Raw genomic sequence first — 215,444 nt, 5'->3', positions numbered from 1 at the left:
TAGTAAGACCCCTTGAAGACGACGAGGTAGATAGGTTGGAGGTGGAAGTGCAGCAATGCATGGAGCTGACCAATACTAATCGGTCGAGGGCTTATCCAACATATTTCAATGTGCTGCAAATTCGTTTCGTATCTAGTTTTCAGGTGATCAATCACTTGAATTGAATAATGTTCCCTGATAGCTCAGTTGGTAGAGCACTCGACTGTTAATCGAGTTGTCACAGGTTCGAGTCCTGTTCGGGGAGCCATTTATGGAGAGGTGTCCGAGTTGGCCGAAGGAGCACGATTGGAAATCGTGTAGGCGCCAAAAGCGTCTCGAGGGTTCGAATCCCTCTCTCTCCGCCACTATTATTTCAAGCAAGGCCCGTTGGTCAAGGGGTTAAGACACCTCCCTTTCACGGAGGTAACAGGGGTTCGAATCCCCTACGGGTCACCACTATCTTAATTGCATCAGGGGATGAGAATCCCGTCGGTTCGTCGGAGGATAACTTCGTAAGCAGAGGCTTCGCAGTCTCAAACGAAGTGAGAGTATCCCCTACGGGTCACCACTTTCTTAAAAAACACTTGCTTCTTATATCAGATTTTGATATGATAAAAGTCGCTTTGTTACGGAGGCTTAGCTCAGCTGGGAGAGCATCTGCCTTACAAGCAGAGGGTCGGGGGTTCGATCCCCTCAGCCTCCACCATCAATCATCCCCAAGAAGTGAAGCTCATGCTTCGCAGGTAATTCCGATTGTTTTTCGGGGATCCTATACAAGCAATTCTTATAATGACGCGGGGTGGAGCAGTTCGGTAGCTCGTCGGGCTCATAACCCGAAGGTCGTAGGTTCAAATCCTGCCCCCGCAACCAATTTATATCGCGATAGCGATAATGCCTCGTGGAACTGTGGTGTAGAGGCCTAACATGCCTGCCTGTCACGCAGGAGATCGCGGGTTCGAATCCCGTCAGTTCCGCCATTCTTTACAACTTTGGGATGAGATGAGTATCCGATATGGGTTCCGTCAAAGTTCGCGAAGAGCTTTAAGGCTCGGTAGCTCAGTCGGTAGAGCAGAGGACTGAAAATCCTCGTGTCGGCGGTTCGATTCCGTCCCGAGCCACCATGTACGTTTTATAACTTTATATGCCGGTGTAGCTCAATTGGTAGAGCAACTGACTTGTAATCAGTAGGTTGGGGGTTCAAGTCCTCTCGCCGGCACCATTCTGGAGGATTAGTGAAGTGGCTAAACACGGCAGACTGTAAATCTGCTCTCTTCGAGTTCGGTGGTTCGAATCCATCATCCTCCACCAGTTTTTAGGGGCATAGTTTAAAGGTAGAACAGCGGTCTCCAAAACCGTTAGTGTGGGTTCAATTCCTGCTGCCCCTGCCAATCGTATCACAGTGTTTTAATATGGCGGTCGTGGCGAAGTGGTTAACGCACCGGATTGTGGCTCCGGCACTCGGGGGTTCAATTCCCCTCGATCGCCCCATATTACAAAATCATATTGGGGATTAGCCAAGCGGTAAGGCAACGGACTTTGACTCCGTCATGCATAGGTTCGAATCCTATATCCCCAGCCATTGATTTTTATGTTTGCGGACGTGGCTCAGCGGTAGAGCATCGCCTTGCCAAGGCGAGGGTCGCGGGTTCGATTCCCGTCGTCCGCTCCATTTTTATTTCTGGCGCCATAGCCAAGTGGTAAGGCACAGCTCTGCAAAAGCTTTATCCCCAGTTCGAATCTGGGTGGCGCCTCCATAACAAAACTATGTGCCCTTAGCTCAGCTGGATAGAGCGTTTGACTACGAATCAAAAGGTCAGGAGTTCGAATCTCTTAGGGCACGCCATTATGTAAGCCGGTGTGGCGGAATTGGCAGACGCGCGCGACTCAAAATCGTGAGGGAAACCGTGGGGGTTCGAGTCCCTTCACCGGCATCATCCAAAAGGAATGTAGACTATCAACGTCTGCATTCCTTTTTTTGTTGCATCTAGATCGATAGAGATCCAGTGCAGGGTTGGACGTAGGTCTGTAGGAGGCCCCGCCTTAGGTCTAGGTCTAAAAACCGTCCCCAGGCCGTTTTAGTGAAACTCGAAATTACCTAGAATAGAGTCATAAGGTTGAACAAATGAAACAACGATCAAACAACAGAAAGGCGGTGTATAAATGAGAAATTCAAAAGGAAATGGAATGAGTATCCTGTTGATTGGTTTAGGGATCTTGGTTCTCCTGGGAGTATTCGGTCCTCTGCTTGGATGGTTGTTCAGTCTTTTAATTCCAATACTGATGGTCGCGTTGGGATACTACGGGATCCGGAGAGGTAACACCTTGATGGGATGGGTTATTCTCGGTATCGGTGTGATCTGGTTGATGGGTAAACTGTCTTGGCTGATCGGTCCGATCCTTGGAGTTATCTTAATCATCTACGGGGTGTCCCGATTGAAGAATGGCAGACCCCGTTATTGATAAAAACCACTACATTAAATAACATGCATGAACAACAGATCATGATAGATGAGGAGGGCTAAGCCAATATGAGTGTTTTCCGGCGGATAAGAGACATAACCGTAGCAACATTGAATGAAAAGCTCGAGCAGAGCCAGGATCCGGTTCGATTGATCGACCAGTTCCTACATTCAACCAGACAGGACATTGCAGAGGCTGAGAAGCTGCAGCAGCAATGCCAAGTACATTCCAGACAGCTGAAGCAGCAGGTGGATCAAGCGGAAACCATGCGCTATAAACGCGAAGAGCAGGCGCTGCTTGCATTGAAGGCCGGCGAAGAACATCTTGCCAAGCTGGCATTGCAGGAGAAGCTGATCTATGAGGAAAAGATCGAGCAGTATCAAGGCCTGTTATCCTCAAGCCTGGAGTCGCTAAAAGAAATCGAGGAGCAGCTCGGCGAGCTGCGGATGGAATATCAGACGGTATACAGCAAACGCCAATATTATGTTGCCCGAGTGGAAACCCTTCGTCTTCAGCAGAAAATGAATGAACGTACGGGCTCCTACGGCGGCGGCCATGACGTACCGAAGATGTTCAATCGCCTCGAAGACCGTATCAGCGACTGGGAACTCGAAGCCAGAAGTCTTCGCGATTTACGGCGCATGGGGCAGGAATACATGGAACAGGCTGGTGAATCGGTCTCCACTGTATTAGAAAAAGAACTTGCCCGCCTGAAGCAGAAGCTGAATAACAGCGGAAAGGAGTAACCATGACTAGATTGTACCGTTCCACCCGAGACAAAATGTTCACAGGGTTGATCGGCGGTATATCCGATCATTTCGGAGTCGAATCTACCCTACTTAGAGTCATATTTGTAGTCAGTATCTTTTTCACAGGCGGTACAACGCTGTTGATCTATCTGATTGCATCCCTTGTAGTACCTAAGGAGCCGTATTATCACGATCCGTACGGTCCACAGGGAAGACATGGTGGCGGATACCGTTATAACGATCATCCGGGCCCTGGACCAGGCTACAACAGCTATAACGATGCTTATGGACGTCAAGGCTATCCTAATGAGCATGGAAATTTTGGTCCCAAATATGACCGTCCCAATGGCACAAGAAACAACGCGCCAGCGGATTCCGACCTGGATGCGATGATGAAGGATATTGAGAGAAAAGCCATGCAAAAAGAAATCGAAGAATTAAAGAAAAAACTTTCGAACTATGAGAAGGGAGATAAATAACATGGGAGTATTTAAAAGAATTAAGGATATGACGAAAGCATCGGTGAATGAACTGCTGGATAAAGTAGAGGATCCGATCGTAATGTTGAACCAGTACCTGCGCGACATGGAGGCAGAAATTCACGAAGCAGAGGTAACGGTTGCGAAGCAAATGGCTAACGAGCGTCGTATGAAGCAGCGCGTCGATGAGGCTGTGAAGATGGCGGCACAACGTGAAGCTCAAGCTGAATTGGCTCTGAAAAATGGTCAAGAAGAAGTGGCTCGCAAGCTGCTTGAAGAAAAAATCTATTTCGATCAAAAAGAAACCGAGTACGTGGAATTGCACCTGCAATCCGAGGCTCAAGCGAAAGAGCTTGTAGCTCAGCTGCATGAAATGAAAGACGAGTTCTACAAAATGCGCAACAAGCGTAATGAGCTCGTAGCCCGTGCTCAAATGGCTAAAGCGAAGAAGCAAATGTCTCAAGTGAGCAGCCTGCACACGATCGAAAGCGGCAGTGCTTCGATGGGCTTCCACCGCATGGAGGAAAAAATCATGCAAATGGAAGCAGAAGCCGATGTGCTTCGCGCCCCATATCGTCCTAACAACGCAGTATACACAAGCCCCGTAGATGCTGAGAAGCAATTGAAGGTGGATGAGCAGCTGCAAGCTTTGAAAAACAAAATGGGGAATTCTTCGAAGTCCGAGTAATTCCTCTAGCAAGTCAGCAAAATAAGATTAAACCGTATTCGAACACCATGTTCATATGATATGCTATACGAATGAGATTGTCGTATAGTACAGGCAAAGCCATACAGTGGGGAACGTCTCACTGATATGGCTTTTCCGAGCTTATATCTTGGTCATCAAGGAGGTGCGACATGGACAGAAACCGCTGGATAGCAGTTGGTTTAATCAGCTTGGGTATTATTATGCTTTTCGGCCGATGGCTTGGTTTCTTCACCATTGTCGCCCTGATACTCATGTTCGCAGGTGTCCTTCAGGTCAGACAAGGCCATTTGAAGAAGGGATACATTCTGCTCGGAGTAGGTGCCGTACTGCTGCTGCTGGAGCATCTCATGTTGATTATCGGCATCAGCTTGATATCACTGGGTATTTTTTATGGCAAGTCGAAGCGAGCCCATACGACGACAAAGTACATTCAGAAGCAGAACTTTATGTCCAACTTTGATTGGGACCGGGCTCCGTGGGTGATGCGCAGTCTGAGTGTGTGGCATGTGCTTGGAGAGGCGGATGTGGATCTATCCCTGGCGCTTCCGGAGGAACGCCAAACGGTCCTTATGTTCCATGGGATACTGGGGGATATTGATCTGATGATCCCGGACTATTATGGAGTGGAGATCGAAGCATCGATCCTGTTTGGCTCGATTCATATGGACGACCGGAAGGAAACCGGCATATTAAACCGCGTGCGGTATCAATCACCCAATTATGAGACCAGTGAATATAAAGTGAAATTTATTGTTTCTTATTTGGGCGGAGATTTGAATATAAGAATGACATAATCAACGTATGTTTTGTGTAAACCATTCAGGAGGGTTGCCCCGTGGAAACGGAAAAGAAAGCAAATATGATTACCCGAAGTATGCGTGAGGGGACCCTTCTGGGATTGGTTGTCATGCTGGTTGTCCTATATTTATTATATACATATGGTTATCTTCAACCGTTTGAGACGTGGAAGAACCGGATCGAAGCCGGCATTACCCTGGTATTGCTGCCGATTGGGCTGGGAGCAATCTATGGCTTCTTCCAGGGATACCGGGTAAAACGGAGGGTCGATCTCGTGAGGGAAACGCTGGTAAACTGGGAAAAAGGCAGCCTTACGGATGTGATGCCGGACATCGGCGAAGACGAAGTGGGCCGGCTTGGAGAACAGCTGGTGAAGATCAGCAAACGCTGGGAGGATCAAGTGTCTTCCCTGCAGCGGTTATCAACGAACAATGCCCAGCTTGCCGAGCAGGCCAGGGTAACAGCAATTGTGGAAGAGAGGCAGCGTCTGGCGCGCGAGCTCCATGATGCGGTTTCTCAGCAGCTGTTTGCCATCTCGATGACGGCAACCGCTGTGGGCAGGACGCTGGATAAGGATTTTGACAAAGCGCAGCGCCAGGTGGCTCTGATCGAGGAAATGTCGGCTGTGGCCCAGTCCGAGATGAGGGCGCTTCTTCTTCATCTGCGGCCGGTTTATCTCGAAGGGAAAGCACTGGAGCAAGGGCTGAAGGATCTGATCAAGGAATTGCGGATTAAAGTACCTATGGAAATTACGTTTGAAATGGACGATGACATACATTTGCTTAAAGGGATCGAAAATCATCTGTTCCGTATCATTCAGGAGGCGATGTCAAATACGCTTCGGCACTCCAAAGCGGAGAAGATGGACATCCGTATTCATCGCAGGCAGAACACTGTTCGGGTGATGCTGCGTGATGATGGGATCGGGTTTGAACTGGACGATAAGAAACAGACTTCCTACGGTCTATCGACGATGCAGGAACGGGTGACGGAGATCGGGGGCTCGGTACAATTCATAACAGCACCGGGTAAAGGGACTCGAATTGAGATCGTTGTGCCACTCATAAATGATGAACGTAAACGGGGGGATGGAGATGGAAACGCCGATTAAGGTGCTGCTGGTGGATGATCATGAGATGGTCCGGATCGGTTTAGCGGCTGTGCTTGGTACAGAGGACGGCATCGAGGTGGTGGGTGAAGCGGGCAGCGGCGAGGAAGGGATACGCTTAGCGCAGGAATATCATCCTGATGTGGTGCTGATGGACTTGGTGATGGACGGGATGGATGGTATCGAGACGACGCGCCAATTGATGAATCAGTTTCCGAATCTTAAGGTCATTGTACTGACCAGCTATCTGGACGATGAGAAGATGTATCCGGTTATTGAAGCAGGTGCGTTCAGTTATTTATTGAAGACATCCCGTGCTTCTGAAGTAGCTGATGCTATACGTGCAGCCGCACGCGGGCAGTCGGTGCTGGAGTCGCAGGTTGCCTCCAAGATGATGAATCGATTCCGGCATCCGCAAAATGAAGCACCGGCGCATAACGACCTTACGGACCGGGAAATGGAAGTGCTCCGACTGGTGGCGCAGGGCAAGTCGAATCAGGATATTGCCGATGATTTGATTATCGGCATTAAAACCGTGAAGTTTCATGTAACGAATATTTTAGGCAAGCTGGGGGTAGAGGATCGAACCCAGGCTGCCATCTACGCTTATAAAAATGGGCTGGCTGAGTAAGGAATGCCGGCTCTTTTTTATGCGATGATCGTGACATAAACAGATCCAAGATGCTGAGACGTTGAGCGTGGTACAAAAGCAGATTCATGATGCGATGCGTGAGTTATAAACATATCCATGTAACCATGAGAGGCAGGCTTAAAGACTCCCGGATCGGGAGCTTTTTTTATTTAGGGACGGGGAAGCAAGAATGTTTACATAAAGCCCGGTGAAGGCTCTTTTTAACAAGCGAGGTATAAATCTGCGGTAACGAGGCCATCCTTTTTACTAGATTGATAGATTCGAACGGGGAGGCGTGACTGACCATGCGGAAGATGCGTTTACAGATCGTTGTGATGATGTTGTTGCTGTGCGGGGCAGCAGGTATGATGGCGGGTTTTGCGGGAACAACGGAAAGCAAGCGAAACGAATCGGTTCCGCATGTGATAGAAGCGTCAACTTCAGTTTCAAGTGGAACAGGAGAAAAGGGTGTCGATGGAACAACTGGAACCGGGGTAGCTGCAGATAGCGATTTAACGCTACTGGCAGCGCTTGGGCAAGAGCATATGGAAGCTTCGGCCATGCTCACGGTAAAAATTCAAGGTGAAATGATAAATTCCATACCAGAAGATCAAGCTAAGACAGCAGCTGAGCAGCTGGCTCGTACCATGGGGCTCTCGGGGATTACGACGTCCCCGCTTCAGGGAAATGAAGTGTTCCAAGCAGAAGGCGTGCTCTCCGGTGTATCCGTCCATCTGGATTGGGCCCTCACGAAGGCGGGCCATAGTTATGTCAGAGCTATGCTTGTCGGAGAAGCGGCTGGGCAGACCCGGGAAATGATCGCATTACAGCAGCAGATTCAAGAGATGATGAAGCAAGCAGGCATACCGAACACATGGAATGCGTCCATTCAAGGGTATGCATCGGAAACCGCAAGCGTTGATGGGACGATGGCTCAGGTAGAAGAGAGTATAGCCCAAAAGTTCCCGCTTCGCTCCGTTGAGGATTATGCTGATGACAACACACGAAGCCGTTCATATGAGGTTCCTTCACTGCATGCTTCTGTGATAAGTGGCGACACGCCGATTCATATGCAGATCGCAGTGCATGAAGATTCGATGAAGAAAAGTAGTAGAATAACGATCGGATTTCCCGTCATTACAATAGAATATTGAAAATGATTTCTGAAACTCCGATGAAAAAATGCGGATTGAGATAGCATACTTGAAATGAATATGCTAAAATGTCATCACATCGAGTTAAGTGCCGATGCATAAAAATACACTATAATTCATAGAAAGAATGAGGAGCCATGGCTGAAAATCAAAATCTAGATACAATGAAGACACCGGGAGCTGTATTTTTCATCTTTGGAGCGACTGGTGATTTGGCAAGACGTAAGTTGTTTCCGGCGATCTACAGTCTTTATCGTGAAGGAAAACTGGATGAGGATTTTGCGGTAATCGGCGTGGCGCGGCGTCCGCGCACCCAGGAAGAGTTTCGGGAGGACGTGTATCGTTCGATTCAGGAATTCTGCCGATATAGTTCGGAACAGGATAGTGAATGGAATGCATTTGCACAGCATTTTGAATATAAATCTTTAGATATTAACAATATTGACGGTTTCCGTGAGCTTCGTGAACAAACGGAGCAATTGGAAACGAAATTTAATATACCGGGTAACCGCCTATTTTATCTGGCGCTTGCACCGGAATTGTTCGGCAGCGTATCGTTTAACCTGATGAAGGGCGGTATGCTTGACGGAGAAGGCTGGAACCGTCTTGTGATCGAGAAGCCGTTCGGTTACGATCTGGAGTCGGCTGCCAAGCTGAACGAAGAGATCCGTAAAGTGTTCAAGGAAGAAGAGATCTACCGGATTGACCATTATCTTGGTAAAGAAATGGTACAGAACATCGAGGTTATGCGTTTTGCGAATGCTTTCTTTGAGCCGCTTTGGAACAACAAGCATATCGCCAACATCCAAATTACGCTTGGTGAAACGGTTGGTGTCGAGGAGCGCGGCGGATACTATGATCATGCCGGGGCTCTAAGGGATATGGGCCAAAACCATATGCTGCAGCTGCTGACCATGATTGCGATGGAGCCGCCTAGCCGATTGCTCGCAGAGGATATCCGCGACGAGAAGGTAAAAGTGCTTCGTTCCTTGCGTCCGTATGCCACACATGAAGAAGTGAAGAACAACGTGGTTCGCGGTCAGTATACGAACGGTTCGGCGGGCGGTAAAGATCTGCCGGCTTACCGTGAAGAGGACAAAGTGAATCCGGAATCCAATACGGAAACCTATTTTGCGGCCAGAGTATTCGTGGACAACTTCCGCTGGGCGGGCGTACCGTTCTATATCCGCACGGGCAAACGTCTGCCGGTTAAGACAACCGAGGTGGTTGTCGAGTTCAAACGGATGCCAACCAACGTTTACTTGGGACAAAAGCATTCCCTGGAGCCTAACCTGCTCGTCATCCGCGTGAATCCGATGGAAGGCATTTACGTGAAGATAAATGCGAAAAAGCCGGGATCCGAATCCGAGATCGCTCCTGTAGCGATGGACTTCTGCCAAAGCTGCATCGTGGGCATTAACTCTCCTGAAGCGTATGAGCGTCTATTGCATGACGCGGCTCGTGGAGACTCCACTTACTTTACACGCTGGGACGAAGTGGCTTCGGCATGGTCCTTCGTGGATCGTATCGCCAGTGCATGGAGAGAGAACCAGGGCGAGCTGGAATCGTATCCTGCGGGCTCGTGGGGACCTGTCAAAGCAGATGAGCTGTTGAAGGAAGACGGATTCCACTGGTGGCCGGTTAACGGTCAGCTCGAGGATAATGTGGTGTGGTTGAAAAACTAAGATCATTTTCTATAATTTACGCGTTAAAAATCATCCTCATGCGCCCTGCGCATGGGGATGATTTGCGTATGAATTGTGGTACAATGATATACATGACTTTAGTTACGAAGGGATAAGTGAAATGGCAAAGCTAATAGATGAACTGCAGCAGGAAGTGGATAAGCGTCGCACGTTTGCGATTATTTCCCACCCTGACGCCGGTAAAACAACACTGACCGAGAAGCTGCTCTTGTTCGGGGGCGCCATTCGTCTGGCTGGATCGGTTAAAGCTCGTAAAGCGAGCAAGCATGCAACGAGTGACTGGATGGAGATCGAGAAGCAGCGGGGGATCTCGGTTACCTCGTCTGTTATGCAATTTGATTATTTAGGGCATCGGATTAATATATTGGATACGCCGGGTCACCAAGACTTCAGTGAGGATACCTATCGTACGCTGACGGCCGCTGACAGCGCCGTCATGTTGATTGACGTAGCCAAAGGGGTCGAGGCTCAGACGATTAAATTATTCCAGGTGTGTGCGAAGCGGGGCATTCCGATCTTTACCTTTATCAACAAACTCGACCGCGAAGGGCGCAGCCCGTTCGATCTGATGGAGGAGCTTGAGCAGGTTCTCGGCATCCGCTCCGTACCGATGAATTGGCCGATCGGCTCCGGGCGTGACCTGTGCGGCGTGTACGACCGGGTCAAGAATCAGGTGGAATTGTTCCAAGGCGACGACCATTCCACGATTCAGGTTCAGAAGGTCGAAGGCTATGAGGATCCGATCATTCGGGAGATGGCAGGTGATTACCTGCATGATCAGTTATGTCAAGACCTCGAGCTGCTGGATGTTGCCGGAGACCCATTCGATCTGGAGAAAGTCATGCAGGGTCAGTTAACACCTGTATTCTTCGGAAGTGCGATTAACAATTTCGGCGTCCAGACTTTCCTGGAAAACTTTCTTCAGCTTGCGCCGAAGCCGGAGCCGCGCCGCAGCACGGACGGTGTGGTGGAGCCAACCGATGAGAAGTTCTCCGGATACGTATTTAAGATTCAAGCCAATATGAATCCGGCTCACCGGGATCGTATTGCTTTCCTGCGGATCGTATCGGGCAAGTTCGAACGCGGTATGAGCGTGAAGCATGTTCGGGTAGGCAAGGAAATCAAGCTGGCGCAGCCGCAGCAGTTTTTGGCGCAGGATCGAGATATTGTGCAGGAGGCATACCCTGGTGATATTATCGGTCTGTTTGACCCGGGCATTTTCCGGATCGGGGACTCGCTTAGTCAGGGACGTGAAGTTGTATTCGATGAGCTTCCAACGTTCTCACCGGAAATCTTCGCCAAAGTAACGGTGAAGAATGCGCTGAAGCATAAGCAATATCAGAAAGGGATTGATCAGCTGACGGAAGAGGGTACCATTCAGGTATTCCGCACCGTGAGTTTCGACGAGACCATTCTCGGGGTTGTCGGGCAGCTCCAGTTCGAGGTCTTCGAGTACCGGATGAAGGGGGAATACGGCGTTGATGTCCAGCTTCAACGGATGCCGTATCAGTTCGCTCGCTGGATCGTGGATGACAATATTGATCCGTCCAAGTTCCGGATTAACTCAACGCTGGTCAAAGACAAGAAGGATAACTACGTTGTCTTGTTCGAAAATGAGTACGCGATGAGAACCGCCATCGATAAGAATCCAACCGCCCAGTTTCTTGAGACCGCTCCGTAAGCGATGTTATAAATATGCAATGTAAAGAACAATCCCCCAGCTTCACAGCTTGGGGGATTGTTCTTGTTTGTTGACCATGGGCTTATCCTTGAAGGTTGCCAGGCGTAACGGTTTTCAAATGATCATGGAGGGAAGAGACAAGGCTGTTCTGCTGGGAAGCATCCATGTCTTTCCACATCATTTCAAACATTACACCGAGTCCCGGCAGGGCAGCTTCAGGCCCGTCAACGGAACCCTCGATCATGGAGCGCAGCTCTTCTTCGTCCTGATTGTGGACTTTATGAATGACGGCCTGCCTTAGATCTAACAATATGGACATGAACATGTTCCTCCTTGTTATGAAAGGGTCATTGTGTAATGTGCCCGTTCCAGGGCAGTTACATTCAAGTATTCGGGACAGTATGATATACTATTATCATGATGATTATGGATGACCTAGGCTCGTGGGGGGATATATAAATGGCTAAGAAGCAGTACGCAGTAATCGGTATGGGGCGTTTTGGCACGAGTGTTGCCAAGGAATTGAGCAGCATGGGATTTGATGTATTAGCCGTAGACGCGAGCGAACAGCGCATTCAAGAAATCGCAAGTATGGTCACGCATGCCGTCTCGGCGGATTCAACCGATGAAGAAGCGCTTCGGGCGCTGGGTATACGGAATTTCGATGTGGTTGTCGTGGCGATCGGAGAGGATATTCAATCCAGTATTTTGACTACGCTGATATTGAAGGATCTAGGCGTACCGGCCATTATCGTGAAAGCGAAGAATGAGCTGCACGGAAAAGTGCTGAACAAAATCGGTGCGGACAAGGTGATTTTCCCTGAGCGGGACATGGGGCTTCGGGTTGCCCACCATCTGGTGTCACCAAATATTTTGGACTATATCGATTTGTCGGACGATTACAGCATTATGGAGATGCTTGCTACAGGAGATCTGGTCGGTCACAATCTGATAGAGCTGGACATTCGGGCACGATTCGGCTGCAATGTCATGGCGATTCGAAGTGATGCGGACATGAACATTTCGCCAAGTCCGGATGACCGGATTGAGGAAGGCGATATTCTCGTTATTGTGGGGCACAAGAATGACTTAACGAAGCTGGAGCTTGCTTATCCGAAGTAAGGCTGTCCACTAGCGGGTATGCTGGTTGAGCTGGACTCGGTTTTGTATATAAGTAAAGAACGGATGGATTAACCATGGAGATACTATCGCCTCAGAATGCCAGAGTGAAGGGCTGGGCACAGCTGCAGGAGAAGAAACATCGAGACAAGCAGAACAAGTATGTGGTGGAAGGTATTCATCTCGTGCAGGAAGCACTGTCATCCGGGGCGGACATCGAGTGCGTCGCTTATGATGTCGAGAAGGGCATTCCCCAAGAACTTCGTTTTATATCGGATACAGGACAAGGTGCCGAATGGATCGGTGTATCCCATGCCGTCATCTCGAAGGTCAGCGATACGCCGTCACCGCAGCAGGTGTTTGCCGTGGTCCGCAAAGAAGCACGTCAATGGCAGGACCTGATCCTGCGCGAGAACGGTTTGGTTGTCGTTATGGACGGTCTTCAGGACCCGGGGAATGTGGGAACCATCATACGAAGCGCAGATGCCGTAGGAGCTGCTGGCGTGGTTCTGGGACGCGGCTGCGCGGATTTGTATAACCCTAAGACGCTGCGTTCTACCATGGGTTCCCTGTTTCATCTACCGGTGCTGGAGGGCGATCTGCTGAGCATTTTGCCGGAAGCCAGGGAACGAGGTGCGAGATTGGTCACCACCATGCTGGAAGGGAAGCGTTCCTGCTTTGAGTATGATTTCAAAGGGACAAGCTGGATCGTGATTGGTAGCGAAGGGCGGGGGGTCTCACCCGAGGTCGCGGAACTCGTGGACGATGCGATCCGTATTCCCATGCCGGGGAAAGCCGAATCGTTGAACGCGGCTATGGCGGCGTCGGTATTGATGTACGAGGCTTTACGGCAAAGAGAGTACGCCGGCCAATAAAGACAGGACGGCTCGACAAGGCTGGAAGTGATTAGAAAGCAATGGCTAATCATATCCGGCTTTTTTTATTTAAGAGATAAGAAAGCATAAACTTCAGAGAGGCTTACCCTCCTTATCTCGCAAGAAAAACTTCTGCGAAATGCGGTCTGCCTTCTATGAAAGTACGTCGATGACGTTTTTTTATTTTTGTCAGGGCTGGTAACAATAATGGGTATGTTTGAAAGGAGTAAATCCCAATGTACGAGCAAAAAACCAAAGAAACCGATCACAGCGTGGTGGAGTTTATAGAGCAAGTGGATTCGCCGAAAAAACGGGAGGATGCTTATCGTTTGTTGGAGGTTTTTGAGGAGACGAGCGGTTTTCCGGCTAAGATGTGGGGACCCAGCATCATCGGCTTCGGCTCCTACCATTACCGCTACGCTTCCGGACACGAAGGAGATGCCCCGTTTGTGGGGTTCTCGCCGCGCAAAGCGAAAATCAGCCTGTATTTTGCGCCGGGCGATGAGAAGCGGGAGGAGCTATTGACGAGTTTCGGTAAACATACGGCCGGGAAAGGCTGCGTCTACATTAATAAAGTGGCGGACATTGATAGGGAAGTCCTGAAGCAGCTGATTCGCGAATCGATTGCCTTCTTGAACAAGACCTACCCGGCTCAGCCCTAGCGAGTTTAAGTCATGAGATGCTGACAAGATGCATGGATTGCCTGGAATGCCTGGTTTGGACGAAAGCTGGACCTTAGGGTGTGTTGAATGGATAAAAAGGCGAATATTGGTATTTGACACGAAACCATTTGGTGTCCTATAATGCATGAAAGGAAACCAAATGGTTTCATAATTTTAAACCTAAGCGAGGGATTAATCAAATATGGACAACGTATCAAACGGCAAGCTGCCGGATATTCGTCATACGCTTGTGCTGAAAGCGCCTATTGAGAAGGTGTGGAAAGCCGTGGCTACGGCTGAAGGGATTTCGGCTTGGTTCATGCCCAACAATTTTGAACCGGTGGAAGGCTTTGAGTTTCAATTGAATGCAGGCCCTTTCGGGAATTCACCATGCAAGGTCACGCTTATTGACGAGCCTAACCGTTTATCTTTTAACTGGGGCAAGGATTGGAATGTTACGTTCGAACTGGTACAGCAGGGAGATCATACGGAATTCACGCTCATTCACGGCGGATGGACAGCGGATCAAGTGACCGAGTTCGGGGAAGCTCACGATATCGTACGAGGCCGTATGGACAACGGCTGGGCAGGCATTGTTCAGAAGCTTGCGGGATACGTCGAGGCCTAATCCATGTCGCAGCCTGCTCCGAAGCATGATGTTTATCAAGCGATCGCGGATCCGACACGCCGTAAGCTGCTAGGCTTGTTAAGTGATAAGGAAATGCCGGTTAAAGAAATTACAGGGCACTTCTCCATGACTCGAACCGCCGTCTCCAAGCATCTCCGAATTCTGGAGGAAGCGGGACTTGTGCAGGACCGCAAGGTTGGACGCGAAACCCGCTATCGGCTGGATGTTGAGCCGCTTAAGGAATTAAAGGATTGGCTCGCTTATTTCGACCGGTTCTGGGAGAATAAACTGTCGATGCTGAAGTATTATGTGGAAGATCAAGAAGACAATCCGAAGAACGACAAGTAGATTCTTGGTGCAGTCTTTCTTGAAAATGAGAATCTATAAGGGAGAAGAGTGAGGATTACCCATCCTTGCTCTTCTTTTTTGCTGTTTGTCCGCATACCCTCTATACAGGAGAGCTTGCCATGGTAAACATGCTCCTCGGGGCGTAAATAGGGGGGACCAAGCATGAGACGAAAGAGATGGGGAAGCAGACGTTTATCCTTTCCGTCCCTGTCATGGCCCAAACCAAGGAGAGCTTATAGACCACCGCGGAGAGGTTTTCGGCCCGTACCACAGCATCGGGGGCGTCCTCAGGCTGCCAAACGGCGCAGCGTGAAAAAATGGTGGCTGATCGGCGCTCTGCTCCTTGTGTTTGGGATCGTTGAATTTTTTATGTATATTGAGCAGAATCTGCGGCCGCCGATCATGCATTTAGCCCAAATCAGGGTAAAACAGATTGCCACTGAAGCCATTAATAGAGCCATCACCTCTCAGGTGACGCAGGGTAAGGATTTTGATAATCTGGTCAATTGGAAAACGGATAGCTCCGGCAAAGTGACGGGATTCATGCTGAATTATGCCGAGCATTTGAAAATCACATCCCATACGACGCAGGTCGTGCAGAGCACGCTGGACGAAATCCATAAGCGCAAAGAGCAAATTCCGCTGGGACAGGTGCTAAAAAGCCCGATCATCGCGTCATTCGGTCCACAAATTCCATTGAAGATCGAACCGCAGGGAGCGGTAAAGGTTCAACTGGATACAAGACAGCAGGGTGCGGGCATCAACATGATTTTGGTTGAGGTATTCGTCCACATTGTAACGGAGGTAGCGGTTGTTGTTCCTTTTGACATGGAGCCGCAGATTGTGGAAACCGATATTCCCATCTCTTATCTGCTAGTGGTCGGCGATGTGCCGATGTATTATTATGACGGTCAAGGAAAGGCCGTCGGCGAGAACAAGGCAAGCGCGCCAAGCATAGCGATACCGCCGCCCGTTACGAATGAGAACAGCCATCATTCGGAGCAAGAAGTCCCGCCTGCAACAACGCCGGACCAACCTGCAGACGGAACAACGACACCTCTGGAACCTTCACCTGGCGGAGCGGACTTATCCGGGCAAACGGGGGGAAACAACACCGGCGGCTAAGTGCTGTTTAATTTCACTTTTTGGCACTATCGTATGGAAGCCGCACCATGATTCAGTTGCTATTTATGTATGTCCTTAACGGAGAAAACGCGCCCCCTGGGTTGAACTTAGGAGCGCGTTTTTTTCTTCGAGCGTTTTTCTTCCGTTTCCCAATGCTTCAGCAGCGGGTAAGGATCGAAAGCCCATTCGTTTAATCCGGTATCCCGGTAGATGCCGTAATGGAGGTGTGGAGGGAATTTGCCCTGGGTTCCCGGCTTGCCGTAACCGGAGCTGCCAACCCAGCCAAGGGTTTGACCCGGCGTAACGACGTCCCCGAGGGAGATCCCTTTGTCAAAGCCTTGCAGATGGGCGTAATAGTGGTAATGATTGTTCAAATCACGGATGCCGATACGCCACCCGCCATATTTATTCCAGCCCTTGATTTCAACGATGCCGTAACACGTACTCCGGACAGGGACTCCATAACTGGCAAATAAGTCCGTTCCTTCATGAACCCTTCTTCCTCCCCAATTGCGTCCCATGCCAAAGGTGCTTCGGTATGAATAGTTGCTTTTGACCGGGAGAGGAAATGCATGGTCGAACAAGTCCAGCTTCCCAAAGGTCTCGTACAATTTGGCGTATTGCATGACGCGCTGAACCGCCCGCGTGTTCTGGTAGTATGACCAGAGCCCGATGCTGAAATCATCAGCAGCATGCCCGTAGGGGGAAAGTCTCGCTGCAACGGTATATAGCAGGTCGGTATCATTATTCCGATCTGCCTTGCCATCCCCGTCACCATCCAGCCCGATGCCGGAAAACACGCTGATCGACGTCGGATTTACATCTTCCTGATTGGGATTTAACGCGCCGGCCCATCTTGTGGAGGGGATGAAGATTCCGAGCGTCCGGTCCGGATGTTTGCGATCCTTGGGGTGGACTCTAGTCAGTGTCCGTTCATACTGGTCAATGGCAGCCAGGCGATACCAAGGAATTTGGGTAACGGTGGAAATCTCATCGTATAACGACTTCCGGTCTTCAAATATGGCTTTAGCATCCGTTGTTTTCACCGTATCGTCTGCCGTGCTGGTCGCAATAGAGGCGGATGCGGACACAGGCCCGCACATGCAGCAGGCCGCTGTCAAGGCAGCCACAGCTGCAGCCGTGCAGCGAATCATAATGCTGCTTGCTCTCAATGGTTGAAAAATCCTCAATGTGTCCTTCTCCTCCTTTTGGATTGTCATAATTAAGGACGGACAGTTATGCCTACACTGTAGGGTGAATCGAAACAAGGATTTTTATCCATGCCGCAACTAGATCAATCTCATATCGATGCGAAACAAGTAATATGATGGTTTTCATGATATAATATGGGACAGCAAACGATGGGGTATGTCTTGAGTTACATCAATAAATTCGAAAGAAGGTTTTTTCTTTGTCTAAAACCAAACAGCCAAAACCTGACTGGATTCGAATCAAGCTGACTACTGGCGATAATTATAAAGAAATCAAAAGCATGATGCGATCCAAGACACTACACACGGTGTGTGAAGAGGCTCGCTGTCCGAATATTTATGAATGCTGGGCTAACCGTACGGCAACCTTCATGATCCTGGGTGATATTTGTACCCGGGCCTGCCGATTCTGCGCTGTTAATACGGGACTTCCAACGGAACTGGATCTTCAGGAACCGGAACGCGTAGCGGAAGCGGCGGAACAGATGAACCTGCGTCACTGCGTAGTAACAAGCGTAGCACGGGATGATCTGAAAGATGGCGGGGCTTACATATTCGCTGAAACGGTTAAAGCCATTCGCAGACGTCTGCCGCTATGCTCGGTGGAAGTGTTGATTCCGGATTTTATGGGGAGCGAAGAAGCGCTTAAGATCGTAATGGATGTGAAGCCGGACATTCTAAACCATAACATTGAGACGGTGGAGCGAATGTCGGATCGGGTACGCGCCAAAGCCAAGTACACCCGTTCGCTGCAATTGCTGAAGAATGCCAAGGCGATGCAGCCTGATATTCCGACCAAATCCAGCATTATGCTGGGTGTCGGCGAACAATGGCATGAGATTCTGGAAGCGATGGACGACTTGCGTTCGGTGGGTTGCGATATCATGACGATCGGCCAATATTTGCAGCCTTCGCCGAAGCATCTGAATGTGGAAAAATACTATACGCCGGAAGAGTTTGCGATTCTAAAGGAAGAGGGAATGAAGCGCGGATTCAGTCACGTGGAATCCGGTCCTCTGGTGCGCAGCTCCTACCATGCACACGAGCAAGTGAAATCTGCAGAGCGCAACAAGGAAGAGACCGTGCAGTCTTAACCTTTGGAAAGGCAGGGGAAGCTTTCAATGATCGTTATCGGAAACAAAAGTTATGAAGTGTTAAAGGACCATCGAAACGGCTGGAATCTGGAAGCTTTCCGGGAGCGGTACAGCGAGGTGCTGGACCGTTATGACTACATCGTGGGAGACTGGGGTTACAATCAGCTTCGGCTTAAAGGTTTCTATCGGGATAATCATCCTAAAGCTGCCAAGGATTCTACCTTCTCCAGCATGTCCGATTACATTAACGAATACTGCAATTTTGGCTGTGCTCACTTTGTGCTTCAGAAAACGAAGGAGCAGAAGGATAGCAAAGAGCACGCCAATTCCAAAGAACCTGTGGAGATTTGTGAAACACCCCCCAAGGAAACCAAGGGTGAGGGGGAAGTGAAGGGAAGCAAGGAGACCCCGCAGGAGGGACCTAAACCGGGCAAGGAGCATAAGGACCAACGCGAGCGGCGTGAAGCCAAGGAATCCAGACGCGAGCCGCGTGATCCTAAGGAATCCAAGGAGAAGGAAGCAAAGCCTTCCAAGGAGCCTAATTCCCCGGCTGAACAACCGCAATAAAAGAAGAACGGCCACCTCTAAGGCAGGTGGCCGTTCTTCTTTTATTCGATATCGGAAAGTATTAGCCAAGAAATGCATCACGGACACGATTCCAGAACGGGAACGGCCGATAGCGTGCAAAACTGACCTGCTGTTCCGCCACTTGACAGCGGACGGATACGAGGTCGTCAATCGAGATATTCACATGATCGATCGTAAGCAGCAGACGCTGTTCTTTACGCGAGAATATATCACAGTGATGATGCTTGGGCAGAAGCAGCGGTGAGCCCAGCGTACGGAAAATTCGATTGTTAATCGAGGCGATTTCCGCGATCTGCAGAGCATCGATGGAAGGATGCACCATCGCTCCGCCGACACTTTTGTTATAGGCCGTGCTTCCGGACGGCGTAGACACGCAGATCCCGTCTCCTCGGAACATTTCAAAGGTTACATCGTTGATGTCAATCTGCGCGACAACGGTACCGTCAACGCCTTTAAGCGTAAATTCGTTTAAGGCAATGTAAGAGGACGTTCCTGATTTTTTATGAATTTCCAGTTGAACCAGGGGGTACTTGACGAGGCGCGGCTTCACGTTGCCGTGTTCGCCTTCTCCGCTCATATGATCAATTAGCTCTGTCAGTTCATCGGCCTTCCAATCAGCATAGAATCCCAAGTGGCCCGTGTGGACACCGACAAAAGAGAGGTCAGGAATACGGTCAATAAAAGTATGGAAAGCATGCAGCATCGTACCGTCTCCGCCGATCGAGACCACAATCTCCGGAGATTCTGCATCCAGCACAAACCCCCGCTGTTCCGCCAGCTTGTGAAACTGCTGGGTCAGCTCGACAGACAATGGGTCACCGCGGTCCAGAACATAATATCTCAAGTTGATAAGCTCCTTTGTAAGGTTATATAAAGATGATAATCAATCTTGGAGAAGAACACAATGTTCACCTTGGGAATTTGCGGATTTTCTGCTGCAGTTCTCGAATGATCTGAATAAACAACGCAACCGCAATCAGGAAACCGAGCAGGATGCAGAAAGCCGCCATAATATGGGTATACCCGTTTAGGGCGGAATCCGAAACAGCCGGCAGCGCCATAGTCGGTATCGAAGATCCCATGACACTTCTCCAGAGCAGCAATACAGCGATTGCGGCAATCACACCATGAATCAGTCTTGCAATGACAAAAGGGAAATATCTGAGGTTGGTAGAGTTCAGGATGCTGATGATCTGGGCATGAACGGACAAACCGCCCCATGACAATATAAAGGCAGCCGCGGCCGCTTTGTATGGCAATGGAATTGCAGCTCCCGCTTCGCCGGCATATCGAGCACCGAGTGTGACCTCAAACAATCCGCCTACGATGGCAGTGGATAAGGATTCGGGCATCCCAACCAGAGATAACAGCAAACTGATAACCTCGGTTAGCGCAGGCATGACACCGGCGCGGGTCCAGAGTTCAAGAAACACGGAGAAGAAAACGACGAGCCCGCCGACAACGATAATAAGCTGAAGCGATGACTGTATCGCTTGTCTTAACAAGGTGCCGAGGTCCCGGCCATCCTGCTCGCGCGCAGCATGCATGGCATGCAGGGCAGACCTGAGCCTGCTTGTCTTAGCCTGGGACAGACGAAGTGAGTCGGTTATTGTTTTGGATTCATGTCTGCCATGAAATCGCATAATCAACCCCACCAGGAAACCTCCGCCATAATGGGACAAGGCAAGGATCAAACCGATCTTGGGGTCATGAAAGAAGCCGATGGAGACCGCTCCAATTAAAAATATAGGGTCAGAAGAGGTGGTGAAAGCAACAAGCCGCTCACCTTCCTCCCGGTTTACCATTTTTTGTTCCCAAAGCTTGGCGGTTAATTTGGCACCGACCGGGTATCCTGAAACATATCCCATTGCTGCAACGAATCCTCCTGCGCCCGGAATACGAAACAACGGTCTCATTAAAGGATCCAGGAGGGTGCCAATCAGGTGCACCACGCCAAACCCCAGCAGCACCTCTGAAATAACAAAAAACGGGAACAGGGAAGGGAACAGCACATCCCACCATATCGACAGGCCACGGAGTGCGGATTGAAGCGCCGCTTCGGGAAATAAAGCCATTAGGACAATTACGCTGAGCAGTGCCGCCACGAGCATGAGCCAGCCCATTTTTTTCATGGTCATAATAAGGAATACGCCCCCTGGCATCGATGTGAATGATAGAAATATAGGTCCGTTGTTAAAAATCTATGCAGGTTATAGGACAAACAGTATAAAAAACATGAGAAAGCGGTTACATTTGTGCTTTATTTTCGGGGATATTGTGCTATAATAAAAAACATCAAAGCACATCTTTCGTATTATGTTTGGATGGAGTGATGATCATGAGCATAGTCGCAGGTATCCTAGTATGCGCCTTCGTTTATGTTATACGTGCTTCTCTCGTCCAGAGTGAAGAGGACTGGCGCAGTTATTAATAAGTTCTAAAAGGTGCTAACCCTTGCTTAGCGCCTTTTTTTGTTGTTTTTTGCTATAATGGATAGGTACATCCAATCAAAAGCGAATCATAAAAACAGATGGGAGATTAGCGGATATGAATCCGAACTTAAGCATCTATGATAACCTCGGGGGTGCCGAGGGTGTACGTTCGCTCGTCGAAGCGTTTTATCCGAGAGTGCAGCAAAATGAGCTGCTTTCCCCATTGTTTCCGGAAGATATTATGCCGGTGATGGAGAAGCAATATATGTTCTTGAGCCAGTTTTTTGGAGGGCCTGCCTTGTTCTCGGAAGCATTCGGACATCCGATGATGCGGGCCAGGCACATGAAATTCCCGATTACGGATCGTCATGCCGAAGAATGGCTTGGCTGCATGGCAGGAGCCCTAATCGAAATTGGCGTGGAGGATGAATTACGTGATTTTGTGCTGCAGCGTCTGTCCGGCCCCGCCCACCATTTCGTGAATACTCCTTAGTGCCATAGACCTACATCTAAACAGGAATTAGAGGCGAATGAAGGGATGGCGAATGGCGTGAAATTGGAACCCTTGTATTCCATCAAGGTGGTATGTGCGCACTGTGAGCATGAATATGTAACATCCAGGGTGAGACCCAGCTTTAAAAAGGCATACCGTACAGATACGGATTTTTGCGCTTATTATAAATCGGAGAATCCCGATTTTTACGTAGTGCGGATCTGTCCTGAATGCGGTTTTGCCTCCACGGAAAACTCGACCCTGAAATTGAACGAACGGCAGAAGTCGCTCTTTTACGAGCAAGTCGGATGCCGCTGGGAGAAGAGGGAAATGGGCGGGTCCCGCAATCTGGAGGATGCTCTGGAGTCGTACAAGCTGGCTCTCCTCTGCGCGCAAGTGATCGGGGAGCGGGATCGCATTGTGGCCAGCCTGCTGCATCATATCGCTTGGCTGTACCGATATCAGGGTAACGAGGATCAAGAGAAGCGGTTTTTGAGTTATAGCCTGGAATCCTATATCCGAGTGTTTGAGCTGGAAGGGGTAGGGGCTAATGATGCTAGGTTGCTGTATCTGATCGGGGAGATCCATCGCAGGCTGGGCCAGTTTCAGGAGGCGGTTCAATGGTTCTCCAGAGTGGTCCAGGATGACAAGATTATGGATGCCGCGATGATACGCGCATCCAGAGAGCAATGGAAGCTGATATCCGAGCAGATACGGGAGCAGAAGAACGCGGCACTCCAGGCGGAGTCCTAAAGCCAACAGCCCGCTGAAGGGTGGGTCAGCAGGCTGTTGGATCTCACGTATAGGCTAAACTCATGCTCTACGGTGAAGTCAGCGTAATCGCTGATCCGTGAGCAAGTAGTCGATGTCGCTGTCCAGCACGGTTACTTTGTTGTGACAGCAGGGGAAGATCAGCAGCTTCTTTTTCCCTTCCCTTACGCTTATCAGCTCTTTGGGTTTCATCGGCAGCAATACATTGTCGGTTCCGCAGAATGGGCAGCTGTGTACATACACGTCGTTTCCAACGACATCATAAGGCCAAGTATTGGAAAAAGGAATCATGAGTTCTCCGATGATGGGGACTCATCGTCTTTTTTTGTTGCAGTCGCTTCCTCATTCTTGGCAAGCTCGGCAATTTTCTGCATTAATATATGCTGAGGCATATGCATCAGCTGTTCCAGCGGAACGCCCAGCTGCTTGGACAATGTAACCGCCGTCTCCGGTGATATTTGCAAAGGTCTCATGGCTTCTAGCTCCTCCAGCAGTAAATTGGTTGTAGCAGTGATAACATAAATTGAGTTATATATAGTTATACACTTTTCCCTAAGTCCACACAAATGATATTCCGCTTGAATTCATATTTTATTTAGAAAGGTGATGAATGATCGATGGCACTTCAACAAACTTGGGATTTGGAATCGATATTTCCCGGAGGCTCTTCCTCACCGCAGCTCGTGAGCTTTCTTGAGGCTCTTGAGCAGGATGTACATAATCTTCAGCAAGCCGTTAAAGCATTAACCGTTCCGGAAACCATGGAGGGCGCATCCAGCCTTGAACGCTTCCTTGAGCAGTTCCAGAGTGCCTATGCCCGTATCCGCGAAGTCTCTGCATTCGTGGGCTGCCTGACTGCGCAGAATGTGAATGACAAGAAGGCGGTTCAATTATCCGGACGGGTAACCTCGTTGTCCGCGACCCTGCAATCGGTTAAGAACCAATTCGACAACGTTCTTCGTGGTATGAATGACGAGCTCTGGACCGCTTGGACCGGTACGGATAAGGTATCCGAGCTTGATTTCGTATTGAACGAAAGCCGTAATCTTGCGAAAGATAAGATGAGTCCTGAGTTAGAAAGCCTGGCTCTGTCGCTTGGCGTAGACGGTTATCATGGATGGGGAGAGTTCTACGATACCATCGTGAAGAAAATCCAAATTCCATATGAGGAAGACGGTAAAACGGTCATGCTGTCCGCAGGACAGGCGTTCAATAAAATGCATGATCCTCGCCGGGAAGTACGTCAAACCATGTTTGAGAAGTGGGAGCAGGCATGGGGAGACTCCGCTGATTACTGTGCGGATACTCTTAACCATTTATCCGGCTACCGCCTGAAGCTGTACGAGAACCGCGGCTGGGATGATGTCTTGAAGGAGCCGCTCGCGATTGGCCGGATGAGCCGCGAGACCTTGGATACCATGTGGGCTGTCATCCAGGACACGAAGTCGGTGCTTGTGGAGTACCTGAACCGCAAAGCGAAGCTGCTCGGTCTGGAAGGCTTGTCTTGGACGGATGTAGATGCCCCGCTGCGCACTTCCGCAACCAAAATCTCATATGACGATGCCGCGGTTAACATTGTGGAGCAATTCCGTAAGTTTAGCCCGAGATTGGCGGATTTCTCGCAAATGGCGTTTGACAAGAGCTGGATTGAGGTCGAGGATCGTCCCGGCAAGCGACCAGGCGGTTTCTGTACTTCCTTCCCGGCCAGCGGCCAGACCCGGATTTTCATGACGTTTGGCGGAACGGCTTCGAACGTTTCGACCCTTGCGCATGAGCTGGGCCATGCCTACCATCAGCATCTGATGGGCGGAATTCCGGTGCTTAACCAGAAGTATGCGATGAATGTTGCTGAGACGGCATCTACCTTTGCCGAAATGATTGTTTTTGATGCGATGGTGAAGGGCGCCGGCAGCCAAGAAGAAAAGCTGGCTCTGCTGGAAGAGAAAATTCAGAACAGCGTAGCCTTCTTTATGAATATTCATGCACGTTTCTTGTTCGAAACTCGCTTCTATGACAAACGGAAGAGCGGTCTGCTCAGCAGCGAGGAAATTTCGGAATTGATGGTGGAGGCGCAAAAGGAAGCCTACTGTGATGCTCTGACATCGTACCATCCGCATTTCTGGGCATCTAAGCTTCATTTCTATATTACGGGCACGCCGTTCTACAATTTCCCGTACACCTTCGGTTATATGTTCAGTACGGGCCTCTACGTTCGGGCATTGGAAGAAGGTCCGACCTTTGCGGATAAATATGATGCCCTGCTTCGTGACACCGGCATAATGTCCGTGGAGAATCTGGCGAAGAAACATCTGAATGTGGATCTGACCCAGCGCGATTTCTGGCAAAGTGCGGCTGATTCCTGCGTATCCGATATTAGACAATTCTTGCAAATGACAGAACATATGGCGTGAATTGTTGATTTTCATCGGAAAAAGGGATGAAAGAATTTGTTAGAGGACTTTTGCCTCCCAATGCATGCAAATTCCAACCTATGAAGAAGCCCTCTGGGGCTTCTTTTTTTGTCGTAAAAGATTGAAAGTTGACGCAAAAAAGGAGCCGAAAACTAAATTATTTGTGCAATTTTAGTAATAAATACCCAAATGTGTTGAATATTGTTGATACATTGATTCCTTTACCCTATAATGAGTCATAAGCCCTAATAATAGGGAAGATTTACTAATAAAGGAGGGAGAAGAGATGGTAAAACTAGATCAATTATCACTGGCTAGACAATTGGACATCGTGTTTAAAGAGCTGGAAGAAGAGTTGGGAGGTCTAAGTTCAGGGACAGTATTTGTACAAATACGAAACAATGTAATTGGTAAATTTGGCATACGGCATAATCCATTGGCTGGGCGTAACGGGGTCATAGCTCCACTTGAGGAGGGGCTAAGTGAAGCTCAACAATTCTCTTTTCGTACGATGGCGCTTGAAAGTCTGAAACATAAACGCCACTGGACACACGGCGAAATCAGTTATGAATTTATGGTACGACAGGGCATTGTCGTTGTAGATGCTGTACTTGAATCCAACTATAACATGGCCAACTTGATGATTCGGTACCCTCGTAATACATATGCCGAAGCTGCTTCGGAATCCTGAAATCATTTATCATATAGAACATATAACGAAAGAGGCGATCTTTGGGGAGAAGATCGCCTCTTTCTAATTACGGCTGGAGGGAAGAGATGCGAATTACAGGTTCGAACGACCCGATAATTGCTGCTCAGCCAATTGTACCAGACGTTTGGTGATGTAACCTCCCAAAGAACCGGTTTCACGGGAAGTATAGTTACCCATGTAACCGTCTTGTGGAATCGTTACGCCCAGTTCTTGAGCAGCTTCCATCTTCAATTGTTGAAGAGCTGCAGTTGCTTGAGGTACGACAAGATTGTTAGAAGAACGACCTTGAGCCATGTCATGTCACCTCCTTTGATGTTGTATGTGGATATTATGACTGAATCCTAGGAATCTCATTCGTGCTTGAGGCATATCATTGGTTGGTAAAATTATCCGTATCACTGAAATGGTCCATTATCTTAGACAAACAAGAGCAGCCCTTTGAAATCAAAGGGCTGCTCTTGTTGAAACATTAAGTATATAAAGATTATAGGGTTCGCATGGAATGGCTGAATTCCCCTTACTCCGCCTCTGGCGACGTTTTTTGGATGCTGATCTGGGTATTCAGGTCCACGGTCTGTCCCGGTTCCAGATGAATCAGTCCGGTTTCTTCGTTCGGCAGATTCAAATTGGGTGCGTTCGGAAGCCAGGTATATGGCTCGATGCAGAGGAATTCCTCCGCGACGCCTTTTGTATAAAGCACCCAGTGCTTGAAAAAGGCACGGTCTGCCGAATAATGAATTTGATAACCGTCATCCCGTTGAAGCCTGGCTTCGGCTGGTTTGCCCTCTGGGATTTTCAATATCGTGTCAAGGTCAGCTTCCTTCAGGTTGAGTCCGGTATTCAGAGGTTCCAGATGGCCAAGCGGTGAAAGATCTCCGGTTGGAATCAGTTCGTTATTCAAGGTGTAAACGCCCTCTACAGGCAGATCCAGCGTCCAGCGCTGCGGTTCACCATCGAGCAGGAACCACGTATGGTAACCCATGCCGAACGGGACAGGGCTGGAACCCAGATTCGTTACACGAAGACTCTGCGAGAAGCGGGTCTCCTGAAGACGGAAGGTCATTTCCAGCTTCAACGGTACTGGGAATTGGGCAATCCATTTCGGATCATCCGATGATATGAACTCTGTCGAAACGGCGCACCCATCATCCTCTTCCTCTATGTCGCTGACACACCAAGCCTGTGATCGGTGGAGACCGTGAATATGATTGTCGTTCGCGGTATTTTGATCAAATTGGTACGATGTTCCGCCGTACTCAAAATGGCCTTTGGAAATCCGGCCTGGCGGAATGAGCATCGGGATGCCGAAGTGGTATGGCTTCTGAAGATAGAAGGCAAGCTCACTTTCATCTGGTTTTCGGAGGATTTCGCGTGAGTTTTCAAGGTCTTTGATTCCAATGACATTGTTACCAAGACGAGGAAGGAGAGTCACTTCAAGACGGCCGCTGTTTAAAATATAGGTGTCGTAACCATTCCACTGGCCTTTGGTCACTTGATTCATATCGATGCTCCTTTACTAACAGAAATCATGGTCTGGACGATTAACCACATCATAACAGATTTTTGCGGAAAGGGTAAAAGAAATGCTTCAAAACATTGGGTGACTTGATTCTAAAATGGAATTGACAAGGCAGAGCAAGAGTTTTATCATTGCATGTAATAGTGATCCAAAAATGATTGAAACACGATGACAAGGACAAGTAAGCAGGTGCGGCCCATCCTTCAGAAAGCCGGTGGTTGATGTGAACCGGTGGATCCGCTTTGCTGAATGGACCTTTGAGTGCTAGGCTGAACAGGGATTATACTGTTATTCCTTAATATGCCGGCCGGGTATTCTCCGTTACAAGAATGGAAGGCTGCAGTTTAAGTATTAGAGTTGCTGCAGCGAATAAGGGTGGCACCACGGTCTCACGTCCCTTGCGGATGTGAGGCCTTTTTGCGTTCCTATATGTTCCCCTGGAGCGGGGCAGACTTTGGATTAAAAAATATTTAAATAAATGGAGGGCAAGTCATGAAAACTGTATTATCGGGAATTCAGCCGAGCGGTAATTTGACACTGGGCAACTACATCGGAGCCATTAAAAATTTTGTTAAGCTCCAAGACGAGCATGATTGTTACTTTATGGTTGTCGATCTGCATGCCATTACGGTACCGCAGGAGCCAAGCTCGCTCCGAGATCGCTCCGAATCGGTGGCGGCACTGTACGTAGCAGCCGGTATCGACCCGAATCGTGCCAATATCTTCTTGCAGTCCCATGTTCCTCAGCATGCCGAGCTCGGATGGATTATGACAACGATGGTAAATATGGGCGAATTGGAACGGATGACGCAATTCAAGGACAAATCGGAAGGTAAAGATTCCGTAGGAGCCGGTTTGTTTGTCTATCCAGCGCTCATGGCTGCAGATATATTACTGTATAATGCCAATCTGGTACCGGTCGGAGATGACCAGAAGCAGCATTTGGAAATCACGCGCGATTTAGCTGCACGGTTCAATCATCGGTTCGGTTCCTATTTCAATATTCCGGAACCGTTCATTCCGGAAGTAGGCGCACGAATTATGTCGCTGGATGATGCTTCTAAAAAGATGAGCAAGAGTAATCCGGTGGAGGGCAGTTATATTGCGATGCTGGATACGCCGGACCAAATCCGCAAAAAAATCAGCCGGGCTACAACCGACTCCGGGGCCGAAGTGGTCTATGACCCGTCCGCTAAACCAGAGGTTAGCAATCTGATGAGCATCTACTCGGAGTGCGCTGGGGTGTCCTTGCAGGAAGTGCAGGCGCGTTTTGAAGGAAAGATGTACGGGGCATTCAAAAAGGAGCTTGGCGAAGTTGTAGTAGCCGCTCTGGAACCCCTTCAAAACAGATACTACGAAATTCGCCAAACCGGTGAAATCCATGACATTCTGGCCAAGGGAGCAGAGCAGGCACAGAAGACCGCAGCTCAAATACTGGATGGCGTCAAGGACAAAATGGGCTTTCTGGCTCCTAAATAAGCAGGATTCTTCCTAAGAAGGCCTGCGTTTGGATTTGATAATGAATCCCCAGCCTATGTTGAGAATGGAGAGTAGAGCCAGACCGACAGCCAGAAATCCGTTGTAACTGATGGATATGGCCGAAGCGGTCAGCAGGACGATCGAAGAGACCGCAAACCATAGGGATAAGCCTTTACTCATATGAAAAAAACCTCCATAGATAAAAATTTAAAAAATACGTATAACGCTGCAAGAAGGAGCCATAATAAGTTTGCAAGCTTGCACTGGAATAACAGACATTCAGTGAAGGGAGATATTTAATATGGCACGCCGCAGCAACAATTTGGTTGTACCTCAAGCTACTGCAGCATTACAACGTTTGAAACTCGAGGCTGCTCAAGAACTAGGCGTAACGATTCCTCAGGACGGTTACTATGGTAACTATACTTCCCGTGAAACAGGGTCCCTGGGTGGATACATTACAAAACGTTTGGTACAGCAAGCAGAACAGGCTCTTTCAGGGTCTGGCCGCACGCTGTAATCTCTTTCTCATAACGTGAGTATGGAAGCCCGGAGCGCTATGATTGCGCTCCGGGCTTTGTATTCATATTAAGGATTCGACACCCACCTTCGCTACATAGACAAATTGTGCCTTAAACAACGGCATAACGTCAAGATTATATCGCTTCCAAATGTCACTGAATTGTCATATAGATGGAACGAATTCCGAATGATTGCTAAACACTTTTTACTAATGATATGATAAACTTTATAGCGGAGGCAGTACTTCCTCCATAACGACAGATACAAGGAGGAACGTTTACACGTGGATAATCACTTGAGATACCAGGCTCCTTCAGAATCCGCAGCACTTGCCTCGGCAGCGCCTGCACCTCCCGATAAGGCGGGGACTTGGAAAGATTTTATCACGGTGACGAAACCCGGAATCATCCGGTCAAATTTGATAGCGGCTTTTGCCGGATTTTGGCTAGCATCGCGTTGGGATATCCAATTTGGATTGATGATTATGACACTTCTCGGAACCGTGCTGGTTATGGCTTCGTCCTGTGTTTTCAATAACTATTTCGACAGAGAGCTCGATATGAAGATGGAGCGTACACGGAATCGCTCACTTCCAACCGGACGGCTGACACCTAAGGTTGTTCTTTGGTATGCCATCATTCTTGGAATCGTTGGACTAGCCATGTTATTCCTGTTCTCAGGGGTATTGGCAGGTATATTCGGAGCGATTGGAATGTTCGTATACGTTGTAGTATACACATTATGGTTAAAGCGCTCATCAACATGGAGCACGTCGGTAGGCGCTATTTCCGGAGCGATGCCTCCGGTGATCGGCTATGTGGCCGTAACAGGAAGCGTAGATATGGCTGCGGTTTTGCTGTTCGCTCTACTGTTTCTCTGGCAGCCCCCGCATTTCTGGGCGCTGGGCATTCGCCGCGTGGAAGAGTACCGCGCAGCAGGCTTCCCGTTGTTGCCGGTCGTAAAAGGAATTAAACGCACAAAGTATCAGATGATCCCTTACCTGGTACTTCTTATACCGATCCCCATCCTGATGTACGCGTATGGGTATGCCGGTATATTCTTTCTGGTTATCGGACTCCTTTTGGCAATTTGGTGGCTCTACGCCGCACTCCAAGGTTTCCGTGCCAAGGACGATGAAGCTTGGTCCAAAAAAGTATTTATTATCTCCATCAACTACTTGACCTTGAGCCTGATCGTTCTCATACTCAATACCACCTTTTAATAGGTGGAAGGGCTTTAACGCTGCACTAAACCTGACAAGAACAGGGATTGCCTGAGACGAAGGGAGAACGGGGAAGGTCATGAATGCATTCAAACGTTACAAATGGACTTGGGTACTACTCGCTGTATGCGTAATAGCAGCTATTTACCTGGTGTACAACTCGCTTGGATTCGGAAAAGAAAAGTTTCCTATCGTTCGTGAGGTTGCCGCTTACTCCATGGAGAATGTGGATGGAAAGACGATCACATCGGACGATACCAAGGGCAAGGTGAAACTCATGTACTTCTATTTCACCAGCTGCCCGGATGTATGCCCGATTACGACACTGGTTCTTTCGCAAATACAGGAAGACTTGAAGAAAGAGGGCCTCTTCGGAAAAGAGGTTAACTTCGTGTCCATTTCCTTTGACCCGGAAACCGATACGAAAGAGAAGATTAAGGAGTTCGGGGACCGTTTCTATGCGGATTATAGCGGCTGGTACTTCCTGCGCGGAGATCAGGAGGAAACGCGGAAGCTGATGCAGGACTCTTTCAAAATCCCGCTGCTTGGCAATAACTCGACGAATTTCACGCATGGCAATTCGATTGCATTGGTTGACCGGAATAACAATATTCGGAAGACCTATAATGCAGCAGACCCGGCCCAAGTGAAGACCGAGGATATTGTGAAGGACATTAAGATCTTAATTAAGGAATAACTTATAGGTAAAACCAAAAGGCGCGCTCTATCGTTAAAGATGGAGGACGCCTTTTTTTATTTAAATAGGGATTTCGGATGTATCTCAGAACTCAGCAGGAGGCGGGTAAATGATGAACTCTTCCAGCCCGGCCTTCTCTAACTGGGCAATCAGGTATTCGTCAGGCGTTCCTTCAACTCCGGCGTATCCCCGGCGTGTATAGATGTGTTCGGCATCAGGAAAGACGTCGCGCAGGGCACCGCGAATTTTTTTGCCGGAGCTGTCGTTATCCATAAAAAGATACACCTCTTGATCCTTCACCTGTTTATGAAGGCTTTCCAGCTTGGCGGTGTTTAACGTTCCGAATGTGCACAGGATGGTTATATCCGATGTCAGCAATCGGCGTAGTCGGCTCCGGTCGTTCTTGCCCTCTACAATGAGGAATATCGGCATCTTTTTCACCTCTGTCATGATACGGAGATCCTTGGCAGCATTCCCCGGGAAATGATGATCTGCCGTCGAATGATGGTTGTGTCGAATGGTGTATGTATAGTGTAACTTGTTTTTTACCGATCATGCAAAGCAGGCAAAATAAAACGGCCATCCACTGGATGGCCGTAACAAGGTTAACCCATGTATTCTAGTAGAAACAGCTCAAGATGATGACGAGCAGAATATACAATACAAGAACCATCCCTACAGAATTTCCATGGCCTCCTGTATGACAATGTTTATGATGATGAACATGACTCATGATTACTTCACCCCTTGGTTAGATGTCCGTGGTCATTTGCCACACTGTATCTTATGTGGATTTACCCATATGGATTGTGTATTGGCCCATCCGCATCTTTTTGGGCGCTGGCTCAAGCCCGGTACAGCTTCCTTAGACGGTTGAGATTGGGGTTTCTGGTGAGATGGCTGTTAAAGGTGCTTCACGATTGCGTTTGGGGAGCAGCAGGAGCACGGTCATCAGCATCAGAAACGCGATAAAATAAGGGGATACCACCGTTCGGAGCTGTCCAGCCGCAATAGGACCTACAAAGGAACCCAGCGACATGGCGATGGATTGCAATGAGAATACTTTCCCGAGTCTGCCTCCGCCGCTTAGCTCAATGAAGAGTGAAGATAATGCCGGAAACAGTAATCCTTTAGCAAGCCCCAGTGCAAACAGGATAATCATAATCGGTAATTGATGCGCGGCGGCGAGGGCGTAGAAGCAAATAGCCAGCCCCAGTACACCGACGGCCACTCTGATATGGGGCGCATAACGATTAAGAAACAGCATGCTTAATGTGACCAATGCTCCAAGACTAATGACGGAGAATAGAAGTCCGGTGGACATAATGCTTGCCAGCCCGCTTTCCCGCAGCGGTATTTCAAAGAACAGGATTCCTTGTGAGCATGCGATAGCAAACGGAATCAAATATAAGCGCAAACTAAAAGGAAGCCGCGCCGGTGTCCCATTGTTGATCGGCACAGCCTGCCCCTTATCTTTAGCGGTGGCTGACAGAGGCTTCGGGAGACTGAGAAACGCCATCAAGCCGGTAAAAATCAAAAGCCAGCCCAGACTCTGGAATGTACCGGAAAATCCTGCTTTGGCTACAATGAAAGCTCCGGCGGCCGGGGACAAGACAGAGGCAAGGGTGTGGACAACGCCATGACCGGACATATATTTGCCTTGCGTTACAGGATCCCGGGAGAGTGACGCAAGCAGTGCCAGACAGGCAGGTGACAAAAAGGCCAAGACAAAACCGCTGATCGAGCGGAGCACGAGCAGCTGCCAGGGCAATTGGACATGAGCCTGGAGCAGCAGAATAACACCAGCAGCGGTTAAGCTGAAAATAATGTAGCGTCTGCTGCCGTGCCGATCGATCAGATTGCCTGCAAGCAAATTGCCAGGCAGATGGGTTAAAGCATAAATGCCCATCATCCAGCCGATGAACGTAGGGGCTGCGCCAAGGGAGATGGCAAAGGGCGTCAGTACTGGATACTGAGCATGCAAATCAAAAAACGCCAGAAACAAAAACATATAGAGCCATAAAGCGGTTTTCAATATGGCACCCTCCTATCCGGCAAAAGTTGATATGTTACTACTACTTGTACGTTCGAAAGGGCAAGCTTATACCTTTTTGTGAAAAGACCCGGTTGGCTGACAGTATTGCGGGGTATCATGTATAATTAATAAGACGGCCATGAACCGCCGTTTTTGAAACGATGAACGGGAGTGAATTGAATTGGATACTCAGGTCTGGATTGAATTTCTCAAACAAAACTGGCTGGTCATTGCCATCGCCTTAATTGTCTTGTTTATTGTACTGAATGTGGTGAGAACCGTTATTAAGTGGGCGCTTGCCGTACTGATCATCGTGGGATTGCTGGTGTACAGCGGAATTTCCCTCGATAAAATCGGCGAGGTTGTAACCACGGTGAAGGAAGAAACGGTGGATACGATAAAAAAAGAAGCGCTGAACATGATGATGAAAGAAGCGAAGGAAGCGAAATATACTTCGAATGGGGACGGTACCTACTCCATTAAAGCTCCCAATCTGGAGCTGAAAGGAAGTTCTGGTTCCGAAGAGGTTGAAGTGACGTTCCGCGGTGTTTCGGTAGGGAAGTGGGATATCAACGATACGATTCAGAGCTTTATCGACGATGCCAAGAGCAATACGGCCTCGAAATAAAAAGATGAGACGCAATCGGAAGCGATGTACGAGGGCAGCAGCTTTATAGTCCTGCAGCTCGCTACATCGGTTGACAAGACATCATGGGGAGAGGAGGGGATACCGTTGATGTCGGCATGGAAGGATAGTGTGCTGAGTGGGAACGGAATCACCATCTTGCTGCTGCTGATTGTGGCTTTTTCACTATTGCAGGGATGGAGTCGCGGAGCCTCCCGGTCAGCCGGGAAGCTTGTTTTTTTTCTGGGGGATGCGGTGCTGCGCCTGGTCGGGCTTGCGATCTCCGTTCCTTTTACATTATGGTTATCGCCTAAAGCAGGCGATTGGCTGGGCACGGCCGCAAGTTTACCGAATCGGGAGCTTCGCTTCTGGGAACAGGTTTATTATACAGCCGTAAAATCGCTGGCGGATTTCCCGCTGTTGCGGTTTGCAGTGCTGTTTATGTTAAGTTACGCCCTTATCGTATTTATGCTGCGTCTGCTCGTTTCCCTGATCATGGGAGGCAGGCTGGGACTTTTCGGAACGAGAAAAGATACCTCGGCATCACTGCTGAGCCGGCTAACAGGGGCTGGAATTGGTGTCATCATGGGAGCTGCGCGGAGCATTATTGTCATTGCGATCTTATTCATCTACGTCAGTCTGAATCCCGATCACGGCTTTAGCCGGTATGTTGAGGCTTCACCGGTTTATCAGCAGGGAGCGAGGGCTGTAATAGAGCCTTTGTCGGGTTCTCTCGTCCGCGAGAAGCTGCCGGTCTTTACCCAATCGGTACAGGAAGAATTGAATGGGATCATTCAGCGGAAGTATGAGGTCATCGACCACAAGATTCCCGAGGGCATTGAGCAGACGGCAGCCCATGTCGTGAAGGGCGCGTCAACCGATGAAGAGAAAGCGCGAAAGCTCTATGATTGGGTTGGCAGCCGGATCGCATATGATCACGACAAAGTGACGCTGTATGAAGAGCAGCGGATATGGAAAGAGCAGACACCACAGGATACGTACGATACAAGATTAGGCGTGTGCATTGATTATGCCCGGCTGTATGCCATGATGGCCCGGTCTCAGGATCTGAAAGTCCGGGTCGTAACCGGCAGGGGATATAATGGGCAAGGCGGTTATGGCCCGCATGCCTGGAATGAGGTCTACTTGAGTGAAGAGAAGCGATGGATACCGCTGGACCCGACCTGGGCACAAAGCGGCAACTGGTTTAACCCGCCGCGCTTCAACGAGACGCATATTAAAGAGCAAGTGTTTTGATCGGTGTGTTGATATGGAGAAGGGCGGACTTTTGAGCAAGGGAAGTCCGCCCTTGCCTATCAGGAGGGCCCTTCCAGATGAAGTGGGGGGGCGTTTATGTTAATATGGGTTTATGTGATTGTGGATAAAGGGGAGAAGCATACGTGAAAGGGTTTAGGCCGGATAAGCGCAAACAAGAAGAACGAGATGCCGGCAGTCAGTTTAACTTGCGGGTTAATCTATTTTTTTTCAGCACTTTTATCATATTCTGTGTCATTATTATACGTCTTGCTATACTGCAGTTTGTTGAAGGGCCTGAGCTAAAAGAGCTCGAAACCGGCGGGCAGGTTAAAAATTTCCCGCTTCAGCCGATCCGGGGCAGCATCATCGATGCTTCCGGAACGCCGCTTGCCTACTCGACACCCTCCCAAGCACTGTATTTAACGCTGTTAAAGGATTACAGTTCATCCGAACGAGGGAAGAAGAACCGTCCGGAGATCGAAAAGCTGGCCGAGGAAATGGTCAAGGTCTTCGAACAGTATGGTGATCCAAAAGCCGAAAAGTTGACGGTGGATGATGTGATCAAAGCGATGGACCTGGAATTTAACAAGCAGCCGGGTTATGAGCCGAGACGCATTAAGGCAGATCTCTCGACCAAAGAAGTGGCTTACTTTATGGAGCATAAGAACGAGTATCCTGGGGTCGAGGTCGTGGAAGAGAGCCAGCGCCAATACAACCCGGACAAAATTGCCGTTCAAACGATTGGTTATTTGAAAGAGTTCCGCGGCATTAAGACGCTGGAAAAATATAAGGAGATCGATGAGCAGAACAAGAAGCAAAAGGATCCGGGACTCATCTACACGGAGCAGGAGAAGGTTGGCGTAGACGGACTCGAAATGATGTTCCAGGATGAGTTGCGCGGCAAAAACGGATATATCGGTATTCCAATTAATCCGCAGAACATGGCGGACGGGGTGCCAACCATGATCGCCCCGGAGAAGGGTTACAATATTCATACGACGATCCATAAGGATATTCAGAAGGTTACACAGCAGGCGATCATCGATCAGCTGAAATGGCTTCATACCAATACAGTTTCCGGTAAAACACATCCGAATGCGCAAACGGGTTATGCCGTAGCGATGGAAGTGGATACCGGGAACATTGTCGCCATGGCCAGTATGCCGGATTATGACCCGAATGTGTGGGAGAATGGAACCGATGATTGGGAAACCGTCATGAAGTATTACGGTAACGGAACGATCTCTCCATACAGTTCCGGTCGATCCGGGAACAATCTGGAATCGGTTGTGCTGCTCGGCTCCACCATGAAGCCTTTGACGGTATTGATTGGACTTAATGAAAAATTGTTTGGACCTAACGATTATTATTATGATGGCGGTGCAGCATTTTTCGGTAAGGATAATACGAGAGTTCGGAACTCAGGCGGTAAAGCCTATGGATCTTTGAATGCCCGACAAGCGATCGAGCATTCTTCCAACGCCTTTATGGTTGACTGGATCGGGGAACGACTGTATAACAAATACGGCTCCAAATCCGTTGAAATATGGGATGAATACATGAGGGAATTCGGGCTTGGGGTATCTACCGAATCCGGCCTGCCGAAGGAGCATAAAGGAATCATCGAGTATACCAATATCGAGCAGGCGGGAAGTTATCTGGCTGCCATGGCATACGCTTCATTCGGACAGTCCGGTAAATATACGACGCTCCAATTGGCACAGTATGCCAGCACGCTTGCCAATCGGGGCGAGCGCATTCGGCCGCAGCTTGCGAGCAAGATTGTGGATCAGGACGGCAATGTGATCAAGGAATTCAAACGCGAGGTATTGAATAAAGCGGTATTCCCGCAGCAGTACTGGAATGAAGTCATTGCAGGGATGAATACGCAGGGACTTCGAGCTTTTGAAGATTTTAAATATGATTTTGCGCGGAAGACAGGAACATCCGAGCAGGATATTTATAAAAACGGTACTCGGATCCGGGTGGAGAATGGGGTGTTCATCGCCTTTGCACCACGGCAAAATCCGAAGCTGGCCGTCGCCGTCGTCATACCGGAAGCAGGCTTCGGTTCCCAGAGTGCCGCGCCGGTTGCCCGCAAAATTTTCGATGCGTATGACGAAGTTTACGGACTCGACGGTACGCCTCACCCTAAAAAAACCGAGGGCGAGAATGGGGATGGAAATTCCAACTAATAGAGCAGCAAAAAGGCAGCCAAGAGCCCTCGATGGGTTGGCTGCCTTTTCTTTATGTTACACATGGGCGTCCGGAGCCTTGTCCGCTACCAGATTCAAGACGACGCCAAACTCCAGCAGCGCTTTGAGTCCGCAGAGCACCATGGTGTATCCTCCCATGGAATCCATAGCTCCCTGCACCATTTCATCCGCACTGCCTGTAAATCCGGAATGGGTAATGGCAACGAAGGTTTCATGATCGCCGCGTGACGTGAATGCCCACTTGGTCCTGGTTTGGTCCGAAGACTCGATCGCGATGCGGCGGTTCACTTCAATATGTTGAACGTACACGTCATCATGTACCCCATACATCTCCCAATCCCAGCGGATATGATGGCCTTCCTCAAGCTTGCCGCTGCTTTTGGTAAACCAGAACTTGGTTGTGATCTCAGGGTTGATGAAAGCCTCGAATACTTCTGAAACCGGTCTTCGAATCAGCATCTCTGCCGTTACGACGGGCTTCTCATTGAGTTTGGTCATATGATTTTATGACTCCTTTCGGGGTTGTCTTCAGTAAGTATCGTAGCATAAAAGAAATCATATTCTTTCTTTTACATTGCTCATTCATTTCAAGGGCGTGTGATTTGTTCGAGCGCTTGGGGAATCCTAGTTGATCCTAGGCTTTTCCTCCGTTTTGGCCCGTCTGGGGGCTGCTATTCATGAGGGATGTTTTGACGACCTGCCTTTTGTGGTAAAATGTCGTTATGTTTGCTTGTGATTCGTAAGGGGGTTAATACCATGAAACATAAATATCGATTATTGGCACTGGATATGGACGGTACGCTGCTGCGGGACGATCATGAGGTGTCCGAGGAAACGGTGAAGTGGATCAAAGAGGCGGTACGGCACGGCATTCACGTCTGCCTCTCGACAGGCCGGCCGTTTCAGGATGCTTATCCGTATGCCAAGCAGCTTGAACTGACGACACCGATGGTAACGGTGAACGGCGGGGAGGTATGGCGCGCGCCATATGAATTGCACCGCCGGGCGCTGCTCGACAGCAAGCTTGTGGAGCAAATGCACGCACTTGCCATTGAAACCGGATCATGGTTCTGGGCGTATTCAGTAGAAAGATTGTATAACTCTGAGAACTGGATCGGCGATGTCGCGAATCAGGAGTGGCTGAAGTTCGGTTACACCACGAATGATCATGAGGTACGCCACAACATTCTGATGCGCCTGCAGGATATGGGTGGACTGGAGATCACGAACTCCTCGCCGGATAACCTGGAAATCAATCCGCTCGGCGTTAACAAAGCGACCGGAATCGGACAGGTGTGCGAGCTGCTCGGAATCAGCATGTCCGAGGTCGTAGCCGTAGGGGACAGCTTGAACGACCTGGCTGTGATTCAGCAGGCCGGACTCGGCGTGGCTATGGGCAATGCCCAGCAGACGGTAAAGGATGAAGCGGACCTTGTGGTTTCCAGCAACAATGAGGACGGTATCGTTGAGGTCATCAGGGATCATATTTTGATCGAAGGGTGAGATGTTGATGGACGTATTGGGCTGGATTATCGTCATCGCTCTGTTTATCATTGGGATGGCCGGAGCGATTTACCCTATTCTGCCGGGGGTTATCGCCATTTACCTGGCGCTGTTTGTTTACGGCTGGTTCTTTACATTCGAGCATTACAATACATGGTTCTGGATTATTCAGACCATCATTCTGGTGGTGCTGTTCATTGCCGATTATGCGGTTAACGCCTGGGGAGTTAAGAAGCTTGGCGGTTCCAAAGCCTCGATATGGGGCAGCACCATCGGACTGATTATCGGACCGTTCGTCATTCCCGCTTTTGGATTGATTATCGGACCGTTCATCGGGGCATTTCTGGGTGAAATGCTGGCAGGCTCGGGACCGAGCAAATCCATGAAGGTTGGTTTCGGATCGGTCATTGGATTGTTCAGCAGCATTGTGGTGAAGGTTATTTTACAGCTCGCGATGATTGTTATTTTCTTCATTTGGATTTTCTAATAGACGCTTAGGAATCGCTGTAAGAGGCGCTTTGGAGGAGAAAGAAGGGTACGGTTTTGTCAAAGAAAGAGTCATTTATTAAAGGCACCATCATCTTGGCCGCTGCTGCGCTGGTAGCCCGGGTGCTGGGCCTTGCTCAGCGGGTGCCCCTGGAGCATATGCTGAATGATATTGGGGATGCCTCATTTACGATCGCCAATAACGTATATTTAATGCTGTTAACGGTAGCAACGGCCGGCATTCCCAGCACGCTCAGCAAAATGGTATCCGAGCGTCATGCTTTGAACAAGCCTGCGGAGGCCCGGCGTGTCTATCATGCTGCACTTATTTTTGCCGGAGCAGCGGGTGTAATTATGACGCTGCTGCTTTATTTCGGAGCTCCTTATTATGCGACCCATATTGCTAAGCAGCCGGAGGCAGCCGCGGCCATTCAGGCACTCGCCCCAGCGCTGCTGCTGTTCCCAGCCATCGCCATGATGCGGGGATACTTCCAGGGGCGCAATAATATGACGGCTGGTGGCATATCGCAGATTATCGAGCAGATTGCACGGGTTCTGACAGCGATCGGCTTGGCCTACATGCTGCTGCGGATGGGATACGACGATACCTGGATCGCGGCCGGCGCCTCCTTCGGGGGCGTACTCGGCAGTATCGGAGCATTTGCCGTCATGCTGTACTTCACGGTAAAACTTCGCCGAAGTGATCGTGAGCTCAAGATGCCGGCGGCGGACCGCTCCATTCCGCTTGGCGGGATATACAGGGATATATTCACGCTGTCTATACCGATTGTGCTGTCTTCCCTGGCGGTTCCGGCAGTTAACTTTATTGACAGCTCCATCGTGAAACCGCTGTTGATCGGGCAGGTTGGTCTGGGACAAGCCACCGCAGCCCTCGCGGTATTAGGAAACCGGGCGCAGAGCGTCGCGGGAATTCCGCCGATTCTAGCCATTGCCCTCAGCACCTCGCTCATTCCGATCATCTCTGCCGCTTTTGCGAAGAAAGATCAGGAGCATTTGGAACAGCAAGTATCGCTGGCTATGCGTATAGCCATATTGACGGGGATGCCGATGGTGATTGCGCTATGCGTTGCTTCCTATTCCATCAATGGTTTACTGTTCAGTTCCTTGGGCGGCAGCGGGATTATTGGATTTCTGACGTTCGGTACGATTTTCCAGATCACGATGATGACGACAAATTCCATTCTTCTTGGAATCGGCAAGGCCAAGCTTTCGATGATTCACGTGATGATCGGGGTTGTGGTCAAGCTTGCAGCCAGCTTCCTGCTTGCTCCGTTCTTTGGGATTTACGGTATCATTGGGAGTACGGCTCTTTGTTTCCTTGTCATTACGATACTGAATATAAGATCGATTAAAGCAATTGTATCCTTCTCCATCCTGGGCAAACGCTGGACGGGCTTCGTACTGACGGTGCTTGCCGCCGGTGGAATCGGATATGGCCTGAATCTGGCCGGTATTCAGATGGTTGATGTCATGCCGGCACGGTTGGCATTCCTGCTGACTTGCCTGGTTGTAGGCGTGGCCGTGGTCATTATATATCTTGTCCTGCTGGTGGTGTTTGGCGTATTGCGCCAATCGGAGCTGAGCAGTTACCCGCGTCTTTTGCAGAAGGTGTTCCGTCCGCTTATGAGACTGCAGCCTGCACGTATGCGGGAGCGGGGATAAAGACATAGACACTGAAGCGTTTTGAAAAACGCACATCGGAAGCATAAGCTTTGGTGCTGAAAATCGACCTTTTTGAACACGCACTTATCGTGTGAATAGAACCGAAATGAGACCTTCCTTGCAGTATCGGGACGGTCTCTTTTCATTTTAATGCCGCCGCTCGAACGGATCAGACACATCATGGACGATGGAGGTTTTCTCCAGAGCGGCCCGATGGGCGTGGGTGATATCCGGCAGCAGCGGCCGTAACGGTTTACGGATATGCCTGAACATCGCGCGGCCCTGATACCAGTCGTACCGGGGAATCGGCTCGGGAGTTTCATCCTCCCAGATCTCTTCAAGATGAGGGCTATACAGACGTTGGCCACCCGGGAGCCATTCCGATGTGATAAGTTCAAATCCCTCATGGCCATGATTCATGGCTTGCTCAAGGGTCGGCGTAAATAAGGCCGGCCAATATTCGGCGCGTGATCCCTGGTGCTTGGTGGACCGTGCGAATGCCAGCACGGCGCGGTATATCTCCTCATATCCAAATAATAAAGCATACAGCGAACGGCCTGCCTTGATCCGAATGGACAGGTCGTCAAACTTGGGTAGGGTAAGTCCGGCCAGCGGCCTGGCTGGGGAAAGGGGCTTTTGGGCAGGGCTTGCGCCCGACTCCGTTCGATGGACTTGGCCCAACGGAAACACGATTTGATTCAACCGGGTCAGCTCATGCATCCGAAAGAAGGGATCCTGTAGAATATGCTGTCGGTAAAAAGGATGTTTCGCCACACGCCCCTCAATATAATTCTGTTCATTAATGATGAGACCCACCGTAAGCAGCGAACTGCCCTGATCCTGCCAGAACTGCTCCCAGAACGGTGTCATGAACGATGAAACATGAAAGTGGGGGAGCAAATGAAATAGGGGCTTCCCTTTTTTTCGACTGTGTATATAGAGAAGCAGCTGGGGGTAGGCGTCCTGGAAGATCAGCGCATTGCAGCGTTCCAAGAAACGATACAAATTGCTCTTGAATGTGGGATCCATGAGATCCGACATCAATCCGCCCTTCAGATCGCTCATATTCCACCCGGCATTACGCGAGACCATATGGGCCAGCAAGGCCCAATGCAGCTCAGGATGTGACACATAACAGTCCAAATAGGCTTGCGTACGAGTCACATTGCTGCGGTTGGCTTCGGCTGCGGCCTCTTGAATATGATGAATCAGCTCCTGCTCATCTTGAGATAGCTGAACATCTGCACCTGGCTCATGAATCCGAATGTCGCTATACCCTTGCATAGAAGGGTACGGAAACGGGGAAACGCTCTGCTGCAGATAGGGATGAGAGGAGAGAATGTTCTTGAGCTGCCTGCGAATCGTTCTAACGGCTGTGGGATCCCATTGCAATTCATGTCTGCTTGTCCGGAGTTTTAAGGAGAATCTCCACGATGCGATCATTCCCGACCATGATTCTGTCAGGGCTAGCGGAAGGGTTGCCGTCCATGACCGTACATCCTTGCCCAGGTTTTTTTTATCTTTGACTCCGTTCGAGTGCATTCGGGGTCACCTGCACTTTCTAATGGTTAATCCCAGCCTGTGAACATCATAATGTCAGTATGCTCTAAAATTTGACTTCCACTCAACATTTTGATTCACTAAGGGTGAAGGAATTCGACGTAAAGGGGAGATAATCAATGGAAAAAATCACTTCAGAAGCAGAATTTCAGGTTGCAATCCAGTCTCCGCGACTGACTGTTGCCGTATTTAAAGCAGACTGGTGCGGCGATTGCAAGTTTATCGATCCATTCATGCCGGAGGTTGAGACGAAGTTCTCAAACCAATTGACTCTGGTAGAGGTTGACGTCGATGCTGTCGGTGACGTGAGTCAGCAGCAAAATATTTTGGGGATCCCCAGCTTTGTTGCATATTCCGATGGACGTGAGCTGGTTCGCTACGTTAACAAACTCCGCAAATCGCGCGAGGAGATTGAAGATTTCCTGCAGCGTGCCGTGGACGTATACAGTACGATTCATAAGTAAGAGTGAAACCATAGCACCGCCGCCTTGATCTATAACTGGCGGCGGTGTTGTTTTACATATCGGATAGAGGTAGGGCTACGAAGTCAAGTACTTGCATCATGAAGGTTTTTCTCATTTTTGAACATTTTGTCACAATCGCTCAAGTGACCGTAGCCGTAGAATCAGGTATAATGAAATGTGGACTGTGTACGATGCGATCCTGTAAAGGTTTAAATAGTGAATATGAGCAGCAGGTGAGATAAGTGAATGATAAACAATTAAAATGGCTGAGTTACATAACATGCTTAATTATGTTCTGCGCGACTTTCGGGGGCATGGTTGTGACTAAGACGGGCTCGGGACTCGGTTGTGGTCAGGAATGGCCGCTGTGCAATGGTAAATTTGTTCCCGCTTACACGGTATCCTCCATGATTGAGTATTCCCACCGGGCTGTCAGCGGAATGGCGGGTTTGGCGGCGCTGGCTTCGCTGATTGCGTTCTGGAAGTACAAGCGGGATCGCCGGGATTTGATGGCTTATGTTATCGGGACCTCGGTATTCGTCGTGGTGCAGGCGATCATGGGGGCGCTAGCGGTGGTTAAGCCTCAATCGGCCGCGATTATGGCGCTGCATTTTGGCTTCTCGCTAATTGCTTTTGCGAGCTCCGTCATGCTGGCTCTGGGTATGCGGCGGGTAGAACAGGCGAAGGGGCCCGTAGACTTGGAACGTCTGCCTCGGGTAAGCAAGGGTTTCCGTAATCTAGTCTGGGGCACAACCCTGTATAGCTATATCGTCGTTTATATTGGTGCATTCGTTAGCCACACCGATTCCCGGGAAGGCTGCTCCGGCTGGCCGCTGTGTAACGGGGAAGTGATCCCGGAGCTGAGCGGTGGAGTCGGCATCGCTTTTATGCACCGGGTGGCAGCGCTTCTGCTGCTGATCGTGGTGGCGGTGATGGGGCATTTTGCATATTGGCGCAACCGCGACAACCGGGAGGTACAGATGCTGGGCATTTCGGCAACCGTGCTCTGCCTGCTGCAGGTGTTTAGCGGTGCCCTCATTATGGCAACGATGCATAACGAGGAGGTTTACGTATTCTCCGCACTGGGACACACGCTGCTGATCTCGGCCTTATTCGGCGTACTCTGTTATTTAAGTGTCCGGGTATGGCAGCTCAGCAAGCCGCTTGAAGCTGAGATGCGGCCGGGTCACAACATGCCTCGTGAAAAGATCGTATAAGTAAAGAAGCAAAAACCATGAAACAAAGAGATCGAATGTAAGGCAACATATGTTAAGCAAAGTCCCCGGGCCAACGTTCGAGGGCTTTGTTGTATAGAGAGGGAATTGATATACCAACCGTCTAACCGTCCGCTCAACCTGTCTGATTTAAGGAAGACGCTCGAAGCGGTACTGGAAAGGTTTGATTCGGCAACGGATTTGTTTATATTTATTAAGATTGACGAAACCGATAACCAGGGAATATCTCAAGTCGCTCCATTCTGTGGGGGTTGTCTGGTCGTTTCGTGGGCATTCTATGTGAACGAACTGAAACACAACCGGGATACCCCGGTGAGTTATTCCCGCGTGAGGATATCGTGAAAACGGTTGAAACGCGGTGGAATCCCTATTTTGGCAAATAGCGATCCAAGAAACCAAGGTTAATCTGATGACGCGAGGGGGTACCGCCATGCTTCGAATGTTACTTGGGGAACAGCCCCGGCACAATAACGGCCTGCTTGAGGAAGCCATCGAATCGATGGTCCAAACAACCCGGCTGCTGCAGAAGGAAATGGAGAAAAATCAGGATCCGACGCATGACTTTCGCAAGCTTGAGATTTGGACCCGGGGGTTGATCGTTTCCCTGGATGAGCTGGAACAGAGCTGGAATGCGGCAAGGCATTTCAGTCAATCGGTCAAATCGGGTTACATCGATGACATGTCGATTCAGGAGCAAGGGGAATATCAACGATATGTGTATTTTTACAAAAACGGCTTCATACGCGTATTCTCAATCCTTGACAAGCTGGGGACGGTGTTGAACGATTTGTACGATCTTCATACCTCCAAGGTGAAGGCGCATTTCTCTTATTTTACGGTCCTGCGGCAGTTTAAATTCCTGAAGGCCCACGGAGAGCTGGCCAAAGAGCTGGAAGCGATCAAGGAGCGTTACAAAACACCGCTGAACACACTTCGGAAACGGCGCAACGCCGAAATCCATTACATGAATTCCGAGATGCAGGATGATTTATGGCAGCGTCATCAAGGGCTGTCGGACAAGATCGAGCTGGAGGATATCGATCAGCACCTGGACGATCTCAAACAAGGTGTCGATATGGTATGCCGGAGTCTGGCGGCCTCTTATAAATATACGAACGAGCTTTGGGGGAAAAATGGAGTCAGGGCTTAGGCACAAAATCGCCATGAAATTCCTTTTGACAAAAACCTGAAAAGAATCTATACTAACTATTGCATTCATTAAATGTTATTAAATCAGATCAAATTAATCGGAAAAATTTCATATCGATGTTTTCTTATCGAGAGAGGCGGAGGGACAGGCCCGATGAAGCCCGGCAACCGACTCCAGCGTGTAATTGCTTAACGCAGTGACGCTTGGAGTGACATGGTGCTAATTCCTTCAAAGCTGCAGGATATCCCTTGGCTTTGACAGATGAGAAAAGGCGTTGACTTTTACGTAAAGAGGGCCCTTTTTGATTCTACAAAAAGAGGCTCTTTTCTATTGGGTAAATAGATATGAAGCTACGGAAAAAGGAGGATTATCGGATTGATTGAGCTCAAGCAATTGACGAAGCAGTACGGAAAAGCCGGAACCTTAACCACTGCGTTGTCCGAATTGGATTTGTCGATTGAAAAAGGAGAAATTTTCGGAGTGATCGGACACTCCGGTGCAGGTAAAAGTACATTGATCCGTTGTATCAATTTGTTGGAGCGTCCCACCTCGGGCGAGGTGTGGGTGAACGGTAAGAACTTAACGTCGCTTGGCAAGAAGCAGCTTCAGACGGAACGCCGCAAAATCGGCATGATTTTTCAGCACTTTAACCTGTTATCTTCCGCGACGGTGTACGATAACATTGCGTTTCCGCTGCGTCTGATCAAGACGCCGAAGGCTGAGATGGAACGCAAGGTATCCGAACTGTTGGCTTTGGTCGGCTTGGAGGCGCATCGGGACAAATACCCGTCCCAGCTATCAGGCGGTCAGAAGCAGCGGGTCGGCATAGCCAGAGCGCTCGCAAGCGATCCCGAAGTGCTGCTGTGCGACGAGGCCACTTCGGCGCTTGACCCGCAGACCACGGATTCAATCCTGCGCCTGCTGCTGGACATTAACAAAAAGTTTCATCTGACGATCGTGCTGATTACCCATGAGATGCATGTGATTCAGAGCATATGCGACCGGGTCGCCGTCATTCATCAAGGCGGCATTGTGGAGCAAGGGCCGGTAACGGAAGTGTTCCTGAAGCCGAAGCATGAAGTGACCCAGGAATTTATCCGCCAGGAGATGGACAGCGGCGAAGCGCTGCGGCTGGCCATTCAGGGCCAGGCGAATGGACCTTCAAAGGCGGTGCAGATTACGTTCCTTGGTTCGAAAACGTACGAATCGATTCTGTCCCATACCGTTCATGAGACGGGCGTGAATTTTGCGATTCTGCAGGGCACGATCTCCACGATCAAAGAAACGCCGTATGGCCAGCTCATCGTCCGTTTCGAAGGGGAAGAGCGTGCCATAGAAGATACGATCCGGAAGCTGCTGGAACAAGGATTAGACGTGGAGGTGATTCATTAATGTTCGGGCTTGATTTTACCCAGATCGACTGGAAAGAGATATGGACGGCAACATTGGATACCCTTCGGATGCTGGGGGCTTCGGCATTGTTCAGCTTCATCATCGGACTGCCGGTTGGCGTGCTGCTCTACATGGCTGCAAGATCTACATCCGGTTTGGTGCGCTTTGGTTACACGATCCTGTCGTTCATTGTGAACATCCTGCGTTCGGTTCCGTTCATTATCCTGATCGTTGCGATGATCCCGATTACGAAGTCGCTCGTAGGTGTTTCGTACGGCGTGCTGGGAACCATTCCGCCGCTCGTGATCGGCGCTGCCCCATTCTTCGCCAGGCTCGTGGAAACGGCTTTGAATGAAGTGGATAAAGGCGTGATTGAGGCGGCTCATGCCATGGGCTCCTCGACAAGCCAAATCGTATGGAGGGTTCTCCTCCCGGAGGCACGTCCGGGTCTGCTGGCGGGGATGACCATCACGATTGTAACCCTGGTATCTTATACCGCGATGTCCGGTCAAGTCGGGGGCGGCGGATTAGGGGATTTGGCCATCAAGTATGGCTATTACCGTTATGAGACCGAGATCATGATTCTGGCCGTTGTGTTGATGATCGTGCTGGTACAGCTGCTGCAAATGGCAGGAGATCGCCTGGTGCGGCATTTTACAAGAAAATAACGGGATTGATGAGGCTTCAAGGAAGACAACATATAAATAATATATTTTTTCGGAGGGAGAGTTTTAGAATGAAAAAATGGACATTAGCATTGATCAGCTTGACCTTGGTTACGGTGCTGGCTGCGTGCGGCAGCAAGCCTGCGGATAACGCATCCGAGCCAGGGGGAACAACGGGAGGCGGCGGTCAAGAGACCGTGACCTTGAAAGTAGGGGCTTCACCTTCACCGCACGCCAAAATTTTGGAGCATGTCAAACCAGCGCTTGAAAAAGAAGGCGTGAACCTGGAAATCGTAGAGTTCACGGATTATGTTCTGCCTAACACGCAAGTGGATTCCAAAGAAATCGACGCGAACTTCTTCCAGCACAAGCCTTACCTGGATAACGAGATCAAAGAGCGCAAACTGGATCTTGAGTCCGTGATCGCCGTGCATGTGGAGCCGCTGGGTGCGTACTCCAAAACCATTACATCTGCGGATGAGCTGAAGGATGGAGCTGTTGTAGCCATCCCGAATGATCCTTCGAATGCGGGCCGTGCATTGACGCTGCTGTCCAAGAATGGCGTCATTAAGCTCGAGGATGAAACCAAGCTTGAAGCTACCGCCAAGGATATCGTGGAAAATCCGAAGAACCTGGAGTTCAAGGAAGTTGAAGCCGCCATGCTGCCGCGTATGCTGGATGAGCTGGATCTGGCTGTCATCAACACGAACTACGCGCTGGAAGCGGGACTGGACCCAACGAAGGATGCACTCTTTATCGAAGACAAAGAGAACCCTTATGCCAACCTGCTGGTAGCTCGTCCGGACAACAAGGATTCCGACGCCATTCAAAAATTGGCGAAGGCGCTGACTTCCGAGGACGTGAAAACCTTCATTGAAGAAGAGTACAAAGGCGCCGTCATCCCGGCATTCTAATTCGAGTTCCAAAGCTCGAATATGCTGAATATAAATTTTTCGTATTTGTAAAGAAAGGGTATTATCCCAAAAGAGACCTATCGGTCTTGAAGGATAAGCCCTTTCTTTTTTTGTGTCTACGCCCATCTCTGCCGGGTTGCAAGTTGTTAGGCCTTATCAAATCTTTTATACTGAAGGAAGGATATCCATCTAAGGAGGGAAAGCCTTGAAGGGAAAAGTGGCGCTGATTACAGGCAGTGCGACAGGTTTGGGAAAAATGACAGCTTTGTCGTTAGCCCGGCAGGGATGTCATCTAGCCATAAATTATGTAAACAGCAAGGATGAAGCGGAGGCGCTTTCCCGTGAGATTGAGGGGTTTGGCGTGAAATCCATTGCAATTAAAGCCGATATCGCCAGCGAACGTGAGCTGTATTCATTGGTCGATCAGACGGAGGAGCGGCTGGGCAGCATCGATATCCTTGTTAATAATGCGGGACCGTTCATTCGGGAGCGTCGTCTGTTCTCAGAGTACAGCCGCGACGAAATCGTACATATGGTGAATGGCAATTTAACCGGCGTCATGCTGCTGGACCACCGCGTTCTGCCAGCCATGCGGGAGAAAAAGTGGGGACGCATCATCCACTTCGGTTTCGGACATGCCGGAGAAGCCCGCGCGTGGCCTCAACGTTCAGCCTACGCGGCTGCCAAGGTGGGCCTGGTTTCCTTTACGAAGACGCTTGCGGTGGAAGAAGCACCGTATGGAATCACCGTGAATATGATATGTCCGGGGGACATCCGCGGAGCAAATAAAGAGAAGACCATCGATGAAGTGTCAGGCATTCAAGATGGGCTGACCCCGCGCGGACGATCGGGAAGCGGGGAAGACGTTGCGAGAGTGATCGAATACCTATGCCTGGATAAGTCGGATTTCATTACCGGCAATATTATGGATATATCCGGCGGGCTGGACCCGATCCGCCCGTTGATTAAACCGGAATAACATATCATTCTCTAAATAGCTCCACAAAGTGGAGCCTATGCTTCCGATTCTTATTCCAAATACTTTGAGGGGACCCCAAAACACATAAATGCGATTAAAGAATGGCTTACGCTTCGCTGAAAACTTATACATTCTTTAATCTCAAAAAAAAGAGTCTTGATTCCACGAGGGAACCAAGACTCTTTATAGTTAAAGAAGATTTAGAATACTTGAACTACTTCTTGAATGCCTTCTACTTCTTCAACCAGGGCGCGTTCAATCCCTGCCTTCAGAGTAATGGTGGAGCTAGGGCAGCTGCCGCATGCACCCATCAATTTCAGCTTAACGATGCCGTCTTCAACGTCAACCAGTTCCACGTCACCGCCGTCGCGCTGCAGGAACGGACGAAGTTTATCAAGCACTTCAGCCACTTCATCATATACAGTGGTTTGCGTGTTTTCACTCATCTTGTTCAACTCCTTTCCTCCCTATATTATAGTACATAAACCGGCAAAATAAAATGCCAATCTTAAGGCAGGTCTTATAACAATGTCCATTATCATTGAGTTTTGCACAAGCAATTCCTATTTCGGCACGGATAAAGTTCTCCAGACGCTTGAAGCCGAGTACGATTGTCAAGTCATCGAATACGGCTGTCTGACCAGCTGCGGTCAGTGCTACCTGATGCCCTTCGCTTATGTGGATGGCGAATGGGTCGAGGCCCCTACGGCAGAAGAGCTGCTTGACGTTGTCAAAGCTAGGCTCGAAAGCTTTCAGGACAGCGAAGAGGAAAGCTGACGCTGGATACCTGGCATATTCCGTAAGGAGCAACAACGCGTCTGCAACTGCTGGGAGCTAGTAGTGACGCTTGGATTTCCAGAGAACACCGCTCTTCAATATCCTTGGTACCCGGCCCAGCACCGAAGTGCTGCCCATGAGTCCAAAGCCTGCATGTTTGCCGAGGGAGCCGAGGGTTCCCTTGAGCTTCAGCGGAGATACCTTTGGCGTATCCTCACGCCATATAGCTTTCATGACATGTCCCACTTGCTCGGCTTGAGCCCCGGCCGCTTGCGCGCTCGGGACGAACGGGAGGCTTGCGCAGTCGCCGATCACGTATACTTCCGGATGGGACGGAACCTGATACCACTCGTTCAGCAGAATACGTCCGCTGCGGTCTTTTGGCAGATCGAGATCCTGTACGACCTTTACGGGCTGAATGCCCGCCGTCCATACAGCCAAGTCGGTTGGGATAGGCACATCCAGATTGTACACGGCGTCCTTCTCAACTCGGGATACGGAAACGCCGCTGTGGATATCCACATGGTGTTCCTCAAACCAGCGATGAATATAAGCAGACAAACGGTTAGGAAAAGAAGAAAGTACCCGCTGTCCCCGGTCCAAGATGGCGATATTAAGGTCAGGCCGGCTTTCACGAAGATCGGCAGCGAGTTCGATGCCGCTTAAGCCTCCGCCAATGATATGAACATGACCATAAGGTCTGAGGTTGTTCAGGTGCAAATAGGTTTCCCGGGATGCAGAGAAAGATTGCAGGCTGAACGTGAATTCTTCAGCGCCCGGTACGCCATGATAACGGTCCGTACATCCCAGAGCAATGGCGAGTTGATCGTATTCCACGGGATCGTTGTTCGTCAGGTTAACAAGCCTCTTCTCCAGATCAATGGATGTGACTTCACCATATACAATTTGGAGGCGGTCATACACCGGGAATTTAACACGAACGGCGGTATCGGCCACGGTGCCTGCTGCCAGCGCGTAATATTCGGTTTTGAGTCCTTGGTATGGCATGCGGTCGATGAGCACGACCTCCACGTCCGGAGGAAGATAGCTGCTGAATAATTCTTGAATTAGGGCAAGACCACCATAGCCTCCGCCGAGAATGACGAGCTTTTTCATAAATTTCTTCCTTTCTCAAGAGATAAGAAGGTGAGCGCCGATTCGCAAGAAAAACGCCGCTAGAAGCGGCTTAGGTTACCCACGCTATATTATCTCTTTAACCTGTTTTCCGTTTTTTGGAACGTCTCTCGTTTGCTTAAATCCCTGCTGGTAAGACTTATTCGTAAACCTTGATCTCGTTGTAGAAGGTATCGCGTTCAACCGGAATCCGGCCTGCGCCTTGAATGAGCCAGACGAGCTCTTTGCGTGTCAGCCCTTCCGGTGTTAAAGCTCCTGCAGCATGGCTGATACGTTCTTTCAGGATCGTACCATGGACGTCGGAAGCGCCGAAGCTGAGAGCCACTTGAGTTAATTGCGGCCCGATATTAATGAAGTACGCTTTGATGTGGTCGATATTATCGAGCATCAGACGGCTGATGGCAATGGTTTTCAAATCTTCGTAGGCCGAGTTGCGGCGCATGATGCCTGCATTCTTATTCTTCGGCTGCATGGACAGCGGAATGAATACCATGAATCCATTGGTTTCATCCTGAAGTTCCCGAATTTGCAGCATATGGCGGATCCGGTCCTCATGGCTTTCGATCGATCCGTACAGCATGGTGGTGTGCGTCTTCATACCAAGCTTATGTGCGGTACGATGAACGTCGAGGTATTGATCCACGTTGGCTTTGTCCACCTTCATCTTCTGACGATATTGGTCAGACAGAATTTCGGCGCCGCCGCCTGTTAAGGATTGGAGACCTGCTTTTTGCAGTTCTTGGAGTACTTCCTTTGTGCTAAGTCCGCTAATGCGAGTGAAGAATTCAATCTCTGCCGCGGTATAGGCTTTCAGAGTTACTTCCGGGAAACGCTCGCTCAATGCCTTCAGGGAATCTACATAGTACTGGAACGGCACATGGTTATTATGTCCGCCAACGATGTGAAATTCACGAATGCCGGGATGAATATGCTGCTCGACATACTCGATCATCTCAGCGCCGGACAGGGTATAGGAGCCTTCCTCGCCTTGATCTTTCCGAAAATTGCAAAAAGCGCAGTGGGATTCGCATACATTCGTGAAATAGAGACTCATGTTCTCAATGAAGTAAACTTTTTTCCCGTTCTTGCGCAAATTGGCTTCATTAGCCAGCTGCCCGAGGGTCAGCAGGTCATCGGTTTGATACAAATACACACCGTCTTCAAGATTCAGGCGTTCGCCGCTTTGGACTTTCGCAACGATCTCGGCCATTCTCTGATCGGTAAATGGTGTCACAATTGTGGACATGTTCAATCCTCCTGTTCACACTTGACCTGCATAGAAGATCCAGCAGAAAAAGCGATCATAAAGTGAATCACTCCCCTAAGGGAACGGTCCGTTTATAGTGGTATAACAACAAACATCAATAATGGGCTGAATAATTAAATAAGTTTGTGAAAAAATATACAACTGTGGACCAGCCATAACCTTTGCCGCTTTTTAACCGGGGTATGTGACAATTATCCAACAGTTGCCGCCCATGTTCCTTCCCTATTATAAACCTGACCCCTCGGGGTAGCAACACAAATAGAGGAATTGAAAATAGGTTTGTCATTACATATCAAAAGCCATCATAACAACCTTGAGCGAATTCGCGAAGAGGAGTATACTTAAAGAGTGAACGAAAAGGAGGGTGACCTATGATTACAATCAGCGACTCAGCTGCAGAACGTTTAAAAGAAATGCTTGCTGAACAGGAAACGCCCAATATGTTCCTTCGACTGGGTGTCACTGCCGGCGGTTGCAGTGGTTTTTCATATGCAATGGGCTTTGACGATAATGAAACGGAAGCAGACGTATATATGGATCTGCAGGATATGAAGGTCGTTGTCGAGAAGGACGATCTGAAATACCTGAACGGTCTGGAAATCGATTTTGAGGAATCCGGCATGACCGGGGGCTTCACCATCCACAATCCGAACGCGACCGTAACGTGCGGCTGCGGTTCGTCATTCCGTACGGCAACGGATGCGGGCAAACCGAACGAAGAGCCTTGCTAATAAGGACGCTCTAGAGGGTTAAGCCTAAGTCAACAGTTAAAGACCTCTCCCGACAATCTTTATCGCAGAGGTCTTTTTTGTGCTATGGGAAACATTAGCTAGGGCCATTTGAACCCAAAAAGCAGCCAACTCCGTGAAAAGGGGAGGCTGCTTTTTTTTGGGTTCTACCTATCCGATCAAACCGGAAAGAAGAAGGTATCGTTCAGCATCAGCACAATCATGCCGGCGGCCACAAGCGAAAATACGATGCAGCCCGCTCCGAGTCCTCTGCGCTTATCCTTGATGAACTTGAAGCCCATAATAAAGATAAGAACGGTGATGGCGGCAAGGGCAACCGACATGCCGACAATGGCAATCCAGTACAATATTTCAAACAACGCTGCCAAGGTGACAAAGCCTCCTTTATGGGTATCCATGGTGGTGGATGTATTACGGACAAAGCTCTGTTCTTACTATACGATAGATCACATCATTTGCAAAGGGAGGCTGCCGTGAGGCCACAAGAACCCCAATTATTAGGCATACCATCACGGACAATCATCCAAGACAAAAAGCGGATAGGGGAATAGGATAACGTATGTCATGAATAAAAGGAGGCGAAAGCAGCATGGCGGGAAGACAACTGGCCAGCAAGTGGCTGAAGACGGAAGCGCTGCTGACCGATCCGCAGGTTGCTCCCTACATTCCGGCTACCCAGTCGTATGGAGGGGATACCCTGGTCTCAATGCTGGCCGAACACGAAATGGTCGTGATCAAGCCGATTATAGGAACCGGTGGTAACGGAGTCATCCGAATACAGAAGGACGGAACGGGATACTTGGTAACCCATAAGAGGCGTACTGTTCATGTAGATACATTGAATTCCCTGTTATACGTATTGAGCAGAATGAGACTGAGACGGCGCTATATGATACAGCAGGGTATTCATCTGGCTAAAATTCAGGGACGTCCGCTGGATTACCGTGTAAAGGTAGTCAAGGATCGAGGGAGATGGGTATTCCGGGCCATGCTTGGGCGGCTCGCGAGCCCAGGGCTTTTCGTGACGAATATTTGTAAAGGGGGGACGCTGCTTCGTTGTGGTCCTGCACTCCGGCTGTCACTGCCCCATATTAATGCAAAGGAAAAGCGCAATGAAATGCGCCACGTAACCAGACAGTGCATAGCGATACTGGAATCCCATTTTCCAGGGATCGGGGAATTGGGATTTGATTACGGATTAGACAACGAGGGCAAGATTTGGATTTTGGAGGTTAATACAAGACCAGGCTGAATTTTTGTTTAATAATCCCAAATGAAATCGTTTATATGATTTTTTAATAGGGTAATAAAAAAATAACCACAATCTACCGATATTATAATTGATCAATTTTTTTTATAGTAGATTTTCCCCATATCCTGTGTATAACATTTATCCCCATAATCCACTTTGATATGACCCTGTTTTTTACACTTACCAACAAATTATACACAGGATTTCCACAAGAGGTTGTGGATAAGCGAACAGTTGTTCCGTTTTAGCATGTCTGATATGATAGATTCAGGAAATTTGAGGAAGGGGTGTGAGAGGGATGGCTATGTTGACGGATGAGATGCTTCTCGATTCCTATCATATGGCTGTTGAGTTGAAGTTGGAGCGAGAGTTCATCACTCTACTGCTAGCCGAAATTCATAAACGGAACTTGGACACCGATTCCGGCAGCATCCTGCATTAATCAGATTTTTCGTATATAGAATAGATAAATTACGACATGATACGTATATAATGTGGGAGCTTTCAACCAAGTTCTACATATGGTTTGAAGAATAGAAAAGGTATCTTCGATTCCGGGGCGGCGCAACCCCTCGGAATGAAGATACCTTTTTTTCTGTGAATATAGATGTATATAAAGGTAAAATCCTCAATGACCTTACAATTTCATGTTACTGCTGTGGCCCGGAGCCAATCTGGCTTCAGGATCGAAGTAAACCTTGGCATTGTTCACGGCGGTAGGTGCTTCACCAAATCCAACAGCGATCAGTTTGACCTTGCCCGGATAGGTGGTGATATCGCCGGCTGCAAAAATACCCGGGATACTTGTTTCCATACGGGAATCCACCACAATGGAGTTGCTTTCGATGGCGATGCCCCATTCGGAGATCGGACCGAGGGAGGACACAAACCCGAAATTGACAATGACATCGTCCACTTCAATCTCTTGCGTCTCTTTGGTTTTAATATGCGAAAGCGTAACCTTCGTAATCGTGTCCTCACCGTGTAATTCAGTGATTTCGGTTGGCGTAACGATATTCACCTTCGATGCCATTAGCTGCTCAACGCTATGCTCATGGGCACGGAATTTGTCACGGCGGTGAACCAGTGTAACCTGCTCGGCGATCGGCTCGATCATGAGCGCCCAGTCTACCGCGGAGTCGCCGCCGCCGCTGATGAGAACCTTCTTACCATTGAAGCGGCTGAGATCGTTGACGAAATAATGAAGGTTGGTCTTTTCGTATGCTTCTGCCCCTTCAATCTCCAGTCGACGAGGTTGGAACGCTCCTACACCAGCTGTAATGATAACCGCTTTGGCATGGTGTTCGCCCAGATTCGTTTTTACGACAAAATGACGTTCTTCGAGTTTTTCGACAGCCTGTACTTTCTCTTCAAGACGAATGTCCGTTTTAAAGAGCTCCATTTGGGCCGACAGATTGTTCACAAGCTCTTGAGCGGTTACTTTCGGAAAGCCTGCTACGTCATAAATATATTTCTCAGGATACAGCGCAGCCAATTGGCCTCCAAGCTGAGGCATGCTCTCGATAAGTTTTACCGAAGCTTGGCGCATTCCGCCGTAAAAAGCAGCAAACATACCTGCAGGTCCGCCACCGATAATCAAAAGATCCGTCATATTGCTGTCTTGTGGCATCGTTGTCATGCGGTAAGCACCTCCATAAAATGAGTTTATATTCGAATCAGACAGACGTTCTTGTCCGGATAAAGCTGATTCAAGAATTCCTTACCTATTATAATCGTCCCGAACCGGCATGAAAAGACGAGAATTGAGTTAAAATACCTAACAATGGAATGGATGCGCTTACTTAGCAAGTAAGGGGATAAATGGCGGAATCATTTGCACATTATATGGCAAAAAAATTCTTGATATTTGCATAGTTTATGCATATGATTAACGTGATAACTTGTGTTCATTACAGGGTAGTCCTATATATTGTCAGCTGGTGCAACAGTAAGGGAAACCTTAGTCTTGCAGCTATTTTTGAACCTTTAATGAACCATCAGGTCAAATGATGAAACGGGCTCTGATAAGGGCTCTTCTCTTTTTTTGGATGCAATTTCACAGAATGTTAACATGTGCACCATACTGTATATATAAAGAGTAAGCTGGAAGGAGCAATAGAATGAGCAGCATACCGAAGATCGTAATCCTTGGCGCGGGTTACGGGGGCATATTGACAGCGCAGCGGCTGCAAAAAGAGCTGAATTATAATGAGGCCGATGTTACATTGGTGAATCGCCATGATTATCATTATATTACAACGCATTTGCATATGCCGGCAGCAGGAACAGACAGCATTGAGAACACCCGGGTATCCATTTCCAAGTTGATAGACGAATTCAAAATCGACCTGGTCAAATCCTCGGTTCAGGAAATCCGCCTTCACGATAAGAAGGTTATTCTTGAAGATGGAACGTTATCCTATGATTATCTTGTCATTGGACTCGGCGGAGAGCCGGAAACCTTTGGCATTCCAGGTCTTGCAGAGCATGCGATGACAATCCGAAGCATCAACTCGGTACGATTGATTCGTGAGCATATTGAGTATCAATTCGCTTTATATAAAAATGAACGCAGACCGCAAGAGCGCATTAACTTTGTGGTTGGCGGCGCCGGATTCAGCGGCATCGAGTTTGTAGCCGAGCTGGCGGACCGCATTCCGAGACTGTGCAAGGAATATGACGTCGATCCGACGCTGGTGAATATCTATAATGTCGAAGCCGCCCCTGCCGCGCTGCCGGGGTTTGCACCGGAGCTGGTGGAGTACGCCATGAACGTTCTTGAGAAGAAAGGCGTTACCTTCAAGATGGGCATTGCGATCAAGGAATGCCTGCCAGGCGGAGTCATTCTGAACAATGGCGAAGAGATCCGGGCGGCAACGGTGGTATGGACCGGCGGCATCCGCGGGAACCGTCTGGTGGAAGCAGCCGGTTTCGAAACGATGAGAGGCCGCGTCAAGGTTGATGAATATTTGCGTGCTCCCGGATACGAGAACATTTATATTATCGGCGATAACTCCCTCATTTTTAATGAGGAAGGCAGACCTTATCCGCCGACCGCCCAAATGGCGATGCAGCAGGGCGTGTGCTGCGCCCAAAATATCGTTGCGGCGATTCGGGACAAGTCGATGCGCAAATTCGAGTTCCATAATAAAGGCACGGTTGCTTCCCTCGGCCGGGGCGAAGGCATTGCGGTTGTCGGGGATAAGAAATATCAGGGATGGAAAGCGGCTCAGCTGAAAAAGTTGGTTGATCTGCGCTACCTCTTCATTATTGGAGGAATTCCGCTCGTCCTGAAAAAAGGTAGGTTTCTATAAATGAGACACTGCAGCGTTCAAGTACGGGGGCTGCTCACGAGAGATGAGCTGGATCGCTATAATGCGCTGATGGAGGTCGGCTCCTATCTGGAGTCGCAAGAGAAGTACGATCTGGCCTATACCATTCAGCAGGAAGTCGACATTCTCATTCTTCCTGCTATTGAGCGGCTCAAGGATAAAGGACGTGCCCGGGACCGGGCGACGGCTGAATATCTTGAAACCTTGCGTAAGCAAGAGCAAGATGAGGACGACAGTGAGTAATAGAAGAAGGGATGCTCTCATGATGAGAGCATCCCTTTTTGTGTGCATGCTTTTTATGTGCAGAAGGAATTATACTTTCATTAAATCTGTAAATGAAGCCTGATCGAGCAGGTTGCCAACATAGAAAGGACCAAACTCGCCGAAACGCGCACTGACTTCGTCAAATCTCATTTCGTACACGAGTTTCTTGAACTGAAGAGCGTCGTCGCTGAACAGGGTTACGCCCCATTCCCAGTCGTCGAATCCAACGGAACCGGTGATGATCTGTTTCACCTTGCCGGCATAACCGCGGCCGATCATCCCATGGCTCTTCATCATCGATTTGCGTTCATCCATGCTCAGCATGTACCAGTTGTCCGACAAATCCCGCTTTTTGTTCATCGGATAGAAGCAGATATGCTTCGATTTTGGCAGAGCCGGCTTTAGACGGGCAATGACATGCGGATTCTGCATCGGATCCTCATCGGAGGAGCCGGCCAGGTAGTTGCTCAGCTCGACAATGCTTACATAAGAATAAGCCTTGGTGGTGAACTGGGCGAACGTTGTTTTGTTAAAGGCATTCTCGATCGCGTTCAGCTCTTCCAGCGTCTCGCGCAAAAGCATGAATACGAAATCGGCTTTTTGACCGACGATGGTATATACAGCGGTGCTGCCCTGCTGGGCAGCTTCGACGGCATCCCATTCCTCGAGGAACGCATTCAGCTCGTCCAGCGCAAAAGCACGTACTTCTTCATCTGCAGCTTTCCAGGCCGGCCAATTGATGGTGCGGAAATCATGCAGCGCATACCAGCCCTCAAGCGTCATTGCAGCTTCGTTCATGTGATCACTCCTAAACGTTATGTTCGTTATAATTGAAGCGGATGACCGCTTGCATTAACTTCCTATATTGTACTGTAAGCGCAGTCGGAAGGGCAAACGCCGACACAATGTATTCACGATTGTTCGTTGATCTGTGACATTATTTTTAGTAAACTAGCTATTAGCTAAAGCTTGGTGTGCTGTTTCTTGCTGCAATAAAGTAGAATAGCTGCTACGCGTAGGTGATAAAGAAGAGGTGAAAACAGCGATCATGCTTCAATTTATTCCTGTGCTCGTGCTGATGATTTTGTTTTTTGTCATGATGTTCGGTATCGGTTTTATCCTAAATATGTTGATGAAGACGACCTGGTTTCCTTGCTTTCTGTTCGTGATTGTCATTTTGCCGGTCGTTGTATACAGCTTGTGGGATCGGGGCCAAATGTCGTTCTGGACTCACGTCGGATCATTCCAACTGGTGGATTACTTAACGGGAGTTGCAGGTCTGATTGGTGCCTACATGAGCGGATGGACCATTAAGACATTGCGTATTAAAGGCTTTAGAATGTTTTAACGCGCTAGGCGCAAATTGAATGTAGTGTTGATGGCGGCTCTGCAATACCTGGGGGCCGTCATTTATTATTTGTGGAAGCATGCAAATGGCGGGCGCACGAATTCCAGAATTTTTGATGCGAAAGAACCGACTTCGAAACGACGGATTTATGATAGAATAGAGGAAGTCTATTTTTGGGCGACAGGGGGAGCATAAACGATGCGCATGACTAATTTTTTACATTTTACCGAGAACCACCGTTACTGCGTATACCGTGACTTCTGCTTAAGCGGCCTGGATGACAAAATGCTTGGTTCGATTTATCAACCGATGGTTGGCGCGTTTGCTGTCAGTCTGTACCGTCTTCTCGTATCGCATGTGCCGGTGGAAAAGGTGGGTTACTCGGCCATTGAACAGCAGCGTAGATTGTTTTTGACATTAGGGCTTGAGCCTAGTGAAAAAGGACGTCGCTTTCTCATTGAGCAAACTTCCAAGCTGGAAGCGGTAGGTTTACTACAGACAAGCCGGATGTTTGTCCCGGAGACGGATGACCATATCTATGAATATGAGCTGCAAGCACCGCTCAGTCCAGCGGAGTTCTTTAACACTCAGCATCTGACGCTGCTGCTTCGCGACAAGGTGGGGAAATTCGCCGTTCTGTCGTTAAGAGAAGAGCTTTGGAGCAAGGAACCCCTTGAATGGTCCGGTATTTCCTTCAACAAGGAGAACATTTCGGTTCCCTTTTATGATATTTTTGAGCTGAACACGCATGTCATTGATTATGAACTGGAGCAAGCGCTGGAAGAGGTCGCGGTGTCACGGAAGTCCGTGGTGCCGCCAAATCCGCAAGGTGAAGGTCTGAACTATGCAGATATTATTCTCCGTTTCCCGCGTGAATCCCGCAATCGGGTCTTTGTGGAGCGTCTTCGCTACGACCATGAGCAGATGGGCATTGTGAATTACGTGGTGCGCAAATACGATCTCAGCACGCAGGATTTGTGCCGCCTGCTGGACGAGGACGGCATCTTTACCGAGCATGGCGAGGTCGTGCTGGATGATCTTCAGCACAAGGCCAGTCTTCACTTTAGGCAGGGAATGAAGATGCAGGAGAAGCGGCAGATTACGGCGGGCAAGGTCGTTGCCTTGCATCAGGAGATGACGGCCGATCCGGAAGAGCCGGCACAGGAGCATGCGGTAGAGATGGAATATTATGTAGAGGTTCCTGCTCAGTTCCAATCGAAATGCGATATTCACCAATATAATATGATGCTTCGCAACGAGCCTTATACCCGGCTGCTGCAGACCTTCTTCCCGGGCTCGGTTCCCGCGCAGTTTTTGGACATCTTCGAAAAAATCGACTTGAGCTACAAGCTGCCGGGTGAAGTCATCAACGTGCTCATTCATTATTTAATGTCACTCATGGCCGCAGGCGGCGAGCAGCGCATCAACCGTAATTTCGTGGAGGCCATTGCTTCCAATATGCTGCTGAAGCAGGTGAACAGCTATGAGAAAGCTGTTCAGTATATACGTGATCAAGCCAAGATGAAAGGCAAGCAGAAGGCAACCACACAACGTACGCGTACATACGCTAAAGGCGGAAAGGTGAAGCCGGAAATTCCTGTAGCTCTGGAGACCGATCAGGCGGAGGCCGTATCGGATGAGGAATTCGAGGAAATGATGCGATTTGCGGCAGAAATGCAGGCTGGCAACAAGAAGGGCGGATAAAGAAATTCTGCTGTAGAGAGGAGGGAACAAGAGATGGAGTCCCTTGGTGAACTGCTGGAAAGCATGAAAAGTCCTGCGCTCCGGCGCAGAACCGAGCAGATTACGGAGGATTTGCTCAGGAATCCTCTGATTCAAGCATTGCGGAGCGAATACCCGGAGATCGATGACCGGGTTATACGTTTGAATTTAAGCAAACTGTATCAATATGCGGGAGATCAGGCCCATTGCAAGGCATGTCCGGGTCTGGACCGATGTCCGAATGATTTCCAGGGACATTTCAGCAAGCTGGATATCCAGCGGATGAACGGAACCGTGGAGATCTATGAGCGAAAGGCGCCGTGTTCCCTGCAGATGGCGAAAACCAATGAGGATCAGATCAAAAAACGGATTCGCAGCTTTTATGTCGATGAGCATGCCTTGAACGAAGGTTATGACAATATGGAGATTATGGCGAAGGATCGCTTGCGTGCACCTGCGGTACACCAGGTCTTTAAGTACATCCGGGATACGAAGGAGAATGGCTTGTCCCCGCGCGGCTTGTATCTCACCGGTTCGTTTGGTACGGGTAAGACCTACCTGATGGGCTACCTGATGCATGAGCTCGCGAAAGTGGGCCATTCGGGCGTTATCGTGTATATGCCCGATTTCGTGGAAGATCTGAAGACCATGATGCAGGACGGCCAGAAGCTGAAGGACATGGTGGAGACGATGAAGCATTGCGATCTGCTGATCTTTGACGATATCGGAGCGGAGAATTTGAATCCGTGGGTTCGGGATCATGTCCTCGGTTCCATCCTGAATTTCCGGATGAACCGGCTGCCGACCTTCTATACGTCGAACTATCCGCTCGACGGGCTTGAACAGCATCTCAGCTTCACGAGCAAGGATGGGGAGGAGCTTCACAAAGGGCAGCGGTTGATGAACCGGATTGCGCCTTTTGTGGATGTCGTTCATTTATTTGGCGAGAACCAGAGAGGGAAATTCTAGCATGGCAAGCAAACTTCCTATGGACAAACTTCCCTAAATTGTAAAAAGTCTGATCCCGTTAGCGTATGGAACGCGGCAGGATCAGACTTTTTATTTGTGCACAAGGAGTCATCAAGTATTAGCCGACCAAGAACTTGATAATGACGAATCCGAAAAAGATGATGGTCATGAAACCGAACATCCCCACGAAGCCCATCATCAAATCGCCAAAGTCATTGCGTGGTTCTTCATTGATGTGCTCCCGTGGATCGTTAACGCGTACGTTTACATCCATGGTGCTTGCCTCCTCAAAAGGTGAACATGCCGTGCCAACACGAAAAACTTGACAGTCACCCGACTTGTTACTAGTAGTATACCCAATGCGCAAATCATTTGTAAAGATTGCATAAAAATCCCGTGAAATCCTCTTTCTTTAGGTGAGTATATTTCACTTTTTCCGGCCGATTGTGGTATACTAAATTCGTCGACCCATTCGACAGTTATGATTCGCACTATACCTGATCTTATCCTGTGAGGAGGAGAATACAATGGCTATCGTCAATGTTACCGACCAAACCTTCGTGAATGAAGTTGAAGGTCAAGGAACGGTTGTAGTTGATTTTTGGGCGCCGTGGTGCGGCCCTTGTAAAATGCTTGCTCCGATTCTGGACGAATTGTCTTCAGAACTCGGCGATGATGTAAAAATTGCTAAGGTGAACGTGGATGAGAATCCGGAATCCGCAGCACGTTTCGGCGTGATGAGCATTCCGACCATGATTTTCTTTAAAGACGGCCAGCCTGTCGATAAAGTGGTAGGTCTGAACTCCAAAGAAGCCTTGAAGGGCATCATTGCAAAACATCAATAAGCAGGATTGTCCATAGATGCAATCTGCTTTCATACAGCGCCTTCGGTTAAACCCGGAGGCGCTTTGTGTGGTTATTCATAATGGTTTATATTTAGGGTTAATACTATATAATCTCCTTGGAGAGGAGGAACAGCATGGACGATTATGCCAAACAGCTGCAGGAGCAGGAGAAGTCGCTGGAGAATATCCGCCACAAGCTGGCATTGCTGCCGGACCAGCCCGGCTGTTACTTGATGAAGAATCATGAAGGCACGATTATTTATGTGGGCAAGGCCAAAGTGCTGAAGAACCGGGTACGCTCTTATTTTACCGGAAGCCATAACGGGAAGACCCAGATGCTGGTTTCGGAAATCCGCGATTTTGAATACATTGTGACCGGCAGCAACATGGAAGCCTTGATTCTGGAATGCAACCTCATCAAAACCCATCAGCCAAGATTCAACGTGCTGCTGAAGGATGATAAAACCTATCCGTATCTTAAAATAACGAATGAAGAGCATCCCCGTCTGGAAGTGACCAGAAGGGTGCTTAAAGATAAAGCCAAATACTTTGGCCCCTACCCGAATGCTTATGCGGCACAGCAGACCAAAAAGCTGCTGGACCGGATGTACCCTTTGCGCAAATGCGGCGTCATGCCAAAAGAAGTGTGCTTGTATTATCATATGGGCCAATGCTTGGCTCCATGTGTGAAGGAAATTCCGAAGTCTGCTTATGAACAGATCACCGGGGAGATTACGTCATTCCTGAGCGGCGGGCATGAAGAGATCAAGAAGGAACTGCAGCGCAAGATGCAGGAGGCCGCGGAGGACTTGTATTTCGAGCGTGCCAAAGAACTGCGGGATCAGATCATCCATATCGATACGCTAATGGAGAAGCAGAAGATTACAACAACGGATACGCGGGACCGCGACGTATTCGGTTACGCTGTGGATAAAGGCTGGATGTGCGTACAGATTCTGTACATGCGCCAAGGGAAAATGGTGCAGCGCAACAAGTCTGTTTTTCCGTTCTACGGCGATGCGCACAGCGACTTTATGTCTTTTATTGCCCAGTATTACAGTGATAATCCTGCATTGCCGCAGGAAATTCTGCTGCCTGAGCCTCTGTTGATAGACGAGGCTGATCCAGAGTCGGTTGCGGGAACGGCTGCGGATGAAGGTGGACGAAACGCCGAGGCAGCCGTGGTTACGGCGAATCCGCTTTCCGCAGGGACATCCGATGAACAGCAGGCAGCCCTTGCCGAGGCACAGGAGAAGCAGGCGGAAGCTGCTGGCATCGTGGATGCAGCCGGAGGGGCTGCCGCCCTGCAGGAATGGCTCGGCGTGAAGGTGCATGTCCCGCAGCGCGGCTTGAAGAAACAGATGGTGGGCATGGCATTGGATAATGCGAAGGTGTCCTTAGACGAGAAATTCCGCTTGATTGAGCGCGATGAAGAACGCACCTCGGTCGCAGCGGCAAATCTGGGCGAAGTGATCGGCCTCCAGTCGCTGAACCGGATCGAGGCATTTGATAACTCGAATATTCAGGGGACCAATCCGGTATCGGCCATGGTCGTCTTTACCAATGGGAAACCGGACAGGAAGGAATACCGCAAGTACAAGATCCGTACCGTGCTGGGACCCGACGATTATGATACGATGCGTGAAGTGATCCGGCGGCGGTACGAGCGCGTCTTGAAGGAGAACTTGCCGCTTCCCGATCTGATTGTGGTCGATGGAGGGAAGGGACAGATTTCCGCCGCCATCGATGTACTGGAGAATGAGCTGGGGTTATTTATCCCGGTCTGCGGGCTTGTGAAGGATGCCAAGCATAAAACAGCGCAGCTCATGGTCGGAGACCCGCCGGAGCCGGTTACGCTGCCCCGGGACAGCCAGGAGTTCTATTTGCTGCAGCGCATTCAGGATGAGGTTCACCGTTTTGCGATTTCCTTCCACCGCGAACAGCGCGGCAAATCGATGGTATCCTCCAAGCTGGATTCCATCCCGGGCATTGGAGAGAAGCGCCGCAAGCTCCTGTTGAAGCATTTTGGCTCGGTCAAAAAAATAAAAGAGGCTTCAGTCGAAGACTTCAAGCCCCTTTCAATCGGTGAGAAATTAGCAACGGAAATTCTTAAGGTACTTCGTGAGGAGGAGTCGTGACATACGGCTTCTCTTTTTTTGTTGGATTGAAACGGTAAATCGCATACGCGACCATCGCCGGAAGTACCATGTAGAAAGCACCGATCAGCAAGTTGCTGGTGTCCTTGAGCAGTATCAGGCTAATGCCCATCAAGATGCTGTTAAAGATGACATGGGAGAACATGGCCGCCAAATACCCGTATTTCAAAAAGATGTAGCTGAACAGCAAGCCGATGATAACCAGTTCAATGGGCCGGGAAATTACAGGGTATATCGGATAGAGCGTATGCCCAAGCGCCCAAATGAGCGAGGTAATTAAACTGGCCACAAACGTATTGCGGACGATCTTTTTCACCATTTTGATGCCGAACAGTCGATAGACGGCCTCCTCGGATATGCCGGCCAGCCAAGCCATCAGTGGAAACAGCCAAGGATAGAGCATGTTATAAGGAGACTGTGTGGCATCCGTGGTGGACCATGTATTCAAGGTTAGGCCCAGAACGACAAAGATAATGGATTGGACCCCAAGCAGGATGAAAGCCCACATATACCCCAGCTTCATGCTGTCCAGTACATACTGTCCGTATCCGGGTTCTTTGGCTCGAGGCCATGGATTGAGTCCGTCTTCTTTTTGCCATAGCCCGTTGCCCCCGACAAGGGAGAAATAGAGCAGCGCGGAGAAGATAAGCGAATAGACCGCATAAAAAATCATCATTCCGATTATACCGGTTTGCGACATCCCCTCGGATTGGAAAACGGGAATCAGATTATACGTATTCAGCATCTGAATGATAAACAGCAGCGCCGATAGGAACAGGCCGCGCTTAAAGGACGTATAGGCTCTGGTCTTCACGCTGTATACAATCGCAAGAATGCCAAGGATGAGGGTGAACAGGCCATACCCTGCAAGCGTCAGCAGCGTTGCATCCTGTGTCTGCTTGTTGACATAGGCGGAATGGGCGGCCGGGACTGAAAAGGATGGCTCATAGGAGCGTAATTTCCCCTGTTCGAAGGTGAAACGGTGCTCCAATCTGGAATCGCCAATCTTGGATTCCGGGTCCACATACCGGAGCCGGGGTTCCCCTTCCCGCGTAACCAGCTCCAGTTGCGACGGATCATAGCCCGCTCGCTGGAGCCAAGGCTCTGCGAGAGCTTGCTTCTCGGCTAATGACATGCCGTCCTCGACGACAAGCAGCATCTGCCTTTGTACATCGCCCTTGTTCAGCTCAATCCGTTCATAGCTGGAGCGGGCGAAATCGTACGAGAAGCCGACGATGCCTGAATTTTGCATGTGCACGTCCACATTGAGGGCATCGCCTCCCGGTTCGCTGAAGCGAACGCGGTATACGTCATAGGGATATTTGGCTTCATAGGTTTTGTTGTATTCCGAAAGTTTCTTTTCCTTCGCCAGATATCCGTAAAGTTCCGATTTGGATTGATATGTAACCAATGCGTCATCCGTTTTTGCAGCCGTAAACTGCAAATGCTGCTGAGCAAAGCTTGAAGCCGCTTGCCGAGCCTGCTCCTTGGATATGATATTCGGGGTTGCCATCTCGGTCGAATCCGGATTCGTCGACGGAAACACCTGAAATAATAGGAACAGAATCAGGCCGACTGCGGCAGGCGCGATGAGCTGTTTCAGATTGGGCTTCAGCTTCAAGGCCTCTCTTGCACGATTCATGAAATTCCTCCTCTAAGAAAGTTGATACTCCCACTGGTATTCGATATGCCTGATTAAGAACGCATAGAGTCAATATAACATAGTTATGAAAGTCATTAGCAGCTTATCCCAATATCCGGAATAATGAAATAAATCGATGAAAATGAATGAAAAGTTTCGAAAACGTTAGAGAACCCTATGCTTGTATTCTTGAATATGCCCAATTCGCGTTCTTTTAAAGATTTTTTGGGTGAAAAACGGCATTGGGTTACGTACCGGATTGCGTTATAATCACATCATGCTTCAAGGAACCGAATATTCCAGCCGAATTTCGTACTGAAAATGGGGGAACCATGTAATTGGGGTGAATTTCATTATTCCTAGAATAATGAATAGGGCGACCTGTGGAAATGCCCGAATCCGTCAGCTAACCTCGTAGGCTGCAGCACAGGAACCAGACCGTAAGGGCACTGCGTTTTCCAGTGTCTTTTTTTCTTGATTTTTTTTAAGAAGGTGACCGATTGAACTCTAAATTTAACTGGCTCAGGCTGTCTCCGCCGCAGATTCTCGTGCTTGGGTTTGCAGCTATTATCTTCATCGGGACGGCGCTGCTAATGCTGCCGATTTCCACAAGTACGGGTGAACCGCTTGAGTTTATCGATGCCTTGTTCACGTCGACATCGGCAACTTGCGTAACGGGGCTGGTTGTGGTGGATACAGGAACGACATTCAGTTCCTTCGGAGAAGTCGTGATCATGCTGCTGATCCAGATCGGCGGGCTCGGCTTCATGACGATGGCCACTTTATTTGCCTTGGCTCTCAAAAGGCGCATATCGCTCAAGGATCGTCTCATTTTGCAGGAAGCGATGAATCAGTCCTCGATGGAAGGAATCGTAAGGCTGATTCGCAGAGTGCTGCTGTACTCCCTCATCATCGAGGCCTGCGGCGCTGTCATTCTATCGATTCGTTGGGCGTTCGATATGCCGCTTGGCCAGGCGATTTATTACGGTGTCTTTCATGCGGTCACGATGTTTAACAACGCCGGTTTCGATTTGTTTGGTGATTTTCGGAGTTTGACCGGGTATGTCTACGATCCTGTAGTCAACGTTGTCGTGATGTTTTTGATTGTCTCAGGCGGCATTGGTTTTATCGTCCTATCCGATCTGATTGATTTCCGGAAACAGCGGAGACTTTCCTTGCACTCCAAAGTGGTGCTCACCATGACGGCTACCTTGCTGCTGGTTGGATTTATCGTCATTCTTATATTCGAATTCACCAATCCGAGGACGCTCGGCTCCCTGAATTGGGGCGGAAAATTCTTCGGCGCGTTATTCCAATCCGTAACGCCGCGTACAGCCGGCGCGAATACTATAGATATTACGGGGCTTAGACAGGCCACGCAATTTTTTATCGTGATTCTGATGTTTATCGGAGCATCCCCAGGTTCAACCGGGGGCGGTATCAAAACCACAACCTTCACCATTATGGTGGGGGCGGTCATCGCCATGATGCGCGGGCGTGAAGACATCGTCATGTTCCGGTATCGCCTGGCCCAGGAGCGGGTGCTGAAGGCACTGACCATTGCGTTACTGGCCCTGCTGCTCGTTCTAACCGTATCGATGATTCTGTCGACGACAGAGGAAGGGGACTTCCTGGAGATCCTCTTCGAAACGACGTCCGCCTTCGGTACGGTGGGTCTCTCCATGGGCTTAACGCCTGATCTGACGGTGTTTGGGAAGGTATTGATCAGCATTACGATGTTTGCAGGGCGATTGGGGCCTTTGACGCTTGCTTATGCACTGGGGCCGAAAAAGGGTAAAGAATTATATCGTCATCCGGAAGGCAAAATGATTATTGGATAAGGAGTACAGGAGAGACATGAAACCAAAGCAATTTGCAATCATCGGTTTGGGACGATTTGGCGCCAGCCTGGCGCTTGAGCTGATGGAACAGGGATATGAGGTGCTCGGCATCGACCGCAATGAAGAGGTCGTCGAGGATATGAGCGAGCTGCTGACGCACACGGTGGTGGCGGATGCTACGGATGAAGAGGTGCTTAAATCGCTCGGTATCCGTAACTTCGACTGCGGGATTGTTGCGATCGGAAACGATATTCAGATGAGTATCTTATCTGCCATCTTGTTGAAAGAGCTTGGTGTTGCCATGGTCGTTGCCAAGGCAATTTCGGTGCTGCACGGCCGGGCACTGGAGAAGCTGGGCGTGGACCGGGTGATCTTTCCGGAACGGGATATGGGGATTCGGGTAGCCCATCAGCTTGTCACGCCCAACCTGCTCGACTATATCGAATTATCCAAGGACTATCTGATTGTGGAGATGACGGTCACGGACTGCATGGACGGAAAAACGCTTAGTGAGCTCAATACGAGGGTTCGCTACGGTGTCAGCGTGGTGGCCCTGAATAAACAATCCGGCATTATCGTAGCCCCGACAGCCATGGATGTGGTGAACTCCGGCGACATTATGGTGGTTATCGGGTCCAATGATAATGTGGATCGCTTTGAGTCTGAGGTCGTGAATATGCTGGAAAAATGAATATAGAAGAAAAACCTGACGACCTTATATCCGTCAGGTTTTCTTCATTTTATCCTCTTCGAGCTTACGGAACAGGATTTCCGTTTCGTCAATCCAGCGGCTGGCCGCCTTGCTCAGCTCCGAGGCCTGGCCGTAGATCAGCGAAGTCGTTCGCCGGGTTTCAATGAGTGCCGGAATATGAATGTCAACAAGCCCGTTATCGGACAACAGCTGCGGCCTTAGATAGGATTTGGGCAGCAGCGCGGCCGCCTTGCAGGTCGGGATGAGCCTGACGATTGCTTCGAAGGAGTCGATCTCCATCCGGATATCCGGCATAATGCCCCAGCGGTGGAACAGGTCATCCGTCAGCTTGCGGTACCAGGTTCCGGTCGAGAAAATGATCATCGGCAAGCCTTGAAGCTGCTCGATGCCAACATCCTCGATTTCCGCCAGCGGGTGTGAAGACGGGATGACAAGCTCCAGATGGTCATCAAACAGCGGAATGCAGTTTAATCCGGGCTGGTTGATGGAGGAGGCAACAATGCCGACATCAACCCGTTTATCCCTTACATAAGAAACGATCTCATGGGTTTTGCCGGTGATCAGCTTGATTTCGGCCGCGGGATGACGCTCCATGAATGCGTTAACGAGCGGGGGCAAGGTGGTCTGAAGGGTGGTCAGACTGGCGCCCAGGTTGATCGAGATCTGATCTCCCTCCCGGTAATGGGCCAGAGTCTGCATGAATTTGATCTGCTGCTGTCTCTGCTCCAAGGCAAAAGTGTACACAATCTGTCCGATGGAGGTAAGCTCCAGTCGTTTGCCCCGGCGGTTGAACAGCTGCAGCCCGAGCTGATCCTCCAGCTTGGCTATTTTTCGGGACAGGGCTGGCTGTGACAAGTTAAGCAGCTTGGAGGCTTGGTTTATGCTGGATTGCTCTACGACGACGGCGAACATGTCCAGTTCTTCGAACATGGAATTCCTCCTATATAAAATAGACATGCGTGCAAAACATGCTTATGCGTATAGATTATAACGATTAATAATTATATTGCAATTCCATTATAAGAAAAAAAGGAGTAACATGAAACATGACACAAGTTGTTCACACGAATGCCGAAATAGGCAGCTTTTTGTCGTTGCAACGGTTAATGCGTGTTCATAAAGGTCGGTTTAGATGCCGAGTGGCTTCCTGATTCACTTCGTGATCAAAAGCGGGCTTTTTGAACAACCTTCTTTAGGACAGGGCAAGTGTAATTGTTCTGAAAATAGGAAAGATTGAAAATGAAAACGCTGCACATTGGAAAGGGGAACGTCAACTGATGAAAGGGTATTATTCCAGAAAGCTGCATTCTTTACTCGGTGTCATACCGCTTGGGGCATTTTTGCTCAGCCATATGATTTCCAACTTTAAGGCTTTCGAGGGTGGAAAGGAAGGCTTCGCGAGCGCGGTACATTTTTTGAACAGCATGCCGTTGATATTTTTCCTCGAGCTGTTCCTGATCTGGCTGCCACTGCTATATCACGGTGTCTACGGGTTATACATCGCTTACCAGGCGAATAACAACGTGGGCAATTACAACTATGAACGGAACATCCGCTTCACCATCCAACGGATCACTGGTGTTATTACGTTCGTTTTTGTTATCTGGCATATGTACGATACGCGTTTCCAAATCATGATCGGCAAAATCACGCATGACGATTTGGGCGCCACGATGCACGGCATCATGAACAATCCGATTCTGTTTACTCTGTACGTCATCGGCGTTGTTTCGGCAGCCTTCCACTTTACAAACGGCCTGTGGGCGTTCCTCGTTAGCTGGGGCATCACCGTCGGTCCACGCGCGCAGAAGGTATCCACTTACATCTGCATGGGCTTGTTCGTAGTGATGAGCTTGCTGTTCGTTCTGGCTATGACAGCATTCCGCAGTTCCGAATTCCAGGCGGCGACAGCAGCGATCGATGTAGTTAAGACAGTCTTAAGTTAAGGGGAGTGAACGAAAAATGGCATCTAATATTATTGTAGTGGGCGGTGGCCTCGCCGGGCTGATGGCAACCATCAAAGCGGCCGAAGCAGGAGCTCACGTTCATCTATTCTCGCTTGTACCTGTTAAACGCTCTCACTCCGTGTGTGCGCAAGGCGGCATCAATGGAGCCGTTAATACGAAAGGTGAGGGTGACTCTCCTTGGGAGCACTTTGACGATACGGTGTACGGCGGCGACTTCCTTGCGAATCAGCCTCCGGTCAAAGCGATGTGTGAAGCGGCTCCGGGCATTATCCACTTGATGGACCGCATGGGCGTTATGTTTAACCGTACGCCGGAAGGCCTCCTTGATTTCCGCCGTTTCGGCGGAACGAAGCGTCACCGGACCGCATTCGCCGGCGCAACGACCGGACAACAGCTGCTGTATGCGCTTGACGAGCAGGTTCGCCGCTGGGAAACCGCGGGTCTTGTGACCAAGTACGAGAACTGGGAGTTCCTGAATGCGATCATCGACGACGAAGGCGTGTGCCGCGGTATCGCTGCCCAGGATCTGCGCTCGATGGAGATCAAGGCGTTCAAAGCTGAAGCCGTCATTCTTGCAAGCGGTGGTCCTGGTATTATTTTCGGAAAAACGACCAACTCGGTGATCAACACGGGAACAGCGGCCAGTGCCGTTTATCAGCAAGGCGTTCATTATGCCAACGGCGAGTTCATCCAGATTCACCCGACAGCCATTCCAGGCGATGACAAGCTCCGCTTGATGTCGGAATCGGCACGTGGTGAAGGCGGACGGATCTGGACCTATAAAGACGGCAAGCCATGGTATTTCCTCGAAGAGAAATACCCTGCTTATGGAAACCTGGTGCCGCGCGACATCGCTACGCGTGAAATCTTCTCCGTCTGCGTCGATATGGGACTTGGCATCAATGGCGAGAACATGGTCTACCTGGATCTCTCCCATAAAGATCCGAAAGAGCTGGACGTGAAGCTTGGCGGTATCATCGAAATTTATGAGAAATTCATGGGCGACGATCCGCGTAAAATTCCAATGAAGATCTTCCCGGCAGTCCATTATTCCATGGGCGGCATGTGGGTCGATTACAACCAAATGACGAACATTCCAGGGCTTTTCGCAGCCGGAGAATGCGAGTATCAATATCACGGTGCGAACCGTCTGGGAGCGAACTCTCTGGTCTCCGCCATTTACGGCGGTATGGTGGCCGGACCGAAGGCGATTGAATATGTCAAAGGTCTGAAGAAGTCCGCTGAGGATGTTTCCTCCACGGTATTTGATCGCGTAGCGAAAGAGCAAACGACCAAATACGAAGGCCTGCTCAAGATGGAAGGAACCGAGAATGCTTATGTGATCCATAAAGAGCTCGGCGAATGGATGACCAACAACATGACGGTGGTTCGCTACAATGACAAGCTTGAAGCTACCATCGGCAAAATCAAGGAATTGAAGCAGCGTTACCGCAATATCAATATGACGGATACCTCCCGCTGGAACAACCAGGGCGTGGCGTTCACGCGTCAGCTGTGGAACATGCTGGAGCTGTCCGAGGCCATGACGCTGGGCGCGCTTCTCCGGAACGAAAGCCGTGGCGCTCACTACAAGCCGGATTTCCCTGATCGTAACGATGAGGAGTTCCTCAAGACAACCAAAGCAACCTGGACGCCTGATGGACCGCAGATTTCATATGAAGAAGTGGATGTTTCCTTAATCCCGCCGCGTATTCGCGACTATTCGAAAGACAAGTAAGAAGGAAGGGGGATTTACGATGTCTCAAACGGCAGCCGCCTCAAAGAGCGTTAAGTTTATCATTACACGTCAGGACAATCCGGAGACGAAATCCTATACTGAGGAATTCGAAATTCCGTACCGTCCCGGCATGAACGTCATTAGTGCGCTGATGGAAATTCAGCGCAATCCCAAAAATGCACAGGGCCAAACAACCGCACCTGTATGCTGGGACTCCAACTGCCTGGAAGAAGTGTGCGGAGCTTGCTCCATGGTCATTAACGGCAAACCGCGCCAAGCGTGTGCGGCACTGATCGATAAGCTGGAACAGCCGATCCGGATTCAGCCGATGAAGACATTCCCGGTTGTAAGAGACTTGGTGATTGACCGCAGCCGCATGTTCACGGCGCTCAAGCGCGTCAAGGCGTGGATTCCGATCGATGGCACCTACGACCTTGGCCCTGGACCTAAAATGGCTGAGAAGAAGCGTCAGTGGGCTTACGAGCTGTCCAAATGCATGACATGCGGCGTATGTCTTGAAGCTTGCCCGAACGTCAACGAAAAAACGGACTTTATCGGACCAGCCGCTATTTCCCAAGTTCGCTTGTTCAATGCTCACCCGACAGGTGAGATGAACAAGGAAGAGCGTCTGGAAGCGCTCATGCAGGACGGAGGCATTGAGGGCTGCGGCAACTCGCAGAACTGCGTGCGTTCTTGTCCGAAGGGCATTCCGCTGACGACGTCCATTGCGGAAATGAACAAGGATACAACCAAACACCTGTTTAAGCGCTGGCTTGGCGTTTAATCGGTTTAGCTTCAACACCAAGGCGTCTGACCGGGGCATGACTTCGGTACAGGCGCTTTTTTTTGTTATATGATAGGAATGATGTGTTTTTAAATTGAATTTGAGGTGAGTCACTTGATCAGCGAAAGACCGATTACGATAAAGGATATAAGCGATGACCTGGTCGCTCTGGGCGTACGGAAGGGAATGACTCTGCTGGTCCATTCCTCGCTTAAGAGCGTGGGCGGATGGATTGTTGGCGGTCCGGAAGCGGTTATACTGGCCCTGGAAGACGTACTGGGCGATGAAGGGACGCTGGTGATGCCGACCCAGTCTGCGAACTTAACCGACCCGAAGACATGGGGAAATCCTCCGGCCGACCCGAAATGGTGGGATTTGATCCGCGAGGACATGCCTCCCTATGATCCGGATCTGACCGTCACAACAGGGATGGGGATCATACCGGAAGTGTTCCGTAAGCAAGAAGGGGTCATTCGAAGCCTTCATCCCCACGTTTCGTTTGCAGCACGCGGCAGGGACGCGAAGGCACTTATGCACTCCCATCTGCTAGATTACGGCTTGGGAGATGCCTCGCCGCTGGCACGCTTATACGAAGCGGGGGCCTACGTGCTTATGCTGGGTAGTAGCTATGGCAATAATACTTCCTTCCACCTTAGCGAATACCGCGCGGATTGGGGAGGGAAGGAGGTGGTAACCGCCCACGCCCCAGTACGCAGGGTGCAGGGCGCAACCGAGTGGGAGGCATTCCAGGATATCAACTATCATTCCGACGATTTTGAAGCGATTGGCGCCTCGTTTGAAGCGCAATGCCCCGATGCATATAAGCATGGCCGTATAGGAAAGGCAGGCTGTGTGTTGGCAGAACAAAGGGCCATGGTGGACCATGCCGTGCAGTGGTTGGAGAAGAACCGTTAGATGCTAGCGCATGCTGGACGGCTTTCGTTCGACACGCTGTAGGTGTTTTGGCACGCTATTCTTACATGAAATTCAGTTGGGCATGAACGTTTATTTAGATGAGCAAGGGCCAACTACCAGCGACCTCCAGGTGCATAAATACCGTTACAAGGGTAATAAAGATGTAATGGTACGGCCTGCAGTTTCAGGCCTCAAGCCAAAGGAGGGACTTGAAGATGTCATGGTGGATGTGGCTGCTCAATTTGACGGGCTTCCTGTTGTTGATATATTTGTTCTACAGTATGGACAAGAAGTGGTCCAGCAGGCCTTTGCTGCTTGCTCCACTGCTCATTTATGTCCTGGTATCGGTTGAAGATTTGCTGGGGTGGATCGATCTGATGAACGTGGTGCCTGGAGAAGGCGGCATGCGTGCTCTGATCTTGTTGTTTGCATTATGCTCCGTTATTTTCTATGTGCTGTACATATTCGACAAGATTGCAGACTCCGTCCATCGGCATGTTGATATGAAAACAACCCTGGTTCGGATCAGCACGGCCGCGGGAATGTGCGTTTTGTTTTTCACGATGGTGTATATGTCGATCTATAAGCTGTTCGGAGGCACTTCCTTCGAAGGCGAGAATATCGGCCAGGATTTGCTGAGCCAGTTCATTACCTTCCTGTATTTCAGCATGGCGACGTTTGTCACCGTCGGGTATGGCGATGTAGCCCCAGTCGATAATACGTCACGGCTTGTCGTGGTGTTAGAGATTGCCTTCAGTTTCATTACCGTTGCGTATGCGCTGTCCATGCTGGGAACGCTGCGCCGGATTTTCACACCCGGCGATGACGGCTTGGATGTGACTGGCAGCGAAGAGAAGTCCAAGGCCAATAAGCCGCATCGGAGAAAGCATTCATCCATGTAAAAGAGGCGCATCTTTGACGATGCGCCTTTATTATTTGTTCAAATGGGCAAGTGAGCGAAGTCTTAGTTAAAGCTACGGTTTCATCAGCTTTTTCAGAATGCTTAGCCCGTTCTTGGAAGGGTAGCGGAATTTAAAATCGAATCGGTTAGTCTGCTTGAGCACACTCTTCTTATGGGAGAAGGTATGGAAGCTGTATTCCCCGTGGTAGGCGCCCATCCCGCTCTCGCCGACTCCCCCGAATGGAAGAAAGGGAGTGGCCAGATGCATCAGCGTATCGTTGACACATCCCCCGCCAAAAGAAACCGAGGAGAGTACGTAATCCTGAACATCTTCATTCTCGGTGAACAGGTAAAGCGCCAGCGGCTTGGGACGGCGATGAATCGCTTGGACAGCTTCGTGTACATCATCATAAGTCAGGATCGGACACAGCGGGCCGAAAATCTCTTCTTCCATGACCGGCATATCCCAAGTGATATCGTCCAGCACGGTGGGCTCGATAAGCAAACGTTCCTTTGAGATGCTCCCGCCATGGCGCAGGGTTCCGTTGTTCAGAAATCCGGACAGCCGGTCAAAATGCTTCTCCGAAACAATGCGCCCATAGTCGGGATTGGTTAGGGGGTTCTCGCCGTAGAACGAAGTGATGGCGTCTTTCAGGTGCGCGATGAACTTCTCCTTCACCTTGCTGTGTACAAGTACATAATCCGGCGCAACGCAGGTTTGGCCGGCATTTGTATATTTGCCGAATGCGATACGTGAAGCCGCCAGGGCCAGGGGTGCATCCTCGTGGACGATACAGGGGCTTTTGCCTCCAAGCTCTAGCGTCACCGGGATCAACTGCTTGGCGGCGGCTTCCATGACGATTTTGCCGACATGGGTACTGCCGGTAAAGAATATATAATCCATCGGCTGCTTCAGCAGGCTCGTGCTTACCTCAGGTCCTCCCTCCAACGAAGCCACGTATTGCGGCTCAAACGTCTCCGTGATGATGGACGTAATGAGTCCGGATACGTTAGGTGTCAGCTCGGAGGGTTTTACAATCGCGGTGTTCCCGGCGGCCAAAGCTCCGATCAGCGGAGAGATGGCCAATTGCCAAGGATAATTCCAGGGAGCAATAATCAATACCGTTCCGTAGGGTTCGGCGTAGACCATTCCCTTGCTGCCTATATGCGTCAATGCGGTTTTGACTCGCTGCGGCTTGGCCCAACGCTTCAGATTTTTTATGATAAAGGAAAGCTCCTTGTAGACAATCCCGATCTCGGTCGTGAAGGCTTCCTGCTCACTTTTGTTCAAGTCTTTGCGAAGGGCCTCGATGATATCGTTTTCCCTGGCAATCAGAACTTGGCGCAGCCTGGTCAGCTGCTGCAGACGGAAATCCACTTCCTTGGTGATGTCTTTATGAAAAAAATGCCGCTGAGCTGAAACTAATGCAGCGATCGAATCGTTAACAGTCATACATAAACCCCTTTCCCTTGCTATTCCATATATATGAATAACCGTAAGGCCGTTAAAACTTATACTCTTTTATTATTATATAGGAGGATGTCCACCTATGAGAAATCCATCCTCGGCAACTCCCCATGACAAAGCCCATGACGGGGCAAAGCGAGAAGTCATGCAGACGAAGATGTCGCGCCGCCAATTTCTGAAGATCGGTGTTTCCGCCGTGGTCGGCGTAGGCGTTGCAGGCGGGGCTTACGCATCTTTATGGGAGCCTCGTCAATTGGACGTTAAAAGACTGACTTTGGCTCTTCCTTCACTGCCGAAGGCTTTTGACGGGATGAAGGTCGTTCAGTTTAGCGATTTGCATCTGGGCTTTCACACCGGGGCAAAAGACGTGGCCCGTGTGGTACAGGCCATTCAACACGAGCAACCGGACATGATCTGTTTCACAGGGGATATGGTGGACGGCAATACAGAGGGTATGAGGGCTGCCATTCAACCGTTCACCGAGCTGAAAGCCCCTCTCGGCTTATTTTCCATATTGGGTAACCATGATTACGGGGACGTGGAGACACTGATCTCACTGGAGGAAGAGGCGGGATTTCAGGTGCTGCGGAACACCGCCGTGAAGCTGAGGCGGGATGGTGCCGTCATCGCTGTGGCAGGTTTGGACGATGTTTTCTGGGGCCAGCCGGATCCGGAAGCAGCCATTCAGGATTTACCCGACGGGATGTTCAAGCTGCTGCTGATGCACGAGCCGGATTATGCAGACACAACGGCAGCCTATTCATTCCATCTCCAGCTGTCGGGACACAGCCATGGGGGCCAGATCCGTTTGCCCTGGGTGGGCGAGGTGATCACGCCGCCCGGTGCAAAGCGTTATGTGCAAGGTCTATATACCATCGGTTCGCAAGGCATGCTGCTTTATGTAAACAGGGGAATCGGCACGACGCAGCTGCCTTTTCGTTTCTTATGCAAACCGGAGCTTACCGTGCTCACCTTGCGTTCTATGGCATGAGGGGAATGAACGATATGATCTGAATATTTCAAGATGATAGGATCACTTGGAATTTGTTACACAAATGAAATATACCTGTTATCAAACTCTAACAGCCGCGGGTTAAACTTATCACATGACCCCCTTTTGAGAATATATATTATGTTTTGGACCCGGTAACGGGTCCACTTTTTTTGCCTATTTTGCTGTGCTTCCTATGTAAATACAAAAAACAGAAGGAGGTGTACCCCATTAAAGAGGTACGGTCACCTTCTGTTTTTGTTCGAAGTATACCCATTCCGTGTATCCGATTTCTTTGAGCACTTTGGCCACTTCGTCAAATTCATCTCCGACCCGTGACGGTTTGTGGGCGTCGGAGCCGAAGGTGACGTCAACGCCGTGATGATGCGCGACCTCCAAGATGGCGCCCGATGGATACCAGCCCCCGCACAGCTTGGTTTTTCCAGAAGTGTTGATCTCGATTGCCAGGCCCGATTCCGCGATGACTTTCAAGGTTTCCTCGATCGCTTCGTCGGCCTTGATTTCGGAGAAGAGCGGATAATTACCCTTCATGGCATCCATATGGGCGATGATCTGGAACATTCCGCTTCGTGCGGATTGGCGGATCAGATTGAAGTATTCCTCTTTATCGGCAACCTGCTGCTGCTGGGTCAGTTTCTTCCAGCGGTTTTTGTTGAAGATGCTGACATCCCTGACGTGATGGATGGAGCCGATGATATAGTCAAAAGGGTAGGCCGTTAACGCCTGCTGATAAACCTGGGCATGATTCGGAAAATAATCGGATTCAATGCCCAGCAGGACTTTGATTTTCCCTTCATATTCCCGCTTTAAGTCCAGAACTTCTTGTACGTACCCCGCAAAATCCGCTTTGGCCATGGAGATGGCCGGAAAGGGCTGCTCTTCCGGGCTCCCGAAGTATGGAGTGTGGTCCGAAATTCCAATCACCTGTAAATCTGCCGCAATCGCAGCCTCGATATAATCTCGAATATTGCCGTCTGCGTGGCCGCAGCGGAAATGATGGGTGTGCAGATCAAATTTCATGTTGACCTCCTTCATATCGCTTGATTGGTTATTATTCTAGGATGGATGAAGCGTTATTCGCTGCTGATGAACTGTGTCTCGGGCATGCCTTTCAAATCACTGAGGAATTGACGCATAGCGGAGCTGACGTATCGTCCGCTCTTATAGATTACGCCGACAGGGTGGCTGACTTCAAGCTCGCTCAGGGGAACAATCTGCAGGGTGCCGTTGCGCAGCTCCGTCGCCACGGACTGCTTCGATATAATCGCTGCGCCCAAATTGATCTCGACCATCCGTTTAATTTCTTCACTGCTTGACAGTTCCATGACAACCTGCGGCTCAATGCCGTGTTTCTTCATCACGTCATCTGCGAAGCGGCGGCCGACGGTGTCACGCGTTAGCAGAATGAGAGGGGTTCCGCCCAGCACATCCATGCTTGCTGTGGAGAGTTTGGCTAGCGGATGCTGAGGGGATACGACAAGCTCAAAGGTATCGTAGTACAGAATAGATGTGCTTAAGTTGGGATTCCGCTCGATCAGATAGCCGATCCCGATGTCGATGAGCCCGTTCTCCACGCTGTGGTAGATTTGTGAAGAGGCCATGGATTGAATGGTTGTTTTAATGTGAGGGAATTGATCCTGGAAGTAGGAAAGTACCCGTGGCAGGATCTGAATCGCTATGGAAGTGGTTGTACCCAGCTGAATATGGCCCTGGGGAGTTTGATCAAGATCGGATAGCCGCTGCTTCAGCTCATCCACGATCCCGAGGATCTGTTCGGCATGGTCCACGAAGACCTGACCCCGGTCGGTTAACGTCACGGGCTGACTCCGGTCCACCAGCACCGTTTTAAATTCTTCCTCCAGGCTCTTGATCTGGGCGGATACCGCCGGTTGTGTCAGATTAAGAAGCTCTCCCGCTTTGCGAAAGCTCATCGTTTTGGAGATGGTAATAAGCGTTTCCAATTGGCTGATGTTCATAGCCTTCCTCCTTACTTGATATATTCTTCCGCTCATCTATCGCGTGCAATCTGTATGATTTAAATTATAGGTTATTCTTCCCGGTGGAGCAACGAAGGGGGAAAACATAGCGGTTTTCGGATAAAAAGATGAAAAACATTTTAATTTCCATTTAATTATTATTAAAAGATGGGGAAACCTTCCGATAATAGTAAAGTAGACATAGAAAAAAGGTGAGACCAAAGGCCCGTTTAAGCGAAAGGATTATCTTCGTACTAAAGCGTTTCAAGCGATAGCTGACATGGCAGGACAGTTGTTGGAATGAGGGCTGTCGCTATTTTGTGATGATTTATTACAAGGTATCCATTATAATGTTTAAATATATAGGTGGGACTTTGGGACCCTGACCAACAACCCAGTGAAAGGGGCGTAATGAGGAATGAAAGCGGAAGTCATCAATCCTTTTTTAGAGTCCGCACGACACGTGATCGAACAAGTCATACAGGTTTCACCTTCCACGGGGAATCTTGGGGTCAAAGAGATCGGATATTTGGAGAATCATATCTGGATCCAAATCGGCATGACAGGCCAAATGAACGGTGACATTGTATTTGGAATTCAGGAGCAGGTAGCCCTGCAGATGGTATCGGTGATGATGGGCGGCTATGTCATTACCGAGATGGATGAGATGGGACAAAGCGCGATTTCGGAGCTCGGCAACATGATCAGCGGCAATGCCAGCACCATTTTATCGAACCAGGGCGTCAGCGTGGATATTACGCCTCCCAAAGTCATGAAGTCGGATAGCACATCCAGTCTTATTCAGAAGAAGGCACTTTGTATTCCGCTGAGAATGGAAGGAATCGGAGAGCTGGATATTCAAGTCATGATTTCATAAAATAGGAGTAACGAACCCAATGGCCGTGTATGTAAGGCTCTTTAATGTTAAGGAATCAAGAGCTGTGCCGGCGAAGAAAGGGATATGAAATCATGCTGAAAAATAAAGTTATCGTCGTTACGGGAGCATCCAGCGGAATCGGCGCCTTGATCGCGGAGAAGCTTTCTGCGGAAGGAGCATACGTGGTTCTGTGCGCCCGTTCGGCAGAACGTCTGCAGGAGGTGGGTGCGCGAATACCAGGCCCCCATGAGCTTGCAACCATGGATGTTCAGAGCCCCGAGCAGGTGCAGTCTGTCATGGAAGGCCTTCTTAGCCGCCATGGCAGAATCGACGTGCTGATTAACAATGCCGGCTACGGCAAGTTCGAAGCTATTATGGACATGCGTCAAGAAGAGTTTCAGGACATGATGGACGTCAATTATATGGGCATCGTGCGCTGTACGCAAGCTGTGCTGCCGGGGATGCTGAAGCGGGGGGACGGCCAAATCGTCAACATTGCGTCCATGGCCGGAAAAATCGGAACGGCCAAATCCACCGCCTATTCGGCCACCAAGCATGCCGTGCTTGGGTTCAGCAATTCACTCCGGCAGGAGCTGCGGAACACGGGCATAACCGTATCTACTGTAAACCCTGGCCCCATTGATACCCCGTTCTTTTCCTTGGCAGATCCGACAGGCGGTTATGTCAACAATGTGAGCTGGTTTATGATGAAGGCCGAGTATGTTGCGGATCAGGTCGTGAAGCTGGTGAAAAAGCGCAAGGAAGAACTCAATCTTCCGAGGCTGGCCTCATTGGGCATAAGGCTGTACCAACTGTTTCCGAGGTTTGCCGACCGCGTGTCTTACAAATGGATGAATAAGAAATAACGGCTGCGGCGCTACAACGCTTCGGTTTCGGCAACAAGCTCCTGAAGCAGTGCAGTGGCTTGTTTTGTTTTTTCTGTATCGGATGAGAGCAGTGTGATTACCTGGTCCAAGCGTTGCTTGTAATTTGCCGGCTTGATGGGAAAGGTTTCGATCATGGCTACCGCACGCTTCTCATTGATGCAGTACAACTCGTTTTTGGCAAACAGCACTTGATTCAAGCACGAAATGCAGCGGAAGCAGTGACCGGTAACATAAGTGATATCATCGCTGGCAGCTGTTTTATCCGCAAGCATCAAGGAGAAGGATGCTTCGAAGGTAAAGAAGCCGACCATCGCATCCTTTAATGCTTTTGGATAGGGAGCCGTTTTGGCTTTCAAGGTCTGTATTCGGTTATCCGAATCTGAGAGTATACGACAAATCGCAAGTTCCCCCATATTCATCACATTCAGATAGGCATGCGGATGTCCGGTTTGGTAATGGGCTGACACCAAGCCTGCGGAACCGTCGTCGATGATGCTGGACACGCGGTGTACATCACGGAATAAGAAATCCACATGATAACCCTCGATCACTAACCATCCTCCCCCGTTAACCCAGGCACCCCATTCGCCTAATGAAGTGATAATCCCATCCCGATGCTCGTCATCTAATTTCTGTGCCACCCTAGCGATGTTCTCCACCTTGAATCCTTGTGATTCATCGTAATAAATGCCGATATCGATATCGGAATCCGGTTTGGCGGTTCCTCTGGCTCTGGATCCCCCGAGTACGACCCCTATAACGCCGGGAACCTCCCGAAGTTCTTCCGTTATCCGTTGAATCAAACGATCTACTTGTGAAGTCATGCATGTTCTCCTCCTTTATATGTTTCATACGGAATCGATCTCCCCTTATGTATACCTTAGCCTCATGGATTCAATTTTCTCCCGGGTCCATTGAACCGCTTCAGCTGGCGAGAGGATGGTTGCTTCCTCTCCGAGACGCCACACATAGTCCGAATAGAAGATGACGTCGGTCGCTGGTATTTCAAGCTGAACGACTCCGCTGCCATCCTTGTATTTATGGATATGGGGACCGAGGCGAGTATCCGTTTCAAGCAGCCAAACCCCTTTAGAAGTTAATTGTACCTCAAACGGCTTCATTTCCCCATCCCGGTTTTCCGGTATGTCACGAAGCGTTTGGCTGGCGATATCTTCACGGATTGCTATGGACGCATTGGGACTGGCCGCAAGGATCCGGTCGACTCTGAACTGTCTGATATCCTCTTGAGTGAAGCAGTAGGCCGGACAATACCAGTAGCCCGAGCTAGCATACAAACCGATTGGCTGAATATGCCGCTGGCTGCTTCCGGCGGATGATCGATAGGAGATGGTGACCGCTTGCCGAACCATGACGGCTTCCATTAGCGTTTGTAAAATCTCGGTGGACATCGCACGGAATGGACTGTGAATCATAACGCGATCCTTAAGACGATCGATCTCCTCCTTGGTATCTGCCGGCAAATAATGATAGAACTTGTGGAGCGCCGTGGCGGCTCCGTCACCGAATGGCAGCGTGCTGAAATAGCTTAGGGATTGGCAGGCAAAAAAGATGGCGATCGCTTCGCTTTCCGTAAAACTGATCGGCGGCAGCATCCGCTCCTGCAGCAATCTGTAGCCGCCCCCCCGACCTTGCACAGAGTAGATGGGAACGCCGAGCCCGCTCAGCTCATCCAAATCTCTTGAAAGGGTTCTGACGGAGAGACCGAATTCATCGGCCAGCTCTTTTACGGTAAACGATTTTTTTGCATTGATCATCATCATTAATTGAATCAGGCGCTGTGATTTTTGCATGGGCAAACCTCCGTCTCTGTATCATTTATTTTATCTTATTCTTTAAATAAGACAATATTTGTCTTATTTAAACGATATGATGTTCTCAAGAAGCAAGGGTTCACGTTGAATCCTTGGAACGGGGTCCATTATGGGAGGAGAAGATAGAATGAAACAAGAAATGTTAAAAGAAGAGCTGGGATTTGTTTTTATTTATGGAGCAGGATTGAACGGAGGAATATGGGATTTCGTGGTGGAAGGGCTGAGTCATCCGTGTCTGAAAGTGGAATACCCGTTGCGGGATAGGAATGTGACTTCCGGACATCATTTGGGGCTGGAGGATTACGTAAACCATATGACGGAGCAGGTGAGAGCGTGGGGGACGAACAAGTTTGTCATTGTGGCCCATTCCCTGGGCGGGGTTTTGGCTATGGAACTGGCATCCCGGTTAGGCGACCGTGTTGCCGGTTTTGTTGCCATCGGTGCGGCCATTCCTAAGCGCGGCGGTTCGTTTGTTTCGGCGCTTCCGTTTCCCCAAAGGGTCATCATGCCGATCATCTTAAGAACGGCAGGCACGAAGCCGCCTGAATTCGCAATCCGTACTGGGCTGTGCAGTGATTTGCCGGAGGAGCAGGCCTCCCGAATCGTAGCGGAGTTTGTTCCGGAATCCCGCAAAGTCTATACGGATCGCGTTCAAGCGTCTATTCCCGATGTGCCGAAGCTCTATGTGAAGCTCACCCAAGACAAAGAGTTCGGATTATCCGTGCAGGAAAGCATGATAGCCAATCTGATTGCCGATGGGGTGGAGAGCCTTAGCACCGGCCATCTGCCTATGCTGAGTGATCCCCGTGGAGTCCAGCGTATTCTGGAAGGCTTCGTAAATCAACTGAAAGCCAGCCGTTACCCGGTTATCTCATCATAATCTGATCCCGTCTTGGTCCGACGGAAATTGTCTTAATGGGAACGCCAATGGATGATTCAATGAACTGCACATATTGCTGTGCGGCTTCCGGGAGCTCGTCAAAGGATCGGATGTGCGACAGGTCGCACGTCCAGCCCTTCAGTGTTCTCAGAACAGGCTTGGCAGACTGCAGATCGGCCGTTACCGGAAAATGGTCGATGATGCTTCCGTCCTCTAACTCGTAGCCAACGCAGACGGGAATGTCATCCAGATACCCCAGGACGTCAAGGTTGGTGAGAACGGCCTCGGTAGCTCCCTGCACCATGCAGCCGTAACGGGTGGCTACCGTATCAAACCATCCCATTCGTCTTGGCCGGCCGGTCGTAGCCCCGTATTCGCCTGCATCGCCGCCAAGGCGGCGGAGTTCCTCCGCTTCATCTCCATGCAGCTCGGTCACGAAGGGGCCAGCGCCGACACAGCTTGAATAAGCCTTAACCACAGCAATGACTTGGCTGATGGCGTACGGCGGCAGTCCTGCTCCGACCGGTGCATAACCTGCCAGCGTGGAGGAGGAGGTGGAGAACGGGTAGATCCCGTGATCCGGGTCCCGCAGTGCCCCTAATTGGCCTTCTACGAGGATAGGATCGCCTTTCATATAAGCTTGCTGCAGCAGCGTGGTGGTATCCTCGATATACGAAGACAGGAACTGGAAGGACTCCAACAGTTGATTGACCATCTCATCAACACTTAGCGGATTTCTCCCGTACAGATGCTGCAGCTGCACGTTCTTGATGGCGAGCATCTGCTCGAGCCGTTCACGAAGTCGCTCGGGGTGGAACAGATCGGCGACCTGAATGCCCAGTTTTGCATATTTATCCGCATAGAATGGTGCGATCCCGCGTTTCGTAGAACCGAATCCCCGGGCACCGAGCCGTTCCTCTTCCAGTTCATCCAGCAGCCGATGAATCGGAAGCACGACTTGGGCGCGCTCCGATATAAACAGTTTGGGGGCGGGGACATTTCTTGCTTCCAGCTCCTGCAGCTCCTTGATCAATACCTCCATATCCAAAGCCGTTCCTGGACCGATGATATTCGTTACGTTTGGATAGAATACACCTGACGGCAGCATATGCAGAGAAAACTTCCCAAAATCGTTAATAATGGTATGCCCTGCATTGCTTCCTCCCTGAAATCGAACGACATACGACGATTGCGCGGCAAGAACATCCGTCATTTTTCCTTTGCCTTCATCTCCCCAATTGGCTCCTACTATGGCTGTGACTGTCAAAACGTGTTCGCCTCCTACGGTCTTTTTCTTTTACAGGGCTCATTATATGAGTAAAATTATCATAAATAAAATTGATATTAGTAATAGTAGACATTAGTTTCATTTATGTTATACGATTCTGTAGAGAAGAATACGGATAACGGATGAATTCTAGGTTGATCTTTCAATAAAGGTTCCCGTTATTATTTGATAAAATCGAGGTCATCATGATGGAAATTAATATGGAGTGGTATCGTGTCTTTTATTGGACTGCACGGCTCGGCAGTTTATCGAGGGCAGCGGATCATCTGCATATCACCCAGCCGGCCGTCAGCCATACCATTAAGCATTTGGAGGGAACGATCGGAGGACCACTGTTCTTTCGGACAACCAAGGGTGTTAAACTCACGTCGGAGGGTGATGTGCTGTTTCGCTATATCGAGCAGGCCTTCAGCTTTATCGAGATCGGGGAGAAGGCGATTGCGGACATGCATAATTTGCATAGCGGCGAAATCAATATTGGAGCAAGCGATACGCTGTGCAAGTATTACTTGCTGCCGTATTTGGAGTATTTCCACGCCACCTATCCGGATATTCGCATCCGTATCTCCAACCGCACAACCCCGGAAACGTTGACCCTTCTCAAGGAAGGGAAGATTGATTTTGGCATCGTTCATTTACCGGCTTCCGATAAACAAATCGATTTTCGGGCCAGTTCCCCGATCCATGATTGCTTAGTTGCCGGTAAGTCATTTGCGGAACGGACCCAGTTACAGCACCCGTTGTCCCTGCGTGATATCCAGAACTACCCGCTGCTTATGCTGGAGAGGGGCGGGAGCACAAGAATGTATGTCGATCAATATGCCGAGCTGCAGGGCGTCACGCTCAAACCCGAGTTCGAGCTGGGCAGCATTGAGCTGCTGGTTCAGTTTGCCCGGAGCGGCTTTGGATTGGCTTTTGTCATCCGCGACTATGCTAACGAGGAATTGCAAGCAGGTCAGCTGATCGAGGTGCCGCTCCATCCGCCGATTCCCGAGCGCAGCATAGGAATTGCAACGCTTCGGGGTATTCCGCTATCTTCTGCCGCCAAGTCGTTTCTTTCTCTTTTGCCTTAAACAGACGGGTGACCGTGCCTATTCGAATGGCCCTGTATGAAGTGCTGTTCACTGCCGTTTAGGATGTTTGATTTGGTGAGGACTCCTGTTTTGGCATATAATGAAAAAGGACGAACAAGACTGGTTAGGAAACACGCCTGCTACCACCACTATGAAAGTAAACAAACCACATGTATCGGAAGGTTTTTCTAGCGATATCAGGCAGACGCGCTTTGGAATGATAGACTTCTGATATCTAAAAAAAGGATGGACTAACATATGACTGCAACTACATTTCATACATTAGGAATAGCCGAGGATTTGTCCTCCAGATTAACGGAGTTTGGCATTGTCACGCCTTCTCCCGTTCAGGCTGAGGCGATTCCGCCCATACTCGAAGGCAAGGACGTGCTTGCGACTTCCCAGACAGGCACAGGAAAGACACTTGCCTATTTGCTGCCTGTGCTTCAGGGCATCGATCCGGAGATCAAGGGAGCCCAGAAATTGATTCTTGCGCCGACGCAAGAGCTTGCCGTACAGATTGTGAGAGAGAGCGAGCGTTACGGAGAAGCCCGCGGAATCGGTGTGCTCGGACTCATCGGCGGTGCCGCGGCCAAGCGTCAGATCGAGAAGCTTAAGCTGCATCCGCAGCTGATTGTAGGGACACCGGGACGAGTGCGGGAATTGATCGAAATCCGGAAACTGAAGATGCACCAAGTGACCACGATCGTAGTGGACGAGGTGGATCAGGTGTTTAATTTGGGCGGCGCCGGCGATGTGGATCGCATTCTGCGCAGTGCATTACGTGACCGTCAATTGGTATTCTTATCCGCCACGGTGAGTCCGGAGACGGCGGAGCTCGTCAAGAAGGAGATGGATCAGCCGGTCGAAATCGGAATCGATCCGGAGCAGCGGACGCCGTCCGCGCTGGAGCATTATTATTTTGTGACGGAAGAGCGTGACAAATTGGACATGCTGCGCCGCGTGGTCCGGCATTACAATCCCGACCGTGCAATTGTCTTCGTCAATGCCACCGAGGATTTGGCAGAGGTTGAAGCGAAGTTAAACTACCTCGGCTTAAATGCGGCTGCCATCTATGGTGATGCTGACAAGATGACTAGAAGCCGGGTTCTGAATGCGTTTAGAGAAGGGCGTACCAAGCTCTTAGTGGCTAGCGATGTCGCTGCCCGCGGACTTGATATCGAAGGGCTCGGCATGGTGATCAATTACGATCCGCCTATTGATGCCGAGCATTATACGCACCGCGCGGGACGTACTGGACGCATGGGACGGAGCGGCATGGCGATAACGCTTGTAACGGATCGTCAGACGTTCATCATGCGCAAGTTCAATCGCGAGCTGGGCATATCGATTGAAGAACGTGCTCTTTATGGCGGGAAGGTTAGATCCCCGCGTTCTACACCAGAGAATCGAGGACATGGCCCACGTGGGTCAGCCGGAGGTCCTGCCCGAAAAGAGAAACCAGCCCGAAAGCCTGCTTCCACCAGCGCCAATGGAAAGGCGGGAAGCGGAAAGGCATCAGGTGAGCGTCAGAGTGAAAGGGAGCGGGACCGCAAGAACAAGGGCGCTCCGAAATGGTTGAAGAACAAGCCTCCTCGGAGCTAATGGCTGTAAGCTCCATAAACGAGGGTTTGCAACCGATATGTTGTTTTCGGGTCCGATTCAACGGATGTGGTCGACATCATAGGGACCGGACTTTTCAGAATAAGAGGTGATCGATAATGAGTGAACAGCCGGTATTGTCTGTTCAAGGATTAAGCGGCGGGTATAGCATGAACCGACCGGTTCTGCATGACGTAACCTTTCAGGTTGAACCGGGTGAGATGGTGGGTTTGATCGGCCTGAACGGTGCGGGCAAGAGTACCACGATGAAGCATATTCTCGGGCTGATGAATCCGCAAAAAGGGAGCATTCAGGTTCAAGGAAAGAGCCGGACAGAGCATTCGGAAGCCTATCACGGCGCCTTGGCGTTTGTTCCCGAATCCCCGCTGCTGTATGAGGAGATGACAGTACGCGAGCATCTGGAATTTACGGCGCGCTCCTATGGCGTATCCCGTGAAGATTATGAGGCACGTTCGGAGCAGCTGTCGAAGATGTTCCGTATGGAAGAGAAGATGGACAGCCTGTCCACGCATTTGTCCAAGGGGATGCGCCAAAAAGTGATGATCATGTGCGCATTCGTAGCCAGACCGTCCCTGTACATCATTGACGAGCCCTTTCTTGGGCTTGATCCGCTTGGGATACGTTCGCTGCTTGACTTCATGCTGGAGCTGAAGGCATCCGGCGCTTCGGTATTGCTAAGCTCCCACATTCTCTCCACGATTGAGAATTATTGCGACCGGTTCATCGTGCTGCACCGCGGCAGCATCATTGCTCAGGGGACGCTGAAGGAAATTCAGGATCAAGCCGGAAGACCGGGCATGTCGCTGGAGGAGCTGTTTAATGTGCTGATTCAGGACGGTAAAGGCGAATGAATCTGCGTGAGCTGTATGTCAAACGACGCGGGCAGTTCTGGGGTGAAATTTTCCCCTATCTGGGTTATGTCATACAGAGCGGGGTAGCCGTCGTATTTCTGTTTCTGCTGATTGCATTCGCTGCCTGGTACACCGCACTACTGCAGCAAATCCCGCCGGATCTGCCGATTCGCTGGATCATGATGATTTTCCTTGTGCCCCTCATGATCAACAGCAGCATCCGCACATATCTGCGTCCGGCCGATACGGTGTTTCTCATTCCGCAGGAATCCCGGATGAAGGAATACTTCAGTACAGCATGGTTCAGCGGCGTCATATATAAAATCATCGGCTTAGGACTGGTGATGTTAATCCTATGGCCTCTATACATACGCAGCGATGTTTCGCCAAAACCGCTGCTGGCTACGTTTGTTGTGCTGACGCTGTTTAAACTGTTGTCCAGCTTCGGCAGCTGGAAGGAGCAGCTTATGGTGTCAAGGAACGCGGCAGCAGCCTACCGGGTACTCCGCTGGATCGTTCCGGCACTGAGCTTAGCCGCCTGGTTATGGCATCCAACGGGTCGTGCCCTCCTATTCATGGCGCTGCTTGGCATCACGTATGTTGCCGCCTTGTCCGTACCCGTCAAGCACCTGGTCGCTTGGGAACGATTAATCGCCGTCGAGGAGAGACAGGCGAGCCGGGTGATGATGGTGCTGAGCTGGTTCGTGAATGTGCCTCAGCGTGGGCAGCGTGTCCATGCGCGAAAATGGCTCTCCGGATGGGGAAAGGGATTGGCGTGGAAGAAGGAAAGCGCCTATCGCTTTCTTCTCATTAAGAGCCTGACACGCAGTGATATTCTGGGCATACTGATTCGGGTCGGACTGCTGGGTGCTTTTCTTGTATGGGCAACCCGGGATAGTCTGGTATCGGCGATTGTGTATCTGGTCAGCCTGATGATCATCGGACTTCAGTTGTCTGCACTGCGAAAGCTTCACCCGGAATCGTTCTGGCTGCATGTCTATCCGCTTCCGGAAGGAACGCGCCGCGACAATGAAGGGAAGCTGATCTTCCAGGTGCAGCTGTTCTGGGCTGTGCTGCTGTGGCTCCCACTGATTCCGAGCATCCTTAGTGCCCCCGGGCGTATATTGGGTACGCTGGCCGCAGGTATCGTGCTTGTGTTTCTGTTTCGAAGCGCTGCTGCCCGGAAGAGCCGGCGTGAAGACGATGACGACGAATAAATGGGAAGAGGCCGGGACGTTAACGTCCCGGCCTTCTATTATCATTATAGTATGGGTTATTCCGTTTGCAGAAATCGCAGTGCGTGGTGTGGCGACCTGCGATTTCTGTTCGGCTGTTATCTAGTTGTCATTACACCCAGAAAGAACGAGTGATGATAACGAGCAGGATAAAGAGAACCAGGATTGCTCCAACTCCGTATCCACCGCCGTATCCGCCGTATCCGCCGTGTCTTACTTCTTCAACTGCACCCATGTTCATTCCCCTTTCGGTTCGTTGATTTGTAGTACACGGTATTGTATGTAGCTAATCGTCTATGTGTATGGGCGAGCGTTTATATAGGGCAGAAGAAAAAATAAAGACCAGGGATCGTTCTCCCCGGTCTTTATATGCTTGAACGGTTATATCTGTCAGATGCAGTGGATCATTAAGCTTTCTGCAGGTCTTGAATCCCTTTATAGACCAGGTCGAACAGATCCTCCAAATACTCCTCGTCAATACAAGAGAAGGCGATCCGGAGATCATGCTCGCCAAGGGCGATGGTTCCTACGCCATACTCATGGATGAGATGGGAACGGAGCTCCTCGGCGTTTACGGTGTTCAGCTTCAGGCACATGAAGTAGCCGGAGTTGAAGGGATAATATTCCCAGGCATCACCGTATTTGCCGCTGTCGAGAATGGACTTCACTTTGTTGGCGCGGCCTTTCATAATGACGAATTTCTCTTCCTTCTGCTCGTGGAATTCCGGCGCCTTCAGCGCCTCCAGAACAAAGGTTTGCGAAGGGTGGGAGGCGCTGGATATCGTGGCCCGGATCATGCCGAGCGTTTTCTGCTCCAATGCGTCCAGCACGTCTTTATTATCTGCCGCAAACGTGATAAAGCCGACACGGAATCCCCATACGAATTCTTCCTTGGTCGCACCGTCAACCTTTACAGGAAGCACGCGAGGGTGAAGGCCTGCCAGACGTCCGAATAGCGATTCCTTCAGCGAATCTTCGAAGAACAATCCGAAATACGCATCATCCGTAACGACGACAATATTAATGCCGGCTTCGGCCGCCTCCTGGATTGCGGACACGATGGCGGCTCCTTCCTGAGCGCCAGGCGTATAGCCTGTCGGGTTGTTCGGGAAATTCAGCAGCACGACCGCTTTGCCTTTATCCTTCTGGCTTAGCAGAGCCTGACGAAGTCCTTCGGCGTTAAATTTCATATCGTCCGTAAAGAGAGGATAGGTTACATGAATGCCATGGCGGCGAATGCCGAATGTCAGCTCATAATTCTCCCAATTTTTATCGGGATAAATAACGGCGTCTCCTTCATCCACGAATAAATCGGCTACGATGCTAAGTCCATGCGTCAGCGCATTCGTGACGATGGGATTGCTGAAACTCTTGCCTTCGAGCGAAGGGTTCTCCTGAATCATCTTGTTTCGCCATACGGAGCGCAGCTCCGGCTTGCCTGCCGGAGGGGCATACGGATACAGATCCTTCGGCTGGTAAGCCGAAAGTTTGTCTTGGATGACGCCCAGATGCATCGGGACTCCGCCTTCGGTTGCAATACCGATCGTAGCGTTATATTTTTTCGCATGGCTCGTCGCTTCCGCAGACTGGCTCAGGATGCCTTCTTTCGGGAAGTAGATTTCTTTGCCGAGTGTGGAGAGCATGTCGTACACATGCGGATTGCCGGCTTGCATTTTTCCATTCAATTGACCAACCAATGGGTTCATGAACTGATTCCTTCCTTCCGAATACTTTTGGTTAAGGTAAGAGCAGGTGACAAGTTGCCTTTACGTTTTCATTGCCTAACATTATACCACCTACCCCGGGAACCGTCACGGATAATTGTAATGCTTTAACGCGGTCCAGGATGATACTTGCATATCAGCCCGGCGGTTTCTTCATCCCGCTCTTTGCCGCGGCATTCAAGCCTTTCGACGACGGCCTGGAGCCGATCCGGCTTCAGGTTCTGGCCGAACTTGAACTTGGCGCTCATTCGCTGCGGGGCGAGCTTGATGACCGCTACCCCTTTCAGTCTGGGGATATAAGCCCGGTCACTCGCGTCAATGGTGCGGTATCCGCCTTCAGGCTGCAGCTTTGTCATCAGTGCCTCCATCGCAAGCGCCTTTTCCTCCAGATCATCCACGATCACCACCTCGCCGATCGCCGTTACGCTTTTGAAGTAGGCCGTGGCCGGGCAGGCCATCTCCGGATCGGAGAAATAGGAAGGGATCAGTGCATACTCGTCAGCTATGGTAAAGCACACGGCGGGCGTCCGGCGCAGATGATCCATTTTTTCACCCATCCGGCTGCCGTGAAAATAGAACGCTCCGTTAACATAGGCAAAGTTCAATGGCGTTACACGAGGGATTCCCTCTTCATCGGCTGTTCCAAGGAAACCAAAGCTCATGCCGCTGAGGAAATCCTCGATTTCTTGTTGATCCTCCATCGCAAATTCGTCTCTTCTCATGATTAAACGCTCCCCCTATCATTTTGAATAACAGTTTACGATGATCATTGACAAGGAAAAAGCGCCAATTTAGAGTAATTTATATAGTCCAATTTCAAAAAATGATAGAGGAGTCGCCATTATGGAGCTGGGATTGCCGTTCGAGACGTATGTGGAACAATATCGATATAAATATTTGGCTCTATACCACGCACTTCGTGCTGCCATTCATAGCGGGAAGCTGCCGGAAGGAACCCGCCTTCCCGCCACACGCGAGCTGGCAAAGCTGTATGGCGTGTCCAGAGGCTCGGCCGCGCAGAGCTATGACATGCTGATGGCCGAAGGTTATGTTGTATCCAGGCAGGGCAGCGGAACTTACGTAGCGGAGGGGATCGCTATGGTGGACCAACCGCCGCCGGTCGAGGGAGCGCCGGTGCTCTCGGCATGGGGGCAACGACTGGTGAGCCAAAGCGGGGAGTATACCTCGGCACAGATGATGCTGAGAGAACCTCCCCGAGGTACAATCTCATTCGCGAATGCACGGATGCCCATGGAGGATTTTCCTTATTCGGAGTGGAGGAGCGCGTTATCCTACGCCGGCGGAAGCGGGGGCATTGAGCTTCAGAACGGAGCGCCGCCGGAGGGGGATCTCGAACTGCGGCAGGCGATAGCCGGACATCTGCGTTTTACGCGGGGAATCCAGGCCGACCCCGAGCATATCGTGATTTTCAGCGGATCCATGCAGGGGCTTGTCCTGATGTTTCAGCTGCTGGTCGATCCTGGCGATCAGGTGGTCATGGAGGATCCGGGCTATCATGGCATCTATCGGGGCATCAGCCTGAGCGGCGGGATTCCGCTGCCATCCCCGGTCGACGATGCCGGATTGATACCGCGTGACTGGGACGCCGGCCTGCTTGTCGTAAGCCCCAGCCGTCAATACCCGACGGGAGCGGTGCTGCCGTTGGAGCGAAGAAGGGCGCTGCTGAATTGGGCGCGAAGCCGTCAGGCCTTTATTATCGAGGATGATTACGACAGCGAGTTCCGCTGGGGCGGCAAGCCGATTGAGCCCTTGCGGATGCTGGATAACGAGGGACGTGTCATCTTTGTCGGTTCGTTCTCCAAAACGATGTTTACCGGGCTCCGCATCGGGTATGCCGTGCTTCCCCCAAGCCTGGTTGAGGCGGTTGTGCAGGCCAAGGCGCTTTACGAGCCGATTTCACCAGCTGTATTGGAGCAGCGTGCGCTGGCACGCTTTATTGTGCGAGGGGGTTACGGTCGGCATCTTAGAAGAATGACCCGGCTGTATGGTGCGCGGTATGAGGCGCTTCGCCAGGCGATGGATACCCATGCCTCCGAACTGTTTCGTCTTCATCCCGGCGATGCCGGCCTGCACGTTTATGCGAACTGGCTGCGCTCTGAGGAAGAGTATGTCCTGCTCCAAGAAGCTGCACGCAAACGCGGCGTCATGTTTCGGGATGCATCGGTATATCATCGTACCCCCAGGTTACCTGCGGCATGCTTCGGCTTCTCGCATCTGGACATAGCCAGCATCGAAGAAGGGGTTACCCGGATTGCGCAGGCGTGGCTGGACATGCAAAAAACATAAAAAACGGGTATGATGGAAAAGAGGTCAATTTTTGAATGAGATGAGGGGGTTATGACGTGATGCTGAATGCATCGCCGTCTTCTTTTATAATCATGCCTGCGCTTGCCAAAATCGTATGTGAGCCGGGCTGGAAATGGCAAAAACGCGAAAGACCCATGCAGAATTATGATTTGTTCTATGTATGGAGCGGTGAAGGCACGGTCGAGCTCAATGACGAGCCCTTTGCCGTGGGAAAAGGAAGCTGCTTTCTGTTCCGACCCGGAGATCATACGAGCGCGACGCACAACCCGCAGAAGCCGCTCGTATTGACATATATCCATTTTGACGTGACCGACCCGGTCCAAGAGATTCCGGCATCTTATCGGAAGCTGACGGAAACGATGGATTTCGAATATTTGCTCGCGCGTTACGTGCGTTTGTATCTGGACAAGCCCTATGGATCATTGGAGGAGGGGCAGCTTATTCTGAAACAGCTGATGATTCATCTGCTTCGCTCGGATCTCGCTGAGCCGGTCGTCAAAAAAGCAAGCAATCAGCTGTCAGAGGCGATCCATGAAATCGCGAATTATGTCCGCCAGCACCCGGGGATTCCCCATCGGGTCGAGGATTTGGCGGCCAGAGCGGGGTTGTCCCCCCGTTACTTCTCGATCAAGTTCAAGGAACTGATCGGCACGCCGGTGCAATCCTATATCATTCAGATGCGGATTGAGCGGGCGCAGCATCTGCTGCTGCATCAAGGGATGAACGTAACGGAGGTAGCCGACGCGCTGGGTTACCGCGATATTTTCTTTTTCAGCCGGCAATTTAAGCAGTATACGGGCAAGAGCCCATCCGAGATTCGGTGATCCCCCGCCCTTCCATAACTTACCTGAGTGGCCGAAGGGCAGATGGGTTTCATAGCAAGCGATTTAGGGTAAAAACGAAATACAGTTTCATTTTATGAAGGGGGGAGAGAGGAATGAGCCCAAGAAGACGGGTGCGTGGACGTTTCTTCAGTCGTGGTGGCTGCGCTATTTTCAGAAATCGCTTGCGCCGCATGAAGACAACGACTCAGAATCATCAGGATGTGTGGTTTTAATGAGACTTGGCCTACATACGGGGAACGTTGAATCCCGTTATCATATACGCTTTTCTCTGGATGAACGCAAAGGGAGCTAAATGGCTCCCTTTTTTCGATATGTTTTGGGGTCCCCGCAAAGTATTTGGAATAAGCATCGAAGCATAGGCTCCACTTTGTGGGGCTATTTAATGGATGCATATACGGATAGGGACTCTGATTACGTTGCGAAATTTTGTTATATTAGGAATATGTATAAGGCGCTGAACGCAGGGTTCTTAGGAACATGGACCAGGCAGGCATTTCGGATAACGGAAGGGTGACGCGAGTGAAGGAGAGAGTGGCATTGGCAGAGCAAGCGGTGATCCGGTGGTAGCGTCGGGAGCAGGAAAGGTTGCGCTGATCACGGGCGCGTCGAGCGGGTTCGGACTGCTCATCAGTCTGGAGCTGGCAAAAGCAGGTTATGACGTGGCTGCGGGTATGCGCAGGCCTGAGGCGGCGGCAGAACTGTTGGCCCGAGCCGAACAAGCAGATGTTGCCGGGCGCATTCACGTATTCCAGCTGGATATATGCATCGAGGAACAAGTCAAGGCCGCTGCTTTGGAGATAGAGCAGAGGTATGGACGCTTGGACGTGCTGGTGAACAATGCCGGCGAGGTGGTAGGCGGCATGGTGGAGGAAGTGCCGCTCAGCGGCTGGCGAAAGCAGATGGAGACGAATTTTTTCGGGACCGTATCGGTAACGCAGCATATGCTGCCGCTGCTCCGCCGTACCGGACATTCCAAAATCATTCTCATGAGCAGCATTAGCGGCGTGGTCGGCTTTCCGGGTTATGGACCTTATGCGTCCTCCAAATTTGCTTTGGAAGGGCTTGGCGAAAGCCTGTCCATGGAGTTGATGCCCTTTGGCATCGATGTCGTGCTGATCCAGCCCGGTGCCTATGGCACGCCGATTTGGAACAAAAGCTTTGGGGAGCTTGCGGTAAAGGAAGGATCACCCTACAGCGATCTGCTGAAGGGCGTGCTGGAGTATTCCGAGCGGACAGCCAGGGGAAGCGGGGATCCGCTGGAGGTAGCCAGGCTTGTGGCAAAAATTGCGTCCATGGCTAAGCCCAGGTTCCGCTATTTGCTGCCCCGAGGCACGCGGCTAACCGCATGGATCAAGGGCGTGCTGCCGGATCGGCTGTTTCAGCGGATCATGTATCGGATGCTGGGCCGGCGTTAATCATTCATGCCGCGAATGATTCATGGCCTTAACTTGTAAAATGCGATGTTTGGTAAGGTGAATGGGATTACCCTTTTCTGGCTGGGGACGGATGAAGCAAACCGAGGAGTTCCCCCATCTTCACCTTGGAGCCGGGTTCCAGGTCACCGCGCGGAGTAAACGTGCCGTTCTCCGTCAAAAGCACGACGGTAGAGCCGAATTCAAAGTACGCGAGCTCATCGCCAATCCCGTATTTCTTCACGTTCTCGTCAGCATAACGGATGCTGCTTACGTTCATGGCTCCGACCTTCACGACGGCAACTTCGCCGAACTCATGCGCAATATAGGTAATGAGGCGTTCATTGCGGCTGAGCACGTTCCGAATATGGGTCATCGCAAAATCGTTCACAGGGTAAACGCGGCCCTTCAGATGCTCGCTCTCCGCCTGAACACCGGTTACCGGGGAATGAATGCGATGATAATCGGTCGGGCTTAAATACAATACGAAAGCATAACCGTTGATGTAGTTTTCCATTCTTGGCGATTTGGCGAGCAGCTCACTCAGGGTATAATCCTGTCCCTTGACGCTCAGAATGGTGCCGGCGTTGACGGCGCCCATTGCCGAAATCGTGGCATCGACCGGGCTTACCATAGCGTCGGCGGTATCATCTATGGCGCGCAGGCCTATTTTTAACCGGCGGGAAAAGAACTCGTTCAATGAGCGGTATTCATGGATTTCTTTCTCCGCTTCATGCGCCGGAATTTGATAAATTCGTATAAATGCAGGTATTAGATGACGGCTCAGCCGGCTGTGGGAACAATGCCCCATGATTCGGGACAGCCACTTGCGGGAGGATAGCTCAGTCATCAGACGCAGCAATTGTTTAGCCATGTCATTCTCCTTTGTGCATAGGTGTCAGCAATAAACGTTGGTGGAAAAGCCAACCACTCTGATATTGACATAGAATGAGATGGAAATCAATAAATAGCCATTTTTGAAAAAAGGCTCTTGCTTATTCCGGAGCGAATGTGTATTTTAAAGTTAACATGAAACCGAATAGGAATACGGGGGCTTGAGTGAATCAGGCTGAGATTGCAGCTGTTATCCGCTGTTGACCGTTAATCTGAACTGGGTAATGCCAGCGTAGAGAATATCCGACCCTGCCTACATAGGGCCTATTTTTCCGTCTGCGCGTTTTTCCAGACGGTTTTTTGTTGTGTTTACACAAAAATAGAGGTGGAGAGGGGAATGTGTTGTTATGGGAACGTCTGTGCAAGAGAAGTTGGGGGTTCAGCCCCGAAAAGGGCTGCGGTTAAGCGATATTTTGGTGACGGTGCTGGTATCGCTGGTGCTTGGCGTCATTTATCATTTCTGGGGTTCGGTTTACAATCTGTTAAAACCGCTGTTCTTTGAAGCGGATGAGTTGTTATACGGCATGTGGTTCGCTGCAGCCACGCTTGCTTACTTGCTGATCCGCAAGCCGGGAGTGGCCATCATCGCGGAAGTGGCGGCGGCCCACGTGGAAGTGCTGTTTGGCAGCGGCTGGGGATTGACCCTGCTGCTGTATGGCCTCATTCAAGGACTGGGGGCAGAATTGGTATTCGCGGCATTCCGTTATCGGAGCACCTCCGCGTGGACGCTGGCGATTGCCGGAGCCGGCGCGGCCATCGGCTCGATGATCATGGACTTCTATTACAGTTATACCGATGACCTGCAGACGTGGATGTTCCTTGCCAAATACGGCATGCGGGTACTCAGCGGCGCCGTCATTGCAGGCCTCCTGATGCTCCTGCTGGCCAAAGCGCTTGACCGTACGGGCGTGACATCCCTGCTGCGTCCTGCGTCGAAGAAGGATTACGAAGCACTGGATGATCCGCGCCATGTCTAATGCCACGGTTAGCCAGGTTCCGGCTCAGTCCGCTGAGATGCTTCCGGAACCGGCCGTGTATGTGGAGGGATTGCGTCTGAAGTATCCGGGCGAGGAGCGGCTGATGTTCAAAGACCTCTCCTTCTCGGCTGTCCGGGGGGAGAAGGTGCTGCTGCTCGGTCCGAGCGGCTGTGGCAAATCCACGCTGCTGCAGGTGCTTAGCGGGATGATTCCCCGCGCAACGGAGGTGCCGATGAAATGCGAGGCCCAGCTGGTTCCGCGTTCTTGGGGTTATGTGTTTCAGGATCCGGATACCCAGTTCTGTATGCCGTACGTGGATGAAGAGCTGGCTTTCGTGCTGGAGAATCTAAGTGTCCCACGCGACGAGATGAAGGAGCGGATGCAAGCGGCCCTGGGCGAGGTGGGGCTTGATCTTGAGGAGCTCCATATGCCGATCGGGCATTTGTCCCAAGGCATGAAGCAACGACTGGCGCTGGCATCGGCTCTGCTGCTGGAGCCGGAGGTCCTGTTCCTTGACGAGCCGTCTGCGCTGCTCGACCCGGAAGGCAGGGAGCAAATCTGGTCCGCGGTGAAGGCCGTTTCGGAAGGGCGTACGCTGATCATCGTGGAGCACCGGATTGAAGAAATGGCCCAATACGTGGATCGTGTCGTGCTGTTCAGCCCGGATGGGGTGATTCTGGGCGAAGGTCCCCCAGCAGCGATATTCGCTGAATATGAGCGGGAACTCCAAGCCTATGGAATCTGGTATCCCGGCGTATGGGAAGATTACGCGGAGTCCCGGGCAGGCAGAGAGTTATTCGCCCCGGTCGACGCGCTGGGCAATGAGGCAGGTGATCTCCTGTATGAGGCTGCTCTGCCATACGCTCAGCATGGGGAAACTGTCATTCAACTGGCGGATTTCAGGGGGATGAGATGGGATAAACCTGTCATCACCCTCCCTTCAGCCGAGGTGGTTCCGGGACAATTCATTGCGGTGGTTGGGCCGAACGGAGCAGGAAAGAGCTCGCTGCTGCTCAGTTTAATGGGGCTGCTTCGCGCCGAAGGAACCTATGTGCTCTGCGGGGAAGAGGTCATTCAGGGCAGGCGCAGGAAGGTGCGGAAGAAGAGAGAGCAGCAGCTGCGCCAAATCGGATTCGTGTTTCAGAATCCGGAGCTTCAATTCCTGACGGAACGCATCGGCGATGAGGTGGTTTACTCCCTGCTGGTGGATCATGTGCCGCCGGAGGAAGCGAAGGCGCAGGCCGACCGCTGTCTGGAACGCTTTGGACTGAAGGGCATGGAAGCTAGGCATCCGTACCAGCTGTCGACAGGTCAAAAGCGTCGCTTAAGCGTGGCTACGGCCATGGCAAGACAGCCGTCTGTGCTGCTCCTGGATGAGCCGACCTTCGGACAGGATGCGCGGAATACGTTTGCGATTCTGGAGATGTGTGAGCAGCTGCGCCGCGCGGGAACCGCCATTCTCATGGTGACGCATGAAATGGAGATCGCGCAGCGGGTCGCCACGCATATATGGGAAATCCGGGAGGGGCAGTTGACGTCAAGCATGCCTTCCCCCCGATGGTGTACCGGGACGGAATCCGGACGGGAGACCGGCGGAGCGAATGGCGCTGATGAGACTCGCGAAAACCTAACCGGGGCCGATCATCGCCTTACGGGGGTGAACGCATGAATATATGGAATCCCGTGCGGATCACTTGGCTGCACCGCGCGAATCCGGTGGTGAAGCTGGGACTGATCTGTGCGCTGTTTTTTATGACGGTGTTAACCCATGATCTTGATTTTGTCATGTATCAGGCGTTGATCTTTATGATCTGCCTCGTGGTGCTCAGCGGGGTGAAGCCGTGGAAGATGCTGCTGTTTTTCATACCGTTTCTGCTTGCCTTTATTTCGTCTTCCTCTTCCATGATGCTGTTCGGCAAAGGGGAGACGATCTGGTGGGAGTGGGGATTGTTCCGGGTATCGGAAGAAAGCTTTTATCGGGGGCTGCATCTGGGGTTTAAGGGAATTGCCTTTGCCTCGGAGGGGCTGCTGCTTGTTACGACAACGTCCTCGGTGGATTTATTCTACAGTCTGATGCAGAAGCTGAGGCTTGCGCCCAAGTATGCTTACAGCTTCATGGCTTCGATCCGGCTGCTGCCCATGGTCTGGGAGGAATATGTAATCCGCCGCCAAGCCTTGAAGGTACGAGGTGTCCGCCCGATTCGCGGCGTTCGCGGCATGGTGAACCGCGCAGGACTGTATGTGGTGCCGCTGCTGGCGCAGAGCATCCGCCGGGCACACCGGGTGGCCGCGGCGATGGAGGCGAAGCAATTTGACGGGGATCGGGCGAAGGCTCGAACGTATTATTACCCGTCACGTTATTCCCGCTACGATCTTCTAATCATAGGATTACTCGCAGCCGCTGCCTGCTGTGCTTATGTGGCAGCCGGATATTTTCCTTGGTTCGGCATTGGCGACGTGCGGTTTGATTAAACGGTTGTTTCCTCGATGAGGGCCTGCTTATGGTGTGTAAGCAGGTTCTTTTTTTATGAGATCAGAATAACTTCAAAGGGCCTGGATTTCATGCTGATTGAGGCGTTATAATACTAGTGGTACCAGAAAAGTATTTTCAGTACCAGAAGGGGAGTTTATTCACGTGCGCGAGCGAATATTGAATGAAACGATCCGCTTGATTCAGCGGCAGGGCTTTACGTTTACGGTCAGTGATCTGGCCCGCGGCCTTGCGATTAGCAAACGGACAATCTATGAGCATTTTTCATCCAAGGAAGAGATTGTCGAATATATCATTGACGGGATGATCCGGCACATTCAGCAGCGCGAACGTGACATTGCGGCGGATGAGGGGCTTACCGTTCTGGAGAAGATTCACCAGATTCTAATCTGTCTGCCCCAGGAGATGGAGAAGATGGAACTGGGGATGCTGCCGGATTTGAAGCGGTCGCATTATCCGCAATGGGAGAAGCTGGACACCTTTTTCCGAGAGGAATGGGGCATTGTTACCGAGCTGATGGAACAGGGCATGGCCGAGGGAAGCATCAAGCGAATTCACATGCCGCTGTTCATCGATCTGTACCTCGGGTCGCTTCATCAGATTTACGATTCGAGGGCGACGGTGAAGCATCAATTGCCGCTGGGGGAGCTGCTGCAGTCCGTCATGGATATTTTATTGTTCGGCATTGCCGCTGAGAAACGGAAGGAGTCTTGAGATTATGCATTGGTTATATTTAAGTTTGGCTATTCTGTTTGAAGTGGCGGGGACGCTGAACATGAAGCTGTCAGAGGGGTTCAGCAAACCGCTGCCCAGCGTGCTGCTGGTGGTGTTCTATATTTGCAGCTTGAGCTTCCTGACGCTGAGCTTGAAGCAGATTGAAATATCCGTGGCTTACGCGATCTGGTCGGGACTTGGCATCATGATCATTACCGTCATCGGTTATATGTTCTTTGCGGAGCAGATTAATGGCCTGAAAGTATTCTCGATCCTGCTGATCATCGCGGGTGTCGTTCTGCTGAATTTATCCGGCAGCGCGCATGCGCAGGAACAACCGAAGACGCACCAGTCCGGTCACTAAGGACGATCAAATGAACCGGAATCTGCGGAAGGGCCGTACTCGTGCGTAGAATGGAAGAAGGACCGTGCGCGAACACGATCCCCGAGTACAACGTACCGCCATAAGAGCGGCCTTACTATAGGAATTCGATCAGAAATAGACCGTGATCCTGACCAAGGGCGGTCTATTTCTTTTTATGGAACGAAAGTATTAACACAAAGTCATTAGAAACTAATTAGGCTTTAGCCGGATGGAAGGAATCAGTCGAATGGAATATGTTACACGAAACCAGCATGGGCCATTTTGTTTTAGGTGTCGCACTTCATATTACAATCCGTCTTCCCTTATCGTTTGACGATCCGGTCAAAAAATGCCCGCATTCTAGAGCTTTTTGTCATGGAGGCCGACCATGCGCATTGGCATAAAACCGCTTTGAGCATGCGTTTGCCCTTAGGAATGCGAGAACTTTTCTTTTTGCCAGCACTCTCATGGTTGCCTGGACATCCCCCCGCCCAAGAGCTGGCATGAGTTGATGAACGTCCAGACCGCAACAACGTTCTAAAATAGCGTCCTTTTTGCATCCCTCACATTTAAAAGATGCGGGTCATGCAGCCTTCGATTTGTATTTTTGTACACGTGCTTCATGCGACACTCGGCGGTACGCAAGGCTGCAACAGATCAGTTTGTGGGGTTATTTTAGTTTGAGCGGTTATTTGAAGATGAATCTGAATATACCTCGGAGCCGTTGTTTCCAGTATATTAGAGTTATGGACGTAAAAAGAAAGGCGTGAATGACGTGGCTTCGAACATACTTCTTGTAGAGGATGACAGCTCGATTGGCGAAATGGTAGAGAGCTATTTGACGATGGAAGGTTTTCAGGTGGTGCTTGCCAAAGACGGAGAGGAGGCGCTCGAGCGGTTTGCCGAACGAGATTATGACCTCGTACTGCTGGATATGATGCTGCCCAAGATCAGCGGTATGGATTTTCTAAAAAAAGTCAGGGAGAAAAGCCATGTGCCGGTACTGATCGTATCCGCAAAGGATGGGGAAGTGGACAAGGCGCTCGGCCTTGGTTTTGGCGCGGATGACTATATTACGAAACCTTTTTCGATGATTGAGCTGACGGCTAGAGTGAAGGCCGCTATCCGCCGCGTGACGGCTTATGCAATAGCACCCCCAACTGAGCAAAATAAAATCATCCGGGTCCATGAACTAGAGATGGATCTGGATCATTTGACCGTGACCAAAAACGGCCAGGAGATCAAGCTGACGGCCAAAGAACTGCAAATCTTAAAGTTGTTTATGACGAATCCGAAAAAGGTATTCACCAAGCAGCACATTTTCACATCCGTCTGGAATGACGACTATTTCGGCGATGAAAATGTCATTAATGTGCATATGAGCCGTTTGCGCGACAAAATTGAAGATCAGCCCTCCGATCCGCAGTACATCAAAACGCTGTGGGGCATCGGCTACCGTTTGGGGGAATTTTAGTGGTTGCCGTTCTGCTGATTGTTGTGATCATGTTGGCGTTGCTGAATGTGATGCAGTGGATGGGTCGGAAAAAAAGAGCTAAGCAGCTTGGCTACATCATCGATAAACTGAATACGATTAAGGATTCGTCCTCGCAGGAGCAACTGCTGCTTTTTACGGAGGATCCAGGATATCGTAGACTGTTGATTGCTATCAATCACTTGCTTTTGCAAACCAGGCAGTCCGAGACAGGATTTATGCGTACAGAAATCGCAATGCGCCGAATGTTGGCAAACATATCGCATGATTTGAAGACGCCGCTTACCGTGGTGCTCGGTTATATCGAAACGTTGAACCAGAAGGCCGACTTGCCAATGGAGGAAAGGGAGCGGCTACTGGATAAGGTGCATACGAAGACTGTAGAGATCGTAGAGTTGATCAACCGTTTTTTTGACCTGGCCAAGCTGGAATCGGGGGATAAGGAGATGCCCCTGACCCGCATACATATCAATGAAATTTCCAGAAACAGCATGCTGATGTTTTATGATCTGATCGAATCCGAAGGGTTGCAGGCTGACATCGATATTCCGGAAACGCCGCTTTATGCATGGGGCAATGAAGAAGGACTAAAACGCGCATTAAACAATGTGCTGAGCAATGCGATCCGTTATGGTTCACAGGGCAAGGTGATCGGCATGAAGCTGCGGGATGAACAGGGCCGGGTGCTTATCGACATTTGGGATAAAGGCAAAGGTATTCATGAACGGGATCAGAAGCTTATTTTCGAGCGGATGTATACGCTGGAGGATTCAAGGAATAAAAGATTCCAGGGCAGCGGTTTGGGTCTGACGATTACGAAAAGACTGATCGAGCTGATGGGCGGGGAAATTCGCGTCGCAAGCAAGCCGTATGAACGGACCGTTTTCACGATCTCGTTAAAGAAGCTATCGTAGCGCGGCTTCTTAACATCATATTAGTGCTAGACAAAAAGCGAAAGTAGCGGAGGAGACGGAATCGATTCTTACGAAGCTGAAAGATTTTTGGGAAAAAAGCTACTTTGGAGGCATTTGCTGCATTCGCCTAAAAGCTTTCAGAAGGAAAGCTAGCATCGGAAGTAAATGTAGCAATTGTTTATTCCAACACATCCCCAACTGTTTCATTAGTAATAGGACGCAAGAAGAAGCTCGCTAACGCTGCGAACCAAACGTAAATCGTAGCTGTAAATAAATAGTGAAATAACCCTCTGATGTCACGCTACAATGGCTGGCGTCAGAGGGTTTTTTGTTTGATTCTCGTTCTTGGGAACGATCCCACCGTATTGGGAGACCATGAGAAATCTCTTAAACGAACGTGTCGGTGATGCCGAAAAGGACAAAGAAATGCTGAAGCAAATTTCGCCAGTGTTCCACGTCGATAAGATCGTAACGCCATGATTCGTGGCTCAAGGGGCGAATGATCCGCGGGTGATGAAGGACACGGCTTTACCAACGAAGAGAACTTGTTCGATTTCTTCAATACAATGATCAAGTTTTTGGATAAAAATCTGAAGCCGTAGAGCAAATAAGGTAAGAGTTGCTAGGGAATAGGTAACACATCTAATACAGAAGAAAGGAAGACTAAAGTGGAGTTTATTTTCAATAGCAGCACCAATTTGGATCATATTGATCTGACTGGTTGTGAGTGAACCGGTCTTTGTTTATTCCATGTGATATGATTGTTTATAATCGAGTCGCTTTCTACACTTAAGAGATTCGTAAGAATTGTGCAAGAAATATGAAAATGTTGGCGGTTATACTATGATCAAGAGATAAGTGAGAGGGGTAAATATAAATGAGTTATGTCATCAGTACCCGCCATGTCAGCAAAACCTATAAAGGCAAAGATGTTGTCTCTGACGTCAGTATGAATATCAAGCAGGGGCAGATTTACGGACTGCTCGGTCCAAACGGAGCCGGTAAAACAACGCTAATGAAAATGATGCTGAATCTGGTCAAACCAACCAGCGGTGAAATTGAAATATTCGGAGAGAAGCTTACGCCTTCATCGGTTGAAATGTTTAAACGCATTGGCAGCATCATCGAGTATCCGATTTTTTACGATAAAATGACGGCGATTGAAAATCTGGAGATGCATGCGGAATATATGGGTTATTATAACAAACATGCAATTAAAGAAGCGCTTGAGATGGTTAATCTAACTTCCATCCAAGGCAAATCGGTATCCGAATTTTCGCTTGGTATGAAGCAGCGCCTGGGCATGGCCCGCGCCATTATAACCAAACCCGAGCTGCTCATTCTGGATGAACCAATCAATGGACTTGATCCGGTCGGGATTAAGGATTTTAGAAGTTTGCTGAGCATGTTGAGCAAGGAGTACCGGATGACGCTGCTGGTCTCCAGCCATTTGCTGGGTGAGATCGAACAAGTTGCAGATACGATCGGCATTCTTCAGGGCGGCAAATTTATCCGCGAAGTGTCTATGGATGAGATGCGCAGCGAAAACACAGATTATATCGAAATTGTGACCCCACAATGCAAACAAGCTGTATTTGTACTGGAAAATCAGCTGAAAGTCAGCAATTTCAAAATCGTCGGTGATTCAGCCATACGCATTTACGAGTCCAAATTTACGCAGCAGGAATTGACCAAAGAGCTGGTACTGAATGATGTGGCGATTGAATCGATAAACCATAAGCATACTTCGCTCGAGGAGTATTTTATGCATCAGATTAGCGGAGGTGAGCAGTATGCTTAAGCTGATCCGTATGGAGATGAAAAAGCAGAAGTTAAACTGGTTTTATAGAGGGGCGGTTATTGCAACGATCCTATGCGCCGGTTTCATGCTTCTTATAGCCTACACGGAGGGGGGCGGAGATCCTGCATTCGGGAGTTTCGCCGATATAGCCTACACGGAGGGGGGTGGAGGTCCTGCATTCACGAGTTTCGCCGATGCGTTATCGATAGCGGGGCTACTTTGCCGTGCGGTATTTATCGTGTTTGCTTCAGTCTTGCTAAGCAGACTTATTATTGAGGAATACAAAAATAAAACGATCAGCTTATTGTTTACGTACCCGGTCGAGCGTAAAAAACTGATCATGGCGAAAATGCTGCTGGCTCTGGCTCTTACGTTTGGAGCGATGCTCATCTCGACTTTTATTACCTGTATATCCATTCTGGCTCTGAACAGCCATTTTCAGTTTATTCCGGGAAAATTGGAGGCCGGCGTACTACTGCATACGGGGATCCAATTGTTGATCCAAACACTGTCAGCAGCGTGTCTCGGCCTCATTCCTTTATTCTTCGGGATGCGAAAAAAATCCGTACCGACAACGATCGTGTCCTCGATCATTATCGTGGTCTTAGTCAGCAACAACAGCCAGGGCCTTTCGCTTAGCAGAAATATAACGATACCGTTGATCTTGGGAGTTATCGGTCTCCTGATTGCTTATCTCTCGTTCCGCAACGTAGATAAGGTGGACGTGGCTTAACTAAAAAAGCACTCTTCTTAACGGCAGCTTCGCCTGAAAGAAGGGTGCTTTTTTAAGGAGATACCTACATGAATTTGGTGTTCATCTCCGGGGAATTCGGCCCGGCTTAGCTCCGGCATTTTGTAGTGCATATCCATCTCGGATAAAAAAGCGATCCGGCTGGGCATGATGCCTTTGTTGGTGCGCGTATTTTCCGCCAAACTTCAGTACATATCCCCAGTATTAAGACTTAAGAAAACATTAAGAAACAAGAAAGGGAAAAGATAGAATCATTTTTTAAAATAATGGCATGGGTTTTTGGTTTGCCGCCATCTAACTAAACAAATGCCTTTCCTGCAGGGAATAAAGGCGAGGTATAACTGCAGAAGACCGATTCAAAAATGGAAAGGAAAGATGTGACCATAATGAACATGTTAGCTACCCTTACGAAGGCAAGCGCTCAGTCGGTATGGATGGCTTGGGAAGCGGTTTTTGATCAAATCACGAAACTGCGCAGCGCCGGAATAAAAAGATACGGGATTTGCAAGCTGGTCATCCGCCGGCATCATGGAAAAAACCTGAAGTGCCAGGACGGAGAGTGGATTTATTCGGGGGATTGGGTCGGTGAACTCCATTTGGACAACCGGCAGGTATTGGAGCTTTCCAGAGAGCTGGGGGCTGACCGGGCCGCGCTTTTGACCGCAAGAATGCTGCGGAGATCGATCAAGCAAATTAGCGAGGCGATGGAGACGGAACCGGAGCTTGCGCAGGTCAAAGCTTTGACTGGAATAACGCTGCTGCACCGCGGTATTATTCACGGGCTCGGTTTTGAGCTGCATCCGCTGGAATCCAAGGGGTTTCGCGTGTTCTCTACTTATTATTTGCGGCTTTTACTCAGGGTGCTGCATCCGGTGGGGCGGGAACGCACGAAGAAAAATGCTCCCAAGCTTGTGCCCAAAATGCTGATGCTGACCAGAAAATCATTGCTTTTGCGTTATTCTAAGGAAACGGCATGAGTATGGTGATGCTGAATCTGCTGCTGATGTTTGTCTTTATCTATATGATCATTCCATATGTTATCACACGGATCTGGGGATTTGGGGTAACCCTGCGCGGCCGGCGTGGCCGGCAAATCGCTTTTACCTTTGATGATGGCCCAGACCCGCAGCATACTCCTAAACTGCTGGATCTTCTCAAGAAAAAAAGGATCAAGGCGACCTTTTTTGTACTGGGCAGCAAAGCGGAGCGATACCCGGAGCTTATGAAACGCATCCACATGGAAGGGCATCAAATCGGGATCCACAACTATTCCCATCTTCCCAATTGGCTAATGAGTCCGCGCCATATCCGGAACAAGCATGTCCACCGGTCTGCCGATATCATCGAACGAATCACGGGCGAGCGCCCGGCATTTTACCGTCCTCCATGGGGGATTTTGAATTTAGGCGATTTATTTGCTTTGCGAAAATACCGGATCGTGCTGTGGTCGATCATGGGATGGGATTGGGGCAAGGGGAGCAAAAACAAACCGCTCAAAGAACGGATCTTGGATCAGCTTGAACCTGGCTCGATTATTTTGCTGCATGACAGCGGAGATACTTGGGGGGCGGAGCCTGATGCCCCAAGCAGAATGATCGCAAGCCTTGAGAAAGTGATTGACACGGTCCATAACCAAGGGTATGAATGCGTCCGCGCCGATGAACTGCTGCATAAGCCGCATGATTCGCGCAGCGACCTTTCAAAAGGCTTTCGGGTTGGATGATGCGTGTAATATTAACAAAGAATGATCATGGCCCCAGATACTTTTAATAAAGCTGTGTTCGAACATAAAGGTACAGCCTTATGGATTTTGAGGTTGTGCTTTTTTATTTTGCATGTTTACAAATGGAAAAGTGTGGATTATTATGGCTTTAATTGATCTATAAAATTAGAACAAATAAATTATATAGAATGAACTATAAATTAGATCGGGGAGATATATGAATGAAAAACGAACAATCACAATCCGTCGAGATTTCCGTGGAGCAGGCCAAACTACTGGGTAGCGCGAAGAGAATTAAAATTATTGGAGCACTGGTTGAAACGGCGAAAACCTCCAAGCAGGTGGCTTATGAACTGGGAGAATCCCCGGGCAGCATTCATTACCATATTCAAAAGCTTTATGATGGAGGACTGATCGATCTGGTGGAAATCCGGACGGTGGGCGGTATTGTAGAAAAATATTATAAGTCCAAGGCCAAATGGTTCAACTACCTGTGGGACCCAGCTGATCGATCCTGCACTGGCTGATGATTATGAGGCAGCTTCTAGCACAAAAATCAACTTGCGTATGCAGCTTTCGCCTGAACAGAGGGAAGAGACGATGGCGGAATTCAGGTCTTGCTCGAAAAATGGGTTGCGTTCTCCTCAGCCTCCAAGATGACTAACAGCGAGGAATATGCGGTAGGCATTAAACTGGTTTCAGCAAAAAGTCCGAATAACAAGGCTTAATACATAGATCCGGCTCAAATGTCGGCGCTTCCCAAAATCCTTGATAAGAAGCTGCTTACGCAAGGAAACTCCTTGTTCTCCATTTGCTATCAAGGTATCGAAGTGGCGAAGTGGCCCGCAATGCGTTTTCCGGTGCTTTGATTATTGTACTCGGCGCTGTTTCGCTCTATCTATGGAACTCGTTGGGATTTTTCATCGGAGCTCTTTTGTTTACCCAACTGAGAATCAAAATACCAATCGGTAATTCTTATAACAACGTCATTTCAAATATTTGATGACGAGACGAATCGATCGAAAACATGCCGGGATCATTTGATATATCGGATATGAAAGAAAGACAGTATTCTCGATCCTGCTGATCATCGCAGGGGTCGTTCTGCTGAATCTATCCGGCAGCGCGCATGCGCAGGAGCAACCGAAGAACACCAGTCCGGTCACTAAGGGCGATAGAAGGAACTGTAATCTGCGGAAGAGCCGTATCCGTGCGGCTCTAGTTCCGCTGCAATAATGTACTATGCCCCGCTTCGCCTCCAGCTCTATAATGACAAAGGAAATTCCTTTGTTAGGAGCTATCATCATGAATCTGTCTTCGTTTTTTATTTACTGTTTTATCGTGGCTTTCTCGCCGGGACCGTCCAACATCGTCATTCTGTCTTCGGTTCAAAACTCCGGCATGAAGAAGACCTTGCGCTACATTGCCGGAGCCTCCATCGCGTTTTTCTTATTAATCGCTGCTTCCGTCGTATTGGGCCAGCTGCTGTCTACCGGCATGCCCATCATTCTGCCGATCTTGCGGATCGTAGGCTGCCTGTTCATGCTGTATCTCACGTATCAGGTTTATACCATGGACGTATCCAAGTCCGGCGCTAATCAAACGGCATCCTTCACGTCCGGCTTTCTGATGCAGTTTCTCAATCCGAAGGTGGTCTTGTTTACGCTAACGGTCATTCCCAGCTACGTCATGCCGTATTATACGGCTGGCCCTGTCATTTCGGCGTTTGTTGTCGCGGTATCATTAATCGGGCTGTCCGCGTATATGACCTGGGCCGTGTGCGGTAGCCTTTTTCAAGGAATTATGCAAAAATATCGGAGAACGACCAACACGATCCTGGCTTTGTTTCTGCTGTACTCGGCAATCGTCGTATCCGGCATACCGGAGCTCATAAAGGGGTGATGGAAGATGGAGCAGTTTATTTATAAAAAAGCGGTGGGCATTACGGCGCTGTCCGCGAGCCTGACGGATTTCAAATATAAAAAGCATTATCACGAGGAGTATGCCCTCGGCGTCACGCTGCGCGGCATTCAGAAGTACTCGCTGGACGGCAGTCAGCAGGCCTCTTACCAAAGCGGGGTTATGCTGTTCCATCCGGAGCAGAAGCATGATGGCTGGTCCCAGGAACGAACGGGCATCGATTATGTGATGATTTACATTCACCCGGAGCTATTCCTGGAATTGATTCAGAAAAAGGATATCGTTCGGTTCCAATCCCCGATTGTCTATCACGCCGGGCTGCGGAAGAGCATCCTGGATGTGACGAGGTCGATCTTCACCGGTCAGCCGGAGGCAAGAAGCAGCGAGCTGCTTCTGGGTCTGGCGGGGCATTTTAACGAGGATATTCTGAACCCGGATAGCCGGAAGGACAGCGTGTTTACGCGGAAGGCCAAAGACATGATGCAGGATTATCTGGATCACGTTCTCCGTCTGGACGAAATAAGCGGGGAGTTCGGGATGTCGAAGTATCAGTTCATCCGTACGTTTAAAGCGAATACCGGGTTGTCTCCGTATCAGTATTACCTGAACTGCAAAGTGGAACGCGCCAAGCATCTGATCGAGGACAGCCGGGATGTATATCAGGCCGTTACCCAGTGCGGCTTCACGGATCTTGCCCATTTAAATCGGCATTTCAAGAATGTGTACGGCACGACGGCATTTGATTATATGTCCCATCTGGATAAGTGAGGCGGCAGGCGCCGATCATTCGCGCGATTTTTCAAATCAGGCTTGGCATTTGTGAATAAACTCCGTTATAATGTGTATAGAATGTAAAAGGGACCGTGCGCGAACACGATCCCGGCGTACAACGTACCGCTATAAGAGCGGTCGGCTATAGGAAATCCGATCAGAAATAGACCGTGATCCTGACCAAGGGCGGTCTATTTCTTTTTATGGAACGAAAGTATTAACACCACCAGCGTCGCGAACGAAATCATTAGCGTCAATGTTTGGTATACTTCCATGGCATCACCTCCCATCCTGGGGAGATTAGCCGACCGCCCTTATTAGCCGATATATTGTACTTCCCAAATTATAGCATACAAGCCCTGCGTTTAGGGGCTTATTATGGTCTGGTCGAGAGAAGATTTAGAGCTTTTCTATGTGACTTCAATCCACTTCAGCGGCTGTTACGTATAGCATGCGGATTTTGATATATGGCTCAGGGATGTTAATCTGTATTTGGATTATTTGAAACTAACTCAGGCTTTAGCCGGATGGAAGGAATCATTCGAATGGAATATATCTATGAGTCAGCCCAGCGCAGCTACGAGGATTTCGCCAGCGGCCGGGTTCTGTATAATGCGCAGGGAACGACTTCGTTTCCTGTTAGACTAGCCAGTGAGATTGCGCAGCGGTGCTTTCAACTATTGGAGAAAAAAGGGGTACAGGGGCCTTATACCTTGTTCGATCCCTGCTGCGGCGGGGCGTATCTGTTGACGGTGGTGGGCCTGCTGCACGGGCAGCGCATTCATCGCGTCATCGGTTCCGACATTAACGCAGAGGTGCTCGGAATAGCCGCGAAAAACCTGTCGCTGCTCCGCGAAGAGGGGCTGGAACAACGCACCGAACAGCTGAAAGAACTATTGGCGTTGTATCAGAAGCCGTCTCACCAGGATGCGCTGCAAAGCGCTGGCCGATTGAGGGAGCTGTTAAGGTCCTCGCGTGTGGAAGAGACGGCTTGTTTTCAAGCTGATATCACCCAACCGGAGGAAAACTTGGCCTCCTGCAAGGGAACCCATATCGTCATGACCGATCTCCCTTATGGTGACCTGGTTAGCTGGGGCGGCGGAAGCGATGAGCCGGTGAAGGATTTCTTTAACGGCATTCATTCCATCCTGGATCCTGGCCGATCCGTGGTTGCGGTCATATCCGACAAAGGGCAAAAATTAAAGCATGACCGGTTTCAAAGGATTCATCATATGAAGGTGGGCAAACGACAGGTAGCCATCTTTGAACCGCTTTGAACGGAGTATGGCGGACCGAACTAAAGAACATTCCATCCGTCCCTGCAGTTAACCACTTATATGAACTATTCTCCATAAGAGGCTTCAACAACAACCCGCTTTTGATGTCATGTCAGGAGCGGGTTGTTCTTTTTGGTCGTAAGAGGGAATTAATAATGCGGGAATCTTCCACTGTAAATCGGGAACATACGTTCGCTTAAAATCTAAAAAAATATAGCATTTCTTGTGGAATGCCAGCTCGTAGATAGAACTCATGTAAGGACTCACCCGGTCCGGGAGCCAGATCCGCCGTCAATAGGGCAATGGCAAAGCGGTTCGCTTGCCGCTCCAGCTTGCCCGGACTGAAATAGGAGTGCTCCTCCAGAAAAAAGCGGCTGATTCCCTTATGGAGACGGTCATGCCCGAGCTCATGCGCGCATACGAAGCGCTGCCATGGCGGTGGCAGCTGATTGTGGATGACGATGAATCTCCGCCTTAGTTTACGGAAATACAGCCCTTTGGTCGTTTGGCCTAAATCTGCAAATCGAATATGTATGCCCAAGGATGTCGCAATTTCAAAAGGGCAGCTGGTATGATGTTTTTTGATCAGCTGACGGATTAAGGGTTGTAAAAAATCATCCATGCCGGTTCACCTGCAATATTGGTTTTGGTTGAATCGTTGTAATCTTTATGTATCTCCTTATCACGTAGATTTATTTCTTGCGCTTGTTCATCTGCTTGGCTTCCCAGAACAGTCCGGTCAGGACGTCCTTGATGCGCTGCTTGTCCTCCTCGTTCAGAGGGACGCCATCAAACATGAGCTCACCGTCATCCTCAAGCATTTTCTTGAAATCCCGTTTATCCCTGGAGGTTGCCCAAGCGGGAGCCGAGATATCTTCGTGCTTGGCAGCATCCTGCTGCAGATAACCTGCTTTATTCATCAGCTCTTCATAGGGTATTTCGAGTGCCTCCGCCATTTTACGAAGCGTTTGCGGCTTGGGTATGCCCCGCAGCCCATTCTCGATTCGGGAGATTTGCGATCCGCTGATGTCGGCGGCTTGGGCCAGCTGATTGATGCTCCAGCCTTTGTTCTCCCTCATCTCTTTCAAGTATGATCCAAATATGCGTTCCACGTTCCGGCCACTCCTCACCATAGTCCATCTGAAACATCTACTTATAGTATAAACACATCCCCTTCCTTTGCCAACAGGTAAAATAAAAGAGAGCATCACTGCCAAAAGGCAAGAATATGAAAGGTATGACTCATATTCCCGTGAATAGTTCGCTCTTTTGAAGGTTTACGCCGGTCTCCAAATAGTGGTATATTAATGAAAAATACGAACAAAATACGAACATGTGAGATGAGACAACCTTCTGCCAAATGGCAAATCAAACCTCGACAATGACAATCCAAAGGGGAGTGTTTCCTAATGAATCCATTTTTACCGGAATTGGATCGCAGAAAGACCCAAAGTGCTGTTGAAGCGATATTCGAGAAATATCGTATCTATAAAACCATTACATTCGAAGTCAGGGAGACGAGCGTGACCGCATCCTACGCGGAACGATTCCACGGACCGACCAACGTCACCTCGGACCAAACAGCAGCGGTTGCTATATATAATGTAGATATGCCTGCGGCCAGGAAGCAGTATTGCGAGACGATCGAGTCAATCGTAGAACGGCTTGGCGAGCGGGAGCAGACGCTGATTCGGGAACGGTATATGAAGCAGGACGACGTATTCGATTACAAAGTGTACAACCATATCCTTGAGCCGCCGGTCAGCAAGGATACGTATACCAAAATCCGTACGCGGGCCTTCTACAAACTGGCACTGGCTCTAGCAGACAGGGGGCTGTTGAAGCTGCAGGAGTTGGAGAAAGCCGCAAAGAGCAAAATGAGCTGAATAAGCGCCGAGCGAGCATGGATCATCAAATCGAGCCAAAACCGGAGGACCTCAGAATGGAGGCGCTCCGGTTTTTTTGTTTCAAATGGAGGGCAACGTTGTTGAGGAAGAGACCCAAGAGAACTGGTATATAATCAAACGATACGAACATAAGTTCGTACTATTTTCCGCCGACATTCCACTTAAAGTTCCGCATTATCCGTCCCATAAGACGTCAGCGCATCCGATTTAGGGGTGTAAGATTGTATTATCGGAAATGAAGTTAAACAGAGCATACCGAACACACACCGTGTAGATGTGAGCCGGCCTTAAGAAGGACCGGTTTTTTGCTGCGGCTTTAGGCTTTGATTTCTTCATTTCCGATCCCTATATGAAAAGAAAGGAGGGGGCCGTGTTGCACAAGCATGTGACCGTCGTAAGAAGCTGGCTATACCATCACCGACAAGAAGTCACTCGGCCATCTGCGGAATGAGAGGGGCGGTCAAGCAGGCCGTTCTAGATATCGTTCCGGAGCTTGAAGGCCAAATATATGACGTACATCCGCCGGATGGGATAAGCGACCCTTTTTATGGCGTCATGACGCTGGGAGAGGACGTTTGGAAATCCTCATGGGCAGGGTACCGGCAGGTGGTGCGATTGAAGCTGTATGCGGATCGTTCCGAATTGCTTCAGTTGGATCGCTGGGCGGAACTTCTAATCCCGGGACTTCACCGCAAGCGGGTTATCGGAGCCGATGGAAGATCATTCAAGCTGCATTATTTGGGTGTGCCGGAAGCCGACAAGTTCGATTCTGTTTCAGGCAAAATGATCCGGATTATGCGATTCGGCGTCTATATGCCGCAGGCATCCGGGGCCGGCTCCACCGGACACCCCGACGAATGGCTGCATACACTGACGGTCTGGACAGAAGATGTGCTGGGTGATCCTTGGCGCATCTATCATACGGCATGGCCGGCGGGACGGGAAGATCACGCCGTTCTATGGCGGATGACGGGCTGCGAGACCAAGATGGCGGGAGCTTCGATGTTCGAGGTTCGCAAAACCTTTACCGGGCATATTGCCTCTCTTGATTCCGCGGACGAGCAGCTCACGGCTGCAAGGCTGGTGGAGGAGCTTGGTGCCCAGGTCCAGCTGAAGCTGGATTCACAGGATCGCCGCTATGTATCCGTTGCGGAGATTACCTCCGATATGCAGGCCGATCCCATTCTGGACGGGCAGCTGAAGCTGACCCTGGCGCAGCGGAAGATGCGTTCACCGGAGGAAGCCGCTTTGATCAGGCGCGTTAACGTTCATCCAATTTTAAAGTGAGGTGGTGACAATGGCTGTGAAAAAAACACTCAAGACTGAAGCTCGCCGTATCAGCGCTCCGCGATATGCGCTCGATGAACTCGAAACACACGCCAAGGAACTGTTCGAGGTTCGGGCGGAAGTGCTCGCAGGTGCCATGTATGGGGCAGACGGAGAGCTGTTCACGGTAACCGAAGTCAAAGAAAGAATCCAACAATTTATGAAAGCGAAGGTGGACTAATCATGGCAGGTGGAACATGGGAAAGCACAAATAAACCGGTACTTCCGGGTTTGTATATGAATTTCAAGGCAGCCGCCGCGTCGGCTATTCAAGGCGGATCCCGCGGTACGGTCGTCGTGCCGGTTAAAGCCAATTGGGGACCGGTGCGCGAGTTCGTGGAGATCGGCAGCGAGTTCGCGATTTCCGAGTTGTATTCTGAGGACAGCCAGGATGGGGCTACGGCTTACGAAACGCTCTATCTGGCTTTGCTTGGCGGGCCGAAGAAGCTGCTGGCTTATCGCCTGGCAGATAGCACGGCGGCAGCGGCTAGCGTAACGCTGCAAAATGCGGAAGCCACGCCTTCCGACGTGTTGAAGCTGCAGGCCAAATATCCGGGCAGCCGGGGCAACGGCTTCTCCGTAACCATGCAGCCGTCGCTGATTAATTCAGGGGCACGTGAGCTTCGTCTCTATGAAGGAGCCAAGCTGCTTGGCACTTATACAAGCTTGGACGGGACAGCAGCGTCGATTGCAACGCAGATCAATGAAGACGATGAGAACCTCTGGGTAACGGCTACCGCATTGGAAGGAGACGGCATTCCCGCTGATGTGAACGGAGCCGTGTTGTCCGGGGGCAAAAGCGGCAACGGCGGCCTGACGAATGCAGATTATATCGAGATGCAGGATGCGGTCGAAGGCCAGGAATTCAATGTGCTTGCCCTGGATTATGCTGCGGATATGGCTCTGCTGCAGAGTTTTGCGGCGTGGGTGAAACGTCTCCGTCAAGAAGGACGCGGCGTGATGGCCGTATTCGGCGGAAGCGCAGCGGACGATACCTCCAAGGATGCAGCCAAACTGGCGGGAGCCCGCTCGCTGGCATTGAACCATGAAGGGATTATCAATGTAGGTACGGGCGTGCGTCTGTCCGGCGTGAACTACAGTTCTGCCCAGACGGCTGCATATGTGGCCGGGCTTATTGCCGGTCAACGCTTGAATCAATCCGCTACATACGCGGTAACGCCATTCGAAGATGTGACCCGCCGCTGGACCCGATCCGAGCAGGAGCAGGCTGTACGAAACGGCGTGTTCGTGCTTTTCTATGACGGACGTCAGGTAAAGGCGCTGCGCGGCATCAACACGTTGGTAAACCCGGCGGAAGGCCAAAACAATGCCTGGAAAAAAATCCGCTCTATCCGCGTAATGGATGCGATTCATGCGGATTTGCAGCTGGCTGCGGAACAGACCTACATCGGCAAGGTGAACAACACCGAGGAAGGTCGTCTGGCGCTGATCGGCGCCGTGAAGGAATACCTCGCTTCGTTGTCGCTGAGCAATGTCATCGAGCCGGATGGTTATGACGTCATTCTCGATCCGGCGTACTATGGCGATTCCGCCGTGAACACGCCGGAGCCGGACCAGGTCTTCCTGCAGTGGAATGTGAAGCTGACCGATGTGATGGAGCAGCTGTTCGGTACATTTTACGTGCAATAACGAGTACGTCGATCAGCGTATTTAAGATGAGACGGACTGCCCGGAGAGGGCTTTTTTAAGAATAAACTTAACGAAATCGAGGAGGAACTTAACATGTTGGATGCTTCAAGAGTCATTATGGGGACATACGGCCAGGCGTATATTGACGGGGTTTGGCAGACGCATATTAACAAGCTGGAAGCCAGCGTGGAATTGGAGAAGCGCGAGCTGAAGCTGGTCGGCAACGACTGGACGGTACACAAAAACGGCAGCAAAAAAGGAACCGGCACGATGAGCGGTTACAAGGTCACTTCCGATATGATTTCCCGCGGCTTCACCAAATTCGATATCATCTCCAAGCTGGATGATCCCGAGTCTTATGGCCATGAGCGCGTTCGCCTGATCCGCTGCATGCCGGACAAAATCCAGCTGGCCAACTGGACGGCCGGCGAGGAAGTGCAGGAGGAAACCTCGTTTACCTTTGAGGGGTACGAGCTGTTGGATCCGATTCAGGGGGATTAAGGGCTGTTTGCTTAAGCACGTCTTGAGCGAGTCAAAAAGTGGGGGTTCGCCCGGCATGGCGTGTCTGGTTCGGGCGAACGTCGCCCGCTAAGTTTAGGGCTACTATTTTATGAGTAAAGGAGATATACGTATGAGCTTGCACGAGAACATGAGCGAAGAGCAAATTTTGGACAGTCTGTTTGAAGCGGCAGAGAAGCTGCCGGAGGAAACGGTACGCATTAAGCGCTTGGATATGCAGATGGTGCTGCAGGGCTTGACTTCAAGCAAGGTGGACAGCATCCGCGAGCGCTGCACGGTTCGCCGTACGGTGAAGGGCGCGGTGGACGAGAAGGTGGATACCGAAACCTTTAATGCGCTGCTCATCTCCGAAGCGACGAGCAGTCTGTCGGTGAAGGGCTTGACGCTCAGCGGCTGGGGCGATCCCCGGATTACGAGCCGCTTGAAGCTGTCGGGGGGAGAGCAGGCGGTCCGCCGCATGCTGCTGGCCGGAGAACTGGATGCCGTAGGCGATAAAGTGCTGGAGCTGTCCGGCTTCGGGGTCGAGATTGCTGACCTAAAAAACTGATCGGCTCCGGGGGAATGACGACGATGCTGTATCATCTGTGGGTCCGGCATCACCTTCGTCCCGGAGATTTTTGGCGGCTCCCGCGAGGCGAGCGCCTGCTGCTGCTTGCTTTCTCCCAGGAGGAGATCGAGGGCATGGCCGGTCAGAGTGTGAAGTGAACAGGAGGTGAAACGAAATGGCTGAAGCCATGAACTATCGCATGAATCTGGTCATCGATCCGAAAAACGTGATCAAGGCCAACCGCGAGCTGCGGGCGATGGAGCGTTATTTTGAGCGGATCCAGGGACGCGTCATGCGAATCGGACGTACCCGCATGGCGCCAGAAATCGTGCTGAAGGACAGCGCCTCGAAGGGGCTGGACAACCTGCTGGCCAAAATGCAGCGGGTGAAGTCACAAGTCATCCAGGCCTCGGCAAATGTGAAGCTGAATGTGCAGAAGCAGGTTGATACGAATCTAAACCTGAGCGTGCAGAAGCAGATCGAGGCGAGCGTTCAGGTGGATTTACGGGCGGCAGGGCTGGATTTTTCTCCGTTGACCGATGCGTTGACGGCGAATACGACTGCTGTGGATAAGCTTACGGATGCGCTTGGATCGCTTCAGCTTGGAGGCGGTGGGAGCGGTAAAAAATCTGGATGGGATACGGCTCTAGGCATATTAGGCGGTGTTATCACCGTGGGTTCCACTATGAAAAATGGTGGCCAACTATATGGTAAAGGAAAAAAGATGCGCGAAGCATGGAGTAAAGATACACCAGCTCCTACACCAGCCCCTAGGACGGCACCTAGGCCCAATGGGGTTAGAAGGGGGGGCGGCCGTGGATCCAATTCCAATCAAAGCCAGGCTGCCCCGACCCCGAATAGCCAAGGGGATAAGCCACTAACCAAATGGGGTAAGCGTTTTAACAAAGCTGAAACACTGGGAGATTTCATAGAAACTGCAGGCAACACAGGAAAGGGAGCTGTGACATTACTCAAGGATGCCGTGGGTATGACGAAAGGAATGTTTGGAGGCGGCGGAGGCAGCGGCATCGTTTCCGGAGGTGCGGCAAGCGCTGCCAAGACCGCTGCAGGGTCAGATGCAATAAAACAGGCAGCAGATGGCGGTAAAGGAGCTAGTGCAGTAAAAAATGCCGGCAAAAGCGGCCTAGGCTCCGGCTTGATGAAAGGGCTTGGCAAACGCGCCCTTGGCCCATTAAGTTATATAGCCGATGCGACCGCAATCGCTACCGCAAAGCCTGGGAAGGAACGAAACCAAGCGATAGGATCTACCGTCGGCGGCGGCATCGGAAGCACGATCGGCGGCATCGTCGGATCCGTGATCCCGGTTGCAGGTACGATGATCGGCTCAACGCTCGGCGGCACCGTAGGAAGCTATATTGGCGAGAAGGTGGGCGGCGCCATTTCCGGGATTGGTGACAAGTTCAATGAAGGTAAGGAGACGGTGTCGAAATGGTTCTCCAAGACGTTTTCCTTCGGGAAAAAAGACAAGGAAGCTGCTCAACCGAAGGAAACCCCTTCGAGTGCAGCTGCCCTTCCGGCTCCCATCATCCCGAAACCAGCGCCGGTTGATTTCAGCAAGCCGCTGCTGCCGAATCCAGCATTGAACCCGACATACGGTCCGTACGTGCCGCCTAGCCATGCTGCAAGCATGAGTACTTTTGGTCCACCCGCGAGTGCAGCGCAAAACCAAGCTTTTGCAGGGAAGCCAACGTCCCCGCAATCTGTTCAGATCAGTCCGGAACAGATGAGCACGATATCCGGCTTGCTGATGGATTTCAAAACAGAGACAACCGTGAATTACAATCTACCTTCTGGCGCGGTGCAGGTAACGGTGCATGAGGAGCACCCGATCGATGTAGAAGGATTGATTCTTCTGATCGGGCAGCGGCTGAGAGCCGAATTCAGCAAAGCGGCCCAGAACCGGAAACCGACTCCGATGGCCTATTGAAGATGATGGTTAACAGCAGGCATGAAGTCGGTTCGAAGGCATCCATACAGAAAGGAGGGGGCCAAGGTGGAGTTTCTTTTGAAGAACGGAAAAGGCATGACATTCCGATTCCCGGTCAATCCCGAAGAGGTGACCATTTCACGCCAAAAGGGATTGGAAACGGCCACGATTCTCAACTATGGAGAGTTTGATTTTCCGCAAGGGAATCGGATCAAGGAGATATCATTCTCTTCATTTTTCCCACAAGAGTATGATGCAGCTTATTGCAAAGGTAAAGAGACGGATCATATTAAACCGCAAACCGCGATGAATAAACTTAACGAGTTTCTGGCATATAAAACGCCGTTGCAATTCGTCATTACCAAGACGGCGGTGAATGTGCTGGTGTATGTCGCTTCCCATCAGTCCACGTTCCGGGGCGGGGAGCTCGGGGATGTGTATTTTGACATCACGCTCCGGACATGGAGCGACATGAAGGTGGCCAAAACAGCAGGCAGCAGCGGGGCTGCCGGAACGAATAAAAAGCCCCGGGCCGACATGAAGGAAAAGAATAAGACGTACACCGTGAAGTCAGGGGATTCGCTTTCCAAAATCGCCAAGCTTGAGCTCGGGGACAGCTCGAAATGGAACCAGATCTACAAGCTGAATCAGAAGACGATCGGTAAAGATCCGAACGCCATCAAGCCCGGGCAGAAGCTGGTGCTGTCATGAGTTACAAAGTCATTTTGCAGGATCAATACGATCTGTCCCCTTTGGTGGAAGCTATCAACCTGAGGGATTCGCTTGAACAAGTCGCTTACCAGGGAACCGTCAATCTGGTCGTAACGCCGGATATGCCGCCGATCTCGCCGGGAATGGCGATCCGAATCAGCGGAATTCCATACGGTAAAAAGGACTATGTCCCTCTGCTGCACCCGGCTGTCGTGTGGGAAGTGGAAACCTCGAATAACGGCGTGAAGCGGATGACCCTCACACTGTACGATCGGACGGTATATCTGGACAAATCGGAGGATGAATATCTGTTCCCGGCAAAGCAGACCGCTACCCAGCGATTCAAAAAGTACGCGGCCGACTGGAACCTGAAAATTGCGGTACTGCCGGATACCGAGAAGCAGCTGGGGCGTTCCGTTTACCGGACGCAGTCGATTTATGCGAGCATGTTCGCTGATCTGCGGGAGACGGCAAAAGCCGGCGGCAAGCTGTATCATCCGCGGATGATCTCTTCAGGGCTTGAGCTGTATGAGTTGGGAACGAACAAAGACGTCTACATCCTGGAGGCTATCACGGATACTACGCAATCGCGGACGTTGGAGGGCGCGGCGACCAAGGTCAAAGTGCTGGCGACAGCCGCAAGCGAGTCCGGAAAAGAAGTTCCTTCCAAGGTGATGGCCATCGAGGAGAAGGATATCGCCAAATACGGCCAACTCCAGGCTATTATTCAGGATGATGAAGTGAAGTCGCCTGCGGCTGCCCGCCAGCTGGCCCGGAGCAAACTGAGGGGGATTCGGGAGACCATCTCCCTGAATGCACCTGATGTCAATACGATCCGCGCCGGAGATGCGGTCATGCTGGGCTCAATGAAACTGCTCGTGATTTCCGTCAGCCGTGAGCTCGGTAGTCCCGGAAGCATGATGCTGGAGCTGGGGAGTTATGACGATGTAAAAAGGAGGTTTTACCTTGAATAAAGACCCCTATGGACAATTGGCGTCCTCCTTATATGCCTCAATGAATAAGCAAACCCGTCAAGCCATGGGCGGTGTAGGGGCCGTGCTCGGCACGATAACCTCGACGGGACTCAAGCTCGATGATTTCAAGCACGAGCTGCAGGACTATATGGTGGCGGAGCTGCCTGGAATGCTGTCCTTGCCCCGTTATACGGCAAAGGGCACCGTGACTTTGGGGGGCCAGCAGCAGGATATGACGTTTGAAGCCGAAGAGAACGAAGTTGAAGATACTCTTTTGGAATTGGGAAAAGGCCTGAAACCGGGAGACCGCGTGCTCGCCGTTCGGGTCAACAGCGGTAATGACGTTGTTGTTGTATGCAAGGTGGTGAGCAGTGGTGGCTAATTTATTCCCGGAAGGCGATGACATGATCTGGACGGATGCGACCGATCCGGAGGTGCTGGAAGGAGACGGGGCTGTTTTTGGACGGAGCTGGCGGTATGATTTTGAAGCCGGCGAGTTCGTGATGTCCCCGACCCGGAAGATTCCGGTTGCGGACGAGAAGGAAGCCTGGGTCATCTGGTGCGAAAAAGCGATCCGTACGCCGCGATACCGCCATTTGATCTATACGCGCGACTACGGCAGTGAGCTGGAGGAGCTGGTCGGAAAAGGCTATGACCAATCTCTGCAAGAGAGCGAGATTCAGCGCATGGTCACCGAGACACTGCTTGCGGACGCGCGGACGGAGAGCGTGGATCAGTTTCTTTTTGAATGGGAAGGAGAAGCTTGCCGTTTCAGCTGCCGCATTACGAGTGTCCGGGATGAGACGGAAATTATAGAAAGCGTGGTGATCTGATGGCAGATTTGCCGTTATATTTGTTGGATCAGACGGAAGAGAACATTATGAACCGCATGCTGAACAAAGTGCCTTCGGACATCGACAAGTCGGAGGGCTCTTTTATTTGGGATGCGCAGGCGCCGGTTGCGTTTATGCTGTCTGAGGCCGCCTTGTGGGCGCAGGAGCTGCTGCGTCGAGGCTTTGCGAGCACGGTAGCAAGCGATCATCCGGATATCCGTTCCGCCGAACTCGATCTGAGGACGGCAGAACATGGGATTACCCGGAGGGAAGCGGTCGCTTCGTCCGGCAGCGTTCTGTTTACGGGGAAGCCGGGGACGACCGTGCCTGCCGGAACCTACGTAGCTACGCCAGCCGATGAGGGCTCCGGGGAATCCTCCGTGGAGTATGTGACCACGTCAGGCGTGACGCTGAGTGACTTGGGTACCGGTACGGCCCCGATCCGAGCCGTCACGCCGGGCAGTAACGGCAATGTTCCCGCAGGCGTCATACAACTCATGATGACGTCGGTCAGCGGCGTAACATCGGTTACGAACCCGGAGCATACACGAAGCGGGACGGATACCGAAAGCGATCAGTCGCTTCTGGAGCGTTTTTATGCCAAAGTCCGAAGTCAGGGAACGAGCGGCAACAAAGCGCAGTACATGCAGTGGGCCAATGAGATTGCCGGCGTTGGCGGCGTGGAAGTAGCGCCGTTGTGGAAAGGACCCGGTACCGTCGGGCTGTATCTCATCGATACGGACAAGCGTGCGGCTAGCCGGGATATCGTGGATGCCGTTCAGCAGTACATTGACCCGTCTCAGGATGGACAGGGCGAAGGCGTTGCCCCGGCGGGTCCGGTTATCACGGTGATGCCTGCCGCGGAAGTGGCGATTGATATCTCCGTCAAAGTGCAGCGTACGCAGGAGCAGCCTTCAACGATGGAAGAAATCCGGAAGCTGATCGAGGACGGCGTTCGCACGTATTTACAGCAGATCGCTTTTAACCGGAAGGATCCTTTGGTAAGGTACACGCGTATTGCCGCCGTACTGCTGGATATTCCGATTATCGTCGACTACTCGGATTTGACGATTAACGGCCACACCGAGCAGCAAAACATCGAAATTGGCTCCGGTCAGGTGGCGGTGCTCGGGACGGTGAGCGTGAGTGAATAATACCCGAATGAACAGCTTGCGGGGTCGCGAGCTGTTTTCTTATCTTCCGGCCTATTATGAGACCTCCCGCGTCATGTTATCCGATATGGATGCCAAGGGCAGCGAGCTGGACGCGCTTTACCAAGCGCTGAACTCGGCTGCAGATCAGTTTTTTGTCCGCACAGCCACCTGGGGCTTAGAGCGCTGGGAGATGGAGCTCGGCATTCCCACCGATCGGAACAAGCCGATCGAGCAGCGACGGGCAGTGCTGGAGTCCAAGCTGCGTGGTGCGGGAACCTTTTCGGGAGCGCTCGTGAAAAATGTGGCGGAGGCTTATGACGGCGGCACGGTTGAGGTATCTTTTCAGCCTGAGGAATGGGGCTTCACGGTTAAATTCGTGGATACGCTCGGCATCCCGCCGAATCTGGAGGATTTGAAGGCGGCGATCGAGGAGATCAAGCCGGCGCATCTGGCGGTGGCGTATGCGTTCCGTTTCTATACTTATGTTGAACTTGCTGCGAGTGGCCTGACATACGGAGACGTGGCGGCAACGGGAAAAACATATGGGGCAATTTATAATAGGGGGTTGAAGTAACATATGGCACTAACAGCAGTTTTAGGACTGCCGCTCATTGACGACACAATGACGGCGAACGTTGTTAGAGATCTGAACGCTCTAGCGGAAGATATCGATAGCAAAGTAATGCCAAAGAAGGGAGGGGTACTAGATGCGGGAATGATAGATGTAACCGACGGAACACGTATTCTTCGACTCGGTTCCGATACAAATGATCCATGGATCGGTACGCCAACGAATCATGATTTTCGATTTATCACGAATAATCAAGTGCGCGGTCGAGTTACAGCGTCCGGTTCTTTTGTATGGCTGGATCGTATTTTGACCAGCCGTGCCGGGATGCAGATCGGACAGGATTCAATGGCAGCGAAAAACTTCCACCTTGTTTCAGATGATGTGTCCACAAAGCCTGCCTTACGAATCTATAACGGCAATTACGGTACCGGTACACGAATGTTTGGAATCGATACATCTGGACACATCATGATAGGGAGCCAAACAGAGGCATGGAATACCGAAGGATGGTCCAAGGTAGTTGATATTTATCGAACCGGTAACCTAAACCTCACGCTTCGGACGGATCAATCGCAGGGGGTCCTTGCCGTTCATGATTCAGGATTCTACGGATGTAATCCGGGTCTTATTATCGGGACTGCAACGGCCCAGGAACTTTCTTTTGTTGTTGGTAAAACTCGGCGCGCAGTTTTCGGTACAGACGGATCCTTTACAGTAACTACCGGAGCCATGGGCGTCTCGACGTCCCAAGATGCTTATGTTTTCTTAAATGCTGGAAATATACCTTTAAATGGATGGCGTAATAAGGCGATTATTAATAGTGTTAATGACGCTTATGGGGGGGCAGGTCTTATTTTTCGAGCTACTCGACCAAGTGATAACGCCTTAATTGATATTAAGTTAAATTGGAATAAAGGCGGCGGCGATATTATGACGGAGTCGCATGTCATCAAATCAACAGCCACTCCATCAGGTGGGTTCGACGGTCAAATATGGATTCAATACTCATAAGGAGAGGGGGGCTATTTCATGGCGCTAAGTGTATACGTCGGAGGCACATTTCGGAACGTTTCCAACGTTCATACTCGTGTAGGCGGAACATGGCGGAAAGCAACTCAAGTATGGGTAAGGGTAGGAGGTGTTTGGAAACAAGTTTGGACAGGTCAAGGATTTAAAGTATTGGCTAATATGAATACAACTCACGTCTGGGGCTATGTAAATTCTGTAGGAAACTATGTTTATACAATTGGTGGATTCGCTGGAGCTATTGCGGATGGATATGAATCAAAACGTAATGAGAGGTACGATCCATTAACGAACACGTGGTCGTTTATGGCGGATATGCCTTATAGAAAGGTAAATGGGGCATCTTTCGTTATTAACAATGAGATTTATATGCAGGGTGGCAACGCTGATTACTACGTAGGGGTTGTCTATAGTCCAACTACGAATACGTACAGAAATTATCAAGCAACGGTATCTGGAGAATCACAATTCTCCGGCACTATCGGTTCATTTGGATATACAGCAGGTGGTCTTGATGGTGCTCTCTACACATATACCTTTCAGTACAATCCAGCAACAAATAGCTCTACGAGGATGGCAAATATGCCCAATGCCATGGCATATGGAGCCTCTGCCGTAGTAAACAATAGTCTCTACACTATCGGTGGTATGACGTCTGGGAACCGTTGGACGAACAACGTATATCAGTTTACACCAAGCACCAATACCTGGATGCAAAAGGCCAACGCATTGTTTGCAAATGAGCGGCCATGCGCATGGACATATAACAATAAAATTTATGTATATCGACTATGGAATCAACTTGATGTGTATGATCCAGTAACAAATTCATGGGTAACTTTGCCGGATGTTTCACCAAGTGGACAGTCCATCTACGGAACAAAAGCAGCAGTTGTCGGGAATAAGGCTTACATTCCAGGAGGTGTGAACGCCAATAATGGCACGTTTTCATATCAAACGTTGGAATACACAATGGGGTAGGGAGGTACCAAATGGAATACAAAGGTAGAGAATTAATCTGTACAGAAGAGGAGCTTCAACAGTTTATCGATGGGTTAACCATTATGCATCAAGTGTATAAGTTCACTGACAAGTTCAATGGACAGTTTATTCATAACCCGACTGGAAATGAGAACGCACGTTATTATGTAATACAGGTCGGAGACAGGACGTTTCTTCAACCTCATGCACCATTTGAAATGGGGATTGTTCCGATCACGGAGGAGAATGCGCTTGAATACATTGAGCGTCACGCTGACGAGTTAACCGATATGGTTATATTTGAAAAATTCGCTGTTCAACCAGAAGATTCCCTAGAAGTTCTAAAAAAGAAAAACTCTGAATTGCAAATCATAGCTGACGAGTTAAAACAACGCAATGCAGCAATGCAAGACGACCAACTTTTTATACTCGAAGCACTCGCAACCGCAGGCATTATTTAAATATCTGGGAGGTGATTTTTTTGTTGACAGCAAGACAACGCATGGTACGAGGTTATGGATTCGCAATCTTTGAAGATGGTACTCGAAGATTCAATTCCGTAGGACATAGCTATCACGAGGACATTAAGGCATATGCAGCCGCTAATTTTGGAAAGGACAAGATCGACGGTGCACTTTCTACTGAAAGAATTACTGAAAATGAATACCAGGAAACGTTATCGCTAATTGGAACTGACCAGGCAAATGAATGGTCTGGTATTTAAGGAGGAAAAGGTATGGAGGAAAACACGCAGGATATCCGGCAGCTTGCAAAGCTGCGTCTGCAGGAAATTCACGCGCAAATGTACGTACTGAGCGAAGAAGCCAGAATTATTAATGGTTTTCTTACTCTGAGAGATCAAGAGGAAACCAATACTAATCAGACTGACATTCAGATGAAACATTTTGAATAGTAACCATTGGCGCTCGCTTTACTTCTCTTAACATAATTCATGGGTACTTACCCGTGGGAAAATGGATTTTGTTAAAAACTTAAGATTATTACACCATCGGCATTCAACCTGGAAGGGGAGGTAATCTAGTATGATCTCGCAGGAAATACAAGGTTCTTTGAAAAGAGTTTTGCAGGCGAAGTTTTCAGATATCACAACGTTTTTGAGAGAGGACAACGCACAACTACCACCAGCCCCATATTTCCAAACCGAGCTAGCACTAGCCGAGCTCGAGCCGATATCGACAAGTCGATATACGGCTCGTTTTCGTTTCCGAATCTCTTACGTACCAGTGGAAGGAAAATCAGTGGCAACGATCATGGACGAGATGCTGGAGAGCCTAACATCCCTGGAAGTTGAGGGTCGACCATGCCGCGCCTCATCAGTTGCGTGGGAGCGGCCAACGGGGAATGATGGGGCAGCGGGAGAAGGATATTTTCGCGCAGAGTATGTCATTCAGATGTCAACGGATCAGGAAGAGAACGACATGAAGATGCAAACATTGAAACAGGGAGGCGTATTGAAATGAGTAAAAAAGAAACAGCAAAAGCGTTCAACAAGCAACAGCTGACACAATCCAAACAATTCAGTAATCGCGAGAAGGATGTGCTGAGCGCCATTCTCGAAGAGGGCAAAACGTACACCGTTCAGGAAGCGAAAGAGCAACTCACCACATTTTTGAAAAAGGAGGTCATCTAAATGGCCGGAGGAACATGGACAACACCCAACAAAGTAAGACCAGGCGTATATACCCAAATCTCATCGCAGGAGCAGCCGATCGGGCGCGTAGGTGAAAGGGGGATTGCGGCACTGGGCTTGTCCCTTCCATGGGGAGAGCCGCAAAAAATCTTAACCATTAAACCAGGCACCAATCTGGTTGAGGTGTTAGGTTATGATATCACAGCACCACAGTTGCTCGGAGTAAAAGAAGTGCTCAAGCGAGCAGGTACACTCCTGTTGTATCGCTTAAATAGCGGCACCCAAGCTACAGGTTCCGTTGCCGGTCTCAAAGCAATCGCACTTTACGGCGGAGAACGTGGGAATGATATCCAGATCGTTGTTGAGAACGCGATGGATGATCCTGGTAAGTTTGTGGTCAACACGCTGTTGAGCGGCAAAGCGGTTGACAAGCAACTTGTAGCCAGTGCGGCCGAACTGCAGCCGAACCTGTATGTAACCTTTGCACCGGATACGGGCGATTTGGCGGCAACGGCAGGATTCGCTCTGACAGGTGGCGCGAACGGCACCGTGACGAACCAAGAGCATGTGGACTTCCTAGCCGCGCTTGAGGTCCAAGACTTCCAGACCGTTGGCCTGTTGTCCGCAGATCCAGCTCTCAAGTCACTGTATACCGCATTCATCAAGCGGCTTCGCGAGCAGGAAGGCAAGAAGGTCCAAGCTGTATTGTCCGACTATCCGGCTGCGGATTATGAAGGAATCATCTCCGTGAAAAATGGCGTTGTTCTCACTGACGGCTCCTTCGTGGACAAGGTCAAGGCAGTTGCTTGGGTCACTGGCGCCACGGCTGCGGCAGCTGTTAACGAATCCCTAACATACGCGGCTTACGATGAAGCGGTGGATACCGATGTTCGTTTAAGCCATACGGAGATTGAAGCAGCGCTCACGAATGGTGAGTTTCTGTTTAGCTACAGCGGCGGTAAGGCCGTGGTCGAGCAGGATATTAACAGCTTTACATCGATTGAGCCGGCCAAAGCGCGACATTTTTCCAAAAACCGGGTGGTTCGCGTGCTGGATGGTATTGCGAATGATTTGAAGCTGATTTTTGAGAAGTCCTACATCGGGAAGGTAGACAATAATGTGGATGGCCGGACTCTGTTCTGGGCGGAATGTGCGGCGTATTTTGCGTCTTTGCAGAATATTGGGGCTATCCAAAATTTTGATGCGAACGAAGATATAATGGTGACGCCGGGTACAGAAGGCGATGTGCTGTTTGTGGATATCAAGGTACAGCCGGTAGATGCGATTGAAAAAGTATACATGAAAGTGAAGGTGGTCTAAGATGGCATTTTTGCGGGCAAGCGACACGATTTCGGGGCAAGAGGGTAAGGCATTCGTCAAAATTGGCGATCGTATGGAGGAAATGTTCTACATTAAAACACTGGAAGCCACGGTGGAGAAGGAAAAAGCCGAGCTGAAAACGATGGGCCAACGCGCCGTACAGCATAAAGCCATTGGCTGGAAGGGCAGCGGCACGATGACCATTTATTATGTGACCTCACTGTTCCGCGAGCTGATGATGGAATACATCCAGACAGGGAAAGACGCCTACTTCATGATTGAAGTGCGCAATGAGGATCCGGGTTCGTCGACGGGGCGTCAGACGGTGATTTTGGAAGGGGTCAACCTCGACAGCGTGATTATGGCTTCCCTGGATACTGAAGCAGAGGCGCTGGAGGAAGAAGTGGCTTTCACGTTTGAGAATGTGCGAATTGAGACGCCGTTTAACCCATTGGCCTAATACTTAACCTGAATGAGGAGGAAGGAATATGAGCGATTTTAGTATGTTTTTTGCTGGGCAGTCGTCTGCGGAGATCACGGAGGAATTCGTGGTCTCTGTTCGTTTTAAGAACGCGGAAGGGAGCCCTGTGCCTTGGAAGCTGCGGAGTATCACGGAGGAAGAAAACCAGGAGTGCCGCAAAGCGGCTACGCGTAAGGTCAAGGGTAAGAATGGCGTCTTCACGCCGGAAATTGACCCGAACGACTATATGGCGAAACTGATGGTATCGAGCGTCATTTACCCGGATTTGAAAAACAGCGAGCTGCAAAAATCTTACGGCGTGCTTGGTGCAGAATCCCTACTCCGCAAAATGCTGCTGCCCGGCGAGTTCGCCGCGCTTGGCGAGCGGGTCCAAGCTCTGAATGGTTTTGACCGCGATATGAACGATCTGGTAGACGACGTAAAAAACTGATTAAAGAGGGTGACGGTGACGCGAACTATGCGTACTACGCCCTCCATGAACTGCACATCCTTCCTCACCAGCTCATGGCGATGTCGGTCCGGGAACGGGCCGCCATCTATGCCATGATCTCGATGCGGGTGGAGAAGGAGAAGCTCGAGCGAGTCCGGAAGCGGAGATAGGTTGTAGAAGAAGGGGGTGAAGGAATGGCGAATACTCAAATGCTTGTTCCACCAAAGATTCTGAAGGCATTAAGCAACTGGGATAAACTCGTTTTTGAGCAGTCGTTTATATTCGGTTTGAGTTTTGATCATGCGACCAAAAAAATAAAAGAAGCCGAAACGAAAGTAAATGAAGCGGCAGCAGCTCAACAAAATCTGAATGCAGAAGTGAAAAAGGGAGAGAAGGCATCAAGTAAATTTAGCAGTGCGCTTGGTGCAATTAAAGCTGCGTATAATGGAATGAAATTCATAGCGGATGTTTCCATCATACCAGCGGCAAAACAACAAAATTTAGAGAATGTTATCCAGAGCAAAATAGGAGATCCAGAGGTTGGCTCGGCTATGTTTGAAAAATTTAAGCAAGATGCATTGAAATCGGGGGCCGATGTCAATAAAACTCTCGGAAATTCAATATCTTTTATGAACATGACCAAAAACTCGGATGAAATTTCTACGTTAAATGGTTTTGCTGAGCGTTTAAGCAAGCTTTCATCTACAGGGAAGAGTTCGGGAGATGCCGCTGCTGCCATAATGAGTGCGATGCAAGGTGACACTAGTTCACTTGCGAAAGAGTTTAAGATACCTGAAACCAACATCAAACAATTTTCCAAGGAAGTGGCATCATCCAAGGGCAATTTCGGAGCATTTTTAGCGTCAATGGATCAACTCCTACAGAAATCGGGCATGACGGAAGAAGCTCTTCAAAAAATGATGGACTCTCCTGTGAGCCAGTGGCAAAAGATGTTGGGATATGTGAACAATTCCTTTATTCAAATAGGGAGCGGGGCGCTTGAATCTATAATACCTATTCTAGATATCATTAACTCTGCGTTTGAATCAGGGGCATTTGAACCGTTTTTTAGCATATTGAATTCAGGACTATCTTTATTAGCTCAAGGGTTCTTATGGATTGCTGAAATGATCCCTCCAGCCTGGGAATTCATTAAAGCAACGATCGCTGGAGTCGGTAACACCATTTGGAATCTGATCACTATATTTATGGGGTTACTTCCTGTTATTGCTTTAGTGGGAGTTTTTTTCGCAATGTTAAATGCAGGTTTAATCATGGGTAGAATATCGGCTTACGCGTTTGCGGCAGCTCAATCCGTGATGGCCACGATTACGAACATAGCTGCAGGAGCGATGAGAATATTTAATATGGTGGTTAAAGCTAATCCTCTTATGCTATTAATCTCTTTAGTTATCGCTGCTATGGCCGCGTTCGGGGCTTGGAAAGTGGTGACACTGGGCCTTAAGCAGATATTTAGCAACGTCTTCGGCTTCATTGTAGATCTGGCGCAAAATACGGTTAACACTGTCATTTCCGTCATTAACGGGATCATCAAAGGTGTTAACGCGGTAGCGGGCTTCTTCGGAAAGGTTCTTGGTGTGGATACCAAGCAAATCGCCGAGATTGAATATAAGGCAGACTTTACGAACTTCAAGGATACTGGACAGAAAGCCATAGAAGATTTTTCGATGGATACATTCAAGGATTCATTCATGCCCGATAAGAAGATAGGTAAAGACAACGAGGATCTTTTAAAACAATACAACAACGGCAAAACCGGATACGATGTTACCGTTCCAAAAACAACCCCGACCCCGTCCATGCCTGCTATGCCCGCCATGCCAACAGCCCCAATCCCGGTAGCCCCTGCGGGCGGCAGCATCGATTCCATTGGTAAAGTGGACAATTCTGTTGACGTGGCGAGCGAGGATCTGAAAGTCATGCGCGACTTGGCGGAAGTGAATGCGATCAGCAATATGATCACCCTGACGCCGACCGTGCAGATGACGACGGGAGATATTAATTCGGGGGCCGATCTGGATACGATCATGTCGAGAATTAACCGGACGCTGGAGGAGCAGTTTGTGTCCAGTGCCGAGGGGGTGTATCTGTAGCATGAGCGATTATGGATTTTTTCTGAGCTTCAATAACCAGGAGGAGGTTTTTCGGTTTCCGGTGAACCCCGAGCGGATTGACGTGAAGGATAGCGGTGAAGGCAAATCCTATACGGTAGCTGGGCTTGGCGAAGTGAATGCGATTCTGCATCCGAAGCTGACGGAGATTTCGTTTGAGAGCTTTTTCCCGGGCAGGGTGTACCCCTTTGTCCATCTAGGGTCTGACCAGGAGCTGAAGCTGCCGATTGATTACGTAAATACCATTAAAGGCTGGATGGAGACCCGCCGACCTGTGCGCTTTGTCATGACGGGCCTCGTTCCCGATCCGCTGAGCGGTACGGATGGTAAGAATGTGGTGCGGGCGATGAAGTCTTTTGGCATCAACATGGCGGCATCCATCGAAAGCTTCAACTGGAATACGATGTCCGGATCGCCGGAGGATATTGAGTTCTCAATTACGCTCAAACGCTATGTGTTTTATGGGGCTCGGAAGGTGGTACCGGTAAAAGACAAAAAAGCGGCAGCTGTGAAGAAAAAAGACCGGCCGGATGACCGCAAAAAACCAACCTCCTATACGGTTGCCAAAGGCGATACCTTGTGGAGCATTGCCCAAAAGCTGCTCGGCAGCGGTTCCCGTCATACCGACATCCAAAAACTGAACGGAATCAAGGACCATGAGGTCCGGAAGCTGGCCGTCGGCCGGGTTCTGAAAATTCCTTAAAGAGGTGGCATCGTGATCGAACTGATGATTGACCGCAAGAACGGAAGCGTGTGGGATTTGGGGCAGATCGTAACCGACATCACATGGAAAACAAGCCGTCAGGCGAAGCCGGCAAGTCTGGATATCAACTATGTGAACGATGGCCTGGCGCAGAGCAAGGCATTCGAAGTGGAGAACGGCGACATTGTGCGCTTCCGAAAGGATAACAAGGATCTGTTTTATGGGTACGTTTTTTCCAAAGAGTGGGGCATGGACGCCCAGGTTAAGGTAATGGCTTACGATCAGCTGCGCTACCTGTCCAGCAACGACACCTACCGGTTCACGAATGCCAAGGTGGAGGATATCATCCGGAAGATCGCCAAGGATTTTAATCTGAAGACAGGCACGCTGGCCGATACCGGCCATACGATCCCTGCAATGCTGGAAGCGGATAAGAAACTGATTGATATCATCTGCAAGGCCCTGGATTCCACATTGATCGCGACCAAGCAGTACTATATGTTTTACGACCGGTATGGCGAACTGACGTTAACCAACATCAACGACATGCTGCTTATGCTTGCGGTGGGGGAAGACAGCCTCATGACGGATTTTTCATATAAAAAAAGCATCGACAACGAGACGTACAACCGCATCAAAGTCGTGCGTGATAGCAAGGAAACGGGGAAGAGGGACGTGTACCTTTACCAGCACGGACAAAACATTGCACAATGGGGTTTGCTCCAGCTATACGAGGTTGCTGATGAGAACATGAACCCCGCTCAATTGAAGCAGTTAGCGCAGAATTTGCTGGAGCTGAAGAACAGGGAGCAGCAGACGTTATCGATCGAGGCTATTGGAGATTTGCGGGTCCGTGCGGGAAACACGATCTATGTAAACCTTCCGGAAGAAGGCTTGAAGCCGTATCTCATCGATGAATGTACGCATAAATTCTCAGACGGTACGCATACAATGTCGCTGAATATGAAGGTGGTGTAAGCAGTGATGCTGGATATTATCAAAAAAGCCAGTCTCAGCGCCGTGGGAAGCACAAACCCGATGGCGGTGCTGTACGGCACAGTCACATCAACACATCCTCTCGAGGTGAACGTGGATCAGCGTTTCAGCCTGACGGAGGATTTTTTAGTTATCGGAGAGTCGATGACCGAGTATAAGCTGAAGATTGGCGGCGCGGAGTATGTGATTCGAAAAGGGCTGGAAACGGGAGACACGGTGCTGCTCATTCGTTACCAGGGCGGGCAAACGTATCTCGTGCTGGATCGGTTGGTGAAGCCGTCATGATCCCGCAAGGAGGAACGCTGCAACCGGGTAGCGAGATCGTGGAAACCTTGGAGCAGCCTAGTCTGACGTTTGACTTGAACTTAGAGAGAGGGATGATATCCGGTCATATTGACGGTCTTGAGGCCGTTAAACAGGCTGTCGTCAAAATCCTTCAGACTCGTCGTTTTGAGCATCTGATCTACAGCAGCAACTATGGGCAGGAGCTGGACTCCGTCATTGGCCGTGACCCGCTGTGGGTCTATGCTGAAATCGAGCGGCATATCAAGGAAGCGCTGCTGCAAGATGACCGCGTGTTGTCGGTGGATGATATAAATATTACCTTTACGGGCGAGCAGGCGGTGGCGGAATTTACGGTCCGAAGCGTGTATGGGGCTTTCAATATGACCAAGGAGGTGAGAGAGGATGGTTGAGGAACAGACGTACGAAGCCATTCTGGAACGGATGATGGATCGAATCCCGGAGGGTATGGATAAAAGGGAGGGCAGCATCATCTACGATGCGTTGGCACCTTCTGCGGCTGAGCTTGCCCAGATGTACGTGGAATTGGGGTACTCCATGAACCTGAAATTTGCCGCGACGGCCTCGGGCGAATTTTTGGATCGGAGCATTGCCTGGTCGGGTCTGACCCGAAAGCAGGCTACAAAAGCACAGCTGCTGGGGCAATTTTCGGGCAGTAACGGCGCCCCGGTGGATGTGGCTATAGGGAGCCGTTTTTCATTGGATCCTCTGAATTACAAAGTCATGACCCGGCTGGGTGCAGGGCAGTACGTGCTGGAATGCGAGACGAGCGGGAAGGAAGGCAACCGCCGATTCGGCTCGCTGCTTCCGCTGGAATACGTCGAAGGCTTGGTAAAGGCGGAGCTGATGGAGCTCTGGGTACCTGGCGAAGATACCGAGTCGGACGAAGCGTTGTATGACCGATACCGCGAAAAAATCTCCCGTCCCGTGACCAGTGCAAACCGGAATCAGTACGAGCTGTGGGCGAGGGAGAAAGCCGGGGTTGGCAAGGCCAAAGCTTTTCCGTTATGGGATGGTCCGGGCACCGTCAAGGTGGTGCTGCTGGATAACGAGATGCGATCGCCTACGCCTTCCGTTGTGGAATCAGTGCAGCAGCATATCGATCCGACCATGGATGGTATGGGCGAAGGGGCAGCTCCCGTCGGTTCGGTGGTCACCGTTGTAGGGGCGGCTGAAGTGCCTGTCCATATCGAAGTGCAGGTTACGCTGCTTAATGGGGCCGGCTTGGATGGTGTGCAGGAAGCGATTGAGCTGGGTGTTCGCCAGTATCTGAAAGACCTCGCCATGTCCGACCCGTTGGTCCGGTATAACCGGATCGCCAACGTGATTTTGGATATTCCGGCTGTCATCGACTACGAGATATTGACCGTGAACGGAGGAACGGACAGCATTCCGATCGAACCGGAGGCGGTAGCTGTCCTGGGGACGGTGACGGTCCGATGAGTAAAGCCGAAGCCTGGCTGGGTTACCTGCCGTCCTTTTATCACGATGTTCGAGAAATGAAAGCCATTGCCGGAGCTGAAGGGGCTGAGTTGGACAAGCTGGCGCAGGAACTGGAGGATCAGTTGGACCAGTATTATCCCGAAACCGCTACGTGGGCGCTATCCCGGTTCGAGCAGGACTTGAACATTCCGGTGAACCACGCCAAGCCGATCGAGCAACGTCGTTCGGTCATCATTTCGAAGATGCGGGGGAGCGGCAAGGTGTCTGCTAGCATGCTCAAAAATGTGGCACAAGCCTATGAGCGGGGCAGCATCGAGGTATCCGTCCAGCCAGCGGAGTATAAAGTGACGATTCATTTTAGAGATACGCTGGGCATCCCGCCGAATTTAAGTGATTTGAAATCAGCCATTGAGGAGATCAAGCCAGCACATATGGCGGTCGATTACGCTCTGCGTTACCTCACCATAGCCGAGGTGGAGGGCATGACGTTTGAGGAAATATCAGCAACAACACAAGACAGATTGTTGGGAGGAGGAGCCTAAATGACGAATCCGGTTACGCCGAATATCGGATTGAACAAAATTGATCGAACCTCGCCGTCCACGACGTATTTCGATCTGGAGAAGTATGTTGATCAGAACGCGGATGCTGTAGATCGGTTCGCGGGTGAAACCAGCGAGTCCATCGAAGCTCTGGAAAAGCGTTTGGATACGGAAGAGCGTAGGGAAGTCGTACTGCAGCCAGGGCTTCAGATCGTGAATGCGGAGCGAAGCGCGCCTTTTAAGTTGAGTGGGATTAAGGGGCGTACTTTGGTGAATTTGTTGGGGCGGGATGGGGGATGTGAGGATGTCAGCCCGTGGAGTGACAGCCGGAGCACTCATGCTCTAGATAATGTGAATAAAACAACTGGAGTCAATGGATTCAAAATCACCACTACAGCGAGCAGTGGTAACGCTGGTAACATCTTTCGTAGGATCAACAATATCGATAAAACCAAGCACTATGTTTTACTAGCAGATCTTAAGAACGGCAATGCAACTAGAATCGTATTACAAAAACAGAATGTAGGTATTGGCGGATCAGCTCCATTTATGGAAGTAACGGATAATACAAAGTTTTCAACAGTAGCGGTAAAAATTCAACCAGCTTATTTCAGTAGTGATGATACTATTGCCGTTTTAGTTTATGGCGCTCAAGGTCAATATGGGTATGCTGATGCAATTCGACTATACGAGATTAGCGAGGCCGAATACGCTGCACTAGACGATATGAGACCTGAACAAGTCGCTGCCGAGTATCCATACGTCGATAGCGTTCAGCCTGTACGAAATCCGTTCGTGATTCGGTACGGGGAAAATTTGTTGCCATCCCTCATGAGTGCGCAATTTACAAACACTACCTCTTTCGCAATTTCGCAATATGAATGGTACAACCCAACAGGGGCAGATGCCGTTGCTGGGTACTCTTATGTTCAATTTAGTGTTACTCCTAAAACAACTTACACATTAAGTGCGGATGTAGCTTCTAATATTGATCATGCTGTATACCCATTGGATCTTAACGTTCCTGACCCTCCGAAGAAGTGGAATTCCGAGACATCATTCACCTTTAATAGCGGTAATAATACGTCACTTAACTATTTAGTAAGAGCGTCCGTATCTGGTAATCCCGCTAGGCTGAGAAATCCTATGATTACACTCGGCTCCACGCCTAAACCATTCAAACTGCGTGAAGATTCCATACTTGCGCTGCAAACGGACTTACACGCCGATCCACTGACAGGCACGAATGCTGACGAAGTGTTCGAAAAGGACGGACAATATTTCAAGTTGGCGAAATGGAAGAACATTACGTTAGATGGTGCACAATTATACACTTTTCAATCGTCTAAGACAGGGTTTAAATGGATTAATTTCGCTATAACTAATGGACCAAAACAAAATAAAGATAATACTTTTCATATGACTAAATTTGATGGAAGGGATGTTAGGCACATACCCGGTTCCTTAGGTGTGGGAACTTTACCCGATCAGATAGATTATGATGCAGTTAATAAACTGGTATATACATCAATCTTTAACTCTGAAAGTGGGTGGGGCGATAACTACTTGCCAACAGCCGACGAGATTAAAGCGTATTTTATGGGTTGGGTAATGCGTGATTTAAGCGCCGGACCCTACAACGACTCAACAGGTGCGGCTCAAAAAACATGGACACCGATAGGATACGTACCTCCTGCGCACTGGAATAGCACTTGGGAACATTTACGAAAGTCAGTACCAGTAAACGAGGTTTCCCCCTCTGTTAACGATAAAACAATATCGTCATACCAACTTGTTTACCAGCTCGCAATGCCAACGGTCGAGCCTATCGTATCCGAAGGTATGCTGACTTTTAATGAGGGCGATAACCAGATTGAGGTAGGAACGGGGCTTGTGCTACGCGAACGGGTGAATCCTTTACTATATTCGCCTAACGGGAACTACTACGCTAACAATATTGCATTGCGCGGCGGTCTATTGAAAAATAGGGTTTCTAGCATAGTCCAGGTTTACTGTGACGGTAGGATTGATAATTCAGCAAAGATCGAAAATGATGCTAACGCAAACGGCAAAAAGCATATCCGATTTTTACCGTCAGACTTTGACCAAACCGTCGCCTATTCCGCTACTTACCATATGCTCGACAAGTCGCCTATTGTACCATTCATTGGATCGTACGCTGTCAGCGAAAAGGCCATGCTCCAAGAAGTGACCGATGCCGTGCAGCAGAGTGCGACCGTTGTATCCGTGTTGATGAACAAGAAGGTGGACAAGGATCAACCAGGATGGATTACACCTACATTATTAAATGGTTGGTCATGCCCTAATTTAGAACTCCCTATTAGATATAAAAAGCAAAATGGAATAGTTTATATTTTTGGTCGAATCTCAAATGGGGCAGTCGGATTTACTACGGAACATTCAGTTTTTATTTTACCGGTGGGATTTAGACCTTTGAAAACAATGTACCCCACAGTCAATGATGCAACATCTAACTCCAGGTATATTGCTATAAATCCAGGAGGCTATGTTAACATAGAAGCTGGTGGAAACACCGATATCAATCTCGATGGAATTTCCTTCCTAGCCGAACAATAAGGAGGTATCACATGAAAGCCGTACCTAAAGTAAATATAGACGGCCTCTATTTAGAGGACACGCTTGTGGACGATACCTTTTCCGGTGTCGTCCCTTTTTATTCCAACATGGAACAAGGACCACCAGATGTTCTAACCACAACAGAAGGCGTTACGAAGGCAGATGGTGAGGCACCCAACGAATCAGAATCCAACATCTCCGGCTACATCATCGGCATTCCAGTAACTCCGGGCTTGTTCCGCCCGCGCTTTGATTTAGGAGCCTGGAAGGCATATGAGTCTGCCGTAAGCGCAGCACAAGATTCATTCCAACAAGCCTTATCTAAGTGGCAGGCATTCCCGGAAGAGCAGCGCGGCGACATGCCAGTTCTGGTGTCTCCGCCTCAGCCGATACTATGGATCGAAGGTCTAACCCCAGAAGAAATCGAGGAGTTAACCAGACCTCAACCAGTAGAGCCTAATGAAATGGATCGCTTAGGTAGCGAGATGGTAACGCGGGAATTGGAGGCCTTGGAGCTGCGTCAGCAGAACGAGGCACAGGGTGCTCAAATTGTGGGGCTTGAATTACGGTTGTTATCACTTGAAAATAGCTGATCGAAAGGAGCGGAGGACGATGTTCGAGAACGATTTTGAGCGTTTGAAGTACTACTATGAAAAGAAGTGGGCGCAAAATTCTCAATTGAGACAATATGTTGCATTTGGCGTGATCACTTCGGAAGAATATGAAGTCATCACTGGCGAGGCATACTAAACGCTGCTTTGAATGGCCTCACATGAGAAAAAGCTTCAATGGAGAAGGCGGAATCATGCTGGAGAAGCGGAGCGGTCGCCTTTGTCCACGGATTTTAACCCTATCCATTAGTTTTCAGGAAAATCCGGGGGCAACAGCGATCGGAAGAATGATCCGCAGACGAAGTGATGTACATGCTAAAAAGGTTTATCTCTCGCTTAAAGCACCTATGAATAACTTTAACCCAAGCCCTCGGCTCCCCGAGGGCTTTTTCACACCTTCAAAACCATTATAAAGGAGGAAGTATTATGTATGAGCAGATCGGTCAGCTGTTTAAGATGCTGGTGGCGGGGACGGGGGCCGTGACAGGGTACGTATGGGGCGGATGGTCGCTGCCGCTGCATCTGTTGTTGTGGTTCGTGATGATCGATTGGTTGACCGGATGGGGCGCGGCCTGGATGAACGGCGAGCTGCGCAGCCGAATTGGATATACTGGTATTGCACGCAAAATGACCATTTTTCTCATCATTGCCCTGATGCATCTGGTGGATCGGGTGCTGGGGGAGATGAATTATTTTCAGAATACGGTGATCTTCTTCTATCTCGCGAATGAGCTGCTGTCTATTATTGAGAACGTCGGTAGAATGGGGGTACCGATCCCTCAGTCCCTGCGTAATGTGGTACAGGTTTTCCAGATTAAATCCGAAGAAGGGGAAAAGCCAACCGCCCAAAAGGAGGAGAAAAAGGATGAAGCCCTCTGAATTTATAGCCAAGCTGGCACCTATTGCTACTCAGGACATGCGTCAGTACGGGGTACCTGCCTCGCTTACGCTTGCTCAGGCGATCCTGGAATCCAATTGGGGAATGAGCGGTCTAACGCAAAAAGCAAACAATCTGTTTGGCATCAAAGGAACCGGTCCGGCGGGAAACGTCACCATGCAGACAACCGAATACCGGGGGCAGACGCCCTATACGACCCATGCCCAGTTTCGCAAGTATAACAGCTGGAGTGAATCGGTTGCCGATCATACTAGGCTGGTCCTGAATGGCACGCGCGACAAGCCACAGCGCTACCATGGCGTATTGTGGGCGGATTATAAAACGGCGGCGACCGAGATTTGGAGAGGGGGCTATGCCACAGATCCCAATTATCCGAAAAAGCTCATTTCCATTATGGAGCAGAACTCGCTCTATCAATATGATGTGCCTAATCCAGAGGAGGAGGAACGCATGAAAATCGAACAATTAACGGCCGAGCTGCAAAAAACACAAGAGCAGATGCAGCAGCTTAGTAAGCAATATGCTTCTGCGATGAAACTGCTAGCCGAGCAGAGCAATGACATGAAGCAGATGAACAAAAGGCTCAAGGTTGTAGAGACGGAGAAACCGGCTAAAGTTCCAGCTTGGGCAGAACCGGCAGTACAAGCTGCACAGCAGGCAGAAGTATTGCATGATCCTGAGGGCAGTTTTGATTTTTATCGAATCATGACCGTGCTGCATCGTCTGGGAATTTTCGATAGACCGAGCAAGTGATCCAAACATTATCAATGGCAGATGCTTTCGCAAGTTTCATCTATATAATGAAGCGTTTTTTGAGTTATGTTGAACAATAAAGCTGCCCAACCGTAATAGGACGGTATGGGCAGCTTTTGTTGTATGGGTAGATATATATCCGTTGGTGCTCCACCAGCATCTTTATGCTCGGTTATTCATTTCCAAAATGTGCTGTTATTGTGTGTCCGAGTCGTCTTTTTTTCTCGGCGCATTTCATGCCGGTCGAATTGTTCGATAAATCCCTGTCCATGCATTCACATTAATAATAATTCACTACGTAAATTACCTCACTTCACCCTCACCGTCCCCACTGCCTGCGCTTGATTCCCCGCATGGTCCGTAACGGTATAGATTACCGTGTAGATCCGGCTTTGACCGCGTGCCGATTTTTCCGCACGCAGCCGGAAATGGGTATCATGGGTACCGAATTCGGCATCCTGAATATCCGGTCCCCGATCGCCTCGATTGTCTTTACTTTCGCTGTTACCCGTGTCCTTATCTTTCCCGTTCAAAAGTTCCTGAAATTCTCCGCTATGCCCCTTGCCCTCTGCACGTTCCATGGTGATGGAGGTCAACACAATGGATGCAACGCCAGAGCCTTCATCGCTAGATTCGAGGTCAGCGTGAATATCGACCATTTTGTGGTTCGGCGCCTTTAGCACGGAAGGCGAGAGTGTAACCTTCAGCACCGGAGCAATTTTATCGATGTTCGATACGGTGGCCGTTATGGTGCCTTCGTTGCCGTCCTCATCCACATATTCGAAGGTAAATGAACCGTTCTCCGTAAACCTGTAAGTGGGAGAGCCGCCGTTATTCGTAACGGTAATTGAACTCTCCGCTACCAAGGCTGCAACTACGTCTCCATTTGTCGGGGCCGTCGTGCTGTACTCCAGGCCCACGGTGAGATCGGTATACGTGACGCCGGGGGATGCCTTAAAGTTCTCGCCGATATTGTCCAGCGTATTGCCGCTTAGTTTGATATTCTGGCCTGCCTTGAGCTGAATCCCGTTGCTATTCCCGGTAATGGTGTTGTTCAGAATCTGCACGTTCTCCGGGTCTCCGGCTCCAATGCCGTCCGCGTTGGTGTCCCCGTTGTCATGCTCGAGGAGAATGCCCCAATAATGCTCGGCGGTGTTCTGGCGGATCGTGTTGCCCTTGATGATCGTGCCCGGTCCGTTCAAAATATGGATGCCGGCGGCGTCCGGAATGTCGACGGTGTTCTCGATTCGGTTATTCTCAATGATGGTATCCGGTGAGCCCATCGATACAACGATGCCTTCCCGCGCATTGCGGATCGTGTTGTCGTGGATATAGTTTTGCGGACCGGATTTGCTGTGGTTGGTCGGGGCCGTTCCTCCGGTATTGCCGATGCCGATGCCGCCGCCATACGGCATGTCGGTGATCAGGTTATCGTGGATCTCGTTAAAATACTCCAGCTCCCCATGCAGATCAATCGCATCCAGCCGGACTTGGTGGAATTCATTATGCCGGATCACGTTGTTATGGGCCACATATTGTATGAGTGCGCCGTGACGAAGATATGGCCCCTCGAAGGAAGAGTCCTCGACCAGATTCCATCTTGTATCATTGGCAAAACCGTTGCGGTCGACCTTCGGTACGCCCTGAATGGATACGCCGTACCCGGCACCGCCCGGCCCAAGGTCCGTGGCATTTCGGAACGTGGTATTGCGGACGACGATATCATGGCTGTTCTCGATGCGGACGCCCATGCGGCTGAATTTCTCGATCGTCACGCTGTCGATCGTGATGTTGTATGAAGGCGCCTCGCCATAATTGGCGGCAATGATCATCATGTCCGGACCGCCGGCATCCGGGTTGTTGATCCTGTGATCGGTCGAATATTGACCTTCCCATGCGGAGGTCAGCGTCAGATTGGAGATGGTCAGGTTATGCTGCTTCGCGGATTTCAACATCGAGCTATTCCGGACCTTGTTCAGCGAGGTCTTCAGGATCGCACCCTTCTGGCTCTCCCCCCGTAAATTGACCTCCGATTTCAGCATTAGATTGGTCAGTCCATCGGGCGCACTGTTTAAGTTGTATACGCCATTCGGGAAAAACACTTCGTCGCCCGGGACCGCTTCATCCATCGCTCGTTGAATCGCCGGTCGATCGTCCGAGTCGTTGTCTGCAGGATCTGCTCCGTAATCGACAACGTTCAGTGTCCTTCCGGTAGCAGCAAAAGCCTGATGCACCGGATGGTCGCTGCCGTCCGCATTCTTCATGCCGGGAGCGGTAAAAGGAACGGTTCCTTCCGGAGGCTGCGGCACAAAATCCGGAATAATAGCCACAGGCGTATCCCCGTTAACAAAAGGAGGATAGATATGGACTTCCGTCAGACTCGTGTAGGCACTGCCGTCCGAATTTCCGCGCCCGATCAGCCTCACGTAACGTGCGCTCGTGTCCGGAACGTTAAATGGCTGCATCGCGGTGGTGGTTCCGCTGCTCGAACCGTTGAACAGGGGAGTCCAGGTTACTCCGTCATCGGAGGTTTCGATATCGATCTCCGTCGCGCGAACGTCCCCTTTGTAAAAGGCAACGCCCAGATAACCGATTTCTCGGGCCTCGCCGAGATCATACATGATCCACGGACCGTCGCCGGCGGCAGACCAGCGGGTGTACAGATTTTGGTCCAAGGTATTATCCTCGATGTTGCCGTCGCTGCCGCTTGCCGTGACCGAGGTCACAGGCCAAGGCGCTAAGGGAGCGCTAAGCGTCGTAACCGACAGCGTCAGCGGAACCGGACTGACGTTTCCGGCGGCATCCACGGCCTCGACCTTATAGCTGTACTCCGTGTGCGGAGACAGTCCTTCTATTTCATAGCGGGTGACGTCGGAGCCCAGTTCCATGACTTTGACATCGTTTTGATAAACGTTATACTTCGCGACGATCTTGTTGTCCTCCGCCGCAGGCCATGCCAAATGCACATAATCTTCGCCAATGCTGCGAATGGACAGGCGGCTTCCGTCCGTCCAGGACGGTGGCGTCGTATCCTGACTGGAATCCACCAATTCGCTAACGACCAGCGCAGGTCTTGGATTACTGGAGCCGTTGGCTTCCTTGGTATAGATATTGACGCTGACACCGGTATGGGCTGCATCCGCAAGGAGAAACGATACGCTGCCATCTGCTAGATGACTGCGGACATAGTCCGTCACATCGACGCTGTACACCTCCGGTCGGCCGCCATTCTCGGCCTTTACGGTAAACGATCCCACATAAGCGGCCGAATCGAGGCTGTTCACGGGCGCATTGTTCCAGGTCAGATCGCTTTCGCTCCAGGCTGTATCCTCGATAACGTAGAGGGAGAGCTCAAGCTCCGTATTGCTGGTGCCTTTTTTCGCGGCGACCTGGAATTCGTAGCGGTAATCAGGATCGCTCAGGGTGGAAGCATCGAATTTGAAATAGGCATATTTTTTGTTGGTTGTACCGGACGATACGCTAAAAAGGCCAATGCTTGTGCCGGTAGCTGAATTGATATTGGTGTCGGGTTTGGAGCTGTCGATCAGGGCATCGTCCGAGGGCACCAAACGGCCAACCTCAACGGGAATGCCCGTGGAAGGATCGGTTGGGTCGGTGGGGTCGGTCGGGTCCGTCGGATCAGGAGGCGTGTAGCCGTCTTTGTAGAGGATCGGCGTGGTGACCTCCAGATTCTTCACATGCTGCTCCATGAAGGCCCAAGCTTCCGCATCCGCGGTTGTTTTGGCTTCCCCGGTAAAGCCATGGCCCTGGCCGGGAACGATTGCGAAATCGACTACAGGAACACCGGCGGCCGTCAATTGATTGGCGAAGGTGACGCTGTCGGTATAAGGGATGGTGGCGTCCGCGTCTCCATGCCGAATCCAGAACGGCGGATCATCGGGAGTGGCATACGTCCCCGGCATGGCAAGCCGTGCCTCAATCGGGACGGACAGGGCGTTATGCCCGCCGAGCAGCTTCGTGACCGAACTGTACCGGTCGGCAAAGTCGGTCGTGAAGTCTGCCGGTCCGTACCAGTCCACCACCGCCTGCACCTTGGTGGAGTATTCCGGCCAGCCTCCGGTTCCTTCGATATCGGGAAGCTGCACCGTATCCTCGGTACCCAGCGTGACCGTATCCTCCATGGTCAGGTCTCCTGTCGTTCCAAGCAGGGAAGCGAGATGCCCTCCCGCCGAAGTGCCCCAAACGCCGATCCGGCTCGGATCGATGTGGTATTGCTCGGCATGGGCGCGCAAATAACGGATGGCCAGCTTCACGTCTTGAATCTGGGCCGGGTAAGGCGCTTCGGGGGTTAGCCGGTAGCTTAAGGAAACGCCGATATACCCGCGTTTAAGGACATAGTTGCAGATGCTGCCGAGAGCGTTTTTGCGGTCGCCTTTATTCCAGCCCCCGCCATGAATGTAGATCATGACCGGCATAGGCTCGGCTGGCGGGGTGCTCGGAACGGCAATGGACGTATAGAGATCGCGATCCCCGGCTTTGCCGATCAAAACGTCCTCATAGAGGGTTACGCCTTCCGGCGCAGGGTATGGACCGGTTTCGGTCGGCGGGGGTTCAGGCACAGGATCGACCGCAGGCGGAATGCCCGGTATGGCCTGACCGGACAGCGAGACGCTATCGATGTACATGTTGGCGTTCATCGGATCACCTACCCGGAACTGGATTCGTACGTTCGGATTGCTGCTTGCTTCCGGCGGCAGCGTCCAGGTTTTCAGCGTGTTGGATTCGCTGCGCGGTGCTTCGGGCGTTCCCGGGGTCAGCTTGAAATCCTCCAGCATGTTCCAGGTCGCGCCGCCGTCGCCCGACCACTCGGCCACAATGCTGCCGCTGACATAGGATGAGGCTCTTGTATAATAACTCAGCTTAATGTTGCCGTAACCCGTCGTATTGACGGGCAAATAGACGGAATCGGTCACGTCGATCTTCATAAGGTTCGGCGTAGAAGGAGCGCTGCCGGATACGGAGGTTTTGGCTTTGCTGCCTCCATCACCGGTCTGAACCCAAGGCAGCGGAATAACGACGCCGCCCGTGGTACCGTAGCGCTCTGAATCAAAGTTATCGGAGAAGAACAGAATATCCGGTCCTTCTGGTTCCGGTAGGGGCTCGGAATCCGAGGCAACAGATTCATCCGCAAGATCGAATTCTGAAACCGATTGTGCGGATACGGCACGAAGCTGCCCCGGGGATGCCATAACGCTTATGGTGATCAGCAGGCAGAGGATCAGGCATGAGATTCGGTTCAATGTCTTCTTCAACGTTCCATCCCTCGCTTTTAATTTGTAGTTAAAGCGTGTGTAAGAAAACCCGGAAGCAGGCGCGTGACTGCCCCGGGCATGGGATTGACAAGTGGATGTTAAGGATGCAGGTGCGTTAGAGAGAAGAAAGTAGCTTTCACATGGTCGGATTGATCCGGGGTGGTATCGGATTTGTTTTGGTTATAGACGCCTGCTTTGAAGTACAGATACTTATCGTTATAACCGCTAGGGAGGGTATGCGTCACGGTGCTGGCCGATCCGCCCTCTGGGGTTACTTTCACCGTCATGAGAAGCCCGGTCACTTTGATTTCATAGCTCCATTTCTGGCCGAGGGCGATGCCGTTTGCAGGATTAAGCTGGCTTGGTCCGCCGAGAATGTTCACCCAGGTGTTGTTGTTGTCCAGATCATCGGTTCCAAAATAAACGGCACCTTTGCTGTCCGAAGGACGCTTGTGGTAATAGAGCCGTATCGGTTCGGTGCTTGGGCCATGGATTTGCCCGACCACGACGCGGCCGATTTTATCGGCTTCGTTCCCGCTGACGGATACACGATCCACGCGTAAGGTAGCCTTCATCGTTCCATCCACGCCGCCGGCCTGAGATTTTATGGATGGGGAGGAGGTAGAGGTTACCCAGTTGTTGGCCCATGAGGAGGCGCTGTTCGTCGACGGATTCAGCATTTCCCGAAGCTCGGAGCGGGTGTAAGTGCTGTTCGTGGTGGTCTCACCGATATTAGGCGATGTGAACACCATGCCGCCGGTGACGGGATCGGTAAAGAACCAATCCGGATGCACATACCCGCTGGCGAGTGCTCCGGCCTGGACCTCGGACGCGTCAGGCAGGGTGATTTTCCACTTGCTTAGGTCAAAATTGCCCGAAGGAGGCTTGGCAGGGTCAAGGTCCCCGCCTCCTCCATCCGCAGTGCCTCCCCATAGCTCAACCTCCGTATAACTATTCCATTGGTTGGAGGTGTTGCCGTAGCCCACAATGCGTACATATCGGGCTTCCACGGCGGGGATGGTGAAGGATTGCAGCTGGTTGTTTTGAACGCTATGGACAGCGTTTCGTGCTTGAAGCCAGTTGGAGCCATCGGTTGAGGTTTGAATATCGAAGGTGAATGTACGCGTATCTCCGTTGTAAAACGCGATCTTGACCAGTGCAACCGGTTTGGCGGACCCTAGATCCAGCCTCAGCCAAGTGCCGTCGCCTTCGCCGGACCAGCGTGTGCTGAGACTGCCGTCCACCGCTTTCGATGCATCGCAAGCGCAGCGGGTGTCATAGCTGCTGGCCGATGCGGAAGCCGAGTACTTGCTCTCTCCAGCGGCAAATCCGTGTCCTTCAAACATTGGAGCTAACAGCATGGCTGCACTGATCAGGCAGAACGTTATTCTTTTCGAAAAAGCATGCCTTCGTTTCACAGCAATCCCTCCCGTATAATGGTGCAACCCTTATGGATATCATTTCCCTCCTTTCCGTGGTGCGCTTTAAGACAGGAATGACAGCGCTTACCTAACAACGTAGCAAGAATGCGCGCACAGGTCTTGTGTTAATCCTATAAGCGCTTGGCGTTTTTGCATAATGGAGGAATTATTGAGGCCTCTGCTCCCTGAGGGTGCGAGATAGCGCAGTAGAGATGCAATCATCTTGTTAATGATTTGCCCCATCCATCACCCTGACGGGAATATCGTGCTTAGCGGATAGCCGACGTGACAATACGGGTATACAAAGAGTGAATGGCTTACCTTCGAATAACATTTTTCTTTCGGATCCCGTATGGCATATAATCATAAGAACGAACGATTCCGAATCGACCATAAATAGATAAAAACAGGAGTGGGATAAATGACACTGAAGGAGCTTAGAGAGCATCGCCAATATCCGGAGCAAACGAAGTCCGATGCTTCACGCGCGGTATACGAACGGGATTATTCGCGCCTGATTCATTCGCCGACGTTCCGCAGGCTGCAAGGAAAATCACAGGTATTCGGTGCCGGCACCGGCGATTACTACCGGACGCGCTTAACGCATTCGCTTGAGGTGGCGCAGATTGCGCGCGAAGCGGCACGGAGCCTGACCCGCAATTATCCCGAAGTGATGCCGGAGCAGGCGGACAACGCCGGGCTGATGATTGATCCCGAGGTGGTGGAGTGCGCGGCGATCGCCCATGATTTTGGGCATCCTCCGTTCGGCCATAAGGGCGAAGAAGTGCTGCAGGGCATTCTGCAGAAGCACATTGACCGGAGAACCGAGAAGGAGCTGACGCGTCAGCCGGGTACGCCGACACCGGAGCAGGCAGCCGAGGTGCAGCAGGCGATGCGGCGTAAATATGAGCATTTTGAAGGGAATGCGCACAATTTTCGGCTGATCATGTTTTTGGAGAAAAGAGAGAACGTCAACGGACTCAATCTGTCGGATGCGGTGCTGCTTGGCATCAATAAATATCCGTTCTCCGGGTTGGATAACCCCAAGGGGATGTACCGGCATGAATGGGAATACATCTCCCATATTCGGAAGGAGTGGCAAATTCCCGGCACGCACCGAACGCTCGAAGCGCAGCTGATGGATCTTTGCGATGACATCGCCTATTCCGCGCATGATCTGGAGGATGGCATCAAAGCCGGGAAGATCGAGGTGCACGAACACTTTTTGCGGGACAGTCACCTGAACAAACTGATCGTGGAGAAGATCATGACGCTGGAAGACGAGGTATGGAAGGGATGGACCAAGGAGCAGATTCATCCGAAGGTGGATACGGTGCTGGACGAGTTTCTGAAAATCTGGAACGAGAAAATGCCGACCTGCGAGAATGACTATTCCCGTACCCGGCGGGAGGTCAAAGCCTACTGGGTCAGCCTGTTTGTAGGCAGCTTGGGCGTAATTACGAACGGGGATTGGAAAAAGGTGACGTTTGTCAAAGACGGTGTGGAAGATGAGGATATGCTGCGTACGGTCAGCGTCCTGAAGAGTTTCGCTTGGGTGACCATGATTCGCGACCTGCGGGTTCAGCGCCTGCAAAAACGCAGCGAATGGATCATCAAGCGCTTGTGGGATGCTTTTCTGGATCCTGTCGCCTCCACGGCGATCATTCCGTCCGACTGGCTGCAGCGTTATGAGGCAGATCAGAAGCGGGATCAGCCGATCTGGACGTGGGAGCATATGGTGATTGATTATATCGCAGGGATGACGGACGCTTTTGCCGAGAAAATCTATAACGAGTTATATGGACTCAAGGTAGGTTCGATCTATGATTTGGATTAGTAAGAGCGAACAAGGGGGATGGCATGAGTAGCCAATTGAAACTAAGCGTGCTTGATCTGGTTCCGCGTTTTGGAGAGAGCTCGTTCGAAGAAGCCTTGCAGCAAGCCGTGACACTTGCCCAAAAAGTGGAAGCATGGGGCTACGGGCGCTACTGGGCTGCGGAGCACCATGATCTGGAGCATCTGTCCTGTGCATCGCCCGAGATTTTGCTGGCTCATATCGGCGCCAGGACAACGCGCATCCGGCTCGGCTCCGGGGCCGTGCTGCTGCCCCACTACAGCCCGCTGAAGGTGGCGGAGAATTTCCGTATGCTGGCATCGCTGTATCCCGGACGCATCGATCTCGGGATCGGGCGGGCACCGGGAGGTTCAGCCCATACGAGCATGGCGCTTAGCGGAAATTTCCTGGGTCATGTGGCGGATTTGCCGCAGCGGATTCGGGCTTTGACCGAGCTGCTAGAGGATCGGTATCGCTATGAAGACGTGCTGGTAGCAGCGAAACCGGTGCCCGTAACTCCGCCCGTGATGTGGATGCTCGGAACGAACACGAAGAGTGCGGGGTATGCGGCCGAATTCGGGACGGGCTATGTATTCGGACAGTTTATGAGCGATACGGACGGGGCGGAAGTTCTCCAAGCTTATAGGGAAGCTTTTGAGCCAAGCGCTCATTTGCAAGAACCGTGCGCGATGGTGGCGGTAAGCGTGGTTTGCGCGGAGACGGAGGAACAGGCAAAGAAGCTTGCAGCACAAATTTCCCGACCAGGGCAGCACGCGATGCCCACAAACCCGTCTGGTTCCGATTCGTCAGACCCATCCCGGCGGCTTATCATCGGCACGTCTGCAAGTGTACGAAACAGACTGCAGCATATGGCAGAACAGTATCGGTGTAACGAGTTCTTGATCGTCACGCCGGTGAGCGATTATAATGCGCGGCTGGAATCCTATCGGCTGTTAATGGAGCAGTAGTGACTGCTGCACATATATAATAGAAGAGAGACGAAATAAATGATGAATTCAAACGACGATGACATGACCTTTGGTCCGTCTTCCATGAGTGGCAAGTCCTCTTATCTGTATACTTATACCTGTCATGAAACGGAGCGGGAGCTGTGCTTGATGGAGCTGACGGAGCTGTTCGGTCATGAGCCTGACGGTGAGGATTGGCTGGTAAGCGAGTTATGGGTTGATCCGGATCGGAGCCCGTTCTTATCGGCCTGCATCGATGTCAGAATGACTGGGGAATCCATCGAACGAATGGCCGAGCAAGCAGGCCGGATTGACCTTAACCATGCGACCTTCAAAGTTGTCTGCCTCAAGGCGGGAGATCGGTTCGGTTATGAACAATCACGCGGGTATGAACGGATGGTAGGCTGCCAAATAACAGGAACTGCACAGATGAAAGCTCCGGATGTCACGCTCGGTATGGTGTCCACAGGCGGCATGTGGAGATTGGGAATACTTCTTGAACCTGAACGTGCATGGCTGAATCATAAACAGAAGCCGCAAAATTACTCCACAGGTCTCAGCTCGCGCATCGCGAGGGCACTGGTCAACCTGGCTGTTCCTCGGTTAGGCGGGGTCGCGCTCCTGGATCCCTGCTGCGGCATGGGAAATGTATTGATTGAGGCGTTGTCGATGGGAATCACGGCCGAGGGCCGTGACATCAATCCGCTTGCCATTCGGGGAGCGAGGGTGAATCTGAGGCACTACGGTTATGATGACAACAAAGTTGCCATTCAGGATATGAATACAATGCAAGGTCATTATGATGCGGCTATCCTGGACCTGCCGTATAATCTGTGTTCCGTTTTCCCGGAGGAAGAGAAATTGCAGATGCTCCAAAGCTTACGCCGGTTGTCAGATCGAGCTGTCATCGTCAGCATAGAGCCATTACGCGAGTTGCTGCTGAGTTCGGGCTGGAAGGTCCTGCGTCATTGCACGACCCGGAAGGGGAGTTTTGTGAGGGAGATTTGGCTGTGCGAATAATGGGGTATATGATCTATTCCCCAGGATCATAACGATATTTCTCTAAATCAATGATGCCTTTGGGATTGACGGCAACGCCTTCGTCCTGAAGGTACAGCTCCTGCATGAGTCTGGACTCATCATCCTTGATGGCGATTTCTCCTTTTGCGTTGACGACCCGATGCCACGGCAGCTTGTGAATGTGACTGAGGGTGTGAAGTATTCTGACGACTTGTCGTGCGCCCCTTGGGCTGCCGGCCAGTCTGGCCACTTGTCCATACGTCATGACATATCCTTCCGGAATGCTCCGGATCACTTCAATTACACGTTCCGTATACGGCTGCATCGATTCTCTCTCCCATTGCGTTTAAAAGTAGTAAAAAAAAGAAGGGCGTCCCGGAAGGCATGAAACCTCGGGACGTTCCTTTTGTTGGATGGATCTTGTGGTCTTTGTTGCAAGATCGATCCCCGGCTCCTTAAAGAGCAGGATTAAAGCTGTACTTAAGAACTTGTTACCTGGTCTTAGTACGACTTGCTATAGTCTATCACATTTCGGGACAGCGGCTTACCGCTTACATAGCTCTGTAAATTTTCCAGGAAAATATCCACGGCACGCTCGCCGTAGCGATCCGTATCACCCGCCATATGAGGGGTCATGATGACGTTGTCCATGGTCCACAGCGGATGGTCTGACGGAAGCGGCTCTTCCTCGAACACATCAAGTCCCGCACCCGCCAATGACCCGGATTGAAGTGCCTGAATCATGTCTTCGGTTACTACGGTTTGACCCCGGCCAACGTTAACGAAGAAGGCGGAGTTCTTCATCGCCGAGAATCTTGCCTTATTGAACAACCCACGGGTATCATCGGTGAGCGGCAGGATGTTCACGATATAATCGCCTTCAGCCAGCGCTTCATCGAGCTGATCGACCTTATACATCGCTTCCACGTAAGGATCGGACTTCCCGGAATGGCGGACCCCGACGGTCCGCATACCGAACGCCTGGGTCACGCTCGCCGTATGACTGCCGATCTGGCCGACGCCAACGATGACGATGGTTTTGCCTGCCAATTCCGTGAACGTGCCGGACGTGTCCCATTGGTTGTTCGATTGCTGTCGAATGGCGAGATGAAGGTTGCGGTTGAAGGCCAGTATCATCGCAAAAATATGCTCCGTGATCGGAACGCTATGTACGCCGCTGGCATTGGTAAGCTGAATGCCCTTTTCTTCGAGCTCTTTGAGCGGCATTTTATCCACGCCGGCTGACCATGCCTGAATCCATTTTAGTTTACTGTCCGCAGACAATATATCTTCCTGGATGGAGCGTGACCAGCCGATCATGATTTCGGCATCCCGAACGATGCTTGGAGTAAGCTCTTTCGCTTTGGTAACCAACAGCTCATAGTCCTGGGCGATATCCTTGATTTTTTGCTGTTGTTCCGTGGTTAAGTCGTGTATGGCAACGATTTTCGGCATGGTGCTACCTCCTAAGGAATGTGATATAAACCAGAATAAAAGCGTAACGCTCTTTGGGAACATATTATCAGAAATCATAACGTTGCGCATGGACGAACTGTCCAGATTGGAAAAATTGTACATGAATTATTGTCCGTTTTATGGTAAATTGAAGCTTCATCATATTTTTAGGCGAATTTGATGTACCCCTCATACTATTTTCATGTCATATTGCTCAAACTATAAACGAACCACGAAAACATGGTGCCTTATTGCAGCCGGTGGCTGCTTAGGATAAAGAGATTGGAAGGAAGTGTCTTAGTTGAGCCATTCGGCTGAGGGAGCTATGGATCGTTTATTTGTTGCCGTACATCTGCCTTCGGAGGTATCTTCCCGGATTCAGGATTGGACGGAAACATTGGTGGAGCAAGTGACTTTCAAAAAATGGGTTCATCCGCAGGATTACCACATCACCTTACAGTTTCTGGGCGATACGCCGTCAAATCGGATAGCGGAGCTCACGGCGGCGCTGCAGGAAGTCGCCAAGGAGCATAAACCCTTCAGGCTTGGCCTTTATGATGCCGGCGTGTTCGGGGCAAGCGCCTCGCCAAGAATTTTATGGGCGGGAGTCGGCGGGGACTTGAATGCTCTGTCTCAGCTTCAGCAATCGGTGGTATCAAGGATGGAGTCTTTCGGATTTGTGCCGGAGGAGCGACCGTTTCGTCCGCATATTACGGTTGGCCGGAAATTTCAAGGAAATCAAAAATTTTCATTGGATGTTATCGGAACAGGACCCAACCCCATCCAGTGGGAAGTGCAGCAGCTCGTTCTTTTTCGAACAAATTTGCATGCAAGTCCGATGTACGAAACAGTAGGTGTGGCGCGGCTTTCAACATTTTTCTGAAATTGAGGATAGAATGTTCATAAAATTACCATGTTTTCAAAGCCTAAAAATGTGGTTACATAGTGTAGGAATGTGCCGACATCATAGGAGGAAAAATATGGTTATGAACGTGCTACGGCAAAATCGCTGGGTTGCGCTGCTCATTGGAGCGCTCTTTGTGAGTTTGTCTCTTATAAGTTTACTTGGAATGCAGACAAAGACAACGGAAGGGGAAGAACAGCAGCAGGATATGCCGAAGTTCGTGACGGCTGCACCGGCTACTGAGCCTGACCCGGATCGATTCGTAAAAGAGGCGAGTACCAAGCAGGATAGGGAACCTGTCAATATTTTGTCTTCAATTGTTTTCCAGGAGTGGAATAAGCCGGGGAGCAAGAGCCATGCTTTTTCAAGCGCAAAAGGCATCGGTTTGGCTGAAAACGGATATTGGAACTCGCAACAAGCATTGAAGGCTGCAGATGAGAAAAAGAAACCATCGAAATCTCAGACTGCAGACGGGAAACCGGCAAAACAAAAGGGGACGCATGTCGTCAAATCTCAGACTGAAAGCTTATCACCCCCCACAACTTTATTCTTCACAAGAACAAATACGTTAACCCAGGATCAGAAAGACAAAGCGACCTGGACCTATGATTTGTCAGCTGAAGAACTGCTTCTGCTCCAGAAGATTGTTATGGCAGAAGCGGAAGGCGAACCGTACGAAGGCAAAGTAGCAGTTGCTAACGTTGTCTTAAACCGGCTGCGGTCAGCTAATTTTCCCGATACCATTACCGATGTCATCTATCAAAAGCACCAATTTAGTCCTGTAGCGAACGGGCGTCTTAAACGTGTCAAGCCGAACAAAGAGACGATTAAATCCGTGAATGCGGCACTTCATGGCCAAAAAGAGGTAAAGGACGATACGTACTTTTTCCTGTCTTTGAAGCTGGCTCAGGATCTGACGGTACATCATTCAAGAACGTTCGTAAAAAAAATAGGAAATCACTCTTTTTACAAGTAGTGCCCGTATGGGTAAACTAGGATGTAGGAGGTGTGTTTAAGCATGAATATTACGTATTACGGCCATTCTAGCATTTTGGTGGAAGAAGGCGGAGTTCGTGTGATCATCGACCCGCTGCTATCAGGGAATCCAGGCTCCGGCATCGAGCCCAAAGACGTAAAGGTGGATGCGGTTGTGCTGACGCATGGGCACTCCGATCATTTTGGCGATTGCATCGAGATTGCGAAACAGAATGATTGCCCGATTATCGCGGTCTATGAACTCGCCGTGTATTGCGGCAGCCTGGGAGCCAAATCCCATGGAATGAACATCGGCGGAAGCGCGCAATTCGATGGCTTTAAGGTGAAGTTTACCCCGGCCTTTCATTCTTCATCCATTTCGGTAGGGGACACTTGGATCTATGCAGGGCAGCCTGGTGGCGTCATTCTGACGATGGGCGGCAAAACATTCTATCATGCAGGCGATACGAGTTTGTTTGGGGATATGCGCTTGATCGGAGAGATGAATCACATTGATGCAGCTGCGCTGCCGATTGGGGATTTATTGACGATGGGTCCACAGGACGCCCTGCTGGCCGCACAGTGGATTCGTGCGAAACATGTCATCCCAGTACATTACGACACGTTCCCGGGCATTAAACAGGATGCAGGGGCCTTCTGCGACGAACTAGCCAAAACAGGCATTCAGGGTCATCCATTGAAGGCTGGAGAAACGCTGGAGATATAGATGGGTTTTTCATGAAAAAAGCTTCCCTGTCTTCGTGACAGGGAAGCTTTTTTGGGGTAAAAGTGCAAAAGCGGGAAACATAGAACATGCTGCAGATATTAGGGCTGGTCCGCTAACAGTTTGACGGCATCTTCATGATAACCGGGCATGCGCCCTTCGGTCAGCAATCCCATCACCTGGCTGGCACAGTGGTCGGGCTCCAGATGCGGGATGCGCCGCCGGCCTGCTCCGTTACGTTTCTTTGTCACCTGATCATAATGATCGGACAGCAGGTTCAGCCATTTATCGATGACGGAAGGAGAGTCCAAAATTTCCGCATAGCCTTCGCTGACAAAGAAATGGGAATTCACTTCTTCCTGTCCCGGGATAGGCTCATAGAACAGCATAGGAATTCCCTTGGCAGCTCCCTCCGTACATGTCATACCGCCTGGCTTCGTAATGAGCAAATCCGACACTTCCATGAGTTTATGTATATCGTCGCGATAACCGAGAACATGAATGTTGGGATGCTGAAAGATCGGGTCTTCGCGCATGCTGGCAACCAGCTTCTCGTTCTGTCCCATACAGAAGACCAGCTGGATATCATCGGCCCTGCTGGCCAGCTTGCTGAGCAGTTCCTTGTTGAACACGAGGCCCCATCCGCCCCCCATAATCAGCACGGTTGGCATGTTCTTTAATCGAAGCTCGGCTTGAAGCGCCTCTCGATTGCTTCTTTCCCAGAACTTGGGATGCACCGGAATGCCGGTCACATGAATGTATTCGGGCTGAATGTCCCGCAGCAGCAGCATTTGTTTCACATGAGGCGTTGATACGAGATATTCATCCACTTCCGAATTGACCCAGGTGCCATGGGCATCATAGTCGGTAATCAGCGTATAGAGCGGAACCTCAAGCCCTTGACGCTTCAGGCGGGAGACCACGGCATTAGGAAAGGGGTGGGTACATATGATGAGATCCGGTTTCAGCTGCTCGATGACCCGCTGGGCCTGCGCATAGAATATGCGGTGCAGCGCGAGCCGCGTCAGACGGTTTAACGATTTCTTATATTGCGAACGGTACAGCATGCCGACAAGGCGAGGCCGGGTGCTGACGGTTTTTCGATAAGCGGATAAGATTAACGGCCCCACGGTTGGATTCAAAAAATTGCCAAGCTCAATGACACGGCAGTGGATGCCGGGATTCATCCGTTGTATACCTTCAGCCAGCGCATACGCTGCTTGCGTATGTCCTGTGCCGAAACCCTCGGAAAAGAGGAGCACTCTTGTATATCGCATGGTTTCACCTACTTCTTTCTCCCTCTATCTTACAAAACAGGAATCATTTTTTGAAGAGCGGCGCGAAAAAAAAGAGTATGCATCATAAGTATACGCGCAAAAGGGAAAAGCATTTCAATTATTTTACGTCTGGGAGTCAGAGTGTACCCTACATTAGACGTCATGATGAGATTTGAACCCTGCATTCAAAATATTAAAAAATTTAACGAAAAGATATTGCAATGAATCCGACAATCTGGTAAAGTGATTTTTGACCGAATGACCGAAAAAGTATTTTGGTCAGTTTTGAAATGAAGGCCATTTTAAAAAGATCAAGAAGGAGGGGTAAGCATGTCAGCTGTGGACCGTCGGAAGCAGGTGCTGGATGCTGCCTCCAAGTCGTTTGCTTTGTTCGGATATAAAGCGACGACGATGGAACAGGTGGCAAAGATTGCGAATGTAGGGAAAGGTACGATCTACACGTTTTTCACGAATAAGGATGAACTGTTTGACGAGATTTTGCTGTCGGCCATTATGGAGATGAAGCGTATTGCCGAGCGGGAGATTCGGAAGGACAGAGATTTCTTCGACAATCTGTATCGGGTGCTGGATGCGCTGCTTGAATTCCGAAGCGAGCATGAGCTGTTCATTAAGCTATCGCAAGAGGTTCGGGATATTGGCACGCCGAAGGCGCATGAAGGGTTGACGAAGGTGGAGAATGGAATCGTCGGGTATCTGGAGGGAATTGTGGAGCAGGCCATATCGATCGGCGAGCTCAAGCCGCTGGATGCTCAAGTGGTATCCTTCGTGATGCTGAAGCTGTATGTTGCGCTCACGACCGACTTCAATCAGCTTCACAAGCCGCTGAGCAAGGAACAGATCAAGGAATATATGATGGTGTTCTTGGCTGACGGGTTGAAGGCCACTACGTAAGAAGGATGTAGGAACCTCCTTCGTGATGAGGAAGGCGGACTCTCTAGGCTTGAGGGATCGTCTTCCTTGGCAGGGATCGTTTTTTTTTGGCCCGAACTGACCAATTGAGGATATCGGTCATTCTGTACTGGAATGTGATCTGCCATGAGGCAGATTCATGTCGGCTGGTTATTTAGAGAAAAAAAGGAGAGAGACTGGATGAAGTCATTATCTGTATTTGCAAAAGATCTTGGCGCTGCCGTTCGGAATAAAAAAATATTGATTCCGATCATCGCCGTGCTGTTCATACCGGTCATGTACAGTGGTATGTTCCTCGGGGCCTTTTGGGACCCGTATGGAAAGATGGAGGATTTGCCCGTTGCGGTCGTCAATAACGACCAGGGCGCTGTTTTTGAAGAAAAGACGCTTCACGCTGGCGAGGATTTGGTTGCCGAGCTGAAGAAGGGAAAAGATTTTAATTGGCAATTCGTTGATCGGCAGGAAGCTGAGCAGGGCATGAAGGATAACAAATACTACATGACCATCAGCATCCCCGAGAATTTCTCACAGCAGGCGACAACTTTAATGGATGACCATCCGCAGCCTGCGCAAATCGTATTTGAACCGAATGAAGGCTACAATTTTCTGGCGGCCCAAATCGGCGGATCTGCGGTGAAGCAGATTCAGTCCAAGGTGTCCGCGAAGGTGACGGAAGCCTATACGGAAACTTTGTTCGATCAAGTAGCCAAAGTGTCCGATGGCTTGAGCGAAGCGGGAGACGGCGCAACCAAGATATCCGAAGGTGCCGTAAAACTGGATGACGGCGCCGTGAAGCTGAAGGAAAATCTGGCTAAACTCGTCAGCGGCACACAGGAGCTTCAGGATGGAATCGCACCTTTAACACAAGGTGTGCAGGAACTGAATAACGGTGCAGGCAAGCTGAACACAGGAGCTGGCACTCTTGCTTCCGGCTTGGATCAGCTGAAAGCGGGTCACAGCAAGCTGCAGGCCGGAGCTGAGGAAGCAAGCAAGGGTGGTGCCAAGCTGCAAGCGGGGATTGAATCTGCCGCAGCCGGCAGCACCGCTCTGAATGAAGGCCTGCAAGCCAACCAGGCAGGGGCTTCCCAGCTTGCGGCAGGCGCGAAAAGCGCTCATGAAGGCAGCAGCAGCCTGAAAGCCGGGCTGAATCAATCGCTGGAGGCTACGGCTTCCCTGGAGCAAGGCGCCAAAGCCGTTGCAGACGGATTGAAGAAGCTGGCTGAAAGCAATCCGGAGCTGGCGCAAAGTCCGGAGGTTCAGCAGCTGCTGGCTGCGAGCCAATCCGTTGCCTCCGGCACAAGCGGGCTGAATGCCGGCCAGAAACAGCTGGCACAAGGCGCAGCCGAGCTGAATCAAGGCACGCAGCAGCTGCAGGAAGGCGCCGGCAAGCTGAGCGCCGGAGCGAACCAGCTGGCTGAAGGCGGCAAACAGCTCGCAGCTGGCGGCCAAGAGCTGCTGGCTGGTGCCAAACAGCTGAGCGCCGGTCAAAGCCAATTGGCTGACGGCATGAAGCTGTTCGGCACGAAGCTGAGCGAGGCGGCAGCTGGCGGCAAGGAGCTCGCAAGCGGCGCAGCCACCCTTTCGCAAGGAACGGAGCAGCTTGCAGGTGGAGCGGGCAAGCTCGGAAGCGGCGTTACCACGCTTGCCGACGGCTCGAAAAAGCTGGATTCCGGAGCCGGTGAGCTGGTAAACGGGATGAGTGAATTGAAGGAAGGCAGCGGAGAGCTTGCAGGCAAGCTGAACGAGGCTGCCGACAAGACAGGCGATATCAAAACAACCGACGAAACGGTCACCATGTTTGCCGGACCGGTACAGGTTGAAGAGCACAAGGTGAACGAAGTGCCGAACTACGGTACGGGATTCGCACCATACTTCCTGTCGCTCGGTTTGTTTGTCGGAGCACTGCTCTGTACGATTATCTTGCCGATCCGCAGTGCATCGGTACCGAATGCATCGGGCTGGAACCGGTTTGTCAGCCGTACGCTGTCCTTTGCCGGTATGGGATTGATTCAAGCCTTGCTGGCAGCGGTCGTCATGCTGTACGGATTGAAGCTTGATGTACAGAGCGTTCCGCTCTTCTATCTCTTCTCTATTGTTACGAGTTTGTCGTTCATGTTCCTGGTGCAAATGTTCGTGACATGGCTGGATCAGCCTGGACGCTTCGTCGTCATCGTTATTCTGATCCTCCAATTGACAACAAGCGCAGGCACCTTCCCGGTAGAGCTAATTCCGAACTGGATGAAGGCATTGAATCCGCTGCTGCCGATGACTTACAGCGTAAAAGGCTACAAGGACGTCATTTCCACTGGAAGTTTCGACGGCATGTGGGCCAATGTGGGGGTACTGGCCGGATTCGGTCTGGTATTCCTGGCACTGACCGCCGTGTACTTCCTGGCTACCCGAAACAGCAAGAAGGCAGCGGACACCGATACAGCGGTGACTGCATAAGCAAGATATCTATTATATGAAGGAAGAGGACTTCCCCGAAGGTCGATCAGATCTCGGGGAAGTCCTTTTTTATGAAGAGATGTTTGGAGCGGGATGGCGAGGAAATGAGATAAGGTGAACAAAACCGCCTGTTCGGAATGTTTTATTTGCATGTTTTTTTGCACTATTCTACATAAGTTTTAACTATGTATTGTGATAACTCTCATAAAAACAATTCTTATCAAATTCATAAAAACTTTGAATTGCCTGCACTGTATGACGGTGATAAAATATATAGAACTAATAAATCTTACGTGTCAGGTAAATGTTACCCCTTGCCGCTTTTGCACAATACTGCATCACCTCAAGACAGTGTGTCCACTGCAGGAGAGGATTGATGTCCAACCTTTATGATTTCTGTTATTGATCAGCAGCATTTTATTCTATACAAAGAAAGGTTGCATCTTATGAAACATACTGATTTTCCCCAGAAACAGGGCCTCTATGATCCGCAGTTTGAAAAAGATGCTTGCGGTATGGGTTTTGTTGCCCATATCAAGGGTAAGCCATCCCATGAAATCGTTAGCAGCGCGCTGACCATGCTTGCCAATATGGAGCATCGCGGCGGACAGGGCAGCGAGCCGAACTCCGGTGACGGCGCTGGGATTATGTTGCAAATTCCTCACACCTTCTTCTCCGCCGAAGCCGCGAAACTGGGCTTTGAGCTTCCGGAAGCCGGGCATTACGGTGCCGGCATGCTGTTCCTATCCCATGATCCTGCTGTCCGCTTGGCCCATGAGGACCAGTTGGCTTCGATTATTGCTGAAGAAGGTCAAACCCTGCTTGGATTCCGTGATGTACCAACCCATGATGAAATGCTGGGTAAATCCGCAAAAGCGGCAAAGCCGTATGTCCGCCAAGTGTTCATCGGACGCAGCGCCGACATTCAGGATGATCTCTCGTTCGAGCGCAAGCTGTATGTCATCCGCCGCCGTGCCGAGCTGGCGATCCGTTACAGCGGCAAGCCCGAAGGAGACAGCTTCTATGTATCCAGCCTGTCCTGCCGGAAAATCGTATATAAGGGCATGTTAACGACGGAGCAGGTAGGGGAATTTTACTTGGACCTGCAGGAACAGGGATTGGAATCCGCTATCGCGCTAATTCACTCCCGTTTCAGTACGAACACGTTCCCAAGCTGGGAACGCGCGCATCCGTACCGCTTCATGATCCACAACGGCGAGATCAACACGCTGCGCGGAAATGTAAACTGGATGCACGCCCGTCAATCGCTGTTCGAGCATGAACTGTTCGGAAGCGATCTGGAGAAGGTGAAACCTGTCATCAACCCGGATGGTTCCGATACCGGTATGTTCGATAATACATTTGAGTTCCTGTATCTCAGCGGTCGTTCCCTGCCGCATGTGGCCATGATGATGGTCCCTGAGCCGTGGAGCAACCATGAGAGCATGGATAAGAGCAAAAAAGCATTCTATGAATACCACAGCACGCTGATGGAGCCATGGGACGGCCCGGCTGCGATGGCGTTCACGGACGGTGTTCAGATCGGGGCTACCCTGGACCGGAACGGACTGCGTCCATCCCGTTATTATGTAACGAAGGATGATCTGATCATTCTGTCCTCCGAAGCGGGCGTTCTGGATATTCCGCCGGAAAACGTGCTGTACAAGGACCGCTTGCGTCCTGGCCGGATGCTGCTCGTTGACACGAAGGAAGGCCGGATCATCTCTGACGAAGAAGTCAAAGCAAGCATCGCCGCGGAACTTCCATACTCTGAATGGCTGGATGAGCATCTGGTAGAGCTTCATGATCTCCCTGACGCGCCGGAACTACCGGATCCGAAGCATGAAAATGTACGTCAACTGCAGCAAGCCTTCGGGTATACGTATGAGGAGCTGCGCAAAGTCATCGAGCCGATGGCGATTACGGGTGCGGAAGCTGTCGCATCCATGGGATACGATGCACCGCTTGCGGTGTTATCCGACCGTCCGCAGCGGCTGTTCAACTACTTCAAGCAGATGTTCGCCCAGGTGACGAACCCGCCGATTGATGCGATTCGAGAAGAACTGGTGACTTCAACGGCAACAACGATCGGTCCGGAGCGCAATCTGCTGAAGCCGGAGCCGGAAAGCTGCCGTCATATCCGTCTGGACTCGCCGGTGCTCTCTAATGAAGATTTTGCGAAGCTGCGCCACGTTCGTCGTCCCGGCTTCAAATCCATGACCATTCCGATCTTCTTCCCGGCAGCCGAAGGTGCACAAGGGCTTCGCCAGGCGATCGATACCCTCTGCGAGGCGGCGGACCGGGTTATTGCCAAGGGCCATAACATCTTGATCTTGTCGGACCGCGGCGTGGATAAAGACAATGCTGCGATTCCATCGCTGCTTGCCGTATCATCTCTCCATCATCACCTGATCCGTCAGGGAACCCGAACCAAGGTGGCAATTCTGCTTGAATCCGGGGAGCCTCGCGAAGTGCATCATTACGCCTTGCTGCTTGGTTACGGCGTGAGCGCGGTCAATCCGTATCTGGCGTTCGAAACACTAGATGACATGATTTCCGAGGGGATGCTTCGCGGGATCTCGCATGAGAAAGCCGTGAAAAATTACATTAAAGCGGCAAGCAAGAGCGTCGTCAAAGTTTTATCGAAAATGGGGATCTCCACGATCCAATCTTATCGCGGGGCCCAAATCTTTGAGGCTGTCGGCCTCAAAGAAGATTTCGTAGAAAGCTATTTCACACGGACACCATCCCGTATCGGAGGTATCGGTCTCGAAGAAGTGGCCGAGGAAACCCTGGCCCATCACGAGCGTGCCTTTACCGAGAAGGATGGGAACGATAAAGCGCTGGATTCAGCCGGTGAATATCAATGGAGAGCTGACGGGGAAGAGCATTTGTTCAACCCGAGAACCATCCATTTGCTGCAGCAGGCTGTCCGCACCAATGACTATGCAACTTACAAGAAATACGCAGAGCTTGTGAAAGGCGAGAATGAGCAGCACCTTACGCTGCGCTCACTGCTCGAAATCAAGCCGGTCGGCGAACCGATACCACTGGATGAGGTTGAATCCGTAGAATCCATCATGCGCCGATTCAAAACGGGCGCAATGTCATTCGGCTCGATCAGCAAGGAAGCGCATGAGAGCCTAGCGATCGGGATGAACCGCATCGGAGGCAAGAGCAATACAGGCGAAGGCGGAGAGGATCCGGCCCGTTTCATCCCGGATGCTAATGGCGATTCCCGCCGCAGCGCCATCAAACAGGTGGCTTCGGGACGTTTCGGCGTAACCTCCAACTACCTGGTGAATGCGGACGAAATCCAGATTAAGATGGCCCAGGGCGCGAAGCCGGGCGAAGGCGGACAGCTGCCGGGCCGTAAAGTATATCCTTGGGTAGCTGAGGTTCGCGGTTCGACGCCGGGTGTTGGCCTGATCTCGCCGCCGCCGCATCATGATATCTACTCCATTGAGGATTTGGCAGAGCTTATTTACGACCTGAAGAACTCCAACCCGCGTGCGGATATCAACGTGAAGCTCGTATCCGAGGTGGGAGTGGGTACGATCGCTGCGGGTGTTGCGAAGGGCCGGGCGGATATCATTCTGGTCAGTGGTTACGATGGCGGTACGGGTGCTTCGCCGCAAGGCTCGATCCGTCATGCGGGTATGCCTTGGGAGCTTGGCCTTGCCGAGACCCATCAGACGCTTATCATGAACAATCTGCGTGACCGCGTTGTGCTCGAGACAGATGGCAAAATGCTGAACGGACGCGACTTGGTGGTAGCGGCTCTGCTTGGAGCCGAAGAGTATGGGTTCTCTACTGCACCATTGGTTGCCATCGGATGTATCATGATGCGTGTCTGCCAAATGGACACCTGTCCGGTTGGCGTAGCCACTCAGAATCCGGAGCTGCGTAAGAACTTTACAGGAGATCCGGAGCATGTTGCCAACTTTATGCGATTTGTCGCTCAAGACATGCGCGAGCTGATGGCAGAGCTTGGTTTCCGCAACGTTAATGAGATGATTGGACGTACCGACTGCTTGGATGCCGTCAAAGCGGATCATCACTGGAAGAAGAAAGGCGTGGATATTTCCGCATTGCTGTATACGCCGGAGCTTCCCGAAGGCAGCACTCGCTATCGTACGCAAAGACAGAATCATGGCCTGGAAGAAACGCTGGATATGCGTTCACTGCTCGCCAGCGCTGCGCCTGCATTGGAATCGGGAGCAGCGGTGGAAGGTACCTTCCCAATCACAAACGTGGATCGTGCAGTGGGTACCATTCTGGGCAGTGAAGTCACCCGCAAATACGGTGCTGCCGGACTGCCGGAAGACACGATTCAATTTAACTTCGTGGGTTCCGCAGGCCAGAGCTTTGGTGCCTTTGTGCCGAAAGGGATGACGCTGACGGTTGAAGGGGATGCGAATGACTATATCGGTAAAGGTCTTTCCGGCGGCAAGCTGATCGTGAAGCCTTCACGGAAAGCAACCTTCAAAGCGGAGGAGAACATCATTGCCGGTAATACCGCGTTCTATGGTGCTACAGGCGGTGAAGCCTATGTAAGAGGCATTGCCGGCGAGCGCTTTGCCGTTCGTAACTCGGGTGCGAGCATTGTCGTTGAAGGTGTCGGCGATCATGGCTGTGAATATATGACCGGCGGCCGGGTAGTCGTTCTCGGGGAAACTGGACGCAACTTCGCAGCCGGGATGTCCGGTGGTGTAGCCTATGTCTATGATCCTGAAGGAACTTTTATGGATCGCTGTAATCTGGAGATGGTGCTCCTTGAGCGCGTGGAGGATGCAGCAGAAGCGGAAGAACTCCGTCATCTTGTCCAGCAGCATGAGCAGTACACCGGCAGTGTGCCGGCACAGCAAATTCTAGGAGACTGGGATCAGGCGCTCAGCCGCTTTGTCCGTATCATTCCGAAGGATTACAAACGTATGCTGCTGCATATCGAAAAGGCTCAAGACCAAGGCCTGGCGGGTGAAGCTGCGCTCCTCGCCGCATTTGAGGCGAATATGAGAGAGCTGGCTCGTACAGGGAACTAGCATCTGTTGTTATGTTAATCAGAAACCACATTGTGTTCTTTAATGAATGCAATGTGGTTTTTTTTCATATATAAAATAAGCTGTGATGAGTGTTATTAAGAAATTTGTGTTTTTCAACAAAATATTCCAAAAGAAAATTCGACAAAATTAGAACCCGAAGCATAGGACAAAGGCTCCACAAGACGACAGCATCATGTGGATTCGTTCGTTATAATATTGGTAAGTAAGTTGTTTAATAGGTTTGTTGCTGTATATATGGTAATTTCAACACGTATTAGCAGCTGGGATGGAGAGGAAATTATAGATAAGCGAGGTAGTTGTGGAAATGAGTGTGGACAAGGAGAGAGGCTCCGGAAGCACCGAGCAGCGGCTTGACCAGCAGAAAACGAACATCGACATCAATAAGCTCATGACTCAATTGGGAATCCATCCTGATAAATGGCTGCAATTGGAGGAACGAAAAGATTAGATATGATCTCATGGTGACAAGAAAATCCCCGACATGTTGGGATAGTCGTATCCTACACGTCGGGGATTTGTAGTTCTTGGGCATGGAGCCGTTATTTCATGGCCCGTTCCATGCGGACAAATGCAATAAATCGCTTGGCTTCATCTTCAGTTAGTTTACGGCCGTCCACTGTAAGGTTAAAGCGTTCCAATAAATCCTCATCGGATAGTTCAAGTCCGTCCACAAACGATCGAACCTCCGCATCAAGCACCGTTTTTTCCTGTGTCGTTCTCCCGATCAGATAATCTATGGATACGTCAAACAGATCTGCCAGGCGGGTCAATGTTTCGAAATCGGGCTTGCGCCGATTTTTTTCATAATGGGATAGTGCAGCACGTGTAATACCGACAGAGGTAGCGAGCTCTTCCTGAGTCCACCCATGCTGTTCACGTAATTCAGATATTCGTTCTCCGTAGTTCACGCATTGATCCCCCTTTCGAATGGCTTGTATCTATAGAAGTTAGTTGAATAGATCTAAAAGTTAAAATTGCCGATTATTATATACATAAAAAGACTACTTTTTATTGACTAGATACAATATGTATCGTATTATAAACATTAATAAGATACATATTGTATCTACAATGTAAAGGTTTGGGTACAGTTAGTATCATTTTATCCATTGCAGAAATGTCCCATACCAAAAAAATTATAATAAGGAGCGGATGGGTTACCTCCAATGTTACGAGAACGGCAACACCAAATTACAGTAAGGATTAGAGTCATGCAGATCGGGGAATTAACCATTCATGGGAAAAGTCATTCCGTTACGCCGCTAGAGCTGCTGCCAAGTGGTCTTGTATTCCTATGTCCTTGGGAAATACCGATTCATTCTAATGTTATATTGGGTTACGAAATTGATGATAATGTGGATCATATTTTGCTTTCGGGCCGCATTGAATCAAGGGGACTCTTTTACGGACGCCAATTGTATCATACGGAATTCCATACAGACGTCGATAAAAAGACGCGTATCGTGGGTATGTTGAACCGAATGATGTTCGGTCACAACGAGTCGAATAAAATGAGTCTCTATAACTGAAACGTAATTCATGGATAGCCTGCAGCGAACAGGTATTCACGATGAATCATTATCATGGTTTATTGATATTCTACTATATTTATGTTGCTTGGTCATTAGTTCTTTTACCTTAAATCCTTGTGCATGATGAGGGATAGATCTAGAATAACGTTGTTTTTTCCTGCGATTAATGAAACTTCATTATATGATTTCATATGTAGATTTTTATTTAATCTTATAATTGGAGTTGTATATCTAGTTCAATGTAATCATGAAACATCCTCGATACATATTTCTGCGAGTTCCCTTTCTCCTGACCCTTATTCACTACGAATTCAATGTATTTATTGATAAGCGAATGATAAAAAAGCGATATAACAAGACTTTCGCTCACCATACCGATGATGAAGGAGATTCTTTAAGTCGTGATTTAACGTCGACCTATAACGGAACGTGATAAGGTCAACGCAATGGAGGGCATCACTGGATGAAAATGACAAGGAAATGGGTCCTGTGGCTGCTGGCTATGCTTATACTGCTGCCTTCAGCTTATCTTCTGTATACGTATCAATCCATTAAAACGACAGCAAATCGGATTTACGAAGAACGGGAGCCTTCGCCAGTTATTCCAACCTTCGTACAGGATCGGACGACCATTCAGGTCGGAGAAAAGAATATGAAGGACGCTGATCCATTTACTGTTCTGGTTTTGGGCGTAGACCAAAGGCCCTACGATCGTGGGCGATCCGACGTCATGATATTAATGGCAGTAAACCCTGCAAAGGGGTCAGTACTGATTTTTAATATTCCACGTGATACTAGAACTGATATTGTAGGACATGGAACGGTGGATAAAATCAACCATGCCTATGCCTTTGGAGGCGTTGAGATGTCGGTCAGCAGCGTCGAGAATTTTTTGCAATTCCCTATCGATTACTACATTAAAGTGGACATGGAGGGATTCTCCAGCATTGTGGATTCATTGGGTGGAGTCACCGTAAATAACCATATGCGGTTCGAATATGCTGGCTATGACTTTGATCAGGGGAAGCTGAACTTAAACGGTGATGAAGCACTGGCATTCTCGCGTATGCGGTTTGAAGATCCTAAGGGAGACTTAGGTAGAAATGCAAGGCAACGGGAGGTTCTGAAAGGGATCTTAAATAAGTTAATAAGGATTTCGACTGTCTTTAAACTCGAATCCCTTCTGGACAACATTGGAAACAGTGTCAAAACGGATATTTCGTTTGAAGAGATGAAGATGTTTGTAACAGAGTACCGTCAAAAACTAAACAAGCTGGAGCAGGTTGAAATTGCTGGCCACGGTCAAAAAATGAATGGAATTTGGTATTATATCGTCGCTGATCAAGAAAGAGAAAAGATAACGTCTACTTTAAGAGCGTATATGGAATGACTCGTAACACAAAACCCCCTTTTTGAGTAGAGGGGGTTTTGTGTGTGAAGTAGAATAACGAAGCTTTCGGTTATTTTGATTATATTGGAGTGGGGGGACTAAACAGACTATCTTCCAATGATTTGATCAATCGTGGTTTGAAATACGTCCGCTAATCTTGTTAGCGTTTCCAGATTTGGTTCTCTGCGGTCCTTTTCATAATGTGATAAAGAAGCCCGACTGATACCAATAAGCTCGGATAGCTCTTCTTGGGTCCAACCTTTTTGCTCCCGCAATTTTGCAATGCGAGATCCATATGACATCCATACTCACCTCTCTACAAGTTCCATTTAATTTAGAGCAAACATACATAACATAAAACATCTAATATGATACAAAATGTATCCTAAATTCCGTTGATCGTCAATACATATTGTAGCAATTATTAAAAAATTAGAAAAAAATGTATCCTTCTTCATCACTCCGTTTTAAGGATATTTCGGATTCTGTAGTCTCATCGGGAGTTGATTTATTTACGTTTGACAAAGAGTAACAATTTATATAGAATTTTTGTAGTGGATACATTTTGTATCATCCTGTACATAGAATAGAAGCATCAATCCCGGAGAGGAGATGACGGGATGAAAGAAGTGATGATGTATTGCGTCAGTTGCTGTCGGATGCTTCCCATTGCCCAAAGCCACAGCTTGTATAAAACCGGCTTCTATAAGCATAATGTTCCGGCGGGGGTCTGCAAGGAGTGTCAATCGGCTTTGTTGGTGCATCGCAAGTAGACGGCTCCATTAAAAAGCAGTATAGGGGTCATGCATTTCAACAATTTTGTCCTTTGCTCTAGTATTGTATAATTGTGGAGATTGACATGATACAAGGGCAAAGGAGAATAGATTACATGAAGCAGGAACCGCTGGTAAGACTGCTCGGGGTTACGAAGAAAATCTCGTCCAAGGTTTTGGTAGATCATGTGACTTTAGATATCCCACCTGGACAAATCTTCGGGTTTCTTGGGCCGAACGGGGCAGGCAAGACAACGACCATTCGCATGATGGTCGGGCTGATGTCCATCACCCAGGGGGATATTACCATCGGGGGTTACAGCATACGGAAGAATTATGAACAGGCAGCCGCGCAGATTGGGGCGATCGTCGAGAACCCTGAAATGTATAAATTTTTATCTGGATATAACAATCTGAAGCACTTTGCGCGCATGATGCAGGGCATTACCAAGGAGCGAATCGATGAGGTAGTGGAACTTGTCGGGCTCGGGAATCGGATTCATGAGAAAGTGCAGACCTATTCGCTGGGGATGCGCCAACGGCTCGGCGTGGCACAGGCACTACTGCATCGACCGAAGCTTCTGATCCTGGACGAGCCTACGAATGGCTTGGACCCGCAGGGCATTCGGGAGCTGCGTGATTATTTGCGCCGATTGACGCAGGAGGAAGGGACGACCGTATTCGTCTCCAGTCATTTGTTGTCTGAAATGGAGCTGATGTGTGATACCGTTGGCATTATACGTCACGGCAAGCTGATTGATATCCGGCAGCTGCGGACGGCCGAGGGAGAGCGGGTGTTTGAAGAGACGGCTTTTACCGTCAATAACGCGGATGCAGCGGCAGTACTGCTCCAAGAATTCCAAGTGTCAGCCCACGATCACCGAATCATTGTCCGCGGCGACGAGAACATGATTGCGGATATCAACGCGGTATTGGTCGGGGCGGGCATACGCGTGTATGCCATACAGCCGGTGACCCGGTCGCTAGAGGATCAATTTTTGGAAATGACGGGAGGGGGATCCGTTGTTGAATAACTTTACCCGTCTTGTTGCCAATGAGAATATGAAAATTTACTATCGCGTACGGACATGGGTCATGCTGGGGATTCTTCTATTGTTTAATGCGGCCATGCCTACCATGCTGTACTTTACGAATGCGCCGATGGATGTCTGGACCGTATTTACATGGACGGAGAGTTTCACCATCTACCTAAGTACCATATTCACGGTGATCGTCGCGTCGGACATCGTGGCCGGGGAGTTTGCCGGAGGCACCATCAAATTGCTGCTGATTCGGCCGTGGAGCCGAGGGAAGATTCTGTTGTCCAAATTCACCTCCCTGATCCTATTCGGTCTGCTCTGTGCAGGAATCACGGCCGTGGTGGGGATCGCCATGTCGCTGCTCTTGTTCTCCGGCAACACCGGATTATCGGGTGGATTCGAGGGATCGTCGATGAACAACTCCCTGCTTCTCCTGCTGACGGATACGATCCAGGCACTGGTCATCTCGCTGATTGCGTTTATGCTCTCTACGGTATTTCGTTCTGGCGGTCTGGCGATTGGATTATCGCTGCTGGTCCTGTTCACCAAGGATATTTTCGGTTTTATCTTTAATCCGGAGCGGTTTGAATGGGCGAAGTATTTACTCTTTCTCCACACCGACCTGAGCGGCTATATCCAGTCGCCTGTCGGACCGGGGGGAGTAGGATTAGGTTTTTCCATCACGATTCTGGGTGTTTATTGCTTGTTGTTCATGCTCATCTCTTGGTTGGTCTTTACGAAGAGAGACGTGGCAGCCTAATGATAAGAAAAGAGCTCCTTCTGTCCGTGTGAATCACAGGGATGGGAAGGGGCTCTTTCATTATATCGGCTGAAAGAACTGGCCGATCGATATAAAACTGCCGGGTTCGGGTGGTCGCCGTCCATATGCTGGGTTAACCTGCTTCCGAGCGCTGGAGCGGCAGTGTGGTGTCCGTTGACTCCGCAGTTTCTTGACTGGAGGTTTGATGCTCCATTCGGCTAGCTCCATTTAGGAGTCCGCCTTCCATAACGATTAGGGAAGCGGCGTAAACATCCCCATACATTTGCCCGGTAGGCGTAATAGTCAGTTTGTTTTCCGCCGTCACATCGCCGTACACCTTGCCGGCGACGATGACTTCCCGAGCGGAAATATTGGAGCGGGCAATCGCTTCTTCGCCGATGGTGACACAGCCTTGGCTTTCAATGGAGCCGTTAAAGCGGCCGTCAATCCGCAGGTTTTCCTCGCATTGCAGCACGCCCTCAACTTCGCTTCCTGGTCCAATTAGCGTATCCGTTCGCTGGGAAGCCCGTTTGTTCTTGTTTTTCTTTTTCATATTACATTCCTCCTCATCATGAATGGATGGTGTTTACTGCAGATAAGGCAACGGGTCAATCGTCTGGTTGTTTTTGACGACCTGAAAATGAAGATGAGGGCCTGTGCTTCGCCCGGAGGATCCCAGCTTGCCAATGGCTTCACCTTGATCGACATGATCGCCTACCGACACGTCCAGACTGTCCAGATGCATGTACCAGGTCTCCAGACCATTCGGATGTTTGACCACGATATAAAGCCCCCGGGCTCCGCTGCGTTCCGCTGCCGTCACCTCACCGGCACCTGCAGCATAGATGGGATCCCCGGTTTTACCGGCAATATCGATGCCGGCATGATAGGCCGAACGCCCGGTAAAAGGATCGCTCCGATAACCGAAATTCGATGTCAGCCGTTTAGAGGTGGTTGGCCATAGAGAGGGCGTGCCTTCACGTTTCTCTTGGGTCTCCTGGGCTTGATCCAGCGTGCGCGGAATATGACGCTCCATGCGTGAAATCAACTGCTGAATCTCCTCGAAATCATCATGGGTCTCCCTTGCGAGACTTAACATTTCATTCTCATGAACGGCAATGAATTCCCCTCCGACATGCTGCTTATCCTCCGCTGTGATGGAGGAGGTCTGTCCTGACAAGCTGCCGTGCTTCTGAATAAACTGCTGAAGCTCCTGCTCCAGCTGCTGAACGCGCTCCATCTGGACCTTCGTTTGCTCTGCTTCACCCGACAGCTGAATGATAGCTTTGTTTAGGCGTTCTATGGCTTCATCCTTGTCGGTAACTGTCACTTCCATCTTTAAAGCTTCCAGGCTTTTCAGCATCAGCTGCTGCTCCAGTCCCGAGATCGTTTGAGCCGACTGGATTTGCAGGGAAACGATCAGTCCGGCGATGGACAAAATAGCGGCCGCGGGCACCGCTATCATGAGAGGCTTGGACAGATGGATCTGTTTGACTGAATGCTGGGCATCCCGAAGCACCAGCAGGGTTAAGCGTTGTTTACGGTGTGTGGTTTTCATGGCATCTCCCTTCCATACATCGTTTGTGGATCATGGTACCCGCTAGACTTGGCCAGCTCCTTATCTAGTATGTATTCTATTCTTTCGAAGAACATGTCAAAAATTATTAGATAAGAGAACTTATTCAGTATGGTGCGTCATTGGGTAATTGAATAAATACATATGAAATTGGTCAATGATGTAGTGTAGTTATTCGGTTCAAAATACCACTATTCTTCATGGTGAGGAGGCTGCCGGTATGGTGTGGCTTCTGGTTGCACTTATTATTTTTATTTTGCAGATGGTTGCAGTGCTGCTGCTGGAATTTCGGAATCCGTCCAAGGCCGTGGCCTGGCTGTTTATTTTATTTTGCCTCCCATTGATCGGGTTTGTACTCTATTTCTTTGTGGCGAGGGACTATCAGAAGCGGTTGAAGATTCGCAAGCGGGGCTCCAGACTGTTTCAGGAGCTCAGGGGGCACCTCTGGGATCGGGCCGCTGTTGTCCGGCACAAGGAAGGTATGAACAATGCCGGATTTCATCATAATGACCGTTTGTTCAATCTGCTCAATCACTTGTCGGAGAGTCCGATCACGGGGTGTAATCAGAGCCGCGTGTTGACGGACGGGGAAGAGACTTATGCTGCTATGTTGAGCGCTATGGAACAGGCCAAACACCACATCCATGTGGAGTTCTATATCTTTCGTCATGACCGGATCGGCACGAAGTTTCAGGATATCATGATTCGAAAGGCGCAAGAAGGCGTGAAGGTACGCCTGGTTTGTGACGGGCTGGGCAGTTATAAACTTAAGAAAACGTTCATTCAGCGGTTCAAGGAATCGGGAGTGGAGTTCTATTTCTTCCTGCCCGCCATGGTTTCGATGTTCAGCCGCAGAATCAATTACCGGAATCACCGTAAAATCGTCGTGGTGGACGGCATCATCGGTTTTCTTGGCGGGATTAACGTCGGGGACGACTATCTGGGCGAATACCCGAAAATGGGCTACTGGCGCGATACGCATCTGGAAGTAAAGGGAGATGCGGTGTACTTCCTGCAAAATGTGTTTCTGCACGATTGGAAGCTTGCATCCGGAGAACGCATCGCGGATTTCGGGCTGTTCCCGAAGCATCAATGCACGGGGGATGAGCAAGTGCAAATATTGAGCAGCGGACCGGATCTGAACTGGAATGCCATCCAGGAGATGTGCTTCGGGGCGATTTCCGTGGCCAAAGAACGGATATGGATCACAACGCCGTATTTCATTCCCGATGAAGGGATATATGAGGCGCTGAAGACGGCAGCGGTGAGCGGTGTGGATGTACGGATCATTATTCCGGATCGTGCCGATTCCCGTTTTGTGAAAATGGCGAGCTTGTCCTACGTGGAAGAACTGCTGGCAGCGGGAGTTACCTTCTACGAGTATGAAAAAGGGTTCATCCATGCCAAGGTGCTCATTGTGGACGAGCTTCTCGGCTCGGTCGGTACGGCGAATATGGATATGCGGAGTTTCTTCTGTAATTTCGAGCTGACAGCCGTACTGTTTGATCAGGCCCCGATAGAACGGTTGGTTTCGGATTTTAAGGAGGATCTCAAACAGAGCCGACTGATTGACGCGGAGGTATTTCGTCAGCGCGGAAGATGGCAGAGAGCAGCCGAAATTTTATGCAGGATGCTGTCACCCTTATTATAAAAGGAATAACTTACATGAGATGTGGGAATGACGGAAATCCGAGTAAAAAGCAGGATAAACTGCGAAAAGACTATGTCCAGCTTTTGTTTATATGATAGAATATTTATAAGGGTTTCACTTATAAATATAAATTAGCTTAGCTTTCATAAGTTGAACGGGGGAGATTTATGTCAAGTGATGTGAAGATTCTTGCGCCAGTGAAAGCGGAGCAGCAGAAGCCGGAGAATCCCAAGGCAGGCTCAACCACCTTGAAGCTTCTCCGTCGTCTGGTGTTCTTAACTTTCGGTGCGGTACTGATGGCAGTAGGGCTGGAGATCTTTCTGGTACCCAACAAAATTATTGACGGGGGCATTACCGGCGTATCCATTATGGTTTCCCATATCACCAATGTTCCGCTAGGTATATTCCTGACATTGTTCAACCTTCCGTTTTTGTTTATGGGGTATAAACAAATCGGGAAAACCTTTGCATTATCCACGCTGTTCGCCGTAGTGATCATGTCCATTGGAACTTATTTTCTGCATCCCGTCGATCCGATCACTATCGATCCGCTGCTTGCGGCCGTGTTCGGCGGCGTTCTGCTTGGTATCGGGGTTGGTCTTGTTATCCGGTCCGGCGGCTCCTTGGACGGAACGGAAATCGTAGCCATTCTGATCAACAAGAAGACACCGTTCTCCGTCGGCGAAATCGTGATGTTCATTAACGTATTTATTCTTGGCAGCGCAGGATTTATTTTCGGTTGGGATCATGCCATGTACTCGTTGATTGCTTATTACCTGGCGTTTAAACTGATTGACATTACAATCGAAGGCATTGATCAATCCAAATCGGTTTGGATTATCAGTGATAAGCATAAGGAGATCGGTGATGCGTTGACCCAACGTTTGGGACGCGGCGTAACCTATCTGGATGGTGAGGGCGCTTATTCCGGGGACAGCAAGAAGGTTATCTTTGTTGTCATTACCCGTCTGGAAGAAGCGAAACTCAAATCGATCGTGGAAGATTGGGACTCCCAGGCTTTTGTCGCCATCGGGAACATCCATGATGTGAAGGGCGGCCGCTTTAAGAAGAAAGCCATTCACTAATAACCATGAAGTGTTATGTTCCACCCATGTTGAGAGTTAACACGGGTGGAACATTTTTTTGTTTAAGGGGCATCTGCGTGCAGGCGAAGCGCCTTCTTCTCTCGCCCATATTGACGAATGATTCTTGTCATCGCCTGCACTGCCGCGGATTGACCCACGGCCTGGTTCACGGTTCCGGTGAAATAGAGTCCTGATTCGGGGTGATGGAAGGCAAATGCGCCGGATTGCCCCCAGTGACCGATAAGTCCTCGCCCTAGGCCGAATGGAGAGAGCGGCTGTCTTGAAATGCCGATGCCATAGAAAAAGGGTCCAGGTGCCCATAGAAAATTCCATTGCCTCTGGAGCTCATCCAAATCGCTGATCGGAAACAAATCCCCGTTAAAAAAGGAGCGCAGGAACATCATCGTTTCCCTTGCCGTTGAGACAATGCCGCCTTCCGCTCCGATGGACGCCATGTACAAAGGAAGGTCCAAACGCTTTTTCTTAAAATAGAAAGGAACGGTGCTGGTATCCTCGGGATCATCGAAAAAATACGTTTGTGTCAGATTCAGCTTGTCGAAGATGTACTCCTTGAATACGTTCTGAATGGATTCGCCCTTGATATTCTCGATTATTTGTCCAAGCAGCCTGTAGTTGGTGTCGGAATATTGGGCTTTATTTCTTTGGCCAGGTTTGAATTTGGGCTTTAGCCGTCTGGCTGCATCCAATGTTTTGTCCAGACTCCAAGCCTGATCATGCCCGGCAATGAGATCCGAGAAGACGTCCCCGGAAAAATAGTCCGGGATGCCTGACGTATTGGACATTAACTGTTTGACCGTGATTTCTTCGGTGTAATCCCTGTTCTCCATCATATGGAGTCCCGCCATGATCTCTTTTGAAAGGTACCTGCCGATTGGATCATCGAGCCCAATCCGCTGCTCCGCCCGTAATTTCAAAAGTACAGCTGTCACGTACAATTTGGTCACGCTGGCAATGAAATAGCGGTCCTCGGTCTGCATCTCCCCGCCGCTGCTGACAAGGGAAAGGGATTGCATCTGGTCCTCAACGCATAAAACCGTGCTAAACACATTCCTTTTATTAGCGAGCCGAGCCAAGCATTCATCCAGAAGCGACTGCTCCAGGTATCTTCCCATTCTCCATATACCTCCCACAGATTGTTATTTATCGATGCCTTATACAGCTTCACTTCTCCTGCTGTTTCCGCAAACGAGCGGCACGTATGAAATCTTCAGCGGCTTCGTCCATCATATGGATCATCTTGATGTCATCCATACTCTCCGTGAATAAATCATTGGCTAGCATGACACAGAGACCTGTCTGAAAGGTTTGCATTTTCAATAAAATAGATTGCAGCTCCTGATCAGAAAATCCCGAAAGCTCCGGGTCCTGCTTCATCAACACGATAACCTCACGAATTTGTTCCGGGGTATTCTTCATATGGGGATTGTTCTTCATAATCAAATCCCGGTAGAGTACAGGGTATTCCTTGGCGAACCGGAGACTTGCCATGCCGATATCCCGGAACGGCTGCCCGGATTGCTGCTCTGTAATCAATCCTCTGGCCACCTGGAAGGCCTTTTCGACGACCTGTTGAACCAGTTCTTCAGCATCGTTGAAATTGACATAGATCGGCGCGATGGAGCTGCCCAGACGTTCAGCTACTTTACGAATCGTAATGGACTCGATTCCATCGGTCTTGGCAATGTCAAATGCGGCTAGCACGATATCTTGTTTGGTGAACTTCGTTTTCGGTGCCATGGCTGTCTGCAACTCCTTGGATTAATTATATGTAGAACAATCGATATATATCACATGATATATATTAATTATAAAGCGGAATTGGACCAAGTTCAACATATTATGATGAAGCGTTGCTGGAGGTTAATTTGAAAATCCAGTAAAACCCACTTATAATAAGAACATATGTTTGTTAAAATAATAATAGTTCAAAATACAGTAATAATACAGGATCAGAGGGGAGGAAGAGGAGTGGCTCGTACGTTATATGAACGGGTAACGACCAAACAGACTTTAAACAGAGTAAAGGAAGAGAGGATGCCCTTCGATTGGTCCATTAATCCGTACCGCGGATGCGGGCATGGATGCAGCTTTTGCTATGCCCGCGCTTTTCAATCCTTTATCGGTATGGGGGCGGAAGATGAGTTTCAGCATCATATCTTTATGAAGTCGAATGCAGCCGAAGCGCTGGAGAAGCAGTTATCGAGTGCGGCGAGGAAGTTTGATCATGATATTGAAGCGATGCGCAGATCGATTGGACAGGTTACGATCGGAACGGCAACCGATCCGTATCAGCCGATCGAGGGCAAGGAGGGGATTACGCGGGAGTGCCTGAAGCTGCTCGCTAAATACCGCATCTCCACGAGCATTACAACGCGTTCTCCGCTCGTGCTCAGGGATTTGGACATATTGACCCGGATGGAGAATGTGTCCGTTAACATCAGTCTCAACACGCTGAATGGGGACATCATCCGGAAGCTGGAGCCGGCATCGCCTCATCCGGAGGGCAGGCTCGATACGATCCACCGATTATCGGCTGCAGGCATACGAACGGGCTTGTTTGTGGCGCCTGTGCTGCCCTTTTTGACGGATAAGGAGTCGGAACTGAGGGATCTTTTGTCGCAGGCGAAGGTGAGGGGTGTTTCTTTTGCGATGATCTCGTTACTGAGACTGTCGCGTGACGTGAAGAAATGGTATATCGAAACACTTAAACACCAGTTTCCCGAAGTGGTACAGCCTTACCGCGAGTTATATGGACAGGGCGCATATGCCGAAGAGCATTACGTACGTTCCTTCAAATCGATGGCGGCCAGGCTGCTGAACGAATATGAGCTGAATGGACTGACCACGGGGGCATCTACTGCCATAGTGAGTGAATCCGGGACGATTGCAAGCGGGACTTCTCAAGAGAACGAGACGCAGGAAGGCGCTCGCGATCATCTTCGTTCAGTCCGGGACCTGGCTGCTCCTGCACAGCCAAGGAAGCTGCCTCAACCGGCAGCGCCAGTCTCCGGCAAGGAGCTTATGCCGGATATTGAGCAGTTATCCTTTCCTTTTTGACGATCCCTTTCCTTGGGGCTTCAGATGTCGGATGACGTTCTCTATCGGTTGGGGAGGCAGGCTCTGAAGCAGGTCGCCCTTCTCTTTTAGCCGTTCTTCAATGTTCAGCAGATGAAATTCCGTGGGAGAAACATCCTGACGGACCTCGTCCCAAGTGAGCGGTGTGGAGACGGTCCCAAGCCGCCGGGCCCGCGGGGTATATGGAGCAGCGAGTGTCCTTCCGCTGTAATGCTGAAGATAATCGAAGTAGATCTTATCGCCGCGATTTTTTTTAAGCCGTTCGATGGTGAACAGCTTAGGGAACTTCTCGGTTACATATTGCCCCACGAATTGGCCGACCGTACGAAGTTCATCGAACGTAATGCCTTCCGGAATCGGAACGATGATCTGCACCCCGGTAGCGCCTGAGGTTTTTGGGACGGAGGACAGGCCCAAGGAGCTCAGCACGTCCCCTACAATCGCGGTCGCTTCCATGATCCGTGGCTCCTCCGGCAGCGTAGGATCCAGATCAATCATCCATTCGCAGGGCAGAGTGCTGCCTGCCAGATGCAGGGAAGGGTGAAACTCAAGCGCAGCCAGATTCCCCAGCCAGAGCAGCTCCGGCAGTCCGTTCAACAGCACGTAGTTAATATTTTCGTGGACATAGGTCTGAACAAAAGGCGGCAGCGGCTCCGGCGCATTTTTCTGATAGAAGGATTCGCCTTCGGCCCCGTGCGGATACCGGATGGTCGTGAGCAGCCTTCCCCGGCAGTATCGGAGCAGGAACGGGGAGATGGCCGCAAGCTTTTGCAGATACATCGCTTTGGTAATGCCGACTTCAGGCCATAGTGGTTTGTCGGGATTCGTAATTTGAATCTCCTGTCCCTCGATCGTCAGGGTGCCTTTGACGGTACGAGCCATATTGTTTACACCCCCTCAATCGATACGAGTTTGGGATGGCGCATCATGCCATCCTGACTCCACTCGAGAAATGTGACCTGAACCGAAAGCGGCTGGCTAAGCCAGGCCAGCTGTTCTTTCTTCAGGTCGGTATGAAGCGTATTCCATATCGCCTCAGCACGATGGCTCTCGGCGTATTGCAGCAGCCTCTTCTTCGTCTGCTCATTAAGCCCCAGGGAAGCCCGGCCGATATAGTTGCCGTCGTCATCGGCAATGACGAGGCTGGCCACGCGGCCTTCCCTGATAATCATGGCGACGGCGGTGGCTGTCAAGTTCACGGCAATCTTTTTCTTGTACCAATCCCGATGTTTCTTGCCTTCACGATAAGGAGAGGAGAGGCGCTTCATCACAATGCCCTCCCATCCCCGTTCTTCGGCCCAACTCCATAAATGCTCGCCTTCAAGAAACAGATCCGCGGTCAGGAGGCCCGGCGTGTCGGAAACGATCTCCTTCAGGCGGTGGTGTCGTTCAAGATATGGCAGCTTGCGCATGTCTTGGTCGCCGTCCACCAGAATGTCAAAGAGAACATAAGTAAACAGAGGAGCGTTCGTGCTGACCGCACGCGAACGCTCCCGCTGAAGAACTTTCTGAAACACGGGACGACCAAGCTCCGGATGAAAATACACAACCTCGCCATCCAGAAGAAGGCGCCGTTCCTGCACGCCGGATAATGCCTGAACGACTTCGGGATACAGAGAGGTTTTATCGAGCAGCTTGCGGGAGTATAGCGATACGCGGTTTTGGTCAATTCCGGCGAGTATGCGAACACCGTCCCATTTCAGTTGATAACCCCAATCCTCGCCCGTCGTGATCTGATCTGTTGAGATGGGTGCCATCGGCTCTTTGGGCAGTAGATTCTGCAATTGTCCCATACGGATCAGGATGTGGAGTCGGTTTTCTTGGATTTGGTTGTCCGGCGCTTCGGCTTCGGTGCGTCAAGCTCGCCTTCTCCGCCGCTGACTTTGGCAGCCGGTTCTTTGGCAGCCGTCTTCCGGGTTGTTTTACGCGGCTTCGGTTTGGTGCCCGGATCCGTTCCGATCGGCTTTACGGCTTCGATGCTTGCCTGGAGAGCAGCCATCAGATCGACAACGTTGGTCTCCTGACGAGCAGGGGCAATCTTGATTTCTTCGCCGGATACTTTGGCGTTGATCAGATCCAGCAGACGTTCGCGATAATCATCCGTATATTTCTCAGGATCAAAGGGAGTCGACAGCTGGTCAATCAGCAATTTGGCCATATCGAGTTCCTTGGAGTTAACCTCGGTTCTTTCAGGCAAATTCGGGACCTGGGAGATCGGCCGGATCTCATCCGGGTAGAAAATCGTCTCGATCGACAAGCATTCATCGAGCACCCGGATCGCGGCCAGACTGCTCTTCGAGCGAATGGCGATTTTGGCGATGCCGATTTTGCCGGACTGCTTCATCGCTTCCAGCAGGAGTCGATATGCGTTTGCGCCTGCCTGATCCGGAGAAAGGTAGTACGTCTTTTGAAAATAAATCGGGTCAATTTCGGTCAGATCCACAAAGTCCAGAATGGTAATGTTTTTGCTGTTCTGCTCCGCCAGCTGCTCCAATTCTTCTTTTTCGAACAGCACGAATTTCCCCTTCTCATACTCGTACCCCTTCGTAATTTCCTCCCAGGCAACTTCCTCTTCACATACCGGACATTTACGGATGTAAGAGAGCGGGCTGCCGCATTCCTTGTGAATGTACCGCATCGAAATATCCTTATCTTCCGTAGCCGAGAACATCTTGACGGGCACGTGCACCAGACCAAAGCTGATCGCGCCCTTCCATACCGTATGCATTCTATGAAACCTCCTATCAAATTCTAATATGTTTGGGTATGACCGTGTAGTAAACGTAATAAACGACTGCTATAAATTTTTGTACTACCTCTATTAGTGTGCCCAAAAAAAGACTCTAGTATGAGTTATAGCTCGAGATTGCATAATTAGAACCGGTTTGTGGCATATTGACGATGAACTCTGCCTGTATAAGGAGGTATTTTTCGTCATGATGGAGTCTAGAGAAACCGAAACGTCGGAGGAGATACAGAAGGACAGGGCCTCGGATCATTCCGCTGCAGAAGCGGTGAACGGGGACATGGTGGATTGGAACAGCCTGACTTCGGAGGAGAGCGAGATCTCTCGGGAATCTACGATGTTTGATATTGACCGGATGATCAATGAAGGCCTTGGCGGAGGCAATGTCACATTGGATAATGGGCTGATCGGCCCTTCCACAACCGATACGATGGACGTCGTGGACGAATCGCCAAGAAATATGGAGAAGGAGGATTAAACGTATGGAGATACAGCGCGCCGTGGAAATTTTCAATTCCAAGGATACTTACAAAGTCAATCTGGAAGGGGAATCGGTTTGGATCGAGCATGTGGATCAGCAGAAGGGGATGGCCACCGTCCAGGTTGGCTCCCGTCCGACTAATACGCTGACTGTGAACGTAGACCGGCTGCAAGAAGGCGAATAGCTTCTTAACGGGGAGAGGCTCTTGGCTTACGTCTAAGCGTTTAATAAACACGAAAAAAACACACCTTGTACGGGTCCCATATCGCCGGACACCGGACAAGGTGTGTTTGCGTTGATGGTGGTTAACGAAGCTCTCTAAAAAATAGTCGAACATCGTCAGTCAGCAGATCTGGAGCTTCCAATGCGGCGAAATGGCCGCCTCGGTCGAGCTCTGACCAGTGAACGACATGATACTGTTTCTCTACCATACTGCGAATGGAGAGATCCTTGGGAAAGACTGCTACGCCGGTGGGGACCGAGGAATATGGTGCCGGCGCTCCCCAATTATTGGAGCTTTCTTTATAAATTCTTGCGGAGGAGCCTGCCGTAGCTGTCAGCCAATAGATCGAGACATTCGTAAGAAGGAGCTCAAGGTCTACCGCATCCTCAGGAAGATCTGCCGTGGGATCGGTCCACTCCTTAAACTTCTCCACAATCCATGCAAGCTGCCCGACAGGGGAATCCGTTAAACCGTAGGATAGTGTCTGGGGTCTGGTCGCTTGAAGGATAGCATATCCGGAACCATCAAATCCCCCGCCGGCTAATTCATCATAGCGCAGTTTCTCTGCGGCCGTAAGGTTCTCGCTTTCAGCCGGATCTCCGGTGGGAAACACCGATAGACCGTTACAATGAACGCCTACGATTCGCTCAGCAGCGATCCGGCCTAGTTCTGCTGAAACCATGCTCCCGGTATCTCCCCCCTGTGCTCCATAACGCTCATAGCCCAGGCGGCGCATTAATTCATCCCACGCTTTAGCGACACGTTCGATATTCCATCCACGTTCCGTTGTATGCCCGGAAAAGCCGAAGCCTGGGAGGGACGGGATTACGAGATGAAATGCGTCGGACGGATTCCCACCGTACTTCCCGGGATTGGTGAGCGGTTCAATCATATGCGTGAACTCCACAATGGATCCTGGCCAGCCATGGGTTATGATTAGAGGAAGCGCATCGGGCTCAGGGGAGCGAACATGCAGGAAGTGAATGTTTTGCCCATCGATGGTGGTCATGAATTGGGGGAATTCATTCAGCATGGCTTCATATTTACGCCAGTCATAGGAATCCTTCCAATAGGTTGATAGCTTTTTCAGGTAAGACAGCGGCGTTCCATATTCCCAATGATTATCCTCCAGGTCATCAGGCCACCGAGTGCGGGCCAAACGTTCCTTAAGGTCAAGCAGGTCCGACTCTGGAATTTGAATGCGAAAAGGAAGTATGGTTTTTTCTGAACATGGGGCTGTATTCGATTCATTCGTGGGGTTCATAATAATCCTCCTCAAATCTCTTGATCATTGTTATGGTTTAACTATAATGCTTAATCTTTGACTACGTAGTGTCAGTGTTTGCAACCCGGTTTGACGTTTCTATTCTCATCTCAGTCATGAAGCGAAACTCATGTTCTTGCAGCCGGTTGGGAGGACCGATATAATGAAGATCAAGTATTTTGAGATATGGGCAAACTAAGTAAAGGGTGGGTTATCAGTGAACAATGGCCGTACGGAGGGCCCGTTTCGAATGATTTCAAGCAGTCTGGAGGAGACGGAGCAGCTTGCTGCCTGGCTGGCCGCGAGGGCGGAGCCAGGGACTGTCATCGGTCTGGACGGGGATCTTGGAGCAGGGAAAACGGCATTCTCCAAACAATTTGCACAGCACCTTGGTGTGAACGGGGTTGTGAATAGCCCGACATTTACGATTATTAAAGAATATGAGGGGCGTCTGCCGCTCTACCATATGGATGTGTACCGTTTGTCGATTGATGAAGCGGATGAGCTCGGGCTGGATGAGTATTTTTTTGGTGAGGGGGTTTGTCTCGTAGAGTGGAGCAGCCTGATCACCGAGCTCTTGCCTGAGCGGTATCTACATATCCAGCTAGAAACGACAGGCGAAACGCACCGGATTATCACACTTTCAAGCCAGGGAGAGCCCTATGGCGAGTGGTGCCGGGATTTGAATGAAAAATGGGGTAGCTGGAATGAACAACAATGACACGAAGCCGCAGCAGCGGTTTTTGGCGCTGGATACGTCTACGGCATCGCTAGCGGTATCCGTGATGGAGCAGGACAAGCTGCTGTCGGAAGTTAACACGAATGCGGACCGCAACCACTCGGTGCATCTGCACCCGGTGATGGCACAGGCGCTTGCGGAAGCAGGCCTAGGCATGGACCAGATGGACGGCATTGCCGTAGGTGTAGGTCCGGGTTCTTATACCGGAATTCGGATTGCGGTAACGGCTGCCAAAACATTGGCATGGGCTAATCACATCCCGGTTGTCGGGGTATCCAGCCTGCATGCCTTGGCATGGGGGGGCTTGAAGTCTGGATGGCATCAAGCCGAGCCAAAGAAGGGAGTCCACTGGGTCATTCCGCTGCTGGATGCAAGACGGGGACAAGTGTACACGGCATTATTCGCTGCCGATTCAGAGAGCCAAGGGGATGCGCCGATACGTATGGAAGCAGATGGTATTCGCCTGATGCAAACCTGGGTGGAAACCATAAAGGAACGTATCAGCAAGCTGCCTGAAGAGGAGCGTCCGGTTTGCATTTGGTTTATTGGGGAAGTGGAGCTTCATGCCGAAACCGCCCGAGGGCTTGAGCCGTGGTTTGGAGACCGGCTGCATATTCATCCGTATTCGCTTGAAGGCCGCTGGATGGGGTACTTGGGAGCGGCCAGATTGCTCGCGGGGGAAGCGGATGATGTGCATACACTAATACCCAACTATACACAGCTTTCCGAAGCGGAAGCGAACCTGCTGCGTAAGCGGTGAAGGGAGCGTAGGATTCGTCATGGATCAGCAGAAGAAGCCGGTAGATGGTGAAGACGGTTTGTCCTTTCGGTTGATGACCTTGGAGGATATTCCGGAGGTTCTCGAGGTGGAGCGCGAAGCGTTTACCGTGCCCTGGACCGAGGAAGCTTTTCACAATGAACTGAAACTGAATCATTTTGCACGTTATATGATTATGGAGTACGAAGGCCGAACCGTAGGGTATGCCGGCATGTGGACGATCGTGGATGAAGCGCACGTCACGAATATTGCCCTGCTGGAGCAGTATCGCGGACGCAAATGGGGCGATCGGCTGCTGACGGAACTGATGAAGACCGCTGCTTATATGGGGATGGAGAAAATGACGCTCGAGGTTCGGGTGTCCAATCACGTTGCCCAGCGTTTATATATCAAAAAAGGGTTTAAACCAGCCGGTGTCCGGAAGGGGTATTATTCCGATAACCAGGAAGACGCACTCATCATGTGGGCAGATCTGCCCCCTTATCGGGAGGACGATGGCGAGGAAGGAAGTCAAAGGCTATCATGAAGGATGAAAAAATAGACCGGCAGCACAGCTGCATATTGGCGATAGAAACGAGCTGTGATGAAACCTCGGTTGCCGTCGTAAAGGATGGCTGCGAAGTATTGTCCAGCGTCATTGCCAGCCAGATTGAAACGCATAAGGCATTTGGCGGGGTGGTGCCCGAGGTGGCCTCCCGCAAGCATGTGGAGAGCATTACGTTAATTATTGAGCAGGCCGTAGCCGAGGCCGGGATCGAAATGAAGGATTTGTCGGCGATCGCCGTCACGCAGGGTCCCGGTTTGGTCGGAGCGCTTCTCGTGGGCGTCATGGCTGCCAAAAGCCTGGCCTTTGCGCTGGGCAAGCCGCTGATCGGCACGCATCATATTGCGGGCCATATTTACGCAAACCGCTTTGTGGGCGATATCGCCTATCCTTGCATGGCGCTGGTTGTTTCCGGCGGCCATACCGAGCTGGTCTACATGAAGGACGAGGGCAGCTTTGAATTAATCGGCAGGACGCGGGATGATGCGGTTGGCGAAGCGTACGACAAGGTGGCCAGGGCGCTTGGCTTCCCGTATCCCGGAGGCCCGCATGTCGACCGTATGGCCTTGGAAGCCGAGGAGGTCGTGGATCTTCCCCGCGTATGGCTGGAGCCCGATTCTTATGACTTTAGCTTCAGCGGTTTGAAGTCGGCTGTATTAAATGTCGTCAATCAGAGCAAAATGCGTGGAGAGGACGTTCGGACGGAAGCGATAGCCCGGGGCTTTCAGGAATCCGTTGTGGAGGTGCTCGTGGAGAAGGCGGTTCGCGCGGTCAAAGCATACGATGCCAAACAGCTGCTGCTGTGCGGTGGCGTTGCCGCCAATCGCGGGCTCCGTAAAGTTTTGGCTGAACGATGCGAGCAGGAAGGGATTCCGCTAACGATTCCCCCATTTCAGTATTGCACCGATAACGGGGCGATGATTGCCGCCGCGGCCCATTTGAAATGGAAGCAGGGGAGCTTTACGCCGCTCGATATGAAGGCAGACCCGCAAATGTCGCTGGAACTTTGGGCGGAACCATTAAGCTAAAGCGTCTTGACACGTCTCTATATAGGACGTATAATCATGATCAAATTCCAGAATATTGAAACGCAAAGAACAGGACCAGTAAGGTGAACCTTGGATGAAGAGAGCTGCGGGACGGTGCAACGCAGACGAGAGGGACCTGAACTCACCTGGGAGCGGAGCAGGGGAACCTTGCGCAATAAAATGCCGATCCGGCATGGATGAAATTGCGGAGTTTGACCTTGTTACGGGATGGCCTCCGTGAGAATGGCTGCGCACAAATCATTTGTGATTTGGCGATGGAGGGGGCTTTAAGATCCGGGAGACAGCAGTATGAACCCGGGAGCTTAGAGTCAACAAGAGTGGTACCGCGATAGGATAGCCTGTCGTCTCTTGAATAAGAGACGGCAGGCTTTTTTGCATTCTTATTAGGCAGCTAATGCTTTGATCAAGCAAAAGTAGGCATATGACAACGAAACGGTGCAAAAGAGGCAGGATACCCGGTGAAGGGAGCCGGATATCATGAGGTTTTTCCTAACAGCATATCGTGTAAACGCGATGAACGGGAGCAGTAAAAGGGAGCTGTCTACAGAGAGCTGCGGGTATGGTGTGACGCAGCGGCAGCAACCTTCGAATCTCGCCCGGGAGCGGAAGAGGGGAACATCTTGCATCGGCTGGTTTGGTCCATGGATCGGCTGCCAAGCATGCAGGCTTTATCCTCTTACGGCGTTTCCTCCGTCATCAGGATGTCCATCTCTTCATGTCCGGCCGGTATGAAGAGATCATGGACTTGAGTGGATGCGTATGTGTCGCGGTAGAATAGCTGCGAACAAGGCGCGTCAATTAGAGTGGTACCACGGAGGGTTCTAAGCCCGTCGTCTCTTGTATGAAGAGATGGCGGGCTTTTTTTGCTGCCGGCAGCAGCAGGGTGGGATCGGACGCAAGTCGACGTGCGGACGTAAAGCGAAGATATCGAGCAGATGGGACAACAAGTTTGTAGGAAATCGGGCTACCATAACCAAGGAGGATTATACGAAGATGATTGAATCCATGAGAACCATTCAAATATTCGATACCACATTGCGGGACGGGGAACAGGCGCCAGGAGCAAGCCTGCAGCCTGAACAGAAGATTGCGCTGGCCGGAAAGCTGGCGGAGCTGGGCGTTGACGTCATGGAGCCCGGATTTCCGGTGTCTAGTCCCGGGGAGTTTGCCGCAGTGCAGGCTATCTCAAGACAGCTGCAGCAGGTGGAAATATGCGGATTCGCGCGTGCTGTAAAAGGGGATATTGATGCTGCCGTTAAGGCCACCCAGGACGCGGCCAGAAGGCGAATCCATCTGTTTATTTCGTCTTCCGACATTCATCTTCGCCACCAGCTGCGCATGAGCCGTCCGGATGTGATGGCAAGGGCACGTGAGATGACTGCTTATGCGAAGCAGTTCAGCGACGTGGTGGAATTTACGGCGATGGATGCCTCGCGTACCGGTATTGACGACTTAATTGAGATGGTGGAGGCCGTCATTGAAGAGGGTGCAACGATGATCAATCTGCCCGATACGGTTGGATATGCACTTCCGAATGAATACGGCGAGATGTTCCGACGCGTGCGGGAAGGTGCCCGTGGCGGAAAGACGGTCGCCTACAGCGCCCACTGCCACAATGATCTCGGTCTGGCTGTGGCCAACAGCCTGGCCGCTATTGAGAACGGCGCCAGCCAAATCGAGGTTACCGTGAATGGAGTGGGCGAACGTACAGGCAACTGCGCACTGGAGGAGCTGGTCATGGCTCTATCTACCCGGGGTGACATGCTGCGGGCGGAGACGGGCATTACGGCCGAGAAGCTGTATGAAGTATCCCGTCTCGTTAGCGGTGCGATGCATTTTCCAATTGCCTTCAATAAGCCTGTGGTTGGCCGGAACGCCTTCCAGCATGAATCCGGCATCCACCAGGACGGTCTGCTGAAGGATCGAAGCACCTACGAGATTATGGACCCGGAAAAGCTGGGCATCCCACGGAGCATGATCGTGCTGGGTAAGCATTCCGGTCGTCATGCGCTGAAGGATCGTCTTGCCAGGTACGGTGTTCAGCTCGAAGGAGCCGAGATGGAGTCCTTGTACGACACCTTCAAGGAGACGGCTGACCGTCAGAAGGTGGTCAGCGATGATCAACTGCTGCAGATGGTGAGCAGTACATTGGGCAAGCCGGCACAGGTATATGAGCTGGCCGAGACGCAGGTCATTTCCGGCACGGGAAGCAGCCGGGTTGCGGCCGTCACGCTGCGCCATCTGTGCGAGCAAACGGAAGCCACCTACTCCAGCGTGGCGGACGGTCCTGTTCAAGCCGTTATTTCGGCGATCAGCCAAGGCATCAGCAGCGACATCCGCTTTGGTGATCTGGAGCTTCACTCATTAAGCAGCGGCGAAGATGCGCATGCCGAAGCAGCGGTCACGGTGGAGAAGGCCGGCAAGATCTTCCGCGGCACGGCGGTGCACCAGGATATCGTCATGGCGGCAGGCCTGGCTTATGTTGCTGCATGCAACTCGGCGTTGATGTCGGTTTAGGCAGGGAGGTTGATAAGGGGAACCTTAGAGTCTCCCCTTGTATTTACTTAGCATTGGCATAAGCGACCTTCCGAACCGGATTGAGGAGGGTCGCTTTTTTCAAAATTAAGCTCAACATAACTTGCAAAAAACAAGAGGTAAGTCTATATAGAGGCCTATTATATAAGACATATAATTCTGTCAAGTTGTGAACAACGTTATCCACATATTCGCCGAAAAATGTGCATAAGCGAGAAAAATGTCGATAAATCGGTCTTTTGCAAGATGCTGAAAAGAGGGGACAGGATTTTCAAATTTACCGGTGGAAACTGTGGATAATGTGAATAACTTAGTGGATAAAGCTGGATATAGGACCAAGGATGCGCGTATAACAACAAAAAAATGGCCGTTTCGGCCATTTTCATGGTAAACTTATGCACCATTACTGGGGATAAGTTTGTGTATAAGTGCAAAACTCCATTTGAAACACTTTTGTGAATTTTTTTTAATCTTCCAGCAATGACTCCCATTCGGCAAAAATTTGCTCAAGCTGACTCTTTTTCTCCTCTAACGACTGCTGCCGCTCTTGGAGTGCCATATAATCCTGATAGATCTCCGGCAATGTCATCTCGGTTTCCAATTGAGTAATGTCCGATTCCAGGGAGTGAATTTGCTCCTCCAGGCTTGCAAGTCTGCGCTGACGGTTTCGCTCCTCCCGCTTTGCTTGCTTCTCGGCTTCAAAGGAAACGGCTCCCTGTTTCTCGACGGCAGCTTCAGCTTTCCCTTCCTGTTTCAGGGTGTGACGAGCAAACGGCTCGGAAGGTTCGTCATTCATATCGAGAATTTCCTGCTTTTTCTCCGTATAGTCGTCATAATTACCCAGGAAATGTTGAATGCCGTCCGGATGAAGCTCGATGATGCGCTCGGCCATTTTGTTAAGGAAGTAACGGTCATGGGATATGAACAATAAAGTGCCTTCGTAATCCATGAGTGCCGATTCCAAAACCTCTTTTGCAAATAAGTCCAAATGGTTTGTCGGCTCGTCCAAGATGAGCATGTTGGCTTCCAGGAGCATCAGCTTGGCAAGCGAGACGCGTGCCTTTTCCCCGCCGCTTAAGGAACTGATCTTCTTGAGCACATCTTCACCGCTGAAGAGGAAGTTGCCCAGAACGGTGCGGATACGGGCTTCTTCCATATGCGGATAGGTGCCCCATAGCTCTTCCAGAACGGTATTGCTCGGATTCAGCTCGGATTGCTCTTGATCGTAGTAGCCGATCTTCACTTTTGTCCCCCATTGAAGCGATCCCCCCGTTGGTTTCAAGGTACCGATCAGGCATTTCAGGAGCGTCGATTTGCCAACCCCGTTGGGACCGATCAAAGCTACGGTTTCCCCGCGGCTGAGATCAAAGGAAACCTGTCGGAACAGCGGCTTGTCCTGTTCGAACGCAAGCGCAAGATCCCGCACATGAAGGACATCCTTACCCGACATATACTCGGCTTCAAAAGAAAAATGAGCTTTTTTCAAATCGCCCAGCGGTCTGTCGAGCCGTTCCATTTTATCCAGCGCTTTGCGGCGGCTCTGTGCGCGCTTGGTCGTAGAGGCCCGGACCAGATTTCGCTGAATGAAGGTCTCCATGCGGGAGATCTCATCCTGCTGCTTCTCGTATTGCTTCAGCTGGGATTCATATTCCGCTGCCTTCAGTTCAATATACCGACTGTAGTTGCCCGTATATTTTTTGGAATGGCGGCGTTCGATCTCCACAATGGTCGTTACCAGACGATCCAGGAAATAGCGGTCATGGGATACGACAAGCAACGAGCCGGAATATCCGCGCAAATAATCCTCCAGCCAGGTGAGGGTGGCGATATCCAGATGGTTCGTCGGTTCGTCCAGCATGAGCAGATCGGGTGCCTGCAGCAATATTTTTGCAAGGGCCAGCCTTGTCTTCTGCCCGCCGCTTAATGTGGCAATGGACGTATCCGGCGAGAAACTGCCGAATCCCATGCCGTGCAGCACGCTGCGGATGCGTGTTTCGATCTCATAACCGCCTTGATCCTTGAACCAGTCCGAACGGATCGCATAACGATCCAGAAGCTCCTGGTATTTCTTTGGATCCTCGCTCGACTTCGGGTCGGCAATTTGTTCCTCCATCTGACGCAGCTCGCGCTCCATCTCCAGAAGGGGAGTGAAGACATCCAGCATCTCGTTCCATATCGACGAATCGGACTGAAGCCCGCTGTTCTGGGCAAGATAACCAACGGTAGTTTCCTTAGCCTTGAAGATTTGTCCGCCATCATAAGACATCTCGCCGGCCAATATTTTGAGCAGCGTCGATTTCCCGGCTCCATTGACTCCGACAAGGCCGATTCTTTCGCGTTCAAGCACCTGCAGATTGATCCCGTCAAGCACGGGCGTAACTCCGTATAATTTCGTAATGCCATTGGCTTGCAGCAGCATGTTATGTGAAACCTCCATCATTCTATATGTTTGTACCATTAATTCTTCATTATAAGAAAAACATTTACCGACGTACATTCTCAGAAGACAGACCGCATATAGCGGAAGTTTTTCTTGCGAGATAAGGAGGGTGGCCTCTGAAGTATATACATTCTTATCTCTTAAGAAAAACGTCTACCGACGTACATTCTCAGAAGACAGACCGCATATAGCGGAAGTTTTTCTTGCGAGATAAGGAGGGTAGCCTCTGAAGTATATACATTCTTATCTCTTAAGAAAAACGCTTACCGACGTACATTCCCAGAAGACAGACCGCATATAGCGGAAGTTTTTCTTGCGAGATAAGGATGGTAGCCTCTGAAGTATATACATTCTTATCTCTTAAGAAAAACGTCTACCGACGTACATTCCCAGAAGACAGACCGCATATAGCGGAAGTTTTTCTTGCGAGATAAGGAGGGTAACCTCTGAAGTATATACATTCTTATCTCTTAAGAAAAACGTCTACCGACGTACATTCTCAGAAGACAGACCGTTTTTGGAAGCTGTTTTTCTTGCGATATCAGGATGGTCATGCTTTGAAGTCTATACGATCTGATATCTTAAATTAAGTGTACATGAAAATGACCGAACAATCGACCATGATTGGCGACTTCCGGCATTCTTGGCTAAAGGAAGGAACAGTGGTAAACTAAACTTAATTATAAGCGTGAGAGGAAAGATCACGTGTTGAACCCTGAGGAAGATTTGAAGCGGGTATCCGCAAAAGCTGCCCTGCGCAAAGCGATGGCATTGCGAAGGGATGAATTATCTGAGGAAGAGCGGGCAAAGCGGTCGCAGCAAGCCTGCGAGTTTGCTTCGGAGGTCATGAATCGGTTTCAACTTCAGAGCATGATGATCTATGTCCCCTTTCGCTCCGAACTGGATTCCCGGCCGCTTGTTGAATGGGCATGGAAGCAGGGGATTCAGGTTATCGTCCCGCGGAGTTTGCCCCAAGACCGTTCGATGGAGTTGTATAAGCTTCAGGCATGGAACGAACTGATCCCCGGAGCCTACGGCATTCCGGAACCAGATCCGTTGCGGTCGGAGAAATGGAATCACCCTGGACCTGATATCATCTGGGTACCCGGGCTTGCGTTTGACAGAAAGGGCGGAAGGCTTGGGTACGGAGGCGGTTATTATGACCGGCTGTCGGACAGGCTTAACCAGGGAGCACAAGACAACTCTCGTCAGATCGTGAAGCCCTTGTGGGTGGGAATCGGTTACGAGGTTCAGGTCTTGGAGCATGTTCCCATGGAAGAACATGATAGGGTACTGGACGGTTTGGTTACGGAACTGGGACATACCGTGAAGGCCGGAACTGCAGCGGAGGGATAAGAGATGGAATTGAGTCATTTTAATGGCCAAGGCAGAGCACGCATGGTGGATGTTAGTGATAAAGATGTAACGGCCCGGACAGCGGTAGCGAAGACCACGGTCCGTATGCATCCGGATACGCTGATTCGCATCCAGGAGGGGAAGATCGGCAAAGGAGATGTGCTCGCCGTAGCACAGGTTGCGGCCATTATGGCTGCCAAGAATACGTCGAACTGGATTCCGATGTGTCATCCGCTGCCGTTGACCGGCGTGAATGTGGAGTTCAGCGATAATGCTAGAGATGAGTTATATATAGAAACGACTGTGAAGACCACAGGCAAAACCGGCGTTGAAATGGAAGCCTTGACCGCAGCTTCCGCCGCTGCGCTGACGGTCTATGACATGTGCAAAGCCTTGCAAAAAGACATGGTCATCGGCCCTACCTACCTGGTAAGCAAAACCGGTGGGAAGAGCGGGGATTACATACAAGAAACAACATAGCATTGAATAGAGACAGGAGAATCGGACGAGTGGGAAGGAGAGAGGGCAGATGGTGTGGAAAACGGCGATCCTGACGGCGAGCGATAAAGGTTCGCGGGGGGAACGCGAGGATACGAGCGCTCAAGTGATCCGGGAATTGGTGGAGGAAGAGCTGAGCGGAGAAATTATTGAATACCGGATCGTACCGGACGAGCCGGATGAAATTATCGCGGCATTGATCGAGCTGACGGATTATTATCAAGTGGATCTCGTCCTCACGACAGGCGGAACGGAGCTGGCGGTCCGGGATGTTACCCCGGAGGCAACCAAGCGGGTCATCGAACGCGAAGTGCCCGGCATTGTGGAAGCGATGCGCGCTACCGTCATGCAGAAGAATCGGAGCGCGATGCTGTTTCGGGGCGTATGCGGCGTCCGCGGCCGCACCTTGATTGTCAATCTCCCGGGCTCGCCAAAAGGCGTGCACGAGAATCTGGCTGCGGTCATGGATCAGCTTCCGGAGGCACTGCTGATGGTAACGGGCCAGTATCGCGAGCAGCTCTAAGTGATATCCTATTAGATAATTATGTAAATAATCTGTCACGTTTCTAGACTGTATATGTGATTTACATTATGGTATGATGGCGATATATGAGCTTGTTTCAACTGCTGTAGTCGGATTATGGTCATTAGTTAACACCTGTTGTAGTGCAAGGCATGATGGATTTAGATCATCCTGAAGTCCTTTTGAAGGCATTGAGCAGGACGAGGAGGAGAATCGATATGAGTACAATTGGAGTGCCGGGTATTATTTTACTCGTCATTTTGGCGCTGCTCTTGTTCGGACCGAACAAGCTTCCTGAACTGGGACGCGCGGTCGGAAGAACATTCCGGGAGTTTAAGGACGGTGCCCGCGAGATTATTGCTGACGATGCGCCGGCGAAGAAGAAAGAAGAGGCTCCCCAGCAAGCCGTTGCTGCTGAACCAACCAAGGTTGAAGACAAGCGTCTTCCGGAATAATGCAAGGTTTGAAGTCCCTTCCTTCGGGAGGGATTTTGTTTTGTCAGGGTCACATATAGGGTGGTGGTTAACATGTCGGAGCAAGTGAAAGATATGGCGCTTGTGGAGCATTTGGGCGAGCTTCGCAAACGAATTATAATCGTGCTCGTGGTATTCGTAGCAGGACTGATCGGGGGGCTGTTTGTTGCGGACCCGATCTATCACTATTTGACGGCGGCCGAAGAAGCCAAGAACTTTGAACTGCATGCCTTCTCCTTCTGGGATGGTATCGGGATCTACATGAAAATCGCTGCCATTTTCTCACTCGTCATTTCCGTTCCGCTGATCTTCTATCAGTTGTGGGCGTTCGTTAAGCCGGGACTTCGCAAAGAAGAGCAGAAAGCGGCCATTCGTTATGTGCCTTATGCATTTCTTCTGTTCATCGTGGGGATTGCATTCGGATACTACATCGTGTTTCCGATGACACTGTCGTTCACGACGGCGATTACGCAGGGCATGGGGCTCCAGGAAACGTACGGAATTACAAATTATTTGAATTTTATGTTCAATCTCGTATTGCCGCTGGCTTTGCTGTTTGAGCTGCCGCTTGTGGTGATGTTCTTAACGAGAATTCGCATTCTGAACCCGCTGCGGCTTCGTAAGATGCGCAAAGTGGCTTATTTCGCTCTTGTATTCATTGCGGTTGTCATTACGCCGCCGGACTTCATATCCGATTTCCTGGTCACGATTCCGCTGCTGCTTCTCTACGAATTCAGCGTGTTCCTGTCTTCCGTGATCTACCGCAAGCAATTAGAGGCGGATATGGAACGGGACAACCGGTACGTACGGGTAGACGAAGAGGATTAACAGAGATTATAATCGTTTTGCAAAATAGGATCGCATGAGAATAAGAACAACCCGCATAACCTCACTCCACGGAGTATGGTTTGCGGGTTGTTTTTTTGTTCAAGGATCGAATGGGTAGAAATCAACTTCATCATTGCATCCGTTCTCGTTCTTCAAGGGAAACATTTCATAACGTCTTAACCTTCATCTTGAACATATCTCCCCAGAGCCAGCGCTGCGGTTTCTTGCATCCGGGCCTGCAGCGTGCTTCCTTCCACGACTTTCACCCGCAGTCCGAGAAAGCGAATACGGGAGAGCAGAAAGTCGCACTCATCCTCCAAATAACAGACCTTAATGCGGTAGGTGTCGGACTTTTCATCATAATGCACGGTTTTGTCAAAACAGGAGAAGGCGTATAGGATCCGTGACAATTCCGCATGGTATCGTCGATGGATTTCAATGAGGGCTTGCTTCTCCCGATTTTCTATCAGCTTCTGCAGCCGTTCCTTAATGCGGTCGATTCGAAAAGACGGGAGTGAAGTCCCTTGGATATATAGAATATGTTCGAGCTTCGTGTACATAAGCCCTCTACGGTTCTTGCTGTACCAGATCAGCATCCATTCCCGTTTGATCATGGAATACTCTAATTTGTACGGGAAGCCGGACTGATTGCTGCGCGTTTCTCCAAGCTTTGTGCGGTAGCTTAAGCGAAAGCCTTGATCCTGCATGATCATTCTTCGCAGTGTTCGAAGATGGGGATGGTATACGCTTCGTTCTTGTCCCTTGGCCTTCTCCAGGATAATCTCCTTCATCTCGGCACCGCTATGCTCCATGTGAAGGATTTGTTCGAGTCGCTTCAAGGTTTTAGGTGTAAAGGCGTTAGCTGCCTCAGGGTGCACCAGCATCATCTTGAGCCATCCCCGTTCTTGTGCCGTTATGGCAATCGAGTCGGTTTCCTCAAGTCGCGTCATAATCTGATAATTAAAAATTTTCTCGAACGGATTCTGGCTCATAATAAGCGGCAATCTCCTTCCAATCCTTGATGAACTCCAGGCGAAGGGAGCGGGGCTTGAGCACCTCGCAGCTGGAGCCAAAGCTCCGGAGCCAGGGCTTAATTTCACTAGTGCCGTTCACTTCGATTTCATATAGAAATGAAACGTCGGATTCCATGGTAATAGTCCCCCATTGTCCCTGTGTCTTGACTCGATTCAGGACGAAGTTCACTTTGCTGTCCTCCGGGTTATAGAATCTGGCCACGACCTTGGTGGGACTACCGGTATCGGTAACCCAGCTGTGTTCGAATTCGGCCAGTACTTCCTCCAATCGCTGTTGGAAGACTTCCTCTTCAACCGCTTCGCCTTCTTCGATCTGAGTCAATCCCTCCATGCGAAACTTCATGAGACCTTGCCTGCCGTTATGACCGATCAGATACCAACGGCCGTATTGATGGTCATAGATTACGCGCAGCGGCAGCACCGTTTCCCGAAGCCCTGTAGACTCCCTGTGGAACAGCGGATTCGTATTTTGGGAAGCATAGCGTGAAGTGCTTTTGGGCGATAAATATAGGAAACGTAGCTTTGCTCTTTTGGTGATGGCCTGAAAAATGGTGTGCAGATGCGCCTCATCCAATATGCGTGAAGGGTAATGATATTTATAAATATAGGCCGGGGCCGAGTGTGCAGTGATGTCACGATTGCGCAAGGCCCTTTTTAAGTTGTCTCGCAGCATATACCCCTGCACGGATGGGAGTTGCGTGTTCGACATGACGTCGACATAATCGTACAGATCAAGGAGCTCGTCATCCGACAATGAATCGATCAGATCACGGGCTCCCTTATACCGGTAAGGCCGTTCTGCACCTGTCTTCACGATGACTCCGACTTCCTCCAGGTATTTGAGATCCCCGCGTATGGTCTTCTCATCGGGGAGGGATTCCCCGTCAGGGAAGTGATCGCCGCATAGGTCGATCAGTTCTTTCGCGGTTAACTGCTGATGCTGCAGCTGGGTGAGGATCATGGACAGCCTTAAGCTTTCCGAGGCCTTAAGCGATTTGCCGCGGAACAGCAGCAGCAGGAGCGGATCCGCGGTTTCGTGGTAAGAATAGCGCAGTCCCTCGGACAAGGTGGCGCTTTGTTCGTCTGAGAGCTGCGGCTGAAGGGTTTCGATCATGTTTTTTAAATTTCTGAGCGTTTTATCATAGGTATGTACCGAAATACCAAGGCGATCGGCCAGTTGTTGCCGGTTGTATGCTCCTCCGGCCAGCGCCAGAATGCGAAGGAACTGGATTTCTTTATCGAAGCTTTCCCGAGCCATGGCGCCTCCCTCAAATCATATATTAGATCGTACGTGATCCTGTCTGTAACTATTGTAGCAAGGATATGGAACCGCATAAAGGAAGGATATTGTAACAACTTTTGTTATCGCCATACTTTCGCCCTGTTGAAATAGGAACGCTTGGAAGACAATAAGAATATCGGAAATCACACGGCACATACGTAAAGGAGAGATTTCGGATATGAATATAACGCAGGAAATGAAATCGACAATTCAGCAAGAACTTGATCTGATTGAGCGGGAGGAAGGGGTTCTTATCCTGTATGCCTGCGAGTCAGGCAGCAGGGCCTGGGGCTTCCCGTCGATGGACAGCGATTATGACGTAAGGTTTATCTACATCAGACCCGTGGACTGGTATTTATCCATATTCGACAAGCGAGATGTGATTGAGCGGCCGATCAGCGACAGGCTGGATATGAGCGGTTGGGATTTGAAAAAAGCACTGGGGCTTTTTCGTAAGTCGAATCCTCCCCTGCTCGAGTGGTTGGAGTCCCCCATCAAGTATAAGGAGACGCTTGGCATCGCCCAGCAAATCCGCAGCATATCACCGCTTGCCTTCTCGCCTAAATCTTGCATGCACCACTACCTGAACATGGCCAAGGGCAATTACCGGATGTATTTGCAAGGGGGAGACGTTAAGATCAAAAAGTATTTCTACGTACTGCGTCCGATTCTGGCATGCGACTGGATTCAGACCTATAACGAGATGCCTCCCATGGAATTCGAGCTGCTTACGGATCGCCTATTAGATCAGGGAAGTGCACTGAAACAGGAGATCAATCAATTGCTTCTTCGCAAACGTTCGGGTGAAGAGATGGATGTTGAACCGAAGCTTCCTATTATTAACGCATTCATCGAAGAGAAATTGAACGGATATGAGCTGCTGGTCAAGGATAAGAAGCATCAAGATATGGATCTGGATCAAAGGCTGGATGCTTTGTTTCGGAACGCACTGGTTGCAGCATGGGGTACAGGCGGACCGCAGTTATTCAAGGTTTGACGAAAGGGGAGGGTTAGTTGGTTTTCAGCCGTACAGTTGTACCTTACGAATCAGGCATATTTTGGCTGGCCATGGATACAATGGAGAAGGGGGTTTAGGGACAACCCCGATCAGAGTCCCAATTGCAAAAAAATGATCAAAAAATCATGCAAAGGACTTGAAATTTTAAGACAACTTGAGTATCATAAAATTGGTTGTTAGCACTGAGGGTTGTCGAGTGCTAATACATAAAGCTTTGAAAAAAGCATCACAACATATTTAAAGGAGGCTATTTTTTCATGATCAGACCTTTAGGTGAACGCGTATTGGTAGAACCGATCGAACAAGAAGAAACTACGGCATTCGGGATTGTACTTCCTGACTCTGCTAAAGAAAAGCCGCAAGAAGGTAAAGTTATTGCTGTAGGCAGTGGCTCCCTGAAAGACGGCGCACGTGTACCTTTGGAAGTTAAAGAAGGCGACCGCGTCATTTTCTCCAAATACGCTGGAACAGAAATCAAATACGAAGGTAAAGAATATTTGATTATGAAAGAAAGCGACATCCACGCGATCTTAGGCTAATGAACGCCTGAATATATCTTTGGTTCACTATTTCATAATCCACTAGGGAGGTATGTAATACCATGGCAAAAGACATTAAGTTCAGTGAAGACGCCCGTCGCGCAATGCTTCGCGGTGTAGACGCTTTGGCAAATGCAGTTAAAGTAACACTCGGACCGAAAGGCCGTAACGTGGTTCTTGAGAAGAAATTCGGAAGCCCGCTCATCACGAATGACGGTGTAACCATCGCTAAAGAAATCGAGCTGGAAGATGCATTCGAGAACATGGGTGCTCAGCTTGTTAAAGAAGTAGCTACCAAAACCAACGATGTTGCCGGTGACGGTACAACAACAGCAACGGTTCTGGCACAAGCTATGATCCGTGAAGGTCTGAAGAACGTAACAGCTGGCGCTAACCCAATGATCATCCGTAAGGGTATCGACAAAGCGGTTAAAGCAGCTGTGGCTGAGCTTCAAAACATCGCGAAAGAAGTTAAAAACCACCAGGAAATCGCTCAAGTCGCTTCCGTATCCGCAGCTGACGAAGAAGTAGGTCAACTGATTGCAGAAGCTATGGATAAAGTGGGCAAAGACGGCGTCATCACCGTTGAAGAATCCCGCGGCTTCTTGACAGAGCTGGAAGTTGTAGAAGGTATGCAATTCGACCGCGGCTACATCTCTCCATACATGATTACCGATACGGATAAGATGGAAGCTGTTCTTGAGAATCCATACATCCTGATCACTGATAAAAAAGTAACCAACACGCAAGAGATCCTGCCGATCCTTGAAAAAATCGTACAGCAAGGCAAACCGCTCGTTCTGATTGCGGAAGACATCGAAGGCGAAGCGCAAGCGATGCTGATCGTGAACAAACTGCGCGGTACGTTTAACGCTGTCGCTGTTAAAGCTCCTGGCTTCGGTGACCGTCGTAAAGCCATGCTGCAAGATATCGCTGCATTGACTGGCGGCCAAGTGATTACGGAAGAGCTCGGTCTCGACCTGAAAACAGCTTCCATCGATCAATTGGGTACTGCTCGTCAAGTGCGCGTAACCAAAGAGAACACCATCATCGTGGATGGTGCTGGCAACAAAGAAGACATCGAAGCTCGCGTGAAGCAAATCCGCAACCAATTGGAAGAGACCACTTCCGATTTCGACAAAGAAAAACTGCAAGAGCGTCTGGCTAAATTGGCTGGCGGCGTAGCGGTTATCAAAGTCGGCGCGGCTACGGAAACGGAATTGAAAGAACGCAAACTGCGCATCGAAGATGCCCTGAACGCAACCCGCGCTGCGGTTGAAGAAGGTATGGTATCCGGTGGTGGTACAGCGCTCGTTAACGTATACAACGCTGTTGCTGGTGTGCAAGTAGAAGGCGACGAGAAAACAGGCGTGAACATCGTTCTGCGCGCTCTGGAAGAGCCAATCCGCACGATTGCAGCAAACGCTGGTAAAGAAGGTTCTGTTATCGTTGAGCGTCTGAAAAAAGAAGAGATCGGTATCGGCTACAACGCCGCTACAGACACTTGGGTGAACATGTTCGAAGCAGGTATCGTTGACCCTGCGAAAGTAACGCGTTCCGCTCTTCAAAACGCAGCTTCCGTTGCGGCTATGTTCCTGACAACTGAAGCGGTTATCGCTGACAAGCCAGAACCAGAAAAACCAGCTATGCCTGACATGGGCGGCATGGGTGGAATGGGCGGCATGATGTAAAACAGGCTTAAAAGCCTTGATACATCAACGTTTTTCCTGAATCATTATGTGGATTGACCACATTTTGACCACATAAAATAGATTTTTTTAGAGGCTTCTCATTAGTTGAGCAAACTTTTGGGAGGCCTCTTTCTTTTTGGTTTTGGTTACATGCAGGTAAACATTACGAGTAGTGTCGTCGTCTTTGTGTCCAAGGCGATCCATTATTTCTTGAAGACCAACTTTCAGTTCAGCGAGGAGAGATGTGTGTGTATGACGGAGAGAGTGAGGGGTCAGATCAGTGTTGAGATTTGCGATTTTCAGGAGTCTACGCATTCGATTTTCTATGGTCTTAATGATTTCCGGATAGCCTGGATATTTATTTTTTTTAATAATCACAAAGTCAGCATCATGATACTCTAATCTATTTTCCATTTTGAATCGATTTTGCTCATGTCTGTGACGGTGAAGTTGGTCGATAACATCCTCATCTATTTCAATAACTCTTTTAGAATTTTCTGTTTTTGGAGTTAGGAGTCGATAGTCTGTAACATTATTTTTTGGGTTGTAATACGTCTTAGTTATGCTTATTGTTTGGTCTTCGAAATCAATGTCCTTCCATTTCAACGCACATAGTTCACCAGTTCGCATACCTGTGTAAGATAACAAAAGGAAGATGGTGTAATCTTGATCTAAACCATGTTCTTTAGCTGTTTCCAAAAACAGTGCAAGTTGCTCCTTCTCCAAGTACTTCACACGCTCTTCTTCGGCTTCAATTTCTTCTACAGTTTTGTTTGTCTTAGGAACATATGCAAATTCAGTAGGATTACTCTTGATGATGTCCAGCTCAACAGCCTTTTTGAATATCATTTTTCCTGTGCTGTTAACTCCTGACAAGGTTGATTCTGAAAGGCTCTCATTTTTTGTGATCTTCTCATTATTTTCGTTTGTTTCAATTACCTTTTTGCCGTTCTTTTTAAGATCGTTTAAGGCATTTTGATAATCAGTTTTCTTAATTGAATTCATTTTCATCTTTGCGAAATAAGGCATTAACTTGGCGATCTCGTGTTCTCTCACTCTGATTGTGCTGATCTTTACTTTTCCTGTATTCATATATATCTCGAGCCATTGCTTCGAAAACTCTTCAAACGTTATGTTCTTTTCTTTGACGTATGTACCTTGAGCAGTTTCTTGTTCTATGACAGCAGCAGCGAGCTGTGCTTCTTTTTTAGTTTTGAAACCACCTTTACTTTGTTGCTTTCTTTTACCTGTTTTAGGATCGATCCCGATTTCAACAGTGTAATGCCAAAATGCACCTCGTTTACGAAAGTAAGCCATAATGTATCAACTCCTAAAAATTGATTATTGCCTTCTTAAGTTTACCGATCACTCTAATTACACAATCATTTTTTGGATCTGCAATTATTGGAGCGTAGTTAGGGTTTTCGGATTGGAGTATTAAGGTGTTGTTTTGCTTGTACACCCGTTTTAAAAAAACCTCTTCGTTAATTAGAACGGCTGCTATTTCCCCATCTTCGACTTCATCTTGCTGGCGAATTAACACTAAATCACCGTCATAAATACGAGCACCAGTCATACTATCGCCTTGAGCTAAGAGATAAAAGTATTCTCCCCCTGAAAGCCAGTCCTCTGGTGTAGCTTCATAACTTTCAATTTCTTCGTAAGCAAGTATTCCGTCACCACAAGACACTTTCCCTACAACAGGTAAATTTATGAGATGCCCATATGTAGAAAACTGGCCGTTACCTTCTTCAAAGAGAGTGCTTTTTGGAACATTAAAAAATCCTGCAATTTTCTCTATGCTGCCAGCGTTAGGGAGTTTTTGAGCTGATTCCCATTGCGATATTGTTGTTTTCCCAAGTTCTAAAGCTTCACCTAATTCTTTTTGAGTCAGGTTTTTATTTTTTCTCAGCTTAAGTATGTTCTTGGCGAAGATTTTTTTTACGTCATAATCAGTCACTTTAACGTTCCTCCTCAAAAATCGCTTCCTCTGTAATAGTATATCCGTTGGAGAACTTTTGCAATACATTTTAGAAAAAAAGTTTTCTAAAAGAGGAATTAGGGTGTTGACAGTTCACCAAAAGAGACCTAATATAGAAAACGAGAAGGGAGGGATTACTTTGAGTGACGTTCCAATTGTCTTAAAAGACACCTTGCGCTCTCTTCGGGTAAAGTTTGCATACACTCAAGAGCAAGCTGCAGAACTAATCGGTGTCAGTGTTCCGACTCTTCGAGGATGGGAGCAAGACTCCAGCAACATCTCGTACCAGAACATCAAGAAGATTGAACAAGTGTACGGGAGATCACAGAACTATATTTTTTTTGGAAGCGAGGTCTCTTTTAGTGAACTGGTAAGAAAAAAAGTGGTTTCTTAGAAAGGAGGGATGACCATTGCCAAACAAAAAGGCAGTTACTCTTGATGACTTGCCGGAGATTTTAGCAGCACAACACATCGCTAGCTACTTAGGGATATCAAGAAGCACAGTGTATTCACTGTTTCAAATGAGTCCAGAAGTGGGAGGCATACCAAGTTTTGATATTGGTAATTCGAAACGAGCGGATAAAACAGACTTTATCCGCTGGATCGAATCAAGAAAGAAAGAGAAGATCGAGCAATTTGCATGAAGGGAGAAATGAGATGAATCAGTTACAGCCCATCGAGTATCAAGGTCAAAGAGTTCTAACGACATCCCAATTAGCTGAGTCCTATGGAACTACTGCCGATAAGATCAGCTACAACTTTAATTACAACGAAACGCGATACCAATCCGGTAAACATTACTTTCTTTTGACTGGTGATGAACTTCGAAGATTCAAAGAGGCGAACCGTGAATTTCAAGGTTCGTTGAATAAGCTCTACCTTTGGACAGAAAAAGGTGCTTGGCTCCATGCAAAGTCTCTTAGTACAGACAGAGCGTGGGAAGCGTACGACATGCTTGTTGACGATTATTACCGAGTGAAGGAAGCATCCATTAATCTAACTGGCCTAAGTCCACAACTTCAACTCCTAATCGCTATGGAGCATCGGCAATTACAGATTGAGCAGCGCCAAGAACAACAACAGCATCAGCTCACAACCATCAAAGAAACGTTCTTACAGCGTGACGACAATTGGCGGCAGAAGATTAACGGCTTATTGAATGGGGCGGCTCGTAGATCCGGTATGGACCATAAGGAAGTTCGGAATCTGAGTTATCAATCGTTGAAAGATCGAACCAACTGTAAGCTGGAAACTCGGTTGGAAAACTTGAGAAACAGATTAGCTGATTCAGGAGCAACAAAGACCAGGATTGCTGATGCAAACAAACTGGATGTTATTGAATCAGACAAAATGCTCAAGGAAATCTACACAATCATCGTAAAGGAATTGTCCATTGGCACTTTAGTTTAAATCTCAGGAATGGAGAGTGACGACATGAAAGAACTCGCTATCCATAAAATCCATCGGACTTTAGCTGAAGCAGCATATATGCACATGAACCACACGACAGGCCGCATCAAAGTTGAGAACATACCGGCACGTTTGCTGGAACTGCTCTTACAGCAGAATTACATGTTGATTCGTCAATATGACGAGCTTCACGAGTTGTCTATGGTAGCTTATACGGCTGGTGATATGGAATGGTTGCATAACATTTGCCAAGCCATTGAATTCCTGAAAAACGAATCTTTAACCAAGAAGGGAGAATGGAAATGAACATTATTGTTAGGGATTGGAACGTGTTGACTACTGGTGAGAAAATGGCGCGTCTGCAATATGTAGCAACGGAAAACAAGAAGAAATGGAGCCGGTGAACATGTGGATCCATGAAATGAAAGCTATCGAGAAGACGGCTTATGGTTTCGTGAAGATCACAAAGGAAGACTTGGTAAAACTCGGTCTTGTCATGAAGGACGAGGACGAAGGGAATGAACCAGATGATAAAGTGTGAGGGTTGCGAAAAAGAAGCTAAGTACATTGTTTACGATCAGCCGCATTGTACGACTCGCATGCTGGATGCGGTCGAATGTAGAGGTTACGTGGAAGTGAGGTGGATAGAAGATGAACATGCAGACCAGATGCAAAGGGACTCACAGTTTTGAAGACATATTTTCATTGCAACTTGCTGGAGGAAAGATGCTGAATCCTGAAAGTGACAATCCAACATTCGTGTTCCCGTCAGACGTTCACTATTCGGAGTACAAGAGGCATAAACGGAAGTTGAAGGAGGCTGGCGAACGTGGATCCACTGAACAAAGTGATAAACCGGTTGGAAGATCTGCAACAAGAAACGAGCACCGCTGGAAACTCGGCAGCAAGCATTATATGTGAAACAGGCGAGTTCATGCGTGATCTACCAGTAATTATTGAACAACTTAAACAGGTTCAATTTGATTTAGACATGAAAAAAGACCATGGCTGCAACCATGATCTTTGAGTAGTCATTTTAAAATTTTTCTTACGGTCACAATATCACATTTTTTAGGAGGTTGTAAAGCCTTATGAATTTATATGAACTTACTGAGCAATATCAAATGGTCCTTGAAATGGCTCGAGAAGGAGCCGAGGACTTTGATTATGAGGAAATGCTTAATGGCATGGAAGGGGCTATTTCCGATAAATTGGACGGTTATTGCAAGGTAATTAAAACCCTGGAAGCTGAAGCTGAGGCAGTAAAGGTGGAATCTCTTCGCCTGTCTCAGCGGAAAACGGCATTGGAAAATCAAGTGTCGCGGATTAAAGATGCCATGAAATCAGGCATGATCCGTCTTAATATCGACAAACACAAAAGCACTCTTTTTACCGTGTCCGTGACTAAACCACGTCAACGAGTAGAGGTTACAAATCTTGATGCGGTTCCATCTGAGTTGATCCGCGTGACTCGTGATGTTGATAAGAAGTCTGTTATGGACTTGTTGAAAGCAGGGCAGAAAATCCACGGCGTTGAGTTGGTTGACGGTGAAAGTGGGTTGACTATCCGATGAGTGAAGAAAACAAACCCTTAAACCTTTACCAGAAGATTGTTCAGGTGCGTCAAGCCGCCGAGGGATTTTCAAAGGATAAAAAGAGCTTCAGTTACACCTATGTATCCGGTAATCAGGTCTTATCCAAGATCAAAGACAAAATGAACGAATTGAATTTGTTGCTTCTCCCATCTACCAAGGTGGGGGAACATCAAACGCATGCTTATAAAACAAGCAAGGGGAAGGATGTACTTGATTTCATTGTGAAAGGTGAAATGTCTTACACATGGATCAATGGTGACAACCCTGACGAAAGAGAAACTGTTACTTGGGCCTATTATGGGCAGCAGGACGAAATCTCCAAGGCATACGGATCAGGATTGACGTACAGCGAACGCTACTACCTTTTAAAGAGTCTCGGACTCCCTACTGATGAAGATGATCCAGACGCAAAGAAACCGCAGGAAACGAAGCCAGAGCCAGCTCCAACATCCCTTAAATCTAAATGGAAGTTGTTGAGTCCAGAAAAAACACTCGATGGATTTGATGAATGGGTTAAAACCAAGGTTGAGCAGGGATGGAATTACACAGCAATGGAACAGGCATTGACCGTGAAAATAGAAGAGAAGAAAGCCAAGGAGGCAGAAACAAATGAATAGATCTTGTTTAGTTGGGAGACTCACGAAGGATCCTGAATTGAGATATTCGCCAACAGGAACGGCTATTACAAACTTTACCTTAGCAGTAGACCGGCCTTTCAAGTCTGACAATGGGCCAGATGCTGACTTTATACCTATCGTAACATTCAAACAATCCGCTGAAGCTTGCGCTAATTATCTTCGCAAAGGGCGTTTGTGTTCAGTTGAAGGACGGATTCAAGTCCGGAATTACGAGAACAACGAAGGAAAGCGTGTGTACGTTACAGAGGTAATTGCAGACAGTGTTCGCTTCTTAGAGTCCAGTAAACAGGATAACAACAAACCTAAAGGTGATCCATTTCAAGAAGATGGAAAACCAATCGATATCAGTGATGACGATTTACCATTCTAATTACGGAGGATCATATAAATGCAAAAAGATAATGCTGTTCAATTCCTTGAAAGATTTACGGATATAGAATCTCTAGAGTTTTTGAATGTCCTTGCTGAACTGCCTGATCTATCTAAAGAAGGTCCGTGGCTGGCTGGTGGAGCGCTAAGACGAACATTGATAGGGATGGATTTAGATTCGGACTTCGATTTCTTCTTTCGTGATGCTGAACAATTAGCAGAATTTCGTAGAGAGTTGAAAGTCAGTGGTGCCAAACTCACTAGCGAAAATGAACATGCTGAAACATTCATGATGAAGGTGTGCGGTAAAGACCGATTAATCCAACTAATCAAAATGAGTTACTACGGATCCCCTGAAGAGGTTATAGATTCATTCGACTTCACAATAACCCAAGTGGCGTATGACGGGACTGATATTTATTTCGGAGCTTATACCCTTTGGGATCTTCCTAGAAAGCGCATTGCACTTCACAAATTGACTTATGGCGTAGCTACCATGAGAAGATTGATCAAATATACCGATCAAGGATTCACGGCTTGCCAAGGGGTTATGAGGTCGATTTTAGAAGCAGTTGTTGAGAACCCAGCCGTAATTCAGTCTGAAGTTCAATACGTGGATTGAGGTGACACATGGAACTTACAAGCGTGACTAAAGAAATCCATGCAGCCTCTCAACGTCTCAGTAAATCGGCAGATGCTTTATTTGGATTAGGTAAAGCGAAAGCAGAAGCGGAACGGGACTACCGTCTGGCGCTGTCTCAGGAGATTTTACGCCTTAGAACAGAAGGTATGCAAGCAACTCTAATACCCGATATAGCTAAAGGTAATGTCCATGAAAAGCTGTTCCAACGTGATTTTACAGAGGCCCAGTTTAAAGCCGGTATAGAAGCTGCTGACGCTATTAAAATACAAGTTTCAGCATTACAGACGATCCTAAAATATCAATCGGATATCTAGGAGGCGGTCACATGCAATTCGGATTTAATCCAGCACCTAAGCCAACCAGCCGCCGAAATAAGCTCACAACCAAGATGCGCGGACGGATTAAGCCGGAGGTTTATCAAGCGGCTATGGAGCGATCAGGCGGCCTGTGTGAACGGTGTGGAAAATATGGTAGCCATGAGTATCAAACATTACAGTGTGCCCACCTCATTCGGCGCTGGAAGATAGAAGGAGAAACAACCGTAAACGATGTAGCCATGTTATGCGGTCCTAGTGTAAATACTGGGACCTGCCATAACTGGATTGATTATACCGCAGAGGGTAAAGCCTGGGCTGAAGAGTACCGGCAGCAGTTATATGAGAAAGCAAAAGAATAGCAGGTGATGAAATGGCATGGTTGGAAAGTCACCAAAGTCTAGGGAGACACATCAAAACCAAGCGATTATCACGCAAGCTCGGAATCACTGTCCCTGCCACAATAGGTCATTTACACCTGTTGTGGTGGTGGGCAATGGATAACTTACCGGACGGGTGCATTTCTCTCCTTGAACCGGAAGATATCGCTGATGAAATGATGTGGACTGGTGACGCTGATGAACTATTAAGGGCGTTGATCGATGTCGGTTTTATTGATGAGATCGATGAAGAACTATTCATACATGACTGGCATGACTATATCGGAAAGCTAGTGGACAAACGGCGGACGGACGCTGAAAGAAAACGGAAGTCACGCAAGACAACCAAAAGAAGTCCAGAGGATGTCCAACGGACGTCCAGCGGACAATCCGAGTCCGGTCCGCGTGACGGCGCAGGTAACAGTACAGTACAGTACAGTACCGTACCAAAAGAAGATATTACTACTGACAAATTCGCAAGAATTGAAAAGGCATATGCAACCATTCACAAGACTATGGGACTTAAACCGGTTGATTGGCCTATAGTAAACCAGCTTTTAGAAAAAGGGGTTACTGCTGACTTGATCATTGAAGTCATGGAAGAGAAACATGCCAAGAAAATTCAAGAAGGTGGAACCGTGAACGGGTTTTCCTTTTACACAAACGCAATTAATGAACGGTTTAATCAGGGGCAGCGAGACAAAGACAGGCTCGACTTTTTAAATGATTTGTAAAGGTGGCGAATCTATTGGAAAGAGAAGATGCAAAGAAGTTATTCAGGAAACTTGCCGCCAGCTATCCGAATTGGAAAGTTGATAAAGGTATCGCTGAAATATGGATCGAGGAATTAGAAGAAGCGGACGCGGAACATGCTTGGGCCAATGCCAAGGAGCACATCAGGGAAAGTAAGTTCGCTCCTACAATTGCCGATATCGTAAAGCCGAACCCGAGGGTAGAAGCTAACCGGGAGATCGAACGGACCAGGGAATACCTCAAGGAACAGGAGGAACGGGAAAAGGATGTTGTTCCACCGCCTTGGGAGCGTGAAGGAATCGACAAGATGACCTGGATAAGGAATGAGATTCGAAAAGCCAAGGGTGCGCAATGAGTTTCTATAGCATCGAAACCGAACAGGCTTTACTCGGATCCATCCTAATTGAACCTGAACTCATATACGAAACCATTTTAACCCCGGATAACTTTTATCACGAAGGTCACCAACTGATATTTGAACACATGCTTCAAATGCGTGAAAAACAAGAGAAAGTCGAAATCGTATCATTGGTTGCAAGGTTGGGTGCCGCTGTTCAAGATATCGGCGGTGTCCAGTACCTTGCACAGCTAAGTAACTCTTTCCCTATGGTGGATCAGTTCGCTAAACATGAGCAGATCGTCAAAGAGAAGTATCTAATGCGTACCGGCATGGCTGCTATCAAGGGACTGTACAACGAACTTCCAGACAACCCAAGGGAACTATCTGCAGAGTTAATGAGCCTAGCAGAAACCATTGGTGATCAGGTTAGAACAGAGGGTGGCTTCAGACGCATTCACGATGGCCTCATGAGCCATTTCGAGCAGCTAGAGAATAAGAAGTACAACGGAGTTGCAGCAGGTGCCAAGACGGTCGGTACAGCCTTAGACAAGATTACAGGCCGCTGGAAGAAGCAAACACTGAATATCATAGCGGCCCGCCCTTCGGTTGGTAAAACGGCTTTCATGCTCAATAACGCGGTGATTACCGGTAAAGAAGGAATGACCGTTGCCATATTCAGTTTGGAACAGCCTGAAGACCAACTTCTAGACCGCGTGATAGCGGCAGAGTGCCAGATCATAGGGGAGAACATCCGAGACGGGAAACTTACAGATGAAGAGTGGACCAAATACACCATGGGCATAGCGAATTTGGCTGACTTGGATATCTATATTGACGACAAGCCTGGAAGAACCATTCAAGAGATCCGGGCAGCAGTTCGCAAGTTGAAGAAAAAACACCCTAATATCATCGTGTTCATTGATTACCTCCAGCTGATTCATGGTGGCAAGAAGTTCCCGAGCCGAAACGAAGAGGTTGGATATATCAGCTCATCGCTAAAACAAATGGCTAGGGAAAACGATTGTCCGGTGATTGCACTGGCTCAGCTCAGTAGAGGTGTGGAACAGCGGCAGGATAAACGACCGATGATGTCAGACCTTCGGGAGTCTGGAAACATTGAACAGGATGCGGACACAATCACATTCCTTTATCGGGATGACTACTACAACCAAGAAACCGAGAAGAAAAACATAATCGAATGTATCGTTGCGAAGAACCGGAACGGATCGGTAGGAACGGCAGAGATGGTGAATATTCGGCAGTACGGAAAGTTCGTTGATTTAGAAACGAGATACGCATAGAGGGGGAAAGACGATGGATGTCATGGGAACCAAGAGTAACAACGAGTTAATCGAAATCATCATGGATTGTGAACTGGACATGGATTATAGGAAACATGCAGCGATGGAAGTCATTAAACGATTGGGGGTGAGTGCTCCATGGGTCGTCAAAACAGTGATCTTGTAATGGACAATTCAATAAACGAAGGTCAAGTTTATAACCCACATCTGGGAGATATAGAAGACGTGATAAATGAAAATATGGGATTGGTGTCAAGTGTAGCGCTGAATTGGCAAGCACGAACAAAAAGAGAATTAGACATGGATGATCTGATGCAAGAAGGAATCATTGGAATGATGAAAGCCTATCAAAGATACGTTCCTGGTGAAGCTAAGTTCTCCACCTTCGCGCATTACTACATCAGTAAATACATCACCCTTTACATTCGAGATCACACCAGGAACATCAAGCCATCGAGATATTACTATGAGATTATCGGGAAAATCGTCCAACGGAATTTAAGAGATTTAACACCAGAAGAAATTTCAAAAACTCTTGGGTATCCGTTGAAAACGATAAAAAAATCTTTGGAGCATCTCGAATTGATTGAAACGCGATTCATTCATGACTTTATTTCACCAGATGCGGAAGCAGAGCAAGTCGATGTGTTTAGGACATACGAAGACTACAGTCAAATATTTGTGAATGAGTTTATGGATTCGCTCAATGAAACGGAAAGAAGAATAATCAGATATCGGTTCTACGATATGACACTACGAGAGATTGGTAAAGAAATTGGTGTGTCTCATGCTTTAGTCGGACTGAAGATTAAAGGCATTCGAAAACATGCATCTCAGTATTTTTGGGGGAACAAAAAACTAGCAGGGGGGATGTAACAGTGAGATACGTGGGAATAGATCCAAGTGGAGAAACAGGCATGGTGCTGCTGGACAGGAACGGTAATTACTTGGATGGACTCGAAATTGCTCCTAACACCAAAAACAAAACGGTAAAGATATGCGAGATTGTAGAAGGCATCATGGATAACTTGGAATTAGGTGATGTGATAGCCATTGAAGGATTCAGCTTCGGATCAAAGGGTAAGGGAATCGACTTTCAATTTGGCTTAGGCCATGCGATCAGACTAGAGCTATACCGGCAGAACATCAAATGGACAGATGTCACACCAACCCAGGTTAAAAAGTTCGCAACCGGCAAGGGAACAACCAAGAAAGAAAACATGATTCTACCGATCATGAGACATTGGAACTTCGAACATGATTCGAATAACATACGAGACGCATTTGTACTGGCTCAGGTAGCACGTTCGGTGAGTTCGGGAGCAACTATGACTGAGTACCAGAAAGACGTTGTAGAAGCGATTCTAGGAGCCGCAGAAAAGATGAGCAGTTAAGCATAGGGATAAAGAAATTATTCCGCACCCCGTTACACCCTATAAACCAAACTGGTGTTCCAGTGAATACAAATTGTGGAGGTAAATATACATGAAAACTATTAACGAATTGGTACAGGAAGCACATCAAAATGCAGTATCTAAAGGCTGGTGGGACGAGGATCGGAGTTTCGGGGAAATTATCGCTCTAATTCATTCGGAAGCATCAGAAGCGTTGGAGGATCATCGGAACGGCAAGGGCGTGAATGAGGTTTGGTATGAAGGTAAATACGAGGGTCAAGATGTGTGGAGTTATATCAAAGACGAGAAATGTCAAAAGCCTTGCGGCATCCCTTCTGAACTGGCTGACATCGTGATTCGGGTATTCGATGCATGTGGCCGGTACAACATTGATCTTGAGCAAGCAATCACAGAAAAGATGGAATACAACGCAACACGGCCCCAACGTCACGGCGGTAAGGTCCTGTAACCCATTAACCCCCAAAGGAGCGATAAAGAATGACATACGACAAGGAATCAATATATGACAACGAGATAGCCCCGTTGATGAAACAAATCATAGCCATCTGCAAAAGGGAGCAACTGCCAATGGTCGCTCAGTTTTATCTCAAGGAAGAGCGTGAAGATAACGGTGAGCCTATGTACTGTTCGACTGTGATTATCCCGGCAAAAATCGAAATGCATGCTGAAGCATATGACCAATTGAAGTGTGTAAGTGAAGCGATGAAATACGGACCGAATGGAAAGCCGTTTGTAATGGCGGCAACGATTACCACCCTTTAACCCCCATACCCCATATAAGGAGAGATAACAAATGAATCCAAGAATCGCTATGAAAGAAGCAATCCGTTTTATGCTGGAGCAACTACAAGTTGAAAACGCTGAATCTGTGGCAGAACAAATGCATGACGATATGGACTTTCTTGAACAACTCGAAGAATTTATTCAGGACCACATTGAAACGTTTGGTGAAAACTACGGGATTTAAGGAGAGATAACAATGAGCGAACAGAACAAGATAGAACAGATAAAAGCGAGGTTGATGGCAATAACTCCAGGTTCGTGGCATGTGCAGCCAGGAAGTCCATACGATGCAGTTTACTCCTCACAAGAAACATCGTTGACGGTGGTTGCAAGTAGAACAATGACTTCAGACGCTTGGTTCATCGCCAAATCCCCTGAATACATCACATACCTATTACAAGAGATCGAACGCAAGGATGAAGCGCTGAACGAAATAGAACTCATTTTAACGGACGACACATCAACCCAAGCAATAGAGATAAATCAGGTCATAAATCGCGCTAGGGAAGCCATATAAACCCAAGGAGGGATAAGACGTGGCAGAACTTATCTATATACCTTTCCACCCGGAAAGTCCTAACGCCACTATTTACGTGAATGAGAAGCCTCTCATGATTACTGCAGAATCAGAGTGGATCTATTCGAAGTATGCAATTGATAGGTGGAGGATCAGCAAGCCAGTGCCGAAGCAATTTCGAAAAGAAGCACCATCTAAGTGGGTAGAGAATGGATGGGTTGAAGAAAAGGAAGTTGTTCAATTAACCCTATTTTAACCCCAGGGGAGGGTAATCCTCCCCTACCTAACTATAAGGAGATGAATCGAGATGGCAAAATTCAAGTTTGTAATCTATTCACCGTACGTTGGTGCGGATATTACGGAAGAAATCGAAATACCAGATGAAGAACTGGATGGGCTGAGTGAGGAACAGAAACATGAACTTTTGAACAAGGAAGCCAGAGTGTGGATGTTGCAAAACGTTGAGTACGGGTGGGAAGAAATTTAATTGGCCCGAAGGGCATCAATCGACTGAATAAACCGAGCGTAAGCGTGGGCCGTATAAGGCCCTTCAGGTTTCCATCCCTTTAGAGAGGAAGAAGAGAAGATATATGAAGTTGCGAGTTTTTTATAAGCCGTTGAAACAGATGTTAGAACCGGATCAAATCGAGAGCATCAACTTCGATACGAAAATGTTGGGCGTATACATGGAAATGGACGGGAAGGGATATCACAAATTACGGATGTCTGACTTTGAAATCATGTGGTTCACCGGACGTTTTGATAAAAGGAGAAAAGACATTTTTGGAGGAGATTTCCTCCGAGGAGACGGATTCGGTGACACGAAGCAAGAAATCAGAATCGTATGTTACGACTCACGTCAAGCCAGATATAAAGCTGTTCCGTTGAGTTTGTATAAAGCGAACGCTGGTAATGGAGGATGGACAGGGTTTGATATCAAAGGTGATGGGGAAGTCATCGGCAACATATACGACAATCCCGATCTATTGGAGGGTGGATATGAATAACCAAATGGACAAAGCTAAATTTCTGGAATGGCTAGACGGAGAAGATGCAGCAGTCTTATGGGAAGGGCCCGAAGGTCTGATGAAATATGACATGCTGGTTGAAACGATAAATTCCGGTGAGTTCGCCCCCGACACCCCACCAGTACCCACCATTAAGCCGGGAGATAAGGTTCGAATTACAGATGCTTTGAATATAACTTGTATTGGTAAAGAGGACATTGTAACTCAAATAAGTAGTTCAACGCCCTATAGCGCAAGACTAGAGAACTTCCTGGGAGACTGGCCATTTTCCAGTTTGGAGGTAGTGGAATGAGTAGAGACTGGAAAAAGGATATGGAATGGGCACAGATCATTTCTGAGCTGAGGAGGAAGAAAAATGAATAGAGAAGAAGTGCTGACTATCGAACCAGGGGAAAAGATGGATGAATTAATTTCAGAAAAGGTCATGGGTTGGATCCCATACAAAGACTTTTCGCCATCAACTGATATTTCCGCAGCGTGGGAAGCAATAGA

Annotated in this window: 233 protein-coding genes, 16 tRNA genes, 1 rRNA gene, 2 pseudogenes, 3 riboswitches and 2 other annotated features (1 of these 257 only partly in view); of the genes and pseudogenes, 196 read left to right on the top strand and 56 right to left on the bottom strand. The window is 49.8% G+C overall.

The features are described from left to right. The 27 genes from OHJ21_RS20620 to OHJ21_RS20490 all read left to right on the top strand — a co-directional run. Positions 1–99, top strand: a 23S ribosomal RNA gene (locus OHJ21_RS20620); the annotation flags it as partial. A gap of 72 nt (positions 100–171) precedes the next feature. Beyond that, a tRNA-Asn gene (locus tag OHJ21_RS20615) sits at positions 172–247 on the top strand. A 5-nt stretch (positions 248–252) separates the two neighbouring features. After that, a tRNA-Ser gene (locus OHJ21_RS20610) sits at positions 253–344 on the top strand. 16 nt (positions 345–360) lie between these two features. After that, positions 361–435: transfer RNA gene (locus OHJ21_RS20605), tRNA-Glu, on the top strand. Between the two features lie 174 nt (positions 436–609). Then, a tRNA-Val gene (locus tag OHJ21_RS20600) sits at positions 610–685 on the top strand. A gap of 87 nt (positions 686–772) precedes the next feature. Further along, positions 773–849: transfer RNA gene (locus tag OHJ21_RS20595), tRNA-Met, on the top strand. 30 nt (positions 850–879) lie between these two features. Next, positions 880–956, top strand: a tRNA-Asp gene (locus tag OHJ21_RS20590). A gap of 68 nt (positions 957–1,024) precedes the next feature. Beyond that, a tRNA-Phe gene (locus OHJ21_RS20585) sits at positions 1,025–1,100 on the top strand. Positions 1,101–1,122: 22 nt separating this feature from the next. Further along, a tRNA-Thr gene (locus tag OHJ21_RS20580) sits at positions 1,123–1,198 on the top strand. A 4-nt stretch (positions 1,199–1,202) separates the two neighbouring features. Then, positions 1,203–1,287: transfer RNA gene (locus OHJ21_RS20575), tRNA-Tyr, on the top strand. A 6-nt stretch (positions 1,288–1,293) separates the two neighbouring features. Next, positions 1,294–1,367 (top strand) — tRNA-Trp (locus tag OHJ21_RS20570). Between the two features lie 24 nt (positions 1,368–1,391). Further along, positions 1,392–1,467: transfer RNA gene (locus OHJ21_RS20565), tRNA-His, on the top strand. A 16-nt stretch (positions 1,468–1,483) separates the two neighbouring features. Beyond that, positions 1,484–1,558, top strand: a tRNA-Gln gene (locus OHJ21_RS20560). A gap of 15 nt (positions 1,559–1,573) precedes the next feature. Beyond that, positions 1,574–1,648: transfer RNA gene (locus tag OHJ21_RS20555), tRNA-Gly, on the top strand. Positions 1,649–1,659: 11 nt separating this feature from the next. Beyond that, positions 1,660–1,733 (top strand) — tRNA-Cys (locus tag OHJ21_RS20550). Between the two features lie 12 nt (positions 1,734–1,745). Continuing rightward, positions 1,746–1,822: transfer RNA gene (locus OHJ21_RS20545), tRNA-Arg, on the top strand. An 8-nt stretch (positions 1,823–1,830) separates the two neighbouring features. Next, positions 1,831–1,910: transfer RNA gene (locus tag OHJ21_RS20540), tRNA-Leu, on the top strand. Positions 1,911–2,139: 229 nt separating this feature from the next. After that, on the top strand, positions 2,140–2,439 hold the full coding sequence (locus tag OHJ21_RS20535; RefSeq protein WP_127593521.1) for a hypothetical protein: 300 nt from the start codon (positions 2,140–2,142) through the stop codon (positions 2,437–2,439). Positions 2,440–2,507: 68 nt separating this feature from the next. After that, positions 2,508–3,185 (top strand): PspA/IM30 family protein, encoded by a 678-nt coding sequence (locus tag OHJ21_RS20530; RefSeq protein WP_100539270.1) that lies wholly within the window; start codon positions 2,508–2,510, stop codon positions 3,183–3,185. Between the two features lie 2 nt (positions 3,186–3,187). Further along, the gene (locus tag OHJ21_RS20525; RefSeq protein ID WP_100539269.1) at positions 3,188–3,667 is read left to right on the top strand and encodes a PspC domain-containing protein; all 480 of its coding nucleotides are present in this window, start codon (positions 3,188–3,190) and stop codon (positions 3,665–3,667) included. A gap of 1 nt (position 3,668) precedes the next feature. Further along, entirely contained in the window at positions 3,669–4,355 is a 687-nt protein-coding gene (locus OHJ21_RS20520; RefSeq protein ID WP_100539268.1) for a PspA/IM30 family protein, read from the top strand. A 170-nt stretch (positions 4,356–4,525) separates the two neighbouring features. Next, a complete protein-coding gene (gene liaF / locus OHJ21_RS20515) occupies positions 4,526–5,170 on the top strand; it encodes a cell wall-active antibiotics response protein LiaF (RefSeq protein ID WP_100539267.1) in 645 nt (214 codons plus the stop codon). A 41-nt stretch (positions 5,171–5,211) separates the two neighbouring features. Beyond that, complete coding sequence (locus OHJ21_RS20510; protein WP_326096191.1) at positions 5,212–6,285, top strand: sensor histidine kinase; 1,074 nt, start codon at positions 5,212–5,214, stop codon at positions 6,283–6,285. Next, on the top strand, positions 6,263–6,913 hold the full coding sequence (locus OHJ21_RS20505) for a response regulator (RefSeq protein WP_036644768.1): 651 nt from the start codon (positions 6,263–6,265) through the stop codon (positions 6,911–6,913). The genes OHJ21_RS20510 and OHJ21_RS20505 overlap by 23 nt, the downstream gene beginning before the upstream one ends. Before the next feature lie 305 nt (positions 6,914–7,218). Continuing rightward, the gene (locus tag OHJ21_RS20500) at positions 7,219–8,067 is read left to right on the top strand and encodes a YwmB family TATA-box binding protein (protein WP_486020984.1); all 849 of its coding nucleotides are present in this window, start codon (positions 7,219–7,221) and stop codon (positions 8,065–8,067) included. A 137-nt stretch (positions 8,068–8,204) separates the two neighbouring features. After that, positions 8,205–9,752 (top strand): glucose-6-phosphate dehydrogenase, encoded by a 1,548-nt coding sequence (gene zwf, locus OHJ21_RS20495; RefSeq protein ID WP_100539264.1) that lies wholly within the window; start codon positions 8,205–8,207, stop codon positions 9,750–9,752. A gap of 121 nt (positions 9,753–9,873) precedes the next feature. After that, entirely contained in the window at positions 9,874–11,454 is a 1,581-nt protein-coding gene (locus OHJ21_RS20490) for a peptide chain release factor 3 (protein WP_100539263.1), read from the top strand. 82 nt (positions 11,455–11,536) lie between these two features. Here the strand turns inward: OHJ21_RS20490 and sspI are convergent, their stop codons facing one another. Then, a complete protein-coding gene (gene sspI / locus OHJ21_RS20485; RefSeq protein ID WP_100539262.1) occupies positions 11,537–11,773 on the bottom strand; it encodes a small acid-soluble spore protein SspI in 237 nt (78 codons plus the stop codon). Between the two features lie 140 nt (positions 11,774–11,913). On the opposite strand from sspI, the gene OHJ21_RS20480 reads away from it, so the two are divergent. The 6 genes from OHJ21_RS20480 (at position 11,914) to yunB (ending at position 16,211) form a co-directional block, all read left to right on the top strand. Beyond that, positions 11,914–12,576: a potassium channel family protein gene (locus tag OHJ21_RS20480; RefSeq protein ID WP_076324879.1), complete on the top strand. Its 663-nt coding sequence runs from the start codon at positions 11,914–11,916 to the stop codon at positions 12,574–12,576. A 74-nt stretch (positions 12,577–12,650) separates the two neighbouring features. After that, a complete protein-coding gene (locus OHJ21_RS20475; RefSeq protein WP_486020983.1) occupies positions 12,651–13,448 on the top strand; it encodes a TrmH family RNA methyltransferase in 798 nt (265 codons plus the stop codon). 236 nt (positions 13,449–13,684) lie between these two features. Continuing rightward, positions 13,685–14,110 carry a DUF1801 domain-containing protein gene (locus tag OHJ21_RS20470; protein ID WP_100539260.1) on the top strand — a complete coding sequence of 142 codons (426 nt, stop codon included), beginning with the start codon at positions 13,685–13,687 and terminating at the stop codon, positions 14,108–14,110. Positions 14,111–14,312: 202 nt separating this feature from the next. Then, entirely contained in the window at positions 14,313–14,738 is a 426-nt protein-coding gene (locus tag OHJ21_RS20465) for an SRPBCC family protein (protein ID WP_100539259.1), read from the top strand. 3 nt (positions 14,739–14,741) lie between these two features. Continuing rightward, positions 14,742–15,086 carry an ArsR/SmtB family transcription factor gene (locus tag OHJ21_RS20460; protein WP_100539258.1) on the top strand — a complete coding sequence of 115 codons (345 nt, stop codon included), beginning with the start codon at positions 14,742–14,744 and terminating at the stop codon, positions 15,084–15,086. A gap of 162 nt (positions 15,087–15,248) precedes the next feature. Continuing rightward, positions 15,249–16,211, top strand: coding sequence for a sporulation protein YunB (yunB, locus tag OHJ21_RS20455; RefSeq protein ID WP_486020982.1), 963 nt, complete (start codon positions 15,249–15,251; stop codon positions 16,209–16,211). A gap of 107 nt (positions 16,212–16,318) precedes the next feature. Here yunB and OHJ21_RS20450 read toward each other — a convergent pair whose 3' ends face one another. Beyond that, positions 16,319–17,365 carry a M23 family metallopeptidase gene (locus OHJ21_RS20450; protein WP_394057295.1) on the bottom strand — a complete coding sequence of 349 codons (1,047 nt, stop codon included), beginning with the start codon at positions 17,363–17,365 and terminating at the stop codon, positions 16,319–16,321. 257 nt (positions 17,366–17,622) lie between these two features. On the opposite strand from OHJ21_RS20450, the gene lipA reads away from it, so the two are divergent. Both lipA and OHJ21_RS20440 read left to right on the top strand, forming a co-directional pair. Next, complete coding sequence (lipA, locus tag OHJ21_RS20445) at positions 17,623–18,516, top strand: lipoyl synthase (protein WP_071222365.1); 894 nt, start codon at positions 17,623–17,625, stop codon at positions 18,514–18,516. Between the two features lie 27 nt (positions 18,517–18,543). Continuing rightward, the gene (locus OHJ21_RS20440) at positions 18,544–19,083 is read left to right on the top strand and encodes a YutD family protein (protein ID WP_486020981.1); all 540 of its coding nucleotides are present in this window, start codon (positions 18,544–18,546) and stop codon (positions 19,081–19,083) included. Positions 19,084–19,144: 61 nt separating this feature from the next. Here OHJ21_RS20440 and OHJ21_RS20435 read toward each other — a convergent pair whose 3' ends face one another. Both OHJ21_RS20435 and ylbJ read right to left on the bottom strand, forming a co-directional pair. Continuing rightward, a complete protein-coding gene (locus OHJ21_RS20435) occupies positions 19,145–19,948 on the bottom strand; it encodes an NAD kinase (RefSeq protein WP_486020980.1) in 804 nt (267 codons plus the stop codon). A 64-nt stretch (positions 19,949–20,012) separates the two neighbouring features. Next, positions 20,013–21,242, bottom strand: a complete 1,230-nt coding sequence (ylbJ, locus tag OHJ21_RS20430) for a sporulation integral membrane protein YlbJ (protein WP_394054080.1) — start codon at positions 21,240–21,242, stop codon at positions 20,013–20,015. 409 nt (positions 21,243–21,651) lie between these two features. On the opposite strand from ylbJ, the gene OHJ21_RS20425 reads away from it, so the two are divergent. Further along, positions 21,652–22,029, top strand: a complete 378-nt coding sequence (locus OHJ21_RS20425) for a globin domain-containing protein (protein ID WP_071222368.1) — start codon at positions 21,652–21,654, stop codon at positions 22,027–22,029. A 57-nt stretch (positions 22,030–22,086) separates the two neighbouring features. Continuing rightward, entirely contained in the window at positions 22,087–22,782 is a 696-nt protein-coding gene (locus OHJ21_RS20420) for a DUF2225 domain-containing protein (RefSeq protein ID WP_243390836.1), read from the top strand. Positions 22,783–22,860: 78 nt separating this feature from the next. Here the strand turns inward: OHJ21_RS20420 and OHJ21_RS20415 are convergent, their stop codons facing one another. Beyond that, positions 22,861–23,091 carry a hypothetical protein gene (locus OHJ21_RS20415; protein ID WP_071222370.1) on the bottom strand — a complete coding sequence of 77 codons (231 nt, stop codon included), beginning with the start codon at positions 23,089–23,091 and terminating at the stop codon, positions 22,861–22,863. Continuing rightward, positions 23,088–23,273 carry a YycC family protein gene (locus OHJ21_RS20410; protein ID WP_100539252.1) on the bottom strand — a complete coding sequence of 62 codons (186 nt, stop codon included), beginning with the start codon at positions 23,271–23,273 and terminating at the stop codon, positions 23,088–23,090. The genes OHJ21_RS20415 and OHJ21_RS20410 overlap by 4 nt, the downstream gene beginning before the upstream one ends. Positions 23,274–23,417: 144 nt before the next feature. Here OHJ21_RS20410 and OHJ21_RS20405 point away from each other — a divergent pair, with 144 nt between their 5' ends. Beyond that, on the top strand, positions 23,418–25,211 hold the full coding sequence (locus tag OHJ21_RS20405; protein WP_486020979.1) for a M3 family oligoendopeptidase: 1,794 nt from the start codon (positions 23,418–23,420) through the stop codon (positions 25,209–25,211). A gap of 286 nt (positions 25,212–25,497) precedes the next feature. Next, the gene (locus OHJ21_RS20400) at positions 25,498–25,902 is read left to right on the top strand and encodes an O-methyltransferase (protein ID WP_071222373.1); all 405 of its coding nucleotides are present in this window, start codon (positions 25,498–25,500) and stop codon (positions 25,900–25,902) included. Positions 25,903–25,995: 93 nt separating this feature from the next. On the opposite strand, the gene OHJ21_RS20395 is transcribed toward OHJ21_RS20400, so the two are convergent. Together OHJ21_RS20395 and OHJ21_RS20390 are read right to left on the bottom strand one after the other, a co-directional pair. Further along, positions 25,996–26,217: an alpha/beta-type small acid-soluble spore protein gene (locus OHJ21_RS20395; RefSeq protein ID WP_100539250.1), complete on the bottom strand. Its 222-nt coding sequence runs from the start codon at positions 26,215–26,217 to the stop codon at positions 25,996–25,998. A gap of 223 nt (positions 26,218–26,440) precedes the next feature. Continuing rightward, positions 26,441–27,424 (bottom strand): aldose 1-epimerase, encoded by a 984-nt coding sequence (locus OHJ21_RS20390; protein WP_394054083.1) that lies wholly within the window; start codon positions 27,422–27,424, stop codon positions 26,441–26,443. 177 nt (positions 27,425–27,601) lie between these two features. After that, positions 27,602–27,844, top strand: a binding site (T-box leader). A gap of 90 nt (positions 27,845–27,934) precedes the next feature. Between OHJ21_RS20390 and trpS the strand changes: the two genes are divergently transcribed. Further along, positions 27,935–28,921 (top strand): tryptophan--tRNA ligase, encoded by a 987-nt coding sequence (gene trpS / locus OHJ21_RS20385; RefSeq protein ID WP_100539248.1) that lies wholly within the window; start codon positions 27,935–27,937, stop codon positions 28,919–28,921. Positions 28,922–28,933: 12 nt separating this feature from the next. Here trpS and OHJ21_RS20380 read toward each other — a convergent pair whose 3' ends face one another. Continuing rightward, positions 28,934–29,101 (bottom strand): hypothetical protein, encoded by a 168-nt coding sequence (locus OHJ21_RS20380; RefSeq protein WP_164817467.1) that lies wholly within the window; start codon positions 29,099–29,101, stop codon positions 28,934–28,936. Between the two features lie 121 nt (positions 29,102–29,222). Here OHJ21_RS20380 and OHJ21_RS20375 point away from each other — a divergent pair, with 121 nt between their 5' ends. From OHJ21_RS20375 to OHJ21_RS20365, 3 genes are all read left to right on the top strand, one after another. Further along, positions 29,223–29,441: an alpha/beta-type small acid-soluble spore protein gene (locus OHJ21_RS20375; RefSeq protein WP_015737431.1), complete on the top strand. Its 219-nt coding sequence runs from the start codon at positions 29,223–29,225 to the stop codon at positions 29,439–29,441. Between the two features lie 285 nt (positions 29,442–29,726). Next, positions 29,727–30,665, top strand: coding sequence for a heme o synthase (gene cyoE, locus OHJ21_RS20370; protein ID WP_100539247.1), 939 nt, complete (start codon positions 29,727–29,729; stop codon positions 30,663–30,665). 79 nt (positions 30,666–30,744) lie between these two features. Beyond that, complete coding sequence (locus tag OHJ21_RS20365; RefSeq protein ID WP_486020978.1) at positions 30,745–31,362, top strand: SCO family protein; 618 nt, start codon at positions 30,745–30,747, stop codon at positions 31,360–31,362. A gap of 84 nt (positions 31,363–31,446) precedes the next feature. Here OHJ21_RS20365 and OHJ21_RS20360 read toward each other — a convergent pair whose 3' ends face one another. Both OHJ21_RS20360 and OHJ21_RS20355 read right to left on the bottom strand, forming a co-directional pair. Next, positions 31,447–31,794, bottom strand: a complete 348-nt coding sequence (locus tag OHJ21_RS20360) for a toprim domain-containing protein (protein WP_100539530.1) — start codon at positions 31,792–31,794, stop codon at positions 31,447–31,449. A gap of 433 nt (positions 31,795–32,227) precedes the next feature. Next, positions 32,228–33,397 carry an MFS transporter gene (locus tag OHJ21_RS20355; protein WP_486020977.1) on the bottom strand — a complete coding sequence of 390 codons (1,170 nt, stop codon included), beginning with the start codon at positions 33,395–33,397 and terminating at the stop codon, positions 32,228–32,230. Positions 33,398–33,578: 181 nt separating this feature from the next. Between OHJ21_RS20355 and OHJ21_RS20350 the strand changes: the two genes are divergently transcribed. The 3 genes from OHJ21_RS20350 (at position 33,579) to OHJ21_RS20340 (ending at position 37,474) form a co-directional block, all read left to right on the top strand. Next, positions 33,579–34,025: a hypothetical protein gene (locus tag OHJ21_RS20350; RefSeq protein ID WP_326096174.1), complete on the top strand. Its 447-nt coding sequence runs from the start codon at positions 33,579–33,581 to the stop codon at positions 34,023–34,025. A 105-nt stretch (positions 34,026–34,130) separates the two neighbouring features. Beyond that, entirely contained in the window at positions 34,131–35,279 is a 1,149-nt protein-coding gene (locus OHJ21_RS20345; protein WP_100539243.1) for a transglutaminase domain-containing protein, read from the top strand. A gap of 143 nt (positions 35,280–35,422) precedes the next feature. Then, positions 35,423–37,474, top strand: coding sequence for a peptidoglycan D,D-transpeptidase FtsI family protein (locus OHJ21_RS20340; protein WP_486020976.1), 2,052 nt, complete (start codon positions 35,423–35,425; stop codon positions 37,472–37,474). Between the two features lie 57 nt (positions 37,475–37,531). On the opposite strand, the gene OHJ21_RS20335 is transcribed toward OHJ21_RS20340, so the two are convergent. Then, positions 37,532–37,993 carry an SRPBCC family protein gene (locus tag OHJ21_RS20335; protein ID WP_486020975.1) on the bottom strand — a complete coding sequence of 154 codons (462 nt, stop codon included), beginning with the start codon at positions 37,991–37,993 and terminating at the stop codon, positions 37,532–37,534. Positions 37,994–38,251: 258 nt separating this feature from the next. Between OHJ21_RS20335 and OHJ21_RS20330 the strand changes: the two genes are divergently transcribed. Genes OHJ21_RS20330 through OHJ21_RS20320 form a run of 3 tightly spaced genes read left to right on the top strand, consistent with a single transcriptional unit; the run spans position 38,252 to position 41,167 of the window. Further along, complete coding sequence (locus OHJ21_RS20330) at positions 38,252–38,998, top strand: Cof-type HAD-IIB family hydrolase (protein WP_100539240.1); 747 nt, start codon at positions 38,252–38,254, stop codon at positions 38,996–38,998. Between the two features lie 7 nt (positions 38,999–39,005). After that, complete coding sequence (locus tag OHJ21_RS20325; protein ID WP_100539529.1) at positions 39,006–39,485, top strand: DUF456 domain-containing protein; 480 nt, start codon at positions 39,006–39,008, stop codon at positions 39,483–39,485. Between the two features lie 56 nt (positions 39,486–39,541). After that, the gene (locus OHJ21_RS20320; protein WP_326117950.1) at positions 39,542–41,167 is read left to right on the top strand and encodes a putative polysaccharide biosynthesis protein; all 1,626 of its coding nucleotides are present in this window, start codon (positions 39,542–39,544) and stop codon (positions 41,165–41,167) included. 147 nt (positions 41,168–41,314) lie between these two features. Here the strand turns inward: OHJ21_RS20320 and OHJ21_RS20315 are convergent, their stop codons facing one another. Next, positions 41,315–42,709 (bottom strand): DUF2515 family protein, encoded by a 1,395-nt coding sequence (locus tag OHJ21_RS20315; protein ID WP_486020974.1) that lies wholly within the window; start codon positions 42,707–42,709, stop codon positions 41,315–41,317. 137 nt (positions 42,710–42,846) lie between these two features. Here OHJ21_RS20315 and OHJ21_RS20310 point away from each other — a divergent pair, with 137 nt between their 5' ends. The 7 genes from OHJ21_RS20310 to OHJ21_RS20280 all read left to right on the top strand — a co-directional run bounded on the left by OHJ21_RS20310 (position 42,847) and on the right by OHJ21_RS20280 (position 49,526). Beyond that, the gene (locus OHJ21_RS20310; protein ID WP_071222388.1) at positions 42,847–43,191 is read left to right on the top strand and encodes a thioredoxin family protein; all 345 of its coding nucleotides are present in this window, start codon (positions 42,847–42,849) and stop codon (positions 43,189–43,191) included. A 242-nt stretch (positions 43,192–43,433) separates the two neighbouring features. After that, on the top strand, positions 43,434–44,408 hold the full coding sequence (locus OHJ21_RS20305) for a COX15/CtaA family protein (RefSeq protein ID WP_100539237.1): 975 nt from the start codon (positions 43,434–43,436) through the stop codon (positions 44,406–44,408). Positions 44,409–44,856: 448 nt separating this feature from the next. Beyond that, a complete protein-coding gene (locus OHJ21_RS20300) occupies positions 44,857–45,576 on the top strand; it encodes a Cthe_2314 family HEPN domain-containing protein (protein WP_339267986.1) in 720 nt (239 codons plus the stop codon). 121 nt (positions 45,577–45,697) lie between these two features. Beyond that, positions 45,698–45,844: riboswitch (SAM riboswitch) on the top strand. 107 nt (positions 45,845–45,951) lie between these two features. Next, on the top strand, positions 45,952–46,968 hold the full coding sequence (locus tag OHJ21_RS20295; protein ID WP_127593495.1) for a methionine ABC transporter ATP-binding protein: 1,017 nt from the start codon (positions 45,952–45,954) through the stop codon (positions 46,966–46,968). Further along, on the top strand, positions 46,968–47,636 hold the full coding sequence (locus tag OHJ21_RS20290) for a methionine ABC transporter permease (RefSeq protein WP_076324846.1): 669 nt from the start codon (positions 46,968–46,970) through the stop codon (positions 47,634–47,636). The genes OHJ21_RS20295 and OHJ21_RS20290 overlap by 1 nt, the downstream gene beginning before the upstream one ends. 68 nt (positions 47,637–47,704) lie before the next feature. After that, positions 47,705–48,547: a MetQ/NlpA family ABC transporter substrate-binding protein gene (locus OHJ21_RS20285; protein ID WP_486020973.1), complete on the top strand. Its 843-nt coding sequence runs from the start codon at positions 47,705–47,707 to the stop codon at positions 48,545–48,547. Between the two features lie 205 nt (positions 48,548–48,752). Then, a complete protein-coding gene (locus OHJ21_RS20280; protein WP_100539233.1) occupies positions 48,753–49,526 on the top strand; it encodes an SDR family oxidoreductase in 774 nt (257 codons plus the stop codon). Between the two features lie 200 nt (positions 49,527–49,726). Here the strand turns inward: OHJ21_RS20280 and OHJ21_RS20275 are convergent, their stop codons facing one another. After that, positions 49,727–49,972: a NifU family protein gene (locus OHJ21_RS20275; RefSeq protein ID WP_006212609.1), complete on the bottom strand. Its 246-nt coding sequence runs from the start codon at positions 49,970–49,972 to the stop codon at positions 49,727–49,729. Between the two features lie 82 nt (positions 49,973–50,054). Between OHJ21_RS20275 and OHJ21_RS20270 the strand changes: the two genes are divergently transcribed. Next, entirely contained in the window at positions 50,055–50,303 is a 249-nt protein-coding gene (locus OHJ21_RS20270; protein WP_100539232.1) for a YuzB family protein, read from the top strand. Positions 50,304–50,360: 57 nt separating this feature from the next. Here OHJ21_RS20270 and OHJ21_RS20265 read toward each other — a convergent pair whose 3' ends face one another. Together OHJ21_RS20265 and mqnE are read right to left on the bottom strand one after the other, a co-directional pair. Next, on the bottom strand, positions 50,361–51,419 hold the full coding sequence (locus OHJ21_RS20265) for an NAD(P)/FAD-dependent oxidoreductase (RefSeq protein ID WP_100539231.1): 1,059 nt from the start codon (positions 51,417–51,419) through the stop codon (positions 50,361–50,363). A 157-nt stretch (positions 51,420–51,576) separates the two neighbouring features. Continuing rightward, complete coding sequence (gene mqnE, locus OHJ21_RS20260; RefSeq protein ID WP_100539230.1) at positions 51,577–52,683, bottom strand: aminofutalosine synthase MqnE; 1,107 nt, start codon at positions 52,681–52,683, stop codon at positions 51,577–51,579. Positions 52,684–53,075: 392 nt separating this feature from the next. On the opposite strand from mqnE, the gene OHJ21_RS20255 reads away from it, so the two are divergent. Beyond that, positions 53,076–53,435, top strand: a complete 360-nt coding sequence (locus OHJ21_RS20255) for a HesB/IscA family protein (RefSeq protein ID WP_076324840.1) — start codon at positions 53,076–53,078, stop codon at positions 53,433–53,435. Between the two features lie 176 nt (positions 53,436–53,611). Here OHJ21_RS20255 and OHJ21_RS20250 read toward each other — a convergent pair whose 3' ends face one another. Then, complete coding sequence (locus OHJ21_RS20250) at positions 53,612–53,821, bottom strand: hypothetical protein (protein WP_100539229.1); 210 nt, start codon at positions 53,819–53,821, stop codon at positions 53,612–53,614. A 221-nt stretch (positions 53,822–54,042) separates the two neighbouring features. Here OHJ21_RS20250 and OHJ21_RS20245 point away from each other — a divergent pair, with 221 nt between their 5' ends. Continuing rightward, positions 54,043–54,705: a YheC/YheD family protein gene (locus tag OHJ21_RS20245; RefSeq protein WP_100539228.1), complete on the top strand. Its 663-nt coding sequence runs from the start codon at positions 54,043–54,045 to the stop codon at positions 54,703–54,705. A 298-nt stretch (positions 54,706–55,003) separates the two neighbouring features. Further along, positions 55,004–55,147 carry a sporulation histidine kinase inhibitor Sda gene (sda, locus tag OHJ21_RS20240; protein WP_006212600.1) on the top strand — a complete coding sequence of 48 codons (144 nt, stop codon included), beginning with the start codon at positions 55,004–55,006 and terminating at the stop codon, positions 55,145–55,147. A 195-nt stretch (positions 55,148–55,342) separates the two neighbouring features. Here sda and OHJ21_RS20235 read toward each other — a convergent pair whose 3' ends face one another. After that, the gene (locus tag OHJ21_RS20235) at positions 55,343–56,344 is read right to left on the bottom strand and encodes an NAD(P)/FAD-dependent oxidoreductase (protein WP_486020972.1); all 1,002 of its coding nucleotides are present in this window, start codon (positions 56,342–56,344) and stop codon (positions 55,343–55,345) included. Positions 56,345–56,825: 481 nt separating this feature from the next. Between OHJ21_RS20235 and OHJ21_RS20230 the strand changes: the two genes are divergently transcribed. Both OHJ21_RS20230 and OHJ21_RS20225 read left to right on the top strand, forming a co-directional pair. Continuing rightward, the gene (locus OHJ21_RS20230) at positions 56,826–58,019 is read left to right on the top strand and encodes an NAD(P)/FAD-dependent oxidoreductase (protein WP_100539226.1); all 1,194 of its coding nucleotides are present in this window, start codon (positions 56,826–56,828) and stop codon (positions 58,017–58,019) included. Beyond that, positions 58,020–58,280 (top strand): hypothetical protein, encoded by a 261-nt coding sequence (locus OHJ21_RS20225; protein ID WP_100539225.1) that lies wholly within the window; start codon positions 58,020–58,022, stop codon positions 58,278–58,280. Positions 58,281–58,349: 69 nt separating this feature from the next. Here OHJ21_RS20225 and hemQ read toward each other — a convergent pair whose 3' ends face one another. Continuing rightward, on the bottom strand, positions 58,350–59,099 hold the full coding sequence (gene hemQ / locus OHJ21_RS20220) for a hydrogen peroxide-dependent heme synthase (RefSeq protein ID WP_100539224.1): 750 nt from the start codon (positions 59,097–59,099) through the stop codon (positions 58,350–58,352). A gap of 250 nt (positions 59,100–59,349) precedes the next feature. Between hemQ and OHJ21_RS20215 the strand changes: the two genes are divergently transcribed. The 3 genes from OHJ21_RS20215 (at position 59,350) to dnaI (ending at position 62,340) form a co-directional block, all read left to right on the top strand. Continuing rightward, positions 59,350–59,649, top strand: coding sequence for a YuiB family protein (locus OHJ21_RS20215; protein WP_015737411.1), 300 nt, complete (start codon positions 59,350–59,352; stop codon positions 59,647–59,649). 198 nt (positions 59,650–59,847) lie between these two features. Next, positions 59,848–61,353, top strand: a complete 1,506-nt coding sequence (locus OHJ21_RS20210) for a replication initiation and membrane attachment family protein (RefSeq protein ID WP_326117956.1) — start codon at positions 59,848–59,850, stop codon at positions 61,351–61,353. 33 nt (positions 61,354–61,386) lie between these two features. Continuing rightward, the gene (gene dnaI, locus OHJ21_RS20205) at positions 61,387–62,340 is read left to right on the top strand and encodes a primosomal protein DnaI (protein WP_100539222.1); all 954 of its coding nucleotides are present in this window, start codon (positions 61,387–61,389) and stop codon (positions 62,338–62,340) included. A 118-nt stretch (positions 62,341–62,458) separates the two neighbouring features. Here dnaI and OHJ21_RS20200 read toward each other — a convergent pair whose 3' ends face one another. Further along, positions 62,459–62,614 (bottom strand): hypothetical protein, encoded by a 156-nt coding sequence (locus tag OHJ21_RS20200; RefSeq protein ID WP_006212594.1) that lies wholly within the window; start codon positions 62,612–62,614, stop codon positions 62,459–62,461. 253 nt (positions 62,615–62,867) lie between these two features. Here OHJ21_RS20200 and trxA point away from each other — a divergent pair, with 253 nt between their 5' ends. Beyond that, positions 62,868–63,185, top strand: coding sequence for a thioredoxin (gene trxA / locus OHJ21_RS20195; RefSeq protein ID WP_009592891.1), 318 nt, complete (start codon positions 62,868–62,870; stop codon positions 63,183–63,185). Between the two features lie 134 nt (positions 63,186–63,319). Further along, entirely contained in the window at positions 63,320–65,323 is a 2,004-nt protein-coding gene (gene uvrC / locus OHJ21_RS20190; RefSeq protein WP_100539221.1) for an excinuclease ABC subunit UvrC, read from the top strand. Here uvrC and OHJ21_RS20185 read toward each other — a convergent pair. Next, a complete protein-coding gene (locus tag OHJ21_RS20185; protein WP_486020971.1) occupies positions 65,295–66,983 on the bottom strand; it encodes a CPBP family intramembrane glutamic endopeptidase in 1,689 nt (562 codons plus the stop codon). The genes uvrC and OHJ21_RS20185 overlap by 29 nt on opposite strands. 291 nt (positions 66,984–67,274) lie before the next feature. Further along, positions 67,275–67,419, top strand: a riboswitch (cyclic di-AMP (ydaO/yuaA leader). Between the two features lie 64 nt (positions 67,420–67,483). On the opposite strand from OHJ21_RS20185, the gene OHJ21_RS20180 reads away from it, so the two are divergent. Both OHJ21_RS20180 and OHJ21_RS20175 read left to right on the top strand, forming a co-directional pair. Then, complete coding sequence (locus tag OHJ21_RS20180) at positions 67,484–68,824, top strand: TrkH family potassium uptake protein (RefSeq protein ID WP_326114127.1); 1,341 nt, start codon at positions 67,484–67,486, stop codon at positions 68,822–68,824. A gap of 16 nt (positions 68,825–68,840) precedes the next feature. Further along, positions 68,841–69,515: a potassium channel family protein gene (locus OHJ21_RS20175; protein WP_009592874.1), complete on the top strand. Its 675-nt coding sequence runs from the start codon at positions 68,841–68,843 to the stop codon at positions 69,513–69,515. Between the two features lie 33 nt (positions 69,516–69,548). Here the strand turns inward: OHJ21_RS20175 and OHJ21_RS20170 are convergent, their stop codons facing one another. Beyond that, positions 69,549–70,466 carry a LysR family transcriptional regulator gene (locus OHJ21_RS20170; protein WP_100539218.1) on the bottom strand — a complete coding sequence of 306 codons (918 nt, stop codon included), beginning with the start codon at positions 70,464–70,466 and terminating at the stop codon, positions 69,549–69,551. Positions 70,467–70,813: 347 nt separating this feature from the next. Here OHJ21_RS20170 and OHJ21_RS20165 point away from each other — a divergent pair, with 347 nt between their 5' ends. The 5 genes from OHJ21_RS20165 (at position 70,814) to OHJ21_RS20145 (ending at position 75,842) form a co-directional block, all read left to right on the top strand. Next, the gene (locus OHJ21_RS20165; protein ID WP_100539217.1) at positions 70,814–71,482 is read left to right on the top strand and encodes a succinate dehydrogenase cytochrome b558 subunit; all 669 of its coding nucleotides are present in this window, start codon (positions 70,814–70,816) and stop codon (positions 71,480–71,482) included. A gap of 16 nt (positions 71,483–71,498) precedes the next feature. Next, positions 71,499–73,241, top strand: coding sequence for a succinate dehydrogenase flavoprotein subunit (sdhA, locus tag OHJ21_RS20160; RefSeq protein WP_076324824.1), 1,743 nt, complete (start codon positions 71,499–71,501; stop codon positions 73,239–73,241). 19 nt (positions 73,242–73,260) lie between these two features. After that, entirely contained in the window at positions 73,261–74,025 is a 765-nt protein-coding gene (gene sdhB, locus OHJ21_RS20155; protein WP_076324823.1) for a succinate dehydrogenase iron-sulfur subunit, read from the top strand. A gap of 114 nt (positions 74,026–74,139) precedes the next feature. Beyond that, the gene (locus tag OHJ21_RS20150) at positions 74,140–74,940 is read left to right on the top strand and encodes an AAC(3) family N-acetyltransferase (protein WP_326114128.1); all 801 of its coding nucleotides are present in this window, start codon (positions 74,140–74,142) and stop codon (positions 74,938–74,940) included. 215 nt (positions 74,941–75,155) lie between these two features. Beyond that, a complete protein-coding gene (locus tag OHJ21_RS20145; RefSeq protein WP_100539216.1) occupies positions 75,156–75,842 on the top strand; it encodes a potassium channel family protein in 687 nt (228 codons plus the stop codon). A gap of 72 nt (positions 75,843–75,914) precedes the next feature. On the opposite strand, the gene OHJ21_RS20140 is transcribed toward OHJ21_RS20145, so the two are convergent. Further along, positions 75,915–77,294, bottom strand: coding sequence for an aldehyde dehydrogenase (locus tag OHJ21_RS20140; protein WP_486020970.1), 1,380 nt, complete (start codon positions 77,292–77,294; stop codon positions 75,915–75,917). A gap of 97 nt (positions 77,295–77,391) precedes the next feature. Here OHJ21_RS20140 and OHJ21_RS20135 point away from each other — a divergent pair, with 97 nt between their 5' ends. Next, positions 77,392–78,300, top strand: coding sequence for a metallophosphoesterase (locus OHJ21_RS20135; protein ID WP_486020969.1), 909 nt, complete (start codon positions 77,392–77,394; stop codon positions 78,298–78,300). Between the two features lie 231 nt (positions 78,301–78,531). On the opposite strand, the gene OHJ21_RS20130 is transcribed toward OHJ21_RS20135, so the two are convergent. Both OHJ21_RS20130 and OHJ21_RS20125 read right to left on the bottom strand, forming a co-directional pair. Continuing rightward, positions 78,532–79,341 carry a histidinol-phosphatase gene (locus OHJ21_RS20130; RefSeq protein WP_100539213.1) on the bottom strand — a complete coding sequence of 270 codons (810 nt, stop codon included), beginning with the start codon at positions 79,339–79,341 and terminating at the stop codon, positions 78,532–78,534. Positions 79,342–79,394: 53 nt separating this feature from the next. Next, on the bottom strand, positions 79,395–80,297 hold the full coding sequence (locus tag OHJ21_RS20125; protein WP_071222421.1) for a LysR family transcriptional regulator: 903 nt from the start codon (positions 80,295–80,297) through the stop codon (positions 79,395–79,397). 418 nt (positions 80,298–80,715) lie between these two features. On the opposite strand from OHJ21_RS20125, the gene OHJ21_RS20120 reads away from it, so the two are divergent. Further along, positions 80,716–81,174, top strand: coding sequence for a chemotaxis protein CheX (locus tag OHJ21_RS20120; protein WP_071222422.1), 459 nt, complete (start codon positions 80,716–80,718; stop codon positions 81,172–81,174). Positions 81,175–81,266: 92 nt separating this feature from the next. Continuing rightward, a complete protein-coding gene (locus tag OHJ21_RS20115; RefSeq protein WP_486020968.1) occupies positions 81,267–82,040 on the top strand; it encodes an SDR family NAD(P)-dependent oxidoreductase in 774 nt (257 codons plus the stop codon). Positions 82,041–82,051: 11 nt separating this feature from the next. Here OHJ21_RS20115 and OHJ21_RS20110 read toward each other — a convergent pair whose 3' ends face one another. Beyond that, positions 82,052–82,885 (bottom strand): nucleotidyltransferase domain-containing protein, encoded by an 834-nt coding sequence (locus OHJ21_RS20110; protein ID WP_486020967.1) that lies wholly within the window; start codon positions 82,883–82,885, stop codon positions 82,052–82,054. A gap of 45 nt (positions 82,886–82,930) precedes the next feature. Then, a complete protein-coding gene (locus OHJ21_RS20105) occupies positions 82,931–83,872 on the bottom strand; it encodes a helix-turn-helix transcriptional regulator (protein WP_326114132.1) in 942 nt (313 codons plus the stop codon). A gap of 148 nt (positions 83,873–84,020) precedes the next feature. Between OHJ21_RS20105 and OHJ21_RS20100 the strand changes: the two genes are divergently transcribed. Further along, entirely contained in the window at positions 84,021–84,773 is a 753-nt protein-coding gene (locus OHJ21_RS20100) for an alpha/beta fold hydrolase (protein ID WP_486020966.1), read from the top strand. On the opposite strand, the gene OHJ21_RS20095 is transcribed toward OHJ21_RS20100, so the two are convergent. Further along, on the bottom strand, positions 84,760–86,040 hold the full coding sequence (locus OHJ21_RS20095; RefSeq protein WP_486020965.1) for an adenylosuccinate synthase: 1,281 nt from the start codon (positions 86,038–86,040) through the stop codon (positions 84,760–84,762). The two genes, OHJ21_RS20100 and OHJ21_RS20095, sit on opposite strands and share 14 nt — an antisense overlap. Positions 86,041–86,249: 209 nt before the next feature. On the opposite strand from OHJ21_RS20095, the gene OHJ21_RS20090 reads away from it, so the two are divergent. The 4 genes from OHJ21_RS20090 to OHJ21_RS20075 all read left to right on the top strand — a co-directional run bounded on the left by OHJ21_RS20090 (position 86,250) and on the right by OHJ21_RS20075 (position 90,825). Beyond that, a complete protein-coding gene (locus tag OHJ21_RS20090; protein ID WP_486020964.1) occupies positions 86,250–87,134 on the top strand; it encodes a LysR family transcriptional regulator in 885 nt (294 codons plus the stop codon). A gap of 258 nt (positions 87,135–87,392) precedes the next feature. After that, complete coding sequence (locus tag OHJ21_RS20085; protein WP_100539206.1) at positions 87,393–88,739, top strand: DEAD/DEAH box helicase; 1,347 nt, start codon at positions 87,393–87,395, stop codon at positions 88,737–88,739. A 116-nt stretch (positions 88,740–88,855) separates the two neighbouring features. After that, positions 88,856–89,608, top strand: a complete 753-nt coding sequence (locus tag OHJ21_RS20080) for an ABC transporter ATP-binding protein (RefSeq protein WP_100539205.1) — start codon at positions 88,856–88,858, stop codon at positions 89,606–89,608. After that, positions 89,605–90,825: an ABC transporter permease gene (locus OHJ21_RS20075; protein ID WP_100539204.1), complete on the top strand. Its 1,221-nt coding sequence runs from the start codon at positions 89,605–89,607 to the stop codon at positions 90,823–90,825. The genes OHJ21_RS20080 and OHJ21_RS20075 overlap by 4 nt, the downstream gene beginning before the upstream one ends. A 130-nt stretch (positions 90,826–90,955) precedes the next feature. Here the strand turns inward: OHJ21_RS20075 and OHJ21_RS20070 are convergent, their stop codons facing one another. From OHJ21_RS20070 to OHJ21_RS20060, 3 genes are all read right to left on the bottom strand, one after another. Further along, positions 90,956–91,078, bottom strand: coding sequence for a hypothetical protein (locus OHJ21_RS20070; protein WP_009592125.1), 123 nt, complete (start codon positions 91,076–91,078; stop codon positions 90,956–90,958). A 172-nt stretch (positions 91,079–91,250) separates the two neighbouring features. Continuing rightward, a complete protein-coding gene (locus OHJ21_RS20065) occupies positions 91,251–92,549 on the bottom strand; it encodes an aminotransferase class I/II-fold pyridoxal phosphate-dependent enzyme (RefSeq protein WP_486020963.1) in 1,299 nt (432 codons plus the stop codon). Positions 92,550–92,674: 125 nt separating this feature from the next. Further along, positions 92,675–93,289 carry a pyridoxamine 5'-phosphate oxidase family protein gene (locus OHJ21_RS20060; protein WP_326114139.1) on the bottom strand — a complete coding sequence of 205 codons (615 nt, stop codon included), beginning with the start codon at positions 93,287–93,289 and terminating at the stop codon, positions 92,675–92,677. Between the two features lie 121 nt (positions 93,290–93,410). On the opposite strand from OHJ21_RS20060, the gene pdxR reads away from it, so the two are divergent. The 3 genes from pdxR (at position 93,411) to OHJ21_RS20045 (ending at position 97,155) form a co-directional block, all read left to right on the top strand. Next, a complete protein-coding gene (pdxR, locus tag OHJ21_RS20055; RefSeq protein WP_486020962.1) occupies positions 93,411–94,874 on the top strand; it encodes a MocR-like pyridoxine biosynthesis transcription factor PdxR in 1,464 nt (487 codons plus the stop codon). Between the two features lie 59 nt (positions 94,875–94,933). Next, positions 94,934–95,719: a helix-turn-helix domain-containing protein gene (locus OHJ21_RS20050; RefSeq protein ID WP_100539200.1), complete on the top strand. Its 786-nt coding sequence runs from the start codon at positions 94,934–94,936 to the stop codon at positions 95,717–95,719. Between the two features lie 581 nt (positions 95,720–96,300). Continuing rightward, on the top strand, positions 96,301–97,155 hold the full coding sequence (locus OHJ21_RS20045) for an SDR family oxidoreductase (protein ID WP_486020961.1): 855 nt from the start codon (positions 96,301–96,303) through the stop codon (positions 97,153–97,155). Positions 97,156–97,222: 67 nt separating this feature from the next. Here the strand turns inward: OHJ21_RS20045 and asd are convergent, their stop codons facing one another. Next, positions 97,223–98,026, bottom strand: coding sequence for an archaetidylserine decarboxylase (gene asd / locus OHJ21_RS20040; protein WP_100539198.1), 804 nt, complete (start codon positions 98,024–98,026; stop codon positions 97,223–97,225). Positions 98,027–98,189: 163 nt separating this feature from the next. Next, a riboswitch (TPP riboswitch) is annotated at positions 98,190–98,302 on the top strand. A gap of 91 nt (positions 98,303–98,393) precedes the next feature. Here asd and OHJ21_RS20035 point away from each other — a divergent pair. From OHJ21_RS20035 to OHJ21_RS20015, 5 genes are all read left to right on the top strand, one after another. Beyond that, entirely contained in the window at positions 98,394–99,023 is a 630-nt protein-coding gene (locus OHJ21_RS20035) for an ECF transporter S component (protein ID WP_100539197.1), read from the top strand. Continuing rightward, complete coding sequence (locus OHJ21_RS20030) at positions 99,016–100,692, top strand: ABC transporter ATP-binding protein (RefSeq protein ID WP_100539196.1); 1,677 nt, start codon at positions 99,016–99,018, stop codon at positions 100,690–100,692. The genes OHJ21_RS20035 and OHJ21_RS20030 overlap by 8 nt, the downstream gene beginning before the upstream one ends. After that, a complete protein-coding gene (locus tag OHJ21_RS20025) occupies positions 100,689–101,495 on the top strand; it encodes an energy-coupling factor transporter transmembrane component T family protein (protein ID WP_100539195.1) in 807 nt (268 codons plus the stop codon). Before OHJ21_RS20030 ends, OHJ21_RS20025 begins: the two co-directional genes overlap by 4 nt. A 163-nt stretch (positions 101,496–101,658) precedes the next feature. After that, positions 101,659–102,228, top strand: coding sequence for a TetR/AcrR family transcriptional regulator (locus OHJ21_RS20020; RefSeq protein ID WP_326114144.1), 570 nt, complete (start codon positions 101,659–101,661; stop codon positions 102,226–102,228). Positions 102,229–102,232: 4 nt separating this feature from the next. Next, complete coding sequence (locus OHJ21_RS20015; RefSeq protein ID WP_127593457.1) at positions 102,233–102,592, top strand: DMT family transporter; 360 nt, start codon at positions 102,233–102,235, stop codon at positions 102,590–102,592. A gap of 323 nt (positions 102,593–102,915) precedes the next feature. On the opposite strand, the gene OHJ21_RS20010 is transcribed toward OHJ21_RS20015, so the two are convergent. Next, positions 102,916–103,152, bottom strand: a complete 237-nt coding sequence (locus tag OHJ21_RS20010; RefSeq protein ID WP_486020960.1) for a transposase — start codon at positions 103,150–103,152, stop codon at positions 102,916–102,918. Between the two features lie 215 nt (positions 103,153–103,367). Between OHJ21_RS20010 and OHJ21_RS20005 the strand changes: the two genes are divergently transcribed. The 10 genes and pseudogenes from OHJ21_RS20005 (at position 103,368) to OHJ21_RS19960 (ending at position 111,961) form a co-directional block, all read left to right on the top strand. Continuing rightward, entirely contained in the window at positions 103,368–104,066 is a 699-nt protein-coding gene (locus OHJ21_RS20005) for a response regulator transcription factor (RefSeq protein ID WP_076324789.1), read from the top strand. Further along, the gene (locus tag OHJ21_RS20000; protein ID WP_100539191.1) at positions 104,066–104,998 is read left to right on the top strand and encodes a sensor histidine kinase; all 933 of its coding nucleotides are present in this window, start codon (positions 104,066–104,068) and stop codon (positions 104,996–104,998) included. The genes OHJ21_RS20005 and OHJ21_RS20000 overlap by 1 nt, the downstream gene beginning before the upstream one ends. A 336-nt stretch (positions 104,999–105,334) precedes the next feature. Beyond that, positions 105,335–105,600: pseudogene (locus tag OHJ21_RS19995) on the top strand (alpha/beta hydrolase family protein); the annotation flags it as partial. A gap of 275 nt (positions 105,601–105,875) precedes the next feature. Beyond that, positions 105,876–106,799, top strand: a complete 924-nt coding sequence (locus tag OHJ21_RS19990) for an ABC transporter ATP-binding protein (protein ID WP_486020959.1) — start codon at positions 105,876–105,878, stop codon at positions 106,797–106,799. Continuing rightward, positions 106,792–107,532 (top strand): ABC transporter permease, encoded by a 741-nt coding sequence (locus OHJ21_RS19985; RefSeq protein WP_100539190.1) that lies wholly within the window; start codon positions 106,792–106,794, stop codon positions 107,530–107,532. Before OHJ21_RS19990 ends, OHJ21_RS19985 begins: the two co-directional genes overlap by 8 nt. A 380-nt stretch (positions 107,533–107,912) precedes the next feature. Then, entirely contained in the window at positions 107,913–108,527 is a 615-nt protein-coding gene (locus tag OHJ21_RS19980; RefSeq protein WP_486020958.1) for a YkoP family protein, read from the top strand. Then, positions 108,524–109,273: a polysaccharide deacetylase family protein gene (locus tag OHJ21_RS19975; protein WP_394054106.1), complete on the top strand. Its 750-nt coding sequence runs from the start codon at positions 108,524–108,526 to the stop codon at positions 109,271–109,273. Before OHJ21_RS19980 ends, OHJ21_RS19975 begins: the two co-directional genes overlap by 4 nt. Positions 109,274–109,494: 221 nt before the next feature. Beyond that, the gene (locus tag OHJ21_RS19970; RefSeq protein WP_243390835.1) at positions 109,495–109,800 is read left to right on the top strand and encodes an ArsR/SmtB family transcription factor; all 306 of its coding nucleotides are present in this window, start codon (positions 109,495–109,497) and stop codon (positions 109,798–109,800) included. 778 nt (positions 109,801–110,578) lie between these two features. Continuing rightward, complete coding sequence (locus OHJ21_RS19965) at positions 110,579–111,175, top strand: LysE family translocator (RefSeq protein WP_100539187.1); 597 nt, start codon at positions 110,579–110,581, stop codon at positions 111,173–111,175. Positions 111,176–111,181: 6 nt separating this feature from the next. Further along, on the top strand, positions 111,182–111,961 hold the full coding sequence (locus OHJ21_RS19960) for an AraC family transcriptional regulator (protein ID WP_100539186.1): 780 nt from the start codon (positions 111,182–111,184) through the stop codon (positions 111,959–111,961). A 194-nt stretch (positions 111,962–112,155) separates the two neighbouring features. Here the strand turns inward: OHJ21_RS19960 and OHJ21_RS19955 are convergent, their stop codons facing one another. After that, positions 112,156–112,239 (bottom strand): putative holin-like toxin, encoded by an 84-nt coding sequence (locus tag OHJ21_RS19955; protein WP_367398280.1) that lies wholly within the window; start codon positions 112,237–112,239, stop codon positions 112,156–112,158. Between the two features lie 270 nt (positions 112,240–112,509). Between OHJ21_RS19955 and OHJ21_RS19950 the strand changes: the two genes are divergently transcribed. Beyond that, entirely contained in the window at positions 112,510–113,241 is a 732-nt protein-coding gene (locus OHJ21_RS19950; protein ID WP_394054109.1) for a hypothetical protein, read from the top strand. Between the two features lie 196 nt (positions 113,242–113,437). Here the strand turns inward: OHJ21_RS19950 and OHJ21_RS19945 are convergent, their stop codons facing one another. Then, positions 113,438–113,863: an ImmA/IrrE family metallo-endopeptidase gene (locus OHJ21_RS19945; RefSeq protein ID WP_100539184.1), complete on the bottom strand. Its 426-nt coding sequence runs from the start codon at positions 113,861–113,863 to the stop codon at positions 113,438–113,440. Between the two features lie 70 nt (positions 113,864–113,933). Continuing rightward, on the bottom strand, positions 113,934–114,353 hold the full coding sequence (locus tag OHJ21_RS19940) for a helix-turn-helix domain-containing protein (protein WP_100539183.1): 420 nt from the start codon (positions 114,351–114,353) through the stop codon (positions 113,934–113,936). Positions 114,354–114,650: 297 nt separating this feature from the next. Between OHJ21_RS19940 and OHJ21_RS19935 the strand changes: the two genes are divergently transcribed. From OHJ21_RS19935 to OHJ21_RS19760, 36 genes are all read left to right on the top strand, one after another. Further along, positions 114,651–115,127 carry an ArpU family phage packaging/lysis transcriptional regulator gene (locus OHJ21_RS19935; RefSeq protein WP_100539182.1) on the top strand — a complete coding sequence of 159 codons (477 nt, stop codon included), beginning with the start codon at positions 114,651–114,653 and terminating at the stop codon, positions 115,125–115,127. A gap of 468 nt (positions 115,128–115,595) precedes the next feature. Next, positions 115,596–116,435, top strand: a complete 840-nt coding sequence (locus tag OHJ21_RS19930; RefSeq protein WP_394054110.1) for a hypothetical protein — start codon at positions 115,596–115,598, stop codon at positions 116,433–116,435. Between the two features lie 10 nt (positions 116,436–116,445). Continuing rightward, positions 116,446–116,655, top strand: coding sequence for a YqzN/YkzM domain-containing protein (locus tag OHJ21_RS19925; protein WP_326114152.1), 210 nt, complete (start codon positions 116,446–116,448; stop codon positions 116,653–116,655). Between the two features lie 2 nt (positions 116,656–116,657). Further along, complete coding sequence (locus OHJ21_RS19920; RefSeq protein ID WP_486020957.1) at positions 116,658–118,124, top strand: phage tail sheath family protein; 1,467 nt, start codon at positions 116,658–116,660, stop codon at positions 118,122–118,124. Positions 118,125–118,217: 93 nt separating this feature from the next. Beyond that, positions 118,218–118,625: a phage tail tube protein gene (locus OHJ21_RS19915; RefSeq protein ID WP_009594594.1), complete on the top strand. Its 408-nt coding sequence runs from the start codon at positions 118,218–118,220 to the stop codon at positions 118,623–118,625. A 130-nt stretch (positions 118,626–118,755) separates the two neighbouring features. Further along, positions 118,756–119,190, top strand: coding sequence for a phage tail assembly chaperone (locus tag OHJ21_RS19910; RefSeq protein WP_009594601.1), 435 nt, complete (start codon positions 118,756–118,758; stop codon positions 119,188–119,190). A gap of 23 nt (positions 119,191–119,213) precedes the next feature. Continuing rightward, positions 119,214–119,348, top strand: coding sequence for a hypothetical protein (locus tag OHJ21_RS19905; protein WP_279300460.1), 135 nt, complete (start codon positions 119,214–119,216; stop codon positions 119,346–119,348). Positions 119,349–119,365: 17 nt separating this feature from the next. Beyond that, the gene (locus OHJ21_RS19900; protein WP_394054112.1) at positions 119,366–121,138 is read left to right on the top strand and encodes a hypothetical protein; all 1,773 of its coding nucleotides are present in this window, start codon (positions 119,366–119,368) and stop codon (positions 121,136–121,138) included. Positions 121,139–121,204: 66 nt separating this feature from the next. Further along, positions 121,205–121,849: a LysM peptidoglycan-binding domain-containing protein gene (locus tag OHJ21_RS19895; RefSeq protein WP_100539177.1), complete on the top strand. Its 645-nt coding sequence runs from the start codon at positions 121,205–121,207 to the stop codon at positions 121,847–121,849. Next, positions 121,846–122,823, top strand: a complete 978-nt coding sequence (locus tag OHJ21_RS19890; RefSeq protein ID WP_100539176.1) for an XkdQ/YqbQ family protein — start codon at positions 121,846–121,848, stop codon at positions 122,821–122,823. The genes OHJ21_RS19895 and OHJ21_RS19890 overlap by 4 nt, the downstream gene beginning before the upstream one ends. Beyond that, positions 122,816–123,205, top strand: a complete 390-nt coding sequence (locus tag OHJ21_RS19885) for a hypothetical protein (protein ID WP_100539175.1) — start codon at positions 122,816–122,818, stop codon at positions 123,203–123,205. The genes OHJ21_RS19890 and OHJ21_RS19885 overlap by 8 nt, the downstream gene beginning before the upstream one ends. After that, positions 123,198–123,656, top strand: coding sequence for a DUF2634 domain-containing protein (locus tag OHJ21_RS19880; RefSeq protein WP_100539174.1), 459 nt, complete (start codon positions 123,198–123,200; stop codon positions 123,654–123,656). The genes OHJ21_RS19885 and OHJ21_RS19880 overlap by 8 nt, the downstream gene beginning before the upstream one ends. Then, positions 123,656–124,810 carry a baseplate J/gp47 family protein gene (locus OHJ21_RS19875; RefSeq protein WP_100539173.1) on the top strand — a complete coding sequence of 385 codons (1,155 nt, stop codon included), beginning with the start codon at positions 123,656–123,658 and terminating at the stop codon, positions 124,808–124,810. The genes OHJ21_RS19880 and OHJ21_RS19875 overlap by 1 nt, the downstream gene beginning before the upstream one ends. Before the next feature lie 7 nt (positions 124,811–124,817). Continuing rightward, positions 124,818–125,384, top strand: a complete 567-nt coding sequence (locus OHJ21_RS19870; protein WP_394054113.1) for a YmfQ family protein — start codon at positions 124,818–124,820, stop codon at positions 125,382–125,384. A 3-nt stretch (positions 125,385–125,387) separates the two neighbouring features. Next, the gene (locus OHJ21_RS19865) at positions 125,388–126,392 is read left to right on the top strand and encodes a hypothetical protein (RefSeq protein ID WP_100539172.1); all 1,005 of its coding nucleotides are present in this window, start codon (positions 125,388–125,390) and stop codon (positions 126,390–126,392) included. Between the two features lie 18 nt (positions 126,393–126,410). After that, positions 126,411–127,388: a Kelch repeat-containing protein gene (locus OHJ21_RS19860; RefSeq protein ID WP_100539171.1), complete on the top strand. Its 978-nt coding sequence runs from the start codon at positions 126,411–126,413 to the stop codon at positions 127,386–127,388. Positions 127,389–127,399: 11 nt separating this feature from the next. Further along, positions 127,400–127,849, top strand: coding sequence for a hypothetical protein (locus tag OHJ21_RS19855; RefSeq protein ID WP_394054114.1), 450 nt, complete (start codon positions 127,400–127,402; stop codon positions 127,847–127,849). A gap of 23 nt (positions 127,850–127,872) precedes the next feature. Next, positions 127,873–128,112, top strand: a complete 240-nt coding sequence (locus OHJ21_RS19850; RefSeq protein ID WP_486020956.1) for a hypothetical protein — start codon at positions 127,873–127,875, stop codon at positions 128,110–128,112. Positions 128,113–128,124: 12 nt separating this feature from the next. Next, positions 128,125–128,301, top strand: coding sequence for a hypothetical protein (locus OHJ21_RS19845; protein WP_165789692.1), 177 nt, complete (start codon positions 128,125–128,127; stop codon positions 128,299–128,301). A gap of 130 nt (positions 128,302–128,431) precedes the next feature. Continuing rightward, complete coding sequence (locus OHJ21_RS19840; protein ID WP_100539168.1) at positions 128,432–128,869, top strand: phage tail terminator family protein; 438 nt, start codon at positions 128,432–128,434, stop codon at positions 128,867–128,869. Next, the gene (locus OHJ21_RS19835; protein ID WP_165789691.1) at positions 128,866–129,039 is read left to right on the top strand and encodes a hypothetical protein; all 174 of its coding nucleotides are present in this window, start codon (positions 128,866–128,868) and stop codon (positions 129,037–129,039) included. Before OHJ21_RS19840 ends, OHJ21_RS19835 begins: the two co-directional genes overlap by 4 nt. Further along, positions 129,040–130,359, top strand: a complete 1,320-nt coding sequence (locus tag OHJ21_RS19830; protein WP_394054115.1) for a phage tail sheath family protein — start codon at positions 129,040–129,042, stop codon at positions 130,357–130,359. Between the two features lies 1 nt (position 130,360). Further along, on the top strand, positions 130,361–130,819 hold the full coding sequence (locus OHJ21_RS19825; RefSeq protein WP_100539166.1) for a phage tail tube protein: 459 nt from the start codon (positions 130,361–130,363) through the stop codon (positions 130,817–130,819). Between the two features lie 28 nt (positions 130,820–130,847). After that, positions 130,848–131,270, top strand: a complete 423-nt coding sequence (locus OHJ21_RS19820; protein WP_015737358.1) for a phage tail assembly chaperone — start codon at positions 130,848–130,850, stop codon at positions 131,268–131,270. 194 nt (positions 131,271–131,464) lie between these two features. Next, positions 131,465–133,384, top strand: coding sequence for a phage tail tape measure protein (locus tag OHJ21_RS19815; RefSeq protein ID WP_100539165.1), 1,920 nt, complete (start codon positions 131,465–131,467; stop codon positions 133,382–133,384). A gap of 1 nt (position 133,385) precedes the next feature. Further along, complete coding sequence (locus OHJ21_RS19810) at positions 133,386–134,105, top strand: LysM peptidoglycan-binding domain-containing protein (protein WP_394054117.1); 720 nt, start codon at positions 133,386–133,388, stop codon at positions 134,103–134,105. A 12-nt stretch (positions 134,106–134,117) separates the two neighbouring features. Next, positions 134,118–135,083 carry an XkdQ/YqbQ family protein gene (locus OHJ21_RS19805; RefSeq protein ID WP_394054118.1) on the top strand — a complete coding sequence of 322 codons (966 nt, stop codon included), beginning with the start codon at positions 134,118–134,120 and terminating at the stop codon, positions 135,081–135,083. A 6-nt stretch (positions 135,084–135,089) separates the two neighbouring features. After that, positions 135,090–135,386 carry a DUF2577 domain-containing protein gene (locus tag OHJ21_RS19800; RefSeq protein WP_394057300.1) on the top strand — a complete coding sequence of 99 codons (297 nt, stop codon included), beginning with the start codon at positions 135,090–135,092 and terminating at the stop codon, positions 135,384–135,386. After that, complete coding sequence (locus tag OHJ21_RS19795) at positions 135,383–135,796, top strand: DUF2634 domain-containing protein (protein ID WP_394054119.1); 414 nt, start codon at positions 135,383–135,385, stop codon at positions 135,794–135,796. The genes OHJ21_RS19800 and OHJ21_RS19795 overlap by 4 nt, the downstream gene beginning before the upstream one ends. Then, positions 135,789–136,847: a baseplate J/gp47 family protein gene (locus OHJ21_RS19790; protein WP_394054120.1), complete on the top strand. Its 1,059-nt coding sequence runs from the start codon at positions 135,789–135,791 to the stop codon at positions 136,845–136,847. The genes OHJ21_RS19795 and OHJ21_RS19790 overlap by 8 nt, the downstream gene beginning before the upstream one ends. Next, the gene (locus tag OHJ21_RS19785; RefSeq protein WP_100539159.1) at positions 136,844–137,389 is read left to right on the top strand and encodes a YmfQ family protein; all 546 of its coding nucleotides are present in this window, start codon (positions 136,844–136,846) and stop codon (positions 137,387–137,389) included. The genes OHJ21_RS19790 and OHJ21_RS19785 overlap by 4 nt, the downstream gene beginning before the upstream one ends. Next, positions 137,390–139,987, top strand: a complete 2,598-nt coding sequence (locus OHJ21_RS19780) for a hypothetical protein (RefSeq protein ID WP_394054121.1) — start codon at positions 137,390–137,392, stop codon at positions 139,985–139,987. Between the two features lie 11 nt (positions 139,988–139,998). After that, positions 139,999–140,580, top strand: coding sequence for a hypothetical protein (locus OHJ21_RS19775; protein WP_394054122.1), 582 nt, complete (start codon positions 139,999–140,001; stop codon positions 140,578–140,580). Between the two features lie 19 nt (positions 140,581–140,599). Further along, on the top strand, positions 140,600–140,737 hold the full coding sequence (locus OHJ21_RS19770) for an XkdX family protein (RefSeq protein ID WP_100539156.1): 138 nt from the start codon (positions 140,600–140,602) through the stop codon (positions 140,735–140,737). 287 nt (positions 140,738–141,024) lie between these two features. Further along, positions 141,025–141,477, top strand: a complete 453-nt coding sequence (locus tag OHJ21_RS19765; RefSeq protein WP_394054125.1) for a phage holin family protein — start codon at positions 141,025–141,027, stop codon at positions 141,475–141,477. Beyond that, complete coding sequence (locus OHJ21_RS19760; RefSeq protein ID WP_326114169.1) at positions 141,464–142,249, top strand: glycoside hydrolase family 73 protein; 786 nt, start codon at positions 141,464–141,466, stop codon at positions 142,247–142,249. Before OHJ21_RS19765 ends, OHJ21_RS19760 begins: the two co-directional genes overlap by 14 nt. Positions 142,250–142,557: 308 nt before the next feature. Here OHJ21_RS19760 and OHJ21_RS19755 read toward each other — a convergent pair whose 3' ends face one another. Both OHJ21_RS19755 and OHJ21_RS19750 read right to left on the bottom strand, forming a co-directional pair. Next, positions 142,558–147,522: a CBM96 family carbohydrate-binding protein gene (locus OHJ21_RS19755; RefSeq protein WP_394054126.1), complete on the bottom strand. Its 4,965-nt coding sequence runs from the start codon at positions 147,520–147,522 to the stop codon at positions 142,558–142,560. 98 nt (positions 147,523–147,620) lie between these two features. Next, on the bottom strand, positions 147,621–148,940 hold the full coding sequence (locus tag OHJ21_RS19750) for a polysaccharide lyase family 7 protein (protein ID WP_100539151.1): 1,320 nt from the start codon (positions 148,938–148,940) through the stop codon (positions 147,621–147,623). A 424-nt stretch (positions 148,941–149,364) separates the two neighbouring features. Between OHJ21_RS19750 and OHJ21_RS19745 the strand changes: the two genes are divergently transcribed. From OHJ21_RS19745 to OHJ21_RS19735, 3 genes are read left to right on the top strand one after another with little or no spacing between them, the layout of a single operon-like run. Continuing rightward, entirely contained in the window at positions 149,365–150,780 is a 1,416-nt protein-coding gene (locus OHJ21_RS19745) for a deoxyguanosinetriphosphate triphosphohydrolase family protein (RefSeq protein WP_100539150.1), read from the top strand. Between the two features lie 23 nt (positions 150,781–150,803). Then, complete coding sequence (locus OHJ21_RS19740; protein WP_100539149.1) at positions 150,804–151,745, top strand: LLM class flavin-dependent oxidoreductase; 942 nt, start codon at positions 150,804–150,806, stop codon at positions 151,743–151,745. A 39-nt stretch (positions 151,746–151,784) separates the two neighbouring features. Continuing rightward, the gene (locus tag OHJ21_RS19735; protein ID WP_100539148.1) at positions 151,785–152,765 is read left to right on the top strand and encodes a TRM11 family SAM-dependent methyltransferase; all 981 of its coding nucleotides are present in this window, start codon (positions 151,785–151,787) and stop codon (positions 152,763–152,765) included. 13 nt (positions 152,766–152,778) lie between these two features. On the opposite strand, the gene OHJ21_RS19730 is transcribed toward OHJ21_RS19735, so the two are convergent. Both OHJ21_RS19730 and OHJ21_RS19725 read right to left on the bottom strand, forming a co-directional pair. Then, positions 152,779–153,090 (bottom strand): MGMT family protein, encoded by a 312-nt coding sequence (locus tag OHJ21_RS19730; RefSeq protein WP_071222479.1) that lies wholly within the window; start codon positions 153,088–153,090, stop codon positions 152,779–152,781. 176 nt (positions 153,091–153,266) lie between these two features. Further along, positions 153,267–154,220, bottom strand: a complete 954-nt coding sequence (locus OHJ21_RS19725) for a D-2-hydroxyacid dehydrogenase (protein WP_486020955.1) — start codon at positions 154,218–154,220, stop codon at positions 153,267–153,269. Positions 154,221–154,545: 325 nt separating this feature from the next. Here OHJ21_RS19725 and thpR point away from each other — a divergent pair, with 325 nt between their 5' ends. The 3 genes from thpR (at position 154,546) to OHJ21_RS19710 (ending at position 156,826) form a co-directional block, all read left to right on the top strand. Continuing rightward, positions 154,546–155,103 (top strand): RNA 2',3'-cyclic phosphodiesterase, encoded by a 558-nt coding sequence (gene thpR / locus OHJ21_RS19720; protein WP_486020954.1) that lies wholly within the window; start codon positions 154,546–154,548, stop codon positions 155,101–155,103. Between the two features lie 97 nt (positions 155,104–155,200). Next, positions 155,201–156,100: a cell wall hydrolase gene (locus tag OHJ21_RS19715; RefSeq protein WP_486020953.1), complete on the top strand. Its 900-nt coding sequence runs from the start codon at positions 155,201–155,203 to the stop codon at positions 156,098–156,100. 42 nt (positions 156,101–156,142) lie between these two features. Next, the gene (locus OHJ21_RS19710; RefSeq protein ID WP_100539145.1) at positions 156,143–156,826 is read left to right on the top strand and encodes a metal-dependent hydrolase; all 684 of its coding nucleotides are present in this window, start codon (positions 156,143–156,145) and stop codon (positions 156,824–156,826) included. A gap of 98 nt (positions 156,827–156,924) precedes the next feature. Here OHJ21_RS19710 and OHJ21_RS19705 read toward each other — a convergent pair whose 3' ends face one another. Further along, positions 156,925–158,100, bottom strand: a complete 1,176-nt coding sequence (locus tag OHJ21_RS19705; protein ID WP_326118009.1) for an MGDG synthase family glycosyltransferase — start codon at positions 158,098–158,100, stop codon at positions 156,925–156,927. Between the two features lie 330 nt (positions 158,101–158,430). Here OHJ21_RS19705 and OHJ21_RS19700 point away from each other — a divergent pair, with 330 nt between their 5' ends. From OHJ21_RS19700 to OHJ21_RS19685, 4 genes are all read left to right on the top strand, one after another. Continuing rightward, the gene (locus OHJ21_RS19700; RefSeq protein WP_326096108.1) at positions 158,431–159,012 is read left to right on the top strand and encodes a TetR/AcrR family transcriptional regulator; all 582 of its coding nucleotides are present in this window, start codon (positions 158,431–158,433) and stop codon (positions 159,010–159,012) included. A 198-nt stretch (positions 159,013–159,210) separates the two neighbouring features. Beyond that, positions 159,211–161,478, top strand: a complete 2,268-nt coding sequence (locus tag OHJ21_RS19695; protein WP_100539142.1) for a YhgE/Pip domain-containing protein — start codon at positions 159,211–159,213, stop codon at positions 161,476–161,478. A 446-nt stretch (positions 161,479–161,924) separates the two neighbouring features. Then, entirely contained in the window at positions 161,925–166,520 is a 4,596-nt protein-coding gene (gene gltB / locus OHJ21_RS19690) for a glutamate synthase large subunit (protein WP_394054130.1), read from the top strand. Positions 166,521–166,845: 325 nt separating this feature from the next. Next, complete coding sequence (locus OHJ21_RS19685; protein WP_164817460.1) at positions 166,846–166,989, top strand: hypothetical protein; 144 nt, start codon at positions 166,846–166,848, stop codon at positions 166,987–166,989. Between the two features lie 91 nt (positions 166,990–167,080). On the opposite strand, the gene OHJ21_RS19680 is transcribed toward OHJ21_RS19685, so the two are convergent. Further along, positions 167,081–167,449, bottom strand: a complete 369-nt coding sequence (locus OHJ21_RS19680) for a helix-turn-helix domain-containing protein (RefSeq protein WP_076324736.1) — start codon at positions 167,447–167,449, stop codon at positions 167,081–167,083. A gap of 258 nt (positions 167,450–167,707) precedes the next feature. Between OHJ21_RS19680 and OHJ21_RS19675 the strand changes: the two genes are divergently transcribed. Together OHJ21_RS19675 and OHJ21_RS19670 are read left to right on the top strand one after the other, a co-directional pair. Then, the gene (locus OHJ21_RS19675) at positions 167,708–168,070 is read left to right on the top strand and encodes a hypothetical protein (RefSeq protein ID WP_100539141.1); all 363 of its coding nucleotides are present in this window, start codon (positions 167,708–167,710) and stop codon (positions 168,068–168,070) included. A gap of 466 nt (positions 168,071–168,536) precedes the next feature. Then, positions 168,537–169,463 (top strand): LCP family glycopolymer transferase, encoded by a 927-nt coding sequence (locus OHJ21_RS19670; RefSeq protein ID WP_326119965.1) that lies wholly within the window; start codon positions 168,537–168,539, stop codon positions 169,461–169,463. 110 nt (positions 169,464–169,573) lie between these two features. Here OHJ21_RS19670 and OHJ21_RS19665 read toward each other — a convergent pair. Further along, positions 169,574–169,765: pseudogene (locus tag OHJ21_RS19665) on the bottom strand (helix-turn-helix domain-containing protein); the annotation flags it as partial. 587 nt (positions 169,766–170,352) lie between these two features. Between OHJ21_RS19665 and OHJ21_RS19660 the strand changes: the two are divergent. Together OHJ21_RS19660 and OHJ21_RS19655 are read left to right on the top strand one after the other, a co-directional pair. After that, positions 170,353–171,270, top strand: a complete 918-nt coding sequence (locus OHJ21_RS19660) for an ABC transporter ATP-binding protein (protein WP_326114186.1) — start codon at positions 170,353–170,355, stop codon at positions 171,268–171,270. Beyond that, on the top strand, positions 171,263–172,036 hold the full coding sequence (locus OHJ21_RS19655) for an ABC transporter permease (RefSeq protein ID WP_394054131.1): 774 nt from the start codon (positions 171,263–171,265) through the stop codon (positions 172,034–172,036). Before OHJ21_RS19660 ends, OHJ21_RS19655 begins: the two co-directional genes overlap by 8 nt. A gap of 133 nt (positions 172,037–172,169) precedes the next feature. Here OHJ21_RS19655 and OHJ21_RS19650 read toward each other — a convergent pair whose 3' ends face one another. Together OHJ21_RS19650 and OHJ21_RS19645 are read right to left on the bottom strand one after the other, a co-directional pair. Further along, positions 172,170–172,589: a bactofilin family protein gene (locus OHJ21_RS19650; protein WP_326114188.1), complete on the bottom strand. Its 420-nt coding sequence runs from the start codon at positions 172,587–172,589 to the stop codon at positions 172,170–172,172. A gap of 33 nt (positions 172,590–172,622) precedes the next feature. Next, entirely contained in the window at positions 172,623–173,594 is a 972-nt protein-coding gene (locus OHJ21_RS19645; protein ID WP_394054132.1) for a M23 family metallopeptidase, read from the bottom strand. A 238-nt stretch (positions 173,595–173,832) separates the two neighbouring features. Between OHJ21_RS19645 and cls the strand changes: the two genes are divergently transcribed. Both cls and OHJ21_RS19635 read left to right on the top strand, forming a co-directional pair. After that, a complete protein-coding gene (cls, locus tag OHJ21_RS19640; protein ID WP_394054133.1) occupies positions 173,833–175,263 on the top strand; it encodes a cardiolipin synthase in 1,431 nt (476 codons plus the stop codon). Between the two features lie 167 nt (positions 175,264–175,430). Then, positions 175,431–176,348 (top strand): YitT family protein, encoded by a 918-nt coding sequence (locus OHJ21_RS19635; protein ID WP_100539133.1) that lies wholly within the window; start codon positions 175,431–175,433, stop codon positions 176,346–176,348. A gap of 62 nt (positions 176,349–176,410) precedes the next feature. Here OHJ21_RS19635 and OHJ21_RS19630 read toward each other — a convergent pair whose 3' ends face one another. After that, positions 176,411–177,481 carry a serine hydrolase domain-containing protein gene (locus OHJ21_RS19630; protein ID WP_394054134.1) on the bottom strand — a complete coding sequence of 357 codons (1,071 nt, stop codon included), beginning with the start codon at positions 177,479–177,481 and terminating at the stop codon, positions 176,411–176,413. A gap of 49 nt (positions 177,482–177,530) precedes the next feature. Continuing rightward, complete coding sequence (locus OHJ21_RS19625) at positions 177,531–178,106, bottom strand: TetR/AcrR family transcriptional regulator (RefSeq protein WP_100539131.1); 576 nt, start codon at positions 178,104–178,106, stop codon at positions 177,531–177,533. 231 nt (positions 178,107–178,337) lie between these two features. Between OHJ21_RS19625 and OHJ21_RS19620 the strand changes: the two genes are divergently transcribed. Further along, a complete protein-coding gene (locus tag OHJ21_RS19620) occupies positions 178,338–179,426 on the top strand; it encodes an SPL family radical SAM protein (protein ID WP_100539130.1) in 1,089 nt (362 codons plus the stop codon). On the opposite strand, the gene ligD is transcribed toward OHJ21_RS19620, so the two are convergent. Genes ligD through ku form a run of 3 tightly spaced genes read right to left on the bottom strand, consistent with a single transcriptional unit; the run spans position 179,409 to position 182,172 of the window. Then, positions 179,409–180,326 carry a non-homologous end-joining DNA ligase gene (ligD, locus tag OHJ21_RS19615; RefSeq protein WP_326114194.1) on the bottom strand — a complete coding sequence of 306 codons (918 nt, stop codon included), beginning with the start codon at positions 180,324–180,326 and terminating at the stop codon, positions 179,409–179,411. The two genes, OHJ21_RS19620 and ligD, sit on opposite strands and share 18 nt — an antisense overlap. 5 nt (positions 180,327–180,331) lie before the next feature. Continuing rightward, a complete protein-coding gene (locus tag OHJ21_RS19610; RefSeq protein ID WP_486020952.1) occupies positions 180,332–181,237 on the bottom strand; it encodes an ATP-dependent DNA ligase in 906 nt (301 codons plus the stop codon). Positions 181,238–181,242: 5 nt separating this feature from the next. Continuing rightward, positions 181,243–182,172: a non-homologous end joining protein Ku gene (gene ku / locus OHJ21_RS19605; protein WP_100539127.1), complete on the bottom strand. Its 930-nt coding sequence runs from the start codon at positions 182,170–182,172 to the stop codon at positions 181,243–181,245. A gap of 208 nt (positions 182,173–182,380) precedes the next feature. On the opposite strand from ku, the gene OHJ21_RS19600 reads away from it, so the two are divergent. Together OHJ21_RS19600 and OHJ21_RS19595 are read left to right on the top strand one after the other, a co-directional pair. Next, entirely contained in the window at positions 182,381–182,668 is a 288-nt protein-coding gene (locus OHJ21_RS19600; protein WP_486020951.1) for a hypothetical protein, read from the top strand. Positions 182,669–182,672: 4 nt separating this feature from the next. Beyond that, positions 182,673–182,855: an H-type small acid-soluble spore protein gene (locus OHJ21_RS19595; protein ID WP_100539125.1), complete on the top strand. Its 183-nt coding sequence runs from the start codon at positions 182,673–182,675 to the stop codon at positions 182,853–182,855. 121 nt (positions 182,856–182,976) lie between these two features. On the opposite strand, the gene OHJ21_RS19590 is transcribed toward OHJ21_RS19595, so the two are convergent. Beyond that, a complete protein-coding gene (locus OHJ21_RS19590) occupies positions 182,977–184,158 on the bottom strand; it encodes an epoxide hydrolase family protein (RefSeq protein WP_486020950.1) in 1,182 nt (393 codons plus the stop codon). Between the two features lie 250 nt (positions 184,159–184,408). On the opposite strand from OHJ21_RS19590, the gene tsaE reads away from it, so the two are divergent. The 5 genes from tsaE to OHJ21_RS19565 all read left to right on the top strand — a co-directional run bounded on the left by tsaE (position 184,409) and on the right by OHJ21_RS19565 (position 189,785). After that, entirely contained in the window at positions 184,409–184,879 is a 471-nt protein-coding gene (tsaE, locus tag OHJ21_RS19585) for a tRNA (adenosine(37)-N6)-threonylcarbamoyltransferase complex ATPase subunit type 1 TsaE (RefSeq protein ID WP_100539123.1), read from the top strand. Then, complete coding sequence (gene tsaB, locus OHJ21_RS19580) at positions 184,866–185,657, top strand: tRNA (adenosine(37)-N6)-threonylcarbamoyltransferase complex dimerization subunit type 1 TsaB (RefSeq protein ID WP_486020949.1); 792 nt, start codon at positions 184,866–184,868, stop codon at positions 185,655–185,657. The genes tsaE and tsaB overlap by 14 nt, the downstream gene beginning before the upstream one ends. Before the next feature lie 19 nt (positions 185,658–185,676). Continuing rightward, entirely contained in the window at positions 185,677–186,201 is a 525-nt protein-coding gene (rimI, locus tag OHJ21_RS19575) for a ribosomal protein S18-alanine N-acetyltransferase (RefSeq protein ID WP_486020948.1), read from the top strand. Next, positions 186,198–187,247 (top strand): tRNA (adenosine(37)-N6)-threonylcarbamoyltransferase complex transferase subunit TsaD, encoded by a 1,050-nt coding sequence (tsaD, locus tag OHJ21_RS19570; protein ID WP_100539120.1) that lies wholly within the window; start codon positions 186,198–186,200, stop codon positions 187,245–187,247. The genes rimI and tsaD overlap by 4 nt, the downstream gene beginning before the upstream one ends. A gap of 525 nt (positions 187,248–187,772) precedes the next feature. Further along, positions 187,773–188,109 (top strand) — a binding site (T-box leader). Between the two features lie 152 nt (positions 188,110–188,261). Continuing rightward, entirely contained in the window at positions 188,262–189,785 is a 1,524-nt protein-coding gene (locus tag OHJ21_RS19565) for a 2-isopropylmalate synthase (RefSeq protein WP_486021058.1), read from the top strand. 484 nt (positions 189,786–190,269) lie between these two features. Here the strand turns inward: OHJ21_RS19565 and OHJ21_RS19560 are convergent, their stop codons facing one another. Next, positions 190,270–192,222 carry an ABC-F family ATP-binding cassette domain-containing protein gene (locus OHJ21_RS19560; protein WP_326114285.1) on the bottom strand — a complete coding sequence of 651 codons (1,953 nt, stop codon included), beginning with the start codon at positions 192,220–192,222 and terminating at the stop codon, positions 190,270–190,272. A gap of 726 nt (positions 192,223–192,948) precedes the next feature. Between OHJ21_RS19560 and OHJ21_RS19555 the strand changes: the two genes are divergently transcribed. From OHJ21_RS19555 to tatC, 5 genes are all read left to right on the top strand, one after another. Then, positions 192,949–193,599 (top strand): 5-formyltetrahydrofolate cyclo-ligase, encoded by a 651-nt coding sequence (locus tag OHJ21_RS19555; protein WP_243390833.1) that lies wholly within the window; start codon positions 192,949–192,951, stop codon positions 193,597–193,599. A gap of 3 nt (positions 193,600–193,602) precedes the next feature. Next, positions 193,603–194,079 carry a cyclic pyranopterin monophosphate synthase MoaC gene (gene moaC / locus OHJ21_RS19550; protein ID WP_071222520.1) on the top strand — a complete coding sequence of 159 codons (477 nt, stop codon included), beginning with the start codon at positions 193,603–193,605 and terminating at the stop codon, positions 194,077–194,079. Between the two features lie 49 nt (positions 194,080–194,128). Continuing rightward, the gene (locus OHJ21_RS19545; protein WP_076324712.1) at positions 194,129–194,620 is read left to right on the top strand and encodes a MogA/MoaB family molybdenum cofactor biosynthesis protein; all 492 of its coding nucleotides are present in this window, start codon (positions 194,129–194,131) and stop codon (positions 194,618–194,620) included. A 218-nt stretch (positions 194,621–194,838) separates the two neighbouring features. Next, positions 194,839–195,075, top strand: a complete 237-nt coding sequence (locus OHJ21_RS19540) for a twin-arginine translocase TatA/TatE family subunit (protein ID WP_076324711.1) — start codon at positions 194,839–194,841, stop codon at positions 195,073–195,075. 72 nt (positions 195,076–195,147) lie between these two features. After that, positions 195,148–195,921, top strand: a complete 774-nt coding sequence (gene tatC / locus OHJ21_RS19535; protein ID WP_100539118.1) for a twin-arginine translocase subunit TatC — start codon at positions 195,148–195,150, stop codon at positions 195,919–195,921. A 176-nt stretch (positions 195,922–196,097) separates the two neighbouring features. Here the strand turns inward: tatC and OHJ21_RS19530 are convergent, their stop codons facing one another. Further along, the gene (locus OHJ21_RS19530; protein ID WP_100539117.1) at positions 196,098–196,913 is read right to left on the bottom strand and encodes a WYL domain-containing protein; all 816 of its coding nucleotides are present in this window, start codon (positions 196,911–196,913) and stop codon (positions 196,098–196,100) included. Next, positions 196,882–198,213 carry a helix-turn-helix transcriptional regulator gene (locus OHJ21_RS19525; RefSeq protein ID WP_486020947.1) on the bottom strand — a complete coding sequence of 444 codons (1,332 nt, stop codon included), beginning with the start codon at positions 198,211–198,213 and terminating at the stop codon, positions 196,882–196,884. Before OHJ21_RS19525 ends, OHJ21_RS19530 begins: the two co-directional genes overlap by 32 nt. 202 nt (positions 198,214–198,415) lie before the next feature. Between OHJ21_RS19525 and OHJ21_RS19520 the strand changes: the two genes are divergently transcribed. The 3 genes from OHJ21_RS19520 to groL all read left to right on the top strand — a co-directional run bounded on the left by OHJ21_RS19520 (position 198,416) and on the right by groL (position 201,485). After that, complete coding sequence (locus OHJ21_RS19520; RefSeq protein ID WP_394054141.1) at positions 198,416–199,234, top strand: nucleotidyltransferase domain-containing protein; 819 nt, start codon at positions 198,416–198,418, stop codon at positions 199,232–199,234. 278 nt (positions 199,235–199,512) lie between these two features. After that, entirely contained in the window at positions 199,513–199,794 is a 282-nt protein-coding gene (groES, locus tag OHJ21_RS19515) for a co-chaperone GroES (protein WP_006212454.1), read from the top strand. A gap of 62 nt (positions 199,795–199,856) precedes the next feature. Beyond that, positions 199,857–201,485: a chaperonin GroEL gene (gene groL / locus OHJ21_RS19510; RefSeq protein ID WP_100539115.1), complete on the top strand. Its 1,629-nt coding sequence runs from the start codon at positions 199,857–199,859 to the stop codon at positions 201,483–201,485. Between the two features lie 87 nt (positions 201,486–201,572). Here groL and OHJ21_RS19505 read toward each other — a convergent pair whose 3' ends face one another. After that, complete coding sequence (locus OHJ21_RS19505; RefSeq protein ID WP_486020946.1) at positions 201,573–202,802, bottom strand: site-specific integrase; 1,230 nt, start codon at positions 202,800–202,802, stop codon at positions 201,573–201,575. A 13-nt stretch (positions 202,803–202,815) separates the two neighbouring features. Beyond that, entirely contained in the window at positions 202,816–203,445 is a 630-nt protein-coding gene (locus OHJ21_RS19500) for a LexA family protein (protein WP_486020945.1), read from the bottom strand. Positions 203,446–203,548: 103 nt separating this feature from the next. Between OHJ21_RS19500 and OHJ21_RS19495 the strand changes: the two genes are divergently transcribed. From OHJ21_RS19495 to OHJ21_RS19365, 27 genes are all read left to right on the top strand, one after another. Further along, positions 203,549–203,860 (top strand): helix-turn-helix transcriptional regulator, encoded by a 312-nt coding sequence (locus OHJ21_RS19495; RefSeq protein ID WP_486021057.1) that lies wholly within the window; start codon positions 203,549–203,551, stop codon positions 203,858–203,860. A 16-nt stretch (positions 203,861–203,876) separates the two neighbouring features. Next, positions 203,877–204,110, top strand: a complete 234-nt coding sequence (locus tag OHJ21_RS19490; protein ID WP_486020944.1) for a helix-turn-helix domain-containing protein — start codon at positions 203,877–203,879, stop codon at positions 204,108–204,110. 13 nt (positions 204,111–204,123) lie between these two features. After that, a complete protein-coding gene (locus tag OHJ21_RS19485) occupies positions 204,124–204,876 on the top strand; it encodes an ORF6N domain-containing protein (RefSeq protein ID WP_486020943.1) in 753 nt (250 codons plus the stop codon). 24 nt (positions 204,877–204,900) lie between these two features. Beyond that, a complete protein-coding gene (locus tag OHJ21_RS19480) occupies positions 204,901–205,182 on the top strand; it encodes a DUF7667 family protein (RefSeq protein WP_486020942.1) in 282 nt (93 codons plus the stop codon). Between the two features lie 100 nt (positions 205,183–205,282). Then, positions 205,283–205,417 (top strand): hypothetical protein, encoded by a 135-nt coding sequence (locus tag OHJ21_RS19475; RefSeq protein WP_486020941.1) that lies wholly within the window; start codon positions 205,283–205,285, stop codon positions 205,415–205,417. Positions 205,418–205,705: 288 nt separating this feature from the next. After that, on the top strand, positions 205,706–205,903 hold the full coding sequence (locus tag OHJ21_RS19470; protein ID WP_486020940.1) for a hypothetical protein: 198 nt from the start codon (positions 205,706–205,708) through the stop codon (positions 205,901–205,903). 64 nt (positions 205,904–205,967) lie between these two features. Further along, positions 205,968–206,450 carry a siphovirus Gp157 family protein gene (locus OHJ21_RS19465; protein WP_486020939.1) on the top strand — a complete coding sequence of 161 codons (483 nt, stop codon included), beginning with the start codon at positions 205,968–205,970 and terminating at the stop codon, positions 206,448–206,450. Further along, complete coding sequence (locus OHJ21_RS19460; protein ID WP_486020938.1) at positions 206,447–207,088, top strand: ERF family protein; 642 nt, start codon at positions 206,447–206,449, stop codon at positions 207,086–207,088. Before OHJ21_RS19465 ends, OHJ21_RS19460 begins: the two co-directional genes overlap by 4 nt. Then, complete coding sequence (locus tag OHJ21_RS19455; protein WP_486020937.1) at positions 207,081–207,479, top strand: single-stranded DNA-binding protein; 399 nt, start codon at positions 207,081–207,083, stop codon at positions 207,477–207,479. Before OHJ21_RS19460 ends, OHJ21_RS19455 begins: the two co-directional genes overlap by 8 nt. Before the next feature lie 18 nt (positions 207,480–207,497). Continuing rightward, a complete protein-coding gene (locus OHJ21_RS19450) occupies positions 207,498–208,100 on the top strand; it encodes a Gabija anti-defense Gad2 family protein (protein WP_486020936.1) in 603 nt (200 codons plus the stop codon). Between the two features lie 8 nt (positions 208,101–208,108). Then, on the top strand, positions 208,109–208,435 hold the full coding sequence (locus OHJ21_RS19445) for a hypothetical protein (protein WP_486020935.1): 327 nt from the start codon (positions 208,109–208,111) through the stop codon (positions 208,433–208,435). Positions 208,436–208,446: 11 nt separating this feature from the next. After that, the gene (locus OHJ21_RS19440; protein WP_486020934.1) at positions 208,447–208,797 is read left to right on the top strand and encodes a hypothetical protein; all 351 of its coding nucleotides are present in this window, start codon (positions 208,447–208,449) and stop codon (positions 208,795–208,797) included. Positions 208,798–208,808: 11 nt separating this feature from the next. After that, complete coding sequence (locus OHJ21_RS19435) at positions 208,809–209,549, top strand: hypothetical protein (RefSeq protein WP_486020933.1); 741 nt, start codon at positions 208,809–208,811, stop codon at positions 209,547–209,549. A 14-nt stretch (positions 209,550–209,563) separates the two neighbouring features. Continuing rightward, on the top strand, positions 209,564–209,923 hold the full coding sequence (locus OHJ21_RS19430) for a hypothetical protein (RefSeq protein ID WP_213577605.1): 360 nt from the start codon (positions 209,564–209,566) through the stop codon (positions 209,921–209,923). Next, positions 209,920–211,209, top strand: coding sequence for a replicative DNA helicase (dnaB, locus tag OHJ21_RS19425; RefSeq protein WP_486020932.1), 1,290 nt, complete (start codon positions 209,920–209,922; stop codon positions 211,207–211,209). Before OHJ21_RS19430 ends, dnaB begins: the two co-directional genes overlap by 4 nt. Positions 211,210–211,222: 13 nt before the next feature. Continuing rightward, on the top strand, positions 211,223–211,375 hold the full coding sequence (locus OHJ21_RS19420; protein WP_277746876.1) for a hypothetical protein: 153 nt from the start codon (positions 211,223–211,225) through the stop codon (positions 211,373–211,375). Further along, positions 211,348–212,085, top strand: a complete 738-nt coding sequence (locus OHJ21_RS19415; RefSeq protein WP_486020931.1) for a sigma-70 family RNA polymerase sigma factor — start codon at positions 211,348–211,350, stop codon at positions 212,083–212,085. Before OHJ21_RS19420 ends, OHJ21_RS19415 begins: the two co-directional genes overlap by 28 nt. Positions 212,086–212,087: 2 nt before the next feature. Further along, positions 212,088–212,603 (top strand): crossover junction endodeoxyribonuclease RuvC, encoded by a 516-nt coding sequence (locus tag OHJ21_RS19410; protein ID WP_486020930.1) that lies wholly within the window; start codon positions 212,088–212,090, stop codon positions 212,601–212,603. A 91-nt stretch (positions 212,604–212,694) separates the two neighbouring features. Beyond that, positions 212,695–213,072 (top strand): nucleoside triphosphate pyrophosphohydrolase family protein, encoded by a 378-nt coding sequence (locus OHJ21_RS19405; RefSeq protein WP_486020929.1) that lies wholly within the window; start codon positions 212,695–212,697, stop codon positions 213,070–213,072. Between the two features lie 29 nt (positions 213,073–213,101). Further along, positions 213,102–213,386, top strand: coding sequence for a hypothetical protein (locus OHJ21_RS19400; RefSeq protein ID WP_486020928.1), 285 nt, complete (start codon positions 213,102–213,104; stop codon positions 213,384–213,386). A gap of 31 nt (positions 213,387–213,417) precedes the next feature. Further along, the gene (locus OHJ21_RS19395) at positions 213,418–213,591 is read left to right on the top strand and encodes a hypothetical protein (RefSeq protein WP_486020927.1); all 174 of its coding nucleotides are present in this window, start codon (positions 213,418–213,420) and stop codon (positions 213,589–213,591) included. A 12-nt stretch (positions 213,592–213,603) separates the two neighbouring features. Then, positions 213,604–213,924 (top strand): hypothetical protein, encoded by a 321-nt coding sequence (locus OHJ21_RS19390; protein ID WP_486020926.1) that lies wholly within the window; start codon positions 213,604–213,606, stop codon positions 213,922–213,924. Positions 213,925–213,943: 19 nt separating this feature from the next. Continuing rightward, entirely contained in the window at positions 213,944–214,180 is a 237-nt protein-coding gene (locus OHJ21_RS19385) for a hypothetical protein (RefSeq protein WP_486020925.1), read from the top strand. 51 nt (positions 214,181–214,231) lie between these two features. Beyond that, on the top strand, positions 214,232–214,411 hold the full coding sequence (locus tag OHJ21_RS19380) for a DUF7167 family protein (RefSeq protein WP_486020924.1): 180 nt from the start codon (positions 214,232–214,234) through the stop codon (positions 214,409–214,411). Between the two features lie 139 nt (positions 214,412–214,550). Continuing rightward, positions 214,551–214,931 (top strand): YopX family protein, encoded by a 381-nt coding sequence (locus tag OHJ21_RS19375; RefSeq protein WP_486021056.1) that lies wholly within the window; start codon positions 214,551–214,553, stop codon positions 214,929–214,931. Further along, a complete protein-coding gene (locus tag OHJ21_RS19370) occupies positions 214,924–215,244 on the top strand; it encodes a hypothetical protein (RefSeq protein ID WP_486020923.1) in 321 nt (106 codons plus the stop codon). Before OHJ21_RS19375 ends, OHJ21_RS19370 begins: the two co-directional genes overlap by 8 nt. 63 nt (positions 215,245–215,307) lie before the next feature. After that, positions 215,308–215,444, top strand: partial view of a hypothetical protein gene (locus OHJ21_RS19365; protein WP_486020922.1) — the 5' portion only. Its footprint extends 205 nt past the window's final position; only the first 137 of its 342 coding nucleotides appear in the window; the start codon lies at positions 215,308–215,310; the stop codon falls past the right edge of the window.

Origin of the sequence: Virgibacillus sp. LDC1, assembly GCF_025792345.1 — a bacterium.
GTDB classification, from domain to species: Bacteria; Bacillota; Bacilli; order Paenibacillales; family Paenibacillaceae; genus Paenibacillus_AQ; species Paenibacillus_AQ lautus.
The sequence above is the reverse complement of the archived record's forward strand: the minus strand, read 5'-3'. Positions and strand labels throughout refer to the sequence as shown.

Coding starts and splice junctions, on each gene's coding strand:
- OHJ21_RS20500 (WP_486020984.1), top strand. CDS start 7,219: ATGCGGAAGATGCGTTTACAGATCGTTGTGATGATGTTGTTGCTGTGC.
- dnaI (WP_100539222.1), top strand. CDS start 61,387: ATGGAGTCCCTTGGTGAACTGCTGGAAAGCATGAAAAGTCCTGCGCTC.
- ku (WP_100539127.1), bottom strand. CDS start 182,172: ATGCATACGGTATGGAAGGGCGCGATCAGCTTTGGTCTGGTGCACGTG.
- OHJ21_RS20415 (WP_071222370.1), bottom strand. CDS start 23,091: ATGATTCCTTTTTCCAATACTTGGCCTTATGATGTCGTTGGAAACGAC.
- OHJ21_RS19810 (WP_394054117.1), top strand. CDS start 133,386: ATGAGCGATTATGGATTTTTTCTGAGCTTCAATAACCAGGAGGAGGTT.
- OHJ21_RS19380 (WP_486020924.1), top strand. CDS start 214,232: ATGGCAAAATTCAAGTTTGTAATCTATTCACCGTACGTTGGTGCGGAT.
- OHJ21_RS20090 (WP_486020964.1), top strand. CDS start 86,250: ATGGAAATTAATATGGAGTGGTATCGTGTCTTTTATTGGACTGCACGG.
- OHJ21_RS20080 (WP_100539205.1), top strand. CDS start 88,856: ATGAGTGAACAGCCGGTATTGTCTGTTCAAGGATTAAGCGGCGGGTAT.
- OHJ21_RS19645 (WP_394054132.1), bottom strand. CDS start 173,594: ATGAAAACCACACACCGTAAACAACGCTTAACCCTGCTGGTGCTTCGG.
- OHJ21_RS20315 (WP_486020974.1), bottom strand. CDS start 42,709: ATGCACTCGAACGGAGTCAAAGATAAAAAAAACCTGGGCAAGGATGTA.
- OHJ21_RS19775 (WP_394054122.1), top strand. CDS start 139,999: ATGAAAGCCGTACCTAAAGTAAATATAGACGGCCTCTATTTAGAGGAC.
- OHJ21_RS20325 (WP_100539529.1), top strand. CDS start 39,006: ATGGACGTATTGGGCTGGATTATCGTCATCGCTCTGTTTATCATTGGG.
- OHJ21_RS20365 (WP_486020978.1), top strand. CDS start 30,745: ATGAATGCATTCAAACGTTACAAATGGACTTGGGTACTACTCGCTGTA.
- OHJ21_RS20215 (WP_015737411.1), top strand. CDS start 59,350: ATGCTTCAATTTATTCCTGTGCTCGTGCTGATGATTTTGTTTTTTGTC.
- OHJ21_RS20245 (WP_100539228.1), top strand. CDS start 54,043: ATGGCGGGAAGACAACTGGCCAGCAAGTGGCTGAAGACGGAAGCGCTG.
- OHJ21_RS19815 (WP_100539165.1), top strand. CDS start 131,465: ATGGCGAATACTCAAATGCTTGTTCCACCAAAGATTCTGAAGGCATTA.
- OHJ21_RS20530 (WP_100539270.1), top strand. CDS start 2,508: ATGAGTGTTTTCCGGCGGATAAGAGACATAACCGTAGCAACATTGAAT.
- moaC (WP_071222520.1), top strand. CDS start 193,603: ATGGAATTGAGTCATTTTAATGGCCAAGGCAGAGCACGCATGGTGGAT.
- OHJ21_RS19705 (WP_326118009.1), bottom strand. CDS start 158,100: ATGCGATATACAAGAGTGCTCCTCTTTTCCGAGGGTTTCGGCACAGGA.
- OHJ21_RS20185 (WP_486020971.1), bottom strand. CDS start 66,983: ATGAATCGTGCAAGAGAGGCCTTGAAGCTGAAGCCCAATCTGAAACAG.
- OHJ21_RS19610 (WP_486020952.1), bottom strand. CDS start 181,237: ATGGGACAATTGCAGAATCTACTGCCCAAAGAGCCGATGGCACCCATC.
- OHJ21_RS19950 (WP_394054109.1), top strand. CDS start 112,510: ATGGAATATATCTATGAGTCAGCCCAGCGCAGCTACGAGGATTTCGCC.
- asd (WP_100539198.1), bottom strand. CDS start 98,026: ATGGCTAAACAATTGCTGCGTCTGATGACTGAGCTATCCTCCCGCAAG.
- OHJ21_RS19545 (WP_076324712.1), top strand. CDS start 194,129: ATGGTGTGGAAAACGGCGATCCTGACGGCGAGCGATAAAGGTTCGCGG.
- OHJ21_RS20475 (WP_486020983.1), top strand. CDS start 12,651: ATGGAGATACTATCGCCTCAGAATGCCAGAGTGAAGGGCTGGGCACAG.
- OHJ21_RS20135 (WP_486020969.1), top strand. CDS start 77,392: ATGAGAAATCCATCCTCGGCAACTCCCCATGACAAAGCCCATGACGGG.
- OHJ21_RS19865 (WP_100539172.1), top strand. CDS start 125,388: ATGGCACTAACAGCAGTTTTAGGACTGCCGCTCATTGACGACACAATG.
- OHJ21_RS19595 (WP_100539125.1), top strand. CDS start 182,673: ATGGAGATACAGCGCGCCGTGGAAATTTTCAATTCCAAGGATACTTAC.
- OHJ21_RS19905 (WP_279300460.1), top strand. CDS start 119,214: ATGCTGTATCATCTGTGGGTCCGGCATCACCTTCGTCCCGGAGATTTT.
- OHJ21_RS19835 (WP_165789691.1), top strand. CDS start 128,866: ATGAGTAAAAAAGAAACAGCAAAAGCGTTCAACAAGCAACAGCTGACA.
- OHJ21_RS20125 (WP_071222421.1), bottom strand. CDS start 80,297: ATGAACATCAGCCAATTGGAAACGCTTATTACCATCTCCAAAACGATG.
- OHJ21_RS19725 (WP_486020955.1), bottom strand. CDS start 154,220: ATGCCGAAAATCGTTGCCATACACGACTTAACCACGGAACAACAGCAA.
- OHJ21_RS19960 (WP_100539186.1), top strand. CDS start 111,182: ATGGAGCAGTTTATTTATAAAAAAGCGGTGGGCATTACGGCGCTGTCC.
- OHJ21_RS19730 (WP_071222479.1), bottom strand. CDS start 153,090: ATGCAGCCGTATACGGAACGTGTAATTGAAGTGATCCGGAGCATTCCG.
- OHJ21_RS19830 (WP_394054115.1), top strand. CDS start 129,040: ATGGCCGGAGGAACATGGACAACACCCAACAAAGTAAGACCAGGCGTA.
- mqnE (WP_100539230.1), bottom strand. CDS start 52,683: ATGTCCACAATTGTGACACCATTTACCGATCAGAGAATGGCCGAGATC.
- OHJ21_RS19820 (WP_015737358.1), top strand. CDS start 130,848: ATGAGCGATTTTAGTATGTTTTTTGCTGGGCAGTCGTCTGCGGAGATC.
- OHJ21_RS20130 (WP_100539213.1), bottom strand. CDS start 79,341: ATGAAATTTGATCTGCACACCCATCATTTCCGCTGCGGCCACGCAGAC.
- OHJ21_RS19970 (WP_243390835.1), top strand. CDS start 109,495: ATGAAAAACGAACAATCACAATCCGTCGAGATTTCCGTGGAGCAGGCC.
- OHJ21_RS19900 (WP_394054112.1), top strand. CDS start 119,366: ATGGCTGAAGCCATGAACTATCGCATGAATCTGGTCATCGATCCGAAA.
- OHJ21_RS19845 (WP_165789692.1), top strand. CDS start 128,125: ATGGAGGAAAACACGCAGGATATCCGGCAGCTTGCAAAGCTGCGTCTG.
- OHJ21_RS19800 (WP_394057300.1), top strand. CDS start 135,090: ATGCTGGATATTATCAAAAAAGCCAGTCTCAGCGCCGTGGGAAGCACA.
- OHJ21_RS19770 (WP_100539156.1), top strand. CDS start 140,600: ATGTTCGAGAACGATTTTGAGCGTTTGAAGTACTACTATGAAAAGAAG.
- OHJ21_RS19485 (WP_486020943.1), top strand. CDS start 204,124: ATGAATCAGTTACAGCCCATCGAGTATCAAGGTCAAAGAGTTCTAACG.
- OHJ21_RS20410 (WP_100539252.1), bottom strand. CDS start 23,273: ATGAGACCTTTGCAAATATCACCGGAGACGGCGGTTACATTGTCCAAG.
- OHJ21_RS19460 (WP_486020938.1), top strand. CDS start 206,447: ATGAGTGAAGAAAACAAACCCTTAAACCTTTACCAGAAGATTGTTCAG.
- OHJ21_RS20490 (WP_100539263.1), top strand. CDS start 9,874: ATGGCAAAGCTAATAGATGAACTGCAGCAGGAAGTGGATAAGCGTCGC.
- groES (WP_006212454.1), top strand. CDS start 199,513: ATGATCAGACCTTTAGGTGAACGCGTATTGGTAGAACCGATCGAACAA.
- OHJ21_RS19465 (WP_486020939.1), top strand. CDS start 205,968: ATGAATTTATATGAACTTACTGAGCAATATCAAATGGTCCTTGAAATG.
- OHJ21_RS19975 (WP_394054106.1), top strand. CDS start 108,524: ATGAGTATGGTGATGCTGAATCTGCTGCTGATGTTTGTCTTTATCTAT.
- sdhA (WP_076324824.1), top strand. CDS start 71,499: ATGGCATCTAATATTATTGTAGTGGGCGGTGGCCTCGCCGGGCTGATG.
- OHJ21_RS19790 (WP_394054120.1), top strand. CDS start 135,789: ATGGTTGAGGAACAGACGTACGAAGCCATTCTGGAACGGATGATGGAT.
- OHJ21_RS20480 (WP_076324879.1), top strand. CDS start 11,914: ATGGCTAAGAAGCAGTACGCAGTAATCGGTATGGGGCGTTTTGGCACG.
- OHJ21_RS19540 (WP_076324711.1), top strand. CDS start 194,839: ATGAGTACAATTGGAGTGCCGGGTATTATTTTACTCGTCATTTTGGCG.
- OHJ21_RS19785 (WP_100539159.1), top strand. CDS start 136,844: ATGAGTAAAGCCGAAGCCTGGCTGGGTTACCTGCCGTCCTTTTATCAC.
- trpS (WP_100539248.1), top strand. CDS start 27,935: ATGAAAACTGTATTATCGGGAATTCAGCCGAGCGGTAATTTGACACTG.
- OHJ21_RS19445 (WP_486020935.1), top strand. CDS start 208,109: ATGGAACTTACAAGCGTGACTAAAGAAATCCATGCAGCCTCTCAACGT.
- OHJ21_RS19650 (WP_326114188.1), bottom strand. CDS start 172,589: ATGAAAAAGAAAAACAAGAACAAACGGGCTTCCCAGCGAACGGATACG.
- OHJ21_RS20330 (WP_100539240.1), top strand. CDS start 38,252: ATGAAACATAAATATCGATTATTGGCACTGGATATGGACGGTACGCTG.
- OHJ21_RS20170 (WP_100539218.1), bottom strand. CDS start 70,466: ATGTTCGAAGAACTGGACATGTTCGCCGTCGTCGTAGAGCAATCCAGC.
- OHJ21_RS20165 (WP_100539217.1), top strand. CDS start 70,814: ATGAAAGGGTATTATTCCAGAAAGCTGCATTCTTTACTCGGTGTCATA.
- tatC (WP_100539118.1), top strand. CDS start 195,148: ATGTCGGAGCAAGTGAAAGATATGGCGCTTGTGGAGCATTTGGGCGAG.
- OHJ21_RS20085 (WP_100539206.1), top strand. CDS start 87,393: ATGACTGCAACTACATTTCATACATTAGGAATAGCCGAGGATTTGTCC.
- OHJ21_RS20210 (WP_326117956.1), top strand. CDS start 59,848: ATGCGCATGACTAATTTTTTACATTTTACCGAGAACCACCGTTACTGC.
- OHJ21_RS19600 (WP_486020951.1), top strand. CDS start 182,381: ATGATGGAGTCTAGAGAAACCGAAACGTCGGAGGAGATACAGAAGGAC.
- OHJ21_RS19990 (WP_486020959.1), top strand. CDS start 105,876: ATGAGTTATGTCATCAGTACCCGCCATGTCAGCAAAACCTATAAAGGC.
- OHJ21_RS19590 (WP_486020950.1), bottom strand. CDS start 184,158: ATGAACCCCACGAATGAATCGAATACAGCCCCATGTTCAGAAAAAACC.
- OHJ21_RS19670 (WP_326119965.1), top strand. CDS start 168,537: ATGAAAATGACAAGGAAATGGGTCCTGTGGCTGCTGGCTATGCTTATA.
- OHJ21_RS19700 (WP_326096108.1), top strand. CDS start 158,431: ATGTCAGCTGTGGACCGTCGGAAGCAGGTGCTGGATGCTGCCTCCAAG.
- OHJ21_RS20470 (WP_100539260.1), top strand. CDS start 13,685: ATGTACGAGCAAAAAACCAAAGAAACCGATCACAGCGTGGTGGAGTTT.
- OHJ21_RS20465 (WP_100539259.1), top strand. CDS start 14,313: ATGGACAACGTATCAAACGGCAAGCTGCCGGATATTCGTCATACGCTT.
- OHJ21_RS19930 (WP_394054110.1), top strand. CDS start 115,596: ATGAGAGGGGCGGTCAAGCAGGCCGTTCTAGATATCGTTCCGGAGCTT.
- OHJ21_RS19855 (WP_394054114.1), top strand. CDS start 127,400: ATGGAATACAAAGGTAGAGAATTAATCTGTACAGAAGAGGAGCTTCAA.
- OHJ21_RS19870 (WP_394054113.1), top strand. CDS start 124,818: ATGAACAGCTTGCGGGGTCGCGAGCTGTTTTCTTATCTTCCGGCCTAT.
- OHJ21_RS20310 (WP_071222388.1), top strand. CDS start 42,847: ATGGAAAAAATCACTTCAGAAGCAGAATTTCAGGTTGCAATCCAGTCT.
- OHJ21_RS19405 (WP_486020929.1), top strand. CDS start 212,695: ATGAAAACTATTAACGAATTGGTACAGGAAGCACATCAAAATGCAGTA.
- OHJ21_RS19505 (WP_486020946.1), bottom strand. CDS start 202,802: ATGGCTTACTTTCGTAAACGAGGTGCATTTTGGCATTACACTGTTGAA.
- OHJ21_RS19695 (WP_100539142.1), top strand. CDS start 159,211: ATGAAGTCATTATCTGTATTTGCAAAAGATCTTGGCGCTGCCGTTCGG.
- OHJ21_RS19935 (WP_100539182.1), top strand. CDS start 114,651: ATGAATCCATTTTTACCGGAATTGGATCGCAGAAAGACCCAAAGTGCT.
- OHJ21_RS19435 (WP_486020933.1), top strand. CDS start 208,809: ATGGCATGGTTGGAAAGTCACCAAAGTCTAGGGAGACACATCAAAACC.
- OHJ21_RS20535 (WP_127593521.1), top strand. CDS start 2,140: ATGAGAAATTCAAAAGGAAATGGAATGAGTATCCTGTTGATTGGTTTA.
- OHJ21_RS20235 (WP_486020972.1), bottom strand. CDS start 56,344: ATGACAACGATGCCACAAGACAGCAATATGACGGATCTTTTGATTATC.
- OHJ21_RS20380 (WP_164817467.1), bottom strand. CDS start 29,101: ATGAGTAAAGGCTTATCCCTATGGTTTGCGGTCTCTTCGATCGTCCTG.
- sspI (WP_100539262.1), bottom strand. CDS start 11,773: ATGTCCATATTGTTAGATCTAAGGCAGGCCGTCATTCATAAAGTCCAC.
- OHJ21_RS19635 (WP_100539133.1), top strand. CDS start 175,431: ATGTCAAGTGATGTGAAGATTCTTGCGCCAGTGAAAGCGGAGCAGCAG.
- OHJ21_RS20395 (WP_100539250.1), bottom strand. CDS start 26,217: ATGGCTCAAGGTCGTTCTTCTAACAATCTTGTCGTACCTCAAGCAACT.
- zwf (WP_100539264.1), top strand. CDS start 8,205: ATGGCTGAAAATCAAAATCTAGATACAATGAAGACACCGGGAGCTGTA.
- OHJ21_RS19780 (WP_394054121.1), top strand. CDS start 137,390: ATGACGAATCCGGTTACGCCGAATATCGGATTGAACAAAATTGATCGA.
- OHJ21_RS19860 (WP_100539171.1), top strand. CDS start 126,411: ATGGCGCTAAGTGTATACGTCGGAGGCACATTTCGGAACGTTTCCAAC.
- OHJ21_RS19980 (WP_486020958.1), top strand. CDS start 107,913: ATGGAAAGGAAAGATGTGACCATAATGAACATGTTAGCTACCCTTACG.
- OHJ21_RS19955 (WP_367398280.1), bottom strand. CDS start 112,239: ATGGAAGTATACCAAACATTGACGCTAATGATTTCGTTCGCGACGCTG.
- OHJ21_RS20225 (WP_100539225.1), top strand. CDS start 58,020: ATGAGACACTGCAGCGTTCAAGTACGGGGGCTGCTCACGAGAGATGAG.
- OHJ21_RS20360 (WP_100539530.1), bottom strand. CDS start 31,794: ATGCCGATATTCCTCATTGTAGAGGGCAAGAACGACCGGAGCCGACTA.
- yunB (WP_486020982.1), top strand. CDS start 15,249: ATGAGACGAAAGAGATGGGGAAGCAGACGTTTATCCTTTCCGTCCCTG.
- OHJ21_RS20405 (WP_486020979.1), top strand. CDS start 23,418: ATGGCACTTCAACAAACTTGGGATTTGGAATCGATATTTCCCGGAGGC.
- OHJ21_RS20440 (WP_486020981.1), top strand. CDS start 18,544: ATGATCGTTATCGGAAACAAAAGTTATGAAGTGTTAAAGGACCATCGA.
- tsaB (WP_486020949.1), top strand. CDS start 184,866: ATGAACAACAATGACACGAAGCCGCAGCAGCGGTTTTTGGCGCTGGAT.
- OHJ21_RS19745 (WP_100539150.1), top strand. CDS start 149,365: ATGACACTGAAGGAGCTTAGAGAGCATCGCCAATATCCGGAGCAAACG.
- OHJ21_RS20140 (WP_486020970.1), bottom strand. CDS start 77,294: ATGACTGTTAACGATTCGATCGCTGCATTAGTTTCAGCTCAGCGGCAT.
- groL (WP_100539115.1), top strand. CDS start 199,857: ATGGCAAAAGACATTAAGTTCAGTGAAGACGCCCGTCGCGCAATGCTT.
- gltB (WP_394054130.1), top strand. CDS start 161,925: ATGAAACATACTGATTTTCCCCAGAAACAGGGCCTCTATGATCCGCAG.
- OHJ21_RS20025 (WP_100539195.1), top strand. CDS start 100,689: ATGAATATATGGAATCCCGTGCGGATCACTTGGCTGCACCGCGCGAAT.
- OHJ21_RS19875 (WP_100539173.1), top strand. CDS start 123,656: ATGGCAGATTTGCCGTTATATTTGTTGGATCAGACGGAAGAGAACATT.
- OHJ21_RS20335 (WP_486020975.1), bottom strand. CDS start 37,993: ATGACCAAACTCAATGAGAAGCCCGTCGTAACGGCAGAGATGCTGATT.
- OHJ21_RS20390 (WP_394054083.1), bottom strand. CDS start 27,424: ATGAATCAAGTGACCAAAGGCCAGTGGAATGGTTACGACACCTATATT.
- OHJ21_RS19480 (WP_486020942.1), top strand. CDS start 204,901: ATGAAAGAACTCGCTATCCATAAAATCCATCGGACTTTAGCTGAAGCA.
- OHJ21_RS20050 (WP_100539200.1), top strand. CDS start 94,934: ATGCTGAATGCATCGCCGTCTTCTTTTATAATCATGCCTGCGCTTGCC.
- OHJ21_RS19630 (WP_394054134.1), bottom strand. CDS start 177,481: ATGGGAAGATACCTGGAGCAGTCGCTTCTGGATGAATGCTTGGCTCGG.
- OHJ21_RS19915 (WP_009594594.1), top strand. CDS start 118,218: ATGTTGGATGCTTCAAGAGTCATTATGGGGACATACGGCCAGGCGTAT.
- OHJ21_RS20460 (WP_100539258.1), top strand. CDS start 14,742: ATGTCGCAGCCTGCTCCGAAGCATGATGTTTATCAAGCGATCGCGGAT.
- OHJ21_RS20110 (WP_486020967.1), bottom strand. CDS start 82,885: ATGACTTCACAAGTAGATCGTTTGATTCAACGGATAACGGAAGAACTT.
- OHJ21_RS19965 (WP_100539187.1), top strand. CDS start 110,579: ATGAATCTGTCTTCGTTTTTTATTTACTGTTTTATCGTGGCTTTCTCG.
- OHJ21_RS19710 (WP_100539145.1), top strand. CDS start 156,143: ATGAATATTACGTATTACGGCCATTCTAGCATTTTGGTGGAAGAAGGC.
- OHJ21_RS19985 (WP_100539190.1), top strand. CDS start 106,792: ATGCTTAAGCTGATCCGTATGGAGATGAAAAAGCAGAAGTTAAACTGG.
- OHJ21_RS19560 (WP_326114285.1), bottom strand. CDS start 192,222: ATGCTGCTGCAAGCCAATGGCATTACGAAATTATACGGAGTTACGCCC.
- hemQ (WP_100539224.1), bottom strand. CDS start 59,099: ATGAACGAAGCTGCAATGACGCTTGAGGGCTGGTATGCGCTGCATGAT.
- OHJ21_RS20075 (WP_100539204.1), top strand. CDS start 89,605: ATGAATCTGCGTGAGCTGTATGTCAAACGACGCGGGCAGTTCTGGGGT.
- OHJ21_RS20120 (WP_071222422.1), top strand. CDS start 80,716: ATGAAAGCGGAAGTCATCAATCCTTTTTTAGAGTCCGCACGACACGTG.
- OHJ21_RS19685 (WP_164817460.1), top strand. CDS start 166,846: ATGAGTGTGGACAAGGAGAGAGGCTCCGGAAGCACCGAGCAGCGGCTT.
- OHJ21_RS19795 (WP_394054119.1), top strand. CDS start 135,383: ATGATCCCGCAAGGAGGAACGCTGCAACCGGGTAGCGAGATCGTGGAA.
- OHJ21_RS20030 (WP_100539196.1), top strand. CDS start 99,016: ATGTCTAATGCCACGGTTAGCCAGGTTCCGGCTCAGTCCGCTGAGATG.
- sda (WP_006212600.1), top strand. CDS start 55,004: ATGGCTATGTTGACGGATGAGATGCTTCTCGATTCCTATCATATGGCT.
- OHJ21_RS19520 (WP_394054141.1), top strand. CDS start 198,416: ATGAATATAACGCAGGAAATGAAATCGACAATTCAGCAAGAACTTGAT.
- OHJ21_RS20070 (WP_009592125.1), bottom strand. CDS start 91,078: ATGGGTGCAGTTGAAGAAGTAAGACACGGCGGATACGGCGGATACGGC.
- OHJ21_RS19530 (WP_100539117.1), bottom strand. CDS start 196,913: ATGAGCCAGAATCCGTTCGAGAAAATTTTTAATTATCAGATTATGACG.
- OHJ21_RS20230 (WP_100539226.1), top strand. CDS start 56,826: ATGAGCAGCATACCGAAGATCGTAATCCTTGGCGCGGGTTACGGGGGC.
- OHJ21_RS19735 (WP_100539148.1), top strand. CDS start 151,785: ATGATGAATTCAAACGACGATGACATGACCTTTGGTCCGTCTTCCATG.
- OHJ21_RS19910 (WP_009594601.1), top strand. CDS start 118,756: ATGAGCTTGCACGAGAACATGAGCGAAGAGCAAATTTTGGACAGTCTG.
- OHJ21_RS20115 (WP_486020968.1), top strand. CDS start 81,267: ATGCTGAAAAATAAAGTTATCGTCGTTACGGGAGCATCCAGCGGAATC.
- OHJ21_RS19675 (WP_100539141.1), top strand. CDS start 167,708: ATGTTACGAGAACGGCAACACCAAATTACAGTAAGGATTAGAGTCATG.
- OHJ21_RS19920 (WP_486020957.1), top strand. CDS start 116,658: ATGGCAGGTGGAACATGGGAAAGCACAAATAAACCGGTACTTCCGGGT.
- OHJ21_RS19715 (WP_486020953.1), top strand. CDS start 155,201: ATGGTTATGAACGTGCTACGGCAAAATCGCTGGGTTGCGCTGCTCATT.
- OHJ21_RS20065 (WP_486020963.1), bottom strand. CDS start 92,549: ATGAACCCATTGGTTGGTCAATTGAATGGAAAAATGCAAGCCGGCAAT.
- OHJ21_RS20525 (WP_100539269.1), top strand. CDS start 3,188: ATGACTAGATTGTACCGTTCCACCCGAGACAAAATGTTCACAGGGTTG.
- OHJ21_RS20285 (WP_486020973.1), top strand. CDS start 47,705: ATGAAAAAATGGACATTAGCATTGATCAGCTTGACCTTGGTTACGGTG.
- OHJ21_RS19420 (WP_277746876.1), top strand. CDS start 211,223: ATGGATGTCATGGGAACCAAGAGTAACAACGAGTTAATCGAAATCATC.
- ylbJ (WP_394054080.1), bottom strand. CDS start 21,242: ATGACCATGAAAAAAATGGGCTGGCTCATGCTCGTGGCGGCACTGCTC.
- OHJ21_RS19525 (WP_486020947.1), bottom strand. CDS start 198,213: ATGGCTCGGGAAAGCTTCGATAAAGAAATCCAGTTCCTTCGCATTCTG.
- OHJ21_RS20375 (WP_015737431.1), top strand. CDS start 29,223: ATGGCACGCCGCAGCAACAATTTGGTTGTACCTCAAGCTACTGCAGCA.
- OHJ21_RS19455 (WP_486020937.1), top strand. CDS start 207,081: ATGAATAGATCTTGTTTAGTTGGGAGACTCACGAAGGATCCTGAATTG.
- OHJ21_RS19825 (WP_100539166.1), top strand. CDS start 130,361: ATGGCATTTTTGCGGGCAAGCGACACGATTTCGGGGCAAGAGGGTAAG.
- OHJ21_RS19660 (WP_326114186.1), top strand. CDS start 170,353: ATGAAGCAGGAACCGCTGGTAAGACTGCTCGGGGTTACGAAGAAAATC.
- OHJ21_RS20035 (WP_100539197.1), top strand. CDS start 98,394: ATGGGAACGTCTGTGCAAGAGAAGTTGGGGGTTCAGCCCCGAAAAGGG.
- OHJ21_RS19760 (WP_326114169.1), top strand. CDS start 141,464: ATGAAGCCCTCTGAATTTATAGCCAAGCTGGCACCTATTGCTACTCAG.
- OHJ21_RS20175 (WP_009592874.1), top strand. CDS start 68,841: ATGAAACCAAAGCAATTTGCAATCATCGGTTTGGGACGATTTGGCGCC.
- OHJ21_RS19625 (WP_100539131.1), bottom strand. CDS start 178,106: ATGGCACCGAAAACGAAGTTCACCAAACAAGATATCGTGCTAGCCGCA.
- OHJ21_RS20400 (WP_071222373.1), top strand. CDS start 25,498: ATGGTAAAACTAGATCAATTATCACTGGCTAGACAATTGGACATCGTG.
- OHJ21_RS20290 (WP_076324846.1), top strand. CDS start 46,968: ATGTTCGGGCTTGATTTTACCCAGATCGACTGGAAAGAGATATGGACG.
- OHJ21_RS20505 (WP_036644768.1), top strand. CDS start 6,263: ATGGAGATGGAAACGCCGATTAAGGTGCTGCTGGTGGATGATCATGAG.
- OHJ21_RS19475 (WP_486020941.1), top strand. CDS start 205,283: ATGTGGATCCATGAAATGAAAGCTATCGAGAAGACGGCTTATGGTTTC.
- OHJ21_RS20015 (WP_127593457.1), top strand. CDS start 102,233: ATGCATTGGTTATATTTAAGTTTGGCTATTCTGTTTGAAGTGGCGGGG.
- sdhB (WP_076324823.1), top strand. CDS start 73,261: ATGTCTCAAACGGCAGCCGCCTCAAAGAGCGTTAAGTTTATCATTACA.
- OHJ21_RS19450 (WP_486020936.1), top strand. CDS start 207,498: ATGCAAAAAGATAATGCTGTTCAATTCCTTGAAAGATTTACGGATATA.
- dnaB (WP_486020932.1), top strand. CDS start 209,920: ATGAGTTTCTATAGCATCGAAACCGAACAGGCTTTACTCGGATCCATC.
- OHJ21_RS19565 (WP_486021058.1), top strand. CDS start 188,262: ATGATTGAATCCATGAGAACCATTCAAATATTCGATACCACATTGCGG.
- OHJ21_RS19840 (WP_100539168.1), top strand. CDS start 128,432: ATGATCTCGCAGGAAATACAAGGTTCTTTGAAAAGAGTTTTGCAGGCG.
- OHJ21_RS19370 (WP_486020923.1), top strand. CDS start 214,924: ATGAATAACCAAATGGACAAAGCTAAATTTCTGGAATGGCTAGACGGA.
- OHJ21_RS19415 (WP_486020931.1), top strand. CDS start 211,348: ATGGGTCGTCAAAACAGTGATCTTGTAATGGACAATTCAATAAACGAA.
- OHJ21_RS20200 (WP_006212594.1), bottom strand. CDS start 62,614: ATGGATGTAAACGTACGCGTTAACGATCCACGGGAGCACATCAATGAA.
- OHJ21_RS19375 (WP_486021056.1), top strand. CDS start 214,551: ATGTTAGAACCGGATCAAATCGAGAGCATCAACTTCGATACGAAAATG.
- thpR (WP_486020954.1), top strand. CDS start 154,546: ATGGATCGTTTATTTGTTGCCGTACATCTGCCTTCGGAGGTATCTTCC.
- ligD (WP_326114194.1), bottom strand. CDS start 180,326: ATGGCTCGTACCGTCAAAGGCACCCTGACGATCGAGGGACAGGAGATT.
- OHJ21_RS20105 (WP_326114132.1), bottom strand. CDS start 83,872: ATGCAAAAATCACAGCGCCTGATTCAATTAATGATGATGATCAATGCA.
- OHJ21_RS20265 (WP_100539231.1), bottom strand. CDS start 51,419: ATGAAAAAGCTCGTCATTCTCGGCGGAGGCTATGGTGGTCTTGCCCTA.
- OHJ21_RS20255 (WP_076324840.1), top strand. CDS start 53,076: ATGATTACAATCAGCGACTCAGCTGCAGAACGTTTAAAAGAAATGCTT.
- pdxR (WP_486020962.1), top strand. CDS start 93,411: ATGGAGCTGGGATTGCCGTTCGAGACGTATGTGGAACAATATCGATAT.
- OHJ21_RS19890 (WP_100539176.1), top strand. CDS start 121,846: ATGAGTTACAAAGTCATTTTGCAGGATCAATACGATCTGTCCCCTTTG.
- OHJ21_RS19390 (WP_486020926.1), top strand. CDS start 213,604: ATGAGCGAACAGAACAAGATAGAACAGATAAAAGCGAGGTTGATGGCA.
- OHJ21_RS19395 (WP_486020927.1), top strand. CDS start 213,418: ATGAATCCAAGAATCGCTATGAAAGAAGCAATCCGTTTTATGCTGGAG.
- OHJ21_RS20100 (WP_486020966.1), top strand. CDS start 84,021: ATGAAACAAGAAATGTTAAAAGAAGAGCTGGGATTTGTTTTTATTTAT.
- liaF (WP_100539267.1), top strand. CDS start 4,526: ATGGACAGAAACCGCTGGATAGCAGTTGGTTTAATCAGCTTGGGTATT.
- OHJ21_RS20060 (WP_326114139.1), bottom strand. CDS start 93,289: ATGAGAAGAGACGAATTTGCGATGGAGGATCAACAAGAAATCGAGGAT.
- OHJ21_RS20450 (WP_394057295.1), bottom strand. CDS start 17,365: ATGATTCGCTGCACGGCTGCAGCTGTGGCTGCCTTGACAGCGGCCTGC.
- OHJ21_RS19945 (WP_100539184.1), bottom strand. CDS start 113,863: ATGGATGATTTTTTACAACCCTTAATCCGTCAGCTGATCAAAAAACAT.
- rimI (WP_486020948.1), top strand. CDS start 185,677: ATGGATCAGCAGAAGAAGCCGGTAGATGGTGAAGACGGTTTGTCCTTT.
- uvrC (WP_100539221.1), top strand. CDS start 63,320: ATGGACGATTATGCCAAACAGCTGCAGGAGCAGGAGAAGTCGCTGGAG.
- OHJ21_RS20270 (WP_100539232.1), top strand. CDS start 50,055: ATGTCCATTATCATTGAGTTTTGCACAAGCAATTCCTATTTCGGCACG.
- OHJ21_RS19400 (WP_486020928.1), top strand. CDS start 213,102: ATGACATACGACAAGGAATCAATATATGACAACGAGATAGCCCCGTTG.
- OHJ21_RS20145 (WP_100539216.1), top strand. CDS start 75,156: ATGTCATGGTGGATGTGGCTGCTCAATTTGACGGGCTTCCTGTTGTTG.
- OHJ21_RS20425 (WP_071222368.1), top strand. CDS start 21,652: ATGAATCCGAACTTAAGCATCTATGATAACCTCGGGGGTGCCGAGGGT.
- trxA (WP_009592891.1), top strand. CDS start 62,868: ATGGCTATCGTCAATGTTACCGACCAAACCTTCGTGAATGAAGTTGAA.
- OHJ21_RS20520 (WP_100539268.1), top strand. CDS start 3,669: ATGGGAGTATTTAAAAGAATTAAGGATATGACGAAAGCATCGGTGAAT.
- tsaE (WP_100539123.1), top strand. CDS start 184,409: ATGATTTCAAGCAGTCTGGAGGAGACGGAGCAGCTTGCTGCCTGGCTG.
- OHJ21_RS20010 (WP_486020960.1), bottom strand. CDS start 103,152: ATGCAAAAAGGACGCTATTTTAGAACGTTGTTGCGGTCTGGACGTTCA.
- OHJ21_RS19925 (WP_326114152.1), top strand. CDS start 116,446: ATGGCTGTGAAAAAAACACTCAAGACTGAAGCTCGCCGTATCAGCGCT.
- OHJ21_RS19740 (WP_100539149.1), top strand. CDS start 150,804: ATGAGTAGCCAATTGAAACTAAGCGTGCTTGATCTGGTTCCGCGTTTT.
- cls (WP_394054133.1), top strand. CDS start 173,833: ATGGTGTGGCTTCTGGTTGCACTTATTATTTTTATTTTGCAGATGGTT.
- tsaD (WP_100539120.1), top strand. CDS start 186,198: ATGAAGGATGAAAAAATAGACCGGCAGCACAGCTGCATATTGGCGATA.
- OHJ21_RS20275 (WP_006212609.1), bottom strand. CDS start 49,972: ATGAGTGAAAACACGCAAACCACTGTATATGATGAAGTGGCTGAAGTG.
- OHJ21_RS19765 (WP_394054125.1), top strand. CDS start 141,025: ATGTATGAGCAGATCGGTCAGCTGTTTAAGATGCTGGTGGCGGGGACG.
- OHJ21_RS20300 (WP_339267986.1), top strand. CDS start 44,857: ATGCTTCGAATGTTACTTGGGGAACAGCCCCGGCACAATAACGGCCTG.
- OHJ21_RS19440 (WP_486020934.1), top strand. CDS start 208,447: ATGCAATTCGGATTTAATCCAGCACCTAAGCCAACCAGCCGCCGAAAT.